Origin of the sequence: Shinella sp. S4-D37 (assembly GCF_040812195.1) — a bacterium.
Lineage (GTDB): Bacteria > Pseudomonadota > Alphaproteobacteria > Rhizobiales > Rhizobiaceae > Shinella.
This window is the reverse complement of the sequence record NZ_JBFNXL010000005.1, coordinates 2,997,501-3,225,152: the sequence shown is the minus strand read 5'-3', so window position 1 is coordinate 3,225,152 and position 227,652 is coordinate 2,997,501. Positions and strand designations below refer to the sequence as shown.

The window sequence follows — 227,652 nt, the reverse complement described above, 5'->3', positions numbered from 1 at the left end:
CGGCGGCTCGTGCTGCTCGGTCTTTCGGTCCTTCTGATCTTCTCGAACCTCCTGGTGGCGATGGCGTCGAACCTTGCCATGCTTCTGGCCGGGCGCGTGCTGCTCGGCATGGCGCTCGGCGGCTTCTGGACGCTCTCGGCGGCGACCATGATGCGGCTGGTGCCGGAGGCCTATGTGGCGAAGGCCCTGTCGGTCATGTTCCTTGGCGTGTCGGCGGCGACGGTCTTCGCCGCGCCGGTCGGCAGCTATGTCGGCGATATCGTCGGCTGGCGGAACGTCTTTTTGGGCGCTGCCGTGCTCGGCGCGCTGGCGCTCGTCGTGCAGCTTGCGACGCTGCCCTCGCTTCCGCCGCGCGGCCATTCGCGCTTCGGCACGCTCTTCGAGGTGCTGAGGCGGCCCGGTGTCGGTTTCGCGATGTTCGCGATCCTGCTCGTCTTCACCGGCCATTTCGCCTTCTTCACCTATATAAGGCCGTTCCTCGAAACGGTGACGGGTCTCGGCGTCGAGGGCTTCTCGGCCGTCTTGCTCGGCTTCGGCATCGCCACCTTCTTCGGCAATTATCTCGGCGCGGTGCTGCTGGAACGCTCCATGCGCTTCACGTTGACGATCATGCCCGTCGTGATGGGCGTGCTCGCCCTCTCGCTCTCCGCCTTCGGGGGAAACCTTGCCGGAGACGCGGCCATGGTTGCGCTCTGGGGCCTTGCCTTCGGCGCGGTGCCGGTCGCCTGGTCGACCTGGATCACTCGCGCCGTGCCTGACGAGGCCGAAAGCGCCGGCGGCCTCTTCGTCGCCGCCATCAACTTCGCCATCGCCACGGGTGCCGCCGCGGGCGGGGCCCTGTTCGATACAACCGGCGTGACGAGCGTCTTCGTCGCCAGCGGCGCCGTGCTGCTGCTGGCCGCACTCACCATCGTCTCGGCGGTGCGCACCCGGCCGGCCTGATCGCATGGGGTGGCGGCGCTCCCGTCGCCATCTCCTTATTTTCGTTTGCGCGCGGCAGTCCCTGTTCCCCTTCATGCTTTTCGGTCTAGAACTCCAGTCGAGGATTGTTGGAGGAGCGGCGCGTGACGATGACGGCAGGCGATTTTTCGCGGGGAACTTTTGTCGGGCGCGTCTGGCGGCCGGATGTGCAGGGGCCGGCGGTGGTGATGCTGCGCGAGGGCAAGCTGTGTGACATCACGTCCCGGGCCATCCCGACGATGCGCGACCTCCTGGAGGCGGACGATCCGGCGGCTGTCGCCCGCGCGGCGCCCTGCGATCCGTTCGGCACGCTCGATGCCGTGCTGGAGGCCTCCGTCGAGGGCGCCGGCAATTTCTCCCGGCTGCACCTGCTCGCGCCCTGCGACCTCCAGGCCGTCAAGGCCTGCGGCGTCACCTTCGCCCGTTCGATGATCGAGCGCGTGATCGAGGAGAAGGCGGCGGGCGATCCGGCGCTGGCGGAAAAGGTGCGCGGCCGCGTCACGGCCATCATCGGCGACAGCCTGCGCGCCCTGAAGGCGGGCTCTGAAGCCGCGGCCAAGGTCAAGGCGGCGCTGATCGAGGAGGGCGTCTGGTCGCAATATCTGGAGGTCGGCATCGGGCCGGATGCCGAGGTCTTTACCAAGGCTCCGGTGCTGGCCGCCGTCGGCTGGGGCGCCTCGGTGGGGCTGCACCCGATCTCCAAATGGAACAATCCGGAGCCGGAAATCGTGCTCGCCGTCGACAGCCGGGGCCGCGTCAAGGGCGCGACGCTCGGCAACGATGTGAACCTACGCGACGTCGAGGGCCGCTCGGCGCTGCTGCTCGGCAAGGCGAAGGACAACAATGCCTCCGCCGCCGTCGGCCCCTTCATCCGCCTCTTCGACGAGACCTATGCGATCGACGACGTGCGCACGGCCGATCTCGATCTCCTGATCGAGGGCGAGGACGGCTTCGTGCTGAAGGGGCGCAGCACGATGCGCGAGATCAGCCGCGATCCGCTCGACCTCGTCGCCCAGACGATCGGCAAGCATCACCAATATCCTGACGGCTTCCTGCTGTTCATGGGCACGCTCTTCGCGCCCGTCGAGGACCGCGATACCCCCGGCCAGGGTTTTACCCACAAGACCGGCGACCGGGTGACGATCTCCAATGCCGAACTCGGCGCGCTTGCCAACACCGTTCGCCTTTCCACCGAATGCCCGCCCTGGACCTTCGGCATCGCCGCGCTGATGCGCAACCTCTCCTCCCGCGGGCTCCTTTGATATGGGCGAAGGCGGCCTGGACGAGACGAGCCGCAAGATCCTGCGGCTGCTGCAGAGCAAGCCGGACCTGACGGTCGCCGAGATCGGCGAGCGCGTCGGCCTCAGCCATACGCCCTGCTGGCGACGCATCAAGGAGATGGAGCGGCTGGGCATCATCCGCGGCCGCATCGTCGCCGTCGATCCGAAGCGCGTTGGCTTCGAGGTGTCGGTCTTCTGCTTCGTGCGGCTGAAGCAGCACGACGAGGCGACGCTGCTGGAATTCGAGAAGGCGGTGCGGCACATGCCCGAGGTCGTGCAGTGCTATTCCATGACCGGCGACCACGACTATGTGCTGCGCGTCTTGACGAGCAGCGTGCGCCAGTACGAGGAGATCCTGAAGAAGGCGCTGCTGCGCCTGCCGGGCGTCGGCTTCGTCAATTCCAGCTTCGCGCTCGACGAGCTGAAGAACACGCATCGCGTTCCGATCTGACGCGAAATGAGGATGGCTTTGCGTCCGGTGGCCGCTTTTGCGGATGCCGTCCGCAAGCCGTGATTCTCCGCCGCGAAAATAAGGACCCGCTCCTCCCAATCCATGGCTAGGCTCCTACATATGGAGGATGGCTTTCATGGAGGAGGGCCATCGAGGAGGAAGTCATGCTCAAGCAGAGCTTTTCTCTCGAGGACAAGTATATGGCGGAGGAGGGGAGGATCTTCCTTTCCGGCACCCAGGCCCTCGTGCGCCTGCCCATCGTCCAGATGCGGCGCGACCGTGCCGCGGGGCTGAACACCGCCGCATTCATCTCGGGGTATCGCGGCTCGCCGCTCGGCGGCTACGACCAGCAGCTTGCAAAGGCGAAGAAGCATCTGGCGGCGCATGACATCCTGTTCCGGCCGGGCGTCAACGAGGACCTGGCGGCGACCGCCGTCTGGGGCACGCAGCAGCTCCACCTCTCGCCGGGCGCGCGCCATGACGGGGTCGCCGGCTACTGGTACGGCAAGGGGCCGGGCGTCGATCGCTGCGGCGACGTGCTGAAGCACGCCAACGCCGCCGGCACCGCGAAACATGGCGGCGTGCTCTGTCTTGCCGGCGACGACCATTCGGCAAAGTCGTCCTCCATTCCCCACCAGTCCGACCATGCCTTCATGTCGGCGCTGATCCCGGTGCTCTATCCGTCGTCCATCCACGAATTCGTCGAATACGGCCTGCTCGGCACGGCGATGTCGCGCTATTCCGGCTGCTGGGTCGGCATGAAGTTCATCGCCGACACGGTCGAGACGACAGCCTCCGTCGACCTTGCCGGTGAGCGCCGGCAGTTCGTCATTCCCGACAATTTCGAGCTGCCGCGGGATGGCCTCAGCCTGCGCTGGCCCGACCCGCCGCTGCCGCAGGACGAGCGCCTCCAGACCTACAAGGGCTATGCCGCGATCGCCTTCGCCCGCGCCAACCGGGTGGACGAGGTGACGCACGACGTGCCGCGTGCCCGCTTCGGCATCATCGCCTCGGGAAAAGCCTATGAGGATGTGCTGCAGGCGCTGAAGGAGCTTTCGCTCGGCCCGGCGGAGATGGCCGAGATCGGCATGCGCATCTGCAAGGTCCGCATGCCGTGGCCGCTGGAGCCGGAAGGCGTTCGCGACTTCTCGCAGGGGCTGGAGGAGGTGCTGGTCGTCGAGGAACGCCGCGAGATCATCGAGAACCAGATCAAGCAGCAGCTCTTCAACTGGCATCACGGCGAGCGCCCGCGCATCCTCGGCAAGTTCGACCATCAGGACAAGCCGTTCCTGCCGCTGTCGGAGGCCTTGTCCGTCGGCATGGTGGCGCGGGCGATCGCCGCCCGTCTCCTGCAGTTCGATTTCGACGCCGGCCTGAAGACGGTCATTTCCGACGAACTCGCCTATCTCCTGGAACGCGAGAAGATCCGCAAGGCGCACATGGCGCCGGTCGAGCGCGTGCCCTATTTCTGCTCCGGCTGCCCGCACAACACCTCGACGAAGGTGCCGGAGGGAAGCCGCGCCACGGCGGGCATAGGCTGCCATTACATGGTGCAGTGGATGGATCGCGGCACCACGACCTTCACCCATATGGACGCCGAGGGCGTGCCGTGGTCGGGCATCGCGCCCTTCACCGACGAGAAGCACATCTTCGTCAATCTCGGCGACGGCACCTATTATCATTCCGGCATCCTGGCGATCCGCCAGTCCGTCGCCGCCGGCGTCAACATCACCTACAAGCTGCTCTACAACGACGCGGTCGCCATGACCGGCGGGCAGACCGTCGACGGCCCGCTCAGCCCCGAGGCGATGACGCGGCAGCTTTTGGCCGAGGGCGTGGCGCCGATCTACCTCGTTTCCGACCACCCGGAGGCCTATTCGCCGGCGATGCTCGCGCCCGGCGTCATCGTGCGCCACCGCGACGAAATGGACCGGGTGATGCGCGATATCCGCGAAGCGCCCGGCTGTTCGGCCATCGTCTATGTGCAGACCTGCGCGGCGGAAAAGCGCCGCCGCCGCGCGCGCGGCCTGATGGCGGACCCGCCGGTCCGCCTGGTGATCAACCCCTCCGTCTGCGAAGGCTGCGGCGACTGTTCCACCCAGTCGAACTGCGTCTCCGTCGAGCCGCTCGAAACGGAATTCGGCCGCAAGCGCAGGATCAACCAGTCGACCTGCAACAAGGATTATTCCTGCCTCAAGGGCTTCTGCCCGTCCTTCGTGACGGTCGAGGGCGGCCGGTTGCGAAAGGCCGCGCGCTCCAACCCCGACCTGTCGGGCATTGCCGAACCCGAGGTCGTGACAATCGGCGAGCGCGCCTACAACATCGCCATTGCCGGCATCGGCGGCACCGGCATCCTGACGATCAGCGCCATCCTCGGCATGGCCGCCCATCTCGACGGCAAGTCGCCGATGATCCTCGACATGGCCGGCCTTGCCCAGAAGGGCGGCGCCGTCATGAGCCACCTGCGCATCGGCCTTGCCGACGAGGACGTCTCCTCGCCGCGCATCGTCACCGGCGGCGCGGACCTCCTCATCGCCGCCGACGACGTGGTGGCCGCCTCGAAGGATGCCGTGACGCTCTGCGACCACCATCGAACGACCGGCGTCGTCAACACGAAGCTGACGCCGGTCGCCGATTTCGTGCGCAAGCGCGACTTCGATTTCCGCCGCCGCGATGTCAAGGGCTCGGTGCGCGCTGCGCTGCGTGATCCCTCCCACCTGCTGGACTTCACGACGATCGCCGAGAAGGTCGCCGGCAATGCCATGGCGACGAACATCCTCATGACGGGCTTCGCCTGGCAGAAGGGGTTGATCCCGCTGACGCGCCAGTCGATCGAACAGGCGATCGTGCTGAACGGCGTCGCCGTCGACGCCACGCTCGCCGCCTTCGGCTGGGGTCGCCTGATCGCCGCCGACCCGGCCCGCGCAGAACGCCTGCTAACCCCCGGAAAGCCGGTCGCGACGCTGGAAACCATGGCGACGGAAGACCTGATCGCCCATCGCGTGAAGCACCTGACGGCCTACCAGAACGCCGCGCTTGCCGAACGCTACAAGGCGCTGGTCGAGCGGGTGCGCCAGGCGGAACGGGCGCTCGGGCCGGACGACCGATTGACCCGTGCCGTCGCGCATGTCCATGCCCGGCTCCTCGCCTACAAGGACGAATACGAGGTGGCGCGGCTCTTTGCCGACCCGGCCTTCAGGCAGGGGTTGGCCGAGCAGTTCGAGGGCAGCTACGCCATCGCCTTCAACCTCGCGCCGCCTTTCCTCAAGGGCGAGGATGCGACCGGCCGCCCGACAAAGCGCCGCTTCGGCCGCTGGATGCTGCCGGCCTTCGGCCTGCTCGCCCGCCTGAAAGGGCTGCGCGGCACCGCCTTCGATCCGTTCGGCCGCACGGCGGAGCGCCGCATGGAGCGCCAGCTCATCGCCGACTATGCGGCGCTCACCGAGCATGTGCTGGAAAGCCTCCGCCGCGAGAACCTCGACGCCGCCGTTGCGCTCATGTCGCTTTACGGCGACATTCGTGGCTATGGCCCGGTGAAGGCGGCGGCGGTGAAGCGGGTGCGGGCGCGCGAGGCGGAGATGCGCCTGGCCTTCGACACGGCAGGACAACACAGGGCGGCCGCCTGAGGCCGCGAGGAAGAAACAGGCGGATGCCGGGGCATCCGGCCGGGGAGGACGGACATGTACGACGCTGCGATGAGCTTCGGGCTTGGTGAGGAAATCGACGCGCTGAGGAAAAGCGTGCGGCGTTTCGCGAGCGACCGCATCGCCCCGCAAGCGGCGGAGATCGACCGCAGCAACACCTTCCCCATGCCGCTATGGCGGGAACTGGGCGATCTCGGCCTGCTCGGCATTACCGCGCCGGAAGGCCATGGCGGGTCCGGCATGGGCTACCTCGCCCATTGCGTGGCGATGGAGGAGATCAGCCGCGCCTCCGCCTCGGTGGGCCTCAGCTATGGCGCCCACTCCAACCTCTGCGTCAACCAGATCGTGCGCAATGCCAGCGCCGCGCAGCGGGAAAAATACCTGCCGAAGCTGATCTCCGGCGAGCATGTCGGCGCGCTCGCCATGTCGGAGCCGGGCGCGGGCTCCGATGTCGTCTCGATGAAGCTGCGCGCCGAAAAGCGCGGCGACCGCTACGTGCTGAACGGCAACAAAATGTGGATCACCAACGGGCCGGATGCGGACGTGCTGGTCGTCTATGCCAAGACGGACCCCGAAGCCGGTTCGCGCGGCATCACCGCCTTCCTCATCGAAAAGGGTTTTCCGGGTTTCTCGACGGCGCAGAAGCTCGACAAGCTCGGCATGCGCGGCTCCAACACCTGCGAACTCGTCTTTACCGATTGCGCGGTGCCGGAGGAGAACGTGATGGGTACGGTCGGGCGCGGCGTCAACGTGCTGATGTCCGGCCTCGACTACGAGCGCGTCGTGCTCTCGGGCGGCCCGCTCGGCATCATGGCCGCCTGCCTCGACGTGGTCATCCCCTACCTCCACGAGCGCAGGCAGTTCGGCCAGTCGATCGGCGAATTCCAGCTGATGCAGGGCAAGGTGGCCGACATGTATGTCGCCTTCAACGCCGCGCGCGCCTATGTCTATGCCGTGGCCGCCGCCTGCGACCGGGGCGAGACCACGCGCAAGGACGCCGCCGGCTGCATCCTGCTCTCCGCCGAAAGCGCCACGAAGCTCGCCCTCGAAGCCATCCAGGCGCTCGGCGGCAACGGTTATATCAACGACTATCCGACGGGCCGGCTGCTGCGCGATGCGAAACTCTACGAGATCGGCGCCGGCACCTCGGAGATTCGTCGCATGCTCATCGGCCGTGAAATCTTCCAGGAGACGCTGTGATGCCGGTCATCCCCTCGGCCGTGAACACCCGCAGCGAGACCTTTGCGGCAAACCGCAAGGCCATGCTCGAGGCATTCGCCCTGGTGGAAGAGGCGGCCGACCTTGCCATGGAGGGCGGCGGGGCGAAGGCGCGCGACCGCCACGTTTCCCGCGGCAAGCTCTTGCCGCGCGAGCGCGTCGCGCAATTGCTCGACCCGGGCTCCCCCTTCCTCGAAATCGGCCTCACCGCGGGCCACGGCCTCTATGACGGCGCCTCGCCCTGCGGCGGCATGATCGCCGGCATCGGCCGCGTCTCCGGCCGCGACTGCATGATCGTCTGCAACGATGCGACGGTGAAGGGCGGCACCTACTATCCCATCACCGTGAAGAAGCATCTTCGCGCGCAGGAGATCGCCGCGGAAAACCGGCTACCCTGCATCTATCTCGTCGATTCCGGCGGCGCCAATCTGCCCAACCAGGACGAGGTCTTCCCCGACCGCGATCATTTCGGCCGCATCTTCTACAACCAGGCTCAGATGTCCGCCGCCGGCATTCCGCAGGTCGCCGTCGTCATGGGAAGCTGCACGGCCGGCGGCGCCTATGTGCCGGCCATGAGCGACGAGACCGTCATCGTGGAGAACCAGGGCACGATCTTCCTCGCCGGCCCGCCTCTGGTGAAGGCCGCGACGGGCGAGATCGTGACCGCCGAGGATCTCGGCGGCGGCGACGTGCACACCCGCCTTTCCGGCGTTGCCGACCACCTCGCCCGCGACGACCGCCATGCGCTTGCCATTGCCCGCCGGATCGCCGCCAATCTCAACACGCACAAGCCGCCGCTCGCGAAATCCGGCGACGGCGACGCCCCGCTTTACGATCCCGAAGAGCTGCTCGGCATCGTGCCGGCCGACACCCGCACGCCCTACGACGTGCGCGAGGTGATCGCCCGCGTGGTGGATGGTTCCTGCTTCGACGAATTCAAGGCGCGTTTCGGCACCACGCTCGTCTGCGGCTTTGCCGCGCTGCACGGCCTTCCCGTCGGCATCATCGCCAACAATGGGGTTCTCTTCTCCGAAGCCGCCCTCAAGGGCGCGCATTTCATCGAACTCTGCGCCCAGCGCGGCATTCCGCTCCTCTTCCTGCAGAACATCACCGGCTTCATGGTCGGCCGCAAATACGAGGCGGAGGGCATCGCCAAGCATGGCGCCAAGCTCGTCACCGCCGTCGCGACGGCGAAGGTGCCGAAGATCACCGTCCTGATCGGCGGCTCCTACGGCGCCGGCAACTACGGCATGTGCGGCCGGGCCTATTCGCCGCGCTTCCTCTGGACCTGGCCGAACAGCCGCATTTCCGTCATGGGCGGCGAACAGGCGGCAGGGGTGCTGGCGACCGTCCGGCGCGAGGGCATCGAGCGCACGGGCGGCAGCTGGAGCGCGGAGGAGGAGGCCGCCTTCAAGCAGCCGACCATCGACATGTTCGCCCGGCAGAGCCATCCGCTCTATGCCTCGGCACGGCTCTGGGACGACGGCATCGTCGATCCGCGCAAGACGCGCGACGTCCTGGCGCTCTCGCTCTCGGCGGCGCTCAATGCGCCCGTCGAGCCCACCCGTTTCGGCGTCTTCAGGATGTAGAGGAGGGAATGCCATGAACCGCGAAACCATCAATGCCAGGAACGCACCCGCCCCGCGCGGCGGCTATTCGCAGGCCGTGAAGATCGAGGATTTCAAGAGGCTTCTGTTCATCAGCGGCCAGATCCCCGTCTCGGACGACGACAAGGTGCCGGAGGCGTTCGAAGAACAGGCGCGCCTCGTCTGGCGCAATATCGACGCGCAATTGAAGGCGGCCGGCATGGGCAAGGCCGATCTGGTCAAGGTGACGACCTACCTCTCCGACCGGCACCACGCCACCGCCAACCGCGAGATCCGCAGCGACTATCTCGGTGCGGTCACCCCGGCGATGAGCGTCGTCATCGCCTCGATCTTCGATGAAAAATGGCTGCTCGAAGTCGAAGCCATCGCCGCACAATGACCGGAGGCAGGATGTTCAGAAAGATCCTCATCGCCAACCGCGGCGAAATCGCCTGCCGCGTCATCCGCACTGCCCGCCGCATGGGCATCGCGACGGTCGCCGTCTATTCCGATGCCGACCGGGACGCCCTGCATGTCGCGATGGCCGACGAGGCGACCCGCGTCGGGCCGGCGGAAGCCGCCAAAAGCTATCTGAACATCCCGGCCATCATCGCGGCTGCGAAGGCGAGCGGCGCGGAGGCGGTGCATCCCGGCTACGGCTTCCTCTCGGAGAATCCCGATTTCGTCGAGGCGGTGGAGGCGGCCGGCCTCGTCTTCATCGGCCCCTCGGCGAGCGCCATCCGCGCCATGGGGCTGAAGGACGCCGCCAAGGCGCTGATGGAAAAGGCCGGCGTGCCGGTCGTGCCGGGCTATCACGGCGAGCGGCAGGAGGCAGGCTTCCTCGCCGGCGAGGCGGAGGATATCGGCTATCCGGTGCTGATCAAGGCCCGTGCCGGCGGCGGCGGCAAGGGCATGCGGCGGGTGGAGCGACCTGCCGATTTTGCCGCCGCGCTCGAAAGCGCCCGGCGCGAGGCGGAAAGCGCCTTCGGCGACGGCCGCGTGCTGGTCGAGAAATACATGGCCAAACCCCGCCATATCGAGGTGCAGGTGTTCGGCGACGGGCACGGCAATGTCTTACATCTCTTCGAGCGTGACTGCTCGCTCCAGCGCCGGCACCAGAAGGTCATCGAGGAGGCGCCGGCGCCCGGCATGACGGCGGAGATGCGGGCCGTGATGGGCACGGCCGCGGTGCGCGCGGCGGCGGCCATCGGCTATAGCGGCGCCGGCACGGTGGAGTTCATCGCCGACGTTTCCGAGGGCCTGCGGCAGGATCGTTTCTACTTCATGGAAATGAACACCCGCTTGCAGGTCGAGCATCCCGTGACGGAGGCGATCACCGGCCTCGATCTCGTGGAATGGCAGCTGCGCGTCGCCGCCGGCGAGCCGCTGCCGAAGCGGCAGGAGGACCTTGTCATCGACGGCTGGGCCTTCGAGGCGCGGCTTTACGCGGAAAACCCGGCCCGCGATTTCCTGCCGGCGACGGGCCGCCTCACCGTCTTCGCTGTGCCGGAGGGCGCCCGCGTCGATTCCGGCGTGCGCACCGGCGATGCCATCACCCCCTATTACGACCCGATGATCGCCAAGGTCATCACCCATGGCCGCGATCGCGAGGAGGCCTTGGTACGGCTGGAATCGGCGCTGGAGGCCTGCCGCATCGGCGGCCTGACGACCAATGCCGGCTTCCTCGCCCGTCTCTGCCGCCTGCCGGCCTTCGCCGCGGGCGATGTCGATACGGGCCTCATCGGCCGGGCCGGCGAGGGCCTGCTGGCCGATCCCGATGCCTCAGAAGAGGTTTTCGCGCTTGCCGCCCTCTCCGCGCTCGGCTTTCTCGACGCGCCGGCCGATCCGGATCCGTGGGGTCATGTCCGTGGCTTCCGCTTGTGGGGGAATGCGACCCAGACCGTCTTTCTCGACCATGGCGGCGCGGAACATGCCTTGCGTGTCACAGCGCTTGGCAAGGATCGCTTTCGCATCGACCATGACGGCATGGCAACGGATATCCGCGTGCAATCGGCGGATGGCAGGTCCGTCCGGGTCGATAGCGATGGCCGCATCCTGCCCGCGACGATCCATCGGGAGGGCGCCGATATCACCGTCTTCTTCGTCGGCCACGGCCATGCCTTCGCGATCACGCAGGAGGCCGGACACCAGGGCGAGGCGGCGGCGGGCGGCGACCGGCTCTCGGCCCCCATGCCAGGGCTGGTGCGCATCGTCTCCGTCGCGCCGGGCGCGCGCGTTACCCGCGGCGATGCGCTCGTCACCATGGAGGCGATGAAGATGGAACTGGTGCTGGCGGCCCCGCGCGACGGTGTGGTGGCCGCGGTGCCGGTCGCCGTCGGCGACCAGGTGGCCGAAGGGGCGCTGCTGCTCGCGCTGGAGCCGGAGGAGACCGCATGACCCGGCGCGTCGACATCGTCGAGATGGCCGCCCGTGACGGCTTGCAGAACGAGAAGGCGATCATCCCCGCCGCGGACAAGATCGCGCTGATCGATCGCCTGTCGGATTGCGGCTTCCGGCGCATCGAGGCGACGAGCTTCGTCAGCCCGAAATGGGTGCCGCAGCTTGCCGACGGAGCCGAGGTGATGGCCGGCATCACGCGTCGGCCCGGTGTTTCCTATGCGGCACTGGTGCCCAATATGAAGGGTTACGAGGCGGCGAAGGCCGCCGGTGTCGACGAGGTCGCCGTCTTCCTCTCTGCTTCCGAAGGCTTTTCGCGGGCCAACCTCAACTGCTCGATCGTCGAGAGCGTCGAGCGTGCCCGGCCGGTCGCCGAAGCGGCGAAGGCGGACGGCATTTTGCTGCGCGGCTATGTGAGCTGCGTCGTGCAGTGCCCCTATGACGGGCCGGTGGAGCCCTCCGCCGTGGCGCGGGTGAGCGGGCAACTGCTGGCGCTCGGCTGCCATGAGGTGAGCCTCGGCGACACGATCGGCCGCGCCCGGCCGGCGGAGGTCGCGGCCATGCTGGCCGTCGTGCTGGCCGTCGCCGCACCGGAAAGGCTCGCCGGCCATTTCCACGATACGGGCGGGATGGCGCTCGACAATATCCGCGTCGCGCTCGATCATGGGCTTGCCGTCTTCGATGCCTCGGTCGGCGGCCTGGGCGGCTGCCCCTATGCGCCGGGCGCGCGCGGCAATGTGGATACGCTGGCCGTCGTCGACATGCTGGCGGCGGAGGGGTACGAGACGGGGCTCGACCGGGAGAAGCTGGCATCGGCCGCCGCCTTCGCGCGCCGGATCGCCGGCAGGTCGCCTGACATTTTGCGCCCTTGAGGGGCGAGGAGGTGAAGCCATGAACTTCGAGACGATTTCCGTATCCGTCGACCGGCGCGGTGTGGCCGCGCTGACCCTGCGCCGCCATGCGCAGCACAATGCGCTGTCCGGCCTGATGATCCGCGAACTGGCGGCCGTCGCCGGCCTTCTCGGCGAGGATCGGGCGGTACGCCTCGTCGTGCTGACGGGAGAGGGGGAAAGCTTCTGCGCGGGCGGCGATCTCAACTGGATGAAGGAGCAGATCGCCGCCACGCGCGAGGAGCGCATCGTCGAGGCGCGCCGGCTCGCCTTGATGCTGAAGGCGTTGCGCGACCTGCCGAAACCGCTCGTCGGCCGAGTCAACGGCCAGGCCTATGGCGGCGGCGTCGGCCTCGTCAGCGTCTGCGACGCGGCGATCGCCGTGGAGGGCGCGCGCTTCGGCCTGACGGAAACCCGCCTCGGCCTCATCCCGGCGACGATCAGCCCCTATGTCGCTGCCCGCATCGGTCCCGCTGCCTTCCTGCGCCTCGCCACCTCCGCCCGCCTGTTCGACGCACCGGCAGCGCGCGCGATCGGCTTCCTCAGCGCCGTCGTCCCGGCGGAGACGCTGGATGAGGGGGTCGAGGCCGAGATCGCCCCCTATTTCGCGGCCTCGCCGGAAGCGGTCGCGGCGGCGAAGGCGCTCGCCCATGCGCTCGCCCCGCCGATCGACGACAAGGTTATCGAGATGACGTTGACGCGGCTTGCCGACACGTGGGAGACGCCGGAAGCGGCGGAAGGGATCGCGGCGTTTCTGGAGAAGCGAAAGGCGGAGTGGGTGCTGGTGGATTCCGGCAAGTGATCGCGGCCGAGCGGGCATGAGCTGAACTCCGGCGCTTCTATGATCCTGCTCCTTGAAGACGGCTGCATATGAAACGACCGGATGCCGAAAGTCCCCTTCTCCCCTGCGGGGAGAAGGTCGCGGCAGCGGGATGAGGGGGATGCCGCAGGCACAAAGCTACGAGCACCGTGGCGCCACCCCCTCATCCGATCCTTCGGGCCACCTTCTCCCCGCGGGGGAGAAGGGGAGCGCGGCAATGTCGTCATCCTGTGCCAGGAGTTGGCGGGCAGGCTTTGCTACTCGATGAACACTCGCACGCTGGCCGCCCGCCCGGCCGCGTCGATCACCGTCAGCGTCGAGAAGCCCGCGCCTTCCGGCATCCATTGCGTCGTGCGCCGGCGCGAGGCGTCCGGCAGGACCTTGCCGTTGGCCAGCCAGCGGAAGGGCGCGCGCCCGCCCTGGAGCTTCAGCACGAGGGGTGAGACGACCGCGCCTGTCGTCGCGCCGAGTTCCACATGGGCGCCTTCCGGCGGATAGACGATCTCCGGCGCCGGCTCGCGCGCCCTCGTGGCGACGAGGCCGCTCGCGGTGGTCGAGAAGCGGCGCAGGCTCGCCGGAAGCTCGGATTGCGCGATGCGCACCGCACCGGCCGGTGCCCGCGGCAGCGCGGTGATGGCGAGGCCGGACCGGGCGAAGGCTTCGAACAGGATGGGCGCGGCGGCGCCGTATCCGGTCAGGCCCGGCACCGCGCCGTTGTCGGCCCGGCCGACCCAGACGCCCAGCACATGGCGGCCGTCATAGCCGACGGACCAGGCATCGCGATAGCCGTAGCTCGTGCCGGTCTTGTAGGCGATGCCGAGGCGGCGGCTGCCGATGGGCGGCGTGACGCCGGACAGCGCATCGGAAACGTGCCAGGCGGCGACGGGATCGAGCAGCGGATCGCCCGTCATCACCGCCGCATCGCGCACGATGCCGCCGCCGAGGCGCACCGGCATGCCGCGATTGGCGAGCGCCGCATAGAGCTGGGTGAGATCGTGCAGCGTGATGCCGACGCCGCCGAGCCCGATGGCAAGGCCGGGCGTTTCGCCCGGCGGCAGTTCCGGATGCACCTCGGCGCGGCGGAAGCGCACCATCAGCCGTGTCGGGCCGACCGCCTCCAGCAGGCGCACCGCAGGCACGTTCAGCGAGAGCTGCAGCGCCTTGCGCACGCTGACGTCCCCCTGGTAGGTCATGTCGAAATTGCGCGGCCGGTAGCCGGAAAAATCGGCCGGCCGGTCCTCGACGATGGTTTCCTGCGCGACGAGGCCCTCCTCGAAGGCGAGGCCGTAGATGAAGGGTTTCAGTGCCGAGCCGGGCGAGCGGCGGATGCGCGTCATGTCGATCCAGCCGGCGCGGCTGCCGTCGAAATAGTCCGCAGAGCCGACCTCGCCGAGGATTTCGCCGGTGCGGGCATCGGCCATCACCATGGCGATCGACACCTTCGGGCCGAGCCGCTCGGCCGCCTCGCGCGCGACGGTTTCCAGCTCGTCCTGCACGGTGCGGTCGAGCGTCGTTTTGTGTTCGGTCGCCTTGGCGTCCTCGCGCAGCGCAAGCTCGGAAAGGTGCGCGGCATGGGCGGGAAGCTGGCGGCGGCGGCCGGGCACGGCCTCCATGCCGGCGCGCTCTGCCTCGCCCTCGCCGATGATCTCGGAAACGGCCATGCGGGCGAGCACGCGCTCGCGCGCCTTTTCCGCGGCGGCACGGTGGCGATCCGGCCGGCGCTTCTCGGGAAGCTGCGGCAGGGCGACGAGAAGGGCGGCCTCGGCGACGGAAAGGCGCTTCGGCTCCTTGCCGAACCAGGCGAGGCTTGCCGCGCGTACGCCCTCCAGGTTGCCGCCATAGGGCGCGAGCGTCAGGTAGAGGTCGAGGATCTCTGCCTTGGAGAGGCGCCGTTCGAGCTGGACGGCGCGGGCCATCTGGCGCAGCTTGGCCAGCATCGAGCGGTTCTCGCGCGGCTCGATCAGCCGGGCGACCTGCATGGAGAGCGTGGAGGCGCCGGAGACGATGCGGCCGTTCGTGACGAATTGCCCGGCGGCACGCAGCAGCGCCAGCGGGTCGACGCCCGCATGCTCGTGGAACCGCCGGTCCTCATAAGCGACGAGCATGCGCAGGAATTGCGGATCGACATCGGTGGCCGTGGTCTTCAGCCGCCAGAAGCCGTCCGCCGTCGCGAAGGCGCGCAGCAGGCGACCGTCCCGGTCGAGCACTTCCTTGGAGACGATGTCCGCCACCCCGATCGGCGGCGGATAGGCCCGGTCGGCGTGGTCGAGCCCCACGGCGAGGGCGGCGACAAACGCCGCCCCGCCGAGGGAACCGATCAGGAGCTTGCGCCAGAGCGCCATCCGCCGCTCTCCTATTCGGCCTTGCCGACCTGCATGCGGCCGGTCGCCGTGCGGGCGGAATATTGCGGACGGTACATGTCCTCCACCTGCGCGGCCGGGTGGTCGTAGGTGCCCGGCGTGACGGCGCGCACGACATAGGCGAGCGCCACCTCGCGGTTGTCGCCCGCGCTGCGGTTGAAGGCCGCGACGAAGCGGTCGTAGCGGAACTCCGTATGGGCCGGCTCGATCTCGCCGATCCAGTCGAAATTCGCCAGCTTCGCGCTATCGACGAGGCTCGGATTGTCGATCTCGAAACCGGCGGGCAGGAGATCGGTGATGATGATGCGCGACGGCCAGCTGTTGTGCTCCGTCACCTTCAGCACCACGACGTAGCGCTCGTTCTGCCTCGCCTCGGAGACGTTCGCCTCCTCGCCGTCGAGCGTGTAGTAGCTGCGCTCGATGGTAAAGCCGTCGCCGCCGGCCGGCAGCGGATCGGCCGGGGCGGCGACCGTCGTCAGCATGGCCGAGACCGGCTCGCCTGAACGGTTGGCAACGGTCAGCGGGTTCTCCATCAGCGCCTTGCCCGTCATCTGCGCGGCATAGCCGCCCGAATGCGCGGCACCGTTGATCTCCAGCGCCAGGCCCTTGTCGGCATCCTTCACGGACCGGGCGGCGAGCAGCATCCAGGTCTGTTCCTGCGTGCTGGTCCAGCGCTTGTCCTCCCATTGCTTCGCGACGAGCTTGGTCAGGTCCGGAATGATGGTCGGAACCGGCCGGGCCTCGGCGGCCAACGCCAGGATGGCGGCCCCGTCGCGCAGCGAGGAACCGTAGTCGGTGCGCGAGAGGCTGGCGTTCAGCACGCTGTCGCGCGACAGGCCGAGCGCATTGGAGAAGATCGTCATCGAGCGCTGGGCATCGCCGTAGAGCCCGAGTGCGGCGGCAAGATGCGCGCGGGAGAGCGGCGAGGAGAACTCCGCGAGCTTCGTGTCGGCATAGTAGCGCAGGTCGCTGATCGCGGCCTTGCGGTTGCGGGCGAGCACATAGAGCGCATAGGCGATCTCGTTGCCCTGGTTGGTGACGTTGACGTCGTAGGACAGCGCGTTCTGCAGGTTGGAGAGCGCCTGCACCATGGCCTGTTCCGGCACGTCGAACTTCTGCTCGCGGGCCCGTGTGAGGAAGTCCGTGACGAAGGCGTCGAGCCACAGGTCGCCGTAGCCCGGCCCCCAGAGGCCGAAGCTGCCCGAGGAGGACTGGTTGGCGAGCACCCGGTAAATCGCATCCTGCACGCGCTTTTGCGTTTCCATGTCCTCGGCAAGGCCGGACTGTTTGGAAAGCTCGCTGAGATAGAGCAGCGGCAGCGCGCGGCTGGTCGTCTGCTCCGTGCAGCCATAGGGATAGCGGTCGAGCGCCATCAGGAGCGCCGGGATGTCGAAGGCCGCGGCGCGCGACACGCTGAGGCTGACGGAGGCGCCGGCAAGCTGGCTGTCGGCCAGAAGCTGGTCGTCGATCGTCAGGCTGCCATTGGCGGCGATCTCGATCGGCCGGCGCGTGGTGATCGGCATGGCGGCCGGGCGCACCGGCACGTTGAGCGCCTGCTCCAGCGACAGGCCGGCGCCGTTCGAAAGCTTGACCGTCACGACGCCGTCGCCGGCCTCGCCGCCGATCAGCGGCAGGGTGAGCGCCGTCTTGCCGCCCGGCTCCAGCCGCAGCGTTCGGCCGGCGCCGGTCTGCTCGACCATTACGGACGCGTTGTGGGTGACCTCGACCGTATAGTCGCCGGCCGGGGCATCGGTGTTGGCGATGTCGAGCCTCAGGTCGGCGCGGTCCCCGGGGGCGAGGAATTTCGGCAGGCTCGCCGTCACGACGACCGGGTCGCGGATGACGACGTCCTTCGACGCGCTGCCGACGCCGGTCTTCGTCCAGGCGACAGCCATGATGCGGGCGGTGCCGTTGAACTGCGGGATATCGAAGCTGACCTTCGCCTTGCCCTCGGCATCGAGTCTCACGGGACCGGCGAAGAAGGCGACGAGCTTCTCGGTCGGCGGGTTGCCGGAAAGCGCCCCTTCGCCGCCGTCGCCGCCGGTGCGCAGCCGCCCCGTGGCGCCGAGCGAGCCGTCGATCAGCCGGCCGTAGAGGTCGCGGATCTCCATACCGAGCCGGCGCTGGCCAAAATACCAGCCGGCCGGATCGGGCGCTTCGTAGCGGGTGAGGTTGAGGATGCCGACATCGACGGCGGCGACCGTGATATACGCCTCCTCATCGGCGCCCGCACCGGCGATGGCAAGCGATATATCGAGCGGCTGGCGCGGCAGCGTCTTTTCCGGCACGTCGAGCGCGACGCCCAGCTTGCGGTCGGCGGGGTCGACCTTCAGCCAGGTGATGCCGATGGCGCGCATCGGCATGCGGCTTTCCTGGTCCGTGCCGGGGCGGAAGAGCGTCGCGGTGACGTAGGAGCCGGGGCCCCATTCCCTGGTAACCGGGATTTCCACCTCGCCGCCCTCGGCGCCGATGGCGGCGGTCTGTGTTGCGATCAGGCTTTCCGCGCCGACGGTGATCAGCACCTGGCCGGCATGGCGCGGCGAGATCTTCAGCTTGGCCGTGTCGCCGACGGCGTAGTTCTCCTTGTCGAGCGAGATTTCCAGCGCGTCCGGCGTTTCCGTCGAGGTCGCGGCGACGTACCAGCCGGCGTCGAATTCGATGCTGGTCGCCGGGCCGTCCGGCTCGGCGCTTTCCACTTCGAGGCGATAGCGGCCCCAGGTGACGGGCACCGAGATGCGCCCGCCATCCGCGTCGGCATCGACCGTGCCGTCGGCGATCTGCCTGGTCGAGAGCACCGGCTCGTAGCGCCACGAGCTGCCGTCGCGATACCATTGGTAGTTCCGCTCGACGGCGAGCAGCTTCCACGGCATGCCCTGCATCGCCTGCCGGGAGCCATCCGGTGCCACGGTGACGACGTGGAAGTTGGCGACGCTGTTTTCCGAAAGCTCGCCGGCGAATTCCGGCTTCACGCCGATCATCGCGCCGGCGGCCTTGACCGGCAGGGTGAGGTTGCGTTCGACGGCGCGGCCGCCCTCTTCCATCATGCGCAGCGTCACCTTCGCCTCGAGGCGCTGGGTGGTCGAGGGAAGGTCGGTGACGTTCACCTCGAAGGTCGCCCTGCCGTCGTCGTCGAGCACGTCGAGGTCTTCCAGTGAGGTGGTGCTCTCCTCGAGCGCCTCCTCGTCGGCAAGGCCGAAGACATAGCCGGGGAAGGCGGCGTCCTGGCGGGTCGGTTTCAGCGCGACGTCGCCCTCGATCTCAAGGCCGGCGCCCGGCGCGCCGTAGAGATAGCGGCCCTCGACGGAGACTTCGGCGGGAACGCCGGCCTCGATGGCCTTCGCCTCGCTCGTCATGTCGAATTCGATGCGGTCGGGCACGAAATCGTCGACGAGGAACTGCTTCTCGCCGATCGCCGTGCCCTTGGGGTCGGTGAAGATCTGCATCGTCCAGGTGCCGCGCATGCTGTTTTCCTGCAGCGGCAGGTCGACGGCATGGCCGCCGAGCGCGGCGCCGTCGCTGACGATGCGCCGGTCCTCCACGCCGTCCGGGCGGTTAAAGACGAAGGTGAGCGGCAGTTTCTCCACGGCATTGGCTTCGATGTCGCGGGCGAGCGCCGTCGCGTGCACCGTCTCGCCGGCGCGGTAGATGCCGCGCTCGGTCCAGGCGAGCACGTCGATGGCGCCCGGCGCCGGACGGCCGGTGACGCCGCGGTCGGACAGGTCGAAGCCGGCGCGCGTCATGTCGAGGAACACGAAGTCGGACGCGCCCTTCTTCGCGAGGATCACGGCGGGCGTGTTGGCGGCGGTGCCGCGCATCAGGCCGGCGGTGAAGGTGGCGCGGCCGTCCGCATCCGTCGTCGCGGTGCCCAGCACCTCGTTGTTCTTGGCGATCAGCTGGAGCTCGACGCCGTCGAGCGGGCCGGCGCTGTCGAGCGAGCGGGCGAAGACGTTGAGGCCGTCCGTGCCGGCATAGGTGGTAAGGCCGAGATCAGAGACGACGAACCATTGCGTCGCCTTGGCGTCCCATTCGTTGGTGCGGCCGTTCGAGGCGGCGGCGGTCAGGACGTAGACGCCGGGCTTGCGCTCCGGCAGCGCCTCGTCGACCGGGAAGCTGGTGACGACGTCCTTGTTGAGGTCGCGGGCGATCTCGATCTGGCCCTGCCAGACCATTTCACCGTTGTCGTTCTCGATGCGGCTGGCGGAATAGCCGTCGAGCTGGGTGAGGAAACGGCTTTCGGACAGCAGTCCGGCAATGGCGCGGTCGCCGACGCGGTAGAGCTTCAGGTCGGCGCTGTCGGTGTTGACGGAAACGATCGGGATGCCGCGCCGCACGCTTCCCGGCAGCACGAAGCCGTCGCCGGTGAAGCGCACCATCGAGGCGCGGTCCTGCACGTAGATATCGAGGTCGACGGCCGTTTCCAGCGGCTCGTCGACGGCCGACGGCAGGCCGGGGCGGAAGGCGATCTTGTAGCGCTGGCCGTGGGTAAGGCCCTCGACGCAGATCTGCCGGTCCTTGGCCTCAACGGCCTTCGGCGCGGCGCCGTCGAGCGTGACGAAGGAGGCATAGTCCGCGCCGGACTTGACGAGCGGTTCGGAGAACTCGACGCAGGCGCGCGGGCTCGCACTGTCGGAATCGATCGTGTGGTTGACGACGCGGAAGCCCTGGCGGGCGCGAAGGCCGAGATAGGCCGAGCGCACCGCGACGTCCTCCTTCAGCGCGAGGCTTGCCTTGTAGGCGTTGATGCCGGCGCGGTAGTTGCCGGACTTGTCGAGCGTCTCGGCGAGCACGGCAAGCGCCCGGGCGCGGGTCTCCGTCGTGCGCGAAAGCTGGTAGGCGTTGATCGCCGCAAGGGCGCCCTGGCCGGCGAGATAGCTGTTGTTGAAGGCGCGAGACATGGATTCGGCCGTCTCGATCCAGAGATAGTAGTCGTCGGGCGCAAGCGAAAGCGCGCCCCTGAAGGCGATCAGCGCCTGGTCGAAGCGGCTGGACGCCGTCTCGATGCGGCCGAGCGAGGCGAGGCTTTCGGCGCCCTGGCCGACGTGCTCGGTGGCGAGCGTCACGTTGCCGCGGAAGGAGCGGGCGTCGCTCGCCATGTATTCGCTGATGAAGGCCATGGCGGGCGGCGCGCCGATATCGGCCGCGCTGTCGGCGCGCACGATCTTGCCGGCAACGGCGCCCTGGAAATGGTTGAGCTGGTTGAAGTCGCTCTTCAGGAAGCACCATTTCACCTTGGGATTATAGGTGAAGGCGCGGCAGGACAGGTCGTCGATGCAATCGGACTTGCACTGGTCGAGCGTCACGTCCTGCACGGTGCGCAGGTCGAAGCCGAAATAGTCGCTGTTTTCGGAGGTGACCACGGTGCGCGTTTCCTGGGCGCCTGCGGGAAGGGGAGGGGAGGCGACGGCCGCCAGAAGAAGTGCCGAGAAACCGAAGAATGCGCGCATAGACATGAAGTCCTCCTACCGCTGCCCGTCTCGTTGCCCCGCCACTCTTCCGGCCCGGATGCGGCTTGTCAATCGAAGACGGAGCGCGTGGGGAGGGTCGGAATGAGGGTGGCGCATGGAACCAGGGGGAAGACGTTTCAGGTTCGCCGTTCAATCGCCGGGAATGCGAAAATTTTCGGTGCGGCGCCACGTTAACCTTTTGTTAACCATATCGGCGCAGACTTCAAATCACGGACGGGCGTTCTCTGTCATACCGCTGTTACAGCGGACCGGTAGAACCCTCGTCAGATACGAAAGTCGTGTTTCGCAAGCGCGGTGACCACGGATGTACTGGCACCCGCGCGAAGCACTTCCCCGGCCAGGCCGGGATGAGGAAGCGGGGGGATAACCCTCGCTTTTTTCATTTCTGCGCGGGCCTTTCGCGCTGGACCCTCCTTCCGCTTTGCCCTACCCATGAAGCCCGCGCAGGACGGCCGCCCTGCCGCCTTTCTTCCCGCTTTCCGGACGGTTGCATGTCTGACGTCGCCCTCAATGTCCTGCCCATCTTCGCCCTTATCTTCATCGGCTGGCTGCTCGTGCGCACCGGCTACCTGCGCGAGGCGCTGGGCGAGGGGCTGGGGGAGTTCGTCTTCCGGGTGGCCGTTCCCGTCCTGCTCTTCCGCACCATCGCGGAGGCCGATTTCGCGGGGGAATCGCCGCTGCGCATCTGGATCGGCTATTTCGCCGGCGTCGCCCTCACCTGGACGGCGGGGCATCTCGTCGCCACGCTCGGCTTTCGGCGCGACCGGCGGATCGGCGTGCTCGCCGGCGTCTCCTCCGCCTTCGCCAATACCGTCTTCATCGGCCTGCCGCTGGTCTCGCGCATTGTCGGCGAGGAGGGGCTGGTGGCGATCTCGGTGCTGCTCTCCGTGCACCTTCCCGTCATGATGATCGCCGGCACGATCCTGATGGAACGGGCGGAGCGCAAGGACGGCACGCGCGCCCCGCAGGGCTTCGGCACGCTCCTCCTCGGCATCGGCAAGAGCCTGGTGCGCAACCCGCTGGTGATCGGCCTTGTGGCGGGGGCCTTGTTCCATACGGGCGGCGTGCCGCTGGCGGGGCCTGTGAAGGTGGTGATCGACCAGATCGCCGGGGCGGCCGCGCCGGCGGCGCTGATCTCGATCGGCATGGCGCTCAACAAGTACAAGGTCGGCGGCAATGCCGGCATCGCGCTGGCGATGACCAGCCTCAAGCTCGTGCTGCTGCCCGGCGCGGTCTATGTCGCCTGCCGGCTGCTCGGCCTCAGCCCGGAATGGACGGCTGCGATGGTTCTGTGCTCCTCGGTGCCGACGGGCATCAATGCCTGGCTTCTCGCCAACCATTTCGGCGTCGGCCACGCGCTCGCCTCCTCCACGATCACCATGACGACGGCGCTCGGCGTCTTCACCGTCTCCTTCTGGGCCTGGCTCCTGGGGTGAGGCCGCCGCATCGCGGCGGCAATAAAAAACCCGGCGCGATGGCCGGGTCTTTCGTCTTCATTGCGCTGGCGTTTTTACTGAGCCGGCTGTTCCGTCGTGGTGTCCTCGGTGGCGGTGCCGCCTTCGGCCGGGGCGGCGCCCTCGGTCGTCGTCGCTGCGCCGCCTTCCGTCGTGGCGGCAGCGCCGTCGGCGGGAGCCGCGCCCTCGGTGGAGGTCGCGCCGTCAGCCGGAGCGGCCGCGCCTGCATCAGCGCCTTCGCTGGAGGCGGTCGGCAGCGGCGCCGGGTTGTCGGAAAGCGTGCGCAGATAGGCGATCAGGTTGGCGCGCTCGTCGTCCTTCTTCAGGCCGGCAAAGCCCATGGCGGTGCCGGGAACGTGCTTCTTCGGCGCCTCCAGGAAGAAGCTGAGGTGATCATAGTCCCAGACGACCTTGTGACCTTCGGAGAAGGTGGTCATGCCGGCAGAGTAGCTGAAGCCCTCATGCGAGGCGACCGGGCGGTTGACGATATCCCAGAGACCGGGTCCGACCTTGTTCGGTCCGCCCTTCTCCGGGGTGTGACAGCTCGCACATTTCTTGAAGACCGTTTCGCCGGCCGCCGCATCGGCGCTGGCGAGCAGCGTGGCGATCGGAACGGCTGCCGCGGCTTCGCCGCCGCCGGCTGCCTCGCCGCCGGCTTCCTCGGCCACGATCGTGAAGCCTTCCTTCTCGGGGGCGCCCGAATGGAAAATGCCTTCAGAAGCGATCGACACGGACATCAGCACGAAGACGGTGCCCAAGAGGGCACCCACGCCCATGTTCACATAAGAGTTCATCCAAACGCTCCCCTAGGAACCGGCGGACGTGGCGCCGGCCAGTCTTGAAATCGCGCGGAACCTATGTCTTTTGCTGCTTCGTTGCAACAGTGATTGTAGCCCCCGCACTGAGACTTTTTGACACTTTTCCCGGGGGTTTTGAAGGGCCGCAGATGAATTCCGCCAATTTTGACAAGACCCTCGTCCTCATTCCTGCGCGCATGGCCTCGACCCGGCTTCCGGGCAAGCCGCTCGCCGACATTGCGGGCCTGCCGATGATCGTGCAGGTTGCGCGCCGCGCGGCCGAGGCCCATGTCGGGCGGATCGTCGTCGCCGTCGATCACCGCGATATCTTCGATGCGGTCGTGGCCGCCGGCTTCGAGGCCGTGATGACCCGCGTCGACCACCAGTCCGGCTCCGACCGCATCCACGAGGCGCTGACCACGAGCGATCCCGAGGGCCGGGCCGAGATCATCATCAACGTGCAGGGCGACCTGCCGACGATCGATCCGGAGACGATCCGCGCCGCCCTTCGCCCGCTGGAGAACGCCGCGACCGATATCGCCACGCTGACCACCGAGATCCGCGACGAGGAAGAGAAGAGCAATCCGAACGTCGTGAAGGTCGTCGGCTCGCCGATCGGCGAGAGCCGCCTGCGCGCGCTTTATTTCACGCGCGCGACGGCGCCACACGGCAACGGGCCGCTCTATCACCATATCGGCCTCTACGCCTACCGCCGCAAGGCGCTGGAAGCCTTCGTCGCGCTGAAGCCGTCGACGCTGGAAAAGCGGGAATCGCTGGAGCAGTTGCGGGCGCTCGAAGCCGGCATGCGCATCGATGCCGAGATCGTTGACACCGTTCCGCTGGGTGTCGATACTCCGGCCGACCTCGAAAAGGCCCGCGCGATGCTCGCGGCCAACCCCATCTGATCGGATCCCGCCATGATCATGAAGACCAACAGGATCGCCTTCCAGGGCGAGTTCGGCGCCAATTCCGACATGGCCAGCCGCGACATGTTCCCGAGCATGGAGCCGCTGCCCTGCCAGACCTTCGAGGATGCGTTCCTGGCCGTCGACAACGGCGATGCCGACCTCGGCATGATCCCGATCGAGAACACGATCGCCGGCCGCGTCGCCGACATCCATCATCTGCTGCCGGAATCGCGGCTCCATATCGTCGGCGAGTATTTCATGCCGATCCGCTTCCAGCTCATGGTGCTGCCGGGCGTGGCGAAGGACGAGATCCGCACCGTGCACAGCCATATCCATGCGCTCGGCCAGTGCCGCAAGATCGTCCGCCTCAACGGCTGGAAGCCGGTGATCGCGGGCGACACGGCGGGCGCGGCCAAGCTCGTCTCGGAAGCCGGCGACCGCACCATGGCCGCGCTCGCCCCGCGCCTTGCGGCCGATCTCTACGGCCTTTCCATCGTCGCGGAGAATGTCGAGGACACCGAAAGCAACGTCACCCGCTTCGTCGTGCTGTCGCGTGATGCGGCGGCGGCGGAGCGGGACGGAGACGAGATCATCGTCACCACCTTCGTCTTCAACGTGCGCAACATTCCGGCCGCGCTCTACAAGGCGCTCGGCGGTTTTGCGACGAACGGCATCAACATGACGAAGCTGGAAAGCTACCAGATCGGCGGCAAGTTCACCGCAACGCAATTCTACGCTGATATCGAAGGCCATCCGGACGAGCCGCATGTCCGCCAGGCACTCGAGGAGCTTCGCTTCTTCTCCGAGAAGGTCCGCATCCTCGGCACCTATCGCGCCCATCCCATGCGCAGCGCCTTCTGAAACCTGCCGGCCGGCGGCCGGCTCAGACCTTCCAGTCCAGCCAGTCGCGCATCAGGCGGTGCGCGATGGCGCCCTTCGGCGGCGGGGTCGTGGTGCCGGGGGCAAGGCCGGTCGCCGCGCTGCGGGCGATCATCGCCGCCGTCTCCTCGCGGGTGAACCAGCGGCAATCCTCCAGCTCCTGCTCGTCGCGGCGGATGTCGAAGGAGATCGCCTCGCCGTAGCAGCCGATCATCAGCGAATGCGGCATCGGCCAGGGCTGCGAGGCATGGTAGCGCACGCGCCCGACCCTGATGCCGGATTCCTCCAGCGTCTCGCGGCGCACCGTATGCTCGATCGTCTCGCCCGGCTCCAGGAAGCCGGCGAGGCAAGAATACATGCCCTCGGGGAAATGCGGCGAGCGGCCGAGCAGGCAGAGGTCCCGCTCGATATCGATGACCAGCATGATGGCGACCGGGTCGGTGCGCGGGAAGATCGTGTGGCTGCACGCCTCGCAGACGCGGCGATAGCCGCCGATCTCCGAACGGGTCGGCGCGCCGCACTTGCCGCAGAAGCGGTTGTTGCCGTTCCAGGTCATCAGGCTGGAAGCCTGGGCGAACTGGCCGAGCAGGTCGTCGTCGAGCATCTGCTGGCGGTAGAGCGTGCGCCCGTCGGTTGCCTTGAGCGGGTCCTGCAGCGTCTCTGGATCGGCCCTGACGGGGATCGCCAGCCGCGGCTCGCCGTTCTTCAGGTAGCCGAGCAGGATGGATTCCTCCGGCACCGGATCGAGTTCGGCCAGCTCATAGGGCGCAAATAGGGGGTCGATGATCTTCTCGTCATGCTTGACGACGAGCTTTCCCCCGGCGATCGCGAAGGCATGCACGGTCTCGGCCTTGAAGGCCTGCTCCAGGCAGTCCGGCGCGCGGTGCTCCGACTGGCGGTCGAGGCTGTTCTCCGCGAAAGCCACCATGGTGCTGGGCTCGGGATGCGGGCGATAGAGATCGAAGAGCGATGGCTTCATGGCGTGAGCGCGCCCAGGATCTTGGCCGAAAGGGCCTTGGTTTCCTCGGCCGAGCGCGGCTCGGCGGTGCCGAAACCCCAGACGGGGCCGGGCCAGTTCGCATCGCCCTCGCTGCGTGCGATGACGTGGACATGCAGCTGGCGCACGATGTTGCCGATCGCCGCGACGTTGATCTTCTCCGCCCCGGTCACCTTCTTCAGCGCTTCGGCGACCAGCGTCGTCTCGAAGGTCAGCATGGTCTGGTCGAGCGGCGTCAGGTCGAAGACCTCGCTGACATCCGCCCGCTGCGGCACCAGCATCAGCCACGGCCAGCGGCCGTCCTTCATCAGGCGCAGTTCGCAAAGGCCGATCTTCGTCAGAAGGTCGCTGTCGCGCACGATCCGTTCGTCAAGGTGAAAGTCGCTCAAGGGTTTCTCCCGGCATGCCTGCTTTCTAGAGTCATGCCACGGCATCCAAATTCGCTCCAACAGTTTTTTATCCGCCGTGCTTGCATTCGGATGGAATATTGCCGATATGGGGGACGGGAGGTTGGTGGTGGACGAGCCACTCGCCAACCGGGTCAGGTCCGGAAGGAAGCAGCCCTAACGAGCCCGGCACGGGTCATCGTGCCAGCCTCCCACCTTACCGTCCTGATCCTGGCCGTCCTGTCGGGACCGAAAGTTCGATTAGCGGCAGGGTCTATGAGCGACGTAACCCCCAATCCGTCCAGCGAAAAACCCGCCGCCTACCGGGTTCTCGCGCGAAAATACCGCCCCAAGGATTTCTCCGACCTGATGGTCGGCCAGGAACCCATGGTCCGCACGCTGACCAATGCGTTCGAGACTGGGCGCATCGCGCAAGCCTACATGCTGACCGGCGTTCGCGGCGTCGGCAAGACGACGACCGCCCGCATCCTCGCCCGCGCGCTGAACTACAAGACGCCCGAGATCGACCGCCCGACGATCGACCTTCGCGTGCCCGGCGAGCATTGCCAGGCCATCATGGAAGGCCGGCATGTCGACGTCATCGAGATGGACGCCGCCTCCCATACCGGCATCGACGATATCCGCGAGATCATCGAGCAGGTGCGCTACCGCCCGGTCTCGGCGCGCTACAAGGTCTATATCATCGACGAAGTGCACATGCTCTCGACGCAGGCCTTCAACGGCCTGTTGAAGACGCTCGAGGAGCCGCCGGAGCACGTCAAGTTCATCTTCGCGACGACCGAGATCCGCAAGGTCCCGATCACCGTCCTGTCGCGCTGCCAGCGCTTCGACCTGCGCCGCATCGGCGCCTCGGACCTCGTCGGTCTCTTCACCACCATTCTCGGCAAGGAAGGCGTGGCGTTCGAGGCGGATGCGCTCGCCATGATCGCCCGCGCTGCCGAGGGCTCGGCCCGTGACGGCCTGTCGCTGCTCGACCAGGCGATTGCGCATGGCGGCGGTAGCGTCGAGGTTGATGCCGTGCGCTCCATGCTCGGCCTTGCCGACCGCGCGCGCATCGTCGATCTCTTCGAGCATATCGTGAAGGGCGATGCGCCCGCCGCGCTCGCCGAGTTCGCCGCGCAATACGAGGCCGGCGCGAGCCCCCCCGTCGTGCTGACGGACCTTGCCGACTTCACCCATCTCGTCACCCGCATGAAATATGTGCCCGATGCCACCGGCGACCAGTCGCTGAGCGAGATCGAGCGCGTGCGCGGCGTCGAGTTCGCCAATTCCATCGCCGTCACCGCGCTGTCGCGCATGTGGCAGATGCTCTTGAAGGGCATTCCCGAGACGGAGGCCTCCAGCCGTCCGGCGGGCGCTGCCGAAATGGTCATCATCCGCCTTGCGCACGCCGCCAACCTGCCGTCGCCGGAAGAGGCGGCCCGCCGCCTTGCCGAACTTTCCGGCGGCGAGGGCATGCGCGCGCCGCAATCCGGCGGCCATGGCGGCAATGGCGGCCAGCCGGCGGCCCAGGCCGCGCTCTCCGCCGTCGCCCGCCCGCCGGAGGCCCCGGTCCAGCGCGCCCAGTCGGGTGGCGGGGCCGTCACCATGCTGCGGCCCGTGCCGCAGGCCGAGCCCGCACCCCAGCCGGTCGGCCGCATCGAGAGCGCGCCGGCCGTGCAGCCGGCCGCCGAGCCGAACGTGCCGGTGAACTCGCTCTCCGACATTGCCGACCTTTGCACGAAGAACCGCGACATCCGCCTTCGCGCGCTCGTGCGCGCCTTCGTGCGGCCGGTCGGCGTCGAGGCCGGGCGTCTGGAGATCGGCCTTGCCAACGACGCGCCGAAATCGCTCGTCAACGACCTGTCGAGCAAGCTGCAGGAATGGACCGGCATCCGCTGGATGGTGATCCTGTCGCGCGAGCCGGGCGGACCGACGCTTGCCGAGGCCGAGACGATGGCGCAGGAAGCGCGCGTCGCCGATGCGCGCCAGGACCCCGACGTGGCCGCCATCCTGCAGCGCTTCCCGGGCGCCAAGATCATGGACGTGCGCATCAAGGTCCAGGAAAGCGAAGACGAGTCGGAGACCGTCGAGGTCGCGGCCGTCGCGGAATCCGCCGAGGGCGACATCCTGCCCGGCGACGATATCGAACACTAGCGATCCCGGCCGAAATGCGTGGCGGGATTGCGCGAAACAGACGCTCTAACATCCATTTGAGAAAGAGGAGAGGCCGATGCGCGACATCATGGGCATGATGGGCAAGGTCAAGGAAATGCAGGCCAAGATGGAGAAGATGCAGGAGGAGATCGCCGCTCTCCAGGTGAGCGGCACCTCCGGCGGCGGCCTCGTCTCGGTCACGCTCGACGGCAAGGGCAATCTCAAGGGCCTGAAGATCGACCCCTCGCTCTTCAAGGAGGACGACGTGGAGATCCTCGAAGATCTGATCGTCGCGGCCCACAAGGACGCCAAGGACAAGGCCGAGGCCGAGGCCGCGGAAAAGACCAAGGCGCTGACCGCCGGCCTGCCGATCCCGCCCGGCTTCAAGCTGCCGTTCTGATCCTGTAGGGTCTGGCTTTCCGAGGAGGATTTTCGATGAGCCTGATGACCCTCATCGTCTTCGCCGGTGCGCTGATGATGGCGGCCGGCTCGCCCGGCCCGAGCATCGCGGCGCTGGTCGCCCGCGTGCTGTCGCGCGGGGCACGGGACGTGCTGCCCTTCCTCGCCGCCATGTGGATCGGCGAGGGCATCTGGCTCACCTGCGCCGTACTCGGCCTTGCCGCCATCGCCGAGACCTTCCATGCCGCCTTCGTCGCCATCAAGTGGCTGGGCGTCGCCTACCTGCTCTATCTCGCCTGGAAGATGTGGTTCGCGCCGGTGGAGACGGGCGAGGAGGCGCTTCCCGAGGCGCGCTCCGGCGTAAAACTGTTCTTTGCCGGGTTGACGGTGACCCTCGGCAATCCGAAGATCATGATGTTCTACGTCGCGCTCCTGCCGGCGATCATCGATCTCGGCGCCGTCACCCTCGTCGGCTGGGCCGAGCTGGTCGTGACCATGTTCGTCGTGCTCGTCGCGATCGACCTCGCCTGGGTCTTCCTCGCCTCGCGCGCCCGGCTGTTGCTGAAGAGCCCGCGCGCCGTGCGCATCGCCAACCGCCTCAGCGCCGGCACGATGGCCGGTGCCGCGGCCGCCATCGCGACCCGCTGATCAGCCGGTGAGGGCCGCGCGCAGCTTGTCGTTGATGGGGGCGGCGAGATAGCGCAGCCGGTCTTCCTCCGAAACGTTCCTGCCATAGGTGCGCAGCAGCTCCGGCATGGTCACCGGCGCGCCGTCGAAGGGCGTGTAGGTCGCGGCATCGCCGGCCTGGATCACCCCGTCCCGCCGCACGCGGCAGTAAAAGCCCGGCCGGCCCGCCTGCATGAAGCGTTTCGAAAAGGCCGGGTCGCCCATGCGGGCCGTCAGCGTGTTGCAGGGAATGCGCGTCGAGGTCACTTCGAGGAGCACGCTCTCCGTCTCGATCCGGTCGCCGACGGAGACGCTGCGGCTGTCGAGGCCGTCGATGACGAGGTTCTCGCCGAAGGTTCCCGGCTCCAGGGTGCGGCCGAGCTCCTTCGACCACCAGTCGAGATCGATGGAGCCCAGACCGTAGACCGCCTGTTCCGGGCCGCCATGGTGTTTCCGGTTGCAGATCGCGTCGCCCAGCAGCCCCTCGCGATCAACCATGATAGCCGCATCGGTCGGCGTCTTGAAAATGCCGGTCTTGTAGCTTTTGCCGGGGACCGGACGGGCAAGGCCCGTGCACACGGCGAGAATTCTGATCAAGCGCTGCCTCCAGCAAGGTGGATTCCGTTTCCACCGGATATGGGCTAGATACCGGCAATGGCAAAACGAGTCACCGGCCCCGAAATCGAAAAACTCATCCAGCTCCTGGCGAAGGTGCCGGGCCTCGGGCCGCGCTCGGCGCGCCGCGCCGCGCTGCATCTCGTCAAGAAGAAGGACCAGCTGCTCGGCCCGCTCGCCGATGCGATGGGCGAGGCGCATCGCAAGGTGCGCATCTGCTCGTGCTGCGGCAATGTCGATACGAGCGACCCCTGCACCGTCTGCACGGACGTGCGGCGCGATCATACGGTCATCATCGTCGTCGAGGACGTCTCGGACCTCTGGGCGCTGGAGCGCGCCGGCGCGATGAACGCGGCCTACCATGTGCTCGGCGGCACGCTCTCGCCGCTCGACGGCGTCGGGCCCGACGATCTCAACATCCGCGGCCTCGTCGACCGCGTGGCGAAGGGCGGCGTGCGCGAACTGATCATCGCGGTCAACGCCACCGTCGAGGGGCAGACGACGGCGCACTACATCACCGACCAGCTCTCCGGCCTTGAGGTGAAGATCACCCGGCTCGCCCATGGCGTGCCGGTCGGTGGCGAGCTGGATTATCTCGACGAGGGAACGTTGACGGCCGCGCTGCGGGCGCGCACGGCGATTTGAGGGGAATGATGATGCTAAGCTGGCTTTCGCGGCTCACCCCCCTCGCATCGCTCCTCGCGCTCGCCCTCGTCACGATGGCCTTTCCCGCCCAGGCCGCCTCCAAGGCCGAGGTCGAAAAAAAGTTCCGCGCCTGGATCGACAACGATCTCTGGCCCGCGGCGCAGAAGACCGGCGTCAGCGAGAAGACCTTTCGCGCGGCGATGCAGGGCGTGACGCTCAACTGGGACCTGCCCGATCTCGTGCCGCCCGGCTCGAAGCCAAAGAAGGAGCAGTCGCAGAGCCAGGCGGAATTCTCCTCCCCCGGCGCCTATTTCTCCGAAAAGCGCCTGCAAGGCTTGGCGGGACGGGGAAGCAGCCTTGCGAAAACCCATGCGGCGACGCTCCGCAGGGTCGAGCAGCGCTTCGGCGTGCCGGGCGAGATCGTCGTCGCGATCTGGGGCCGGGAATCCGGCTTCGGCAGCGCGAAGATCCCTTATTCGGCGGTGGACGTGCTCGCCACCAAGGCCTTCATGTCGACGCGCAAGGACATGTTCCGCAAGGAGCTGGTCGCGGCGCTGCATATCGTCGACGGCGGCGACAGGACGGTGGCTGAGTTGAAGGGCTCCTGGGCCGGCGCGCTCGGCCAGCCGCAGTTCATGCCGACCAGCTTCCTGCAATATGCCGTCGATTTCGACGGCGACGGCGTGCGCGACATCTGGGGTTCGGTGCCCGACAGCCTCGCCTCGATCGCCAATTATCTTGCGAAAAAGGGCTGGCAGGCGGGTCGCGGCTGGGGCTACGAGGTCTTAATCCCGGCGGCGGTCTCCTGCGCGCAGGAGGGGCCGGATCTGGCAAAGCCCATCTCCGCCTGGGCGTCGAGCGGCATCACCCGTATTTCCGGCAAGGGCTTTCCCTCCGGCGAGGCGAAGGCGTCCGGCATGATGCTGGTTCCGGCCGGTACGCACGGGCCGGAATTCATCGTCACGCCGAATTTCTACGTGCTGAAGGAATACAACAATTCCGACCTCTACGCCCTCTTCATCGGCAACCTTGCCGATCGCATCGCCTATGGCAGCGGGTCGTTCAAGGGGAAATGGGGCGACGTCGGCAAGATGCTGCGCTCGGATGTGCTCGCCATGCAGAAGGCGCTCGTCGCCAAGGGCTACGACGTCGGCAAGGTCGACGGCCTGCCGGGCTACAAGACCCGCCGCTCGCTCGGCGACTGGCAGGCCAAGAGCGGCCTGACGCCGACCTGCTATCCGGATGCCTCGCTCAAGGCGAAGCTGCGGTAGGGTTTTTCGCCGTCAGTGGATCTCCACCTGCCGCTTGAAGCGCTCGTATTCGTGCGGCACGATCGTCTGGCGCTCGATCATGCGGTGGACGCGGGGGGGCTCGGCGCCGCTGTGCAGGAGGCGCAGCTTCTCGCCGTTGGCGGCATCGGCATGGGTGCGGCGCTGGTTGTGGCGCACATATTCCACCCAGGTCGGCACATGGTAGGTCTCGGTCCAGACCGTCGGGTTCTCCAGGTCGCGCATCAGCCCCCACTGGCCGGCGCCGTCGCGAATGCGGATGCGCCGCCGCTCGGTCATCGCCTCCAGGAATTCCGGTATGTCGTCTTCGGCGATCTCGTAGTCGATCAGGACGACGATCGGGCCGCTGCGCGGCTTCAGGTCGAGCGGCAGGTCCGGCTCGCTGAAGCGGTTGAGCGGGTCGACATTGAGGCTCTGCAGTTCGGGCAGCTTGAAGCACAGGCCGAGCGCCGCGCCGCCGATCATCACCACCGCCGAGGCGAGCAGCGCCGCCTCGGCGCCGTGCGTGTCGGCCGTGGTGCCCCAGATCCAGCTTCCCGCGGCAATGCCGCCGAAGGTGGTCGTCTGGTAGAGCGAGAGCGCCCGGGCGACGACCCAGCGCGGCGTCGAAAGCTGCACCGTCGTGTTGAACAGCGAGAGCGCCATGACCCAGGACGCGCCGGCGATCAGCAGCACGGCCCCCGTCAGCGCCGCCGAGGAACTGATCGCCGAAACGCCGGCGCTGACGGCAAAGCCGGTAAAGGCGAGACGGGCGATGGTCTCCGTCGTGAGGCTCTCGCGCACCCGTGCATTCATCAGCGCGCCGCCGATCGCCCCGAGCCCGAAACAGCCGAGCAGGATGCCGTAGGTCAAAGGCCCGCCCGAAACGAGGTCGCGGGCGATCAGCGGCAGGAGCGAGAGGATGGAGCTCGTCGCAAGGCCGAAGGCGAAGCCGCGTAACAGCACCTTGCCGAGGTTTGGCGACATGGAGACGTAGCGCAGGCCCGCCGAGATGGCGCGTACGAAATCCTCGCGCGGCAGGCCGCTCGGCGAGACGTTCGGCTTCCAGCGGAAGAGCGCATAGAGAAGGGCGAAATAGCTGAGCGCATTGGCCGCGAAGGCCGCCGCCGCCCCTGCCGCGGCGACGATCGCCCCGCCGATGGCCGGGCCGACGCTGCGGGTGAGGTTGAAGCCCATACTGTTGAGCGAGACGGCGGCGGGAAGGTCCTCGCGCGGCACCATGTCGCCGACGGAGGCCTGCCAGGCGGGGTTGTTGAGCGCCGTGCCGCAGCCGAGCAGGAAGGTGAAGGTCAGGAGCAGCCAGGGCGTGATGACGCCGTACCACGCACAGAGCGTCAGGCCGATCGCGACGGCCAGCATGAAACACTGGGCCGTCAGCATCAGCTTGCGCCGGTCGAAATTGTCGGCGAGCGCGCCGGCTGCGACGGAGAACAGCATGATCGGCAGCGAGGTGGAGGCCTGGACCAGCGCCACCATATTGGCCGAGGAGGTGATCGAGGCCATCATCCAGGCCGCGCCGACGGACTGGATGAGCCCGCCGAAATTGGAGATCAGGCTGGCTGCCCAGATCACCCGGAAGGTTTCGTTCCTGAAAGGGGCGAGGGGGGATGTCCGGTCTGGCAAGGGCAGGCACTCATTCTCGACGCAGCGTTGGGTGCAATCTAGTCCATAGCGCGCAAGGGGCAAGCCGCCGGCGGCAAAAGGTGGAGGATCGGGCCACCCACAGGCGGCAGCGAGCGCCGACCTTGCAATTATGACAAACACGGTCTATATCAGCCACAAATTCTTGATCGTCAGATGAAGAGTGGGCCCGCGAGGACCCGCTCTTTTTTATTGGCCCGATCGAGTGCATGATAACGACAATCCCGGGAGGGCATGTCATGTCCGACACGAGTGAAACAGGAAATGCGGCCGTCGAGCCGCGGCTGATCGTCGAGACCGGTCTCGACCGGCGCGTTGCCGACATCATCGAGCCGACCATCGAGCAGATCGGCTATCAGCTGGTGCGCGTGCGCCTCTCGGCGCAGAACGGCGCGACGCTGCAGATCATGTGCGAGCGGCCGGACGGGACGATGACGGTCGAGGACTGCGAAAAGGTCTCGATGGCCGTCTCGCCGGTGCTCGACGTTGAGGATCCGATCGACAAGGCGTATCATCTCGAGGTCTCGTCGCCCGGCATCGACCGGCCGATGGTCCGCAAGTCGGATTTCTCGCGTTGGCTCGGCCACCTCTTGAAATGCGAGACGTCGATCCTCGTCGACAGCCGCAAGCGCTTCCGCGGCAAGATCGTCGCGGCCGACGAGAACGGCTTCACCCTGGAGCGGGACCAGCCCGCCGCCGGCGACGAGCCGACGGTCGTCATCCCCTTCACGGCGCTTGCCGAGGGCCGGCTGATCCTGACCGACGACCTGATCCGCGACGCGCTGGCCGCCGACAAGAAGGCCAAGGCCGCTCAGGCCGCGAACCAGAACGACGAAGACGGCGACGAATGAATTTGTGAGTGCGTTCCGTCCCGGGGGCGTTGCCCTCTTTGCGGGCGGGACGGAGAGGACGGAACCGGAGCGGCACGCCGCTCCAGACGCCGGCGGCCGAGGCCCCGGCCTGACCATGGAGACCTGAGACAATGGCAGTCAGTGCGAACCGGCTTGAGCTTCTGCAGATCGCGGATGCCGTGGCCCGTGAAAAGGTCATCGACCGCGAGATCGTGCTTGCCGCGATGGCCGACGCCATCCAGAAGGCGGCCCGCTCGCGTTACGGCACGGAATCGAACATCCGCGCCGACATCAATTCCAAGACCGGCGAGATCCGCCTCCAGCGCCTGCTGGAAGTCGTCGAGCACGCCGAGGACTATTCGACCCAGATCCCGCTGGAACTGGCGCGCGACCGCAACCCGGACGCCAAGCTCGGCGATTTCATCGCCGATCCGCTGCCGCCGATGGATTTCGGCCGCATCGCCGCCCAGTCGGCCAAGCAGGTCATCGTGCAGAAGGTGCGGGAAGCCGAGCGTGACCGCCAGTTCGACGAATACAAGGATCGCATCGGCGAGATCGTCAACGGCACGGTCAAGCGCGTCGAATACGGCAACGTCATCGTCGACCTCGGCCGCGGCGAAGGCATCATCCGCCGCGACGAGATGATCCCGCGCGAGAACATGCGCTACGGCGACCGCGTCCGCGCCTTCGTCTACGACGTGCGCCGCGAGCAGCGTGGGCCGCAGATCTTCCTGTCGCGCACCCATCCGCAGTTCATGGTGAAGCTCTTCACCATGGAAGTGCCGGAAATCTACGACGGCGTCATCCAGATCAAGTCCGTCGCCCGCGATCCGGGCTCGCGCGCCAAGATCGCCGTCATCTCGAACGACAGTTCGATCGATCCGGTCGGCGCCTGCGTCGGTATGCGCGGCTCGCGCGTCCAGGCCGTCGTCGGCGAATTGCAGGGCGAGAAGATCGACATCATTCCGTGGTCGCAGGACCCGGCCTCCTTCATCGTCAACGCCCTGCAGCCGGCGGAAGTCGCCAAGGTGGTTCTCGACGAGGATGCCGAGCGCATCGAAGTGGTCGTTCCGGATGAGCAGCTCTCGCTCGCCATCGGCCGCCGCGGCCAGAACGTGCGCCTCGCCTCGCAGCTGACCGGCTGGGACATCGACATCCTGACGGAAGCCGAGGAATCCGAGCGCCGCCAGAAGGAATTCAACGAGCGCACCAACCTGTTCATGGATTCGCTCGACGTCGACGAGATGGTCGGCCAGGTGCTTGCCTCCGAAGGCTTTGCCGCCGTCGAGGAACTGGCCTATGTCGATCTCGACGAAATCGCCTCGATCGACGGCTTCGACGAGGACACGGCCCAGGAAATCCAGACCCGCGCCCGCGAATATCTCGACCGCATCGAGGCCGAGATGGATGCCAAGCGCAAGGAGCTCGGCGTTTCCGACGACCTGCGCCAGATCGACGGCATGACGGGCCAGATGCTCGTCGCGCTCGGCGAGGACGGCATCAAGACGATGGAAGACTTCGCCGGCTGCGCCGCCGACGACCTCGTCGGCTGGTCGGAGCGCAAGGACGGCGAGACGAAGAAGTTCGAGGGCCTGTTCTCGAAGTTCGAGGTCTCCCGCGCCGAAGCCGAGGCCATGATCGTCCAGGCGCGCCTTGCGGCCGGCTGGATCACGGAAGAGGACATCGCGGCTGAAGAGCCGGCTGTCGACGGGGCCGAGCAGGACGCCTGACGGCGTCCGGCGGGCTGGAGACGCCGTGGCATGGGTAAGAAGGACGAAGGCGTGAACGACCGCATGTGCATCGTGACGCGCGAAAGGGGCGAGGCGGACGACCTGATCCGCTTCGTCGCCGGTCCGGACGGCAGCGTCGTGCCGGACCTGAAGCGTCAGCTTCCCGGACGTGGATGCTGGGTGAAGGCCGAACGGGCGATCCTCGACAAGGCGATCGCCAGGAAGCTTTTTGCCCGGGCGCTGAAGGCGGAGGCGAAGGCGGGCCTGGAGCTCGGCGCCGAGGTGGACCGGCTTCTGGCGGCCCAGCTCGGCGGCATGATGAACATGGCGCGCAAGGCCGGCCAGTTCATCACCGGTTCCACCAAGGTGGACCAGGCGGTCCGCTCCCTGGCTGCGCTTGCCGTCTTCCATGCGACGGATGCGGCCGAGGACGGCGTGAGGAAAATCGATCAGGCGAGGAAGGCTGCAAGCTTCCTCACCGAGGACGAAACGGAAATACCCTCCTTCAAGCTCTTCCGCGAGAGCGAATTGGAGGGCCTTTTGGGCCAGAATGCTTTTATCCATGCCGCGGCGCTTGCAGGGCAGGCGGGTGAGGGTGTAGTGAAGCGCGCAATCATGCTCGAAAAATACCGGGACGGCGACCGGTCGAGGGCAAGTGGCGGCGCTGGCCAGCCAAACCAATGACGCGGTCACCGGCTTGTCGCCGGCCGAAATCGCATTGGATGAACACAATTGAACGACGGGGTCTGGTGATACGCATCCGGCCCTGATCTTAGGAACGGAACGGAATGACCGACAACAAAGACGACAAGACGATCAGCGTGGCTGGCAAGAAGACCCTGAGCCTGAAGCCCTCGGGGGTTCAGCAGGGAACCGTGCGCCAGGACATGGGTCGTGGCCGGACGAAGGCCGTCGTGGTCGAGACCCGCAAGCGCCGCATCAACCGCCCGGAAGACGAGCGGCCGGTGACGCCCGTCACGCCCGTGCAGCAGCGCCAGCCCGAGCCGCAGCAGACGCGCCCCGTGCAGCAGCAGACGCGTTCCGCGCCGCAGCAGCACGTCGAGCAGAGCCGCCCGCGCGTCGGCGTGGTGCTGAACCAGCTTTCCCCCGATGAGGTCGAGGCCCGTCGCCGCGCGCTCGCCGAAGCGCAGATCCGCGACGCCGCCGAGGCCCGCCAGCGCGCCGAGGACGAGGCCCGCCGCAAGGTGGAAGAGGAAGCCCGCCGCAAGGCCGAGGACGAGGCCCGCATCGTCCGCGAGAAGGAAGAGGCCGAGCGCCGCGCCGCCGAGGCCGCCGCTCCCGCTCCGGTCGCGGAGGAAGCCGCCGTCGCGCAGCCGGTAGCAAGGCCGGCCGCCGCCGAAGCCCGCCCGCAGCCCGTCCGCACGCCGACCCCGGCCCCGGCGCCGATCGCCGGCCGCGGCCGCAACGAACCCGAAGAGACGGGCGACAAGCGTCCGCGCGGCGGCGCACCGGTCAACCGCGGCGCCGTCAAGCGCCCGGAACCGGCCAAGGCTCCCGCCCGCCCGAAGGCCGATGACGGCCGCCGCCAGGGCAAGCTGACGCTGACGACGGCGTCGAGCGACGAGGACGGCGCACAGCGCGGCCGCTCGCTCTCGGCCATGCGTCGCCGCCAGGAGAAGTTCAAGCGCTCGATGATGCAGGAGACGCGCGAAAAGGTCGTGCGCGAAGTCATCCTGCCGGAAACCATCACCATTCAGGAACTGTCGCAGCGCATGTCCGAACGCGCCGTAGACGTCATCAAGTACCTGATGAAGGAAGGGCAGATGATGAAGCCTGGCGATCTGATCGACGCCGACCTGGCTGAACTTATCGCCGGCGAATTCGGCCACACCGTCAAGCGCGTGTCGGAATCCGACGTCGAAGAAGGCATCTTCAACGTTGCCGACGATGCCGGCGACCTGGAATCGCGTCCGCCGATCGTGACCATCATGGGCCATGTCGACCACGGCAAGACCTCGCTGCTCGACGCCATCCGGCATGCAAACGTGGTCGCTGGCGAAGCCGGCGGCATCACGCAGCATATCGGCGCCTACCAGGTGGAGCAGAACGGCAACAAGATCACCTTCATCGACACCCCCGGCCACGCGGCGTTCACCGCCATGCGTGCCCGCGGTGCGCAGGCGACGGACATCGCGATCCTCGTCGTCGCGGCCGACGACAGCGTGATGCCGCAGACGATCGAGTCCATCAATCACGCCAAGGCGGCAGGTGTTCCGATCATCGTGGCGATCAACAAGATCGACAAGCACGAAGCCGATCCGCAGAAGGTACGCAACCAGCTCCTCCAGCACGAGGTGTTCGTCGAATCCATGGGCGGTGAAACGCTCGACGTGGAAGTGTCGGCCAAGAACCGCGTGAACCTGGACAAGCTGCTCGAGGCCGTTCTGCTGCAGGCTGAAATCCTTGACCTCAAGGCGAACCCGAACCGCACCGCGGAAGGTGTCGTCGTGGAAGCGCAGCTCGACCGCGGTCGCGGCGCCGTCGCCACCGTTCTCGTCCAGACGGGCACGCTGCGCCCTGGCCAGATCGTCGTTGCCGGCGATCAGTGGGGTCGTGTGCGCGCGCTCGTCAACGACAAGGGCGAACACGTCAAGGAAGCCGGCCCTGCCACGCCGGTCGAGGTGCTCGGCCTCTCCGGCACGCCGGCCGCCGGCGACAAGTTCGCCGTGGTCGAGAACGAAAGCCGCGCCCGCGAGATCTCGGAATACCGCCAGCGCCTCGCCCGCGAAAAGCAGGTGGCACGCCAGGCCGGTTCGCGCGGTTCGCTCGAGCAGATGATGAGCCAGCTGCAGAACACCGGCCTCAAGGAGTTCCCGCTGCTCATCAAGGGCGACGTGCAGGGTTCGATCGAAGCCATTGCCGGCGCGCTGGAAAAGCTCGGCACGGACGAAGTCCGCGCCCGTATCGTCCATTCCGGTGCCGGTGGCATCACGGAATCCGATATCTCGCTTGCCGAAGCCTCCAACGCCGCCATCATCGGCTTCAACGTCCGTGCCAATGCGCAGGCTCGCACGGCCGCCGAACGGGCCGGCCTCGAAATCCGCTACTACAACATCATCTACGATCTGGTGGATGACGTGAAGGCGGCCATGTCGGGCCTGCTCTCGCCGGAGCGTCGCGAGACCTTCCTCGGCAATGCCGAGATCCTCGAGGTGTTCAACATCACGAAGGTCGGCAAGGTCGCGGGTTGCCGCGTCATCGAAGGCAAGGTCGAGCGTGGTGCGGGCGTGCGCCTCGTGCGCGACAACGTCGTCATCCACGAAGGCAAGCTCAAGACGCTCAAGCGCTTCAAGGACGAAGTCGCCGAAGTGCCGATGGGCCAGGAATGCGGCATGGCCTTCGAGAACTACGAGGACATCCGCGCGGGCGACACGATCGAGTGCTTCCGCGTGGAGCACATCACCCGCACGCTGTAAGCGTCCGGCGGACAGACCCATCGTGCGAGCGCCGGACCGTTTCGGCGCTCGCATTTTTTTGAAGGTGACGACCATGACCAGAGCAACATCCTCGGCGCCGTCGCAACGCATGCTGCGCGTGGGCGAGCAGGTGCGCGCGGCGATCACCCAGGTCCTCCAGCGCGGCGAAGTGCGCGATCCTCTTCTCGAGAAGACCGTGATTTCCATTTCGGAAGTGCGCATGTCGCCGGACTTGAAGCACGCGACGGCCTATGTCACGCCGCTCGGCGTCAAGGACCACGAGGCGGTGATCGAGGCGCTCAACCGCAATTCGAAGTTCATCCGCGGCCGCCTCGGCCCGCAGCTTCGCCAGATGAAGTACATGCCGGACGTTCGCTTCCGCGACGATACGAGCTTCGACAACTACAAGAAGATCGACGAACTCCTGCGCTCGCCGGAAGTCGCCCGCGATCTTTCGCCCGAAGACGGCGACGACACGTAATCCAGGAAGATCATGTCCAGACCCCGCAAACCCAAGGGCCGGCCGGTTTCCGGCTGGCTTATCCTCGACAAGCCGTTCGATTTCGGCTCCACCGAGGCCGTCGCCAAGATCAAGTGGCTGTTCAAGGCGCAGAAGGCCGGCCATGCCGGCACGCTCGACCCGCTCGCCTCGGGCATGCTGCCGATCGCACTCGGCGATGCGACCAAGACCGTGCCCTACGTGATGGACGGCCGCAAGATCTACGAATTCACGGTGACCTGGGGCGAGGAACGCACGACGGACGACCTCGAGGGCGAGGTGACGCAGAGTTCCGAAAATCGCCCGGCCGTCGATGCGATCCAGGCGATCCTCGGCGACTATACCGGCGTCATCCAGCAGATCCCGCCGCAATTCTCCGCCATCAAGATCGCGGGGGAGCGCGCCTATGACCTCGCCCGCGAAGGCGAAACGGTGGAGATCCCCTCGCGCGAGGTGGAGATCCACCGCCTGACGCTGACCGGTTGCCCGGACGAGAACACGGCTCAGTTCGAGGTCGAATGCGGCAAGGGCACCTATGTGCGTGCGCTCGCCCGCGATTTCGGCCGCCAGCTCGGCTGTTTCGGTCATATCTCGGGGCTGCGGCGCACCTTCGTTGCGCCCTTCGGCGAGGACGACATGGTCCCGCTGGCGGACCTGACGGCGCTCGAGGCGATCGAGGACGAGGCCGAACGGCTTGCCGCGCTCGATGCCTTCCTGATCGATACGGGCGAAGCGCTCTCCAGCCTGCCGCAGATCGTCATCAACGACGACCAGGCGCACCGCCTGCGCATGGGCAATCCGATCATCCTGCGCGGCCGCGATGCACCGGTCTCCGCCGACGAGGCCTATGCCACGGCGCGCGGCAAGCTGGTGGCGATCGGCGAGGTCGGCGGCGGCGAGTTCCGGCCGAAGCGCGTCTTCGGCGGCTGAGGGAAGGTGGGGAACCCATCTCCGCCGACTTGATTTCACCACAAGCTATGGGCTTTATGGGCCGGCGAGGTTCGTTCGAGGGCGGGCCGGGCGGCGCTTTGCCGTCGCGGCCGCCGGCGGGCGAAGGTGAAAGGGCTGGCCGTTGACGATTGCGCCGACTGACCGAACGGTATCCGACGAGGATATGCACGGGGAAGCAGGACCTGCCGAAAGCCGCCGGCGCATGCATCACCCCGTCGTTTTCTATCTCGTCTGCCTCATCCTCGTTGTCGTCATTCCCGCCTTCCTGTTTTCCATCGTCGTGCTGAAGCGCACCACCGAGGCGCAGGACCGTATCTTCGAATCGCTGCTGCGGACCTCGACAAGCGCCGTGAACCGTGCCGTCGAGCGCGAGATCACGGCGATGTTCTCGACGCTCAACTTCCTGTCCACCTCGGAAAGCCTGCCGAAGGGCGACTATGCGACCCTTCACGCCCAGGCGACCAAGACGCTCGAGGGCACGGACATCTATTTCATCGTCATCGATCAGGCGATGAAGCAGCGCCTCAACACGCGCCTTCCCCTCGGCGCGCCGCTGAATCTGGCCTCCGAGCCCCTTTCGGCGCGCCTGGCGCTGTCGCGCGGCGAACGCATGGTTTCCGACCTCTTCTTCGGCCGCACGGCGCAGCAATGGGTGTTCAACGTCTACATGCCCGTGCGGCTCGCCAACGGCCAGCCCGTCCTGCTGACCTTGACGAAGAACGCCGAGGCGCTGCGGCGCGCGGTCAATCCGGACGTGCTCTCGCCGGGTTGGAACGCGGCCGTGCTCGATTCCAGCGGCACGGTCATCGCCTCGACCGACGAGAAGCAGAAGACCGGGCGGCCGTTCTTCCTGCGCGTCGTGCCTTCGCTGCGCCTCGGCGTCAGCAGCATGAAGCGCGACGGTGTCGACTACCAGGTCGTCACGGAATTCTCCTCGCTTGCCGGCTGGCGCATGATCGCCTGGGCAAAATCGTCGGATGTGCAGGCGCCGGCCGTCTCCTCCTTCCTCTGGCTGACCATCGGCGGCGCGGTCTTCGCCGCGCTCGCCGCCATCAGCGCCGTCGGCATCGCCCGCGTGCTGTCACGCGACGTCCGGCTCCTGGCGCATGACGCGCGCCGGCTTGGCGAGGGCGAACGGGTCGCCCCGCGCCCCTATGCCATTTCCGAGCTGGAGACGGTCTCCCGGGCCCTTGCCGAAGCGGCGGACGCGCGGGTGAAATCGGAAAACGAGGTGCGCTTCCTGATGCGCGAGGTGGCGCACCGCTCCAAGAACCAGCTCACGGTCATCCAGGCCATGCTCAACCAGTCGGCGGCGAGCGCGGAAAACGCCACCGATTTCGCCGAGACCTTCCGCCGGCGCGTGGCCGGCCTTGCCCGCTCGACGGACCTGATGATCGCCAATGCCACGCAGGGCGTGAACCTGATGGAGCTGGCCAAGAACCAGTTGAAGCCCTTCACGCCCGCCGATACGGAGCGCGTGCGCATAACCGGTCCCGCCGTGCTCCTCGATCCGCAGGCCTCGCAGACGCTGGGCATGGCGCTGCACGAACTGTCGACCAATGCCACGAAATACGGCGCGCTCGCCAACGAGACGGGGATCGTGTCGCTGAGCTGGGCGACGGCCGGCGAGGACCTGAACCTCGTCTGGCGCGAAAGCCGGGCGGTGATCGACAAGGAGGCGATCGCCGCAAGCCACAAGGGTTTCGGCAGCGTCGTCCTGGAGCGCATGCTCGGCATGGCGCTCGACGCGAAGCTGGATTTCGTCGTGCATGACGACGGTATCGAGTGGCGGGTGACGATCCCGCTCGCACGGCTGCGCGATGACGATGCCCATCATCACGGCGCAGCGCAATGAGGGCGCCGGTCCTTTCCCGATGCATCGACAACAGGTGTGCTTCATGACGTCATTGCTGCATGGGGCCGCTGTCTCCGCCTGCGTTGTCCTCTCGGCTTCCACCGCCTTCGCCGCCTATGGCCGGTGCTCGGTCGACGACCCGACCGGCACGCCGCTCAACGTGCGCTCGGCCCCGAACGGCGCGATCCTGACGACGCTTGCGAACGGGACTGAGGTCGAGATCGTCGACGAGATGCGGATCGGCGCGAAACACTGGCTTTTCGTCGCCCGGCAGGGCGAACGGCTCGGCTGGGTGTTCGGGGCTTATGTCGTGTGCGGGCAGCCGGGCGAAGCGCGTAAGGCCGCCCCCGGCCAGCCGGCCGAGCAGCGCTGAAGGGGCGTGACGACGGCTCTTTCCTTTCATCAGGGAATGGTTTATAGGCACCGCCAGCAATGCAGGGGCTTCCCTGCTTGCCTTCACGGCCATTGCTGGACGACATCCCGGCTTTTGGCGACCTTTGTTCCCGTTCATGAAAGGACATACGATGTCGATCACTGCTGAGCGCAAGGCTGCGCTGATCAAGGAATACGCAACCGTCGAAGGCGACACCGGTTCCCCGGAAGTCCAGGTCGCGATCCTGACCGAGCGTATCAACAACCTGACCGGTCACTTCAAGGACCACAAGAAGGACAACCACTCGCGTCGTGGTCTCCTGACGATGGTTTCCAGCCGCCGCTCGCTTCTTGACTACCTCAAGAAGAAGGACGAAACCCGTTACAGCAAGCTGATTGCTGCCCTGGGTATTCGCCGCTAAGCAATTCCGGCGGGCGCTCTTCGTGAGCGCCCGCCGCTTTCTTTTGCGGAAGCTGTTTCCGCCGTACCGTTCCGCCTGTGCCGGTCGAGACCGCCTCGCGAAACGGGATTTCTCCAGCAGGCCGGATGGGCCGGTCCTGCGGAACCAACCGATGACCTGTCATGGGGCAGGATTGCAGGATGCTTCAGGCGCGCGCCCGTCGTCGGCCGGGCTCACGGAGCCCTCGCCCGCAGGGCGCGAGCCGTCACCTGGAAGCCTCCCGTTGTCTTGCCCATGATGCGTCATGAAAGCGGATAGACCACCTGCGCCTTTCGGCGGCGGTGCGCGTATCTGCCAAGAAGGACAAGACATGTTCGATACCCATACGGTTGAAATCGAATGGGCGGGCCGTCCGCTCAAGCTGGAAACCGGCAAGATCGCCCGTCAGGCTGACGGCGCGGTTCTGGCGACCTACGGCGAAACCGTCGTTCTCGCCACCGTCGTTTCCGCCAAGGCGCCCAAGCCCGGCCAGGATTTCTTCCCGCTGACCGTCAACTACCAGGAAAAGACCTATGCCGCCGGCAAGATCCCGGGCGGCTACTTCAAGCGCGAAGGCCGTCCGTCGGAAAAGGAAACGCTGGTTTCCCGCCTGATCGACCGCCCGATCCGCCCGCTCTTCCCGGAAGGCTACAAGAACGACACGCAGGTCGTCGTCACGGTCGTCCAGCATGACCTCGAAAACGATCCCGACGTCCTGTCGATGGTTGCCGCTTCTGCAGCGCTCACGATCTCCGGCGTTCCCTTCATGGGCCCGGTCGGTGCGGCGCGCGTCGGCTACATCAACGGTGAATACGTCCTCAACCCGCATCTCGACGAGATGGACGAGTCCGTTCTCGACCTCGTCGTCGCCGGCACGCAGGACGCCGTCCTGATGGTCGAATCCGAAGCCAAGGAACTTGCCGAAGACGTCATGCTCGGCGCCGTCATGTTCGGCCACAAGGGCTTCCAGCCGGTCATCGACGCGATCATCAAGCTCGCTGAAGTGGCTGCCAAGGAACCCCGCGACTTCAACCCGGAAGATCATTCCGCGCTCGAAGCCGAAATGCTGGGCCTTGCCGAAACGGAACTGCGCGCCGCCTACAAGATCACCCAGAAGGCCGATCGCTACGCCGCCGTCGACGCCGCCAAGGCCAAGGTGAAGGCACACTTCTTCCCGGAAGGCGTCGAGCCGAAGTACACTGCCGAAGTCATCGGCGCCGTCTTCAAGCACCTCCAGGCCAAGATCGTCCGCTGGAACATCCTCGACACCAAGAGCCGCATCGACGGCCGCGATCTCGATACCGTTCGCGCCATCGTCTCGGAAGTCGGCATCCTGCCGCGCACCCACGGCTCGGCGCTCTTCACCCGCGGTGAGACCCAGGCCGTCGTCGTTGCGACGCTCGGCACCGGCGAAGACGAGCAGTATGTCGACAGCCTGACCGGCATGTACAAGGAACGTTTCCTGCTGCACTACAACTTCCCGCCCTACTCGGTCGGTGAAACGGGCCGCATGGGCTCCCCGGGCCGCCGCGAAATCGGCCACGGCAAGCTCGCCTGGCGCGCCATCCGCCCGATGCTGCCGACGGCGGAACAGTTCCCCTACACGCTGCGCGTCGTTTCCGAGATCACCGAATCGAACGGCTCGTCCTCGATGGCAACGGTTTGCGGCACCTCGCTCGCACTGATGGACGCCGGCGTTCCGCTGGCAAAGCCGGTTGCCGGCATCGCCATGGGCCTGATCCTGGAAGGCGACCGTTTCGCCGTTCTCTCCGACATCCTCGGTGACGAAGACCACCTCGGCGACATGGACTTCAAGGTCGCCGGCACCGCCGACGGCATCACCTCCCTGCAGATGGACATCAAGATCGCCGGTATCACCGAAGAGATCATGAAGGTCGCGCTCAGCCAGGCGCAGGGCGGCCGCAAGCACATCCTCGGCGAAATGGCCAATGCCATCTCCGAAGGCCGCTCGCAGCTCGGCGAATTCGCACCGCGCATCGAAGTCATGAACATCCCGGTCGACAAGATCCGTGAAGTCATCGGCACGGGCGGCAAGGTCATCCGCGAAATCGTCGAGAAGACCGGCGCCAAGATCAACATCGAGGACGACGGCACGATCAAGATCGCCTCGTCCTCCGGCAAGGAGATCGAAGCGGCCCGCAAGTGGATCCACTCGATCGTCGCGGAGCCGGAAGTCGGCCAGATCTACGAAGGCACGGTCGTCAAGACTGCCGACTTCGGCGCTTTCGTCAACTTCTTCGGCCCGCGCGACGGCCTCGTGCACATCTCGCAGCTCGCCCAGGAGCGCGTTGCCAAGACCTCGGACGTCGTCAAGGAAGGCGACAAGGTCTGGGTCAAGCTGATGGGCTTCGACGAGCGCGGCAAGGTGCGCCTGTCCATGAAGGTCGTCGACCAGGCGACCGGCAAGGAAGTCGCTGCCGACAAGAAGGGCGACGGCGAAGCCGCCGAGTAATCGGACCCTCCATGTTCAGAAGGGGCGCGGAGCGGCACGTTCCGCGCCCCTTTCCTTTGATCGACCCCTTTGTCTCGCGGTTCCCGCCGGAACCGCTCGTCCGCCGAAAGCCCGCCATGACCCGCGAAGCCCTCAAGACCCTGTTCCATCCCTTTGCCGCCGGCACGCTCGCCATGCCGCAGGAGGGCGAACGCTACCTCTTCCTCGGCGCCGAGGCCGGCCAGCGCCCGCCGGAGGGCTTTGCCGCGACGCTGGAGGCCGTGCAGCCGCAGCGCGCGCTCCATCGCGGGCTGGAGGCCGTGCGCGTGCCGGTCAAGCCGGTGATCGAGGGCGAGGATTTCGACGGCGCGCTCATCCTGATCAACAAGCACAAGGGCGAGAACGAGAACCGCATTGCCGAGGCGCTGCGCCGGGTGCGCACGGGCGGCCTGATCGTCGTTGCCGGCAGCAAGGAAGACGGCGTGCAGTCGATGCGCAAGCGCCTCGACCAGCTTGGCCTTTCCGGCGACTACATGCCGAAATACCACGGCCTCGCCATCTGGTTCGCCCGGCCGGAAGACCCGGCCGACGCCATCGCCAGGCTGGCGGCAAAGCCGGTGCGCGTCGTCGGCCGCTTCACCGCCGCGCCGGGTATGTTCTCGCACGACCGGATCGATGAAGGCTCCGAACTGCTTGCAACGCGCATTCCCGAGGATTTCCACGGCCACGCCGCCGATTTCGGCGCGGGCTGGGGCTATCTCTCCGTCATGCTCGGCGGCCGCGCACCGCAGGTCAAGGGCATCGACCTCTTCGAGGCGCATTACGAGGCGCTGGAGGCCGCCAGGGAGAACATGGCGGAGAACTGCCCGAACATTCCGGCCCGCTATTTCTGGTTCGACCTGACGGCCGAGATGCCGCGCGACCACTATGACCTCATCGTCATGAACCCGCCCTTCCACGAAGGTCATGCCGCCGACCATTCGCTCGGCGCCGGCATGATCCGCATGGCGGCAAAATCGCTGAAGGCCGGCGGGCGCCTGCTGATGGTCGCCAATCGCGGCCTGCCCTACGAGCCGGTGCTGAAGGAAGCCTTCAAGGAGAGCGGCGAAGTCTGCCGCAATGCCCGCTTCAAGGTTCTGTGGGGGCGCCGCTGAGCCCGGCGATTTGATGGGCGTCAGCGCGTGCTGACGCCGATTGCCGCAGCCGATTGCCATTTTCCTGAAACGGGTCCACCATCATCGGACCGTTCCCGTTCAGGAGACCCGTCATGGCTTTTGGACCTGCCAGACCGCCGATCACGGAAGATGTGGCGGAAGTCATCGCGAAGGATATGAAGGAAGGGGAGGGGCATACGCCGACCTCCGAGGTGCCGCTCGCCTTTCTGCGGCGCGGCCCAGACGGCAAGCCATTGGAAATGAACAGCCGCGTGAAAACGGTGTTCCTCGGCATCCTGGCGGTGCTGATCCTGCTTGTCGTCGTCCTGATGGTGCGTTCGTAAAGAAAAACGGCGCGAAGTCCTGGAACTCCGCGCCGTCTTTTTATTCGCTGTCGGCCTTGGCCAGCCGCTCCAGCGTCGGCATCGACGTGATGTTGTAGCCGGAATCCACGTAGTGGATCTCGCCGGTCACGCCGCTCGACAGGTCGGAGAGCAGATACAGCGCGGAATTGCCGACATCCTCGATGGTGACCGTGCGGCGCAGCGGCGCGTTCTTCTGCTGCCAGGACAGCATGGCGCGGGCATCCGAAATGCCGGCGCCGGCGAGCGTGCGGATCGGGCCGGCCGAGATGGCGTTGACGCGGATGCCGCGCGGGCCGTAATCGCCGGCAAGGTAGCGCACGGATGCTTCCAGCGCGGCCTTCGCGACGCCCATGACGTTGTAGTTCGGCATGATGCGCGTGGAGCCGCCATAGGTCAGCGTCAGCATCGCGCCGCCCTCGTTCATCAGGTCGGCGGCCCGCTTGGCGATTTCCGTGAAGGAGAAGCAGGAAATCACCATGGTGCGCGAGAAATTGTCGCGCGAGGTGTCCGCGTAGAGGCCCTTCAGCTCGTTCTTGTCGGAAAAACCGATGGCGTGCACGACGAAGTCGAGCCTGCCCCATTTCTCCTTGATCGCCGCGATCGTCGCATCCACCGACGCGATGTCCTCGACGTCGCAGGGAATGACGAAGTCCGAGCCGAGTTCGGCGGCGAGCGGCTTCACCCGCTTGCCGAGCGCCTCGCCCTGGTAGGTGAAGGCGAGTTCCGCGCCCTGGCCGGCCAGCTTCTGCGCGATCCCCCACGCGATGGAATGGTTATTCGCGACCCCCATGACGAGGCCGCGCTTGCCGTTCATGATCCCCGTCATGCCTGTCATCCGTTGTGGCGCTGGAAGACCAGCGTGGCGTTCGTGCCGCCGAAGCCGAACGAGTTGGAAAGAACCGTGTCGATCTTGGCATCGTCGATGCGCTTGCGCACGATCGGCACGCCGGCAAATTCCGGATCGAGCTCGGTGATGTGCGCGCTTTCGCCGATGAAGCCGGCCTGCATCATCAGGAGGCCGTAGATCGATTCCTGCACGCCGGCAGCGCCCAGCGAATGGCCGGTCAGCGACTTGGTCGACTGGATATGCGGGATCCTGTCGCCGAAGACTTCGCGGATCGCGCCGATCTCCTTGCTGTCGCCGACGGGCGTCGAGGTGCCGTGCGTGTTGATGTAGTCGACGTCGCCCTTCACGGTGGAAAGCGCCTGGCGCATGCAGCGGATTGCGCCTTCGCCCGAGGGGGCCACCATGTCGTAGCCGTCGGAGGTTGCGCCGTAGCCGACGATCTCGGCATAGATCTTCGCGCCGCGCGCCTTGGCGTGCTCCAGTTCTTCCAGGACGAGGACGCCGGCGCCGCCGGCGATGACGAAGCCGTCGCGGCTGACGTCATAGGCGCGCGAGGCCGTCGCGGGCGTGTCGTTGTACTTGGAGGACATGGCGCCCATGGCATCGAACAGGTTCGACATGGTCCAGTCGAGATCCTCGTGGCCGCCGGCGAACATGATGTCCTGCTTGCCCCACTGGATCATTTCCGCGGCATTGCCGATGCAGTGCGCCGAGGTCGAGCAGGCGGACGAGATCGAGTAGTTGACGCCGTGGATCTTGAACCAGGTGGCGAGCGTTGCCGATGCCGTCGAGGACATCGCCTTCGGCACGGCGAACGGGCCGATGCGCTTGGGCGAATTGTTCTTGAGCGTGATCTCGGCCGCCTCGATCAGCGTGCGGGTGGAGGGGCCGCCCGAGCCCATGATGATGCCGGTGCGCTCGTTGGCGGCGTAGTCGGCCTCTTCGAGACCCGAATCGGCGATCGCCTGCTTCATGGCGACGTGGTTCCACGAGCCGCCCTGCGAGAGGAAGCGGGCGGCGCGGCGATCGACGAGTTCGCTCGTGTCGATGTTAGGCGCGCCCCAGACCTGGCACTTGAAGCCGTGGTCGGCAAAATCCTGGGAGAAGCTGATGCCCGAGCGCGCATCGCGCAGCGACGCGGTCACTTCGTCCGCATTGTTCCCGATGGAGGATACGATCCCCAGACCCGTGACGACTACCCGTCTCATGATACTGACCTTTTCTAGAACGTCTCGTTGTGAAGGCGGCGCCGGGCCGTCTTCAAGCTTCCTTGTCCTTCGACAGGCCGACGCGCAGGTCGCTCGCCTGGTAGATGGTCTCGCCATCGGCCTTCAGCCAGCCGTCCGCCGTGCCGAGAACGAGGCGGCCGCGCATGACGCGCTTGAAGTCGATGCCGTATTCGAGGAGCTTGGTATGCGGGCGGACCATGCCCTTGAACTTCACCTCGCCGGTGGAAAGCGCCATGCCGCGGCCGGGCTCGCCCAGCCAGCCGAGGAAGAAGCCGGTCAGTTGCCACATGCCGTCGAGGCCGAGGCAACCCGGCATGATCGGGTTGCCCTGGAAGTGACAGGGGAAGTACCAGTCGTCCGGCTTCACGTCGTATTCGGCGCGGATATAGCCCTTGTCGAAGGCGCCGCCGGTCTCGGAAATGTCGGTGATGCGGTGGACCATCAGCATGGGCGGCAGGGGAAGCTGGGCATTGCCGGGGCCGAACAGCTCGCCGCGGCCGCAGGCCAGGATTTCCTCGTAGTTGTAGCTGGATTGCCTCGTCGTCATCGAATGTCTCATCCCCGGTCTGAACAACGCTTGATCTGCGTTAGATTTAGAGAAGGTGCGGCACGATTTGAAGCACCCGGGCCTTCTCCTTTTTATCGCCCCGCCGTCTTCGGGCGGGACGTTCATTCAGCTGTCCGCATACATGATGCCAGCGGTGACAGCCAGCGCAAATTGCCGTGACGATAGTAAAGGCCCCGGTTTTTCCGCATGTTGAGCGCCTTGAGGCCGCCGTAATCCTATTGAATCCCGGCGCTCGTAAAGTTATATCGAATGTTCAAGATTGTTGTTCAAGGCCAGACAAGCGGATCCGTCGCCCATGACGCATGCACACGAGATGCCCATCGAAGAGCGCCTGCGCCATTGCGGCCTGCGCCCGACGCGCCAGCGCGTGGCACTCGGCGACCTGCTCTTCGCCAAGGGTGACCGCCACCTGACGGTGGAGGAACTGCACGAGGAGGCCGTCACCGCCGGCGTCCCGGTGTCGCTCGCGACCGTCTACAATACGCTGCATCAGTTCACCGAGGCCGGCCTCATCCGGGTGCTCGCGGTCGAAAGCTCGAAGACCTATTTCGACACCAACGTGTCGGACCACCACCATTTCTTCGTCGAGGGCGAGAACCACGTCCTCGACATTCCCGTGAGCAACATCGCCATCGGCAACCTGCCGGAGCCGCCCGAGGGCATGGAGATCGCGCACGTCGACGTGATCATCCGCCTGCGCCCGAAGAAGGGCTGATCGCGGCCACTCGCCTCACATCACGTCATCGGGATGCCGGCCCGGCCGCGGCTTGTAGACCGGGAAGCGCCAGCCGAATCGCAGCGCCCCGCCGCGCACGACGAAGGCCGCGCCGATGCCGATGGCGGACGCCGCCCAGAGCGGCGCACCCGCAACGCTCGCCGCCGTGAAGCCGGCCGCGCCGATGAGCGCCGCGGTGATGTAGACTTCCGGCCGCAGCAGCACGGAGGGCTCGCCCGCCAGCACATCACGCAGGATGCCGCCGAAGCTCGCGGTCAGCACGCCCGTGGTGATCGCCACGGTCGGCGAGCCGGTGGCGGCAAGGCCCTTCGCCGCGCCCATCACGCAATAGGCCGAGACGCCCATCGCATCGAGCCAGAGCAGCAGGCGGTAGCGTGACTCGATGCGGTGCGCCAGCACGAAGACGACGAGCGCCACCGTGATGCAGACGATGAGATAGGTCGGATTGACCACCCAGAAGACCGGGGTCGCCCCGAGGATGACGTCGCGGAATGTGCCGCCGCCGATGCCGGTCGCCGCGGCGAGGAAGAGGAAGCCGATGATGTCGAGTTGCTTTCGCGAGGCCGAGAGCGCGCCGGTCGCGGCAAAGACCGCAACGCCCGTATAATCCAGCAGTTCCAGGATCGACACGCATTCCTCCTTCGCCGCCCAAGCCTCGCGACAGCTTCCCCGCGCTAGAGTGCGCGCCCGTATGCCCGGGCAGAATCAGGCGCGGCGACGGCCCGTGCGCATATTGACCGAATCGCCCGCCATGGAAAGGTTTGACAGATGACCATCCGCATCCGTTTCTTCGCGCTTCTCGCCGCCGCACTCGTTTCGACCGTCCTGCCGGTCCGCGCGGCCGAAATCGTGCCGGATGCGCGGGCGGTCGTCGAGGCCGAGGTCGCCACGCGCTGCAAGGCAGCGATCTTCGGCGAGGACTTTGCCGACAATGTCGATTTCAACAATGACGGCATCGTCGATGCGATCTTCAATCTCGGCGCCGTCAATTGCGACGGCACGCCGGGCGGCCTGTGCGGCAATGTCGGCTGCCCCCATGAATTCTACATCCAGGTCGCCGAAGGTGGCTATTTCCTCGCCGCCAATGCCGATCTCTACGGCTACGAGATGAAGAAGCGCTACGGCAACATGGTGCTGGAGCTGAAGGCCAATGCCGCAAGCTGCGGGCGCGACGATCCCGAATACTGCATCATGACCATTCGCGTGCGCGGCGCCCAGTTCGATACGATCTCGAAGAAGTAGCCCCTATTGCGGGAAGAGCGCGTGGGTGCGGCCCGCGAAATAGTAGACGAGCAGCCCGATCCATTCCCTGAGCGCCGTCGTCGTCAGCTGGCTGTTGGTGGAAGGCTGCGTGAAATCGAGCGCAAGGCCGGCCCGGCCCGTCGTGCGGAAATCCGTCGGCCAGGGCAGGACGTCGAGGCCGAGTTTACGGAACAGGCCGACCGAGCGCGGCATGTGGAAGGCCGAGGTCACCAGCAGGCAGCGGTCCAGCCCGCTTACGGCGAGCAGGTCCTTCGTGTTCGCGACGTTCTCGAAGGTCGTGCGTGATTCGGTCTCGCGGATGAGCCGGTCTGCGGGCACGCCGAAGGCTTCGAAGAAGCGTGTCGCGACCGCCGCGTCGCCCTCGTAGCTGCCGCTCAGTGAGCCGTCGCCACCGGAAATGAGGATGCGCGCCGCCGGAAATTCCCGCGCCAGCCGCAGCGTCTCGACGAAGCGGTCACCCGCCTGGTTCATCTCGAAACCGCCGCGTGCCGAGATCACCTCCGCCTCCACGCCGCCGCCGAGCATGATGATGCAGGAAGGCCCGCCGGCGGGCAGTTCCGCCCGCGGGATGCGCTCTTCCAGCACCTGCAGCAGGACGGAGCCCGTCGTGGTGAACAACGTCAGGAAAAGCACGAGGGCGGCAAGCCCGCTCGCCGTCGCCCGAAGACGGTTCCACTTCAAAAGCCCGGCCACAAGGCCGAGGACGAGCAGCAGGAGCGTGAGCGACAGGGGCTGGGCCGCCAGCCAGAAGATCTTCGAGGCGTAATAGGTCACGCGTTACCCGCTTGTCCGTTGTCATGTCCGCGCCGGCCTCAGGCCCGTCCGAGGGCCGGCGCCACAGCCTTGCCCCGCCGCAGATAGAGGATGCCCGCCGCCAGCGCAACGCCTGCGGCAAGAACCGCGATGGCGATCAGCGGGCGGTAGGCGATCCAGGCGACGGCGATGACGGCCGGCCCGATCAGCAAGGTGAGGATGAGGGCGATCGCCGACGTGCCGAAGCGCACGATGGAGCCGACGAAGGGCACGATGTCGGCGATCACGCCGAGGATCGACAGGATGAAGGCGAAGCCGACGAAGATACCGATGAGCCCGCCGGCCCGCACCAGCCAGGTGATGATCGTGTTCTCGCTCTGCGCCGCGTCGAACATGGCGGCGGCATCGACGAGGCCGGCATCGCTGAGGAAGAGGTCGCGCCCGTTCGTCGTCTTGTAGGGCGTCAGGCCGCTGCCGCGCTGCGCGCCGACGAAACTCGCCTCGGCGATGTCGGAGCGCTCGAAGCGGATGCGGATGTCGCCGACCTGCGGATCCTCAGGATTGAACGAGAAGACGGCCTGGCCGGCGATCGTCGAGACGGGCTTGCCGAGCGTCACGGCCTCGCCCATCCGGTTCGCGTCGAGCGCGCTGAGCGGCACGGGGCGTTTCTCGCCGAGGCGCGCAACCGCGCCGCCATCGACGCTGACGGCGCCGATGGTCGCGGACTTCACCGGGAAATTCGCATCGTCGATCGGCTTTTGCGGATTGTCGTGGCCCGACTGGCGGAAGCTGCCGGAGCTGACTTCGTTGCGTTTCCATTCCTTGTGGTAGGAATAGGCGGTGACCGTCTCCTCGCTGCCGCCGAGCTGCTTGCGCGTTTCCGACTTCGAGGTCTCGACCCACTGGTACATCTCGACGATGCGCTCGATCCCGGCCGCCCCTTCGGCGGAAATGCCGAGCATAGTGTCCTCCGGCACGCCGACCGGCTTCACCGGCCCGGAAACATGCACCAGCTTGCCGTCGTTGGCCGGGTCCACGCTGCCGTTGTCGACGGAGACGACGAGGCCGGCGCCCTCGACGAGCGCCCGGTAGGTCTTCACCGACCGGCCCTCGTTCCAGAAGAGAAGCCAGATGCAGGCGATGAGCAGGATGAAGCCGACCACGATCTTGATCAGCGCCCCCTTCAGCCTGGAGAACCAGGACGTGGTCGTCGTTTCCGTGAAGCTCATGATTGTCCCCCGACAAGGCGTGCGTCATGCCTGAGACGCGCGGCAGGACATGCTTATTCGCGCTTCCTGAACTGTGCAAGCGGGGACATAATGACTTCAAGGCGACGGCGGGATGCCGGAACATCTCCAGCCTTGCGCCATTATCGCAGAAACGGAAGGGAGCCTATCCATGACCGACGATCGCGAAGACAAGATACGCCAGCGCGCCCATGAACTCTGGCAGCAGGAAGGCCGGCCGGACGGCAAGCCGGACGACCACTGGTATCAGGCCGAACGGGAAATCGACCAGGGCGACGGCGAGATCGAGGGCGACGACGTGCCGAACCTCGCCGCCATGCGCGAGGCGGCCCGCGAACACACGGACGCCTTTCTGGTCAAGACGGACCTTGAGGATGCCGAGCAGCGCGAAGTGCCGGGCACGCGCGAGCAACCGTAGATCAGGGCATCTGTCTTGGAAAAAAGTTTGGTGGAGCTAAGCGGGATCGAACCGCTGACCTCTTGCATGCCATGCAAGCGCTCTCCCAGCTGAGCTATAGCCCCATAACGGGTCCGGCAAGGCCGGTTTCCGGGAACCGAAGCAGCGTTGCCGTTCGGTTGGCGGCTTATTACTTCCGGGCTTCGGAGATGGCAAGCCGAAAAATGAAATTCGGCCGATTTTTTTGAAACCGGCCGGAAAATCAAACTCTTATGCTTCGTCTTCGTCGCCGGTCACGCTGATGAGGCCGGTCATGTCGTCATCGTCGTCGTCTTCGTCCTGTTCGAGGAACGTGTCGTCCTCGTCGCCGTCGATCTCCACGTCGTCATCGCCGAGATCCGGCAGGTCGTCGCCGCCCGCTGCGTCCTCGTCGGCATCCTCCAGCGAGACGAGTTCGACTTCCGTGTTCTCGGTATCGACTTCGTTGACGTCCTCGTCCTCATCCTTCTCCAGAACTGCAGCCGCCGACGTCTCCTCGAAGAAGGACAGCGGATAGGACTTGCCCGTGTAGGGGGAGACGATCGGATCGCGGTTCAGGTCGTAGAATTTCCGGCCGGTTTCCGGATCGATGCGTTTGGTTCCGAGTTCCGCTTTTGCCACAATCAAAGCCTTCTTTGTGCCGTATGTTTCCGGCGGGGCCGGGGGTTCCGGCGCGTTGAACGGTAAAATGATTAGCGGGTCCCCTTAATCGTCTTGGGCAGGCCTGTCAAAGCCTAACTTTAGGCCCAACTTCGGCCCCTGCTTTGAACGGCCCGCAGGGAAATACCGCGACGAATGTTTTTCGACGGGATGATGACGCTTCAAATCGTTTGTGATAGCAAGCCCGCGTTCTTCCCGGGCGATCCTCTCCGGGGAGCCGTGGATGTATATAAGGAAGACGACCATGTCGCACGGCGCAAGCAGCCGGCCCGCAACCGCCCGTAAATCCTCCGGCCTGTCCGGGACCGTCCGCATCCCCGGCGACAAGTCGATTTCCCACCGCTCCTTCATGTTCGGCGGCCTTGCCAGCGGCGAGACGCGCATCACCGGCCTGCTGGAAGGCGAGGACGTGATCAACACGGGCAAGGCCATGCAGGCCATGGGCGCGAAGATCCGGAAAGAGGGCGACGCCTGGATCATCAACGGCGTCGGCAACGGCGCGCTGCTCGCGCCCGAGGCGCCGCTCGACTTCGGCAATGCCGGCACCGGCTGCCGCCTGACCATGGGCCTTGTCGGTGTGTATGATTTCGACTCGACCTTCATCGGCGACGCCTCGCTCACCAAGCGCCCGATGGGCCGCGTGCTGAACCCGCTGCGCGAAATGGGCGTGCAGGTGACCTCGGCCGAGGGCGACCGCCTGCCGGTGACGCTGCGCGGCCCGAAAACGCCGACGCCGATCACCTACCGCGTGCCGATGGCCTCCGCGCAGGTGAAGTCCGCCGTGCTGCTTGCCGGGCTCAACACGCCCGGCATCACCACCGTCATCGAGCCGATCATGACGCGCGACCATACGGAAAAGATGCTGCAGGGTTTCGGTGCCAACCTCACCGTCGAGACGGATGCGGACGGCGTGCGCACGATCCGCCTCGAGGGCCGCGGAAAACTCACCGGCCAGGTCATCGACGTGCCGGGCGATCCGTCCTCGACGGCCTTCCCGCTGGTCGCCGCGCTGCTCGTGCCGGGCTCCGACATCACCATCCTCAACGTGCTGATGAACCCGACCCGCACCGGCCTCATCCTGACGTTGCAGGAGATGGGCGCCGATATCGAGGTGCTGAACCCTCGCCTTGCCGGCGGCGAGGACGTGGCGGACCTGCGCGTCCGTTCCTCCACGCTCAAGGGCGTGACAGTGCCTGAAGACCGCGCGCCGTCGATGATCGACGAATATCCGGTTCTCGCCGTCGCGGCGGCCTTCGCGGACGGCACGACGGTCATGAACGGCCTGGAAGAACTGCGCGTCAAGGAAAGCGACCGCCTCTCGGCCGTCGCGGTCGGCCTCAAGCTTAACGGCGTCGATTGCGACGAGGGCGAAGCCTCGCTCGTCGTGCGCGGCCGTCCGGACGGCAAGGGCCTCGGCAATGCCGCGGGCGCCGCCGTCGCCACCCATCTCGACCACCGCATCGCCATGAGCTTCCTCGTCATGGGGCTTGTCTCGGAAAACCCGGTCACGGTGGACGACGCGACGATGATCGCCACGAGCTTCCCCGAGTTCATGGACCTGATGGCGGGGTTGGGCGCGAGGATCGACCTTAGCGCGTGAGGTTGGAAGACGCCTTGCCGCTTGGCATCGCGCCTTGTCTTCCGGTAACAGCTTTTGTGAAAAGTTGGTGACGCATGGGTGCGAAATGAAGACGATCGCCATCGACGGCCCGGCTGCCGCGGGCAAGGGTACGCTGTCGCGCCGCATCGCGCAGGAATATGGCTTTCATCATCTCGATACGGGCCTGACCTACCGCGCGACCGCCAAGGCGCTCCTCGATCGCGGCCTGCCGCTCGACGACGAGGCGGTGGCGGCCGATGTGGCGCGCACCCTCGACCTCGGCGGGCTCGACCGGGCGGTGCTCTCGGCCCATGCGATCGGCGAGGCTGCCTCGAAGATCGCGGTCATGCCGTCTGTGCGCCGGGCGCTGGTCGAGGCGCAGCGCGGCTTTGCAGCGCGCGAGCCGGGCACGGTGCTCGACGGGCGCGACATCGGCACGGTGGTCTGCCCGGATGCGGCGGTCAAGCTCTACGTCACGGCATCGCCGGAGGTGCGCGCCAGGCGCCGCTACGATGAAATCCTCGGCAGCGGGGGTGTGGCCGATTTCGAGACGATTCTCGACGACATCCGCCGCCGCGACGAACGCGACATGGGCCGGGCGGACAGCCCGCTGAAGCCCGCCGACGATGCGCACTTGCTAGATACCTCCGAAATGGGTATAGAGGCGGCGTTTTCCGCGGCACGGTCGATCATCGACGCCGCGCTTAAGCACTAGAACAAGGCCTGTCCCCGCGCCGGATTTGCTGCCTCATGGGCAGCGGAGAGCGCCTCGTTCCTCATCAACGCTAACCCCCGGCGCCCGTGCCCATCGGCACACCAGGAGTTTCAATGTCTCAAGCAAACCCCACGCGCGAAGATTTCGCTGCCCTTCTGCAGGAATCCTTTGCCACCAACGATCTCGCCGAAGGCTATGTTGCCAAGGGTATCGTTACGGCCATCGAGAAGGACGTCGCCATCGTCGACGTCGGCCTCAAGGTCGAGGGTCGCGTTCCGCTGAAGGAATTCGGCGCGAAGTCGAAGGACGGCACGCTGAAGGTCGGCGATGAAGTCGAAGTCTATGTCGAGCGCATCGAAAACGCGCTTGGCGAAGCTGTTCTTTCGCGCGAAAAGGCTCGCCGCGAAGAGAGTTGGGCCAAGCTCGAAGTCAAGTTCGAAGCCGGCGAGCGCGTCGAAGGCGTCATCTTCAACCAGGTCAAGGGTGGCTTCACCGTCGATCTCGACGGCGCCGTCGCCTTCCTGCCGCGTTCGCAGGTCGACATCCGTCCGATCCGCGACGTCACCCCGCTCATGCACAACCCGCAGCCCTTCGAAATCCTCAAGATGGACAAGCGCCGCGGCAACATCGTCGTTTCGCGCCGCACGGTTCTTGAAGAGTCGCGCGCCGAGCAGCGTTCTGAAATCGTCCAGAACCTCGAAGAAGGCCAGGTCGTCGACGGCGTCGTCAAGAACATCACCGATTACGGTGCGTTCGTCGACCTCGGCGGTATCGACGGCCTGCTGCACGTCACCGACATGGCCTGGCGCCGCGTCAACCATCCGTCGGAAATCCTGTCCATCGGCCAGCAGGTCAAGGTACAGATCATCCGCATCAACCAAGAAACCCACCGTATCTCGCTCGGCATGAAGCAGCTCGAGTCGGATCCGTGGGATGGCATCGGCACCAAGTACCCGACCGGCAAGAAGATCTCCGGTACGGTCACGAACATCACCGACTACGGTGCGTTCGTCGAGCTGGAGCCGGGCATCGAAGGCCTGATCCACATCTCGGAAATGTCCTGGACGAAGAAGAACGTTCACCCCGGCAAGATCCTGTCCACGAGCCAGGAAGTCGACGTGGTCGTTCTCGAAGTCGACCCGACGAAGCGCCGCATCTCGCTCGGTCTCAAGCAGACCCTCGAGAACCCGTGGCAGGCCTTCGCGCACAGCCACCCGGCCGGCACGGAAGTCGAAGGCGAAGTCAAGAACAAGACCGAATTCGGCCTGTTCATCGGCCTCGACGGCGACGTGGACGGCATGGTGCACCTGTCCGATCTCGACTGGAACCGTCCGGGCGAGCAGGTCATCGAGGAGTTCAACAAGGGCGACGTCGTCAAGGCTGTCGTTCTGGATGTGGACGTCGACAAGGAGCGCATCTCGCTCGGCATCAAGCAGCTCGGCCGTGATTCGGTCGGCGACGCTGCCGCGTCCGGCGACCTGCGCAAGAACGCCGTCGTTTCGGCCGAAGTCATCGCGATCAACGATGGCGGCATCGAAGTGAAGCTCGTCAACCACGAGGACATCACGGCGTTCATCCGCCGCGGCGACCTGTCGCGCGACCGTGACGAGCAGCGTCCGGAGCGTTTCCAGGTCGGCCAGACGGTCGATGCCCGCGTCCTGAACTTCTTGAAGAAGGATCGCAAGATCCAGCTTTCGATCAAGGCTCTGGAAATCGCCGAAGAGAAGGAAGCCGTCGCACAGTTCGGTTCGTCCGACTCGGGCGCTTCGCTCGGCGACATCCTCGGCGCGGCTCTGAAGAACCGCAACAACGCCGAATAAGCTTGTCGCTTATCTCGACATGAAAAACCCGCGGAGAGCGATCTCCGCGGGTTTTTCTTTGGGGTCGGTCAGGTCCAGTAGTCGCCGAGCTTCTGATAGAAGGCGAGGCCCGGTTCGATGACGCCGACCATCTCGGCGGTCTTTTCGCGGCGCCTTTCCATGTCGGCCGCTTCGGGCTCTTCGCCGGGCGCTTCGAGGGGCGCGTCCTCGCCCGCCTCGCCGCCGGAGTCTTCCCCCTCGCCGCCGTCCTCGTGCGCCGTCTCGTCCTCGTCCTCCCGTTCGCGGCCATCCGCCCAGTCGAGGTCCTCCTCGGCCGGCAGGTAGGGCACGAAGGCGAGCGGTATGCCCTCGCGCAGGAGGGGCGTCGAAAGCAGCCTTTCCGGCGTCGCGTCGGCCAGCGCCGCCTGGAGGGCCTGCAGCGCCTCGCGGGCCTGCGGCATCGGCAGGATATCGTCCGGCTCCGCGGCCTGTACCGGCAAGGCGGATGTCGTCGGCGTCGTCGCGGCGCGGGCCCTGCCGGCCTCCGGCGCGCCCTCTGCCGGTTCGCCGTCGCCCACCGCAAGGTGGGCGGGACCGGCTTCGCCCGCGGGGTCGAACGGGCGTTCCAGCAGGGAGCGGATGAAATTCGCCTCTTCGGGCGTCAGGTTCGCCAGGAGCTGTGCGACGGCCGGCATCAGGAGGGCCGGGGCGAGGTCGCGGGCGACGGCCTGCAGCACGCTGCGGGCGAGCGCCTGTCCCGCCATATTGGCGAGCTGCGCCCTTACCGGAACGTCTTCCCGCTTCACGCCCGGCGTTGCGCTCTCGTTTTCCACGCCGCCGTCCGTGCGACGGATCGCGAGTTCCCCGGCCTCGAGGGGCTGCGGGTTGCCGGTCGCGGCGGCGGGAGCAGATACGGGCCGGCCGCTGGGCTGCGTGGCGTTTTCTGCGGCGGGCAGCCGGTTGGGCACGGCAAGCTCCAGCCGGGCGGTGACCGTTTCAGGCGCCCGGGCGGTCGCCGGATGCGGTCTGCCGCCGTCGAAATCGAAGATGCGCTTCAGCATGGTTTGCAGGGTGCGGGCATCGCCGGCAAGCTGGAGCGGCTGGTCGGCCTGCTGCGGGCTGTGGCGGCCGACGGCGGCGAGCTGCCGGGCATCGAGGCCGAGCGGCTTCGACTGGCCTTCCGGGCGCAGGGCGGCGGGCGTATCGGCCTTGAGGCTCGCCGAAAGAAAGGTGGCGAGCTTCTGCGCCTGCGGCCCGTTCGGATCGCGCACCACGGCGACGAGGCTGCGCGTCGGCATGGAGGACAGCACCGTACCGATCAGCTTTTCGACGCGTGGACGAAGCTCCGGCGGCAACCTGGCGAGTAGGTCGGCGAGCTTGCGGCCGCCCTCGCCCTCGCGGCCGGGCAGGGTCTTCAGCACGGCCAGCACCGTTTCCAGGAGGTCACGGCCCGGGTTTGCTTCGCCGGTGCGCGGCATGTGCTTGAGAAGGGTCTCGATGAGGCGCAGCAGCACCTCGGCCCTGAGGTTGGCAAGGGCGGCGGCGGAAAGCTGCGGCCTGGCTGCGGCCTCGATCGATGCGCCCGCCGGAACGGCGAGGGAGGGCTGCGCGGTATCGGTCGTCGTTGCCAAACGCGGCAGCATGCCTGCCTCCTGCTCTTTCCGCCGATGCCGTCCGCATCGCAAGGCCTGCCAATGTTCCATCGTTCGTCTGATGGCGCATCATGCGCGACGCTGCGAGTGGTTGCGCTTTCGGCCCGGGCGAACCGGGCAGGTACGAGGGAGGCGACGGGCAGTCCGGCAGGCACGGAACCACGCGACTGTGCCGGATGGGCGAGCCCGAAACGCCGAACAACTTTCCACGGATTACAATTGGCATTTTATGGTTAACGAGTTGTTAATGCGTGCGGGCGCGGCTTCGCAGCTTGTCCCGAACGGCGGCCCTTGCCCCTTATGCTCAGCTCGCGTAAATCTTCGCGGCACCGTTGCGCCGCCCTCGCTCACCGGCCGCGGATGCGGCGGAGATCCCCGATGAACCTCGACAACCTCATCCTCAACACCGACAGCTACAAGTTCAGCCACTACCTGCAATATCCGCCGCAAACCCGTGCCATCTCCTCCTATGTCGAGGCGCGCGGCCATTCGGAACAGGCGGAAGTGCTGTTCTTCGGCCTCCAGATGTTCCTCAAGCAATATCTGTCGAAACCGGTGACGATGGCGGATGTGGACGAGGCCGAAGGCATCGTCACGGCGCACGGCCTGCCGTTCAACCGTGCGGGCTGGACGCATGTCGTCAGGAAGCACGGCGGTTTCCTGCCGCTGCTTATCGAGGCGCTGCCCGAGGGCACGCTGGTGCGCCGCGGCGTGCCGGTCGCGCAGGTGGTCAACACCGATCCCGAATGCCACTGGCTGACCTCCTATATCGAGACCGCGTTGCTGCGCGCCATCTGGTATCCGTCGACGGTCGCCTCCAATTCGCGCAAGGTGAGAGAGATCATCAGGCCGATCCTGGAGAAGACCTGCGAGGACCCGGCCGCCGTTCTCCCCTTCCGCCTGCACGATTTCGGCGCGCGGGGGACGACGAGTTTCGAGCAGGCGGGCATCGGCGGGGCGGCGCATCTCGTCAATTTCATGGGCACGGACACGGTGAGCGGCGTGCTGTTCGCGCGCCGCTACTACGGCGCCGAGATGGCCGGCTTCTCCATACCCGCCTCCGAGCACTCGACCATGACCGCCTGGGGCCAGGAGCACGAGGCCGAGGCCTACGGCAACATGATCGACCGGTTCGGCGACAAGGGCCTCTATGCGGTCGTCTCCGACAGCTACGACATCAACAACGCCGTCACGGAGATCTGGGGCAAGCAACTGAAGGACCGGGTGCAGGCTGCCGGCGGCACGCTCGTCGTCAGGCCGGACAGCGGCGATCCGGTGGAAACGCCCGTCCAGGTCGTGCGCCAGCTCGCCTATGCCTTCGGCACGCACCTCAACGCCAAGGGCTACAAGGTGTTGGACGACAGCGTGCGCGTCATCCAGGGCGACGGCATCTCGCCCGCCGATATCGGGCTCATCCTCGGCCGACTGGAGGCCTTCGGCTTTTCCGCGGAGAACATCGCCTTCGGCATGGGGGCGGGGCTCCTGCAGAAGGTCAACCGCGACACCTATTCCTTCGCCATGAAGGCGAATGCCCGGCAGGATGCCGACGGCGCCTGGCACGACGTCTACAAGCGCCCGGCGACGATGAACCTCAAGGCCTCGAAGGCCGGACGCCAGGCCGTGGTGGCGGGCGCAGGCGGCCTAGAAGCCGCGCGCATCGACCAGCTCGCCGGCCGCGAAAACCTCATGCGGCCCGTCTGGCGCGATGGAAACCTCCTCGTCGACTGGACCTTCGACGCCGTGCGCGCCCGCGCCGCCTGAGGTCTTGCCGCAAGGCCCGCGCCGCGCCATCTTGTGTCCATGACTGGAGACGAAAGATGACGGTTCGCCCGCCGCAGGCGCTCGCCCCCTCCTTCAGCAGGGACACGGGGCTGAACATTCTCGAATACGAGCTGATGGCCGAGCGGGCGGATGCGCTCGGCCGGCACGGGCTGAAGGTGGAAAAGGCGCTGGCGCTTTTGGCCGGGCGCCTTGCCGCCGGTTGCGGCGAGGCGGAGCGCGAAGACCTTCTCAACGAGGCGGCCGACAAGGTCTGGGCCTTCTTCATCCAGCGGGAAATGTGCGGCCTGCGCAGCCAGAAGGACGCCATCCGCCGCTACGGCATTCCGCCGGAAGTCATCGCCCGGCTCGGCATCGTGCGGCGCAAGGCCTGAAACTAAAGGGCGACGAGCTGGCGCGTGATGAGATCGTAGATGCCGTTGTCGTCGACGCGCAGCGCGAAGACCTCCTTGCGCGCCGCTTCGCGCTCCTCCTGTTCTCGCACGCCGGCCGCATCGAGGTTGCGGACGGCTTCGCTCGTGGTTTCCGCCGGGATTTCGCCGGTGTCGCCCGCCCCGTCCGCCTTGGCCGGGTCCTTGTCGGCAAGCTCGGTCGTCTCGACGCCGGCGGCGAGCAACTGGATCGTGTCGAGCGCGGCGGCGGCCGGCTCGTCCTCCCGCCTGCCCTTGGCCGCCTCGGCATGGGCGTGGCCGACGGCCTCCTGGAGGTCCTGCACGTCCTCCAGCTTCTCGCCGGCTTCCAGCGAGCGGATCGTCTCCTCGCGCTCCTGGCGCGTTTCCGCATCCTCGATGCGGGTCGGGTCGCGCCGGGTCCGGTCGAGCTTCAGTTCCTCGATGGTCTTCGGATCCGCCGCGTCCTCCAGACGGGCGAGCACCTTGCGCATCTCGGGTGTCAGTGCCTTCTCGTCCGCGGCCTTTTCGGCAAGCGCGTCCTTCACCCGCGCGGCTTCCGTGCCGTAGGGATTGCGGATCGCCGCGACGAGGTCGGTCGCCTTGAGGCCGAGATCGGCAAGGCCGGACTTCTTCTCCAGCGTCGCCACGTCTTCCGGCAGTTCGCCGCGAAGGCGCGTCAGCATGCCGGAAAGGCGCTGCTCGAAGTCGCCATCCGCTTCGGCTTCGCCCTGCGTCACGCCGGCGGCAAGCGCAAGGCGGGCGACAAGGTTGGCCGTCGCATCGTCCGACGGACCGGCCATCGCCTGCCTGACGGCGGTGAGCGTGGTGCCGAGGCCCTCAAGAGTGACGCCGAGCGCGCTGCCCTTTGTGGGAAGGGTGGCCTGGCCGATGAGGGTCAGCCGGTCGGAAAGGCGCTGCGCGAAGGCGCGGGCGCCCTCGCCGTCCTGCTGCACGATGCCGAGCATGTCGCTGACGCGGGAGATCAGCTTGGCGAGCGTTTCCCCGCCGCGGGCATTGCTGCCGAAGAAATGCTCGTTGATACGCGCATTGGCCTGTCGCGCCGTGTCGTCCGAGCGCAGGGGCGCCTGTTTCCGGGCGTCGTCCTTCGGTCGTCCGCTGGCCTTCTCGGCCTCCTCGCGGCGGCGCTCCTCCAGCGTTTCGACGATCGACTGCATCGCCGAGACGGCGGCGGTGGACTGCGCGCTCTGCAGGGGTGTCAACATGGCAACCTCCGGTCTCGCCGGAGAGAATAGGCCGCAGGGGATTAACCGCGCGTTAAGCCTGCGCCTGCCGGATTTCGGGGGTATCGGGCGGCTGCGGCCGGCCTATGGAGCAGGTCCGGGCTGGATGAATGCCGCAAGGGACGGCTCAGCTGTGGGCGAAGATGTCGGTTTCCTCCCAGCCGAGAAGGTCGAGCTTGGCGCGCGTCGGCAGGAAGGTGAAGCAGGCTTCCGCATGCGCCAGCCGGCCGTCGCGCGTAAGGCGCGCCATCAGCTTGTCGCGCAGGGCATGGAGATGGAGCACGTCCGAGGCGGCATATTCGAGTTGCGCGGGCGAGAGCTTCTCGGCCGCCCAGTCGGAGGATTGCTGCTGCTTGGAAATGTCGACTTCCAGCATTTCCTTCAGGTTGTCCTTCAGGCCGTGCCGGTCGGTATAGGTCCGCGTCAGGCGCGAGGCGATCTTGGTGCAGAAGACGGGTTGCGTGGTGACGCCGAAGGTGTGGAACAGCACGGCGATGTCGAAGCGGCCGTAGTGGAAGATCTTCTGGCGGGCGGGATCTTCCAGCATGGCGACAAGGTTCGGCGCCTGCTTCTGCCCGGCGGCGATGCGGATGACGTCGGCGGTGCCGTCGCCCGGCGAAAGCTGCACGACGCAGAGCCGGTCGCGGCGCGGGATGAGGCCGAGCGTTTCGGTGTCGATGGCGATCGCGCCGGTGTAGCGGGCCGCATCTGGCGCCGGAATGTCACCTTCGTGATACCGGATTGCACTTGCCATGAAAAACCCCATCTAAGCTATCTCTGTCTCCGCTGGCCTATAGCGCATGTTTCCCGGCTGCGGTACTTCTTTATGGATTGCGAAGGACCGGCCCGGGGGCCGGGAGATAAAATGACGAAGCGATTGATCCTTGCCGCGCTTGCCGGCCTGCTGTTCGCGCCCGCCGCCGGCGCGCAGGTTTTTCACGACCTGCCGGGCGTCGTGACGACGCAGGAGCACGAAGCCGAAGACCCGGTGACGTGCGAGTCGCGCTATATCCCGCCACCGGAAAACAGCACGAAGCGGCAGTGGGGCCACACGGTCTACAGTTGCAGGCAGGGCGGGGTGACGTCGAGCGGCAGCTACCTGCCGCTGTCGCGCGAACGCAGCCTGCGCGGCTACGACTGGTAGCGCGCCGTTTCCTTCCCGGCCGTTCCGGCCGGGCCCTGCATCCGGAGGAGCCATGACCGACGAAAGCCTGCCGCTGGTGATCAGCGCGCCCGAACCGCGCACGCTGGACCTCATCTTCACCCCCGCGGCGGAGGCCGAACTGCGCCGGACCTATCGCCTCGTCGAGGCCGATCCGGAAAACATAGCGGGGCTCAGCGACGCGGTGCTCGGCGAGGCGCGCTACATCATCGGCCAGCCGCCGCTCTCCGCCGGGACGCTGGCGCGCATGGCGAACCTGCGGGCGATCCTCAATGTCGAGAGCAATCTCCTCGACAACATGCCCTACGAGGTGCTGTTCGAACGCGGCGTCCATGTCGTGACGACCGGCCAGGTCTTCGCCGAGCCGGTGGCCGAACTCGGCCTCGCCATGGCGCTGAACCTTGCCCGCGGCGTAATCGACGCCGACGTCGCCTTTCGCGAGGGGACGGAACTGTGGGGCGGGGAGGGCAACCGCTCCGCGCGCCTCCTCTCCGGCTCCGAGGTCGGCATCGTCGGTTTCGGCGATCTCGGGCGGGCGCTGAACCGCGTGCTCTCGGGTTTCCGCGCGAAAATCCGCGTCTTCGATCCCTGGCTGCCGCCCTCGATGCTGCGGGAGGCGGGCGTCGAGCCGGCCGCGCTGTCCGAAGTGCTGGGGATGAGCGACTTCGTCTTCGTCGTCGCCTCGGTGACGAGCGAGAACAGGGGCTTCCTCGGGGCCGAAGCTTTCGCCGCAATGCGCAAAGGCGCGGCTTTCATCCTGCTCAGCCGGGCGGATGTCGTCGATTTCCCCGCGCTGATGGCGGCGGTCGAGGCCGGCCACATCGTTGCGGCAAGCGATGTCTATCCTGAGGAGCCGTTGTCGGCGGACCATCCGGTGCGCCGGCTGAAAGGTTTCATCCGCTCGGCCCATCGCGCGGGCGCGCTCGACAGCGCCTTCAAGAAGATGGGCGATATGGTGCTGGAGGACATGGCGCTGATGGACCGCGGCCTGCCGCCGATGCGCTGCAAGCGGGCCGAGCGCGAGACGGTCTCGCGCATGCGCTCCAGGCCGGTCAGCGTCAACTGAAATGAAAAGGCCGTGGCGGGGAACCGCCACGGCCTTCAAGTTTCCAGGCGTGCGGTCAGGCGCGCTTGATGACCTTGATGAGCACGAGCAGGATCACCGCGCCGATCGTGGAATGGATGATCGCGGCGATGATGCCGCTGCCGAGGCTGATGCCGATGGCCGGAAAGAGGTAGCCGGCGATGAAGGCGCCGACGATGCCGACGACGATGTTGCCGATCAGGCCGAAGCCGAAGCCTGAAACGATCAGCCCGGCAAGCCAGCCCGCAACGGCGCCGACGATGAGGAAAACGAGAATGCTTTCAATGCCCATACGATGCTCCCTTCGACAGTCTCATTCTGTCATCGTCCAATCTGGCAGCCGTTTTCCGGAAAGCAAGAGGATTTGAAGAGTTCTCTTGTCCCGCGTCAGACGATGCCTCCGCCGCCGCTCGCCACCGCCGGGCGTTCCGCCGCCACCTTCGCCCGGTAGCCCGCCGTGCGGTAGGTCGCGACCGGATCGATCGCCCCGCCCGTCTCCAGCCGCGCCATGGCGAGGATCGGCTCGACATCGGTGCGGAAGCCGGCCTTCAAAGCCTCGGAAGCCATCAGCGCGTCGTTCGTCTCCTGATAGCCGGCAAGCGCCGTGCGATCGACGATCAGCCCCTGCGCATAGGCGCGGCAGACTTCCGTTGCGCTGCGCATCAGGCTCTCGATCGGGTCGGTGACGTTATGGCTCTGGTCGAGCATGTGCGCAGGGGCAAAACCCTCGGCCTTGCGCGTCTCGGCGTCCACCAGTTCGTTGAAGACGAGGAAGAGCCGGTAGGGGTCGATCGAGCCGGTGTCGAGGTCGTCGTCGCCATATTTCGAATCGTTGAAATGGAAGCCGCCGAGCTTCTTGAACTGGATGAGCCGGGCGACGATCATCTCGATATTGACGTTCGGCGCATGGTGGCCGAGATCGACGAGGCAATAGGCCTTTGGGCCGAGTTCCTGGGCGATCAGGTAATTGCTGCCCCAGTCCTGCACGACCGTCGAATAGAAGGCCGGCTCGTACATCTTGTGCTCGGTGAAGAGCCGCCAGTCCTCGGGCAATTCCTTGTAGATGGCCTTCATCGCGTCGAGGTAGCGCTCGAAGCTTTTCGTGAAGTTCGCCTGCCCCGGAAAGTTCGTGCCGTCGCCGATCCACACCGTCAGCGCCTTGGAGCCGAGCGCATCGCCGATGGCGATGCATTCCAGATTGTGCTCCACCGCCTGCTGGCGCGTCGCGGCATTCGCATGGGAGAGCGAGCCGTACCGGTAGGAATGCTCCTGCTGCGGCGCGTCGGAAAAGGTGTTGGAATTGATCGCGTCGAAGCCGAGGCCGAGGGCGGCGCCCCGTTCCTTCAGCTCTTTCAGGTCGGAGACCTTGTCCCAAGGGATATGCAGGGAGACGGTCGGCGTGGCGCGGGTCAGCTCCTGGATGACCGCGCAGTCCTCCAGCTTGTCGAAGATGTTGCGCGGCTCGCCCTCGCCGGGAAAGCGGGCGAAGCGCGTGCCGCCGGTGCCGACGCCCCAGGAGGGCACGGCCACCGCATAGGCGGCGACCTTCTTCTTCACCGCATCGATATCGACGCCGCGGCGGGCAAGCTGCGCGCCGAGATGGTTGTAGTCGCCTCTGAGGTCGGCGAGGCGCCTGTCGTTCTCGCGCGCGATCACATCCGTGGAAATCATCGTCATCGAACCCTCCTCAGCGCGTGAAGGACTGGGCGTTGCCCGCGTCGACATTGATGATGTTGCCGGTCGATTTCGCCGACATGTCGGAGGCGAGGAAGTAGATCGCCTCGGCGATGTCTTCCGGGAAGACGGAGAGCTTCAGCATGGAGCGCTCGCGGTAGAGCGCCTCCAGCCCTTTCGTGTCGGTCTTGTAGATGGCCGCGCGCTGTTCTTTCCACTCTCCGGTCCAGATCTTCGAGCCGCGCAGCACGGCGTCCGGGTTGACCACGTTGACGCGGATCTGTTCCGAGGCGCCCTCCAGCGCCAGGCATCGCGCGAGGTGGATTTCAGCGGCCTTCGCCGTGCAATAGGCCGAGGCGCCGGGGGAGGCGGCAAGGCCGTTCTTGGAGGCGACGAAGACGACGTTGCCGCCGGCCTTCTGCCGGCGGAAGAGGCGAAAGGCCTCGCGCGAGACGAGGAAATAGCCGGTCGCCAGGATGCCGATATTCTTGTTCCACAGTTCCAGCGACGTGTCCTCGATCACAGCCGAGGACGCAAGGCCCGCATTGGAGACGAGAATGTCGAGACCGCCGAATTCTACCAGCGTATCGGCAAAGCTTCTGGCCACCAGCGCCTCGTCGGTGACGTTCATGGCGACCGAGCGCACGACGTCCTTGCCGTGGCGGCCGGCAAGCTCGCTCTCGGCTTCGGCGAGCGCGGCCTCGTCGATATCGGCGAGCACGACGCAGGCGCCCTCCGCCATCAGCCGATCCGCCGTCGCCTTGCCGATGCCGCCGGCCCCGCCCGTGACGAGCGCGATGCGGCCGGCAAGGCTCTTGGGTTTCGGCATGCGCTGAAGCTTCGCCTCCTCCAGCAGCCAGTATTCGATGTCGAAGGCTTCCTGCTCCGGCAGGCCGACATAGTCGGAGACGCCCGAAGCGCCGCGCATCACATTGATGGCGTTGACATAGAACTCGCCGGAAATACGCGCCGTCGCCTTGTCCTTGGCGAAGGTGATCATGCCGACGCCGGGCACGAGATAGACGACCGCGTTCGGGTCGCGCATGGCCGGGCTGTTGTCCCGCTTGCAGCGCTCGTAATAGCCCGCATAGTCGGCTCGGTAGGCGGCCACGGCGTCTTCGAGGCCGGCAAGCGTCTTGTCGACGTCCGGATTGGCCGGATCGAAATCGACGACGAGCGGGCGGATCTTCGTGCGCAGGAAATGGTCGGGGCAACTGGTGCCGAGCGCCGCCAGCGGCGCGAGGTTCTTCGACGTCACGAAATCGAGCACGGCGCTGCCGTCGTCGAAATGGCCGACCTTCTTCTCATCCTTGCTGATCATGCCGCGGATGACCGGCATCAGTTTCTCGGCGACCGCGCGGCGCTCGGCAGCAGGCAGCACGGGCTTCACCGCGCCGCCGAAGGCGGGCGCCGTGTTGTTCTCCTCGAACCAGGCGATCGCCTTGTTGATGATCTCGATCGTCGTCTCGTAGCATTCCCGGGCGGTGTCCCCCCAGGTGAAGAGGCCGTGGCTTTCCAGAATGAGGCCGCGGGCGTTCGGGTTCTCCAGGCAGAACTTTTCCAGCCACAGGCCCAGTTCGTAGCCCGGCCGCTTCCAGGGCAGCCAGCCGATGTCGTCGCCGAAGATCTTCTGCGTCAGTTCGCGGGAGTTCTTCGCGGCGGCGATGGCGATGATCGCGTCGGGATGCATGTGGTCGACATGCTTCTTCGGGACATAGGCGTGCAGCGGCGTGTCGATGGAGGCCGCGCGCGGGTTGAGGTTGAAGGTGCAGTGAGGCAGGTAGCCCACCATCTCGTCCTCATGATCGAGGCCGCGATAGAGACCCTTCAGCGCGTTGAGCTTGTCCATGTAGAGCGTCGCGAAGCCGTCCATCCTGATGGTGCCGACATCGCCGCCCGAGCCCTTCACCCAGAGCACCTCCACCTCGCCCGCGCCGAGCGGGTCCGTCTCCATCACCTTTGCCGACGTGTTGCCGCCGCCGTAATTGGTGATGCGCTTGTCGGAGCCGAGCAGGTTGGAGCGATAAAGCAGCCGCTCCGCCTCGTTCATTGCCGACGCCCTGGCGTCATCCCAAAGGTTTGTCAGGCGCGCGCCCTGGTTCGTCTCCAGCATCGGCATTTCCTCCCGGTGTTTCTCATGCGCAAGGCTGTCGCCGCGCTTGAATGGCATGCTTCCAGATCACATGAGAGCGGCGAGCATGTCAATCATAAACGATCAAAAACGATCATATTGCGCTGCACAATGAAAAAATATGATTGATCATGATTGACATTGCGCGTTCCGGATGGAAGCATTGCACGCACTGGAGGAGCCATGCACGAGAAGGAAAGACATCGGATCATTCTGTCCGCCGTTCAGGAGAAGCCGGTCGTCACCGTGCCCGAGCTGGTGGACCTGACCGACAGTTCCGAGGCGACGATCCGGCGCGATATCGCCGCGTTGCATGTGCAGAAGAAGCTGCGCCGGGTGCGCGGCGGGGCGGAGGCGCTGCATCCGCCGCAATTCGTCGGCCTCGCAGGCCGGCCCTTCACGGTCAACGAGACGCTGAACACCCGCCAGAAGCAGGCGATCGCGAAGGAGGCGGTGGCGCTCTGCGAGGACGGCGACCCGATCATCATCAACGGCGGCACCACCACGTTCCAGATGGTGCATTTCCTGACCAACCGCCGCATGCAGGTCTTCACCAATTCGTTCAACATCGCCGAACACCTGCTGAAGCATTCGAAGAACACGATCATGCTGTCCGGCGGCACGATCTACCGCGAGCAGAACATCGTGCTCAGCCCCTTCGACAACGACGTGACGCGCAATTTCTATGCGCGCCGCATGTTCATCGGCGCGCAGGGCCTCGGGCCGCTCGGCCTGATGGAGGCCGATCCGCTGCTCATCCAGGCGGAGCAGAAGCTGATCGACCAGGCGGACGAACTCGTCGTGCTCGTCGATTCCACCAAATTCAGGAAGCGCTCCAGCCTCATCCTGTGCGGGCTGAAGCGCATCGCAACCGTCATCACGGATTCGGGCATCGGCGACAGGGATGCCGCGATGCTGGAGGAGGCCGGCGTCAACCTGATCGTCGCAAACGTTCAGATGGACGCCAAAACGCAGAACGCATCTTCGCCGGCATGAGGCCGGCGGGTTGATTTTCACTGGGAGGAAACAGTCGTGAAAATTCTGAAGACATTGCTTGTGACCGCGGCCGTCTCGGTCGCGATGATGGCCACCGCGCAGGCGGAAACCAAGAAGATCGCCCTCGTCGTCAAGGCGCTCGGCATCGGCTTCTTCGAGGCGGCCAACAAGGGCGCGCAGGAAGCCGCCAAGGAGCTGGGCGACGTCGAGGTCATCTATACCGGCCCGACGACGACCACCGCGGAAGGCCAGATCGAGGTGATCAACTCGCTGATCGCCCAGAAGGTCGACGCCATCGCCGTCTCCGCCAATGACACCAACGCCCTGGTGCCGGCCCTCAAGAAGGCCATGGACCGCGGCATCAAGGTCATCTCCTGGGATTCGGGCGTCGCGCCGGAAGGCCGCTCGATGCACCTCAACCCGTCGTCGAACCCGCTGATCGGCAACATGATCATCAAGCTCGCCGCCGACAACCTGCCGGACGGCGGCGACGTCGCCGTGCTGTCGGCAACCGCCACCTCGACCAACCAGAACGTCTGGATCGAGGAGATGAACAAGGTGCTCGGCAACTACAAGGGCATCAACGTGGTCGCCACCGTCTATGGCGACGACCTTGCCGACAAGTCCTACCGCGAGACGCAGGGCCTCATCCAGTCGCATCCGAACCTGAAGGCGATCATCGCGCCGACCTCCGTCGGCATCGTCGCCGCCGCGCAGGCCGTCACGGATGCCGGCAAGGTCGGCCAGATCAACGTCACCGGCCTCGGCCTGCCGTCCGAAATGGCCGGCCATGTGAAGTCGGGCGCCTCCAAGTCCTTCGCGATCTGGAACCCGATCGACCTCGGCTACTCCGCCACCATGATCGCCTACGACCTGATCGGCGGCGCGGAAGCCAAGCCCGGCGCGGAACTGAAGATGGGCCGCATGGGCACCGTCAAGCTCGACGACAACAACGAAGGTGCGATGGCCGACCCGTTCGTCTACGATGCCTCGAATGTCGAGGAATTCGCCAAGATCTTCTGATCCGGCGTTTGAACGGAATGTGCCCCTCATCCGGCCTGCCGGCCACCTTCTCCCCGTGAACGGGGAGAAGGGAATTTGCCGCAACGCCTCTGTTCCCTCTCCCCGCTTGCGGGGAGAGGGCCAAGGAGAGGGGCCCTTCCGCCCGCTTCGCTCGTAAGCGAGCACGACAAACCCAACCGGTGGACCGAGACTTGCTGCAGGACACGACCACATCGCGGATGAAGCCCGCCGTCGCACTTGAGGGGATCTCGAAATCCTTTCCCGGCGTGTGCGCGCTCGCCGAGGTCTCGCTCGCGCTCTATCCGGGCTCGGTGACGGCGCTCGTCGGCGAGAACGGGGCCGGCAAGTCGACGCTGGTGAAGATCCTCACCGGCATCTACCAGCCGGACGAGGGCACCATCCGCGTCGACGGCGTGGAGACCCATTTCCCGACCGCCAACGCGGCGGCGAAGGCCGGCGTCACCGCCATCCACCAGGAAACCGTGCTCTTCGATGAACTGTCGGTCGCCGAGAACATCTTCCTCGGCCATGCCCCGCGCACCGGCCTCGGCCTCATCGACTGGCGGGGGATGAACGCGGATGCCCGCGCGCTGCTCGCCCGCGTCGGGGCCGACCTCGATCCGTCGATCCGCCTGCGCGACCTCGGCATCGCCAGCAAGCACCTCGTCGCCATCGCCCGCGCGCTGTCCATCGACGCCCGCGTCGTCATCATGGACGAGCCGACGGCGGCGCTGTCGCACAAGGAAATCCACGAGCTCTACGACCTGGTCGACCGGCTGAAGGCGGACGGCAAGGCGATCCTCTTCATCTCGCACAAGTTCGACGAGATCTTCCGCATCGCCGACCGCTACACCGTCTTCCGCGACGGGCGCATGGTGGGCGAGGGGCTGATCGCCGAGACGACGCAGGACGATCTCGTGCGCCAGATGGTCGGCCGCGATGTCGGCCAGGTCTTCCCGAAGCAGGAGGCCGCGATCGGCGAGCCGGTGCTTACCGTCTCCGGCTATCGCCATCCGACGGAATTCGAGGATATCAATTTCGAGCTGCGCCGCGGCGAAATCCTCGGTTTCTACGGCCTCGTCGGCGCGGGCCGCTCGGAATTCATGCAGGCGCTGATCGGCGTCACGAAGCCGTCGGCCGGTGCCGTCAAGCTGCACGGCGCGGTCAAGGTCATCCGCTCGCCCGCCGAGGCGATCGCCGCCGGCATCGTCTATGTGCCGGAGGAGCGCGGCCGGCAGGGCGCGATCATCGGCCTTCCGATCTTCCAGAACGTCACGCTGCCCTCGCTCTCGCGCACTTCGCGCTCGGGCTTCCTGCGCATGGCCGAGGAATTCGCCCTGGCGCGCGAATACACCGCGCGCCTCGATCTGCGCGCCGCCTCGCTCGACCAGGACGTCGGCACGCTCTCGGGCGGCAACCAGCAGAAGGTCGTCATCGCCAAGTGGCTGGCCACAAGGCCCCAGGTCATCATCCTGGACGAGCCGACCAAGGGTATCGATATCGGCTCCAAGGCGGCCGTGCACGCCTTCATGAGCGAGCTTGCCGCCTCCGGCCTCAGCGTCATCATGGTCTCCTCGGAGATCCCCGAGATCATGGGCATGGCCGACCGGGTCATCGTCATGCGCGAGGGCCGCATCGCCGGCCGCTTCGAGCGAGCGGAGCTGACGGCCGAGAAACTGGTGCGCGCCGCCGCCGGCATCGAGGAGGCCGCCTGATGAAACGCCTGCTCAAGAACCGCGAAATGCTGCTGGTCGTGGCGATCATCGCGCTCGTGGCGCTGATCGCCCTGCGCTTCCCGCCCTTCGTGGCGCCCGGCAATCTTGCCAATGTCTACAACGACACGTCGATCCTGATCATCCTGGCGCTCGGCCAGATGGCCGTCATCCTGACGCGCTGCATCGACCTGTCGATGGCCGCCAACCTCGCGCTGTCGGGCATGGTCGCGGCCATGCTCAACGCGGCGATGCCCGACCTGCCCGTTCCGCTCCTCCTCCTCACGGTCATGGCGCTCGGTGCCGTTCTCGGCTCGATCAACGGCCTTCTCGTGTGGAAGCTGGATATCCCGCCGATCGTCGTCACGCTCGGCACGCTCACCATCTATCGCGGCCTGATCTTCCTGCTCTCCGGCGGCGCGTGGATCAACGCGCATCAGATGAGCGACGCCTTCAAGGCGCTGCCGCGCACCGTGTTCCTTGGTTTCCCGCTGCTCTCCTGGCTGTCGCTCGTCATCATCGCGCTGATGGTCGTGGTCATGCGCCGCACGCCGCTCGGCCGCGCCTTCTTCGCCGTCGGCGGCAATCCGCACGCGGCGGTCTATACCGGCATCGACGTCGGCCGCACGCGGTTCCTGGCCTATTGCCTGTCGGGCACGCTCGCCGGCCTTTCCGGCTATCTCTGGGTCTCGCGCTATGCGGTCGCCTATGTCGACATCGCGGCCGGCTTCGAGCTCGACATCATCGCGGCCTGCGTCATCGGCGGCATCTCGATCGCCGGCGGCATCGGCTCGGTCGGCGGCGCGGTGCTCGGCGCGCTCTTCCTCGGCGTCATCAAGAATGCGCTGCCCGTCATCAACATCTCGCCCTTCGCCCAGATGGCGATCTCGGGCACGGTGATCATCATCGCCGTCGCCGTGAACGCCAGAGCCGAAAAGCGCAAGGGCCGGGTGATCCTCAGGAAAGCGGAGGCGGCCCATGGCTGAGACCCAGACGCTCGCGCGCCACATCCCCGACAGGCTGGAAAGCCGCGGCACCCGGCTGGTGAAAAGCTGGGAGACGCTGCTCGTCGCCGTGGCGCTGGCGATCTTCCTCGTCAATTCCTTCGCCTCGCCCTATTTCCTCGATCCGTGGAACCTGTCGGACGCGACGTTCAACTTCACCGAGAAGGCGATGATCGCCTTTGCCATGGCGCTGGTCATCATCTCGGGCGAGATCGACCTCTCCGTCGCCTCGATCATCGCGCTGACGTCGACGGTGATGGGCTTTGCCGTGCAGCTCGGCTTCGATACGCCGGCGCTGGTCCTGATCGGGCTTTCCACCGGCCTTGCCTGCGGCGCGTTCAACGGCCTGCTCGTCACCGGCCTCGGCCTGCCGTCCATCGTCGTCACCATCGGTACGATGAGCCTCTTCCGCGGCCTCTCCTTCGTCATCCTCGGCGACCAGGCTTTTACGGGCTATCCCGCGAGTTTTTCGTGGTTCGGGCAGGGCTATGTCTGGTGGGTGTTCTCCTTCGAATTCTGCCTCTTCGCGGGCCTGGCGGTCGTCTACGGCGTCGTGCTGCACAAGACGAATTTCGGCCGCGCCGTCTACGCCATCGGCAACAACCAGACGGCCGCGCTCTTTTCCGGCGTCCGCGTCGGCCGGGTGAAATTCGTGCTGTTCCTGCTGACCGGCCTGATGGCTGCGATCGCCTCGATCTGCCTCACCGCCCGCCTCGGCTCGACACGCCCCTCCATTGCGCTCGGCTGGGAACTGGAAGTGGTGACGATGGTCGTGCTCGGCGGCGTCAACATTCTCGGCGGATCGGGCACCATCCCCGGCGTGGTGCTGGCCGCGCTCATCATGGGCATGGTCACCTTCGGCTTTGGCCTCCTGAACGTGCCCGGCATCGTCATGTCGATCTTCATCGGCCTGCTCCTGATTTCCGTCATCGCGCTGCCGATCCTCTACCGGCGTTTGCGCGGGAGCCGTTGAGCCATGGAGAAATACGCCTTCCGCATGCGGCTCAATCCCGGCATGGCAGCCGAATACACGGCGCGGCACGACGCGATCTGGCCGGAGCTTGCCGCGCTTTTGAAGGAGGCCGGCGTCTCCGACTATTCCATCCATCTCGACGAGGAGACGAACCTGCTCTTCGGCGTGCTCTGGCGGCGCGACGATCATACGATGGCGGACCTGCCGAACCATCCGGTCATGCAGCGCTGGTGGGCGCATATGGCCGATATCATGGAGACGAAGCCGGACAACGAGCCCGTCGCCGTGCCGCTCGTCACCGTCTTCCATATGGACTGAACCGATGAAGACCATCGCCGTCATCGATATCGGCAAGACGAATGCCAAGGTGGTGCTCGTCGACAGCGAGGATTTCCGCGAGGTCGCCGCCCGCACCATGCCGAACGGCGTGGTGAATGCCGCGCCCTATCCGCATTTCCATACGGAAAAGCTCTGGGCCTTCATCCTGGAAAGCCTTGCGGCGCTGAACCACGAGCGCACGATAGATGCCATCTCGATCACCACCCATGGCGCAACCGCCGCTCTGGTCGGCGAAGGCGGCGATCTCGTGCTGCCGGTGCTGGACTACGAGCATGACGGGCCGCAGGCGCTTGCGGAGGACTATCGCGCCCTCCGCCCGCGCTTCGAGGACAGCGGCACGCCCGTCCTGCCGGTGGGGCTCAATGCGGGGCTGCAGGTCTACTGGCAGTCGAAGCGCTTTCCGGATGCGTTCGGCAAGGCGCGCTTTCTGCTGATGTATGCGCAATACTGGTCCTTCCGCCTCACCGGCATCGCCGCCAGCGAGGTGACGTCGCTCGGCTGCCATGCCGACCTGTGGGAGCCGCGCGGCGGCCACTTCTCCAGCCTCGTCGAAAGCCAGGGCTGGACGCGCCTGATGCCGCCGGTGCGCAAGGCCGGCGATGTGCTCGGCCCTATCCTCCCGCAGGTCGCGGCTGCGACCGGGCTGCGGCCGGACGTGCCCGTCCACTGCGGCATCCACGATTCCAATGCCTCGCTGCTGCCCTATGTGCTGACGCGCTCTGCGCCCTATGCCGTCGTCTCCACCGGCACATGGGTCGTCGTCATGGCGATGGGCGGGCGACCGGTCCTGCTGGACGAGGCGCGCGACACGCTGGTCAACGTCAATGCGCTCGGCGATCCGGTACCGTCCGCCCGCTTCATGGGCGGGCGGGCCTTTTCCGTGCTCGGCGGCCGGTCCGGCGACCTGCCGGCCTCCGCTATTCCCGAGGTGTTTTCGCGCGGCGCCATGCTGCTGCCCTCGCTGCCGGAAGAATCGGGGCCGTTCCCGGGCCGCAAGGCGGCCTGGACCGTGCCGCGGGAGGATCTGGGCGAGGACGCGGCCCAGGCCGTCATCGCCTTCCACCTCGCCTTGATGACGGCGACCTGCCTCGATCTCATCGGCGCGGACGGACCCGTGATCGTCGAGGGACCGTTTGCCGCCAACCGGGCCTTCCTGGCGATGCTGCGGGTTGCGACAGGGCGGCCGGTGCTGGCCGGCGGCAGTGCCACGGGCACGAGCGTCGGCGCGGCGTGCCTTGCCGCCGGGCGCGCGCCGGAGCCGGCCCTGGTCTGGGTGGAAGAGGTCTTGCCCGAAGGTGCGGCGGACTATGCCGCACGCTGGCGAAAGCTGGTCGCGGCGGGTTAGAACACCCGGGCCTTGGCCGGAGTACGCCCCGCGTCGATGTCGAGAAGCAGATAGATGGCGGCCAGCGTCGCTGCCGCGATCACCGTTGCGCCCAGTGCAAGAACAATCATTGCCCGTTCCTCCTGGCATCATTGCCAGTCAATAGCCTTACCTTGCGCGCGCGAGCTTGCGCGAGGCTGACGCAACGTCGGGCTGTTTTAATTTTAGCAAAGGCATAAGCAGGCCATGAACCATTAACCTTCAGGCAAGGAATTAACCATAAACATTGGGACTACACGTCGGAATGGGAAATTCGCCGTTTCTCACCCAGGCATGATGCCGAACCGCCGTACCGGAGTTGAGCCGGTATTCGAGTTTCACCGAATTTGATCATGGATCGACGGCTGGCCGCGGCTTGCGCCACACCCTCCATGCGAGAATTCCGCGGCCAGCCCTTCCGGGCGGCCGGCATCATGGCTTTGGGAGCATGCGGGTGCAGGATATGCCGGCAGAACAGGCACGAACGGGACAGGCGACCAGCCTGCGCGACCGTTTGCGCTTTGCCGGCGTCGAAAGCGCCCAGGGCGACACGCTCCGCCGCCACCGCCAGACGCTCGAACGGCATGTCGAAACGGCGCTGCGCGACCTCTTCCAGCGTTTCCAGACCTTTCCCGACGCCGCGCGCCACTTCCAGAGCGAGCGCCAGATCGACCGCCTGCACGACCTCCAGAGCTCCCACTGGGGCGTGCTTACCGACGCGCGGTTCGACGGCCTCTATGCCGAGCGCGTCAAGGTCCTCGCCGACAGCGAAAGCCAGATGGGCCTCGATCCGCGCTGGCGCATCGCGGGCCATTCGGTCGTCCTGGAGACGGTCGTCACCGGCCTCATCGAGGAATACTGGCCGAAATCCATCCTGCCCGGCGCGGGAAAAGCCCGCCGCCAGGAGCTGACCGACCTCGTCTCCGCCTTCCTGCGCACGGCGATGGTCGACGCCGAGATCGGCGTCTCGCTGCGCTTCAACGAACTGCGCCATGCCCATGCCCGCGCGCTCGGCGAGCAGCGCCGCGAGGACCGCGCCGAACTCGACCGTGTCTTCGGCGAGACGATCCGCAGCCTGTCGCAGCTCGATTTCTCCACCCGCGTTTCCGGCGAGATGCCCGAGGCCTGGCGCGACATGGCCGAGACGCTGAACGGCGCGCTCGACGAGATCCAGTCCCGCCTCGCTTCCGCCGCCGACCGGGCGAGCGAGAGCGACCGCCTCGTCGGCACGCTCGCTTCCGGCGCCGGCGCGCTCTCGGCCCGCTCGGCCGAGCAGTCCGCCAACCTGATCGAGACGGCCAACGCGCTCGGCTCCATCGTCGAGCGTGTGCGCCAGACGCTCGGCGAGACGCGCAAGACGCAGTCCGCTGCCGCCGCCACGCAGGCCTCGGTCGCGCTTTCCGGCAACATCGTCGGCGAAGCGATGTCGGCCATGGCGGATATCGAGGCCTCGGCAGAGAAGATCGGCCAGATCATCGGCGTGATCGACGAGATCGCCTTCCAGACGAACCTTCTGGCGCTCAATGCCGGCATCGAGGCCGCCCGCGCCGGCGACAGCGGCCGTGGTTTTGCCGTCGTCGCGCAGGAAGTGCGCGCGCTCGCCCAGCGTTCGGCGGATGCGGCGCGCGAGATCAAGCAGCTCGTGACGGGCACCAAGGCGCAGGTCGAGGCCGGTGTCGAGCACGTCCACCGCACCCAGGACGCGATCGGCAATATCGTGCGCCAGGTCGAGGGCATCAACGATGCCATCACCGGCATCGTGCGCGAGAGTGCGGTCGATGCCGAAGGGCTCGACGGCGTGAGCGCCGACATAGGCCGCGCCGGCCGCGCGCTGGAAGCGGATGCCACGGATGCCGGCCGCATCGGCGAAGCCGGCGGCGACCTGCACACGGTCATTCTCGAACTCGGCCGCACGATCCGAGAGTTCCACGTTGCCGCGCAGCGTGATCTCCGCCGCCCGGCACGGACTGCTTCCGCGCAACCGCTCGCGGCGCCGGCGGGCAGCGGGGCCGAAGCCTTCCCCCTCGAACTCCTGACGGCCCGCGCCGTCGGTTTTGGGGGCTGAGATGGCGGCGAGACGGCCACGGCACTGGTTTTCGACGGCGCGCAGCCGGATTTCGGAAGGAAGTCATCCGCCCTCCACTCCCGGCGGCGGAGCGGCGATTTCGATGAGACGCAGAGACTGTTTCAAACAAGGAAAACGATAATGGCGAGCAAGAAAGCCGCTCAGAAAAGTTTAAGCCTTGCCCCCGTTCTCGACCTCAACGAGGCGACGGCGCTGCACCAGCAGCTCATGGGCCTCAAGGGCAATCCGCTCGTCATCGACGCTTCGGCGGTCGAGCGGGTGGGGGCGCTCTGTGCCCAGGTCCTGATGGCCGGCGCCAAGAGCTGGGAAGAGGAGAGGCAGCCCTTCACCTTCGGCAAGGTGTCCGACCCTTTCATGAAGACAATGCAGCTTATCGGCGTGAACATTGATCACTTGCTGGCACAGGAGGCTAGGCAATGAAGAAAAAAGTCCTGACCGTGGATGATTCCCGGACGATCCGGAACATGCTTCTGGTGACGCTCAACAATGCGGGCTTCGAGACCATCCAGGCCGAAGACGGCGTCGAGGGCCTGGAGGTTCTGGAGAACGCCAATCCCGACGTCATCGTCACGGACATCAACATGCCGCGCCTCGACGGCTTCGGCTTCATCGAGGGCGTGCGCCGCAACGAGAAGTACCGGGCGATCCCGATCCTCGTTCTGACGACCGAGAGCGATGCGGAAAAGAAGAACCGTGCCCGCCAGGCCGGTGCGACGGGCTGGATCGTCAAGCCCTTCGATCCGACCAAGCTGATCGATGCGATCGAGCGCGTAACCGCCTGAAATCACTAGTCCAGGATTACTCCCGATGGATATGAACGAAATCAAAGAGATCTTCTTCCAGGAGTGCGAGGAGCAGCTCGCGGAACTGGAATCCGGTCTCTTGAAGCTGAACGACGGGGATCGCGACCCGGAAACGGTCAATGCCGTGTTCCGCGCCGTGCATTCGATCAAGGGCGGTGCCGGTGCCTTCGGTCTCGACGATCTCGTCTCCTTCGCCCATGTGTTCGAGACGACACTGGATTGCGTTCGATCCAACAAGCTGGAGCCCACCCAGGACGTCCTGAAGGTCATGCTGAAGTCCGCCGACGTCCTGGCGGACCTGACCAACGCGGCGCGCGACGGCGGCAGCGTCGACGAGGCCCGCAGTCGCACCCTCATCCGCGAACTGGAAGCGCTCGCCCATGGCGAGGCCCCGGCCGCCGCCGAAGCGCCCGCGCCGAAACCGACCGCCGCCGCGCCCAAGCCGGCAGTGCCGGCTCCGGTCGTCGAGAAGCCGGCGGTCAACGACGAAGGCTTCCAGCCGATCCCCTTCTCCTTCGGCGATTTCGACGACGAGCCGGCCGATCGCTACGTGCCGATCTGCCAGGTCGTCTTCAAGCCGAAGAAGGACCTCTATGCCAAGGGCAACGAGGCTGTCCTTCTCCTGCGCGACGTCTCCCGCCTCGGCGAGATGAGCGTCTACTGCGACATGGACAGCCTGCCGCCGCTCGACAAGATGAACCCGGAAGAAGCCTATTTCTCCTGGAAGATCTCGGTGACGACCGACAAGGGCGAGGATGGCGTGCGCTCCGTCTTCGAATTCGCCGAGTGGGATTGCGACCTCGACATCCGCACCATCGAGGACGAGATCGTCGGCGAGGCTTCCGGCGACGAGGAACTGCCGATGCAGCCGGTGCCGTTCGACCTGTCGATCCTCGACGAGGGCGGCTCGGCCGCCGCGGAGGAAGAACCCGCCGCCATTGAAAGCGACGCGGCCGCAGCCGTCGCCGCCGCCGAAACCGCCACCAAGGTCTCCCAGGCTGCCAGCCGCGCCGCCGAGAACGCCAAGGCCGCCGCCTCGGCCGCCAGCGCCGCGCAGGCGAACCAGGCCGCCGGCCAGACGATCCGCGTCGATCTCGACCGCGTCGACCGCCTGATCAACCTCGTCGGCGAGCTCGTCATCAACCAGGCGATGCTCTCGCAGAGCGTCGTGGAGAACGACACCAACGGCACGTCCTCCATCAATATGGGCCTCGAGGAGCTGCAGCAGCTCACCCGCGAGATCCAGGATTCGGTGATGGCGATCCGCGCGCAGCCGGTCAAGCCCGTCTTCCAGCGCATGGCCCGCACCGTCCGCGAAATCGCCGACATCACCGGCAAGTCGGTTCGCCTCATCACGGAAGGCGAGAACACCGAAGTCGACAAGACCGTCATCGACAAGCTCGCCGAGCCGCTGACGCACATGATCCGCAACGCGGTCGACCACGGCCTCGAAATGCCGGAAAAGCGCGAAGCGCTCGGCAAGAACCCGGAAGGCACGGTCCGCCTCACGGCAAAGCACCGCTCGGGCCGCATCGTCATCGAGCTTGCCGACGACGGCGCCGGCATCAACCGCGAGAGGGTGCGCCAGAAGGCCATCGACAACGACCTGATCGCGGCCGACGCGAACCTGTCGGACGAGGAAATCGACAATCTGATCTTCCACGCCGGCTTCTCGACCGCCGAGAAGGTGTCGGACCTGTCCGGCCGCGGCGTCGGCATGGACGTCGTCAAGCGCTCCATCCAGGCGCTCGGCGGCCGCATCTCGATCTCCTCGAAGCCCGGCCAGGGCTCCGTCTTCACCATGAGCCTGCCGCTGACGCTCGCCGTCCTCGACGGCATGGTGGTCACGGTCGCCGGCCAGACGCTCGTCGTGCCGCTGACGGCCATCGTCGAGACGCTGCAGCCGGAAGCTGCGGCCATTCATTCCTTCGGCGCCTCGCAGCGGCTCATCTCGATCCGCAATTCGTTCTGCCCGCTGGTGGATGTCGGCCGGATCCTCAACTTCCGCTCCACCCAGGCCAATCCGATCGAGGGCGTCGCGCTGCTCGTCGAATCGGAAGGCGGCGGCCAGCGCGCCCTGATGGTCGATGCCATCCAGGGCCAGCGCCAGGTCGTCATCAAGAGCCTGGAGGCGAACTACACCCATGTTCCCGGCATCGCCGCCGCGACCATCCTCGGCGACGGCCGCGTCGCCCTCATCCTGGACGTCGATGCGGTGGTCGCCGCCTCGCGCGGCCAGTCCCTCAGACAAGACATCTCGCTTGCTGCCACCGGTTAAGACGCCATGACGACGACGTATGCGGTAAAGAATCTCACGCACGGCCGAGAGCTGATCGCCTTCAGGATCGGCGAGCAGGAGTTCTGTGTGAACATCATGTCGGTCCGGGAGATCCGTGGATGGACCCCGGCGACATCGATGCCGCACGCGCCCTCCTACGTGCTGGGCGTCATCAACCTGCGCGGTGCCGTGCTACCGATCGTCGACCTGTCGCTGCGCCTCGGCATGAAGCCGGCCGAACCGACCGTGCGCCATGTCATCATCGTCGCCCAGGTCGGGCCGAAGGTGGTGGGCCTCCTGGTGGATGCGGTCTCCGACATCCTGACCGTGACGGACGAGAACATCCAGCCGACGCCGGACATCGCCAACGAGGTGGAGAAGGCCTATGCCCGCGGTATCCTCGCCATCGAGGGCCGCATGATCTGCCTCATCGAACTCGACTCCCTGTTCCCGCATACCGAAAGCGAAGCCGCATGACCTATTCCTCGGCCATCGATACGCGGCAGTCTCCCGACGAGTGCCTGGCGAGCGGCGAATATCCGCTGACGCGCAAGGACCTGTCCGAGATTGCGGCGATGATCTATGCGGATGCCGGCATCTATCTCAACGAGACCAAGGCCTCGCTCGTCTATTCGCGCCTGTCGAAGCATATCCGCCAGCTCGGCCTGAAGGGGTTTCGCGAATATTGCGCGCTCGTTTCCTCCCCGGCCGGCGCGTCGGCGCGCAAGGAGATGCTGTCGCACCTGACGACGAACTTCACCCGCTTCTTCCGCGAGAACCACCATTTCGACCACCTGAAGGGCGAGGTCCTGCCGGAACTGCTTGCACGCGCCCGCAACGGCGGCCGCGTGCGCATCTGGTCGGCCGCCTGCTCGGACGGGCAGGAGCCCTATTCGATCGCGCTCACCGTGCTGTCGCTGATGCCGAACGCCGCGGACTACGACTTCCGCATCCTTGCGACGGACATCGACCCGAAGATTCTCGCCATCGCCCGCGCCGGCGCCTACGACGCCAATGCGCTCGAAACGGTCAACCCGGCCATGCGCAAGCAGTTCTTCCGCGAGGTGGATGCGGGCGGGCGGCAGAAGTGGCAGATCGACGACCGCGTCAAGCGGCTCATCACCTTCAACGAACTGAACCTGATGGCGCAATGGCCGTTCAGGGGGCCGTTCGACGTCATCTTCTGCCGCAACGTCGTCATCTATTTCGACGAGCCGACGCAGATGAAGATCTGGTCGCGCTTCGCCGGCATGCTGGGCGACAACGGTCACCTCTATATCGGCCATTCCGAGCGTGTCTCGGGCGAGGCCAAGAACCAGTTCGACAATATCGGCATCACAACCTACCGCTACACCGGCAAGCACAGGAGGAGCGCATGATGGCACCCGCCCGCGTACTCGTCGTCGATGATTCGCCGACCATGCGCGGCCTGATCACGGCCGTGCTGAATGCCGACCCGGAGGTCAACGTCATCGGCCAGGCCGGCGACGCCATGGAGGCCCGCAACGCGATCAAGCAGCTCAATCCGGACGTCGTGACGCTGGATATCGAGATGCCGAACATGAACGGGCTCGAATTCCTCGACAAGATCATGAAGCTGAGGCCCATGCCGGTCATCATGGTCTCGACGCTCACCCATCGCGGCGCCGAGGCCTCGCTGATGGCGCTGGAGATCGGCGCCTTCGATTGCGTCGGCAAGCCGCAGCCGGGCGACGCCCGCCCGTTCGGCGACCTTGCCGAAAAGGTCAAGGCCGCCGCCCGCGCGCAGCGCCGCCAGGTCCGCACGGACGCGCCGCCGCTGGCGCCGACCGCCGCCAACGTCAATTTGGCCGCCGCCTACAAGCCCGGCCGCCGGGTGATCGCCATCGGCGCCTCGACGGGCGGCGTGGAGGCGCTGATCGCGGTCCTGCAGAAATTCCCGGTCAACTGCCCGCCGACGGTGATCACGCAGCACATGCCGCCGACCTTCACCAAGAGCTTCGCGGACCGACTGAACCGGCTCTGTGCGCCCGTGGTGCAGGAGGCGACGGACGGCGCGCGGCTCGAGATCGGCAAGATCTACCTGGCGCCCGGCGGCGAGCGTCACCTTCAGATCGCCAACCCGCACGCGCCCTGCTGCCGGCTGGTGGAACGGGATCCGGTCAACGGCCATCGCCCCTCGGTGGATGTGCTGTTCGATTCGGTGGCCGAGCTTGCCGGCCGGAACGCCGTCGGCGTCATCCTCACCGGCATGGGCCGGGACGGGGCAAGCGGCCTGTTGAAAATGCGCCATGCAGGGGCGCGGACCATCGGCCAGAACGAAAAAACCTGCGTCGTATATGGAATGCCGAGAGTGGCTTTCGAGCTTGGCGCCGTAGAACACCAGTTTCCGCTCTCCTCCATCGGGGAGGAAATCTTGAAAATCACTGCGGCCCGTAGAGAAGGGAGCGAATAATGTCTATCGCTGAAAAAATCAAAGTCCTTATCGTTGACGACCAGGTGACGAGCCGCCTGCTTCTGGGCGATGCCCTGCAGCAGCTTGGCTTCAAGCAGATCACGGCGGCCGGCGACGGCGCGCAGGGCATGGCCATCATGTCCCAGCAGCCGCACCACCTCGTCATCTCCGACTTCAACATGCCCAAGATGGACGGGATCGAGTTCCTCCAGGCGGTGCGCTCGAACCCGAACACCAAGAAGGCGGCCTTCATCATCCTGACCGCGCAGGGCGACCGCGCCCTGGTGCAGAAGGCGGCGGCGCTGGGCGCGAACAACGTTCTGGCCAAGCCGTTCACCATCGAAAAGATGAAGGCGGCCATCGAAGCCGTATTCGGGGCATTGAAATGATGCCAGACGCCGGGACGCGCCGCGTCCATGTCATTCAGGGGGAATACAAGGTCCTCAACGACCCGAATGTGGTGCTCACCACCATTCTCGGGTCTTGCGTGGCCGCCTGCATGCGCGACCCGGTCGTTGGCGTCGGCGGCATGAATCACTTCCTGCTGCCGGGCTCCGCCGAGGCCATGGCCTCGGGCGGGGACGCCACGCGCTACGGCGTGCATCTGATGGAACTGCTTATCAACGGCCTCCTGAAGCAGGGCGCGCGGCGCGACCGGCTGGAGGCGAAGATCTTCGGCGGCGCCAGGACGATCGCGCGCTTCTCCAATGTCGGCGAGCAGAATGCACGCTTCGCCCGGCAGTTCCTGATGGACGAAGGCATCAAGGTCGTCGGCGAGAGCACCGGCGGCGAGCACGGCCGCAAGCTGGAATACTGGCCATCGAGCGGCCGGGCCCGGCAATATGCCCTGACGGGCGTCGAGACGCAGAAGACGGTGGCACTGGAGCAGCGGCCCGCACCCGTTGCCAAGCCCGTCGAAAGCTCGATCGAATTCTTCTGAACGGGCGTCTCGCCCCTAAGGAAGCTGAAGTAAAGGCGTATGTACGCTGCCGGTCGCGACCTGAGGTCCGCCGGCCCGTACGGGTAAAGAGGGTAACCCATGCAAGCCGAGTATCTGAGTGCAGCCACTGCCATGGAGGAAGCCCTTCCGGATGTCCTGATGCGGATCGTGTCGGAACTGCACGATGTCGCCTACCTGATCGAGCGCATCGAGCCGCAGCTCGCCGGCCTTCACGGCGATGCCGTGCTGGACGCGGCCGAGCGCATGATGGTGCTCCAGGGCATCGACCTCGCCGTGCAGAAGACGCGGGGGATCGCCGAGTTCATCGACACCATTACCGCAAGCATTCCCGACAGCTGGATCGTCGATGTCACGACGGCGCTCAATCTGGTGAAGCTTGCCGACATGCAGAAGGCGCTGAGCAACGGGATGCGCCACGGCCACTCCCAGCCGCTGGGCAAGGCGGCGGGCGATTTCGAGGCCTTCTAGCCGTTTCTTCAATATGATCAGTCTGTTGGGCGGCGCCTTCGGGGCGCCGTCTTGCGTTTTGCCGCATTTGCCGCGCGCGCGGCAACGAAATGCTCGCGCAAGTTTCACGGTCTAGTCTCCAGCCCGGATCAGTTAGGTCCGCGTATTCCATGGGGCAGGCCGGCGCGTGCGGAAATGTGCCGGGTCCGTCCCACGAGATTGAAAATGCGTCTGATCGCGCCGGCATGTTGGCCGGGGCTTGAGGCGACTAGTCCGTGCGGGAACAGAATGAATCTGTTGGAACAGTTGACGAAAGTCTACAAGAACCTGGCTTTGCTGGGGCAGGCTAAACTCGCGATGCTGGCGGGAGCCGCCGTCGTCTCGATCGGCCTCGTGCTTGCCGCGGGGATCATGGTCAACAAGCCCGCTTACGAGACGCTCTATGTCGGCCTGGAAAAGACCGATGTGAACCAGATCAGCCTGGCGCTCGCCGAAGCCAATATCGATTTCAACACAGGCACGGACGGATCGAGCATCGAGGTGCCGGTCGGGCAGACCGGCAAGGCGCGGCTCTATCTCGCCGAGCGCGGCCTGCCGAGCAGCGCCAATTCCGGCTACGAACTCTTCGACAAGGTCGGCTCCCTCGGCCTCACCTCCTTCATGCAGGAGGTGACGCGCGTTCGCGCCCTCGAAGGCGAGATCGCCCGCACCATCCAGCAGATCCGCGGCATTGCCGCCGCCCGCGTGCACATCGTCATGCCGGAGCGCGGCAATTTCCGCAAAGCCGAGCAGATGCCGACCGCTTCCGTCATGATCCGCGCGAGCGCGCAGGCCGGCCGCGAATCGGCCGCCGCGATCCGCCACCTCGTTGCCGCCTCCGTTCCGGGCCTTGAAGTCGACGGCGTCACCATCCTCGATTCCGCCGGCCAGTTGCTCGCCTCCGGCGACGATGCCGAGAACGGCGCGATCAACCGCTCGCTGACCGCCGTGCAGACCGTGCAGGGCGAGGTCGAGCACAATATCGAGAAGGCGCTCGCGCCGTTCCTCGGCATGGAAAATTTCCGCGCCAGCGTCACCGCGGCGCTCAACATGGATACCCAGCAGATCCAGGAGACGGTCTACGATCCGGAATCGCGCGTCGAGCGCTCCGTCCGCGTGACGCGCGAAAGCCAGAAGTCGCAGCAGCAGGCCGACAACAAGGCCGCCACCGTCGAGCAGAACATCCCGCAGGGCGGCCCCCAGGGCGACGCCGGCGGCGCGCAGTCGAGCGACGAGGCCGACAAGAAGGAAGAGCAGACCAACTACGAGATCAACAGCAGGACCGTTGCCACCATGCGCAACAGCTACACGTTGGAGAAGCTGTCGGTCGCCGTCGTGGTCAACCGCGCCCGGGTCGCGGCCATGGTGGGTGAGCCGGCCGACCAGGCGAAGCTCGACGCCTATATCGCGAAGGTGCAGCAGATCGTCGCCTCGGCGGCCGGCCTCAACACCGAGCGCGGCGACGTCGTCACCATCACCGCCATGGAGTTCCTCGATCACCAGCTTCTCGACGAGGCTGTGGCGGGACCGAGCGTGATGGAAGTCTTGACGCGCAACCTCGGCGGCATCATCAACGCACTCGCCTTCCTCGGCGTCGCCTTCGTGGTGGTCTGGTTCGGCCTTCGTCCGGCGGTTCGCTCGGTCACCGGCGGCGGCGCCTCCGCCAATGCGCTGGACAGCGACGTGGGCGGCCTCGAACTGCCCGACTTCTCGCCCGCTGCCGGCGTCGGCGGCCCCGGCGCCACCCTCATGGACGGCTTCGGCGCGGACTTCGGCTTCGACAGCACGGACGACCTGCTCAATGCCGGCGACGACGGCGACGGCGCCTTCAACCGCCGCGTCAAGGAAGGCCCGGAGCGTCGCCTCGGCCGCATGGTCGAGATCAGCGAGGAGCGCGCGGCGAAGATCCTGCGCAAGTGGTCCGCCGAACAGGAAGCTGCCTGATCCTGGCACACCGAGACGAACAGCGACGCGGCCGGAAACGGCCGCGTTTTCGTTGGGGCAGAAATATGGCGCTGTCCGTTTTTGACCCCCGCCTGTCGCTTTTCGGCAACGCTCGTTCCGCTCGGTTGCAGCAAATCTGTCGTATTCGCGCGCCCTCTTGCCTGCACACGCGTTCACGGGACCGTGATCGGTGAAAAAAATTTATCGCCGTTGCGGTCGAATGAGGATATCGCGAGCCGCACTCTCCCGCCCGATTGGCCGCGCCTTTTGCGGACGCGTCGATGGCGGTGCGCCAATACTTCATGGTTAACAATGGCTTAAGCTTCTGTCTCCGGCGGGTGGCCGACAAGCAAATCACCCTGCGCATGGCGACTCACAGAAGCCGGCAAAAGTAAATCCCGAGAAGATGACGATGGTTTTTAGCGAAGGTCGATGTACACTTTAGTCACTGATTCGCTTGGTGATTCTTGCCGATGCGGCCTGACCGGGAAGAGTTCGGACGGTTCCGGACTTTTGGCGGGAAGGAGGCATGGATCTCCGCTCGAAATCGGAACAGGGGGCTATCATGGAAACGATCCGGTCGGATGTCGCGGCCTGGGAATCCTATGGATTCTCTGCCGAGACGGGTGAGCGTAAGAGTGCGCGTGAACTTTTGGTTCAACACCTGGGACGCTGTGCGGATCGCGCAGGCCTGTCCTGCGGTCTGAGGGCGCTGACCGATTATGTCAGCGCGTCCCATTACCTTCTCGTCCGTCACGACATTTCACCCGAAGCGGGCATGGAGACGGTCGTCGCCTCGGACTGGCCTTTCGACATGGTGCGCACCATCGCCGGTGCCGTCGTCGCCAGCCAGTCCCGCATGAGCGAACTCGACAAGTGCCTCGGCCTCCTGAAGCCCTGCTTCCACCACATGGCCGACGATATCGCCATGCCGAAGGGCGTCAGCCGCGAATATTGCGTCATCGCCTTCCATGTCGGCCGGGCCCGCATGTCGCTGCTGCTGCTGTTTCCGGAGCATTTCATCCTCTCCCAGAGCAAGCTGCGCGACGTCGGCGTCATGACCGGCTATTTCGCCAGCGTCTGCTGCCAGAGCGTGATCCTGAGGCAGGACCGCGAGCTGGACCTGACCGAACGCGAGATCGAGTGCCTCTACTGGATCGCCGAAGGCAAGACGAGCGACGAGATCGCGGTCATCCTCGGTATCTCGCGCAACACGATCAACAACTATATCACCAGCGTGATGCGCAAGACCGCGACCAAGACGCGGTCGGAGGCGATCGCCTGGGCCGTTCGAAACAGCCTCGTCTAGAGCAATTGCAGCAAGGGGGCGCAGCGGTTCTGCGTCCCGAATGGCGCAGGATAAACAGACAGGATCACTGCCATGGACATCCAGCTTTCCTCCCCCGCTGCCCTGGAGACGGAAATCCGCCTGGCGCGTCCGCCCAAGGCGGCGCGGGCATCCGATTTCGTCTCCCGCCTGCAGGTGATGCAGACGATCCTCGGCGCCGAGCATTTCGCGGTGCTCCGCCTCAGCGGCCACGGCCTGCCGGCGGCGCGCAAGCTCACCCTGTCGCTGCACAACTGGGCGCAGGATGTCGGTAGCAATGCGCGCGCGCTCCTTGAAGCCCATGGCGCTGCCATGCTGGCCCATCTGGAAGCGTCCATGCTACCGCTGCTCTGGGAAGGGGCCGGCGACAACCAGTTCGCCGAATCGGGTGCCGAGCCCTTCACGACGCGCCTTCCCGCGCGGCTCCTGCCCTGGTCGGGCATCGCGTTTCCCGTTCGCCTCGGCGCGCACGGCAACGGCTACGTCCTCTTCATGGGCACCTTCATCGCCCCGTCCAGCGATCTCATCGTCGACATGCACATGAAGAGCTGCCAGGTGCTCATCGACATGCTGGCCGGCGAGGAGCGCAAGCTGGCGCCGTCCGAAGCGCTCAGCGAACGCGAGATCGCCTGCCTCCAGATGGCCGGCGACGGCTGCATCTCCGAGGCGATCGCCGAGAAGATGGGCCTTTCCGTGCACACGGTGAACGCCTATCTCGGCACGGCGACGACCAAGCTGGATGCGGTCAACCGCATCCAGGCGATCGCCAAGGCCATCCGGCTCGGATACATCACCTGACACGAGAATGGGGTCGCGAGCGCCACTGCGCTGCCGTCATCCTTGGGCCCGCCGTCGTCATGCCCGGGCTTGAACCCGAGCATGACGAAAGAGAGGTTTTCGCGGGTTTTTGGCGCCCTCAATGGGCGTGCTGCGACCCCGAATCGGACTTCACGTATTTCGCTTCCGCCAGGCTCCTGCGCAGGAAATCCGTATTGTCGTCGGGGTCGGCGGACGGGTCGTTGAAGGCCACATGGGTGACCTCCACGCCGGCCACGTCCTTCTGGAGCATCAGCTTGGCATAGACCGTCACGCCCTGCGGGCGCAGTTCCATGTCGAGCGTCACCTCCGGTTCGCTATCCCAGTCGAGACGGTAGTCGCCGCCGGCGCCGAAATTGACCGTGCCGGGCAGGAAATAGAGCTCCGCCGCCGAGGAGACCAGGTCGGCGAGGTTGCCGTAGCACTCGAAACGCAACAGCGAGACGAGATCGGCGGCATCGAGCAGGCGCAGCTCAGTGGCGACCGGGCAGATTGCTTCGGCAACAATCTTCTCGCGCTCGGCGGAGTAGGTGCATTTTCTCATCGGATCTAGTTTACCCGTTTGGTCTGGGGCGAAGCTGCATAAACCCGGTGAATCAGCTCCGCCACGGCTTTGTAGAACACCGGCGGAATGACACTATCCACCGAGACTTGCGCAAACATTGAGCGTGCGAGCGGCGGGTCTTCGAAAACCGGTATTCCGTTCTCCTCGGCGATCTCGCGGATCTTCAGCGCGACGAGGTCCTGGCCCTTGGCGACGACCACCGGCGCATCGCCCTCCTCGCGCACATAGCGCAGCGCGACGGCGAAGTGGGTCGGGTTGGCGATGACAAGCGTGGCGCGCGGCACGGCCGTGATCATGCGGCGGCGGGCGCGGTCGCGCTGGATCGAGCGCATGCGGGCCTTCACGATCGGGTCGCCCTGCGACTGCTTCATTTCCTCCTTCACTTCCTGCTTCGTCATCATCAGCTCGGAGAACCAGTGATGGCGCGTCCAGGCGAAGTCGATGCCGGCGATCAGCGCGGTCGCGAAGAGGATGATCAGCAGCACCTTGTTGATGTCCGCCGTCATCATGTGGACGAGCGTCGCCGGCTCGGAGAACATCGTGTCGAGCGAGGCGAAATAGTTGCCGCGCATGGCGAGGGCCACGACCAGCGAGACGATGAGGATCTTGATCAGCGACTTGCCGAACTCGACGAGGCCCTGCTTGCCGAAAAGGCGGCCGAGGCCCTTCATCGGGCTGAGGCGGGAAATCTGCGGGCGCACCCGCTCCATCACCGGGCTCGGCAGGTTCTGCAGGACCGAGGAGGCGATGCCGAACAGCATCATCATGGCGAGGATGGGTAGGAGCAGCGTGCCGGCCTCCCAGCCGAGATGGCGGAAGATGGCGATGACGTCGGTACCGGTCTTGAGGTTCCAGGCCTCCGGCTGCTCGAAGAAGTCGCGCAGCGTCTCGTTCATGCGCGCAATTCCCCCCGGCAGGAAGAAGACGAGGAAGAGATAGATCGCCAGCGTCGAGGCGAAGATGGTGGTTTCGCGCGAGAAGGGGGTGTTGCCCTTCTCCATCGCGTCGCGAATCTTCTTCTCGGTTGGAAGTTCTGTTTTGCTGTCCTTGTCGTCGTCCGACACGTCGCGCTCCCGGGCCGCGCAGGACGGCCAAAAACAAACGGCCCGAATCCCCTTTCCTGGAGATTCGGGCCGCAGATACGCTCCGCCTGTGGCGTTACCGTGTCAAGGAGGATCAGGCCGCCTGACGCTCCTCGTCCTTTTCCTTCAACTGGATTTGTCCGGCCGCGGCGAGGCGGATGGCTTCCTGCGTGATCGAGCGGCGGGCGATCGCCACCTCGCGCGGGTTGACGCCCTGGTCGCCGGCCGCAAGGTCGGATTCGATCATGCGGCGCTGGCGTGCGCCGATGGAGGAAAGGACCGATTCGCGCAGTTCGACCGAGGCGCCGCGCAGCGCCGCCGTGATGATGTCGCCGGACACGTCGTTGAACAGCGACACGCGGCTTCTCTGCGGCATGTAGAGCACGTCCTCGAAGAGGAAGATCTTCGGGCGGACCTTCTTGACCGCTTCGGTCGAGACCGTTTCGAGCGAGGCGAGCATCTCGTCGACCTGCGACTTCTCCAGCTCGTTCATGAGGTCGGCGACCTTGTTCGAACCGATCGAGTTGCGCTCGGCGTCCAGCGCGTTGATCATCTCGATGACGCGTGCCTCGACGATCGCGGTCGCCTTCGGGCTCGCGTCCTTGAGGTTGACGGTACGGTTGATGATGTCCGCGCGGTGATCGTCGGGGATCTCCAGCAGCACCTTGGCGCCGAAGGCCGAGGGCATCATGGACAGGATGTAGGCGATGGTCTGCGGGTGCTCGTTGAGAAGGAACTTCGCCACGAAGACCGGGTCGGCGTCCTGCAGGCGGTCCCAGATGGTCGTCTCGTAGGCCTGGAAGGCGGCGCGGCGGCCGAGCAGCCCGTCCACCTCGTCCGGCGTCAGGCCCTCTTCGAGAATGCCTTCCATCATCTTGGCGTTGTCCATCAGGCCCGCGCCTTCGGTGAAGAGGTCCTCGAATTCGTTGACGAGGTCGATCAGTTCATGCGGCGGGATGGCGCGGAGGTTCTGCGCGGCGGCGATGATCGCCTGGAGTTCGCTCTGGGTGAAATATTTTAGCAGCTTGCCGGCGACGCCCTTGCCCATGGCGAGAAGCACGGCTGCCGCCTTCTCGACCTGCGTCAGCGGTGCGCCGACCGCCGTGGAGGTGCCGAAATTTTCGAAATCCATCATGGATCCATCCCCCTGAGACCTCAACCGGTATCAGATCTTGCGTGTACTCTTCACTTCGATGAGCTTGACCCCGAAGCGGGTGTCGTCGTTCTCAAGAACCGTGATCTCGCCGCGGCCGATGACGCGGCCGTTGACCATGACCTCGACGGGCTCGCCGATGCGGCGGTCGAGCGCGATCGTGGCACCTTCGGAAAGGTTCATGAGGCTGGAGACCTGCATCTGCGAAGAGCCGAGCACGATCTGCAGATCGATCGGGATGTCCATGATGAGGTCGAGATTGGAGTGCAGCGCGCTGCCCGGCCGTGCGGCTTCGCCCGGCTCGGCGCCGAAGTCGCTGCCGCCGAAGTCCGTGCCGCCACCGAAATCCGATCCGCCGAAGCCGGTGTCGGCGCCAGCGCCGGCGCCGAAATCCGGCGCGGCCGCGGCGCCGCCGAAGTCGGACGTGCCGAAATCGCCGCCGAAGGCAGCGAGCGGGTCGTCATCGACGGTCGCCGGCAGGTCGGCGGCAAAGCCGCCGGTGGAATCCTTCTGAAGAACGCCGCGCAGGTCGTCGATGGCCTGCTCCAGTTCCTGGTCGCCCGCATTGAGGGAAGACGTCATGTCGTCAGCGATGGGTGTTTTCTTCGGTGCCATAAGACCACTATTCCATTCGAAACTTGCCCGAGGCGTGCCTGCGGGCCGGCATCATGCCCAAACTATCCGATGATATGCTGGAGGATGTCTTCCTCCGAACCGTATGTGTCCTTGACGCGAACCGTGTAGCGGGCGCCGGAGCGGCCGAATTCGCAGACATAGAGGTTGCGGCCGTTCGCATTGACCTCGACGCGCACGTCGCCGGCTTCGTTGAACGGAATGATGTCGCCCGCCTGCAGGCGGCTGATCGTGTCGAGCGTCTGGGCTTCCAGGCGGATGCGCGCCTCGAGCGAGACTTTCGATCGGCGGACCTGCTCGCCGAGCTGCTCGCTCCACTCGACGCGGGTCTTCGGCGCATTGGCGGGCTTCGGCGCGGCGATGGTCGATTTCAGAAGAACCGCCTGCGGCACGATGACATGGAAGGTCGAGAGCACCGGGCCGATGCCGACGGCCATGTTGACCATGGCGACGAAGGCCTCGTCCGAGCCGTCCTCGGCGGCCTTGCGGGTTTCCACATTGTGCGCCGGGCCGAGCACAGGCTCGAAGCCGTTGGCGCCCATGACGGCGGTCTTCAGCACGCCGGAAATCCGGTCGAACATCATGGCGGCAAGGTCGAGCTCGATCTTGGAGAGCGGGCGCGGCTCCGGATCGTCGATCGCGTCGCTGACGGCGCCGAGCATGTTCTCGACGAGCGTTATGATCATCGGGCTGTCGCAGATCAGCGTGAAGCGCTCGCACCAGTCGCGCAGCGACGCGTCGCAGCCCGCCATGGCGCCGCCGAGGCCTTCGACCAGCGAGCCGTACTTGCCCGTCGCGAACCCGGCATAGGAGACGGCGACCTCGAAGCCGAGTTCGCTTTCCAGCATGTCCGGCAGGAATTCGGCGAAGACCTCGCCGAGGCTGGCGCAGAGCCTGGAGATCGTCGCCTGGTCGCCGAGCCGGCCGGTGAGGCGGGCCAGCACGATCGGGTCCATGTCAAGGGCGGAAGGGGCTTCGGTCACGCGTGCTTCCTTCATCTCTTAGGCCGCCTTCGAACCGCCGCCGGGATTCATCATTTCCTGCTCGACCGCGTCGATCGACGGGCGCTCGTAGGAAGAGATGGTCTTGCGGCCGTATTCCAGCGCCACCTGCGGCACGGAGCCGTTCATATAGGCGAGCAGTGTCTGCTTGACGATGATGTAGAGGCGGTTCTGCTTCTCGCGCACGACCTTGATGTTGGTGGTGATCGGGGTCACGACCGAGTAGGACAGGAACACGCCGAGCAGCGTGCCGACGAGGGCGGCGGCGATCTTGCCGCCGAGGATCTCCGGGCTCTCGTTGATGGCGCCCATGGCCTTGATGACGCCGAGAACGGCCGCGACGATGCCGATGGCCGGGAAGGCGTCGCCCATCGTGTTGAGCGCGTTGTAGGGCTTCATCTTGTCGCGGGTGATCGTCTGGATCTCCTCGTCCATCAGCGCCTCGATCTCGTGGCTGCGGGCATTGCCGATGATGATGAGGCGGACGTAGTCGCAGATGAAGGCGGTCAGTTCCTTGTTGGCGAGCACCGTCGGGGCGGACTGGAAGATCGGCGATTCGGCCGGGTTGTCGATATGCGCCTCGATCTCGTTGCGCGACTTGGTGCGCAGGTCCCGCATCAGGCTGTAGAGCACGCCGAGCGTGTCGAGATAGTGACGCTCCTTGGGAACCTTGTGCTTGAAGGCTTCGCCGAGCGCCTTTCCGGTCTCCTTGATCACCTTCATCGTGTTGGCCACGATGAAGCCGCCGATGCCGGCGCCGCCGATGATCAGGAGCTCGAAGGGCTGGTTCAGCACTTCCAGATGACCACCCATGGCCATGTAGCCGCCAAGGACGCAGCCGAAGGTAACGATTAGACCGATAACGATGTTCATGAGCGCAGGTGTCCCGACACAATTCTGACCGTTCCGGAAATACGGCTCCAGCCTTGCGTGAAGCTGTACCTAACGGCAGGTTTACGGATCAGGTTCGCGCAAGCAAAAGCCGCGAGGATCATGGTTCAAAACGGGCAATCATGCCCTCGCGAACCTTGATCGGCGGCCCATCGTGACGACCACCTATACGAGCTACAAGCTGATTACCGCGGACCTCCAGACGTCGCTGAAGCGCGTTTCGGAGCAGCCGGACGTCAAGCGCGAGACGGAATACTATCTCGCCAGGATCGGCAGCGTGAAATCGGTCGACGACTTCTTCGCCGATGCCCGGCTCTACAACTACGCGATGAAGGCGCACGGGCTGGAGGACATGGCCTATGCCAAGGCCTTCATGCGCAAGGTGCTGACGGAGGGCGTCGACGACAAGGAGGCCTTCGCCAACCAGCTCTCCGACACGCGCTACAAGGAACTGGCACAGTCGCTGAACTTCGCCAGGGACGGCGAGCTTGCCACCACCTTCGAGCGCGCCCAGAAGGGCGTCGTCGAAAAATACACCCGCCAGACGCTGGAAGTCAGCGCCGGCGAGGACAATACCGGCGTGCGCCTGGCACTCTATTTCGAGCGCATGGCCTCCTCCATCACTTCGGGCTATTCGATCATCGCCGACGACGCGCTGGCGCAGGTCGTGCGAACGGCGCTGCAGCTTCCCGCGGAATTCGCCGCCACCGACATCGATCGCCAGGCGGAGTTCTACGAGCAGACGTTCGATCTCGCGGACTTCAAGGATACCGCGAAGGTCGGCAAGCTCCTCGAGCGCTTCACCTCGATGTGGGAGCTGGAGAACCCGTCCGGCAGCTACGATCCGCTGACCGCCTTCCAGCCGTCGAGCCTCACCGGCATTTCGACGGATCTGCTCATTTCCATCAACAACCTGAAACTCGGAGGTCGCTGACGTGCAGACCGGACTCTACGTATCGCTTTCGTCCCAGCTTGCGCTCGACCGCCGCCTGACGACGCTGGCCGACAACGTCGCGAACTCGACGACGGTCGGCTTCCGTGCCACGGAAGTGAAGTTCAACCAGGTCATCAGCGACCAGAAGACCGCCGACGTCGCCTTCGTGTCGCAGGGCAACGAGTTCCTGTCCATGCGCAGCGGCGGCATGACGGAGACCGGCGGCACGCTCGACTTCGCCATCAAGGGCGACGCCTGGTTCCAGGTGCAGACGCCGTCCGGCCCGACGCTGACGCGCGACGGGCGCTTCACGGTGACCGATGCCGGCGAACTCGTCACGCTCAACGGCTACGCCGTGCTCGACGCCGGCGGCGGTCCGATCCAGCTCGACCTCGCCAACGGGCCGATCCTGCTCAGCGCCGACGGCCAGCTCAACCAGAACGGCCAGCCCGTCGCCGCGCTCGGCCTGTTCCAGGCGGACCTTTCCGGCGGCTTCGTGCGCGCCGGCAACAGCGGCATCATCACCAGCATCGCGCCGGAACCGGTCGTCGACCGTCTCGATGCCGGCGTGGTGCAGGGTTACGTGGAGGAATCCAACGTCAACGCCATCGGCGAGATGACCCAGCTGATCCAGGTCACCCGCGCCTTCGAGAGCGTCGCCTCGCTGATGCGCGACACAGAGGAATCGCTGAAGGAAGCCATCCGCACCTTCGGCGGAAGCCGGTAAGCGCCCATGAGTTCGGCACAGGGCGGCACGAGCAGCGAAACGGGCAGGGCCGGCGGCAGGCTGAATGCGCTGGCGGGCCTCGTCAAACGATATTCCTCCCCGGAATTCTCCGTGGCGCACGGCGGCCACGTCCAGACCATCGCGGCCGGGAACTACACGGTCAGCGGCCTGTCGCGCCATGTGCGGCTCGGCGAATTCGTCGCCCATCGCAGCCCGACCGGCATCCATCTCGGCGAGGTCGTCCGCGTCGAGCCGGACACGGTCGTCGTCTGCCCGATCGAGCCGGGCGAGCCGATCGGCATCCACGACGTGGTCATCCGCAAGGGGGCCTTCCGCGTCGCGCCGACATCGGCCTGGTGCGGCCGCACGATCAACGCGCTCGGCGAGCCGATCGACGGGCTCGGCCCGCTCGTGCAGGGCGGCGTGCGGCGCTCGATCTCCAATTCCGCCCCGCCCTCGATGACGCGCAAGCGCGTCGAAACCGGTTTCGGCACCGGCGTGCGGGCGATCGATATCTTCGCCCCGCTCTGCCTCGGCCAGCGCCTCGGCATCTTCGCCGGCTCGGGCGTCGGCAAGTCGACCCTGCTCTCGATGCTCGCCCGCGCGGACGCCTTCGACAAGGTGGTCATCGCGCTGGTCGGCGAGCGCGGCCGCGAGGTGCGCGAATTCATCGAGGATACGCTCGGCGACAACCTCGCCAAGTCGGTCGCCGTCGTGGCGACCAGCGACGAGAGCCCGATGCTGCGCAAGATGGCGCCGCTGACCGCCGTGACGATCGCCGAGCACTACCGAGACCAGGGCGACAACGTGCTCCTGATCATCGACAGCGTGACGCGTTTCGCCCATGCGATCCGCGAGGTGGCGACGGCCTCCGGCGAGCCGCCGATCGCGCGCGGCTATCCCGCCTCCGTCTTCACCGAGCTGCCGCGCCTCCTGGAGCGCGCGGGGCCGGGCGCGGAAGGGGCGGGCACGATCACCGCCATCATCTCGATCCTCGTCGACGGCGACAACCACAACGACCCGATCGCCGATTCGACGCGCGGCATCCTCGACGGCCATATCGTGCTGGAACGCAGCCTTGCCGAAGAGGGGCGCTATCCGCCGATCAATCCGCTCGCCTCGATCTCGCGCCTTGCCCGCAAGGCGTGGACGCCGGACCAGGAGCGGCTGGTGGCGCGGCTGAAGGCGCTGATCCATCGCTTCGAGGAAACGCGGGACCTGCGCCTCATCGGCGGCTATCGCCCCGGCGCCGATCCCGATCTCGACATGGCGATCAAGCAGGTGCCGGTCATCTATGAGGTTCTGAAACAGACGCCGGGCGAACGGCCCGCGGGCGACGCGTTCTCCGATCTTGCCACGGCGCTGAAGAATGCGGCCGGGCAGGGCGGCGCGCCGGCAACGAGAAGGGGATGACAGTGACGGATTTCGATGCGGACCAGGCTATCCAGCCGGTGAAGCGTGCGGTCCAGGGGCGCTATTCGACGAGCGACAAGGTGCTGGTGGGGGCGGGTGTGCTGCTCGCCGCCATGGCCGCCTTCTTTCCTTGGTATGTCTTCCTGAACCCGGAGAAGTTCTCCGTGCCGGCGCTCTGGGAGGGCAAGACCCGAGACCTGCCGGAGACGGCGGCGAAGGAGGTGATGAGCGTTTCGCCCGCCGCCATGGTGGACAACGACAACGATCCGGGGCTGGAAAGCCTCGACCCCGTCTCGACCGCCACCGCGCCCAGCGTCGGCGAGAAGGACAAGAGCCTCGGCGCACCGGTCGAGACCGGCCTCGACCAGCCCCTGCCGGCCTCGTCCGGCTTCCGGCTGATGCATGTGGCGAACGGCCGGGCGCTGATCGAGGATGCCAGCGGCATGTATATCGTGCGCGTCGGCTCGATCCTGCCCGACAACAGCCGTCTTGCGACCCTCGAACAGCGCGACGGCGCCTGGGTCATCGTCACCTCGAACGGCGACATCATCAAGCGCAATTGACGCGCGAAAGTCCCCTCCCCACAGGGAGGGGGGAGGGGCTCAACGCGTCGCCCCCTTGGCGCGAGAATCACGGCAAGGAGCAAGCCTTTATCTTTCTCCCCTTGTGGAGGAGATGCCGGCAGGCAGAGGGATCTTTGCTGCCCAACACTTATTCCCCCGCAAATTCAGGCGGTTGCAAACAAACCGCCGTGCAGCAAGTCTGACGCAAGATTGGCTCCGTAGGTTCGCCGTGAACAAGGATGGAGCTTGTCATGCAACCGATACAACTGTTTGAACTGGCCTCGAAACAAGCCGAATGGCTATCCGTCCGCCAGAGTGTGGTTGCAGGCAACATCGCCAATGCCAACACACCAGGGTTCAGGGCGAAGGACGTCACGCCCTTTCAGGCGGTGCTCGAAACCACGGGCATCCGCATGGCGGCGACGCAGCCCGGCCATTTCACCGATGCGAACGAAATGGTCAGCCGCGTCGTGGAGACCAAGCCCAGTGACGAGATCGGTGTACAGGAATCCGGCAACACGGTCGGCCTTGCCGAGGAACTCATGAAAGAGGGCCAGGTCAAGCGCGAGTTCGATCTGAATGCCGGCCTCGTCAAGGCCTTTCATCGCATGATGCTGATGACAGTGAGAAGGTAAGAAATGGATCCGCTCGTAGCTTCAATGAAAGTCGCGGCCTCGGGACTTGAGGCGCAATCCACCCGTATCCGCATCGTCTCGGAGAACCTGGCGAACGCCCGTTCGACCGGCGACGTCCCCGGCGCGGATCCCTTCCGCCGCAAGACGGTGACCTTCGCGGCCGAGCTCGATCGGGCCTCCGGCGCCTCGCTCGTCGAGGTCGAACGCCTCGGCTTCGACGAAGGCGAGTTCTCGACGGAATACGATCCCGGCAACCCGGCGGCCAATGCCGAGGGCGTCGTCAAGATGCCGAACGTCAACATGCTGGTCGAAATGGCCGACATGCGGGAAGCCAACCGCTCCTATGAAGCCAACCTGCAGAGCATCAAGCAGTCGCGTGACCTGATCTCCGCGACCATCGACCTCCTGAGGGCCTCGCAATGATCGAAAGCGTAAAGGGCGTCGGTTCGCTCTTCTCCACCAACGTCCTGTCGGGCGTCACCACCGAGACGTCCAATCCGGTTTCCGCCTCCGCTGCCGCCGTGCAGGGGACCGGCACCCAGATGAGCTTCGCCCAGGTGATGGGCGATATGGCGACGGACATGGTCGACCGGCTGAAGCTCAGCGAGACCAAGTCCTTCGAAGCCATCCAGGGCAAGGCCTCGACCCGCGAAGTGGTCGACGCCGTCATGAACGCCGAGCAGACGCTGCAGACCGCCATCGCCATCCGCGACAAGGTCGTCACCGCCTATCTCGAAATCGCAAGAATGCAGATCTGAGGACCGGACATGAAAGCCCTTGCCATCGCCGCTACCGGCATGAACGCGCAGCAGACCAACCTTGAAGTCATCGCGAACAACATCGCGAACATCAACACCACCGGCTTCAAGCGCGCCCGCGCCGAATTCTCCGACCTTCTCTATCAGACCGAGCGCGCCGCCGGCGTGCCGAACCGCGCCAACCAGTCGGTCGTGCCGGAAGGCGCCATCGTCGGCCTCGGCGTCAAGACCGCCGCCGTGCGCAACCTGCATCTCCAGGGCGGCCTGACCAGCACGGGCAACTCCTTCGACCTCGCCCTGGTCGGCCGCGGCTGGTTCCAGATCGAGGCGGCCGACGGCTCGACCCTCTATACCCGCGCCGGCGCCTTCAACACCAATGCCGAAGGCCAGCTCGTGACGCTCGACGGCTATACGGTCGTACCCGGCATCAACGTTCCGGCTGACGCGACGGAAGTGACCGTCAGCAAGTCCGGCCAGGTCTATGCGACCGTCGCCGGCGAGCAGCAGGAACTCGGCCAGATCACGCTGGCGAACTTCGTCAACGAAGCCGGCCTCGAGCCGCTCGGCGAAAACCTCTTCCGCGAGACCGCGGCGTCGGGCCCGGCCAATGTCGGCGCGCCGGACGAAGCGGGTTTCGCCTATATCCAGCAGAACTACCTCGAAGCCTCCAACGTCGATCCCGTCAAGGAAATCACCGACCTGATCTCCGCCCAGCGCGCTTATGAGATGAACTCGAAGATCATCCAGGCCGCGGACGAAATGGCGGCCGTGGTCAGCAAGAACCTGAGATAACACCCAACACGCGGGGAACATGATGTTTCGCCTGAAAGCAGCTCTTCGGAGTGAAAAGACCCTGTCGGCCCGGTGGCGCGCGGCCCTCGTCGCGCCCGCCGCGCTCGTCGGTCTTCTCGTGGCCGACGCGGCTCTCGCCGATATGCGCACCGCCGTCGTGCCCAAGCGCGTCATCTATCCGGGCGAGGAGATCCAGGCGGGCCAGCTCGAAGTGGTGGAGGTGACCAACCCGAACATCGTCAAGGGGTTTGCCGAAAGCATTTCCGACGTCAACGGGCTCGTCACCAAGCGCACCCTGCTGCCCGGCCGCGTCATCCTCGTCTCGGCCCTGCGTGAACCCTTCCTCGTCAACCGCGGCTCGACCGTGCAGATGGTCTTCGACGACGGTTCGCTCGTCATCCGCGCCAACGGCACGCCCCTGCAGGATGCCGCCGTCGGCGAACTCATCCGGATCCGCAACAAGGATTCGGGCGTGATCGTCTCCGGCACGGTCATGGCCGACGGAACCGTGCATGTGGTGGCGAAATGAGGGGTCGCTTCTTCTCCCGCGTCCTTGCCGTCCTCGCCTGCCTCCTGCTGGCGGCCGGTCCGGCCCTGCCGGCAGCCCGCATCAAGGACGTCGCCTCGCTGCAGGCCGGCCGCGACAACCAGCTCATCGGCTACGGCCTCGTCGTCGGCCTTCAGGGCACGGGCGACAGCATGCGCTCCTCGCCCTTCACCGAGCAGTCCATGCGGGCGATGCTGCAGAATCTCGGCATCTCCATGGTGGGCACCCAGACGCGCGCCAAGAACATCGCGGCGGTGCTCGTCACCGCCAACCTGCCGCCCTTCGCCAGCCCCGGCAGCCGCATCGACGTGACCGTCGGTTCGCTCGGCGATGCCTCGTCGCTGCGCGGCGGAACGCTCGTCATGACGTCGCTCTCCGGCGCAGACGGCCAGATCTACGCGGTCGCGCAGGGCTCGATCGTCGTCACCGGCATCAGCGCGGGCGGCGAGGCGGCGAGCGTGCAGCAGGGCGTCACCACGGCCGGCCGCGTGCCGAACGGTGCGATCATCGAGCGCGAACTGCCCTCGCGCTTCAAGGACAGCTCCGACCTCGTGCTGCAATTGCGCAACCCCGATTTCTCCACCTCGGTCGGCATGGCCGATGCGATCAACCGCTATGCGGCCGCGCAATACGGCGCGCCGATCGCCGAATCGCGCGATTCCCAGTCGGTCTACATATCCAAGCCGAAGATGGCGGATCTTTCCCGCCTGATGGCCGATATCGAGAACCTCGTCATCGAGACCGATGCGCCCGCGCGCGTCGTCGTCAACGAACGCACGGGAACGATCGTCATCGGCCAGGACGTGCGCATCTCGCCCGTCGCCGTCAGCTACGGCACGCTCACCGTGCAGATCAACGAGATGCCGAAGGTCGTGCAGCCGGAGCCCTTCTCCCGGGGCGAGACGGCGGTGGAACCCAACACGGATATCCTCGTCCAGCAGGATGGCGGCACGGTCGCCCTGCTCGACGGTTCGAGCCTGCGCTCGCTGGTCACCGGTCTCAACAGCATCGGCGTCAAGCCGGATGGCATCATCTCCATCCTGCAGAGCATCAAGACCGCGGGCGCCCTCCAGGCAGAACTGGTGCTGCAATGACCACAGTCTCGACCCTCACCGCCGTGAAGACGCTGGCGCGCAAGCTCGCGCTGCCGATGGCCGGCTTCGTGCTCATGGCCATTCCCGGCGCCTTTGCCGAGGAGCGCCCGGTCATCATGACGACCAAGGCGACCGCCGACGAGATCCGTGAATTCTGCACCAACATCGCGGACGCGGCGCGCGACCAGCGCTACCTGCTGCAGAAGCAGGAGCTCGAAGGCCTGCAGAAGGACATCGACGCGCGCATCAAGACGCTGGAAACCCGCCGCGCCGAATATGAGGACTGGCTGAACCGCCGCAACGCTTTCCTCAAGACGGCCGAGGCGGGGCTGGTGGAGATCTACCGCAAGATGAAGCCCGACGCGGCGGCCGCGCAGCTCGCCGCGATCACGCCCGAGATCGCCTCGGCGATCGTGATGAAGCTGCCGCCGCGCCAGTCGAGCACCATCCTTGCGGAAATGCCGGCCGACAAGGCCGCGCTGCTCACCCGCCTCATCGCCATCGCGGGCGATCCGAATACGTCAAAGAAGGCAAAGGACCCGTCATGAAGAAGACCGCCTCCGCGCTCGCCGTGGCGCTCACGCTGTCGAGCTGCACGAGCCAGGCCATCGACGAGATCGGTCGGGCGCCCTCGATGAGCCCGATCGGCAGCGGCCTCAACTATGCCCAGACCCCGCAGATGGCGCTGTATCCCAAGCAGCCGCGCACGGCGGTTGCCGGCTATTCGATCTGGAGCGACCAGCAGTCGGCGCTCTTCAAGGATTCGCGCGCCTTCAAGGTGGGCGACATCCTGACCGTCAAGATCCGCGTCAACGACCGCGCCACCTTCGACAACAAAACCGATCGGTCGCGCACCAACAAGAGCGGCATGAATCTCGGCTTCGGCGGTTCGGGCAACAATTTCAAGGTCGATACGGAAGCCGACCTCACCTACGGCTCCTCGACCAGCAGCAAGGGCGACGGCTCGACGGAGCGTTCCGAGCGGTTGAACCTGCTCGTCGCTGCCGTGGTGACGGGCGTCATCGAGAACGGCAATCTCCTGATCAGCGGCTCGCAGGAAGTGCGCGTCAATCACGAGCTTCGCATCCTCAACGTCGCCGGCATCGTGCGCCCACAGGATGTCGATGCCGACAACCAGATAGCCTACGAGCGTATCGCGGAAGCCCGCATCTCCTATGGCGGCCGCGGCCGCCTGACCGAAGTGCAGCAGCCGCCGTGGGGCCAGCAGGCCGTCGACCTGCTTTCGCCGATCTGACCCAAGTCCTGACAATACGGGAAGACGAACATGGCGGACGAAGAAGAGGGCGTCGCGGAAACGAAGAAGCCGGCGCTGGTCATCACCCTCGCGGCTATCGCCGTGCTGACGCTGCTGGCGGCCGGCGGCGGCTGGCTGGTGGGCAACATGCTTGCCCCGCCGCCCGCCGAAACGCCGGCGGAAGAGCTGGCGGCGGCGGAAGCCGGCGGTGCGGAAGGCGAGGCGGCGCAGGAAGTGCCGCCTATCTCCACCGAGGCGAACGGCGTCGTGCTGCTCGACCCGATCACCAGCAACCTCGCCTATCCCTCCGACAACCGCATCCGGCTCGAAGTCGCGCTGATGTTCAAGGGCGTGCCGGACGTCAAGCTCGCCGAGGAAATCCACCAGGACATCCTCGCCTACATGCGCACGGTCTCGCTCCAGCAGGTGCAGGGCCCGCGCGGGTTCCAATATCTCCGGGACGACCTGCAGGAGCGGGTTGACCTCAGGTCCGAAGGACGCGTAACCAACGTCATGTTCCGGACCTTTGTGATCGAATGATTCGAGCCTTTCTGACCTTCGTCGCCATGATGGCGATGACCGGCGTTGCCTACGCCCAGCAGCAGTTGCAGCTGCCGGGCGATCTGCTCAATGCGCAGGTCGACGGGTCGGTCGCCTCCTGGATCATCCGCACCTTCGGGCTGCTCACCGTGCTGTCGGTGGCGCCCGGCATCCTCATCATGGTGACGAGCTTTCCGCGCTTCGTCATCGCCTTCTCGATCCTTCGCTCGGGCATGGGCCTCGCCACGACGCCCTCGAACATGATCCTCGTCTCGCTCGCGCTGTTCATGACTTTCTATGTCATGGCGCCGACCTTCGACCGGGCCTGGCAGAACGGCGTGGAGCCGCTCGTCGCCAACCAGATCGACGAGACCGAGGCCGCCAGGCGCATCGCCGAGCCCTTCCGCGAGTTCATGGTCGCCAATACCCGCGACAAGGACCTCGAACTCTTCATCTCGCTTGCGGAAGAGCGTGGACAGACGGTCGTGGAGAACAATATCGCGGACCTGCGCGTCGTCATCCCGGCCTTCATGATCTCGGAAATCCGCCGCGGCTTCGAGATCGGTTTCCTCGTCGTGCTGCCCTTCCTCGTCATCGACCTGATCGTCGCCACCATCACCATGGCCATGGGCATGATGATGCTGCCGCCGACCTCGATCTCGCTGCCCTTCAAGATCCTGTTCTTCGTGCTCATCGACGGCTGGAATCTCCTCGTCGGCAGCCTGGTCCGCTCCTTCAGCTGACGCGATTAACCATCCCGGTTTAGGTCCCGTTCACCATGCTCGTGCATGATCCGGACGTGTGGGTGCCGATTAAGGTGTTGGCAAGAAATGGCTGCGAGTTTTGCATCACACGACGGGTTTGGTATCCCTTCAGAACGCTGGAGGAGCCGAGTTGGCATGAGGCCGAACCGCCGTGACCGGTAGGTGATCCGACCCGGTATGTCCCCAATCAGTATTTCGTTCAAAGGGACAGGCAATGACCAGCATCCTCACCAACACCAACGCCATGGCGGCCCTCTCCACGCTGCGCTCCATTTCCAGCAGCATGGAAGACACCCAGAACCGGATTTCCTCGGGCCTGCGCGTCGGCTCGGCTTCCGACAATGCGGCCTACTGGTCGATCGCAACGACGATGCGTTCGGACAACGCGGCTCTGTCTTCCGTCCAGGACGCACTCGGCCTCGGCGCCGCAAAGGTCGACACGGCCTATGCCGGTATGGAATCGGCCATCGAAGTCGTCAAGGAAATCAAGAACAAGCTCGTTGCCGCCACAGAAGACGGTGTCGACAAGGGCAAGATCCAGGAAGAAATCACCCAGCTTCAGGACCAGCTCAAGAGCATTTCCGAAGCCGCATCCTTCTCCGGCGAGAACTGGCTGCAGACGGACCTTTCCAGCGGCACCGTGACGAAGAGCGTCGTCGGTTCCTTCGTCCGCGACGATGCCGGCAATGTCTCGGTCAAGAAGGTCGACTACGACCTCAGCACCTCCACGGTTCTGTTCGACACGGTCGGGAATACCGGTATCCTCGACAACCAGACCTCGATCGAGGACGACAGCATCACGCTGAACATCAACACCGACGGCGTCGTGACGGCCGTCACCGTGCAGGCCTACACGATCGACGACATCATCGCCGACACGGGCTCCGTCTTCACGGGCGACTCGGCAACGGGCGGCGGGAAGAGCTACGTCAAGGTTGCGGATAACGTCTGGGTCGAAGCTGTCGACCAGAGCACGGTGCCCACGCAGGAAGTCGCCTTCAACGACACCGTCAACAACATAATGTGGGCGGTCGACACGACTGCCGGGCCCGGCACCGCGCTCACCGCTTCGGTCTCCGACCTGACGATCACGTCGGCCACCACCTCGGGTCAGCTCGACCAGCTCATCACGCTGGTTGACGACGCCCTGACCTCGATGACCAGCGCGGCTGCATCGCTCGGCTCGATCTCCTCGCGCATCGACCTGCAGTCCGAGTTCGTCTCCAACCTGACCGACTCGATCGACAAGGGCATCGGCCGTCTCGTCGACGCCGACATGAACGAGGAATCGACCCGCCTGAAGGCCCTGCAGACGCAGCAGCAGCTCGCCATCCAGGCGCTCTCGATTGCCAACTCCGACTCGCAGAGCGTCCTGTCGCTCTTCCGCTAATCGGTACGAGTGGAGGTTGGCTGAGCCTCCGTTCTCTATCGGATGCCGCGCCCGGAAACGGGCGCGGCATTTTTTTGTCGGGCGAGGCGTTAATCTATCGTCAGGATTTAGGATTCGTTAACCATGCGGCGCTTACATGAGCGCATCGAAACGGCGAGTTAACCTTCTCTAAGAGTTCGTTAGCAGGCATGACGCTCCCCCGCTGTTCCCGGTGCTGCCCGGAATGTCCCTTTTCAAATAAGCCAATCAAGGGGCGCTTGTTATGACCAGCATTCTGACAAATATCGCAGCGATGGCTGCCCTCCAGACCCTCCGCTCGATCGACGGCAGCCTCGAAGAGACGCAGGCTCGTGTATCCTCCGGCCTGCGCGTCGGCGGTGCGGCCGACAACGCAGCCTACTGGTCGATCGCAACCACGATGCGTTCGGACAACATGGCACTTTCGGCCGTCCAGGACGCACTCGGCCTCGGCGCCGCCAAGGTCGACACGGCCTATGCCGGTATGGAATCGGCCATCGAGGTCGTCAAGGAAATCAAGGCCAAGCTCGTTGCCGCCACGGAAGACGGCGTCGACAAGTCGAAGATCCAGGAAGAAATCGCCCAGCTGCAGGACCAGCTCGCCAGCATTTCCGAGGCTGCGTCCTTCTCCGGCGAGAACTGGCTGCAGACGGACCTTTCGGGCGGCACCGTGACGAAGAGCGTCGTCGGCTCCTTCGTCCGTGACGAGGCCGGCAACGTCTCGGTCAAGAAGGTCGACTACGACCTCAGCACCTCCACGGTTCTGTTCGACACGGTGGGTGACGACGGCATCCTCGACTACCAGACCTCGATCGAGGACGACAGCATCACGCTGAACATCAACACCGGCGGCATCATTACGCCCGTCACCGTCGAGGCCTATACGATCGAAGACGTCATCGCCGACACCGGCTCGGTCTTCACGGGCAACTCCGCCACGGGCGGCTCGCTGAGCTATGTCAAGGTTTCGGACGACGTCTGGGTGGCTGCGGTCGACCAGTCCGGCGTTGCCACGCAGGAAGTCGCCTTCGACGACGGCACCACGATGTGGGCGGTCGACACCTCGGCCACGCCCGGCACCGTCACCACCGCTTCGGTCTCCGACCTGACGATCACGTCGGCCACCACGGCCGGCCAGCTCGACCAGCTCATCCAGATGGTCGACGACGCCCTCTCCGCGATGACCAGCGCGGCTGCCGACCTCGGCTCGATCGGTATGCGCATCGATCTGCAGGAAGAGTTCGTGAACGCTCTGACCGACTCGATCGACTCGGGCATCGGTCGACTCGTCGATGCCGACATGAACGAGGAATCGACCCGCCTGAAGGCCCTGCAGACGCAGCAGCAGCTCGCCGTCCAGTCGCTGTCGATCGCCAATTCCGCGTCGGAAAGCATCCTCACGCTGTTCCGTTAATAGATCGAGGAGCCGATCGGCGGCCTCGGCCGCCGGCAAGGTCTGTCCGACAAGAGAACCGCGCCGATACCGGCGCGGTTCTTTTTTTGTCTTCCTCGTTTTTTCTGTGCCCCGCCTTTGGCTTTCATTAACCATCTTGCGGTTAGATGTATCCATAGAAACGGCGGGTTAACCTTAATAATTATAAGGTTAGCAGGCATGAGGCTGCCCGTCGTTCCCGGTGCTTCCCGGAATGTCCCTTCCCTAATCAGCCAATCAAGGGGCACTTAGTAATGACGAGTATTCTGACCAACGTCGCAGCCATGGCTGCGCTCTCCACCCTGCGTTCGATCGGTAGCGGTCTCGAAGAGACGCAGGCGCGCGTATCCTCGGGCCAGCGCGTTGGCGAAGCCGCCGACAATGCGGCCTACTGGTCGATCGCAACCACGATGCGTTCGGACAACATGGCGCTTTCGGCCGTCCAGGACGCGCTCGGCCTCGGCGCCGCAAAGGTCGACACGGCCTATGCCGGTATGGAATCGGCCATCGAGGTCGTCAAGGAAATCAAGGCCAAGCTCGTTGCCGCCACGGAAGACGGTGTCGACAAGAACAAGGTCCAGGAGGAAATCACCCAGCTTCAGGATCAGCTCAAGAGCATTTCCGAAGCCGCGTCCTTCTCCGGCGAGAACTGGCTGCAGACGGACCTTTCCAGCGGCACCGTGACGAAGACCGTCGTCGGCTCCTTCGTTCGTGACGAGAACGGCAACGTTTCGGTCAAGAAAGTCGACTACGACCTCAGCACTTCGTCGGTTCTGTTCGATACCAGCGGTGACACCGGTATCCTCGACAACCAGACGGCGATCGAGGTGGACAGCATCACGCTGAACATCAACACGGACGGCGTCATTACGGCGCAAACCGTCGAGGCCTATACGATCGAAGACGTCATCGCCGACACCGGCTCCGTATTCACGGGCGACTCGGCAACGGGCGGCACGAGAAGCTACGTCAAGGTTGCGGACAACGTCTGGGTCGAAGCTGTCGACCAGAGCACGGTGCCCACGCAGGAAGTCGCCTTCAACGACACCACCAACGGCATAATGTGGGCGGTCGACACGACAGCTGTACCCGGCACCGTCACCAACGCTTCGGTCTCCAACCTGACGATCACGCCGACCACCACGGCCGGCCAGCTCGACCAGCTCATCCAGATGGTTGACGACGCCCTGACGCTGATGACCAGCGCGGCTGCCGACCTCGGCTCGATCGGCATGCGCATCGATCTGCAGTCCGAATTCGTCTCGGCCCTGACCGACTCGATCGACTCGGGCGTCGGCCGCCTGGTCGATGCCGACATGAACGAGGAATCGACCCGCCTGAAGGCCCTGCAGACGCAGCAGCAGCTCGCCGTCCAGGCCCTGTCGATCGCCAACTCCGCGTCGGAAAGCATCCTCACGCTCTTCCGTTAACAAGAAGATCGCCGAGCCTCACGAGGTTCATGGAAGGTCCCGGTTCGTCCGGGGCCTTTCTTTCGTCCGGGGTGCCTCAGAGCGGCGCGCGCAGGAAGGCCGTCATCGCGGCGTTCTCGGCCCGGCGGGAAAGATAGAGCCGCGCGGTGTCGAGCGCTTCGCGGATCGTCACGTCCATGTCGAGGTAACGGTAGGTGCCGAGGCGGCCGACGAAGGTGACGCTGGCCTCCTGCGCTGCGCGCGCGACATAGTCGGCGAGCTGCGCTTTCTCTTCCACGAGGCGGATCGGGTAGTAGGGGATGTCGTCCGGCTCGCAGGCGCGCGAGAATTCGCGGTAGCAGACCGAGCCCACCGGCTCCTCCCAGGGCGAAAAATGCTTGTGCTCGGTGATGCGGGTATAGGGGACGCAGACGTCGCCGTAGTTCATCACCGCGCAGCCCTGGTAGTCGCCCTCATAGGTGAAGCGTTCGAAATCGAGCGTGCGATAGCCCAGCCTACCGAGTTCGTAGTCGAAATAGCCGTCGAGCGGACCGGAATAGAAGAGATGGCTGTAGCCGGCCTTCGCGCCGCGCCGGAAGGCGGTATCGAGCGCCACCTCGATATTCGGATGGTCGAGGATGCGTTCGATCATCTCGGTATAGCCGGTCTCCGGCATGCCTTGGTACTTGTGGAAGAAGTAGTTGTCCTCGTAGTTGAAGCGCACTGGCAGGCGCTTCAGGATCGAGGCCGGCAGCTCGGTCGGCGAGCAGCCCCACTGCTTCTGCGTATAGCCCTTGAAGAAGGCCTCGTAGAGGTCGCGCCCGACGAAGCGCAGCGCCTGTTCCTCGAAGGTCTGCGGATCGGTGATCGTCTTGTCGGCCTGCTCTTCCAGGAAGGCGCGCGCCTCGTCCGGGCGAAAGCTCTTGCCGAAGAACTGGTTGATCGTGTGCAGGTTGATCGGCAGCGAATAGACCTGCCCGCCGCTCGTCGCCTTCACGCGGTTCTTGTAGGGCATGAAGGTCATGAAGCCGTTCACATAATCCCACACTTCCGTGTCGTCGGTGTGGAAGATGTGCGGGCCGTAGACATGCACCATCACGCCGGTCGCAGGATCGCGCTCGGTATGGCAGTTGCCCCCGATATGGCTGCGCGCGTCGACGATCTCGACCCGGTAGCCGGCCTCTGCGAGTTCGCGGCCGATGACGGCACCGGAAAGCCCCGCACCGACGATGAGAATGCGTTCGTCCTTCATGGCCTTCCTCCTGGCGGTCGTGGAGATGCTGCGGCAAGGGGTCTTCGGCCTTGCTAGTGGAGTTGCCTTGCGTCGGGCTTGCCGGGAAAGCGCGCACCGCCACCGAAAATCTCGGGTTTTCAAACATATAGGTGCGGCTTTCCGGCCGCGTTAACAAAAAATTAACACTCGCCGATTAATCCTTGACTTACTGGGGGTAGCTTGCCGAAAATCGGCTCGCCGAAGAGTAGCCGGCACGTTCAGTATCCATGGGGGCTTGTGGTCCCCTGCGCGGGAGTTCGAGGCCGCCGCCTGGCTTCGAAAACATGATGTCCTTCCGGCGCAAGGCTTGTCAGAGCCATGTTTTCTCAATTTTTTCCGACGTGTGTTCGTAGCATTGCCTGTCGAGGCGGCACACGGGAGGGAGCGAGCCGTCCCGGACCGGCGCATCCTCGGTTCTGGAAATGACGTCAAGATTTGGAAGGTAGTTCATGTCATCGACCATCCCCTCGCTTTCCATCAGCCAGATCCGAACTCTCTCGACGGCCGCGATCCAGGCATGGACGGCGGAGGATGTGGCTGCGCTCAGCAGCGAGCAGATCGGCGTCTTGAACGCGCGCCAGGTCGCTAGCATCGATGCAGGCTATGTCGGCTCGCTCACCACGCAGCAGATCAGCGCCGTGTCGTCGCGCGCCATCGGCGGGCTGACGATCGATCAGCTGGCTTACCTCTCCTCGCAGCATATCCAGGCGCTCACCACCGGACAGGCCAGCGCGCTCTATTCACAGCAGATCGACGCTCTCGATGCCGGCCAGATCGAAGCCTTCTCCAGCGCGCAGATCGGCGCCCTTTCCGCGCGGGGAATCCATGCGCTGTCGGCGGACGACATCGCGACCTTCACGACCGACGAGATCGCGGCGATCAGTGCCAAGGCGGTGCCGGCCCTCACTACGGACGCCATCGCCGGCCTTTCGGCCGGACAGGTCGCCGCGCTGACGTCGGCGCAGATCGCCGCGCTTTCGGTCGCCCAGTTCTCCGCCTTCACCCCCGATCAGGTGGAAGCGCTGAGCACCGCCCAGATGGCTGCTCTGACCGTGCGCCAGGCCTCGGGCTTCGACGTGACGGCACTTTCGACCGCCCAGACCGCAGCCCTGTCGACGGCCTTCATCGCGGGGCTGAAGACGCAACAGATCACGGCTCTCTCGTCCGAGCAGGCAGAGGCCCTGACGAGCGCCCAGATCGCGGCGCTCTCGGCCACTGCCGTTGCCGGCCTCGAAGCCGAGGATATCGAGACGTTTTCGACCGATGAGATCGCGAGCATCAAGACGCAAGTGCTCGCGCGCCTTTCCACCGATGTCATCGCCGCCCTTTCCGGCGCGCAGGTCGGCGCGCTGACGACGGTTCAGATCGCCGCGCTCAAGCCCGCCCAGTTGGCCGTTCTGACGTCCGATCAGGTCGGCGCGCTGACGTCGACACAGATCGGCGCGTTGAGCGCCCGCCAGGCCTCGGGTCTCGACGTGGCGACGCTTTCGACCCCTCAGGCCGCGGCGCTGTCGACGGGCTTCATCTCGGGGTTGAAGGGCGACCAGGTCGCCGCCCTGTCGTCCGAACAGGTGCAGGCCCTGACGAGCGGCCAGATCGCAGCGCTCTCGGCCGTCGCCGTTGCGGGCCTGGAAGCCGAGGATATCGAGACGTTCACGACCGGCGAGATCGCAAGCATCGGGACGCGGGTCCTTGCACGCCTTTCCACCGATGCCGTCGCCGCTCTTTCCACCGCGCAGGTCGCCGCGCTGACGACGGGGCAGGTCTCCGTGCTTTCGATCGCCCAGCTCGCCGCGCTTTCCTCCGAGCAGATGGGGGCGCTCTCCACGGCGCAGATCGGCGCGCTTGCCATACGCCAGGCGGCAGGCCTCGACGTGGCGGCCCTGTCGACCACCCAGACCACGGCCCTGTCGACCGCCTTCGTCGCCGCATTGAAGGGCAATCAGGTCGCCGCCCTTTCGAGCGGCCAGGTGTCCGCCCTCGGAACCGGGCAGGTCGCGGCGCTCTCGGCCGCCGGCATCACGGGCCTCGAAGCCGAGGATATCGAAACGTTCACGACCGATGAAGTCGCGCAGATCGCCACGCGGGTGCTGGGGTGGCTCTCCACCGATGCTGTCGCTGCGCTTTCCCCCGCGCAGGTCGCCGCCTTGACGACAGGGCAGGTCGCAGCGCTCAAGTCCACCCAGCTGGCTGTGCTCGGTTCCGACCAGCTCGGTGCACTGAGCGCGACGCAGATCGGCGCGCTGACCGCGCGTCAGTCCGCCAGCCTCGATGTGACGGCGCTTTCGACCGCCCAGACCGCGGCTCTGTCGACGGCCTTCATCGCCGCGTTGAAGGGCGACCAGGTCGCTGCCCTTTCGAGCGAGCAGACGGCGGCTTTCACGAGCAGCCAGGTCGCGGCGCTTTCCGCCGCCGCCGTTGCCGGCCTGGCATCGGAGGATATCCAGGCCTTCACGACGGATGAAATTGCGCAGATCGGTTCGCGGACGATTGCCAGCCTGTCCACCAGCGTCATCGCCGCACTGGGGAACGACCAGATCGCGGCCCTGACGACCGGCCAGGTGGCGTCGTTGTCGACGGACCAGATCGCTGCCCTGTCGTCGGACCAGATCGATCTCCTGAACTCTACTCAGATCGGCGCGCTGAGCAGCCGGCAGATCGCGGCGATGTTGCTGGAGGATATCCAGACTTTCACGACGGACGAGATCGCGGCCATCGGCACCCGGGCCATCAGGGGCTTGAGCACGCAGCATGTCTCGGGCCTCAGCGAGGAACAGCTCGACAGCCTCACGGCGGCACAGGCGCGGGCGATGAGCGTCGCGCAGGTGAACGCGGTGGTGGCGGCCTACGCCGAATACGAGGGTCTTTGACAAGACCGGGCAGGGCGCATAGCCCGGCCGAAAACCGCATCGGAACCCTTTCACGGGCGTCCGCCATTTCCGGCGGGCGCCCGTTAATCATTAATACTGGTTGCGTCGGGTCTATCTTCCGGCTGTGCTTGCGCTTTTCTGCCTATGCTGGCGCCGGGGCCGGAATGCGGCCAGTTCGGGACAGGGAATCGATGCGGCGTTAACCCAAAATTAAAGGCTGAAGGATAATCTCCGGTTGAACGCGAAAATCCCTCGCGAGCCCTGGGCCTGAAGATGCATTCAGGCCCCCGCCGGTAAGGCGGCTTCCGGGTGGGGGACGATTGCTTTCGAAGGCGTGGGGATCAGAGACATTCGTTGCTCTGGGTGCATGATGCCATTCCGCTGTGCTGGCTCGCGCGAGCCATGTTCCACCTAGCACCAACGCCGACCAAGGGCGGTGCCGGGCCTGCCAATGCCGATAACGGCATGCGCAGCGCCGATGGCCCCGCATCATGCGCAAGGATCTCGACATCCTCGCCGTGAAACCTCCTGGATGACCGGACGTGCGCAGGTGATTGCGTCTGCCAACTTCAATCTTGGGGTATATCCATGTCTCTCACTTCGTTTGTTTCCGGCCTGTCTGCAACGCAGGTCAAGGGCCTCACCAACGCGAACGTCGCGGCACTCGACACCGCTGCCGTAGGTGCGCTGAAGTCCGAAGCCGTCGCCGCACTTTCCTCCGGCCAGCTTGCGCAAATCGCCAACGATGAAATCGAAGCGCTGAAGCTGAGCAGCCTTTCCACCGGCGCCCTTGCCGGCCTGACCCTCGGCCAGTTCCAGCAGATCAACACGTCTGCGACCGCCTCCCTCACCGACGCCCAGGTTTCGGGCCTGTCGACCGGCCTGGTCAGCCAGCTCGTGACCGCCGACCTCGACGCGCTCGATGCAACTCAGATGAAGGCCCTGACGTCCAAGCAGCTCGCCGCACTGAACGCAACGCAGCTCAGCGCAACCTCCATCGTCAACCTTGACGCCGCGCAGGTCGGCAAGCTGAGCGGCGCTCAGGTCACGGCCCTCGATGCCGCCGCCGCTGCCGCCCTCACCGCCACCCAGCTCGAAGGCATGACCGCCGAGGGCGTGGCCGGCCTCGAAGCCGCTGACATCACCGCGCTCTTTACCGGTACGGGCTCGAAGATCGGCTCTCTTTCCACCAAGGCCATCTCGGGCCTGGATGTCAGCGATATCGCAGCACTTGACGCCGATGGCGGCAAAGCGCTGACGACGGACCAGATCAAGGCGCTCAGCGCAACGCAGATTGGTGCCCTGACCACCGACGAAGTCGGTGGCTGGACCGACGTTCAGGTTGCCGCGCTGGCCTCCAAGCAGATCCAGGCGCTGAACATGGCCGCGCTCGACGCAACGCAGCAGGGTTACCTGACCTCGTCGCAGATCGCCGCCCTGGACGCGACCCAGATCGGCGCTATCGATGATGCCACCCTCGATGCCTGGACGACCGCACAGCTCGGCGCCATCAGCTCCACCGGCGTTGCCGGCCTGTCCACCGACAACGTGGCCGGCCTCGACGCAACCCAGGTGAACGCCCTCAGTTCGAAGGCCTTCGCCGCGCTGGACGCCACCCAGATGGCCAAGCTCGACCCGACGGTCTTCAGCGGCCTGAGCTCCGACCTCGTCAAGGTTCTGACAGCCGACAAGATCGCCGCTCTGACGAATGATCAGGTCACCGCCCTGGGCGTGACCCAGATCGGCGCCATGTCGTCGGCCCAGATCGCCGCTCTCGATGACGGCGACCTGGCCCTCTTCTCCGCGACCGAGTTTGCCGCCATCTCCGACACGGCCCTCAAGGGCCTGCAGGAAGACGACCTGATGAACATGACCGATGCCCAGCTCGACGAACTGACGTCGGCCCGTGAATCGCTGTTCTCGCAGGACCAGACCAACTGGATCATCGCTGCCTATACGGAAACCACTCTCGCACAGTGATAGCCAAGGTGGTGGGCGCGGTGTCGACCGCGCTGCATCCTCTACCTCAACGCGAAACGGGCGGCGCTCTTGCGCCGCCCGTTTTCGTTTCCGGTCCTCCGCCAGCCAGCCACGCACAAGCCAGACGGGCAATAAGCGCAGGGTGTTTTACTGTGCCTGCAATCGCGCTTGCCTGGCCGCTCGCCGGAGGATGTCATGAACGTAAAGACCTCGTTGGTTCCCGATCCTGCCTCGCCCCTGGTCGCCGCATTCCAGCGGGCACGCAGCCAGAATATGTCGCTGCCCGACCTCATGCAGTCGGCCGAGACGCTGACCGGAGCGGGCCTGCTTGCCCAGGCGATCGATCTCTACAAGACCTGGATCGCCTTCAACGAGGACAATCCCTTCCGGCACATGGCCTGCTTCAACTATGCCGTCGCGCTGCGCCAGGCCGGTGATGTCGTCGGGGCGATCCATGCGTTGCAGGCCTGCCTGAAGCTGGAGCCGGCCTTCGGCCCCGCCTATATCAATCTCGGCCGTGCCTTCGAGGATAGCGGCCAGATCGACCAGGCCGTGCGGCAATGGCTGGCCTTTGCGGAGACGACAAAGGAAATCACACCCGAAAAGCTCGGGCACCGCCTGATGAGCCTCCAGCATACCGGGCGCGTGCTGGAAAATGCCGGCCGGCTGGAAGAGGCGGAAGCCGTCCTGTGGCAGGCGATCGAGCTGCAACCCATGAAGCCCGAGGCGGCCCAGCACTGGCTGTCGATCCGCCAGCACCAGTGCAAGTGGCCGATCATGACGCCGTCCACCCATGTCACCGCCCGCCAGTTGGTCGACGCGCAGTCGCCGCTGACACTCGGCTGCTATGCCGACGATCCGGTCTTCCAGCTTGCCAGGGCCTATCGCTACAACAACACGCTGGTCGGCCGGCCGGATACATCGGGCGTTCCGCGCAAGCCCGCCCGCAGCAAGTCGGGCAGCGGGAAGCGCCTGCGCATCGGCTATGTCTCGTCGGACCTTCGCCAGCACGCCGTGGGCTTCGCCCTCAGCGAGGTCCTCGAACTGCACGACAAGAAGAGCGTCGAGGTCTTCGCCTATTATTGCGGCGATCCCGCCCCCAACGACGCGACGCAGGCGCGCATCAAGGCCGCCGTGGATTGCTGGCGCGATATCGCGGCAATCAGCGACGTCGACGCGGCCACGTTGATCTCCAGCGACGAGATCGACATCCTTGTCGACGTCAACGGATATACCAAGCATGCGCGCACGGCGATCTTCGCCTATCGCCCGGCCCCGGTCATCGTCAATTTCTGCGGCTATCCGGGTTCCATGGCGAGCCCCTACCATCAATACCTGATCACCGACGACTACATCATCCCGCCCGAAAACGAGATCTACTACACGGAAAAGGTCCTGCGCATCGCCTGCGGCCAGCCTGTCGACCGCAAGCGCGAGATCGCTCCGCGGCCGACCCGGGCGGAGGCCGGCCTGCCGGAGGACGCTTTCGTCTATGCCTGCTTCAACGGCATGCAGAAGATCACCGAGGCATGCTTTGCGCGCTGGCTCGCCATCCTCGCGGCCACGCCCGGCAGCGTCCTCTGGCTGCTCGGCGAAAACGACATCGCCAGCCGGAACCTGCGCCAGAAGGCGCAGCAGGCGGGCGTCGCGCCCGAGCGCATCATCTTCGCGCCGAAAATCCCCAATCCACGGCATCTCGCCCGCATCGCGCTTGCCGACCTGTTCCTCGACACGTTCCCCTATGGCGCGCATTCGACGGGCGCCGATGCGATCACCATGGGCCTGCCGGTGCTGACGGTTCCCGGCAAGAGTTTCCCGGCCCGCTTCTGCGCCAGCATCGTCTCGGCCGCGGGCATCGGCGAACTGATCTGCGCCACGCCCGAGGAATATGTGCAGCGCGCGATCATGCTGGCCGGCGACCGCAAGGCACTTGCGGCGTTGCGCGAGAGGCTCGCACAGAGCCGCGAGACCTGCGCGCTGCGCGACATGCCCGGCCTTGCCCGCCGGCTCGAGGAATTGTTCTGGCACATGCAGGGCGAGGCCGAGCGCGGCGAAACGCCGGTGCCCGACCTTGTCAATCTCGACGTCTATTACGAGATCGGCGCCGAGCTCGTTCAGGAAATCCCTGAATTCGAAAGCGAGGATGCCTACCGCCGGCGCTACGCCGAAAGGCTCGCGCGATGGAACGACTTCTCGCCGCTCCCAGCCGATACGCGCCTGTGGCCGGCCTGAGGGCCGGTCGAGGGCCAGATCTGGCCATGAAGAATTTACGCTTTCTTCATTTCGGTTTATGAGGCGTCGGTGATGTTAACCATTTGTTAACCATTCGCCGTTAACCCTTTATTAAGAACGACGGACTGGCGCCCAGGGCAAACGAGCGGCGCCGGATGCATGAAGCCCCTTCGTCGTTACCGGTCCCCGCCTCACTCCGGCATGTCCCCGACAATTCCTTTCCAGGGCAAGTGCCAATGACCAGCATATTGACCAACTCCGCCGCCATGGCGGCGCTGCAGACCCTCCGTTCCATCGACAACGGCCTTGAAACCACCCAGGGCCGCGTCTCGTCCGGCATGCGCGTCGAGACCGCCGCCGACAACGCCGCCTACTGGTCGATCGCGACCACCATGCGTTCGGACAACCGCGCTCTCGCCACCGTCCAGGACGCGCTCGGCCTCGGCGCCGCCAAGGTCGACACGGCCTATGCCGGTCTGGAATCGGCCATCGAGGTCGTGACGGAGATCCGCGCGAAGCTCGTCGCCGCGACCGAAGAGGGCGTCGACAAGACGAAGATCCAGGAAGAGATCGCCCAGCTCCAGGAGCAACTCGTCAGCATCGCGGAAGGCGCCTCCTTCTCAGGCGAGAACTGGCTGCAGACCGACCTGACGGCCGCCGGCGGCTCGGTGAAGAAGAGCGTCGTCGCCTCGTTCGTCCGCAACGCCTCCGGCACCGTATCCGTCAAGACGGTCGACTACATGCTCGACGACACGACCGTTCTCTTCGACGAGGGCGGCAATCTCGGCATTCTCGACAAGACGGCGGTGATCGAAGGGGCGGCCGTCGCGCTCAATATCAATGACGGCGGCGTCATCAGCGAGTATACCGTCGCGGCCTTCACGACAGATGAGGTCATTGCGGCGGGTGCCGGCGCCTCCACTTTCGACGGCAGCCATGCCACCGATGGCGCGAACCACTATGTGAAGGTCGCCACGGACACCTGGGTCATCGCGGTGGACCAGACGACCGTTCCCAGCCAGGAGGTTGCCTTCGAAGACGCGCTCGGCGGCCTTTGGGCCGTCGATACGACCAATCTCGCCGTGGCGACGACATCGACCGTCGATACCCTCGTCATCGGCAATTCGACCACGACCGCCCAGCTCGACGGCCTGCTGAAGATGGTGGACGCGGCCCTGGAGGCGATGACCAGCGCGGCGGCCGACCTCGGCGCAATCTCCACCCGCATCGAGATGCAGGAGAGCTTCGTCGCCAGCCTCAACGACGTGATCGACAAGGGCATCGGCCGTCTTGTCGATGCGGACATGAACGAGGAATCGACCCGCCTGAAGGCGCTGCAGACCCAGCAGCAGCTCGGCATCCAGTCCCTGTCGATCGCCAATTCGAGCGCCGAGAACATCCTCCAGCTCTTCCGCCAGTAAGAGCGGACAGGTCCTCTTCCGCCCGGCCGTGGTCATCGGCCGAGGCGGGCGGTTGGGCCGCGCTATTTGCCCTGGCGTGGCCCAACACCCTTCATCTTCATCCTCGCACAAGTTTGAACCCCTAGGTTCGTCGGCACGATCAGGAAGATTGTGTGCCTTTCGCCTGGCGGAAGGTGCGGTGTCCGAGGAGACAGGTCAGCGGTGGTGTCAGGTTCCAGTGTTTTCGAGAGCGAGCGTTGCAGCGGTCCACGGGGTTCCCGCCGGGCCGTCGTGGCGTTCGTCCGACACGCGGCAGGTGGGGAGGATGCGCGATGAGCGTGCAGCTTGCCCGTTACCTCAAGGATTTCGGTGCCCCCCCGCGTCCCAAGGCGCCCGCCTTCCAGCCGCCGTCCTTCGGCGCCGGCGCCGGTGAGGTCGCGGCCCAGACCTTTGCCATGCCGCTGGCCGAGCCGCCGGTGGACCTTGCCGCCGAGCGCGCCGAGGCCTTTGCCGAGGGCAGGGCGGAGGCCGAGACGGAGCTTCGCGCAAGGCACGAAGCCGAGATCGCGGCCCTGAAGGAGGCGCACCAGGCCGAACTCGACAGCGTGAAGGCGCGCTACGAGAGGGATTATGCCAGCGCCCTTGCCGAACGGTTCTCGACGCTGACCGGCGAGGTGGCCGAGCGCGTCGCCGCCGACACGGCCGAGGTCCTGGCGCCGGTGATGAACGACGTGCTGACGCAAGGCGCGGTTGCCGATCTCGCCCGCATGATCAGCGAGGGCCTGCAGGCCGACGAAGGCATGACGATTACCGTGAAGGGGCCGGCAAACCTCTTCCAGCAACTGGAAACGCATTTCGACGAACCCGCGCCGGTTTTCCGGCATGTCGAGATGCAGGATGTCGATTTGACGGTGGAGTTCGGCGAAACCGTCCTGGTAACGCGGATGGCGGCCTGGGCTGACACCGTGCGCAAGGTGCTTGGATGAGCGAAGGCGAAAATCACCACCACGGCAAGAACGAGATCATCATCGTCAAGCGCCATAGCGATCACGAGGGCGACCACCATTCGGCCGCCTGGAAGATCGCCTATGCCGACTTCATGACCGCCATGATGGCCTTCTTCCTCGTGATGTGGCTCGTCAATGCCGCCAACGAGAAGACCCAGGCCTCGGTCGCCTCCTATTTCAACCCGATCAAGCTGACCGACGACAAGCCGGCCGACAAGTCGGTGAAGAAGCCGGCCAACAGCGCCGAAGGCGAGGCGACGCAGGACAAGTCCAAGGAGCAGGGCCAGCAGCAGGCGAGCGGCAACGGCGCGGAAAGCGGCAAGGACGAGAAGACGACGGCCGGCGAGGAAGCGAAATATTCCGAGGCCAACTTCTTCGAGAACCCCTATTCCGTGCTGTCGGAGATCGCGCAGGAAGTCGGCCAGCAGGCGAATGTCAGCGCCAAGGGCGAGGGCGGCGCGGCGACCTCGGGCCCTGCGACCGGCGCCAATGGGGGCGAAGCCTATCGCGATCCGTTCGATCCCGATTTCTGGACGCAGCAGGTGGAGATCTCGCAGGCGACGGACGCCGGCCGCGAGGGCAAGGCCGGCCAGCAGATGGCGGCCGCCAGCGACGACACCGTGAAAGAGGCCCTCGCCAAGGAAGAGGCCGAGAAGGCCGCGGCCGCGAAGGCCGAAGCGGAAAAGGCCGTCGCCAATGCCACCAGGGCCAAGGAAGACGCGAAGAAATCCGCCGTGGAGAAGAAGGCGGACGAGTTGAAGAAGCAGCTGACCGAACAGCTCGGCTCGCTCGGCAAGCTGGCCGAGGGGCTCAGCGTGACGCCGGCCGAGGGCGGCCTGCTCGTCAGCCTCACCGACCAGCTCGACACGCCGATGTTCAATGTCGGCTCGGCCGTGCCCAAGCGCGAGATGGTGCTGGCCATGGAGAAGATCGGCAAGGTGCTGGAAGGCCGGCCGGGGGCTATCGCCATCCGCGGCCATACCGACGCCCGGCCCTTCGCCGGCGGCAGGAACGACAACTGGAAGCTTTCCACCGACCGTGCGCAGAGCGCCTACTACATGCTGGTGCGCGGCGGGCTGGAGGAGAAGCGCGTGAGCCAGGTAAGCGGCTTTGCCGATCGTCGCCTGAAGGTTCCGGCCGACCCGATGGCCGACGCCAACCGCCGTATCGAAATCCTCATCCAGGCCGAGGGTGGCTGACGCCATGGGCTTCTTGCGGCGCTTCCTCCTGACGGGAACGGTCTTGTACACGGCGCTTTGCGCCGTGGCGCCGGCGCAGGCCGAGGACCTCGACGACCTTGCGCCCTACAAGATGATCCGTTCGCTGCAATATGTGCAGGACACGGTGGCGCTCGGCGACCACTCGGCGATGGAGATGCAGCGCTTCCTCTTGAGCACCATCGACGAGCGGCTGCGCACGGGCGGTTCCTCGCTCTTCGACGATCCGCGCAACGTGGACGCCGCGCTCGTCTATGCGATGAGCGGCGGCAATCCCGAGACGCTGGAAGTGCTGATCAAGAAGGACGTCGACGGGCATTTCGATTCCCGCCTGACCGATGCCCTGCGCAGCTATCTCAGCGGCCGCGGCACGCAGAGCGTCCGCTCGCTCGCGGAAATCTTCCCGGAATACAAGCGTTCGCGCGTCGGTCCCTATCTGGCGCTCGTGGCGGCCAATTCGGTCATGCGCAAGGACCCGGCGCTGGCGCTCAACTATTTCGACTGGGCGCGCCTCGTCGCCCCCGGCACGATCGTCGAGGAGGCGGCGCTGCGCCGCTCGATCTATGTCGCCAGCGAAGCGGGCTGGATCGACAAGAGCATGACCTATGCCAACCGCTATGCGCGGCGCTACCTGCGCTCGCCCTATGCCAGCCAGTTCGCCGATCTCTTCGTCAAGCTTACGGTCGATCATTTCGAGGCGATCAAGGAAGACGACATTCTCGAACTCCTGTCCTTCATGGACGTGCCGCGCCAGCGCGAGGTCTATCTGCGCATGGCGCGCCTTGCGGCGATCTCGGGCAAGAACAAGCTCGCCTCGCTTGCCGCCGAGCGCGCCCAGGCGCTGTCCGGCGACGGGGAGAGCGTGCCGAAGGTGCTGGCGGACCTCTATTCGGGGCTGGCCTCGGTTCCCTCCGGCGACGTGGCGGCGGCGATGGAATCGATCATCGCCATCCCCGACGAGAAGCTCTCGGCCAAGGACCGCGCCCTGAAGGCGGCCGCCCGGGCGGTCGCCGAGGAGGTGCTGCGCGAGCCGTCGGCGGCCGTGGCAACGGCGGAGGCGGAGACGGGGGCGGTCCTCGCCGAGCCCGTGCCGCAGGCCGAGGACGCGTCCTATGAAGGATTGAGCGCGGCCGAACTGGCGGACCGGGCGATGGATCCGCGGGCAGGCGGCGAAGAAACGCAGGCCGCCGCCGTCGAACCTGAAGAAGAAAAGAAAGAGCGGCCGGAAAGGGCGGGCATCGACCCGGCCTTCGATACATTCGTTTCGGGCGGGCGGTCCAAGCTCGACGAAATCGACGCGCTCTTGAAAGGAGAAGGCAGTTGAGCACCATCGGTAGCGGGGTTTTGGGCGTCGCGCAGGGGCAGGCGCCGGGGAAGGGCAAGGTCGGCCACGGCCAGGCCGCCGGCACGTCGGAGGAGGGCGGCTTCGCCAGTGCCGTCGCCAGCCTTTCGGGACGCGAGAGCGATGGCGGGCGCAAGGGCGCGCGACTGTCGATTTCCACGGAGGTCGGTGACGGCCCGCAGGAGGGCGCGCATGGCGACGAGGCGCGCGTGAAGGTCGCGCGCCGCGACGTTGCGGCGCTGGCCCAGGCCGCCGGCAAGGCCGGCGCGGATGCCGCCGAAGAGGACAGCCGGCCCTTTGACGAGAAGGCGGCCGCCTTGCTGGAGGTGGCAAGCCGGCCGGGACGCAAGGTGCAGGGCGGCGGCAAGGCCGGCGCGCAGGACGCCGACGAGACGGCGGCAGGCGACGAGGCCGCCGCGGCGGACGGCGCGCAGGACGCCGGGTCGGATGTCGGCAATCTGCTTGAAATGCTGGCGGCGCCGAATGCCATGCCGATCGACGCCGCGGTGAAGGCCGCCGCGCAGGGCGTCGTGGCGGACGGCAAGGCGCAGGCCGGCGGCAAGGCATCCGCCAAGGTGGATGCGCGCGGCGAGGCCGCGGCCAAGGCTGACGGCACCCCTGTGGCCGACGCCGCGGATGCCGGCGACATGCCCCGGTCGGATACCGACCGGCTCTTCCGGCTAATCCGCGCCGACGGCAAGGGACGGGACCTCGACATGAGCCTTTCGGACAGGGGCAAGCGTGCTAGTTTCCGCGATGCCAGCCCGACCGGCCCGAAGGGCGAGACGGTCACCGTGGTCGACGCGCGTCGCTATATCGGCCTTGCGCAGACCGGCAATGCGGCGGCCGTGACGACGGCGATCTCGCAGGATCGGCAATGGGCGGCCTCGCTGAGCGCCACCGGCGGGCTCAACCATGCTGAGGCCGCGGCCACCGGCAAGGTCGTCAACACGCTGAAGATCCAGATGCACCCGGTCGAGCTTGGCCTCGTGACGGCAACGCTGCGCCTGCATGGCGACGATCTCGTCGTCTCGCTGCAGGTGGAGACGGGCGAGGCCTATCGCCAGCTCACCGACAGTCAGGACACGATCGTTCGCGCGCTGCGCGGGCAGGGCTTTGCCGTCGACCAGGTCACCGTCCAGCTCGCGCCTGTCGACAGGAGCGCGAACGCGCAGCAGCAGGGCGACAGCCAGAGCCAGCAGCAACAGCAGTTCTCCAACCAGCCGCAGGCCCGCGAAGGCGGCAACGGCCGTCAGGGCGGCAATGGAGAGGGCACAGGCCATTTCGCACGCGAGGGAGCATCCCATGAAGGCAGCACGTCGGACAACGCTCCTGGCCTTGCTGGCGGCCAGTCTCAGCGCTCTGGCGGCGTCTACCTCTGACGCGCAGGCAGCCGTCGGGGCCTGCGAGCGGGAAATCCTCGCTGCCGCCGCGAAATACGACATCCCCGCCGGCATCCTCTATTCCGTCGGTCTTACCGAGACCGGCCGGAAGGGATCGCTGCAGCCCTATGCCATGAACATCGAGGGCAAGGCCTTCTTCGGCCGCGACCGGCGGGATGCCCTCAAGGCATTCGAGGCGGCGCGGGCGCGCGGCGCCAAGCTGATCGACCTCGGCTGCATGCAGATCAACCATTACTTCCACGGCGACCAGTTCTCCTCGCCGGCGGAAATGTTCGACCCACGCAGGAATGTCGAATATGCGGCGTCGTTCCTGGCGCGGCTGCATGCCCGGCACGAGACCTGGACGATGGCCGTCGCCCGCTATCACGCTGGCCCGAACAACGACCCCGCCCAGAAGCGCTATGTCTGCCGGGTGATCGCGAACCTGGTCGCGACGGGCTATGGAAGCTGGACGGCAAACGCGAAACAGTTCTGTCGATAATTCTATTAAAAGTTGATATTTGGCCTTGCGGCGAACTGTGCCGCAATGTGGCAGGAATGCGCCCCGTTTTGGGATGGCAAGGCAGAGCGTTAACCTTTGTTAACTTTTCCACCGTAAAATTGTGGCTCAATCCGATTAAGCATACTATATATAGACCAAATCGGCACGCAAATCTTAATCAACTGTTAATTCGACCCAGTCAATTCCTCTAGTTGCCGGTGATTCGCCCGATTCGTACCACTGCCTGAACGAAACACCACACTGATTCGGAGGCGGACGAATGATCGTAGTGGTTGATGAGCGCGAGCTCGTTAAGGACGGCTATACTTCTCTTTTTGGTCGCGAGGGCGTGCCCTCGACGGGGTTCGATCCCCGTGAATTCGGCGAGTGGGTGAACACCGCCGCCGATTCCGACATCGACGCGGTCGAGGCATTCCTGATCGGCCAGGGCCAGCTCTCCATGGACCTGCCGCGCGCGATCCGTGATCGCTCGCAGGCGCCGGTGATCGCGGTCAGCGACACGCCCTCTCTCGAAACTACCCTCGCGCTCTTCGACAGCGGCGTCGATGACGTCGTGCGCAAGCCGGTGCATCCCCGTGAGATCCTGGCCCGTGCGGCGGCCATCCGGCGGCGCCTGAAGGCACTGTCCAACTACACCGATATCGGCCAGATCCGGGTCTTCTCCGACGGCCGCGATCTCGAGATCGCCGGCGACGTCTTCCCCCTGCCGCGCCGCGAGCGCCGCATCCTGGAATATTTGGTCGCCAACCGCGGCCGCCGGCTCTCCAAGAGCCAGATCTTCAACGCGATCTACGGCATCTTCGACGAGGACGTCGAGGAGAACGTGGTCGAAAGCCACATCAGCAAGCTGCGCAAGAAACTGCGCAAGAAGCTCGGTTTCGACCCGATCGATTCCAAGCGCTTCCTCGGCTACTGCATCGACTGGCAGAGCTGAGATGACATTGCCGGCTGGCGGGGAAGGCGGACCCCGGCAGCCAGCTTCACGCAAGGCCCGTCCCATAGGGTCCAGGTGACGAGACGAACGGGGAAATGACATGAGCCTCTACGGTACGATGAGAACGGGTGTTTCCGGCATGAATGCGCAGGCGAACCGCCTGAGCACGGTTGCCGACAACATCGCCAACGCGAACACGACGGGCTACAAGAAGGCCTCGACCCAGTTCTCCTCCCTTATCCTGCCTTCCACCGGCGGCGCCTACAATTCCGGCGGCGTCAACACGGACGTGCGCTATTCCATCTCCGCGCAGGGCACCTTCACCTACACGACCTCGGCGACCGACCTTGCCATCAACGGCAAGGGCTTCTTCATCGTCCAGGGTTCCGACGGCGTCGAATACATGACGCGTGCCGGCGCCTTCACACCGATGAGCGACGGCACGCTGCGGAACTCCTCCGGCTTCACGCTGATGGGCTATCCCTATTCCTCGACCGAAGACCCGACGATCGTCATCAACGGCTTTGCCGGCCTGGAACAGATCAACCTCGCATCTGGCGAACTGAACGTGAAGGCGTCCGAAACCGGCTACCTGCACACCAACCTGCCGTCGAACGAGGACATTGGCTTTACGAAGTCGACCTCCCTTGTGGCCTATGACAGCCTCGGCAACACCCGCAAGCTCGATTTCACCTATACGAAGGTGGACACGGCGACCAACGAGTGGACCGTCGCCGTGACGTATACGGATCCGGATACCGGCGACATCTACGACATGTCGGCTGCTCCTCCGGCAACCGTCGCTTCCGCTGCGGCTGCGTTGCAGACGACGCTAAACTTCGATTCTGACGGCAAGCTCGATCCCTCGAGCCCGACCGAGCTGATCATCAACGAACTGGCCATCAGCGGTGGGGTCCTGAAGGATATGAAGATCTCCATCGGCGGCGAGGGCGGCGGCAGCACGCAGCTTGCCGCGGACTTCGCGGCCAAGGGCGATATCGACGGCATCGGCCCGAGCGGCGTTGCCGGCTACGAGATCAGCGACGCCGGCATCGTCTATCTCAAATACGAGAACGGCGACCTTGCGCCGAAGTACCGTATCGCCATGGCGAACGTGCAGAGCCCCGACAATCTCAAGCCGCTGCCGGGCAATGTCTACGCGCAGAGCAGCGATTCGGGCGTCGTCGTCATGGGTTACGCCGGCAACGGCGGCTACGGCACGATCATCTCCGGCGCGCTGGAAGACTCCAACGTCGACATCGCCGAGGAGCTGACGAGCATGATCGAATCGCAGCGCAACTATACGGCCAACTCGAAGGTCTTCCAGACCGGTTCCGAGCTGATGGAAGTCCTCGTCAATCTGAAGAGATAAGCCGGCATGACGCCGCGCGAGCATTCGAGAGTTAGGTAGATCCGATGTCGCTTTCAGCAGCAATGAAGACTGCTCAGTCCAGCTTCTCCAACGTGGGCCTGCAATCGGCCGTCGCGTCGAAGAACATTGCCAATGCAAGCAACCCGAACTACGCGCGCCGTGCGGCGATCCTCGCCACGGCGTCCTCCGGTGCCACCGTGGTGGATACCCAGCGCGCCCAGAACGAGGCGCTGCTGAAGCAGAACCTGCTCTCGATCTCCAAGTCGAGCGGCCAGGACATACTGCTGTCGGGCCTCACGCAGATGAAGATGATGCTGGGCGGCGAGGACTACGAACTCGCCCCCTCCACCTACCTGGCGAAGCTGCGCGACGATCTCCAGACCTTCGCCGACAAGCCGAGCGAAGTCTCGCTCGCCGAGACGGTTGTCGCGGATGCCATCGACGTCGCCAATTCGCTGAACAACACGTCGAACGCCTTGCAGAAGCTCCGGGCCGAGGCGGATGCGGACATCAATACGGCGGTGGTGGAACTCAACCGCCTGCTCAAGGAGTTCACGACCTATAACGACAGGGTCCGCCAGGGCACGGCCGCCGGCACCGACGTCAACGACGCGCTCGACCAGCGTGACAAGCTGCTGACGGAGATTTCGGCCATCGTCGGCGTCACCGCCGTCAACCGCACGAACAACGACCTCGCGCTCTATACCAGCGACGGTACGGTGTTGTTCGAGACGGTGCCGCGCACCGTGAGCTTCCAGTCGACGACTACCTTCACCGCGGCCGTCGACGGCAACCAGGTTCTCATCGACGGCGTCCCGGTCCAGGCGGGCGACGGCGGCAATACCAGCGCGCAAGGGTCGATCGCGGCCCTCCTGCAGGTCCGCGACTATGTCGCGCCGACTTTCCAGAAGCAGCTCGACGAGATCGCGCGCGGCGTGATCGAGGTGTTTTCCGAAGGGGCGGGTATCGAGGGGCTCTTCAGCAGCAACGGCCTGCCCGCCGTGACGGATCCCGGCCTCGCCGCCGTCATCAAGGTCGATTCGCGGGTCATCTCCAGCGCGGGCGGCGACCCGTCGCTGCTGCGCGACGGCATCAATTCCATCGTCAATCCCGGCTCGCCTCCGCTCGCGAGTTTTTCAGAGCTGCTGAACGGCTACGCGACCAAGCTGGAAGAGCCGATGGCCTTCGATGCGGCTGCGGCGATCGAAACCGACGCGACGCTGCTGTCCTTCTCGACCAGTTCGGTCGGCTGGCTGGAACAGATCCGCAGCGCCGCGACGACGGCGGGGGACGACAAGTCCGCGCTGCTCGGGCGCACCCAGGAAGCCCTTCTCAATGTGACGGCCGTCAGCCTCGACGAGGAGCTGGCGCTGCTTCTCGACCTCGAGCAGTCCTACAAGGCGTCGGCCAAACTCGTGGCAGCGGTGGATGAGATGATCACCGCCCTCCTTCAGGCGGCGGGGTAAGTTATGAAGGCTTCTTTCGTTTCCAACATGTCCCTGCAAAATGCGATGCGGCTCACCGTGGCCAGCGCGCAGAAGGAAATGTTGCAGCTCCAGGAAGAGACGGTCACCGGCCGTTATGCCGATGTCGGCGCCGAGCTCGGTGCCAAGACCGCACGCACGCTGAACCTGCACCGCGATCTCCAGCGCATGGAATCGCTGAAGAGCACCAACGCGCTGACGACGCAGCGCCTGGCCGCCTCGCAGGAAGCGCTCGGCCAGATGTCGACGGCGGCGAACAATGCGATGGGCGTGCTGATCGCGCTGTCCGGTATCACCTCGCAGGACCAGCTCGACCTTGCCAAGGAAAACCTCGGCAACGCGCTTTCCACCTTTACCGCGGCCGCCAACACCTCGTTCAGCGGCGAATATCTCTTCGCGGGCATCAACACCGATGTAACGCCGCTGAAGGATTATCTGGAAACGCCGGCCTCGGATGCGAAGACCGCCTTCGACACCCTCTACGCAGTCCATTTCAGCGCGACCGCCGAAGAGGACATCACGCCGGCGCAGATGCAGGCGTTCATAGACGACCTCGAAACCAGTTTCATGGGGGTCGACTGGAATACGGATTGGTCGGAGGCCTCCGACGAGAACATGCAGAGCCGCATCAGCGCCGCAGAAACCGTCCAGAGCTCGACCAACACCAATGTCGACGGCATGCGCTACATGGCGCTCGGCCTGGTGATCGGACAGGAACTGCTGGCGCGCGGCATCAGCGAGGATGCCCGCAAGACCGTCAGCGACGCGGCGATCGACTATATGGGCCGGGCGATTTCCGGCATCGACGGCGAACGCTCGAAACTCGGCATCTCCGAATCGCGCGTCAGCCAGGCCAATACGTCGCTCGATGCGCAGATCACCATCCTGACCACAAGCATCAACGACATGGAAGGCATCGATACCTACGAGGCGGCGACCCGCGTCACCACGCTCGAATCGCAGCTTTCGCTCGCCTACACGCTCACGTCGAGGATCCAGAACCTGAGCCTATTGAACTACCTCTGATGAACCAGAGGGTACGGACACACATGAAGGATGTCTGAATGTACCAGTTTTCATACGCCGAGATCATGGAGGAAGGCGTCGCCGTCTCGAAAGATCGGGAACGGCAGGTCCTCGAACGGTCGATTGCGCTCCTGAAAGCGGCAATGACCAGCAATGGCGGCAACCAGAGCCGGCAGGCCATCGAGGCGATCTACTTCACCCGCCGGGTGTGGCTCCGCTTCATCGAAGATCTTGGAGACCCCGAAAACCAACTCGAAGCCGAGCTGCGGGCCAACCTCATCTCCATCGCCATCTGGATACTCAAGGAGGTCGAGAAGATCCGCAAACGCGAATCCTCGAACTTCCAGGGCATCATCGACATCACCACCATCATCAAGGATGGCATCAAATGAAAAGTACACTGCGTATATCGCTGAAATCCGGTGAGCGCATCTTCGTCAACGGCGCAGTCCTGAGGGTCGACCGCAAGGTGGCGATCGAGTTCCTCAACGATGTCACGTTCCTCCTGGAAAACCACGTCCTGCAGCCCGAACAGGCGACCACGCCGCTTCGCCAGCTCTATTTCATCGCGCAGATGTCGCTGATCAACCCGGAAGGCGCAGAGCAGTCGATCGCCATGTTCCGCAAGTCGGTCATCATGCTGCTGTCCTGCTTCAAGAACGAGGAAGTGCTCGCCGAACTCAAGCGCGTCGACGCGCTGGTCACGCAGGGCCGCGCCTTCGAAGCGCTGAAGGCGATCCGCGCGCTCTACCCGATCGAGGACCGCATCCTCAACAACCAGGAAATGGCACCGGCCACGATCGAACAGATCCGCAGGGAGATTGCACCATGGTAACGCCCGTCGCCGCCGCATCGACGACCTCCACGTCCTACACGCCGACCGTCACCGGCGCCGAATCCGGCACGGACGAGAAGTCGGCGACCATCAACTACGAGAGCTTCCTGAAGCTGCTCGTGGCGCAGATGAAGAACCAGGACCCGACCGAACCGATGGACGCGACCCAGCAGATGGCGCAGCTTGCGACCTTCTCCCAGGTCGAGCAGACCATCAAGACCAACAAGAACCTGGAAAGCCTGCTCCAGCGCACGTCGCTGCAGGAAGCCAACTCCGTCATCGGCCGCACCGTCACCAGCGAGGACGGCACGATTTCTGGTGTGGTCACGGAAGTCACTCTGTATAATGACGGCATCGTCGCGACACTTGATTCGGGCAAGACGCTCATCATCGGTCCCGGCGTGAAGGTCAGCGAAACCGTGGCGAATACGCCTGAAACGAGTGATCCCGAAACGTGAATGAGGCAGACGCCCTCGACATAGCGCAAGCCGCCATCTGGACGGTGATCGTGGCCTCCGGCCCGGCCGTGCTTGCCGCCATGATCGTGGGCGTCACCATCGCCTTCGTGCAGGCGCTGACCCAGGTGCAGGAAATGACCCTCACCTTCGTGCCGAAAATCCTGGCGATCTTCGTGACGATCGCCATCTCCGCCCCCTTCATCGGCGCGCAGATCTCCATCTTCACGAACATCGTATTCTCCCGAATAGAAAGCGGCTTCTAGGTCGCCGGAAGGCGCCTGTGCCACCCTCGCGCAAGCTTCGCCCTGTAGGTCATGGGGTGAAATGGGCGACGCGTGTGACGCGCCGCTGCCTCTCATGACGAGACGGGACTCATCCAGATGGCGCAAGTACCGGCAATAAACCTTCCGAAGGTCAGCCCCAGCGGGCGCGATATCGCGTTCGCCATCGGCATCCTGACGATCCTGTCGATCCTCTTCCTCCCGATCCCGGTCTTCATGATCGACATCGGCCTGGCGTTTTCCATCGCCTTCTCGGTGCTGATCCTGATGGTGGCGCTGTGGATCCAGCGCCCGCTCGACTTCTCGTCCTTCCCGACGGTCCTCCTCATCGCGACCATGGTGCGCCTCGCGCTCAACATCGCCACGACCCGCGTCATCCTCTCGCACGGCAACGAGGGGCACGACGCGGCGGGCGGGGTGATCGCAGGCTTTGCCAGCCTCGTCATGTCCGGCGACTTCGTCATCGGTATCATCGTCTTCATGATTCTCATCGTGGTGAACTTCATCGTCATCACAAAGGGCGCGACGCGTATCGCCGAAGTCGGCGCGCGCTTCACCCTCGACGCCATCCCCGGCAAGCAGATGTCGATCGACGCGGACCTTTCCGCCGGCCTGATCGACGAGAAGCAGGCGCAGCTGCGCCGCCGCGAGCTGGAGGAGGAAAGCTCCTTCTTCGGCTCGATGGACGGTGCCTCGAAATTCGTGCGCGGCGATGCCATCGCGGGCCTGCTCATCACCGCCATCAACGTCTTCGGCGGCATCATCATCGGCTATTTCCGCCACGGCATGGAACTGGGGGAAGCCGCCGACGTCTTCGTCAAGCTGTCGGTCGGCGACGGCCTTGTCTCGCAGATCCCGGCCCTCATCGTCTCGCTCGCCGCCGGCCTTATCGTCTCGCGCGGCGGCACGGCGGGCTCCACCGACCAGGCCGTCATCAACCAGCTCTCCGGCTATCCACGTGCGCTCTTCGTCGCCTCCGGCCTGATGATCCTGCTTGCGCTCATACCGGGCCTGCCCTTCCTTCCCTTCATGGCGCTGGGCGGGCTGATGGCCTTCGGCGCCTGGATGATCCCGCGCCGCATCGCCGAGGAGAACCGCGTCAAGCGCGAGCAGGAGGCCCAGCAGGTCCAGCAGAGCCGCGACCAGGAGAAGGATTCGGTCAAGTCGGTGCTGAAGACCGCCGAAATCGAGCTCCTGCTCGGCAAGCAGGTCTCCACGCGCCTTCTCGGCGCCCATCAGGAGCTTGCCTTCCGCGTCGGCAAGATGCGCAAGAAATTCGCCGGGCAATACGGTTTCGTCGTGCCGGAGATCAAGGTGTCGGACGACATCTCTATTCCCGACAAGTCCTATCAGATCCGCATCCACGGCACGACGATCGCGTCCAACATCGTGCGCGTCGGCGAAGTGCTCGTCGTCACCGGCGGGGGGCGCAAGCCGAGCGTTCCGGGCGACGATATCCGCGAGCCCGCCTTCGGCATGCCGGCCGTCTCGATCCTCGAGACCTTCGCCGACGACCTGCGCCGCGAAGGCTTCCATCCGATCGACAACGTCTCGGTGGTGCTGACGCACCTGTCCGAAGTCATCCGCAACAACCTTCCGCAGCTTCTGTCCTACAAGGACGTCAAGGTGCTCATCGAGCGCCTCGATCCGGAATACCGCAAGCTGGCCGACGAGATCTGCTCGTCGCACATGTCCTATTCCGGCCTCCAGGCCGTGTTGAAGCTGCTGCTCGCCGAGCGCGTCTCGATCCGCAACCTGCACCTCATCCTCGAAGCGGTCGCCGAGCTTGCCCCGCATGTGCGCAAGACCGAGCAGATCGTCGAGCATGTGCGCATCCGCATGTCGCAGCAGATCTGCGGCGACCTTGCGGAGAACGGCGTGCTGCCGGTGCTGCGCCTCGGCAACAAGTGGGACATGGTGTTCCATCAGGCGCTCAAGCGCGATACCAAGGGCGAGATCGTCGAATTCGACATCGATCCGCGCCAGCTCGAGGAGTTCTCCGAGCAGGCGACCCGGGTTATCCGCGAGTTTCTCGATCGCGGCACGCCCTTTGTGCTGGTCACGTCGCCCGAATCGCGCACTTATGTGCGCATGATCATCGAGCGCCTCTTCGCCACATTGCCGGTTCTCTCGCATGTCGAGCTCGCCAAGGGCATCGAGATCAAGATCCTCGGCTCCATCTCATGATCACGGACCCGCAGGGCACGGTGCTGGCGCTCTTCGCCGCCTTCTGCCGTGTCGGCGGGTGCTTCATGCTGCTGCCCGGCTTTTCCTCCGCGCGTCTTACCGTGCAGGTCCGCCTGTTCCTGGCGGTGGCGGTGTCCATGGCGGTGCTGCCGATCCTGTGGGACACGATCTATCCGCGCACCTCGGGTTCGCTCGACAGCTATTTCACATTGATCGTCTTCGAGACCCTGACCGGCGCCGTCATCGGCCTCATCGCCCGTTACTACGTGCTCGGCCTGCAATTCGCCGGTACGGCGTTGACGATGATGATGGGCTTCAACGCGCCGCCGACGCCCGACGTGCTGGAGGACACGGCGGAGAACCAGCTGACGAACCTCGTCTCCTTCGCCGGCCTGATGGTGCTCTTCATGCTGGATTTCCACCATGTCGTCATGCGGGCGCTGGTGGAATCCTACAATGTCATGCCGATCGGCGCGGGCTTCAATCCGCAGGGCGCGCTGATCACGCTCACCGACACGCTGAGCCAGACCTTCATGATCATGCTGCGGCTCGCCAGCCCCTTCATCCTCTACGGCCTGGTCTTCAACGTCGCCGTCGGCCTCATCAACAAGCTGGCGCCGCAGATCCCGATCTATTTCGTCTCGCTGCCGTTCATCATCATGGGCGGGCTGCTGCTCATGTATTTCGGCATTTCCTCGCTGCTCGAGATTTTCGCGGCCGGTTTCACTCCGGTCTTCCGGGGAGAATAGCGATGGCGCAGAGCCGTTCGGATAAATTGAAGCGTCTCGTCGGCGTGCAGCGCCATCTGGAGAAGATGGCGGAGATCGACCTGGCCAACACCACGCGCCAGCGCGAGGAGGTCGCCGAGACGATGGAGGTGGTCGCCGACGCGATCAACTCGCTCGATCCGGTCCACCGCAACTTCTCGCGGCATTATTCCGGCCGGTACGGCAAACTGCAGCAGCAGGACCAGATGCTGGCCAACGTGCAGCAGATGCACGAGATGCGCGTGGTGCGCGAGCGCACCAAGGGCGATCGCATGGAAGAGCACCGGAAGGAAGCCCGCAACGCCGAGGATCGCGAGGCGGACGACAATTCGATCTACGACCTGATCGACCAGCATATCGCCTACAAGACCGGCGACGAATAGGTGCCGGCGGAATAAGTCGCTGTAACGAAAGGCGATTTGCCGCGGCCTTGTCAAACTTGCGTCAAAATGGATTTGCCGCGCCTTCCCGTCACGACTTCATCATCCGCCACCAGCCTCCCGTAAGGTTGAGCAGCGATAGTCGCCCCAGGACGATGACGAGGTTTGTCGAAGCGGCCGCTAGTGCGGCGCGGATGGATCCGAAGTCCTGAACGGTCAGAGGCCGGCGAACCGCCATGAGGACGGGTTCGGCTTACGAGGATCACCTGAAAGGCTCAAGGACGTGGCAATTTCTCCCCCCAGCGACCTGGTGCTCGATGTCGTGCGCGCCGCCGACCCGACCCAGGTTCAGGAAGCGCAGGCCAGGCTGAAATCGAACAAGGCCGCCTTCGAGGCGACGAGCCTTGCCGAGGCCGGCGCCGGCTTCCAGGCCACCGTCGGCAGCATTCTCAACCGCGATTCCGTCAGCGCCCAGTCGGCGCAGGGCGTTTCCGCCGTCGGCGGCAGGGCCGTGCCGGAACATCTGCGCAAGTTCGAATCGATGGTGTTGCAGAATTTCGTCAAATCCATGCTGCCGACCGACAGCGAGGAAATGTACGGCAAGGGCACGGCCGGCGAGATGTGGCGCGGCATGATGGCCGACCAGCTCGGTGAGGCGCTCGCCAAGGGCGGCGGCATCGGCATTGCCGAAAGCCTTGCCAAGAGCAGCGGCATCGGCGCGGCCTCGCCCGAGAAGGACAAGAACACCGACCGTGTCGCAGCCGGCATGGTACAGGCCCTGCAGCGGCAAGCCTTTGCCGACCTGACGCCGGGCATCAAGGAACACGAGACGAAGATCTAGGCGGAGAACAACAAAATGGAACAGGCAACCAACGAATTGCGCATCCGCACCGTCCTCGGCCGGCTCGAGACGATCATCGACAACGAGAACGACAATATCGGTCGAGATCCCGATTTCGACCTGCCGACCTCGAACGCCCACAAGAGCCGTTGCCTCTACGAACTGGCGATGCTGTCGCGCGACGTGCGGCCGGACGAGATGCCGCAGACGTTCTCCGGCCAGCTCGGCCGCGTGCGCGACAAGCTCGCCGTCAACGCCCAGCGCGTCTCCGCCCATCTGGAGGCCGTGCGGGAGGTCGTCACCATCCTGAAGAATGCCGTGCAGGACCTTGAGGCCGACGGCACCTATTCGCAGGAACAGTTCCGGCTGGGTTACGGCACATGATCAAGCTCATCGGCACGGGCGTCTGGATTCTCCTCATCACGCTCGGCTCGGTCTATTTCTCGCTGAAGATGGCATCGGCCCCCAAGGTCGACACGGAAGCGGCCGAGCGCGAGGCGGCGCTGGAATTCGTCAGCGGATACACGACGACGGTGCCCGTGATCGGGGAGGGCGGCGTCAACGGCTACCTGCTCACCAAGCTCGCCTACAAGGCGAACAAGGAACTGGCGGCCAAGCAGACCGTTCCCCTGCCGCAGATGATCACCGACGAACTCTATACGCTGCTCGTCGGCAAGAAGATGATCGACGTTGCGACGGTCGGCAGCTTCGACGTGGAAGCCTTCCGCGGCATCGTCAAGGAAGGCCTGAACCGCCGCTTCGGGGCAGAGGTCATCGCCGAGGTCTATGTCGAGCAGATCGACTACATCACCACCGCATCGGTACAGGATCCCGCGCCCAAGCGCGGCCAGACGCTCGTCAAGGGCGAGGTCCCGGCCGTCAAGCCGGCGGAGGCGAGCGGCGGGCACTAACGTATGTCGCGCAAAAGTGTGTAGCGGTTTTGCGACAACGACATGCGAAAGCCAAAGAGCTGACGCGCTTTAGCGGAACCGCTCGGCGCGCTCCGGGTGAAGCAGCTTCTTCGTGTGAGGTCGGCCGGCCGCGTCAGAGCGAGCCGGCTTTTGCCGCATGGCCGTCGCCACGCGCCGTCATGGATCCGGACAGCCTGTAGCGCAGCCGATGGTATGCAAGGGCGATGCGGGCCTTGTGCCGGTGCATCCGCGACGGGTCCCGCATCAGCCGGTAGATCCCGTCGAGCCGGAGCCGGCGGACGGCCTGCGGCACCGGCGGCGTGTCGCCGGCGAGCGTCTCGAACAGCGGGCCGAGGCTGAGCACCAGCCGGGCATGGCCGGGGCCGACATGCCGGTCGATCCATTTCTCCTGCGCCGGGCTGCCCGTGGAAACGAGCAGGATATCGACATTCGCCGCACGCACCCGTTCCATGATTGCGTCCGACTGGTCCCGGTCGAAATGGCCGTCGGCGATGGGCAGGAATGCGTGCCAGGGCGTATGCCGGCGAAGATTGTCGACGGCGCGCGCCAGCGTTTCGGGCTCTGCGCCGATCAGTGCGACGCGCATCGGCCGCGCGATATAGGTGAGAAGGGCAGGAACGAAGGCGGCGCCGGTGAGGGTCGCCATTCCGGAGGCGATGGCGACGCCGTCGCCGTCCGGCAGCACGACCTGCCGCTCCAGGACGGCGCGGTATTCGGGATCGCGCGTCATCAGGACGGCATTGCCGGCATCGATGAAGGCGATGACGCTCTGGCCGAACGGCATGGTCGCCACCTCCTCGGCGAAGGCGAAGGCGTCCGCCCAGCCGAGATCGCAGACCGGCAGGCCGAGGATATCGCGCTGCGAGGCGGCGATGGTGCCGGACACGAGGTTCATGGCAGGGATCCTTTTTGAAACGGTCGCAGGCGGACGAGGACCGTCCCGAAGGGTCGTCATGACCTCCCGGACGGCATGTTCGGCACGACCCGTGGGAAAAGGCGTCATGCTGCTCCCGCAAGGCTGCTGGTGGTGCCTGCCGATTTAGCAAGTTCCCCTCAAGGGCCGTTTAAGGATTTCCGGAAAAGGCGGCGGACCGTGTTCATCCCTTGCCAACCATGATGATTTCCCTGATAATAATCTTTGAAAAACAATGGATTGATGGTTGTCATCTCAACCTTCCCGCTTCGGTTCTGCGTCAAAAAAGGACTTTCCGCCCGGTAATGCGCGGTTCCGGCATGCCGTCGCCCGCTCTTTCAACGCTGACAGGAAACGGCACGGATGGACGCTTTCCTGCAGGAGACGCTTGAAATTATGCGTTTTGGACAGCATAGGGCGTTACGAGGCCATCCCGCCGCGCGGGCGTCCCGCTAGACTGGGCGCACTTCATTCAGGGAGAGAAATGTGACCACCATTATCGATGGGAAGCAGGTTGCCGCTTCCGTGATTGACGCCGTGAAGTCCGCTGCCGCCGCCCTGGAGAAGGATGCCGGCGTGCGGCCCGGCCTTGCCGTCATCATCGTCGGCGACGATCCGGCAAGCCACGCCTATGTCTCCTCCAAGAGCCGCATGGCCAAGGAATGCGGCTTCACCTCCATCCAGCACACGCTGCCGGAGGAGACGACGCAGGACGAGCTTGCCCGCCTCGTCGAGACGCTGAACGGCGACGAGACCATCCACGGCATCCTCGTCCAGCTGCCGCTGCCGAAGCATCTCAACTCCGAGCGGATCATCCAGTCGATCAGGCCGGATAAGGATGTCGACGGCCTGCATGTCGTCAATGCCGGCAAGGTAGCGACGGGCGATCTCGACGGCGGCCTCGTGTCCTGCACACCGGCCGGCGCCATGGTCTTCGTGCGCCGCACCCATGGCGAGGACCTGTCCGGCCTCAACGCCGTGGTGATCGGCCGCTCCAACCTCTTCGGCAAGCCGATGTCGGCCCTGCTGCTCGCCGCCAACGCGACGGTGACGACCGCCCATTCGCGCACCAAGGACCTCGCCGGCGTCTGCCGCAACGCCGATATCCTCGTCGCCGCCGTCGGCCGCCCGGAAATGGTCAAGGCCGACTGGGTGAAGCCCGGCGCGACCGTCATCGACGTCGGCATCAACCGCATCGCCGCGCCGGAAAAGGGCGAGGGCAAGTCCCGCCTCGTCGGGGACGTCGCCTTCGAGGACTGCGCCAAGGTCGCCGGTGTCATCACCCCGGTTCCCGGCGGCGTCGGGCCGATGACCATCGCCATGCTGATGGCCAATACCGTCATCGCCGCCTATCGCAAGGCCGGGCGTGTGCCGCCGAAGTTCTGAGCGGAAACGCCGTCAGTTTAGGGGCAGCCCCTCATCCGCCTGCCGGACACCTTCCCCCGCAGGCGGGGAGAGGGTGAGGGGCAACCCCCGGCCCGGCTTCCTGAGCCAGCCTATTTCCCCGCCGGCGCCGGTCCCGTCGAGGCGCGCACGATGAGGTCCGCCTTCCAGAGTTCCTGCTGCGGCAGGGTCTCGAGCCCCAGGATGTCGGAGATGAGGCGGCGGGCGATGCGCTGGCCGGCGGCGCGCAGCGACGAGCGCGTCGTCGTCAGCGGAACCATGAAATTCTCCGGCTTCAGCATCGGCAGCACGTCGTCATGGGCGATGAGGGAGATGTCCGCGCCGAGCTTCAGCCCCGCCTGGTTGATCGCCCGCACGGCCCCGAGCGCCATCACCGTGCTGGAACACAGCACCGCCGTCGGCGGCGTTTCGAGCCGGAGGAAGCGCTCCATGGCGCGGAAGCCATGTTCGTCCGTCATCTGTGAATGCTGCACGCAATCTTCGCGCAGCGTGAGGCCGTGTTCGGCAAGCGCCCGTACGGTGCCCTTCTTACGGCGGATCGAGTAGGCAAGGTGGGCCGGCCCGTTGATCAGCGCGAAATGCCGGTGGCCGAGCTGCGCGAGCAGGCGCGCGGCCTCGTAGAAGGCGCCGGTATTGTCGATGTCGAGATAGGGATAGTCCGTCGGCACGCCGATCGACCGGCCGTGCACGACGAAGGGTGTCTTCAGCGTCTTCATCATGGCGATGCGCGGGTCCTTCTCGCGCATATAGGCAAGGAACAGCGCGTCCACATTGCCGCTCGCCACCAGCCGCCGGCAGGTCGCGACCTCTTCCTCCGGATGGCTCGGATTGATGACGAAGTGGAAATCGTGCTTGACTGCCTCGTCGCCGAGGCCGGCGAGGAACTCGCCGAAATGCACGTCGGATTCGATGCCGTCGGCCGTCGGCATGACGAGGCCGATCGAGCCGGCCCGGCCCGTCGCCAGCCGCTGCGCCGCCCGGTTCGGCCGGTATCCGGTCTCCCGGACAGCATCGAGCACGCGCTGGCGGGTCTCGGCATTGACCTCCGGATAGCCGTTCAGCGCTCTGCTCACGGTTGTCTGGGAAAGCCCCAGCAACTGCGATAATTGCTTGAGATTCACATGCTTAGCTTTCTTGAAGCGCCCGAAGCGCTTTGGATGTCGTCTCTCATCTTTCCCTGATCCCTTGCCAAAGCGTCCCGGCATCTAACATCAGCAAATCATTTAGGAAAAGCGGATTTGACCTTTTTGCGCCGCAAAACTACGCTGCACTGCGTTCATTCCGGCGTTTTTGTCCGCAAATCCTTGAGGGGTACTTGACGAGGCTCAGGGGGAAATGGGATGAAAGGAAATCCAAAGCGCTTTGAATTTTGGGGTATTTTAGAGAATGCCTGCCCCGGGAGAGGGCGGGTTTGCTATGGGAGGCAAATCTCGTGAAAAAGACATTGCTGATGACGGCCGCGCTCGCTCTTTTGATGGCGGGCGGCGCTGCCGCGGCCGACTTGAAATTCCAGCCGGGTGAGGATTCCAAGTTCAACTGGCAGAGTTTCGAGGATTTCAAGAAGGCCAACGACCTCAAGGGCCAGACGCTGACCATCTTCGGTCCCTGGCGCGGGGAGGACGAGGCGCTGTTCAAGGTCGTCTACGCCTATTTCACCGAGGCGACTGGCGTCGAGATCAAATATTCCTCTTCCGAGAACTATGAGCAGCAGATCGTCATCGATACCCAGGCCGGCAGCCCGCCGGACGTCGCCATCCTGCCGCAGCCGGGCCTGATCGCCGACCTCGCCTCCAAGGGCTACCTCACCCCGCTCGGCGACGAGACGAAGCAATGGCTGCTCGACAATTATGCCGCAGGCCAGTCCTGGGTCGACCTTTCGACCTACAAGGGCAAGGACGGCAATGCCGCGCTCTTCGCCTTCCCCTACAAGATCGATGTGAAGTCGCTCGTCTGGTACGTGCCGGAGAACTTCGAGGACGCCGGCTACGAAGTGCCGAAGACCATGGAGGACCTGAAGGCGCTGACCGAGCAGATCGTCGCCGACGGCGGCACGCCCTGGTGCATCGGTCTCGGCTCGGGCGGCGCCACCGGCTGGCCGGCGACCGACTGGGTCGAGGACCTGATGCTGCGCACGGCTTCGCCCGAGACCTACGACAAGTGGGTGACGAACGAGATCCCCTTCACCGACGCCTCGGTGGTCGGCGCGCTCGATGAGTTCGGCTGGTTCGCCAAGAACGACAAGTTCGTCGATGGCGGCGCGGCGGCGGTCGCCTCCACCGACTTCCGCGACAGCCCGAAGGGCCTCTTCGCCTCGCCGCCGAAGTGCTACCTGCATCACCAGGCGTCGTTCATCCCGTCCTTCTTCCCGGAAGGCACGGTCGTCGGCGAGGATGCGGACTTCTTCTACATGCCGCCCTATGCCAGCAAGCCGGAACTCGGCAATCCCGTCCTCGGCGCCGGCACGCTCGCCATGATCACCCGGGACACCCCGGCCGCGCGCGCCTTCATCGAGTTCTTGAAGACGCCGATCGCCCATGAGGTCTGGATGGCGCAGACCAGCTTCCTGACGCCCTACAAGAGCGCCAACAAGGAAGCCTATGCCAATGCGCCGATGAAGAAGCAGGGCGAGATCCTGCTCAACTCGACCACCTTCCGCTTCGACGGTTCGGACCTGATGCCGGGCAAGATCGGCGCGGGGGCGTTCTGGACCGGCATGGTCGATTTCGTCGGCGGCAAGTCCGCGGCTGACGTCGCCGGCGGCGTCCAGAAGGCGTGGGACGCCATCAAGTAACATCCCGGCAAACCGGCCGGCAGCCGCCGGCCGGTTTTCCTGAAGCATGCCGAAGTGCAGCCGGACCATGCGGGCGCTCCGCGTGAGCGCTCGATGTGACCGTTTCAAGGGGGAGGGGTCGCCATGCAGCAATTGTTATTTGCCGTCTTCACGATGGTGGGGGGCGTTCTCGCCTGCGCCGCCTATTTCTTCGGAACGAACTTCCTGCTCGACCGGCTGTTCCCGTCGAAGGGGCTGACGGGCGCGCAGGCCTCGAAGAACCTGCGCATCACCAATGCGGTCCGGCCCTGGCTGTTCATGGCGCCCGCGCTCTTCGCGCTCGCCGTCTATCTTGTCTATCCCGTCTTCGAATCCGTGCGGCTCGCCTTCCATGACCGCACCGGCCAGCAGTTCATCGGCTTCAGCAACTTTGCCTGGATGATCAATGACGGCGAATTCCGCCAGTCGATCTTCAACAATTTCCTCTGGCTCCTGGTGGTGCCGGCGCTCTCCACCTTCTTCGGCCTCATCGTCGCCGCGCTGACCGACCGCATCTGGTGGGGCAATATCGCCAAGACGCTGATCTTCATGCCGATGGCGATCTCCTTCGTCGGCGCCGCCGTTATCTGGAAGTTCGTCTACGACTATCGCGCGGAAGGCTCCGAGCAGATCGGCATCCTGAACGCCATCGTCGTGGCCATGGGCGGTTCGCCCGAGGCCTGGATGACCATTCCCTTCTGGAACAATTTCTTCCTGATGGTCATCCTGATCTGGATCCAGACGGGGTTCGCCATGGTCATCCTCTCGGCGGCGCTGCGCGGCATTCCGGAAGAGACGATCGAGGCGGCGGTCATCGACGGGGCCAACGGCTTCCAGATCTTCTTCAAGATCATGGTGCCGCAGATCTGGGGCACGATCGCCGTGGTCTGGACGACGATTACCATCCTCGTCCTGAAGGTCTTCGACATCGTGCTGGCCATGACCAATGGGCAGTGGCAGACGCAGGTCCTGGCGAACCTGATGTTCGACTGGATGTTCCGCGGCGGCGGCGATTTCGGGCGCGGCGCGTCCATCGCGGTCGTCATCATGATCCTCGTCATCCCGATCATGATCTGGAACATCCGCAACGCCACCAGGGAAATGGAGGGCCACTGAGATGATCGCCTCGTCCCGTTCGCCGCTCGTCTTCGCCGTCCACCTCGCCGTCCTGCTGCTCGTCGCGCTCTGGACCCTGCCGACCGCCGGCCTCTTGATCTCCTCGCTGCGCGACAAGGACCAGCTCGCCGTCTCCGGCTGGTGGACCGCGCTTTCCACCTCTTCGCAGAACCTCACCGGCCGCGCCGCCGCGCCGGAAACGCAGGTTGAGCGCGACGGCAAATTCGTCATAGCGGGCAAGCTGATTGAGGAGGGCGAGGCGAAGGTCTCCGCCTTCGGCTTCCGCCCCATGCAGCCGACCGTCTTCGAGGCCGGCGCGACCGCCGCTATCGGCGACGGACAGTCGCTGACCGTCAAGGAGGACGGCAGCTACGAGATCGTCTCGCCGACGAGGATGGAAGGCACGCGCGGCCAGCGCATCTTCTACACCGCCTCCGTGCCGCCGCGCTTCACGCTCGACAACTACCGCGAGGTACTGAATGCCGAGGGCATCGGCGCCTCCTTCATCAATTCGCTGACGGTGGCGATCCCCGCTACAATCATTCCCATCCTCGTCGCCGCCTTCTGCGCCTATGCGCTGGCCTGGATGCCGTTCCCCGGCCGGGCGATCCTGATCGCCGTCATCGTCGGCCTGCTCGTGGTGCCGCTGCAGATGTCGCTGATCCCGCTGCTCCGGCTCTATAACGGCGTCGGCGCCTTCTTGGGCGTGCCGGCGAAGACCTATGTCGGCATCTGGCTCGCCCATATGGGCTTCGGCCTGCCGCTTGCGGTCTATCTCCTGCGCAACTACATGGCCGGCCTGCCGCGCGAGATCATGGAATCGGCCCGCGTCGACGGCGCGTCGGATTTCGATATCTTCGTGAAGATCATCCTGCCGCTGTCCTTCCCCGCGCTCGCCTCCTTCGCCATCTTCCAGTTCCTGTGGACCTGGAACGACCTGCTCGTCGCCATGGTCTTCCTCGGCGCGGGCAATGACGAACTGGTGCTGACCGGCCGCCTCGTGAACCTGCTCGGCTCGCGCGGCGGCAACTGGGAAATCCTCACGGCCTCCGCCTTCATCACCATCATCGTTCCCCTGATCGTCTTCTTCAGCCTGCAGCGCTATCTCGTGCGCGGCCTGCTGGCAGGCTCGGTCAAGGGCGGCTGACGAAGGCGATCGAAGCGGTGTTGCATAGAACACGACGCACAGGACAAGCAGCATGACGATGTCGGATTCCACCCTCCTCGTGCCCGACAAGGACTGGTGGCGCGGGGCGGTGATCTACCAGATCTATCCGCGCTCCTACCAGGACACCAACGGCGACGGGATCGGCGATTTGCGCGGCATCACCGAGCGCCTTGCCCATGTCGCCTCCCTCGGTGTGGATGCGATCTGGATCTCGCCCTTCTTCACCTCGCCGATGAAGGATTTCGGCTACGACGTCTCGGACTACCAGGACGTCGACCCGATCTTCGGCGTGCTCGCCGATTTCGACGCGCTGATCGCCGAGGCGCACCGCCTCAACATCCGCGTGATGATCGACCTCGTCCTGTCGCATACGTCCGACAAGCACCCGTGGTTCATCGAAAGCCGTTCCCGGCGCACCAATCCGCGGGCGGACTGGTATGTCTGGGCCGATTCCAAGCCGGACGGCACGCCGCCCAACAACTGGCTGTCCATCTTCGGCGGTTCGGCCTGGCAGTGGGACCCGACGCGCCTGCAATATTACATGCACAATTTCCTGACCTCGCAGCCGGACCTCAACCTGCACAATCCCGACGTGCAGGACGCGCTGCTCTCGGTCGCCCGCTTCTGGCTGGAGCGCGGCGTCGACGGTTTTCGCCTCGACACGATCAATTTCTACTTCCACGACAAGGAGCTGCGCGACAATCCGTCGCTCGCCCCCGAGCGCCGCAACGCCCAGACCGCGCCGGCCGTGAACCCCTACAACTACCAGGAGCATCTCTACGACAAGAACCAGCCGGAGAACCTGGAATTCCTGAAGCGCTTCCGCGCGCTGATGGAGGAGTTCCCGGCGATTGCCGCCGTCGGTGAGGTGGGCGACAGCCAGCGCGGCCTTGAAATTGCAGGCGAATATACGTCCGGTGGCGACAAGATGCACATGTGCTACGCCTTCGAGTTCCTGGCGCCCGATCCGCTGACGCCGGCCTTCGTCGCCGAGACGCAGCATGCGCTGGAGAAGGCCGCGCCCGAAGGCTGGGTCTGCTGGGCCTTCTCCAACCACGACGTCATGCGCCATATCAGCCGCTGGGGCGGCGCCGTCACCGATCACGAGGCCCATGCCAAGCTGCTGGCGAGCCTCCTGATGTCGCTGCGCGGGTCGGTCTGCATCTATCAGGGCGAGGAACTGGCGCTGCCGGAGGCGGAGCTTGCCTATGAGGACCTGCAGGATCCCTACGGCATCCAGTTCTGGCCGGATTTCAAGGGTCGCGACGGCTGCCGCACGCCGATGGTCTGGGACAGCGGCCAGCCGTCCGGCGGCTTCAGCGACGGAAAGCCCTGGCTGCCGGTCTCGCCCGCCCATCTGGAGCGCGCCGTCGACGTGCAGGAGGACGACGTGGCCTCGGTGCTTGCGCACTACCGGCGCTTCCTTGCCTTCCGCAAGCAGCACACGGCCTTGGTGAAGGGCGAGATCGCGTTCCAGTCGGCCGAGGGCGCGATCCTTTCCTTCGTGCGCACGAACGGCAACGAGAAGGTCTTCTGCGCCTTCAACATGAGCCCGATCGCGCGTCTGGCGGATTTGCCGGACGGCACGCTGGAGGTGCTGGAAGGCCACGGGTTCGACAGCATGATGCACGCGCAAAACATCGAACTTCCGGCATGGAGCGGGTTCTTCGCCCGTTTCGTCTGAAGAACTAGAGGGGAGAGAGACATGACAGGGCTGGTACTCAAGGATATCCGCAAGTCCTACGGCGCGGTGGACGTGATCCACGGCATCGATCTCGATATCAAGCAGGGCGAGTTCATCGTCTTCGTCGGCCCGTCCGGCTGCGGCAAGTCGACTCTGCTGCGCATGATCGCTGGCCTGGAGGAGATCACCGGCGGCGAGATGACGATCGACGGCGAGCGCGTCAACGACGTGCCGCCTTCCAAGCGCGGCATCGCCATGGTGTTCCAGTCCTACGCGCTCTACCCCCACATGACCGTCTACGACAACATGGCCTTCGGCATGCGCATCGCCGGCGAGAGCAAGGACGAGATCGACCGGCGCGTGCGGTCGGCTGCCGATATCCTGCAGCTCACCACCTATCTCGACCGTCTGCCCAAGGCGCTTTCCGGCGGCCAGCGCCAGCGCGTCGCCATCGGCCGCGCCATCTGCCGCGACCCGAAGGTCTTCCTGTTCGACGAGCCGCTGTCCAACCTCGACGCGGCGCTGCGTGTCGCCACCCGCATCGAGATCGCCAAGCTCAACGAGCAGATGGCCGACACGACGATGATCTACGTGACGCACGACCAGGTGGAGGCGATGACGCTCGCCGACCGCATCGTCGTGCTCTCGGCCGGCCATATCGAGCAGGTCGGCGCGCCGCTGGAGCTCTATGAGCGCCCGGCCAACCTCTTCGTCGCCCGCTTCATCGGCTCGCCCGCCATGAACGTCATCCCCGCGAAGATCACGTCGGCGGGCGCTTCGACCGGTCTGGAGCTGACGGGCGGGCGCCATTCCAGCGTCGATATCCCGACGGCGGCCGGCGAGCTCGGCAAGACGGCGAGCTTCGGCGTGCGGCCGGAAGACCTCCAGATCACCACGGGCGAGGATTTCCTCTTCGAGGGCACGGTATCGATCGTCGAGGCGCTCGGCGAGGTGACGCTGCTCTATATCGACGGCCTCGTCGAGGGCGAGCCGATCATCGCGAAGATCCCGGGCATCCTCGGCGTCAAGCGCGGCGACCGGGTGCGCCTCACCGCGGACAGGGCGAAGCTGCACCTCTTCGACGCCGCCGGAAAGAGCTATCGCGCGTCCTGAAAGCGGGAAGCGGCAGGATTTAGCCCTGCCGCTCAACCCGATGTTAAGCGTTGTTCCCTTAGGCTTTTTCGGAAAGCAGACAGTGCCGGGGGGCAACAGGCCGATGGGTATTCAGGGATCCGTACCGCGTAACAATTATCTGAGCAAGGAAGAGTCCTTCATGTACGATCGGGAGAAGAGTTTCCCGATGGAGGATACGTGCAACGAGGCGCGCATCGAGTTCACGGAGAATGGCGGCCTCGTCAATCTCGTCTCCCGCCGCTGCCTGATCACCAAATTGTCGCGCAGCGGCGCCGTCATCACCATGACGACGAAGTTCCAGTTGCCGCGCAACTTCTACCTCGACATCGTCAGCGCCCGCCTGCCGATGATTGGCTGCCTGACGCAGCGCGTCTATACCAACGACGTCGTCGAGGCCCGCTTCCTTCGCCTGCTCTCCGACAAGGACCTCCAGCGCATCTTCGTCTATTCGACGCACCGCAACCACCAGGGCCGGACGCTGGATATCTATAGCTGAGACAAGCAGAAGAAGGCCGGCCCGCCCGGCCTCTCGACAATTGCCAGCGCCTACTTTCGTCATCCTCGGGCTCGACCCGAGGATCCACGCGGCACCTGCGGCTGTGGATGGTCGGGTCAAGCCCGACCATGACGGAGGAGAGGTTTGCGGGCTTCAGGAACCGAAAGGCGCCGGTCTCCCCACCTCAGGCGAACAGCACGCTCGCCCCATGATCGGCCGGTCCCGCGATGGCGCGGAAGGGGGCGAAAAGCTCGCGGCCCATGCCGAATTCGTTGCCCGAGAGATCGGCCGCCGCCTGCGGGCGGGCGGAGAATTCCGCGGCGTTCACCAGGACCTCGATCGTGCCGTGCGCGGCGTCGAGGCGGATCATGTCGCCATTGCGGATGCGGCCGATCGGGCCGTTGTCGACCGCCTCGGGCGTGATATGGATGGCGGCGGGCACCTTGCCCGACGCGCCGGACATGCGCCCGTCGGTGAGAAGGGCGACGCGCTGGCCGCGGTCCTGCAAAATGCCGAGCACGGTGGTCAGCTTGTGCAGTTCCGGCATGCCGTTCGCCTTCGGGCCCTGGAAGCGCACGACGGCGATGAAATCGCCCGTCAGTTCGCCGGCCTTGAAGGCGGCGTTGAGCTCGAGCTGGTCGTGGAACACTTTTGCCGGCGCCTCGATGAGGTGGCGCTCGGGCTTGACCGCCGAGATCTTGATGACGGCGCTGCCGATATTGCCGGTCAGCATCTTCAGGCCGCCGGTCGGCTGGAAGGGGGTCTCGATGCTGGCGAGCACCTTCGGGTCGTGGCTGACCTTCGGCGCGGGCTCGCGCACGACCGTGCCGTCCGCGCCGAGCTTCGGATCGATCGTATAGGCTTTGAGGCCCTGGCCGTAGACGGTGCGCACGTCGTCATGCAGCATGCCGGTCTTCAGGAGTTCCTGGATGAGGAAGCCCATGCCGCCTGCGGCGTGGAAATGGTTCACGTCGGCAAGGCCGTTCGGATAGACGCGGGCAAGCAGCGGCACGACGTCGGAGAGTTCCGAAATATCCTGCCAGGTCAGCACGATGCCGGCGGCGCGCGCCATGGCGAGAAGGTGCAGCGTGTGGTTGGTCGAGCCGCCCGTGGCGTGCAGGCCGACGACGCCGTTGACGATCGAGCGTTCGTCGATCATCTCGCCGGCCGGGGTGAATTCGTTGCCCTGCGCGGTGATGGCGAGCGCGCGCTTCGCCGCCTCCTTGGTCAACGCGTCGCGCAGCGGCGTGCCGGGATTGATGAAGGAGGCGCCGGGCATGTGGAAGCCCATGATCTCCATCAGCATCTGGTTGGAATTGGCGGTGCCGTAGAAGGTGCAGGTGCCCGGGCCGTGATAGGACTTGGATTCGGCCTCCAGAAGTTCGGCCCTACCGGCCTTGCCTTCCGCAAAGAGCTGGCGCACGCGGGCCTTCTCGTCGTTCGGCAGGCCCGAGGTCATGGGGCCTGCGGGAATGAAGATAGCGGGCAGGTGCCCGAAGGTGAGGGCCGCGATGGTGAGGCCCGGTACGATCTTGTCGCAGACGCCGAGATAGACGACCGAATCGAACATGTTGTGCGACAGGCCGATGCCCGCCGCCATGGCGATGAGGTCGCGCGAGAAGAGCGACAGTTCCATGCCCGGCTGGCCCTGCGTGACGCCGTCGCACATGGCCGGAACGCCGCCGGCCACCTGCGCCACGCCGCCCGCCTCCCGCGCGGCCTCGCGGATCAGCGCCGGATAGGTCTCGAAGGGCTGGTGGGCCGAGAGCATGTCGTTGTAGGAGGTGATGATGCCGAGGTTCGGGATACGGTCGCCGGCGAGCGCGTCCTTCTCGGCGGGGGAACAGACGGCGAAGCCGTGCGCGAGGTTGCCGCAGGAGAGTACCGAGCGATGCACGCCCTTGGAGATGGCGGCGCGCACGCGCTCGAGATAGGGCAGGCGATGCGGCTTGGAGCGCTCGACGATGCGGGCGGTAATGGCTTCGATGCGTTTGTCGGCGGACATGGGAGCTATCCTTACCTTTCTCGATGGCATTTTCGCATGGAACGGCGCGCGGGAAAGCTGCGCTGTCCGCTTCGATCATCGGCGTTACGCGCCGGGTGGAACCGGTGTTACCCGGCAGGGTGCTTCAGGGCGCCCAATAGATATCGACCGGCGTCGCCGCGCGGCGCAGGACGGCGCGGATCGGCATGTCGGTTTCCGGTCCGTCCGCCTCCGCCGCGGCCAGCACGTCCTTCTTGCCCTGGCCTTCGATATGCAGCACCAGGAGGCGGGCATCCTGGAGGCTGGCGAAGGTGAAGGTGAGACGGGTCTCGCCGGCGCCTTCCGCCTCCATGGTGATCACGCCGCGCGGCGTGCCGGGCGAGATCGCCTCGGCAAGCCGGCTGCCGCCGGGGAAGAACGAGGCCGTATGGCCATCCGTTCCCATGCCGAGGATGACGACGTCGAAGGGATGGCCGAGTGCGCCGGCATCCGCCGAGACGATCTTCGCGGCCTCTTCCGCGCTGCCGGCGTCGCGATAGAGCGGCAGGAAACCCGCGGCCTTCGCCTTGTCCTGCAGCAGGTTGTCCGCGACGAGCAGGTGGTTCGAGCGCGGATTGTCGGCCGGCACGAAACGCTCGTCGACGAGGGTGATCGTCACCTTGTCCCAGTCGATGTCGCGGCGCGACAAGGCCTTGAAGAAGGCTTTCGGCGTCGAGCCGCCGGAGACCGCGATGCTGGCACGGCCGCGCGTGGCGAGGGCGTCGGCCAACGCGCCGGAAACCCGCTCCGCCAGCCCTTCGGCAAGCGCCGCGCCATCCTTGAATTCATGCAGTCTCGCGCTCATCGGGCTTCCTTACGATTCGTGCCAGGTGCGACCGTCGCGCTCGATGAGGGCGATGGCCTGGCTCGGGCCCCAGGTGCCGGCGGTGTAGCCCTGCGCCTGCTGGCCGGTCGCTTCCCAGGCTTTCAGGATCGGGTCGATCCAGCGCCATGCGGCTTCCACTTCGTCGCGGCGCATGAACAGCGTCTGGTTGTTCCGGATGACGTCGAGCAGCAGCCGCTCGTAGGCGTCGGCATTGCGGGCGTCGAAGGCCTCGGCGAAGCTCATGTCGAGCGAGACGTTGCGAAGGCGCATGCCGCCCGGGCCGGGGTCCTTGATCATCAGCGACTGCTTGACACCTTCATCCGGCTGCAGGCGGATGATCAGCTGGTTGGCCTCGATGCGGCCGGCCGTGGGGTCGAAGATCGAATGGGGGATCGGCTTGAAGGTGATGACGATTTCCGACATGCGCGCGGCAAGCCGCTTGCCCGTGCGGATGTAGAAGGGCACGCCCGCCCAGCGCCAGTTGCCGATCTCCGCCTTGATGCCGACGAAGGTCTCGGTGTTGGAGACGCCGCCTTCGAGTTCTTCGAGATAGCCCTTGACCGGGCCGCCGGCCGAGGCGCCCGCGCGGTACTGGCCGCGCACCGTCAGGCGCTCGACATTGTACTGGTCGATCGGCTTCAGGGCGCGCAGAACTTTAAGCTTCTCGTCGCGCACGGCTTCCGCGTCCATGGAGGAGGGCACTTCCATGGCGACGAGGCAGAGAAGCTGGAGGATGTGATTCTGCACCATGTCGCGCAGCGCGCCGGCCTTGTCGTAGTAGCCCGCGCGGCTTTCGAGGCCGACGGCTTCGGCGACGGTGATCTGCACATGGTCGATATGGGCGGAGTTCCACAGCGGCTCGTAGAGCGCGTTGGCGAAACGCAGCGCCATCAGGTTCTGCACCGTCTCCTTGCCGAGATAGTGGTCGATGCGGAAGATCTGCTCTTCGCGGAACACCTTGCCGATCGTGTTGTTGAGCTCGTTGGCCGAGGCAAGGTCCCGGCCGATCGGCTTTTCGACGACGATGCGGGTCTGCTTTGTGATGAGCTTGTGGTCGCGGATCTTCTCCGAGATGTCGCCGAAGATGGCAGGCGCGACGGCGAGGTAGAAGGCGCGCACGCGCTCCTTGCCTTCGTCGAGAAGCTCCTTCAGCTTGTCCCAGCCCTGGTCGGACTTGGCGTCGACGGCGACGTAGAACAGCCGGTCGCAGAAGGTCTTGACCTCGGTCTCGTCGAATTCCGCGGGCTTCAGGTGCTCCTTCAGCGCATCGACGGCGAACTTGCGGTATTCCGCATCCGTATAGGCGGTGCGCGACGCGCCGATGATGCGCGTCGGGTCGGAAAGCTGGCCGGCGAGCTGCCGGTGGTAGAGGGCCGGAAGGAGCTTGCGTTCCGCAAGATCGCCGGTTCCGCCGAAGACGACATAGTCGAAGGGTTCAACGGGAATGATCTGGCTGCTCATCGGATGTCTCGATCTCGTTCTGTTGCCGGGTGTTATAATCTAATCGATTTAAAAACACCAGCGTGCAACGCAACAAAATCGGTGCTTTCGACTCGATCAGAGCTTGTCGCGTAGCGCGTACCACGTCATGGCGAGGAACAGAAGCGGCGAGCGGAACCGGGCGCCGCCGGGAAAGGCCGGGATTTTCAGGGCTTTCAACTGGTCCAGTTCCCTGGCTCCGCCGGTTACCCCCTCGGCGTAGAGCTTGCCGCAATAGTTCGACAGCATCACGCCGTGGCCGGAATAGCCGCCGATCGTGGTGATGCCGGGCATGACTTCGCGCACATAGGGCTTGCGCGGCATGGTGATGCCGACCGAGCCGCCCCAGGCATGGGTGAGTTCGATGCCCTTCAGTTCCGGATAGACCTCCTCGATCTGCCGGCGGATGGGCGGCGCCATGTCGTCGAGGTTTTCCGAATAGGCCTCGCGCCCGCCGAAAAGCAGGCGGCCATCGCGCGTCTTGCGGAAATAGCGCACGACGAAGCGCGTGTCGGCGATCGCCTCGCCGCCGGGAATGATCGACGGGAACCTGTCGAGCGGCACGGTCGCACCGATGAAGGAGCGAATGGGCATGACATGCGCGGCCGTCTTCGGTTCCAGATCGCCGATATAGGCGTTGCAGCAGATCAGCGCCTTGTCGGCGCGGATCGTGCCCCGCGCGGTGGTGATGACGGCCTTGCCGCCCGCCCGTTCGATCTTCAGGGCAGGGGTCTTCTCGTGCAGGCCGGCGCCGGCGGTCCTGGCCGCCCGGGCGATGCCGACGAGGAGTTTCATCGGGTGGATATGGCCGGTGCCGGTGTCGCGCAGGCCGAAGAAGAAGCGCTTCGAACCGACGCGCTCCTCGGTCTCCGCCCGGTCCATGTAGCTCATGTGCGTGTAGCCGAAGCGCGTCGCCGCGATCTCGACATGGTCGCGGAATTCCTTCTCGTAGCTCGCCTTGTGGCTGACATTGAGCTGGCCCGGCACATAGTCGATATCGAGGTTCTGGCTTGCGGCGAAATCGTGGATATGGCGCTTGGCGTTCTCCGCAAGGTCGAACAGCGCCTTGGCGCGCTCGAAGCCGAGTTCGGCCTCCAGCGTTTCCGCCTCGGCGCGCTGGCCGGTGCCGAGCTGGCCGCCGTTGCGGCCCGACGCGCCGTCGCCGAAGCGGTGCGCCTCGATCAGGACGACATTGACGCCCTTCTTCGCGAGGTTGTAGGCGGCCTGCAGGCCGGTGAAGCCGCCCCCGACAATGGCGACGTCGGTGTCGAGGGAACCGTCGAGGGGGGCATATTCAGGGCGTTCGCCGACGCTGGCCTCATACCAGGAGATGCCGGGGGAAATCGGGCTTTGCCAGGGCATTGGACACACTCATGTTCAGGAGGGTGCGGCGGCGCACCGGGCGCCGGCCGCTCTCGGGCTCTGATCGTTTCGGGCGGTCCGGGCCGCCGAGGCCGCTCAGACGTTGAGCAGCAGGAACTCGCGCTCCCAGGGACTGATCACCTGCATGAAGGTCTCGAACTCGCCGCGCTTGACGCCGGCATAAAGGCCGATGAACTCCGCGCTCAGGACGTCGGCCAGCGCCGGGTCGGATTCGAGCAGCGACACGGCTTCGAGAAGCCCGCGCGGCAGGTCGATCGACCCCTCGTTGGCGGTGTCCTCGGTCGGTGCCGTCGGCTCCAGCTCGTTCATGATGCCGAGCAGGCCGCAGCCGAGCGAGGCCGCCAGCGCCAGATACGGATTGGCGTCCGATCCCGGCAGACGGTTCTCGATGCGCCGCGCGGCCGCGTCCGACACCGGCACGCGGAAGGCCGTCGTGCGGTTGTCGTAGCCCCAGGCATTGTTGACCGGCGCCGACATGTCCGGCGTCAGGCGCCGGTAGGAGTTCACATAGGGCGCCATCATGACGAGCGTCTTCGGCACATAGGCCTGCATGCCGCCGATGAAGTGGAAGAACTCCTTCGAGGCCGAGCCGTCCGGGTTGGAGAAGACGTTCTTGCCTGTCTCGATCTCCACCACCGACTGGTGGATGTGCATGGCGGACCCTGCCTGGCCCTGCATGGGCTTGGCCATGAAGGTGGCGTAGATGCCGTGCTTCAGCGCCGCCTCGCGGATCGTGCGCTTGAACAGGAACACCTGGTCGGCAAGCTCGATCGGATCGCCGTGGCGCAGGTTGATCTCGAGCTGCGCCGGCCCCTCCTCGTGGATCAGGGTGTCGATCTCGAGCCCCTGTTTCTCGGAGAAGTGGTAGATGTCGTCGATCAACTCGTCGAACTCGTTGATGCCGGCGATGGAATAGCCCTGGCCGCCCTGTATGGCGCGGCCGGACCGGCCCTTCGGCGGATGCAGCGGATAGTCCGGGTCGTCGTTGACGGCGACGAGATAGAACTCGATCTCGGGCGCAACGACGGGCTTCCAGCCGCGGTCGCGATACATCTGCACGACGTTCTTCAGGACGTTGCGCGGCGTATAGGGCACGTTCTCGCCGGTCGAGCCGACGATGTCGCAGATGACCTGCGCGGTCGGATCGGTCTCCCACGGCACGACGGACAGCGTCGAAAGGTCGGGCAGCAGCTTCAGGTCGCTGTCGCGCGGCTCATAGCGGAAATTGCCCGTTTCCTCGGGATAGTCGCCGGAAATCGTGTGGCGATAGAGGGCGGAGGGCAGTGCGAGCGACGTGTTGGAGGTGAACTTCGACGACGGCATCATTTTTCCGCGCGGCACCCCTGCAAGGTCCGGCGTGATGCATTCGATGTCTTCGATGCCGCGGGCGCGAAGCCAGTCTGCGGCGTCCTTCCAGGTCTTTACCCCGCGCGGCACGCTGATGGCGGGAGGGATTTTGGCAGAGCGTGCGGCTTTCTCGATGGTAGGGATAACGACTTTCTTTTTGGACGGCATGAGACACCGGGTTTGATTGATGATGACGCCATCATAGACGGAGTTTATGCCTTGGCTAGCTCCCCCCGGGGGGTAGAAACCGCGAATTCTTCAAGAATATCCGTTTTGCCGCCCCGATTGACTTTCGGCCGCGATGGCGGAAAGGAGGGGCAAACAAGGATATCAGACGTGGCAGAGCGGCGGGACGTCGTCATCATCGGGGCAGGCGCGGCGGGCATGATGTGCGCCATCGAGGCGGGCCGGCGCGGTCGCCGCGTGCTCGTCCTCGACCATGCCCGCGCGCCGGGCGAGAAGATCCGCATTTCCGGCGGCGGGCGCTGCAACTTCACCAATATCCATGCCGGGCCGAAGAATTTCCTCTCGGCCAATCCGCATTTCTGCAAGTCGGCGCTTGCCCGCTACACGCCGCGCGATTTCCTCGATCTCGTCGAGCGCCACCGCATCCCCTGGCACGAGAAGACGCTGGGCCAGCTCTTCTGCGACAATTCGGCGAAGGACATCATCGCCATGCTGCTTGCCGAGATGAAGGCGGCGGGCGCGGAACTGCGGCTCTCCACGCCGGTCGGCGCCGTCGAGCACGACGGCCAGTCTTTCCGCGTGGCGACAGAGCATGGAACGATCGAAGCGGACTCGCTGGTCATCGCCACGGGCGGCAAGTCGATCCCCAAGATGGGGGCGACCGGTTTCGCCTATCGCATCGCTGAACAATTCGGCCTTCCCGTCACCGAAACCCGGGCCGGCCTCGTGCCGCTGACGCTCGATCCCGCGACGCTCGCCGCCCATGAGGGGCTGCCGGGCGTCGCGGTCGATGTCGTCGCCCGCCATGGCAGGACGGAGTTCCGCGAGGCGGCGCTCTTCACCCATCGCGGCCTCAGCGGCCCGGCCATCCTGCAGATCTCGTCCTACTGGCGGGAAGGGGAGGAGATCGCGCTCACCCTCTGCCCCGACGTCGATTTCGCCGCGGCCATCGCGGCGGCGCGGCGGGAGAACGGCCGGCAGGCGGTGCAGACCGTGCTTGCCGAGCACATGCCGAAGAAGCTCGCCCAGCTTCTCGTCACCGAGCTTGGCATCGACGGGCCGCTCGCCGAGCAGCCGGGCCGCCGCGTCGAGGCGCTTGTCCAGCGCCTCAGGGTCTGGCGCCTGCGCCCGCCGGGCTCCGAAGGCTACCGGACCGCGGAGGTCACGCTCGGCGGCGTCGATACGGCCGCGCTCGATTCCCGCAGCATGGCGGCCAAGGCGGTGCCGGGGCTTTATTTCATCGGCGAGGCGGTGGACGTGACGGGCTGGCTCGGCGGCTACAATTTCCAATGGGCCTGGGCGTCGGGCCATGCCGCGGGCGGCCACGCCTGACTTGGCGAGGTGCTCTTTACCGTCTTTTAAGACCTCGGGGCGGATGCTTCCGTAATGTCGGCGTTTCCGGCCTCCCCGCAGGGAGGCGGAGGCAACATGATGTGGGCCGGCTGGCCGGATCATCCGGGTGTCTGTATCCGCGTAACGGAGTATCGCCGCATGCCTGCAAGACGCCGCCCCGCCCGTGCCATCGCGATTGCCGCCACCGCCGAGGAGGGCCGCCGCCGCCTCGTGGCGATCGGCATCCACTGCGCGCTCGCCGCAAGCCTTGTCCTCGCCCTTGCTCTTGCCGCGTTCTGACAGGCGACTGTCATAAATCGGTTTAGATGGTGATGGAATTTTAAAGATTGCCCCCGATCATCCGCCCCATAGGGTTCCGGATGCCGCGTCCCCATGATGGATGTCGACACGGCTGGCAATGATTGCTCCCCCGGATGCGCGGCATTGCGGCCGCATGAAGTCGGCAATCCGGCGTCCGAATCCTGGGGAGGCCCGAAAAGGGCAGGGGTGGCGTACGCCGACAACGGATATTCCGCCATGTTCATTGACAAGGTTCTCGCGCGCTTCAAGATCCAGACAAAGGTCCTGGTCTTCATCCTGCCCTTCGTGCTCAGCATCTGCGCCGTGGGCTTCACCGGGCTCTATGCCTCCGGCCTGTTGCAGGGCCGCATGGAGATTTCCAACAGCGTCCTCCAGTCGCTGAGCGGCTTCAAGGACGTCTATGCCGGCATGAACCGGTTCCTGCAGAACACCAGCGAGGAGAACCGTGACGCGGTGGACCAGCGCCTGACCGCGCAGGATGCGGTTCTCCAGGCGACGATCGATGGCCTTGCGCCCGATGCCGACAAGTCCAAGCTGGTGGATGCGCAGGCCCAGACCAAGGATATCGAGGCCCGCATGGACGGTCTCTGGTCGCTCTATGTCAGCGAGAACGGCCTGCACGATGCGATGACCAAGAACCTCAACTATCTCTCCAGCGAGCAGGTGAAGATCCTCGACGAGGCGACGAAGCTCCAGCGCACCGTCCGCCAGAACGAGAATGCCGCAAAGAGCATGCTGCGCGAGGCCGAACGCCTGACCAGCGCCAGCAAGTTCTTCGGCGATTTACTGTCCCAGTTCAGCCGCGGTGCGACGCCCGACGAGCAGTTGAAGCTCGCCAAGGAGCGCTACCCGCTCATCTCGAAGACCGAGCGGTCGATCGCGACGATCCTGCCGAAGAACCAGAAGGTCGTCTCCGTCACCATCCGCAACACGATCGACGAATTGAGCGGTCTCCTTTCCTCGTCGGATCCGGCGAGCGTCACGGTGCCGGAAATCGCCCGCCGGGTGAACCGCTTCCGCCAGGTCACCATCCAGCTCCAGGGCGCCGCATCGGAAAAGATGCGCGAGGCGACCCGCATCTTCAGCGAACTCGACGAGCCGATCATCCGGTCCGAGGCGGTGCTGTCGGCCACGCGCAAGCTGGTGGCCTCGATCGACGACATCGAAGTCGCCGCCGCCCGTTTCCTCGGCCAGACGTCGGAGCAGAACCGCGTCAAGCTGCTCGGCAACCTGTCCATCCTGCGCATCGACATGAAGGCGCTGGTCGGCAGCGCGAGCGGCCTTTCCTTCTTCGACACGGTCGACGGCGCGCTCCAGCCGGTGCTCGAGCGGATCGATGCGGACAGCGCCGCGCTGGTGAAGATCAGCACGGAGCGGTCCGCCGATTTCGAGGCCGCGGGCCAGTCCATCGATACGATCTGGAACCTTCTCAGCCAGTTCGCCGAGGAGCAGAAGACCAGCGCCGGCACCGAGCGTGAAAAGGCCAACCAGGTCTCGATCCTCGCGACCGTCGCGGGCGCGGCCATCGCCGTCCTCGCCGGCATCGCGCTCGTGTTGACGCTGAAGGGGCCGATCGGCCAGATCACCGGCGCCATGCGTCGCCTCGCGGACGGCTTCCTCGACACCGGCATTTCCGGCGAGGGCCGCGCCGACGAGATCGGCGACATGGCCCGCGCCCTCGGCGTCTTCAAGGAGAACGCCCTGTCGAAGATCCGCGTGGAGGCCGAAAGCGAAGAGCAGCGCAATGCCGCGGAAGCCGAGCGCGCCCGCAACGATGCCGAAAAGCAGGCCTTCGACCGCGAGATCGACTTCGCCGTCAATGCGCTGGCCGCCGGCCTCGGGCGCCTGGCGCAGGGCGACCTGTCGCGCCAGATCGACACGCCCTTCTCCGGCCGCCTGGAACAGCTTCGCCAGGACTTCAACGTCTCGCTGACGCGCCTGCAGGACACGCTCGGCCAGATCCGCAACAACGCGCTGTCGATCCAGCGCAGCGGCGCGGACATGCTGCAATCGGGCGATGCGCTGGCCAAGCGCACCGAATCGCAGGCCTCCTCGCTGGAGGAGACGGCTGCCGCCGTGGAAGAGATCACCGCCACGGTGCGCTCCTCCGCCGAGCGGGCGCACGAGGCCAACCTCGTCGTCGGCACGACCAAGCGCAGCGCCGACGATTCCGCCGCGGTCGTCAGCAATGCGATCGCCGCCATGGGCCGCATCGAGGGCGCCTCGCGCCAGATCGAGCAGATCATCGAGGTGATCGACGACATCGCCTTCCAGACCAACCTGCTCGCCCTCAATGCCGGCATTGAGGCCGCCCGCGCGGGCGAGGCCGGCAAGGGTTTCGCGGTCGTCGCCCAGGAGGTGCGCGAGCTTGCCCAGCGTTCGGCGAGCGCCGCCCGCGAGATCAAGGGTCTCATCGAGAAGTCGACGAGCGAGGTCAGCGCCGGCTCGCATCTGGTGCAGGAGACGGGCGCCGTGCTCGCTTCGATCAGCCAGCAGATCGTCACCGTCAGCCAGCATGTGGACATGATGGCGACGGCGAGCCGCGACCAGGCGGCAGCGCTTCAGGAGGTCAACGGCTCCGTCAACCAGATGGACCAGATGACCCAGCAGAACGCCTCCATGGTGGATCTCACCACCGCCGCCAGCCGCAAGCTCGCCGGCGATGCCGACACGCTGATGATGCTGGTCGAGCAGTTCCGCCTGGAACCGGAGGAGACGGCGGTTTATCGCGCGGCGTGAGGCTGCAAACCAGCGAAGGCAAGACAAAGGCCCGGCTTGCCCCCGGGCCTTTGTCTTGTCAGGCCCCCTCATCCGGCCTGCCGGCCACCTTCTCCCTGTAAACGGGGCGAAGGGGATATGCCGCGACGGCTTCCCCAAACAACCCCGGTTCGTGGGGCACGTCCCCTCTCCCCGCAGGCGGGGAGAGCGTTAGGGTGAGGGGCAAATCCCACCCGCCCAAACGCGAAACCCCCGGCGCAGGGACCGCCGGGGGTTTTGCTTCGACCGGATTGCTTTGCCGTGTCAGCCGCGGCCCTGGGTTACGATCACGGGGATCAGCAGGTCGCCCCAGTTGCCCTCTCCGCCGTGGTGGCGGGCGGAGCGGACGAGCTCCACCGAGACCCCGGCCTCGACCGCCTTCATGACGGACTGGTTGAGGCGGTGCAGGTCGTTGGCGACCATGCGGATCATGGCCTGCTGGTCGGGGCTCATGGCGGAGGACTGCTCTTCCGCGCGTTCCTTGACCCGGGTCTGGACTGTCATGGCATTTCTCCTCTTTTGAGCATTTGCAGGCAGGCGGTAAGCCTGCCGTCGCAGGAATGCGGCTCTGTTGGGGTTCTTGAAGGGTGACGGTGGGCTTTACTCTGCGGCCGGGCGGAACTGCTCGTGCTCGGTCGATTCATGCATGGCGGTCGTGGAGGACTGGCCGCCTGTGATGGCCATCGAGACGGCGTCGAAGTAGCCGGTGCCGACTTCGCGCTGGTGCTTGGTGGCGGTGTAGCCGTTGATCTCGGCGGCGAATTCGGCTTCCTGCAACTCGGAATAGGCGGCCATCTGGCGGTCCTTGTAGCCGCGGGCAAGCTCGAACATGCCGTAGTTCAACTGGTGGAAGCCGGCGAGCGTGATGAACTGGAACTTGTAGCCCATCGCACCCAGTTCGCGCTGGAACCTGGCGATCGTCGCGTCGTCCAGGTTCTTCTTCCAGTTGAACGAGGGCGAGCAATTGTAGGCGAGCAGCTTGCCGGGATGCGCCTTGTGCACGGCCTCGGCGAATTTTCTCGCCTGTTCGAGGTCCGGCTTGCCGGTCTCCATCCAGATCAGGTCGCAATGGGGCGCATAGGCGATGGCGCGGGCGATGCACGGCTCGATGCCGTTCCTGACCTGGTAGAAGCCCTCGACCGTGCGGCCCTTGTCCCGATCGACGAAGGGCTGGTCGCGCTCGTCGATATCGGAGGTGAGCAGCTTGGCGGCCTCGGCGTCGGTGCGGGCGACGACCAGCGTCGACGTGCCCATGACGTCGGCGGCAAGGCGCGCGGCGTCAAGGTTGCGGATATGGGCCGCGGTCGGGATCAGGACCTTGCCGCCGAGATGGCCGCACTTCTTCTCGGACGCGAGCTGGTCCTCGAAGTGAACGCCGGCGACACCCGCCTCGATGAAGGCCTTCATGATCTCGAAGGCATTGAGCGGGCCGCCGAAGCCGGCTTCCGCGTCGGCGACGATCGGCGCGAACCAGGTGTCGACCGAAAGGCCGTTGCCTTCCGCCGTCTCGATCTGGTCGGCGCGCTGCAGCGTGCGGTTGATGCGTTTCGCCAGTTCCGGCGCGGCGTTGGCCGGATAGAGCGACTGGTCGGGATACATGGCGGATGCCGTGTTGGCGTCGGCGGCGACCTGCCAGCCCGAGAGATAGATCGCCTTCAGGCCGGCGCGGACCATCTGCATGGCCTGGTTGCCCGAGAGCGCGCCGAGCGCGTTGACGAAGTCCTCCTCGTGGATGAGCTTCCACAGGCGGTTTGCGCCGTTCTCGGCCAGCGTGTGGCGGATCTGGACCGAACCGCGCAGTTTCTCGACCGTCTCGGCCGTATAGGGACGCTCGATGCCGTCGAACCGGCCCTTCGGCGCGCTCGGAACGAGATTGTAAAAATCAGTCATAGTATCCTCCGGTACGGTCTTTCGCGATCGGGCTTGATATCGTTTGTTGCCCGATTTCGTGTGACAGTATTTACATCGCAGCGCACAATCGGGCGAGAGAAAACCGTAAAATCAGCGAGGCAATCGGGTAATGATGTCTTGCCTTTGACAGATCGGGTCTGTAAAAAAGTAAATATTGTAAAACTCCTGATCGCGGCGGCGATGTAAAGGATTTGACACGATGGCGGAGAACAAGATCTTTGCCGGCCCGAAGGTCCGGCGCATCCGCAATGCGCTCGGCCTCACCCAGACCGCGATGGCCGAGGGCCTGTCGATCTCGCCGTCCTATCTCAACCTCATCGAGCGCAACCAGCGGCCACTGACGGTGCAGCTCCTCCTGCGCCTCGCCTCCGTCTACAAGGTGGACCTCGACGAGCTGCAGGGCGAAAGCGCCGGCAATGCCCGGCAGCTGCGCGAGGTCTTCGCCGATCCGCTGCTTTCGGGCGAGCTCCCGGGCGAGCACGAGCTGATGGAACTCGCCGACGCCGCGCCGAACGTGGCGAGCGGCATCGTCAAGCTCTACCGCGCCTATCGCGAGCAGGCCGCGCGGCTCACCGACCTTGCCGACCTGCTCGCCCGCGAGGGGCATGCGACGACGCTGTCGGGCACGCTGCTGCCGATGGACGAGGTGCGCGACAGGCTGGAGGGCCGTCCCAACTATTTCGGCGCCATAGACGAGGCGGCGGAGCGGTTTCATGCGGCGCTGGCGCCGGGCGACGATCTGGCGAGCGCGCTGAAGGGCTGGCTGCGCAAGGAGCACGGCGTCGTCGTGCGCCTGCTGCCCGTCCACACCATGCCGAACCTGCGCCGCCGCTTCGACCGTCATTCCATGCGGCTCTTCCTGTCGGAGCGCCTGTCGCCCTTCGATCAGCTGCGCGAGATCGCCATGGAGACGGTGCAGCTCGCCCTGCAGGAGGAGATCTTCGCCGAGCTCGACGCGCTCGCCTTCTCGACGGCGGAGGCGAAGCGCATCGCCCGCTTCGAGCTGGCGCGCTACGCCGCCCATGCGCTGATGATGCCCTACGAGGCCTTCCAGTCGACGGCCCAGCGCGTGCGCTACGACATCGATGTGCTGCGCTCGCGCTTCGGCGTCTCCTACGAGCAGGCGGCGAACCGGCTGACCATGCTGCAGCGGCCGGGAAGGGCTGGCGTGCCCTTCTTCATGCTGGAGATCGACAATGCCGGCAACCGTTTTCGACGGGCGGGGGCGCAAGGCTTTCCGCAGGCGCGCTTCGGCGGCGGCTGTCCCAAGCTCGGCGTGCACTCCGCCTTCTCGCAGCCGGGGCAGATCCTCGTCGACCGCGTGGAAATGCCGGACGGCGCCGCGTTCCTGGCGGTCTCGCGCACGCTGGAGGGGCCGCAGGGCGTCTTTGCCGAGCGGGTGCGCCGCACCGCGCTGCTCATCGGCTGTGACGCGGCCCATGCGCAGGAGACGGTCTACGGCGAGGCGGTACGCCGGGACGGGGCGGTGGCGGTGGGAACAGCCTGCCGGCTCTGCGAGCGGCAGGGCTGTCTTGCCCGCGCCGAACCGCCCGTCACGCGGCCCCTCGGGCTCGACGAAATGGTTGCGGGCCTCAGCCTTTTCGACTTCCAGTGACTTTTCGCTTGATTTCCAGCCCCGTTAAGGCTTCAAATCTGATAGGAATGGGAGCAATGTGATATCAAAATTCACCCTCTGTTTGCGTAGAATGCCGCTTGTCGCCTCTTGAAAAACATCCATAATCGGTGACTGTCTTCATACGAACGCATAGGTCCGAAAGAAAAACTGGGAGAAAAATCAATGGTAAAACGTAGTCTTTTGGCGACAGCCGCCACGCTTGCGCTGTTCGGCGCCGGCGGCGCGCTCGCGCAGGAAAAGGTCGTTAACGTCTACAACTGGTCGGACTATATCGACAGTTCGATCATCGACGATTTCACCAAGGAAACCGGCATCAAGGTCGTCTACGACGTCTATGACTCCAACGAGATCCTGGAAACCAAGCTGCTTGCCGGCGGCACGGGCTACGATGTCGTCGTTCCCACCAACACCTTCCTCCAGCGCCAGATCACGGCGGGCGTCTACCAGAAGCTCGACAAGTCCAAACTGCCGAACCTGAAGAACATGTGGGACATGGTCGCCAGCCGCATGGAGCCGTTCGATCCCGGCAACGAATATTCGATCAACTACATGTGGGGCACGATCGGCATCGGCTACAACAAGGCCAAGATCAAGGAAGCCCTCGGCACGGACGCGATCGATAGCTGGAGCGCCATCCTCGATCCGGCCAACGCCGAGAAGCTGAAGGATTGCGGCATCAACATGCTGGATTCGCCGACGGATATCATTCCGGTCGTGCTTGCCTATCTCGGCCTCAATCCCGACAGCCATGAGCCGGCCGACATCGCCAAGGCCGAAGAAGCCCTCATGAAGGTGCGCCCCTTCGTGCGCAAGTTCCACTCCTCCGAGTTCATCAACGGCCTTGCCAACGGCGACATCTGCATCGCCATCGGCTGGTCGGGCGATATCTTCCAGGGCCGCGACCGCGCGGAAGAGGCCGGCAACGGCGTCGAGGTCGGCTACGTGATCCCGAAGGAAGGCACGCAGATGTGGTTCGACCAAATGGCGATCCCCAATGACGCGCCGCATGTCGAAGAGGCGCACGCCTTCCTCGACTACATCATGCGTCCGGAGGTGATCGCGAAAGCCTCGACCTATATCCACTATGCCAACGGCAACAAGGCGGCGCAGGCCGTCATGCCGAAGGAGATCCTGGAAGACACCACGATCTATCCGGACGAGGCGACGCTGGCCAAGCTCTTCACCAACACGACGCTGGACGCCAAGACGCAGCGCCTGTTCACACGGACCTGGACCAAGATCGTGACCGGTCAGTAACCGGTCCGGAACGAATTGCCCGGAAGCCTCTTCCGGGCAATTTCATTTATGCCGTCAGAAAATAAGAGATGGGGACAGGCAATGAAATCTCTCGGCAATATCCGTCGTTCCTTCGCGCCGTGGACGGATCCGGACGCAAAGCCATTCATCACGTTCCGCAATGTCACGAAGAGGTTCGGCGATTTCACTGCCGTCGACGATCTCACCCTCAACATCTATCACCGCGAATTCTTCGCCCTGCTCGGCGCGTCCGGCTGCGGCAAGTCCACGCTCCTGCGCATGCTCGCCGGCTTCGAGCGGCCGACCTCGGGCGAGATCATCCTCGACGGCCAGGACATTGCCGGCATCCCGCCCTACAAGCGGCCGGTCAACATGATGTTCCAGTCCTACGCGCTCTTCCCGCACATGACGGTGGAGAGCAATATCGGCTTCGGCCTCAGGCAGGACGGCATGCCGAAGAACGAGATCGCCGAGCGCGTCACCCAGATGCTGAAGCTGGTGAAGCTCGAGAAATTCGCCAAGCGCAAGCCGCACCAGCTTTCCGGCGGTCAGCGCCAGCGCGTGGCGCTGGCCCGTTCGCTCGCCAAGCGCCCGAAGGTGCTTTTGCTCGACGAGCCGCTCGGCGCGCTCGACAAGAAGCTGCGCGAGGAAACCCAGTTCGAATTGATGGACCTCCAGCAGGAACTCGGCCTCACCTTCGTCGTCGTCACGCACGACCAGGAAGAGGCGATGACCATGGCGGACCGCATCGCCGTCATGAGCCACGGCAAGGTCATCCAGGTGGCGACGCCCGCGGAGATCTACGAGGCGCCGAATTCCCGCTTCGTGGCGGATTTCATCGGCGACGTGAACATCCTCGACGGCAAGGTCTCGGCCAATGGCAGCGGCAAGATCGAGCTTGCCGTCAACGAGGGCTTCACCATCCGCACCGTGACCGGAAACGGCCCGGCGCCGGGCGCTGCCGCGGGCTTCGCCATCCGGCCGGAAAAGATGAAGGTGACGCGGGCCGCCCCCGCCGACGCCTCGGTCAATGCCGCGCCGGGCGAGATCTGGGATATCGGCTATCTCGGCGACATGACCGTCTTCTACGTCAAGCTCGACGGCGGCAAGGTCGTGAAGGCCTCCATGCTGAACGCCCAGCGCGAGGTGGAGGATCCGATCTCCTACGACGAGAAGGTCTGGGTCTCCTTCGGAGAAACGGCCGGCGTCGTGTTGAAGGATTGACCCGATGACCAAGCTCGGCTCCGCCATCTTCAGCCGCCTTGTCATCCTCATCCCCTATGCCTGGCTGCTGTTCTTCTTCCTCATCCCCTTCTTCATCGTCTTCCGCATCTCGCTGTCCACCACCGCGATCGCCCAGCCGCCCTACGAGCCCGCCTTCGCGCTGGCGGACGGGCTTTCCGGCATCGTCGCGAAGATCGGCCAGTTCAGCTTTGACAACTATCTCTGGCTCACCGAGGATGCGCTCTATCTCAACGCCTATCTGTCGAGCCTCTGGATCGCCGGCGTCTCCACCTTCATCACGCTCCTGATCGGCTATCCGATCGCCTACGGCATGGCGCAGGCGCCGCGCACGCTGCGCCCCACCTTGCTGATGCTCGTCATCCTGCCGTTCTGGACGAGCTTCCTGATCCGCGTCTATGCCTGGATCGCCATCCTGAAGCCGGAGGGCCTGCTCAACCAGTTCCTGATCGGCATCGGCATCATCGACGAGCCGCTGATCATCATCGGCACCAACTGGGCGATCTATATCGGCATCGTCTATTCCTACCTGCCCTTCATGGTGCTGCCGCTCTATTCGGCGCTGGAGAAGATGGACAACACGCTGATCGAGGCGGCGCAGGATCTCGGCTGCCCGCAGATATCGGCCTTCTGGAAGATCACCTTCCCGCTCTCCATTCCGGGCGTGGTGGCGGGCTGCATGCTCGTCTTCATCCCGGCGGTCGGCGAGTTCGTCATTCCGGACCTGCTCGGCGGGTCGCAGACGCTGATGATCGGCAAGACGCTGTGGAACGAGTTCAACGCGAACCGCGACTGGCCCGTCTCGGCCGCCGTCGCCACCATCCTGCTCCTCATCCTGGTCGTGCCCATCGTGTTCTTCCAGAATGCGCAGGCCAAGGCCGAAGAGCAGGAGAAGTAAGCCCATGAACACCTGGTCCCGTTTCAACATCGCCTCGGTCGTTCTCGGCTTCTCCTTCCTCTACCTGCCGATCGTGCTGCTGGTGATCTTCTCGTTCAACGAATCGAAGCTGGTCACCGTCTGGGCCGGTTTTTCGACCAAGTGGTACGTCTCGCTCTTCAACAACCAGGGCCTGATGGACGCCGCCTGGGTGACGATCCGCGTGGCGCTGCTGTCGGCGACCGTCGCGACGGTCCTCGGCACCATGGCGGCGCTGGCGCTGACGCGCTACACGCGCTTCCGCGGTCGGCTGCTCTTTTCCGGCATGGTCTATGCGCCGCTCGTCATGCCCGAGGTCATCACGGGCCTGTCGCTGCTCCTGCTCTTCGTCGCCATCGGCTTCGACCGTGGCTTCGTCACGGTGACGCTGGCGCACATCACCTTCTCGATGTGCTTCGTCACCGTCGTGGTGCAGTCGCGCCTGCTCTCCTTCGACCGTTCCGTCGAGGAGGCGGCGATGGACCTCGGCGCGACGCCGGTGAAGACCTTCTTCGAGGTGACGCTGCCGATCATCGCGCCGGCCGTGCTCTCCGGCTGGATGCTGGCGCTGACGCTCTCGCTCGACGACCTCGTCATCGCGAGCTTCACCTCCGGCCCGGGCGCCACGACCTTGCCGATGAAGATCTACAGCCAGGTGCGCCTCGGCGTGACGCCGGAGATCAACGCGGCCTGCACGCTGCTCATCGGCCTCGTCGCCGTCGGCGTCGTCATCGCCTCGATCATGACGAAGCGCCGCGAGGTGCAGCGCCTGCGCGACGAGCAGGCGGCCTTCGCCGGCCGTTGAGGCTGGGCAAGGACCCTACTGGCGGGGCTGCTGCCCCGTCAGGATGGAGATCGGCGAGATCACCGGTTCCGGCCACGAGCCGCCGACGAAGAAGCTGATCGCCGGCCTGACGACGGCGCCGGCATCGGCCTGCGGCCGGTCAGCGAGCGTGCCGGCCAGCGCCACGCTGCCGCTGCGATAGGGGATCATGCCGGACAGCGTCAGCAGCTTCTCGTTGCCCTCGATCTCTGCCTTGGTCAGTTCGGCAAGGCCCCGGTCGAGCTTGGCCTGCACATCGGCGCGCACGAAATCGAACGATCCGTCCGAGGCTTCGGAGAAGTTGAAGAAGGCGTTCTTCGCCGCCCGCTCCTCGAAGGCCCGCCGGTCGAAATGGGTGAGCGTGCCCGGCCCCATGGCCAGCCGGAACTGGCCGGACATGTCGGAGGCCGTCGTCGCCCAGAGCGGCCGGTCGGTCGACAGTTCGAAATCCGCCGAGCCGCGGCCCGCCGGCAGCGGCCCGGGCAGGGCGAGCGTGTTGACGATCGCGCCGATATCCACGTTGTTCAGCGACATCTGCAGGCGCCCGCCGCCGCTAAAACCCTGCTCGGTGAGCGCGATCCGCCCCGTCATGCGGCCGTCCAAAAACTGGCTGTCGCCGATATCGAAGGAGGCGCGGCCGTTTTCGATGCGTATGCCGGCGGCAAGGTCTTGCAGGGAGAAGGGGGAGAAATCCGCGCTCTTGGCGGAAAGCCTCAGGTCCATGCCGAACTGATGGATGAAGGCGGTGTCGATGCCGGTCGTCGCCTGGTCGTCGCCGGGAAGCGGCGAGAAGGCGGTGAGGAAGGCGCGAAGATCGATCCGGTCGAAGGCCAGCGTGCCGCCGACCTGCGGCAGGCCGTCCGGCGGCATGGTGAGGTCGAGCACGCCGGTCGCCTGCGCATCGTCGAGGGTCAGCTTGAGGTTTTCAAGCTTCGCCGTGTAGCCCGCCGTCGTCACCTTCGCCTCGGCATTGATATGGCCGAGATTGCCGACGGAGGGGATCTCCTTGCCCTGCCAGGCGAGGAGATGGCCGAGCGAGGGCGTCGACAGCGTCATGTTGCCGGCGATGAAGGCGTTCGTCGAAAGGTTGGCGATCCCCTCGAAGTTCATCGTCGTCGGATCGGCGGAAAGGTTGGTGCGCACGGTGGCATTGTGCCCGGCGAGCAGGGCGAGCGGCTGGTCGCAGTCGAGGGTCCAGCGGCTCATCTCGCCGTTGAGGATGCCCGAAAGCGTGAGGTCGAGCGGCCGCCTGAGGGCGGGCCAGTCGATGCTGCCGTTGATGTCCGAGATGCGGAAGGGCGCGCTGCCGTCGTCCTGCGCGACCTCGATGACCCCGTCGAACACGTTGATCGTGCCGATGCGCTCTTCCGGCAGTTCCGGTATCGCCTGGCCTTCCGGCACCGATTTGGCCGCGTCGATCGCCTGCATCAGCCAGCCGCTGTGGCGCCAGTTGAAGACGCCCTCGGCATCCCAGCCCACTCGGATCGTCGGCCGCATCAGGTCGAAATCGCCGAAGACGGGCTTGCCGCGCACCGCGCCGAACAGGTCGAAGCTGGCCGAGATGGTTTCGATATGGGCAAGCTCGCTCCTGTCGGCCGAAGCGACGATCCGCACATTGCCGAGCGTCACCCGCGGATAGGGCCAGAAGGCGAATTCCGCCGCATGGCCGATCTCGACATCGGCGCCCGTCCAGGCTTCGAGTGTGCGTTCGATCTCCTGGCCCACCGTGTCTGTCTGGACGAGGAAGGGAAAGCCGATACGCACGGCGGCAAACAGCAGCAGAACGACGAGAATTCCCCGCACGAGATGCCGTGACCGGATGAAAGGGGGAAGGGTCATTCGGGTGCGCGTCCTCTACCGGCGGCGTTCACATCGTTTCACGCGAACGGGGATAGGCGCTTGGGGCGAAGAAATCAAATGGCGCCACGGCGGAATTGCGCCCGGCAACGGCGCGAACCGGCGTTCGCCACTTTATACTGCGGCGCAACATGCTATACGAAAGCCATGGAGTGGAGGAAAGCATGACGTCAGAAATGCCCTTGTGGAAACCTTCGGCGGACATCCTGGCAACGAGCCCGATGGCCCTGTTCATGAAGGTCGGCAGCCGCATCGCCGGACGCGACCTGAAATCCTACGACGATCTGCACGCCTGGTCGGTGGAGGACCGAGCGGCGTTCTGGACCGCGATCTGGGAAGACGGCACGGTGATCGGCGAAAAGGGCGGCGTGGCGCTGGAGAACGGCGAGCGCATGCTGGAGGCCCGCTTCTTCCCCAAGGGCCGGCTGAATTTCGCGGAGAACCTCCTGAAGAAGACCGGCGAGGGCGATGCCATCGTCTTCCGCGGCGAGGACAAGGTCTCCTATCGCTGGTCGTGGGACGATCTTCGCGGCCGGGTCTCGAAGCTCCAGCAGGCCTTTGCGGCACTGGGCATACGCGAGGGCGACCGCGTCGCCGCCATGATGCCGAACATGCCGGAGACCATCGCCCTGATGCTCGCCGCCGCCTCGCTCGGCGCCATCTGGTCCTCCTGTTCGCCCGATTTCGGCGAGCAGGGCGTGCTCGACCGTTTCGGCCAGATCGAGCCGAAACTGTTCATCGCCTGCGACGCCTACTGGTATGCCGGCAAGCTGCAGGACGTTTCCGCCAAGGTGAAGGCCGTGGCCGAAAAGCTGGGTGCCCCCGTCGTGGTGGTGCATTATGCCGGCGAAGCCGAGGCGCTTGCGAGCGCCCTGCCGGACGGCCGCACGCTCGATGCGCTGATGGCGCCCTATGAGGCAAAGCCGCTCGCCTTCGCGCAACTGCCGTTCCGCCATCCGCTCTACATCCTGTTCTCGTCGGGCACGACGGGCGTGCCGAAATGCATCGTGCATTCGGCCGGCGGCACGCTGCTGCAGCACATCAAGGAACACCGCCTGCATTGCGGCCTCGTCGAAGGCGAGCGGCTGTTCTACTTCACCACCTGCGGCTGGATGATGTGGAACTGGCTGGTCTCCGGCCTTGCGGTCGGCGCCACGCTCTGCCTCTTCGACGGCTCGCCCTTCCATCCGGACGGCAACGTGCTGTTCGACTATGCCCGGGACGAGAAGTTCGCCGTCTTCGGCACTTCCGCCAAATATATCGACGCGGTGCGCAAGGGCGGCTTCACGCCGCGCACGACGCACGACCTTTCCAGCCTGCGGCTCCTCACCTCCACCGGTTCGCCGCTCTCGCCGGAAGGCTTCTCCTTCGTCTACGAGGGCATCAAGCCCGACGTGCAGCTTGCCTCCATTTCCGGCGGCACGGATATCGTCTCCTGCTTCGTGCTCGGCGTTCCGCTGCGGCCCGTCTGGCGCGGCGAGATCCAGGGGGCGGGCCTCGGCCTTGCCATGGATGTCTGGGACGAGGACGGCCGTCCGGTGCGCGGGGAAAAGGGCGAGCTGGTCTGCACCAGGGCCTTCCCCTCCATGCCGGTCATGTTCTGGAATGATCCGGACGGCGCGAAATATCGCGCCGCCTATTTCGAGCGCTTCGACAATGTCTGGTGCCATGGCGATTTCGCCGAATGGACCAGCCATGACGGCATCGTCATCCACGGCCGATCGGACGCGACGCTGAACCCCGGCGGCGTGCGCATCGGCACGGCGGAGATCTACAACCAGGTCGAACAGCTCGAAGAGGTCGCCGAAGCGCTGTGCATCGGCCAGGACTGGGACGACGACGTGCGCGTCGTGCTCTTCGTGCGTCTCGCCCCCGGCAAGGTGCTGGACGAGGCGCTGGAAAAGACGATCCGCACGAAGATCCGCACCGGCGCCTCGCCGCGCCATGTGCCGGCGAAGATCATCGCGGTCACGGACATCCCCCGCACCAAGTCGGGCAAGATCGTCGAGCTTGCCGTGCGCGAGGTGGTGCACGGCCGGCCGGTCAAGAACAAGGAGGCGCTCGCCAATCCGGAAGCGCTGGAGCTCTTCGCCGACCTTGCGGCGCTGAAATCGTGAGCGCCGCCAGCGTTAACGATTTCCGGCCTCGGCATTAACCAAGTTTTCGAAGTTGTGAACGAAAGGTTTGTGCCGGAACCGGCCAGGTAAGGATTTGTTAAGCCGGAATGGCGCAAGGTCGTGTCAACTTGAGCGCGCCCGATGACGGGCGTTCCGGTCGCACCCGACCCCGATGGCATGAAGCCGTTCACCACGCTTTTGTTGGACAGCATTCAACTATCGGGGCGGCATATGCCGCCCTCTTTTTTATCCGCCCTTCCGGTCGAGCGATCGCGAGACGAGGAAGACGGGAATGAGCCCGACCGCGACGATTATGACGGCCGGCACGCCGGCATCCTCCACCTTCGCCCGCGAGGCATCCTCGTAGACCAGCGTAGCCAGCGTGTTGAAGTTGAACGGGCGCAGCATGATCGTCGCCGACAGTTCCTTCATGGTCTCGATGAAGACGAGCAGCGCCGCCGTCAGCGTCGCCGGCCGCATCATCGGCAACAGCACGCTCCACAGCGTCTGGCTGCTGGTGCGCCCCAGCGTGCGTGCCGCCATGTCGAGGTGGGGCGAGAGCTTGTGGAAGCCCGCGTCGATCGTGCCTTCCGCCATGGTGAGGAAACGCACCGTGCAGGCATAGATGATGGCAAAGCCGGTGCCGGAGAGTAGGAGGCCGGTCGATATGCCGAACTGTGCGCGCAGGAACGCGTCGACCGCATTGTCGAAATTGGCGAGCGGGATGAGTACGCCCATGGCCAGCACCGTACCCGGCACGCCGTAGCCGAAGGAGGCGAAGCGCCCGGCGGCGGCATTCAGCCGCGAGCGCGTGGTGCGCGCGGCATAGGCCAGCAGGAAGGCGAGCAGCACGGCGACGAGCGCCGTCGAGCCCGAGACGAGGACGCTGTGCCAGAGCGCGGAGAGAAGGCGCGTGGAGGCGAACTGCTCCAGCCGGCGCGCCGCATAGCCGCCGAGCACGAAGACCGGAATGGCAAAGCCGATGACCGGCGGCAGGAGGCAGGCAAGGCTGGCCGCCCATTTCTTCCAGCCGGCAAGCTTCAGCCGCACGGAATCATGCACGGCCGCCGTCGTCTTCTGGCTGGAAAAGCGCTGCCGGCGGCGCGCAGCGCGCTCCACCATCATCAGGCAGATGACGAAGACCAGCATGACGCAGGCGATCTGCGCTGCCCCGGCAAGGCTGCCGCGGTTGAGCCAGGTATCGAAGATCGAGAAGGTGAGCGTCTGCACACCGAGATATTCCACCGCGCCGATATCGTTCAGCGTCTCCATGGCGACGAGCGTCAGCCCCACCATGATCGCCGGCCGCGCCATGGGGATCTGGATCCTCGCGAAGACTTTCAGCGGGCTCGCGCCGAGCGTGCGTGCGACGTCGGCCGCCGCCCGGCCCTGCATCAGGAACATCGAGCGGGCGGAGAGGTAGATATAGGGATAGAGCACGCTGGACAGGACCAGCATCGCCCCGCCCGTGGTGCGGACCTCGGGAAACCAGTAGTCGCGGCTCGACTGGAAGCCGAAGAGCGCGCGATAGGCCGTCTGCACCGGGCCGGTGAAGGAGAAGAACTCCGCGAACGCATAGGCGCCGAGATAGGCGGGAATGGCGAGCGGCAGCACCAGAAGGCCGGAGAACACGCGCCGCCCCGGAAACTCGCAGCTCGCCACCAGCCAGGCCGTGACGACGCCGACGATCGCCGTGATCGTGCTGACGCCGGCAAGCAGGATCAGCGTGCGCAGCGTGGCGCGCGGGATCACGTTGTTGAGGAGGTGCGGCCAGTTGTCGGTGCCGCCGGTCGCGGCGATGACGACGATGGCGATTGCCGGCATCAGAACGATGGCGGCTGCCAGTACGGCCGAGGCCGACAGGATCGGATGACGCCAGACGCCCGTCCTGCGGCCGAGGGGTTGTCCTGCCATGGTTTCGGAAGATGCCTGCAAGGCGTTCACCTCGGGATGACGGGTCTTCGGCGGGCAGCCTTCCGGCGCGCCTGCGTTCCCCCGCTCTAATCCAATCGGCTCAATCTGCCAACACGCGCGGCGAGGGAAAGATCACTTCGACCAACGTGCCCTCGTTCGGCGTGGAACTGATGGTGAAGTTCGCCCGGTTGGCATCGACCATCGCCTTGGTCAGCGGCAGGCCGAGGCCGGTGCCGTCGCCGCGTTTGCGCGCGCCCGTCGTCACCTGCCGGAAGGGCTTCATCGCCTGCTCCAGTTCGCTGCGCGTCATGCCGACGCCGGTGTCGCGGATGCGCAGCACGACGCTGCCGTTCGCCTCATAGGCCGTCGACACGACGATCTGCCCGCCCGAGGGGGTGAAGCGGATGGCGTTCGACAGGATGTTGAGCGCGATCTGCTTGATCGAGCGCAGGTCGGCGACGATCTGCGGCACGGTGGCCGAAAGCGAGGTGCGGATGATGACGCGCTGGGCGTTCGCCTGCGGCTGCACCAGCGAGACCGCCTCGGCGATCGTCTCGTTGAGGCCGACGGCGGTGAAGTCCAGCTCCATCTCGCCCGCCTCGATCTTGGAAATGTCGAGCAGGTCGTTGACGATATCGAGCACATGGCGGCCGGAGCGGCCGATGTCGTTGGCATATTCGATATAGCGCGGATGGCCGATCGGCCCGAAGCGCTCCGTCGCCATCATGTCGGAAAAGCCGATGATGGCATTGAGCGGGGTGCGGATCTCGTGGCTGACGCGGGCGAGGAAATCGCTCTTGTGGGCATTCGCCGTCTCGGCGGCGCGCTTGGCGTTGCGCAGTTCCTCTTCCGTGCGCTTCCACTGGGTGATGTCGCGGATGACGGCGCAATAGCCGGCCGAGGAGGAGAGGCGGCCCATGGTCATGAAGAGCGGGATGAAGCCGCCGGCCGCCTCGCGGCCGATGACCTCGCGCCCATCGTTGAGCACGCTCGCCACCCCGTGGCCGGCAAGCCCGGCGAGATAATCGAGCACCGCCTTCTGGCTTTCATGGGCGAAGAGCATGGCGAAGGGCCGCCCGCGCGTCTCGTCCTCGTCATAGTTGAAGAGGGCGCTGGCCGAGCGGTTCATCGAGCGGATGTCGCCCTCCTGCCCGACGACCACGACGCCGTCGGTCGCCGTTTCGAGGATGGAGCGCAATTCGCTGACCTCGACGCGCAGCGCCGCTGTCGCCTGGTCGGCATTGCGCTCCTCGGCTTCCGCCGTCGGTGCAGGTCCGGTCTCGACGAGCGAAAGGGCGGGCCGGGCGTGCAGCGGCGTCAGCGCCAGCATCAGCGCCGTGCCGTCTTCCCAGCGGATGGACTGGAGGCGGGCGTGCACCGGGCTGGTGCTTTCGCCGTCGGCATGGCGCAGCAGCATCGTGCCGTCGCCGTCCACCGCGGCCTCGTCGGGGCCGGCCAGGAGGATATCGAGCCCGCCCGAGGCTTCGAGGTCCTCAAGGCCCGCATAGCCGGTCAGGCGGAAGAATTCCGGATTGGCATGGATGAGCCGGTCGCCGACATGCACCAGCAGAGCGACGGGCAGCACGTCGACGACGGTGGCGGTGAGGCCGTAGTCCATCTGCCGGCGGGGCGGGGCGATGGCCGTGCGCGCCTCGGCCTGCGTCTCGCTGAGGAGATCGTCGGCATGCGGGCCGACTTCGAGGCCGGGCACTTCCGCATCGGCTTCGCCGGCTGTGGGCAGGACGGCGGCCGTTTCGTCCGCCGGGCTTTCCGGCCGGGCGTCGGGGATTGTCTCGTCCGGGCGGTCCTCCGGCTTGCGCTTGCCGAAGGTCTCGCCGAGCTGGCGGGCGATCTCGCGGAAAGCGGCCTGCTCGCCGGTGGAAAGGCCGTCGAAGAGGCCGCTGCGATTGCGCCGGGTCTCAAGCTGCACGATCTTGTCGGACTGGCGGCGGGCCGGGGTCTCGACAAGGCGCAGCGCCGGGCGTTCGCCGCGGAAGGCATCCTGTTCGTCCTCGACGGGTGTCGCTTGCGTATCCTCACGATCAGCAGAGGCTGCTTCCGCCGCATCTTCCGTTTCGGCGGTTTCCTGCGTTGCGCGGACTTCCTCGTCTACCGCGTCCGCGACCGGCTCCGCCGTCACGTCCAGCGCCTCCGCCGCGCTCTCCAGCAGCGTGCCGGTTTCTTCGGCGAAGACCTCCTCCACCTCGGCGTCCTGATCGTCCGCGCTCATGCCGAGCGCCAGGCCGCGGGCGTGCGGATCCTGGGCCGCATCGGCGATGCGCACGATGCCGAAGCCGCGGAAACCGTCGAATTCCCGGTTGCGCGAATAGGTCGGCAGGGCGGCAAGGTCGACCGGCACGACAAGGGCGGTGCCCTCGGCCGGCCACAGGATCGTCTTGCCGGACCAGGTGTCGCGGCGGCGCAGCAGGTCGCCGATCTTGCCCTCGGGGTCGAGGTCGAACCGCGCGGCGACGTCGGCAAAGCGCTCGCCGGCGATCGCGGCGGCGCGCGGGCCGAGGGCGGCGGCGAACTCGTCCGAAATCTCGCTGAACCGGCCCTCTGCGTCGATCTTCCAGACGAACCGGATCGGCCGGCCCTGCGGGTTGAAGCTGAAGCCGGTTATTGCCCTGTCCGCCTCGCCATGATTCACGGCCGACCCGTCCGCCTGCGCCTCCTGCCCGGCGTCGTCGTCCGGCGCGCTTTCGGCTGGCGTCTCGGCCTGCGCCAGACCGTCATCGGAGGCCTGTGCGTCGCCGGCGTCCTCGATGAGGATGGCTTCGGGTTCGCAGGCCGGCTCCACCGCCTCGACGACCTGCTCTTCCTCCACCGGCGCCTCCAGGGCGGGCGGCGGGAGCTCGGTGTCCACGGCCGCTTCGGCCGGCGTCCCGGCGACGGGCTCCGCGCTGTCCTCGTCCGGATCGAGATGGCCGAGGATCGTTTCGACGGCGAAGAGCAGGTGGAGCGGCGGATCGGCGGCGATGCGTCCGATGGCGGCGGGAAGGTGGCCGCGGCCGGTGGCGATCGGCCGCTTGACGAGGCGCTCGGTGCTGCGTCCGGCGGCCTCGACGAGGGCGCGGCGCGTCTCCGGGCTGATGGAGAGGCCGTCGAACCCGCCCGACGCGGCGACGATTGCGCCGGTGCCGTCGAGCACGGCCATGTGCGTGTCCGGGTCGTCGAAGCCGGTCAGCATCGCGGCGGCCGCCTCTTGCGGGCTCTGCCGGCCGTCGCCGACGGGCGCGCTGAACAGGATCGCGTCGTCGCCGGGGCGGATCGTCACGCCCTCGACGGCGGCCGTCACCGGCACGCTGCGAAAGCCGCTGCCGATGCGCATGAGAAAGGTGCGGCGATCGCCCGGCGCCTGCACCTGGCGGGCGGTCGAAGCCAGCTGGCGAAAGGCGACGTCGGCGCGGTCCGCCCCGGCATCGAGGAAATCGTAGATATTGTCATGGCCGAAGAGGGCGGCGCCCCGGCCGTTCGACCAGAGCACGCGGGCCATGTCCCTGGAAAACAGCACGACCGCCTCGCCTCTTGCGAAAGGCAGGCGCACCCGTTCATGGACGGCGACGTCGATAAAGGGATACTGCTTTGCGGACATGTTCGGGCCTGTGTCTCAATCCGGCGTCCCGGCTTTCGATTAACGCTTTATTAATAGCGGCGCACAGGCGGAGGGTCCAGCGCCCGGCCCGCAAAGGCCCGGGCTTTCGGGCGGAAGGGTTAACGGCCTCATGATTTATTGTGCACCGCACAATTTTGTTGCAATGCGAAATAGGATCGACTATATAGAGGCCATCCAAGAACACGGCGCCTCTGGAGAGGGCCAAACCAAGGAGCGCAGACATGGCTACCAAGAAGATCGACGACGTATTCTCCATCGCATCCATCGACCCGAGCAAGTTTTCCGAGAGCTTCCGCGAATTCGCCGAAAAGGGCGCCGCGCAGACCAAGGAAGCCTATGCCAAGATGAAGGAAGCGGCCGAGGACGCCAGCAAGACCGTCGAGGCGACATTCGAAAGCGCCCAGGCCGGCTCCGTAGAACTCGGCCTCAAGGCCATCGAGGCGCTGCGCACCAATGCCGAGAACTCGCTTTCGCACATGGAAGCCCTGCTCGGCGTGAAGTCCGTTTCCGAACTCTTCGAACTGCAGACTGCCTTCCTGCGCAAGCAGGCCGAAGTCGCCGTCGAGCAGGCCAAGACCCTGCAGGAAACCTCCAAGAAGGTTGCCGAGAAGGTTTCGGCCCCCGGCAAGTCTGCCGCCGAGAAGGCCATGAAGTCCTTCAAGGCCGTCTGATCCGGGCGATGGCGCGGTTTTCCGCGATGTGATAGAATGGCCGGGCGATCGTCCGGCCGTTTTCGTTTGTGCAAAGCCTTTAAAAAAAGGCTTGAAAAATGGTGCGGCTGCCCGTATGTGACGCACCAAGCGCGGTCGACGCGCCCTTGTGCGGTTGTAGCTCAGTTGGTTAGAGCGCAGGTTTGTGGCACCTGAGGTCGTAGGTTCGATTCCCACCAACCGTACCATTCCCCTCTCCCAGAAAGTCCAATAGTCACGAGGACTTACCGGGAGAGGGGAAGTTCCTCTCGGCAAACGATGCCACTCCGCTGCAAATCGATAGCGCTTGTGGAACACATCTGGAACATCTTCCTTGTTTCGCCGATCAGTCTGCCGGTGATTTCGTGGTGCCCGTGGGCTAGTCTAAAATCTTGCAAATGCCCTTTAGAACGAAACGCAATAACCGTTCTAGGCTCACGACGTGAGGCGTTTGGTCGTCATGCAAGCAAATTCCACCACGAGCGTGAGAGTAGGAAGGATTTGCGTGACATCAGGCCGGGGCCATGCAGCCTAGCTTGGCCAAATGGTCATTGAGTGCGGCATTGAACTCGCGCGGTACGTCCACAGATTTTTCAGCCGCCAAGCCCGGACGAATCCTTCAATTTCTGTCAAAGTGCCCAAGTATCGAGGATTCTGAATACGGACACCCCAATGAAGCAACGCGCCAAGCTCACAAGGTTCGCCGAGAAGCGGAGCGATGACCTGAACAAATTCTACACGCGGTCAGCAGTAGGGCAATTGTTGTGCGATCATCTTGATATAACGCAGCCCCGATCAGTGATTGATTTAGGTGCTGGCGAAGGCTCGCTCTCCGTCGCGGTGGCGGAGCGGTGGCCTGACGCATCTTTTGTGGCGGTCGATATCGACCCGTCGTCCGCTCCTAGCCTGAAGGAAAGACTGAACGCGCTGGGCGTAGAGCGTCATGAGCATTTCCTTAGCGACGTGTTATCGACGAAACTGGAATCGGTGGGGGGGCACGGTGAATTTGATCTGGCGGTTTGTAATCCTCCTTTTTTCCGTCCTGGCTGGAGGCGTGAGTTTACTGATTTTTTGGATGCTGCCAATCTTGGACAAGCGGTTCCGAACCAAGAGGTTAATGCTGAGGAAGTTTTCCTCGCGCAAAACATACTCGCGCTGCGAGATGGTGGCACATTGGCGGTCATTGTCCCTGATGGTATGATGACCGCTAGGCGCAGCCAGCGTCTGCGTCGCGCTCTGCTACTACAGCATTCCGTAGAGACAGTTATTCAACTACCGAACAACGCCTTTCAAGATACCGACGCTTATTGCTTCATCATGATCCTGAAAAAGGGTGCCGGACCATCAAAGGAAGTGAAGCTTCTCCAATACCATAAGAAGACAGGTCTTTCGGAGGCAATTATTGTCTCTGCCGCCGCGGCTGAATCCAGAATGGATTTTGACTATCACGTCACCCATCGGTCCTCCCCCAACGATGCTCTCACGCTGAGGATGCTGGGAGCCGACATTCGAAGGGGATCGCTGAATTCGGTCGAGCTAAGAGCTGCTGACTATTCAACCTTTCACACCAATGGATATGACAGGCCCATCCTAAACCTTGAGGGAGAAATCCCTGAGGAAATTGCGAAAAAGGTCGTTGTCGCGGAGCCGGGGGACATACTTGTCGCGCGGATCGACCGAAACTTTCACAAAAAGGTTGCGATTGTCGAAGCTGGGCGGGCTGCCATTACCGACTGCGTATATCGCGTTCGTATTCCAGAGGCATTTCAACAGGCAGTCTTTACGGCCTTGCGTTCTCCTGAGGGGGAAGCAGTGCTAAAGGCATCCTCGAAGGGTGTCAGCGCAAGACTTCTGGGCAAAAGCGACTTTCTTGACCTTCCGTTGCCTGTCGAGGGCAATGAGTTAAGGCTTCTTGCCAAAGAACTGGGTGAGAAACGAGAAAGCTTCCCGCTTTTGCTCTAATCCGGCGGCCTGAAGGATGGCGATCACATTGACCTTTCCTGTCGCTCCATCCCAGAAATTCTTCTTCATCACCTGATGACGTCCGCATAGAGCCTGCCATTGCTCAGGATTATTGGGATCGGAATTCGGATCGACTGAATGTGGGGTGACGTGATCGGGGGTGAGCTTAACGGTTCCGCCGCCGATCGGATCGATCGCGCCTTCTTCACGTTTGCACGGGAGTCCGTCTTCCTTCCATTCACAGGCGTGGCCGGCTCGCTCAAGGACGGTATTCCATGTCGCCTTGCTTGGCCTCACGCGTTTGGCCGCGGTTGCCCTTTGCTCGATGCTTGCAAGGCAGTATTCTTGCGGTGTCAGAGCGCTCCAGTCTCGATTGGACAGAATGGTGTATCCAGCGTCGGTACGAAGTTCGGACAGACGCTGATGCCAATTCTCAGGTTCTTTGCCAGTCACGGGATCACGAGCAACCCGAATGATTTGCTCCCGCGTGACGACGAGACCAACATTCGCGACGAAGAAGGCCTCAAGTCGCTTCCGAACAGAGCTTTGCGTGTATACCGTTTCGTCCGAACTGTAGATTTTCTCTAATGGAATCACGATGCGCTCCCCGACATAGCCGCGGAGTGTCGAATGGTATGGTTAACCGACAGTTAATTGTGTGGTTCGAATTGAGCGCAGAAATTGTCTTACGGAGCGCGGCCCCGCCAGACCCTCGGAGAGCCGACACTATGACCGAAGGGAATAGTGGTAGTCGGTCACTACAGTCATTTTTTCCCTTTTAGCCGGCAGGTTTTGGGGGCACGCTTGGGTCATTCCTTCGAGTGCCTGCCATGGCTTATCAGTTCGTTCATCTCGAATCCTGGAGCCGCAAAGCCGACGACAAGGGCCGCTCCACGGATTTCATTTTCGATGAGGCCTCCCGAAAGCCTATCGCGTCTGTCCACGTCGCCGAGCCGAGACCGCCGACCGTAATTTACGGCGTCGGCGTGGATGAAGTCCGTCAGATGCACGACACGGCGGCCGCTGCGGCGATGACACCTGGCGCGCGCGGCAAATTGCGAAAGATCGCCTCCACGCAAAAAACGCTGCACACGGTCGTAGCCTCGCATCCATACACCGTTGAAGAGGTCTGCGCCGATCCGAGGAAGGCGGCGGAAGTCCGGGACTGGGAGCGGCGCACGGTTGCCTGGCTCAAGCGGCAGTACGGCCCTGCGCTCAAATCCGTCATTCGCCACACTGACGAACAGCAATGGCATATCCATGCTTATGTGCTGCCGACCCATGATCCCGAAATGCGTGCGGGGGCATATCATCCCGGCGCTGTTGCGAAGCGGGCGATAAAGGCGGCCGGTGCCCGTCCCGACGAAGACGGCAAGGCGCTCAATAAAAGAGCCGATGCCGCATACAAAGCCGCTATGAGGGACTGGCAAGACTCGTATCACGAGGCGGTTGCCATGCCCTGTGGCCTCACACGGCTCGGCCCTGCCCGCCGTCGGCTCACACGCGAGGAATGGAAGGCCGAGCAAGCCCAGGCGAAGGCGCTCAGGGTCGCCGTTGACCGGGCGGAAGCGGTGAAGCGGCAAGGGCAAGCGTACATCGACCGTACGAGGGCGGAGGCTCAGGCGATCAAGGTGGATGCCGCGCAGGTCAAAGCCTCTGCTGACCGCCTTACAGGTTTCGGCGGGGCCGTGCGCGCTGTCGTAGACGGTATTCAAGAGTCTCGCATCCGTGCCGAAATCCGCCGTGACTTCGCCCACGATCTCGCCACCGCGAGAGCCGCGGCGGCGAAGGCGAAGTCCGAAGTGGAGAGGGAACGAGCTTCACGTCGCGAGGTCGAGAAAACAGCCGCCAATGCCCGCTACACAGCACGCCAGTCCGCCGCGCGCCTCGCCGCGGCCCAGCAAGAAATTCGGCGCCTTTCTTCGGCACTGGCGGCCGCTTTGAACGAACCCACACCAACACCAGGAGGGATGACGCTATGACAACGGGACAAAGAATTTTCCGGAAGAACGCATTCGCTACTCTCCGCGACATGGGAATGCCTCACCTCGATCCAGCGCACGGCGCCGCGGTTGAGGCCGTTCGTTGGTGTCTCACTGTGCGCGGGCGGCCGACGCATCATCGGCAGACGTTTCTTGAGCGCGAATCTCCTGCGTTGCTCGCTTACTTAGAAAGGCTCGCCACGTCGGCAGACTCTGCGACCTGGCGGACGCTAGAGGAACGCATTCGCCTGCATGCGGAAGTGCTCGCGAAGATGGATATGCCGCCGTGTCGGCGGCCTTGGCTCGCGGCGATCTGGCACACTCTCCCCGAGTTGGCGGCCCTCGGACAGTACCTACTCGATCGACAAGCCGAAAAGGACGCGCCCGCTCCAGACGCCTCGCCGGTCCCCGCCGACAATCCGGGAGGGGACGACGGCAAGGGAAGCGGTGACAAGACGGGCTCGGCGGGGACGAAGGCAAAGCCCCAGCCATCGTCGCGGCTGGCTCTTCCCGCCGTGCCGGTCACGTTGACGGTGGCCGAAAAGAAGGCCCTCGACCTTGCTGAGGATACCGAGCCCGCCGACACGAAGGAAGAAACGCCCGATGGTCCTAGCGGCGCTGATGGCGACGGCGGTCCCGGAGGCATGGGTGGCCCAGGTGGCAAGGGAGGCAAGAAATGATCGACATTCTTGCTGAACCGTCCTCGACAAATCTGGCGTGGCAATGGGTTTCGGCCGTCCTGCCCGGGGACGGGGCATCGCCGTGGGGTCGCACGTTTCAGGTCGGCACATCGGTCCTGTTCTTTTTAGGCGGGCTGGGCCTTGCGTATAGCGTCGTAGCCGGAATTGTTTCGAGTGCATACACGGGCAAAGTGCTGGGCGACAGATGGCATCAGATATGGTCGCCGTTGCGTATCGTCCTCGGCCTCGGTCTGTTGTGTCCGATGCCCTCGACGGGTTTTTCCCCAGTGCATTATCTCTTGCGAGATGTCGTGGCGCGGGGTGGCATTAACGTCGCAGATGCGACGTGGAATACTTTCGTCGGTGTCGTTGCCAAGGATGCCGTTCCGATCGTTCCGGTTTCGGCGAACGGTTCGATGGTCGCCATGGCGATATTGCGGCATGAGGTTTGTGCTGCCGTGTACAATCAGGCGGGATCGTCGTGGGGGTGGACGGCCTCGGTTCCTGCCACCCCGGGTCTCGACGTGGCAGGTGTAACGGTCTGGAACTATGGCGCGACCTGCGGCCGCTTTTCTTACTCGATTCCTGAAGGGCGGGCCGATTTCGTGAACGCTCGACGGGCGGCGGTGGCGGAAATTATTTCCGCTGTCCGATCGGAAGCCGAGCGGTATGCAAAGCTTGCCGCTGAAACGTCTGGGCTCTCTTCCGCTGACGGTGCCAAGAATGCGGTTTCGTCGGGCATCCTATCGCCGAGGCTGGTGCAGGACATTCGCGCCGCTGGCGCTAGGTTCGATGCCGCGATTGTCGCCGCGGCGAAAGCCGAAGTCACAGCGATGGACACTTCTTCGCGGTCGAAACTTGTTGAAGCGGCAAAACAGGACGGATTCCTCACCGCGGGCATGTATTGGCGAGGTCTGGCGCAAATATCCGAACTCACGACGAGCCTCACGAACGAGCGTCTAGACGACACGCTGCCGCGAATCGATGGGGATTTCGGGGGAGCCTTGGATAGGGCGTTTTCCGCGCTCGCGCTCCAGGTGTCGGGCGAGGCAGAGCGCGAGAATCTGACAGCAAATGACTTCGCAGCCGCGGGCGATGAAACTGCGGACTTTCTGACTAAGTTGCTCGGCGGTGTTGCTCGTGACATGGCCGAGTGGTCGGGCTCATCGGGCTCCGAGGGGAGCGCTATGGCGGGATTGATATCTTCGGGTCACGCCATGATTGCCGCGGGTTGGGGTGTCATTGCGGCAGGAGCGGGCGCGGCGGCGCTTGCGGGCAACGCTATCACGCGATTCTTCGGGGCGGCCGGTGTGGATTGGCTCTTGGATTGGTCAAAATACGTTGTGGGTGCGCTGATGGTCATTGGCAGCCTTCGCGCTTATGTGATTCCGCTGATGCCGTTCATTTTCATGTTCATGGCGGGCATGGCGGTTCTTTCAGCTCTCATAGAAGCCATGATCGCGCTGCCGTTGTGGGCGCTGAAGTGGCTAAGGATGGACAACGGCGGCGACTTCGCGGGCGAAAGCGTCCGCATGGGCCTGCTCTTGATCGTCAACATCGCGCTCCGCCCAGCGTTGGCGGTGTTCGCACTTTGCGCGGCGTATCCGGTTTTTGACGCAACTTTGGGAACGCTCGATCAACTCTTCGCGACCGCGTTTTTGGGGCAGACGGGCGGGCACGTCGTCGGCCTCGTCGGCATTCTCGTTATGACGGGCATGCACATGTACCTCGTCTGGTTCGCCTGCATGAAAGGGTTCGGGCAAATCTGGAGCCTTCCGGATCGCGTGCTTGCATGGACAGGGCAACCAGGATCGGGCGGCGAGGCTAGCCTGACCTCAGGCGCTTTCGGCGGAATGCTTGCGCTTGCCGGACGCGGAGGATTGCCGAAGACTGGTCTAAGGGCGCTGTCCGCCGCGGGAGGAAAAACGAAATGAAGAAACTGGCACTCTGGACGGCTGGCGGGCTCGGGCTAGCGACGGTTTGCGGCATCGCGGGGCTGGCGCATCTCTCTGCCACGGTCGTCACGTTGACCGTGTTTTGCACGTTGCCCGGGCTCCTTAGCATTGCACTCGACGCGTTGCCGAACATCTGGAAAGCGCGCGAATGAGAAGCCTTTTAGCAATGGCCGCGTTGGCACTGGCGGCATCGATCGTGGGGGGCGGTTACGCGCTGGCCGATCCCGTCTATGTCTGGCGGCCGTCTGAGGGCCAGAAAGCTGGCCAAATCCTTCCGGCTACTGCCTTCGCTCCGCCGCCAGAGACGGGCGACGGCGTGGACTTCCGAAGTGCGGATTACGGGTCGATCCCGAGCTACGAAACGCGCTCGGTCGCTCTAGCGATAGGTGATTTTCTGTCCGTACCGGTTCCCGCCGCCTTCGGCTTCAATGGGTGTCGGGTATTGAACGACACCGCGAACCGCGCCCCCAGCAATTGGGTTTCTGTGTCGATTGCGGGCGTGGCCGGAAAATACAATGTCGCCATCCAGGCGGTCGCTTCGGGCCGTCTGCAATTGACGGTCATGTGCGCCACAAAAACAGGCGCCGACGTGGAAACCTTGCTCCACGAATACTTAGATTTGACCATTTCATGAGGCTAAAAATGAAATTTCTTCTGACCGCTCTTTTCTTCTCCACGGCGACAGTGCCGGCATTCGCCGGCACTGAGACGATCCCGTCCACAGGCACGCCGCGGGTGAAATTCGCATACAATAAGGAAATTATTTCCGCTGACGACGACGTGCCCTTGCGTATCGCGGGCGGGTTATTCCTGGTCGATGTCGAAGTGTCGGAGGGCTCCGGAGACTATTACGTCATCGCCAAAGGCAAGCCTGACTGGCTGACCTTTGATCCAGTGCGCCGCCAATTTTGGGGCCGGATGGCACCTGGTGGTGAGCTCTCGGAAATCTCCGTGACGGTCTATGACCGCCAGACGCGGAAGCTCGTGCGCGGCATTCTCGATCTCATGAACAGAGGGGAACAATGAGAGACCGCCTTGTAGGAGGAGAGAGGGCGGCAGAAATGCCGCCCTTCCCGTTTCCATCGCCTGTCGCCGAAACGTCATGCCTGCTCCCTCACATTTTCAACGATCTCGCGAATCTTATTATGCAACTCGCCGAGAGTGACACGCGCGACCGAAGCCTTTTCAAGTGCAACTCTAAAGAGCTGATCCATCTCGTCGCCATCGTCGATTTTGTCGAGATAAAAACTGTCAAGCTCTTCACGTAGGTCGCCCGCGATCAGAAAAGTGTGCCGCGCCCGCATCGCGAATTCGATTAGCTTATCTTTAGCCTCGTGCTTCATGCCAACACCTCGTCAAAAGCAATCATCGCCCGCGCCATCGACGAGGCAGCGTTTTCTAGCGCGTCTACTAGCCGCTCCAGCGATTCAAACTCGTCATCAGATAGCGCGGCGCCATCTTTGATCACATCGGCAATTTCATCCCGGATTTCCTCAATCTGGCCTTCCGAAGGCAGCTTATAGAGCAAATCCTGGAGGGTGTTTTTTGTCGATTCATTCATGCCTGTTCTCCTTCGCATTTCAGGTGATTTCCAACCGCTTCAATCACGATTTCACGCACGGTTGTTTGTCGTCTTGCGGCATAGACTTTGAGCGCCGTAAGCGTTTCTGCTGGCATCTCGACCGTCATTTTTCGGGCAAAGCTTCTCCCTCCGCGCCCCTGCGCGGTATTCTCTGTTTTTACTTTCATGTGTTTGATTTTCCTCTGGCTACAGCAACTCGTATTTCCGTGTTGCTGTATTAATGGTCAGGTCAATTCTTGGCGACGTCAAGTATAAATTTGGTCGATATTGAATATTCCTACGTCGCGATCTTCGGGCCTGTCGCCAGCCGCCGAATTGCTTGCTCCGCCGCTCTTTTTGCTTTCGTCCGCGTATTGGTAAGGCCGTTCGCTACGGAACGGGCACCACCACCACCACCGCCGGACGGAACGTCTATAGAATAAAGCCAGCGCGGGCCCTCTGGATCGTCTACGCGTGAGATGAACGGGCAATAGAACCTCCGTTCCGCGCCGACAAGAATTTCAATCTCCGCCGCCTCCCATTCATCGGTTGCCGCTGCCGACCACTTATCTATCCATCGTATCCGCGTTGTCATTTGCACTCTCCTTTTGGTTGATGTTGTCGCCGCTTTCGAGCAACAGAAGAGTGTCACATATCGACCGATCCGTCAAAAAGTTTAAGTCTTAAATTACTGAAAAATATAAAGAATTTAATGAAAGACTTCGAGTCTTCAATTGCTGGCCAGATGCCCAAAAATAAAAGACCCCGATCTGCATCGGAGTCTTCAAATACAACTTAAAAGAGAAACTGAAGGTTTCGAGTCTTTATCTACAGACGGCCTTCCGGATGCCTTCGCCGATGAGCAGAAGCGCGAGGGTCGGCCAGATTAGAAGGCTGCCGACTTCCACCGCGGTAGGGGCCTTGATGGCGACGACGTAGAGCGTTGCAAAGGCTGCCATGGCAATCGGCAAAGTCATGATGCGGAGGAAGAGCATGTGCGTAGTCCTTTCGTTCCGGATTTTAGGCGGCAAGGCGGCGGAGAGCTTGAAGCCCGTCACGCTCGTATTGGCGGCGCATCTCGTCGGCGGCTCCAGGAAGCCGAGAACGGCGGATCAATTGCTTTGCACCAGTCCCTTTTTCGACTCGGTAAACCGATGCCATGTAGCAAATCAGCCCGCCCGCCGAGGTGCGCTCGTTAACCTCCTCAATGAGAAGATCGAAGGCCAAACCCTTGATGGTTGTTCTCTTGATGACCATTGGAAGCCCTTGATTTCTCGTTGTTTTCTATGGTTCCTTTATAGCATGCTGGTCGACCGGTTACTAGAAGTATACGCGTTCCGGTTGAATCATTACGCGGGTAGGTTTAATTGGGTGTCGTCAATTTTAATGATTGCTATGTTCCCTGTTCGATCCTGCCGGAGGCGAGGGCGAACCCGCGCGTAGCGCGGCCTTGATGTTCCCCGTCCCGATGCCTTCACGACGGCCGACACGCGCAACGGCAGTCACCCGGAGGGCCGAAGCAACGCGGCGGATGTCCGCAGGACATTGACAGAGCGAGCATGTTGGCAGGCTTAACGGTGAGGATGGGGAATGGATTTCCCTGGGTATCAAACCCTAGCCGAGGTATATATTAGCGTCCTACGAGGCTCCTAGCCCCTCGTTTTTGAGCGGATGCCGTCGAAAATCGTGGAATCCCGCGTTCCGGCGCGAAAAGCCGGGACCTGAGAGAAATGAGCGTATCGGAGCGGCGAGCATAGCGGCCCGAAGGGGCGGCGCGGGAATTCGCGCACACCGAGAGCGGATATAGGGTTGCCGCAGGAGCGTCAGCATAGCGCCGCCGGCGCGGCGGGACGCGGGACCGACCACCCCCGCGAAGGGGTTCCGTTTGTCAATGTGCCGCGATCACACCAGACAGAAGCCCGCCCGTATCATGGCGTAAGCTCTTACCTCTGCATCACTCGCGATATGATCCGTCTTCCGCTTCCAATCCCTTGCAATGTCCTGCTTCATAATGGCAAGGGCGCGCTCGGCGCGAAGCCGTTGATATTCGGCTTCCAGCGGTTCGACCTCTCGGTCAGTGTCGAGAACAGCAGCGGCAAAGCCCTCTTCGCCGCCGAACTCAATGCGAGATAGGAACGTGGCAGCCAGACCATGCCGCATCCACTTGCGCCAAGTTTGCGCCTCGACGCGGCCCACGACCTCGTCGGCATCATGCAAGACCTGCTCGCCTGCTTCCTCGGCATCGCCGCCTGCGGTGATACCGAGCTTCTTCGCGAGCGATGCGCTGACAATACAAGAGCGTGTTCCGGGCATCGTCTCCATGTATTCCCGCCAGCGAGCATACATTGCCTTGTCGCCGTCTGCGGCGGCGCTGGCGATGTCCCAGGGGGACAGCGATGTGGCCGCTTTCGTCTGGTCCTTGTGTCCGCCGGAGATTTCCCACGCCATGGAGCCCTTGGCCGTGTAATCGCTAGCATCCGCCGCATCGCGGGCAACGCGAACGTGCCAGCCGTACCTGTCAGAGATGGTCCCGCCTCTAGCGCGGACCTGCGCCGCATAGGCGGCGGCAATCCAAGCTCCCGCCGCTTCGGCGCGGTCGTAGGCATCATCATTTGGGCCGTCTACCATCACTGATAAGTGCTGGTGATAGTGCCACCCGTTGACCGTGCTGAACGTGACTTCCTGACCGACGACAACCCCAAGGATGCCATATTCTTCGACGGCATTCATCCATGCGCGGCCCTTCCTGGCGGCGCTGGAAGAGGTGGCGACGAGGCTTTTGATCTCGGCGAGCGACATGTCGCGCGAGTGAGAAGCTGTCAGTACGACGAGCGCGGCGCGCCCGCCACGCTGGAACGTTGCGTTTGCCGCGGACTGGACGCGCTCGGCGCGGTCGTGGGCCTTGGCGACAGCGCAGGTTGGGCAAAGCCATGGTGAGCCGCATCGGTAGATGCCACTCACCCCCGCGCGTATCTCGCCCGTCGTCTCTGACGTGCGGAGATGGATGTTGACTGCGGTTGCGTCGTGGCCGGGCATGCCGCAACCGCAGACGGCGGGGCCGCGAGCGTCTGGATCGGCGGGGCGACTGATCTTCTGAATCTTATGCAATAGAGCCCAGCGACTGACGGAGGATGAGCCTGTGAGTGCGTTAGAGTTTTCAGCTTGACGGGGGAGTGGAGGAACTCCGATCCCACTGCGTGGAACCGTAGCTCCTCCACTCCCGAGACGGCCCTTTCTGGGCCTTATCTGCGCGCCTTCGGCTTGCTCATCGCCTTCGGCGATACGGGCGCGGGCCCGCGCCACCGAGGCCGCGATCATGTCCTGAACAAGCTGGGAGGGTTGCGGGACGGCAGCGCGCACGCGCGCCTCCGCCTCGCCGTACGGATCGATGGAAATACCCTTCTTAGCGAAGAGCTTGTCAACAAATTTGAATCTGAGGGTTGGAGGTGACGTCGGCTTGGCTGGGGTATGTCCCAGCCCGGCGCTCACTCAGCCGTCAACGGCTGCTTTACAATGTCAAAAATGTCGTTCATCATTATTGAACATTCCGTGATAAAACCGCCGGAGGGGGCCAACCCGTTGATGGCGGTTTTTTTCATGGTCGGGCGGGATTACGCGTGCGTCAACTCGCCGATGAACTATTCCGCATCCGAAACGATTCTTTGTTGTCATCATGTACAAGTACATGATGGTCCCCCACCCCGCCCTTCGGTCGGCTGCACCCCTCCCCCGGGGGAGGGGTTCACGCCCCTTCGCAGGGGCGACCTGGTTTCATCGCCGTCGCGCAAGCGCTCGGGCGATGCCGATTATTTTTCCACGGGCTGCCATGCTGATTTCAGCGTGGCGTACTCGTCCAATACGGCATCCGTCCAGATCGCCATAGCCTTGCGTTTCAGATGGAGGTGCTGCGCGCCGCCGTAGGCGAGACGAGTGATCCGGGCGATCCGTTGTTCTCGCGAGTCATCGTTCTCGGCATCCAGTTTGTCGGTGCGCCTCACCTCGTGCGCGAGGACCACGGATGCGCCGCCCGGAATTCCGGCATCGTCAAGAACTTTGGTTATGGTTCGGCGAAGGTCATGTGGAGTCCACCACTTGATACCGTTGACGGCCAAGAGATTGACCGCCGTCGCGCGCTTCTTCGTGAGGGTGTCGCGCGCGCCGAGGCGCTGGACAACGGCGAGTGTGGACGATCGATGAACATGAATGTCGTCCTGCCCTCGTTCCGAGGGTAGTAGCCACTGGCTTTCCGTCCTGTTCACCAGTTCGAGCTTCTCGGCCATATGCTGGACCAGTCGGGGCGGGATCGGGAGGACGTGGGCGATACCTGCTTTCATAATGCCTTCGCCCCACGCGGCCAGATACCAGCCTTCGTTTTCGGGGTCGGGAATATAGTCGGTTTTTTGGATGGCGAGCGCCGCGCCCTGTCTTTGCGCCGTGAGGCATACCCAGTGAAAGGCGGCCGCCACGCCGTCTCGGATGCCGTACTTGTGGTCATGCTTTGCTTCCATACGTCCCGGCAGGCGCTTGGCGGTGTAGATGTCCGCAAGAATGAGGGTCTTCGCGAGGCCTTCCAATCCAGGGCTTCTGGTGCGCGGCTTTACCGTTCGCCCGACTGTCAGAAGCCGCCACCAAGGTTCCACGCGGTCCAAACCAGACTGGCCGCCATGAACGGATTGGCAATGGGTAAGAATGGTGCTGACGTTCGACACGGCTTTCCCAGCAGGGGAGGGCGACGCATGTTTCTTCAGCATGACGTCGCGAATGCTCTCGATGTCTGCGCGCTTGATGTTTGCGGCCGGCATGTCGAGTAGATCGGCGAATTCTGGTTTGGCGAATGTCGATTTCAAAGTGGAGACAGTTGTGTCTCTCCACGGCTTCGTTGCCGTCTCCGCTGTCTTGTCCTCGATCGCTTTGTCGATGCACTGCTGTAAGGTCCATGTCCCGATCTTGGGCCGCATTTCCCGCACGATATCGTCGTGCGAGAGGTCAAGGTTGTTTTCGGCCGCATGATGGTGCTGCCGTAAAAACTCCTCGGCGTACGGTTCGCCGCCGAAGTCGATTTGACGCTTGACCTTCTCGGCGAGCTCGCGCGCGGCCTTGATCGAAGGGATAAACCAGCCCTCTCCCTCGTGCGCCCAGCCGAGGGTTTTGCTGATGCCCTTGTACCGAAGGAAGAAGGCGACCTTCTCGCCTTTAAGGCGGAGGGATAGGCCAGTGCATTTCAGATCGGTGAGGTAGTGGCTGCCTCTATGCCCGGGACGCGCTGCCTTCAGGAAGTCGGCGAGGTGCGAAGGTCGAAGGTCCGCCTTCTCGGATATTGTGGTCATTGGAGTCTTCAATTCGTTTTCTGGAACACGTCTGGAACATTTGCCGTCAACATTTGGAGTCTTTTATTAGGTGTGACGGGTTGGTGCTGGCGTCTTGAATTAAGGCTACTTGTCAGGAAAAACATCGATATGTCAACGATTTATCAGAAAAATAAAAGACCCCGATTTTCATCGGAGTCTTGCATTAACGTCAGGCTTTAGGTTTGTGGCACCTGAGGTCGGTGGTTCGACCCCACTCAACCGTACCATTCCCCTCTCCTGATAAGTTGTCTCCGATAGGACTTATCGGGAGAGGGGAAGTCGTCTTTCCCTTCGATCGTCCGGCCACCTGTCCCCTTCCGCAAGCCCGGCGCGCTCACAGAAAGATGTGGTGCTCCTGCTGCACGAGTTCCTGCACGAACTCGGCGACGGTGCGCACGCGCGTGAGATCCCGGGCGCTCTCGTGCCAGGTCGTCCAGTAGGCGCGGCGGATGGCGGTGGCGGGCAGCAGGCGGACGAGCTCGTCATATTGCCGGGCGATGTAGTCGTGCAGGATGCCGATGCCGGCGCCCGAGCGCACGGCCTCCGTCTGGCCGGTGGCGCTGGAAATCTCGAAGCCGGCGTCCCAGCTTCGCATGATCTCGCCGGTGAAATTGAGCGAGGCGGTGAAGATCAGGTCTTCCACATAGCCGACCCGCCGGTGGGCCTTCAGGTCCTCGACGCCTTGCGGCGTGCCGTTCTCCGCAAGGTAGCTGCGCGAAGCATAGAGGCCGAGCGTATAATCCGTCAGCTTGGAGGAGACGAGGCGCCCCTGTTCGGGCCGCTCCAGCGTGATGGCGATGTCGGCCTCGCGCTGGGAGAGCGAGAAGGAGCGCGGCACCGGCACGAGCTGGATCTTCAATTCGGGATGGCGCGCGGTCAGCCGGCCGAGGCGGGGTGCGAGGAACGAGACGCCGAAGCCGTCGGGCGCCCCGACGCGCACCGTTCCGGCGACGGCCGTGTCGATGCGGCCGATGCTCGCCTGCACCGCCAGCATCTCCGTCTCCATCCGCTCGGCCGCCCGCAGGAAGGCCTCACCCTCGGCGGTGAGCTCGCAGCCATTGGTGCGGCGGATGAGGAGCCGCGTCTTCAAGGCCTCCTCCAGCGCGCTGACCCGGCGGCTGAGCGTGGCATGGTTCACCCCGAGGCGGCGGGAGGCGGCAAGGATCTGACCCGTGCGGGCCACCGCCAGGAACATGCGGGCATCGTCCCAGTTCATTTCCGCCTCCGACTTTAATTTCTGCACAACGGTTCCTTATCCAAGGTGATTGAGTTGTGCAAATTGAAGTGCGATGATCCCTTCACACCAACGGAGGACTCCCCATGTACGAGATCGGACATTTCATCAACGGCGAGAAGGTCGCCGGCACGAGCGGCCGCACGGCCAATGTCTACAACCCGGCGACCGGCGAGGTCCAGGCGACGGTCGCGCTCGCCAGCGACGCGGATCTGCAGGCCGCCGTCGACAGCGCCAAGGCCGCGCAGCCGAAGTGGGCCGCCACCAACCCGCAGCGCCGCGCCCGCGTTTTCATGCGGTTCGTCGAGCTTTTGAACCGGAACATGGATGAACTGGCCCTGCTGATCTCGCGCGAGCACGGCAAGACCCTCGATGATTCGAAGGGCGACGTCGTGCGCGGCCTCGAAGTCTGCGAATTCGTCATCGGCATTCCGCACCTGTCCAAGAGCGAGTTCACCGAAGGCGCCGGCCCGAACATCGACATGTACTCGATCCGCCAGCCGGTCGGCATCGGCGCGGGCATCACGCCGTTCAACTTCCCGGGCATGATCCCGATGTGGATGTTCGCCCCGGCCATCGCCTGCGGCAACGCCTTCATCCTGAAGCCGTCCGAGCGCGATCCGTCGCTGCCGATCCGCCTTGCCGAACTGATGATCGAGGCCGGCCTGCCGGCGGGCATCCTCAACGTCGTCAACGGCGACAAGGGTGCGGTCGACGGCATCCTGGCCCATCCCGACATCGCCGCCGTCTCCTTCGTCGGCTCCACGCCGATCGCCCGCTACGTCTACGGCACGGCCGCCGCCAACGGCAAGCGCGCCCAGTGCTTCGGCGGCGCGAAGAACCACATGATCATCATGCCCGACGCCGACCTCGACCAGGCCGCCAACGCCCTGATGGGCGCCGGCTACGGCTCGGCCGGCGAGCGCTGCATGGCGATCTCCGTCGCCGTGCCGGTCGGCGAGGAAACCGCCAACCGCCTCATCGAGAAGCTGACGCCGATGATCGAGAGCCTGCGCATCGGCCCCTATACCGACGAGAAGGCCGACATGGGCCCGGTCGTCACCAAGGAAGCCCAGGCGCGCGTCCTCGGACTCATCGACAAGGGTGTCGAGGAAGGCGCCAAGCTCGTCGTCGACGGCCGCGGCTTCAAGCTGCAGGGTTACGAGGACGGCTATTTCGTCGGCGGCTGCCTGTTCGACAACGTCACGCCCGATATGGAGATCTACAAGACCGAGATCTTCGGCCCCGTCCTCTCCGTCGTTCGCGCCAAGAACTACGAGGAAGCCCTCGACCTGCCGATGAAGCACGAATACGGCAACGGCGTCGCGATCTACACCCGCGACGGCGACGCGGCCCGCGACTTCGCCAGCCGCATCAACATCGGCATGGTCGGCGTCAACGTTCCGATCCCGGTTCCGCTCGCCTACCACTCCTTCGGCGGCTGGAAGTCCTCGTCCTTCGGCGACCTCAACCAGCACGGCACCGATTCGATCAAGTTCTGGACCCGCACCAAGACGGTCACCAGCCGCTGGCCGTCGGGCATCAAGGACGGTGCCGAATTCGTCATGCCGACGATGAAGTGATCCGCCCCGTCGGACAGGATCGAAAGGGCTCCCGCACGGGGGCCCTTTTGCGTTGCGGGTTTTTTGTGCCCTGCGAAGAATAGCCGTCGAGCCCGGCCCGTTAAGCCCTCGTGTTCTATTCATCGGGAAGGGGCGAACGATATGGCATTTGCAGCATCTGCTGCGCCCGCGGGACAGGCGGGTGGCTTCCACCGCATCACGTTTACCGGCAAGGCGTCGGAATATTTCGGCATCTGGATCGTCAATGTGCTGCTGACCATCCTGACGCTCGGCATCTATTCGGCCTGGGCCAAGGTCCGGCGCAACCGTTACTTCTACGGCAATACCGTGCTGCTCGGCCGGTCCTTCGAATATCATGCCAGGGGCCTGCAGATCCTCATCGGCCGCCTCATCGTGCTTGGCGCCTTCATCGCGCTCAACGTCATCGCGACGCTGATGCCGATCCTCGTCCTGCTGCCGACGCTGGTCGTGCTGATCGCGCTGCCCTGGCTCGTCGCCAAGGGCCTGCGCTTTTCCGCGCGCGTCACGAGCTATCGCAATGTCCGCTTCGATTTCGTCGGTGGCGCGGGCGGGGCGTTCAAGGCCTTCATCCTCGGCAGCCTGCTCGCCGTCATCACCGTCGGCATCCTGACGCCGCTCGCCAGCCGCTGGGTCTCGCGCTATGTCGGCTCGAACCTGCGCTACGGCGGCAAGGCCTTCGACACGGACCCCGGGCTCGGCCCGCTCTACAAGTCCTGGCTCCTGTCGTTCCTCATCGCGCTGGTCGGCCTCGGCATCATCGCGCTCATCGTCTTCATGAACCTGTCGCTGATCCTGCCGATGATCGAGACGCCCGGTGCGCTGACGCCGGAACAGCAGATCCCGCTCGTGATCAGCGCGGTGATCGGCTATATCGTGCTTTTCGCCACTTTCGGCATTGCGGGCCTCTTCTATCGCGCGGGCGTGCGCAACATCGCGTGGTCGGCCACCACTTTCGACGGCCAGCACCGCATGCTGAGCGACATCTCGCGCACCCGCTACACCTGGATCGCCATTTCCAACGTCATCGTCACGCTGCTGACCTTCGGCCTGATGCGCCCCTGGGCGGCGGTGCGGATGGCGCGCTATACCTGGGAGCATACCGGCATCCATTTTGCGGGCGACGTCGGCGAGCTGTTCAGCCGCATCGAGGCGCAGGGCTCGGCCGTCGGCTCGGAGTTCATGGACTTTGAAGGTTTCGATTTTGGCTTCTGACAATGCCACCATCGCCGGTGGGGATTGGCACCCCGCCGGCTCCAGCCGCTCGGTCGAGGCCCGCCTCGTCGAGCGGGCCGGGGAGATTACGGCCATGCCGGTCGGCGGCGAGAAGCCGCTCGCCGGCGCGGGCCTCTCCTGGGTCGAGATCTCCGGCCGTGTCGGGGCCATCCCCCGCCGGGTGACCTTTCCGGACGGCTCGGTCTTCGAGACCTGGGACAATGACGGGATCGACCGCTACCTCGCCGCGCGCGGCAAGGGCGGTGCAGGCCTCGTGCACTGGCTGGAACAGTTCCGGCTCCGCCTCGTCGTCATCGTGCTCGCCGCCTTCGTGCTGGGCGGCGCGGTCTATCGCTGGGGCGTGCCGGCGCTGGTCGAGGTCGCCATCCTCACCACGCCGCCGATCGTGCCGCAGCTGATGGCGCGGGGCACGCTGGAGGCGCTCGACCGGACGACCTTCTCGCAGACGACGCTGCCGGACGGCCGTCGCAAGGAGATCGCCGACGGCTTTGCCCGCATATCTGCCCAGTCGCCGCGCGGGGCCGGGGCCTATACCCTCAATTTCCGCGATGGCGGCCTGATCGGGCCGAATGCCTTCGCGCTGCCGGACGGCACGCTCGTCCTCACCGACCAGCTCGTCGAACTGGCGGGCGGCGATACGGAGATGATCGTCGGTGTGCTCGCGCACGAGATCGGCCATGTCGAGCTGGAGCACAGCCTGCGCCAGTTCTACCGCGCCGCCGGCATGACCGGCCTGATCATGCTGATCGCCGGCGATGTCGGCTCGGCAGTGGAGGACGTGCTGGTGCAGGGCGGCGGCTTGCTGGCGCTGTCCTATTCGCGCAGCGCGGAGGCCGAGGCCGACCGGCGCTCGGTGGAGCTGATGGCGAAGGCCGGCTACGACCCCACCGCGATCGCCCGCTTTTTCGGACTGCTGGAGGAAAAGCTCGGCGACAGGGGGGACACGAACATCCTCTCCACCCATCCGGGCACGCCGCAGCGCAAGAAGGATATCCTCGACTACAGCCGGAGCATCACCGGCCAGTCGGATCCGGACCTGCAATGAACGAAAACGGCGGCCCGAGAGCCGCCGTTTCCTGGTTTGGCCTTGATAGGCGTCCTGTTACTGCGACGGGCCGTCGTTGTAGCCGACCTTGTCCACCAGTTCCGAAGCCGTCTTGCGGTTCGCCGCGATATCGGCGAGCGGCAGGGCATCCGGGTTCAGCGGTCCGAAGGACTTGACGACGTCGGAGGGCTCGGCGCCCGGCAGCACGGGGTATTCGTAGACCTGCTCGGCATAGATCTGCTGCGCGGTGCCGGCCGACAGGAATTCCATCAGCTTCAGCGCATTGTCCTTGTTCGGGGCGTTCTTGGCGAGCGCCATGCCGGAGACGTTGACATGCGAGCCGCGATCGCCGGCATTGGGGAACAGCACCTTGATGGCGGCTGCCCAGTCCTTCTGCTCCGGCTCCTTCTCGTTGGTCATCATCAGACCGACATAGTAGGAGTTGCCGAGCGCGATGTCGCACTCGCCGGCGAGGATCGCCTTGGCCTGGTCGCGGTCGCCGCCGTCGGGCTTGCGGGCGAGGTTGTCCTTCAGGCCCGTCAGCCACTTTTCGGCTTCGGCCTCGCCATGATGGGCGATCATCGAGGCGATGAGGCCGATATTGTAGGAGTGCTGGCCGTCACGGGTGCAGATCTTGCCCTTCCACTTCGGGTCGGCGAGCTCCTCGTAGGTGATCTCGTTCTGCGCGACGCGGTCCTTGGAGGCGTAGACGACGCGCGAACGCGTGGTCAGGCCGAACCAGTCGCCGTCCGGATCGCGATACTGCGCGGGAATGTCCTTGTTGATGACGTCGTTCTGGACCGGCTGCGTGACGCCGCCTTCCTTGGCTTCCGTCAGGCGGGCGATATCGACCGTCAGGATGACGTCGGCTGGCGAGTTTGCGCCTTCCGCCTGGATGCGCTCCACCAGGCCCTTGTCGAGGAAGAGCACGTTGGTGGTGATGCCGGTTTCCTTGGTGAACTCGTCGAGCAGCGGCTTGATCAGGTCCGGCTGACGGTAGGAGTAGATGTTGACTTCGCCTTCTGCAAGAGCGGGTGCGGCAAGGGCCAGACCGGCTGTCGAGAGGGCAAGGGCGGCGAGCGACGTCTTAAGCAGTTGCATCGGATCCTCCTGGTGCATTTATTCTTAACTGCTAAAGTCGTGTTTAACGGCTTGCCCCTCGCAGTCAACCGTGCGATCCCTGCCATAACATGAATGTGATTTTCCGCTTTTTGGAATTGTTCTAAACAGCGAAGTGCCCTATATGTGTTCGGACTGAAAACCGGATTCGGAGTTCCCGATGCGTCTGACGAAACAAACCAACTATGCGGTGCGCATGTTGATGTACTGCGCGGCGAATGGTGACAAACTCAGCCGCATCCCGGAGATCGCCAGGGCCTACGGCGTGTCCGAGCTGTTCCTGTTCAAGATCCTCCAGCCGCTGACGCGCGCCGGGATCATCGAGACCGTGCGTGGCCGCAACGGCGGCGTGCGCCTGCCGAGGTCGGCGACGGAGATCACCCTGTTCGACGTCGTGCGCGTGACGGAGGATTCCTTCGCCATGGCCGAATGTTTCGAGGCGGGCGAGATCGAGTGCCCGCTGGTCGACAGCTGCGGCCTCAACTCGGCGCTGCGCAAGGCGCTGAACGCCTTCTTCGAAGTGCTCCAGCAATATACGATCGACGATCTGGTCAAGGCCCGCCCGCAGATCGGCATGCTGCTCGGCCTGGAAAACGCCGCCGTGCGTCAGCCCGCCGCCTGAGGCGCCGCAAGACCGAACGCGCGCCGGCGCTCACGCGTCGGCGTCGCGCTTTACATATTCCTGCAGGATGAATTCGATGGCCGTCGGGTCGAGTTCGGCCTTGTCGATGCGGAAGTCGACGCCGTAGTCGTCGATCTTCTGGAAATAGGCATCGCTGATCGACGAGGAAATGACGCCGATCGGCCCGATATAGCCGTTGCGCCGGAGTTCCGGCACGGTCTCGCGGAAATCCGCCTGAGGCTGCAGCCGGTTGTCCATCAGGATCATGTCGAGCTGCACGCCGGACGCGCGGATGAAATCCAGCGCCGCCTCCACCGTCTCCGCATAGTCGAGTTTGATCTCATAGGTCGTGACCCTGCGCATCAACGCGCGAAGGATGACGTCTTCCGCAGGGTCGTCATCGACAAGCAGGATATGCACGGTTGCGGTCATGGCGGTGGGTGAACCTGATTGCATCGAATGGTTGGCCGACGGTCGCGGCTACTCTCATCCAGGCCGCGGTCATTAACAAGTCCCTAACTTTGTTATCGATCATGCCGCGGACCTGTTTTGCGACATTATTGGATGATCTGCTCGCGGATCGCCTTCGCCACCATCTGCGTGCGGTTGACGACGTCGAGTTTCTTGAGGATCGTTGCCGTGTGCGAGTTCACCGTATGCTCGGAGACCGAGACGATGAGGGCGATCTCGCTCGCCGTCTTGCCGTAGGAGATCCAGCGCAGGATTTCCGTCTCGCGCGGCGTCAGGCCCATGCCGGCCTTGTTGGAGAGCACCTTGCGATAGAAATAGTCGAAGGCGCAGTTGGCCTCGTAGCAGATCTCGTAATGGGCGTTGCGGCCGATATCCTCGCCATCGCCGAGGAAGAGCACCACGTAGCGCGCGCCGGCGATGGAGTGGACCGGCAGGGCGAGCGCCATGTCGAAGCCGATCTGCTCCAGGAAATCGCTGCTGCCGGCCGTGCCGTTCTCGGCCGGGTCGTCGCTCAGCCACACGGTCGGGATCGTCGACTTGTAGAAGCTCTTGAAGATGGCGGATTCGTTGAGGCGATGGCGCTTGTCGTAGGCCTCGGCAAGGCCGGCCGGCAGGTCGTGCAGCACGAGGCGGCCCGCAAGGTGGCTGGACTCGTGCTCGTTGGCCAGTTGCAGGATGCCGAAATGCTCGAAACCGTAGCGCAGCGCCAGGGTATGGAAGATGCGAAAGAAATCGACGCGATTGAGAGCCTTCTCAAGATCGCTTTCGAAATCATAGCACCGGTAGTGTTTGTTCAAGACGGGCACGTGGTCTCTATCCCCAGGATTCCACGCGTTCAAATCTAGCGCCACAATTTCTGGCGGCAAAGGGTTTTGCGGGACAATTTTACGAGGATGGGCCACTTTTTTCGTGGGCCACCAGGCAAGTATCTGAAATGAATGGAAAAATATAAGCGGGACTGCCCTTCGTCCTTTTGCTCCGCCCTGCCGCCACAGGGCGGGAGCGCGAAGGGCAGTCCCTCTTGCCTCGATGTCCCCTTATGGCACGCCGGCCGTGCCGCCGCTATCCATTCAGGTCGGGATTGACACGGTGGGGGGAGGGTGATTCGCGCACTTTTGAAGCCGTTTCTAATGCTGTGGAGAATAATGTTCTGCAGGTTTTTCCGTTTGGACAAATTTGTTCGCGGACTTATTGCAATCCTGCGGCAAATGTCGTTCCATCCCCGGCAAGGTCCGGGCCGGAAGCGCACCCGAGCCTGACAAGAGAACAAAAAACCAAACCTGGGAAGCTCACTATGAAAAAGCTGACTACTCTCCTCGCGGCGACGGCGCTTGCCTCGCTGATGGGTACGGCCGCCTGGTCGAAGACCTTCGTCTACTGCTCGGAAGCGTCGCCGGAAGGCTTCGACCCCGGTCTCTACACCGGCGGCCAGACCTTCGACGCAGCGGCGCACACGGTCTACAACCGGCTGGTGGAGTTCAAGCGCGGCACGACCGAGATCGAGCCTGCGCTGGCCGAGAGCTGGGAAATCTCCGCCGACGGCAAGGAGTATACCTTCAAGCTCCGCAAGGGCGTGAAGTTCCAGACGACCGAGTATTTCACCCCGTCGCGTGAGCTGAACGCAGACGACGTGATCTTCTCCTTCGAGCGCCAGTACAAGGAAGACAACGCCTGGAACAAGTACGTGCCGGGCGCGTCCTGGGAATACTTCTCCGGCATGGGCCTGCCCGATGTGCTCGACAAGATCGAGAAGGTCGACGACCTGACGGTCAAGATCACGCTGAAGCGCCCGGAAGCGCCGCTGCTCGCCAACCTCGGCATGCCCTTCATCTCCATCGTCTCCAAGGAATATGCCGACAAGCTGCAGGCTGACGGCAAGATGGAGCTGATGAACCAGCAGCCGCTCGGCACCGGTCCGTTCACCTTCGTCGCCTACCAGCCGGATGCCGCGATCCGCTACAAGGCCAACCCGGACTACTGGGGCGGCAAGCAGAAGATCGACGATCTCGTCTTCGCGATCACCACGGACGCCGCCGTTCGCGCCCAGAAGCTGAAGGCCGGCGAATGCCACCTGATGTCCTATCCGAACGCGGCCGACGTCGCCGAGCTGAAGGCCGATCCGAACCTGCACGTCTCCGAGCAGGCCGGCCTCAACGTCGCTTACCTCGCCTACAACACGCTGGTGGCGCCGTTCGACAAGGTCGAGGTCCGCAAGGCCCTCAACATGGCGATCAACCGCCAGGCCATCGTCGATGCCGTCTTCCAGGGCGCGGCAACCGTCGCCAAGAACCCGATTCCGCCGACCATGTGGTCGTATAACGACGCCGTCGTCGACGATGCGTTCGATCCGGAAGCCGCCAAGAAGATGCTTGAAGAAGCAGGCGTCAAGGATCTCAAGATGAAGATCTGGGCGATGCCGGTTGCCCGTCCGTACATGCTGAACGCCCGCCGTGCGGCGGAACTGATGCAGGCCGACCTTGCCAAGATCGGCGTCACGGCCGAGATCGTCTCCTACGAATGGGCCGAATACCTGAAGCTCTCCTCCGCCAAGGACCGCGACGGCGCGGCCATCCTCGGCTGGACGGGCGACAACGGCGACCCGGACAACTTCCTCGACACTCTGCTCGGCTGCGACGCCGTCGGCGGCAACAACCGTGCGCAGTGGTGCAACAAGGAATTCGACGACCTGATGACGAAGGCGAAGGAAACCGCCGACGTTGCAGAGCGCACGAAGCTCTACGAAGAGGCCCAGGTCGTCTTCAAGCGCGAAGCCCCCTGGAACACGCTCGACCACTCGCTCGCCGTCGTTCCGATGAGCAAGAAGGTCTCCGGCTTCATCCAGTCGCCGCTCGGTGACTTCATCTTCGACGGCGTGGACATCGCCGAGTAAGATCGCTACGAGAAAGGCACGCCGCAAAGAGCGTGCATTGGCCGGCGGCTCGAAGACATTCGGGCCGCCGGTTTTTCACAAAAAGAAGGGATTGGCTCCCATGTTTCGTTTTATCTTCGGGCGGCTCGCCGTCCTGATACCCACGTTCCTCGGGGTATCGCTCATCGCGTTCTCCTTCATTCGACTTCTGCCGGGCGATCCGGTCATGCTGATGTCGGGCGAGCGCGTCATGTCGCCGGAACGGCACGCCGAGCTCATGCACCAGCTCGGGCTCGACCGGCCGATGTACATCCAGTATTTCGACTACCTCGCCGGCCTGCTCACGGGCGACTTCGGCTCGTCCATCGTGACCAAGCGGCCGGTGCTCGATGATTTCATGCTGCTCTTCCCGGCAACGCTGGAGCTTTCGCTCTGCGCCATCATCGTCGCCGTCGTGCTCGGCATTCCGGCCGGCATGCTCGCCGCGGTGAAGCGGGGGACCTGGCTCGACCAGTCGCTGATGGGCGTCGCGCTCATCGGCTATTCGATGCCGATCTTCTGGTGGGGCCTGCTGCTCATCATCTTCTTCTCCGGCTATCTCGGCTGGACGCCGGTCTCGGGACGCATCTCGCTGATGTACTTCTTCCCGCAGGTCACCGGCTTCATGCTGATCGACAGCCTGATCTCGGGCCAGGCGGGGGCGTTCAAATCGGCGCTGACCTACCTGATCCTGCCGACGATCGTGCTTGCGACGATCCCGCTCGCCGTCATCGCGCGCCAGACGCGCTCGGCCATGCTCGAAGTGCTCGGCGAGGACTATGTCCGCACCGCCCGCGCCAAGGGCCTCTCGCCGTTCCGCGTCATCGGCATCCATGCCCTGCGCAATGCGATGATCCCCGTCATCACCACGATCGGCCTGCAGGTCGGCGTGCTGCTGGCGGGCGCCATCCTCACAGAGACGATCTTCTCCTGGCCGGGCATCGGCAAGTGGATGGTCGACAGCGTCTTCAAGCGCGACTATGCCGTGGTGCAGGGTGGCCTGATGCTGATCGCCGCCGTCATCATGATCGTCAACCTCGTGGTCGACCTGCTTTACGGCTGGGTCAACCCGCGTATCCGGCACTAGGAGACGATCCATGAGCACGGTTCAAAACACGGCCGACACCAAGACGGGTGGCACGCCGCCCTCGGGCCTTTCCGAATTCTGGTTCTATTTCTCGCGCAACAAGGGCGCCGTCATCGGCCTCGCGTTCTTCCTGGTCATCCTGTTCGTGGCGGTCTTCGCGCCGATCGTTTCGCCGCACAGCCCGAGCAGCCAGAACCGCGAGCTGCTTCTCCTGCCGCCGGTCTTCCAGGACGGCGGCATGTGGGGGCATGTTCTCGGCACCGACGCCGTCGGCCGCGACATCCTCTCGCGCCTCATCTACGGCGCACGCTTCTCGCTCTTCATCGGTCTCGTCGTCGTGACGCTGTCGGTGGTCTCGGGCGTCCTGATCGGTCTTGTCGCGGGCTATTTCCGCGGCAAGGTCGATACGTTCATCATGCGCATCATGGACATCATCCTGGCGTTTCCCTCGCTGCTGCTCGCCCTCGTGCTGGTCGCGGTCCTGGGCCCGGGCCTCTTGAACGCCATGATCGCCATCTCGCTCGTCAACCAGCCGCATTTCGTGCGCCTGACGCGCGCGGCGGTGATGACCGAGAAGTCCAAGGACTATGTCGTCGGCTCGAAGGTCGCGGGCGCCGGCACGCTGCGCCTGATGTTCCTGACGATCCTGCCGAACTGCCTCGCCCCGCTCATCGTCCAGGCGACGCTCGCCTTCTCGGCGGCGATCCTCGATGCGGCGGCCCTCGGCTTCCTCGGCATGGGCGCCCAGCCGCCGACGCCGGAATGGGGCACGATGCTCGCCGAAGCGCGCGAATTCATCCAGCGCGCCTGGTGGGTCGTCACCTTCCCCGGCCTTGCCATCCTCATCACCGTGCTTGCCATCAACCTCATGGGTGACGGCCTGCGCGACGCCCTCGATCCCAAGCTGAAGAGGTCGTGATGTCGCTTCTCGAAGTCAAAAACCTCACCGTCGAATTCCAGACGGCCTCCGGTCCCTTCCGCGCCGTGGACGGCGTCTCGCTCAAGGTCGACGAGGGCGAAGTGCTCGCCATCGTCGGCGAATCCGGCTCGGGCAAGTCGGTCTCCATGCTCGCGGCCATGGGTCTTCTCCCGTGGACGGCGAAGGTGACGGCGGACGTCCTCACTTTCAACGGCCGCAACATGCAGGCCATGTCCGACGGCGACCGGCGCAGGATCATCGGCAAGGATATCGCCATGATCTTCCAGGAGCCGATCGCCAGCCTCAATCCGTGCTTCACGGTCGGCTACCAGATCGAGGAAGTGCTGCGCATCCACACGGATCTTTCCCGCAAGGCGCGGCGCGACCGGGCGATCGAACTGTTCCAGTCGGTCGGCATTCCGAACCCGGAAGAGCGCCTCGGCCACTTCCCGCACCAGATGTCGGGCGGCCAGTGCCAGCGCGTGATGATCGCGACCGCCCTTGCCTGCAATCCGAAGCTCCTGATCGCCGACGAGCCGACCACCGCGCTCGACGTGACGATCCAGAAGCAGATCCTCGACCTCCTGATGAAGCTCCAGGCCGAACACGGCATGGGCCTCATCATCATCACCCATGACATGGGCGTCGTCGCCGAAACCGCCGATCGCGTCATCGTGCAGTACAAGGGCCGCCAGATCGAGGAGGCCGACGTCCTGTCGCTCTTCTCGGCCCCGAAGAGCGTCTATACCAGGGCGCTGCTTTCGGCCCTGCCGGAAAACGCCACCGGCGGCCGCCTGCCGACGATCACGGAGAAGCTGACCGACGCCGAGATTTTTGCAGGAGCAGCCCGATGACCCCTGTTCTCGAAGCAAAGAACCTGAAGCGCGACTACCACATCCCCGGCGGCCTGTTCAAACCGGCCAAGACCGTCCACGCCGTCAAGGGCGTGAGCTTTACGGTCGAGCAGGGCAAGACGCTCGCCATCGTCGGCGAAAGCGGCTGCGGCAAGTCCACCCTTGCCCGCATGGTCACGATGATCGACCCGGTCACCGAGGGCGACATGCTGATCGACGGCCGCAAGGTCGATATCGCGCACGAGCCGCTGACCGCGGAAATGCGCAGCAAGGTGCAGATCGTCTTCCAGAATCCCTACGGTTCGCTCAACCCGCGCAAGAAGATCGGCGACATCCTGACGGAGCCGCTGGTCATCAACACGAGGGTGCCGGCGGGCGAGCGGCGCGACCGCGCCATGGCCATGCTGAAGAAGGTGGGCCTGGAGGAGAAGCACTACGGGCGCTACCCGCACATGTTCTCCGGCGGCCAGCGCCAGCGCGTGGCGATCGCCCGCGCGCTGATGCTCAATCCGCGCCTTCTGGTGCTCGACGAGCCCGTCTCGGCGCTCGACCTCTCGGTGCAGGCCCAGGTCTTGAACCTGCTCGCCGACCTGCAGGACGAGTTCAAGCTGACCTATGTCTTCATCAGCCACGACCTGTCGGTCGTGCGCCACATCGCGGACGATGTGATGGTGATGTATTTCGGCGAGGCCGTCGAATACGGCAGCCGCGACCAGGTGTTCGAGAACCCGCAGCACAGCTACACCAAGACCCTCTTCGCCGCGACGCCGCGGGTCGACGTGGACGCCATCCGCGCCCGCATCGAGCGCCGCAAGCGCGTGGCGTAAGGACGACCGGCCCGCGGCGGGCCAGCGATTTTCGCGCCCCGCCACTGGCGCCCGTGCGCCGGGCCTCGTATAGACGGCCCGCCGCCGGGCTTTGTCGGCCTGCGGTCTTTGCCGCGAATTCTCAAGACCTGACAGGAACGAGACATGGATATCAAACGCTTTGAAACCGGCCCGCGCATGAGCCAGGCCGTCGTGCACAACGGCACCGTCTATCTGGCCGGGCAGGTCGGCGAGGCCGGCTCCGACGTCACCGAACAGACGAAGCAGGCGCTTGCCGAGGTCGATCGCCTGCTGGCGCTTGCCGGCACGGACAAGACCCGCATCCTCTCCACCCAGATCTGGCTTGCCGATATGGCCGATTTCTCCAAGATGAACGCCGTGTGGGACGGCTGGGCGCCGCAGGGCCACACCCCGGCCCGCGCCACCGGCGAATCCAAGCTGGCGACGCCCGACTATCTCGTCGAGGTCATCGTCGTCGCTGCGCTCTGAGCCGGCTTCGGACAAGACGCAAAAAGGCCGCGGTTTTTCCGCGGCCTTTTTGCGAGAACCGGTGAGGTTCAGGCGACGTTTCTCAGCCTCTCCGCCGCGGTCGGGCGCAGCGCGGCGGGAATCTGCTGGAGCACTTCGAGCGCCAGTGCCCGGGCGTTCTCCTGCGCCTTGTCGAGATTGCTGACACGTCGCGCATCCATCGAATAGAGCGTGCCGCCGCAGCCGAAGATGTCGCGGAAGGCCGCGCGCTCGATGATCGGCGTCTGCAGAAGATGGACGCGGCGGGCGGCCAGCAGGTCCTTGACCGCATGCATCGCGCGCGTCGTCACCATGGAATTGACGCGGGTGAGCACGACGGAATGGCGGATACGGATATCGGCCTTGTCTTCCAGATATTGCAGGAGCTCGATGACATTGGCGCCACCCTGTGCGTCCATGGCGGAGCCCTGCACGGGGATGAGGACATAGTCGGAATAGCCCACGGCCTTGGCGAGCAGGGAACTGCGTGAGCCCGGCAGGTCGATCAGCACGAAATCGGCGCGCGCCTTCTCCTCGGCGAGCTGCCGGTCGATCGTTCCCATCGTGACATAGGGCACAACGCAGAGGCGGTTGCCGAGCAGGCCTTCGGAATTCTCATGCCAGCGGGTGATCCAGTGCTGCGGGTCGGCGTCGAGCACCGAGACGCGGAAGCCGAGGCGGGCAAGCTCGGTCGCAAGCAGCAGGACCGCGGTGGTCTTGCCGGCGCCACCCTTGGTGTTGGCGAAGGTGATGACGGGCATGAGGCTCCCCGGAACGGTTCTTGAGCCTGTCATCGCTCGCAAAGCACCCTCGCATGGTGCTTCGCCATCCTCGCCAATCATGGTTAACAGCCGGTGAAAACGCGCCGGGGCGCGATGCTTTATCGCCGGCGGTCGGCGGCGAGGATCTCGCGGGCGATCTGGTCGAGCGGCAGGATCCTGTCGACGCCGCCATGGGCGATCGCCTCCTTCGGCATGCCGAAGACGATGGAACTCGCCTCGTCCTGCGCCACCGTATAGGCGCCGGCCTGGTGCATCTCGTTCATGCCGCGCGCGCCGTCGTCGCCCATCCCGGTGAGGATGACGCCCATGGCGTTCGCCCCGGCCGCGCGCGCGGCGGAGCGGAAGAGCACGTCGACGGACGGCCGGTGGCGCGAGACGAGGGGTCCCTCGCGCACGGCGACATGGTAGCGCGCGCCCTGCCGCTCCAGCATCATGTGCCGGTCGCCGGGGGCGATCAGCACATGGCCGCGCAGGACCGGATCGCCATGCACGGCTTCCTTCACCGCCACCTCGCACAGGCTGTCGAGGCGCCTGGCGAAGGCGGCCGTGAATTTCTCCGGCATGTGCTGCACGATGACGATGCCGGGGGAATTGGCCGGCAACTGTTCCAGGAGCACGCGTAGCGCTTCCGTCCCGCCCGTCGAGGCGCCGACGCAGGCGACCATCTCGGTCGTCTTCGCCATGGCGCGGCCGGAGGGCGGGGGCAGCACCGCATCGGCGGTGAGTTTTGCGGTCGGCCCGCTCGCCGCGGCCGCGCGCCGGTTCTGGCCGAGGCGGGCGACGGCGGCACCCTTGACGGCTTCGCGGATGCGAGTGCCGGATTCGGCGAGATGGTCGGCCGCCCCGATCTTCGGCTTCAGGATGATGTCGACGGCGCCGGCCTCCAGCGCCTGCATCAGCGTCTCCGAGCCCTCCTCGGTGAGCGAGGAGCACATGACGACGGGGATCGGCTTCTGCGACATGATCTTGCGCAGGAAGGTGATGCCGTCCATGCGCGGCATCTCCACGTCGAGCGTGATGACGTCGGGGACCTGCTCCTGGATCTTCCTTGCCGCCATGAAGGGATCGGAGGCCGCGCCCATCACCTCGATCTCCGGATCCTGCTCGAGGACGTGGGTCAGCGCCTGGCGCACGCTCGCCGAGTCGTCGATGATGAGGACGCGGATCTTCTTGCCGGGAGGGGTCATCAGATCTTCTTGAAAACCGTGTTGGCGACCTGGCGCATCGGCAGGGAAATGCCGGTAACCGTCTCTGAATGGCCCACATAGAGGAAGCCGCCGGGCACCAGGCAGTCGCAGAGCCGCGACAGGACCTTGGCCTGCGTCGGCTTGTCGAAATAGATCAGCACGTTGCGGCAGAAGATCATGTGCATCGGCTCGCCCACCCTGTAGGTGCTGTCCATGAGGTTCATGCGGGCAAAGCCGATCGTCGAGCGCAGACGCGGATGGATGCGCACCTCGCCGCGCCTGGCATCGCGCGAGACCATCACATAGCGGCGCTGCGTCTCGGCGGGCACGGGCTGGATCATGTCGCGCGGATAGACGGCGCGGCGGGCGGCTGCGAGCACGTCGGTGGAAAGGTCGGTGGCGAGGATGCGATAGTCGAGGCCGGAATTCGCGTCGACGAAATCCTGCATCACCATCGCCATCGTATAGGGCTCGGCGCCGATGGAGCAGGCGGCGCTCCACAGCCGCAGCCGCTTGTGGCCGGCCGCCGCCAGTTCCGGCAGGCCGGTCGCGGCCATGTAGTCGAAGTGCTTCGGCTCGCGGAAGAAATCGGTCTTGTTCGTCGTCACGGCGTCGATCAGGAAGATAGCCTCCTTCTCGATGCCGCCGCGCTTGAAGAGATAGTCGCAATAGTCGTTGAAGCTGGCGATGCCGGTGGCCCGAAGGCGCCGGCGCAGGCGGCCCTCCAGCATGGTCATCTTCGTGATCGGCATCTTGATGCCGCTGTAGTCGTAGATATAGCGCGCCAGGGCTTCGAAGTTCCGGCTGCTCAGCCCCTCTTCGGCCCCTTGTATCCGCAATGCTGCTCCCACGCCCGTCCTCCCGAAACTATGCCGTTGCGGCGAGGCGGCCCGCCGAGCCCATCATCGCCATCTCGGCGCCGGAGAACAGGCGCGCCAGATCGACGATGACGACGAAACCGCCATTGCGGCGCACGACGCCGGCAATGTAGTCGGACGGCCAGCGCACGCCGATGTCCGGCGCGCCCTCGATTTCGTCGCTGCGGAAGGGAATGACCTCGAAGACCCGGTCGGCGACGAGGCCGAGGGTGAGGATCTTCTCGCCGATCGGCACGTCAAGCACCAGGGCGCGCGTGTGTGGCGTCTTCTCGGTCCTCGTCATGCCGAGACGAAGACGCAGGTCGATGACCGGCACACCCTGGCCTCGCACGTCCCTGAGACCGAGCAGGTATTCCGGCCCGTGCGGGATCTTGAAGGCATCCTCGTGGTCGAGGATCTCCCGGACGACCGAGACCGGCACCGCGAAGACCTCGTTGTCGAGACTGAAGGTGACGAATTGCGATTCGGAGGATGTGCCGGCCATGATCAGGCGCTTTCCTTGAAGTCGGCGTCGTCGGCATCCGGGCCGCCCATCGACATGTCGAGGGCAAAGCCGCGGGCGCGGGCCTGCTGGGCGTTGACGCTGTTGTCGGACTTGCGGGCCGGGGCGGCGACAGGCTTGGCGGCCGGGCGCGAGGCTGCGGGAGCCGAGCGGCGCTGCTGGGTGACCTGGACGCCGGAGGCACGGTCGACGCGGAAGAAGGCGATCGAGGTCTGCAGCTCCTCGGCCTGGGCGGCAAGCTCTTCCGAGGTGCCGGACATTTCCTCCGAGGCGCCGGCATTCTGCTGGGTCACCTTGTCGAGCTGCTGGATCGCCTCGTTGATCTGCGAGGCACCGATATCCTGCTCGCGGCAGGCTGCCGAGATTTCCGAGACGAGTTCGGCGGTCTTGCGGATATCGGGCACCAGCCGGTTCAGCATCTCGCCGGCTTCCGTGGCGACGGACACCGTCTGGCCGGACAGCGTGCTGATCTCGGCGGCGGCCGCCTGGCTGCGCTCGGCGAGCTTGCGCACCTCCGAGGCGACGACGGCAAAGCCCTTGCCGTGCTCGCCGGCGCGTGCCGCCTCGACGGCCGCGTTGAGGGCAAGCAGGTCGGTCTGGCGGGCGATCTCCTGGACGATGGAGATCTTCTCCGCGATGGTGCGCATGGCGCCGACGGCGCGGCCGACGGCCTCGCCGGAGGCTTCTGCATCCTTGGCGGACTGGCGGGCGATCTTTTCCGTCTGGGCGGCGTTGTCGGCGTTCTGCTTGATGTTGGACGCCATCTCCTCCATCGAGGCGGAGGCCTCTTCGGCCGACGATGCCTGTTCCGTCGCGCCCTGCGAAAGCTGCTCGGAGCTGGCCGACAGTTCCTGGCTGCCGGACGAGACGTTGTTGGCGGCCGACAGCGCGTCGGCGACGACGCCGCGCAGGCGCTCGACCATGCTTTCCAGCGCAAGGCCGAGCGTGTCCTTGTCGGACAGCGGCTTCGGTGTCACCGTGAGGTCGCCGTTGGCGATCTGGTCGGCGATGTTGGCGGTATTGCGCAGGTTGCCGGTCATCGTGTTGAGGGAGTCTATGAGGTCCTTGATCTCGTCATTGGAATTGACGGAGGCCGTCGCCGCCACATCGCCCTGTGCGACCGCGTCTGCCAGACCCGTCGCGGTGGAGAGATTGCGCTTGATGGTGTTGGTTACCACCACGACGACGCCGATTGCCGCCGCCGTGATCAGAAGGCTCATGATCGACATGAGCTGGATCAGGGAGCGGAACAGTTCTATGCCCTGTTCGCGCAATTCCCTGGCGGCTTCAAGCTGATATTCGGTGAGTTTGCCGATGCCTTCGGTTATGGGATCGATGGCCGGGTAGAGGTCGTTCTTGGCGAATGTGTCGAGTTTGGTGAAGTCGCGCAGCCGAAGGATGCCCCTCAGCTCTTCCACTTTCGTGTTGGACTTCGCCATGTCGGTCTTCGCCGTCTCGACGATAACGCTTTCGTCGGGCGTAAGGTCGGTCGACAGATAGGTTGACCATTGATCGGCAATGGTTTGCGTGGCGCTGTCGAGGTTGGTTGCCGCCTGTTGCCAGTCGATGCTGCCGGCGTGCAGCTTATGCGTGGTGTCAACGATGTTGACCGCATAGGCGTCCGAAACCAGTTTAAGCTGCTGAAGGGGCACGACGCGATCGTCGTAAATCGACTTCATCGAGTCCGTCATGGTGCTGATGCCGTAATAGGCACCGCCACCGATGACGCCGGCAATCGCCAGGCTGGAGCCGATCTGGATCGCCAGAATCTTGGCGCCGATTGAACGAAAAATTCCCATGCGACGACGGTTGATGGTCATTTGCTAGACCCTTTCGTGAGTGCGGTTTGTCGATGCAGCGGCAGTTGCTTCCCAATTGTCTGTAAATTTCCGGTCGTCGCTGAAGCGTGTCAGCGACGACTGCCATCCGGTTCAATCGATGTCAGACGCTTTCGCGGAAGTCGGCGTCGTCGGCGTCAGGACCGCCCATCGACATGTCGAGGGCAAAGCCGTTGTTGTGTGCCGCCTTGCCGGTCGCCGGGCGGTGGGCCGGGGAGGCGGCCGGGCGCCTGGTGGTGATGGGGGCGGCCATCTTCGCCGCGGTCGCCCGCAGCTTGTCGGCGTGGTTCGGCTCCTTGCGGGCCGCGCTCTCGACGCGGAAGAAGGCGATGGAGGCCTGCAACTCCTCGGCCTGGGCGGCAAGCTCTTCCGAGGTGCCGGACATTTCCTCCGAGGCGCCGGCATTCTGCTGGGTCACCTTGTCGAGCTGCTGGATCGCCTCGTTGATCTGCGAGGCGCCGATATCCTGCTCGCGGCAGGCTGCCGAAATTTCCGAGACGAGTTCGGCGGTCTTGCGGATATCGGGCACCAGCCGGTTCAGCATCTCGCCGGCTTCCGTGGCGACGGACACCGTCTGGCCGGACAGCGTGCTGATCTCGGCGGCGGCCGCCTGACTGCGTTCGGCAAGCTTGCGCACCTCCGAGGCGACGACCGCAAAACCCTTGCCGTGCTCGCCGGCGCGTGCCGCCTCGACGGCCGCGTTGAGGGCGAGCAGGTCGGTCTGGCGGGCGATCTCCTGGACGATGGAAATCTTCTCCGCGATGGTGCGCATGGCGCCGACCGCACGGCCGACGGCCTCGCCGGAGGCTTCTGCATCCTTGGCGGACTGGCGGGCGATCTTTTCCGTCTGGGCGGCGTTGTCGGCGTTCTGCTTGATGTTGGACGCCATCTCCTCCATCGAGGCGGAGGCCTCTTCGGCCGACGACGCCTGTTCCGTCGCGCCCTGCGAGAGGGTTTCGGAGCTGGCCGACAGCTCCTGGCTGCCCGAGGACACGTTGTCGGAGGCTGAAAGGGCGTCCGCCACCACGCCGCGCAGGCGCTCGATCATCGTGTTGACGTGGCCGAGCAGCTCGCCGATCTCGTCCTTGGTGGAAATTTCGGCAAAGCGGGTGAGATCGCCGTCCGCCACGTTCTGTACCACGCCGACGGCGCGGGAGATGCCGCGATTGATCGACAGGACGATCCAGACGGCGGCAAGGCCGGCAATCAGGAAGGCGGCGGTGGCGGCGGCGATCATGATCGTGCGCGTGCCGGCATATTGCGCTTCGGCATTGTCGTCCGCTTCCTGAAGGCGGGCCTGTTCGAGCGTGACCACCTCGTCGAGCAGGACGTCGATCTCGTTCGTCACCGTGCGGGCATCCGCCGTGGAGACGCGAAGCGCGCCTGCGCTGTCGCCGGCGAGCATCAGGCTGCGCACCCGGTCGTCCTCGCGGCGGAACTCGGTGGAAAGGCCCTGGAGCTTGGACCACAGCACCTTGCCCTGTTCCGTGGCTTTCGCCAGCACCTGCTCGAAGGCCGCGTCGAAATCCGTGCGGGCCTTGTCGCTGAGGGCGATATACTTGTTCGTCTCGGCGCTGCTGGTCGCCGAAAGCATGTTCTTCTGCTGGCGGATCTGCTGGAGCTGCAGGACATTGAGTTCCTGGGCGAGGCGCAGGCGCGTCGCCGGCCCGGTGAGCACGTCGCCGAGCGTCGCGTTGAGGCCGCCGAGGCTGACGATGCCGTAGCCGGCAGTGCCGGCCAGCATGAGCATGATGAAACCGAAGGCCAGGAACAACTTGAGTTTGATGGTGAAGCGCATGGGTCTCTCCTGGTGTTCCTAGTTCGGCGCCTGGGCCGTGCTGGCGCGATCACGCTTTGCGGAAAAGATCGCGCGCAGGTTCGGGACGATGATGAATTCGCCGCCCCGCTTGACGACGCAGTTGATGTAGTCCGCCCGCCAGCGCATGCCGACGCTCGGCGGCGGCTCGCTGGCGACCTTGGGAAGGGTTGTGACTTCGTTGACCTTGTCGGTACGGATGCCGATCAGCGTCGCCTCGTTGTCGAGGTCGAGCTCGATCACGACGATGCGGCTGTCGATGGTGGTTTCCGTCGCGTCCATGCCGAAGGCAAGGCGGATATCGGCAAGCGGGATCACCTTGCCGCGGAAGTTGATGACGCTGGAAACGAAGGGCTTGCTGCCGGGAACATGGGTCTCCGGCAGGAGATCGAGGATCTCCTGCACGACGATCGCCTCGATCGCGAAGGTCTCGCCGTTCAGGTTGAAGGTGAGCACGGAGAGATCCTCCTCCACGCCCCAGATTGCGCCGTAGTCGAGTTTTCGTGCCGCTTCGTTCATCCTGCCGCCCGCAATTGCGCCTCCTGCTGCTGTCCGGCCGCGACAAGGTGGGTGACGTCGAGGATCAGCGCCACGCTGCCATCGCCGAGGATGGTCGCGCCGGAGAACGTGTCGACGTCATGGTGCAGCTTGGACATGGATTTGATGACCGTCTGGTGGTCGCCGATGATCTGGTCGACGACGAGGCCGACGCGTTCCGACCCGGTCGAGATGACGACGACCTTCTGGTGCGGATCGGGCTCGGTGCGCGTCTGGAAGAGTTCGCGCAGGCGCAGGAACGGCACGAGGCTGTCGCGCAGCGAGATGAAGCTGCGTCCGCGCGAGCGCAGGTCGTCCTCGAGCGACAGCTCCAGGCACTCCTCCACCGCCGAGAGCGGGATGACGTAGCAACCCTGGCCGACGCGTACCAGCAGGCCCTCGATGATGGCGAGCGTCAGCGGAATGCGCAGCGACACCTCCGAGCCTTCGCCCGGCTTGCTGGTGATGTCGATCGTGCCGCGCAGCGCCTCCACCGTCTTCTTGACCACGTCCATGCCGACGCCGCGGCCGGAAAGGTTCGTCACGGCCTGTGCGGTCGAGAAGCCCGGCTGGAAGATGAGCTGCAGCAGGTCCTGGTCGGTCAGCGTCGCGCCCGGCTGGACGATGCCCGAGGCTTCAGCCTTGGCGCGCACCCGCTCGCGGTTGATGCCACGCCCGTCGTCCTTGATGGTGATGATGACCTCGCCGCCCGTCTGGTGTGCGGAGAGGATGACCCGGCCCTTCGCCTCCTTGCCGGCGGCGACGCGCTCGTCGGGCTTTTCGAGGCCGTGGTCGATGGAATTGCGCACGAGATGGACGAGCGGATCGGCGAGCCGGTCGATGACCGTCTTGTCGACCTCCGTGCTTTCGCCTTCGGTGATGAGCTCGATCTCCTTGCCCGTCTCGCGCGACAGATCGTGCACGAGGCGGCGGAAGCGGCTGAAGAGGCTGGCGACCGGCATCATGCGCAGCACCATCATCGTGTCGCGCAGTTCGCCGGAAAGGCGTTCGATTTCTTCCGAGACCGAGCGCAGCCCGAGATCCGCCGCCGTGCCGGCAAGCTGGGTGAGGCGCGACTGGGCGATGACGAGCTCGCCGACGCGGTCCATCATTTCGTCCAGCCGTTCGGCCGGCACGCGGACGTTCTCGGCGGATTTCGCCTGCTTGGGATCGTTGGCCGCCTGGATGGCCGTGGCCTCCCGCTCGGTGACGACGACAGCCCTGGCGATCGGTGCCTGCGCCGGGCTCGCCGTCGCGGCAGGCCGCTCGGCGGCGACCTCGGCGATCTCGAGCTCCATGTCGTCCATGACGAAGATGAAGACGTCCTCGATATCGGCGCGCGGCCGCTCGGTCTTCAGCGTGACGTCCCAGCTTATATGGATATCGCGCGGTTCCAGCGCGGAAAGCTCCGGCACCTTCGACGTGTCGGCGACGATCCGGCAATCGCCGAGGTCGCGCATCTCGTCGAGCAGGCCGAGCGGATTGGTGCCGTTCGCCATGGCATTGGCTGGCAGGCTGAAGCGGATGCGCCATTCGCGCAGGCCGCCGGCCTCTTCGGCGACCGGCGCGGCCGAGGCGACCGCCGGGGCGGGGTAGCCTCCGCCGTTGACCGCCCGGTGCAGATTGTCGAGCAGCGCGGCGCTCATTCCCTCATGGTCGCCGTTCGGCGTTTCGAGCAGCGCGCGCATGTGGTCCTGCGCCGACAGCACCGCCGAGACCAGCTCGTGCGTGGCGGGCACGTCGCCCTTGCGCACCCGGTCGAAGGCGGTCTCGCAATGGTGGGTGAAGGCGGCTAGCGCGTCGAAGCCGAACATCGCGCCCGAGCCCTTCAGCGTGTGCAGACCCCGGAAGACCGCGTCGATCTGGTCGCGGTCGTCGAGGCTGCGGGTGAGGTCGAGGAGGCCGGACTCGATCTGTTCCAGCAGTTCGGCCGCTTCTGTCCGGAAGACTGAGATCGGGTCCGGGTTCGTCATCTTCCGAGGACCTTCTTGGTGATCTTGACGAGGCTTTCGGGATCGAAGGGCTTGGTGAGCCAGCCGGTGGCACCGGCCGCTTTCGCCTGCGCCTTCAGCTCGCCGTCGGATTCGGTGGTGAGGAAGATGACCGGCACGCCGGTATGCGCGGGCAGCTTGCGCAGCTCGCGGATCATGGTGAGGCCATCCATGTTGGGCATGTTCAGGTCGGTCACGACGAGGTCGTATTCGCCGGCCTTCAGCTTGTTGAGGCCGTCGAGGCCGTCGACGGCCTCCGTCACGGCATAGCCGGCATTGCTGAGGGTGACGCGCGTCGTCAGCCGGATGCTGGCGGAATCGTCAACGGTCAAGATCTTCGCGGTCATCAATTCTTCTCCTGATGCAGCCAGAAATGCGCGGCGTCGGGCGTCATCCCGTCGAGAAAGCCGCCGCGTTTCAGCACGTCGTAAAGGTCGCCGGAGGCGGGCCGGGCAAGTAGAACGCGCCCCGCCTTGGCCTCGGCCTGCTTGCGGGCCGCCGTGACGAGCTGGACAAAGCTGAGATCGACCTGCGCCGCCTCGTCTATATCAAGTACGGTGGTGGAATTATTGTTCAGGAAATCCAAGATCAGCTCTTGAACGGACAACATAGTCTTTATGGTGAGTGTCGTCGGTAAGGTTAACGACGCGTCACCCGGCAGGGTCGATGACATGCAGGCCTCGATAATCGTTTCGAGAGAGAGTATTTCCCGCGCCAGAATCCCAAGTCAGGCTTAATGAACGGTAAAGCGCGGTTGATAATTTCATCCACTGGTGGTCCGGCCATCGCCGATACACCGCTTCACCTTACGGTAGGAAAATTGACTAAATAATTGAATATATGGAATAATATACACAATTAGATGTAAGTGATATTATTTCTAAATCCCTAATTCTAGGGATGCATGCATCCACGGGTGGTGTTGGCGGAACGCCCCGGCGAAGCGGGATTCCATTACATGAGGAAAGGCGAATTTACTGTGCGTTACATTGTTGCTCCTAGGGTTCGCCCACGGGTTCTTGCAAATGGGGTATGGCGTGTCAGGAATAGCGAGCGCAATGCGTGTGGAGCGGCAGACGGACGAGGTGGAACTCGTCTCCCGCCTCGAAGGGGCGCGTTCCCGCATCGAACAGCGGTTCCTCGATGGCGGTGTCGTGCTGCTCTCGGTGCTGGACGTGCTCAACCGGCTGGTCGCCTCTCTGGAGAACCTGTCGGGTTCGCTCGGCGACGAGGCGGCGGAGGCGACCATCGGCCGGCTCGTCGCCACCGTCGACCAGTTGACCGCGCTGCCCGGCATCGAGGAGCAGCGCCAGCAGCGCCTCGCCAATATCGCCGTCACGGAAAAATCGCTCGGCACCCATATCGCCGACATGCAGGAGACGCTGCGCTACCTGCGCACCTTCGCCACGACCGCCAAGATCACCGGCGCCGCCATTCCCGATTTTGCCGGCTTCGCGGAGGAGATCCTCGAGCGCATCCAGTTCGGCGCGGGCGAGGTCAACGCGCTCGGCGCCAGGATCGGCACGCTCGGCGCGGTCATCGACACCGCCGCGGCCGGGGGCGGGCAGGCGCTGGAGCGGTTTCGCCGCTCCGTGCCGGACATTGCCGGCAACCTCTCGCGCAATGCCGCGGACCTGACCGCCCAGCGGCGCCATCTCTCCCAGCTTGCCGCCAAGGTGGGCGCGGCGGCGCGCGGCGTGCAGGGCAAGGTCGCAACCACGCTGTCGGCCATGCAGATCGGCGACATAACCCGCCAGCGTATCGAACATTGCCAGGCCGCCTTCACGTTCCTCGATGAATATCTTGCGGCGGGGACGCTGGATGCGGAGGCTGGCGGCCGCCTGGCGGCGCTGATCCACCATCTCGTGCACGACCAGCTTGTCGAGATCGCCAGCGATTTCGCGCGCGAATGCAAGACGGTGGTCGGCACGATCCGCAGCTTCGGCACCGATATCGACGGCCTGATGGCGCTCTACGGCGACATGGATGCGGCCGATGGCCACTCCGCCGACCGGGCCATGCGCATCCTGGAGGCCGATATCGCCGCCGCCCGCGCCGTGGTGCGCGATATCGGGCAGGCGGCCGGCAAGGCCAATGAGCTGGGCGCGAGCACGGTCGAGACCGTGCAGGGCCTCCTGAAAGGGGTGAAGACGATCCAGCTCGTGCGCACGGATATCCACTACATGGCGCTCAACACCAACCTGCGCTGCGGCAAGCTCGGCGAAGAGGGGCGGGCGATCAATGTGGTGACGGCGGAACTGCGGCTCTTCTCCAGTCAGCTCGACGAGACGGCCGAGCGCATCCTCGTCGCCCTGCAGTCGCTCGAAGGCGACGCCGGCAAGCTGCGCGAGGCCGGCACGGCCACCGGCGGCTCGCTCGACGCCCATCTCGACGAGGCGCTGGAGCATATCCGCCAGGCGGGCGACCGGATGGAGGAGGACATGACGGCCCTGCGCGCCTGCGGCGCGGACGTCTCCGCCAAGGCGGGCCGCACGATCGCCGACCTCGATTTCAATGCCGAACTCGGCGACGTGCTGGCCGATTGCTCCGCCCGCGCCGGCGAACTCCTCGGCGACGGCCTGCCGGACAGGTCGGGCCTCGAAGAGGCGATGGCCGATCTCGGCGGCCGGATCGCGCGCACCTATACGATGGTCTCCGAGCGCGAGGTGCATGCCCGCGTGTTCGGCACCGTCCTCGAAGCGACCGCAGCCCCCGCCGCCGCCCAAAGCGACGAGGATCTCTTCGACGACGCGCTGTTCTAGATTCTTGTTTTTGCCGCATTATCCGACGTCGAAGCGATTTCGCTTCGGCTGGAAATGCTCCAGGACGATCCCGACCGTCCGGTCTCCTCCAGGTCAGGTCTTCGTCCGTTTCCCTGTATTTTTGAGAATATAGCGCTGGCAAAGCTGCGCGCAGCGATATATTCAAAGAGATATCACGCTGCCTTCAGGCAGGAAAAGGGAGAACAGGAATGAACCGTCGTCTGCTTCTGAAACTCGTCGTCGCCGCTTTCGCGTCGCTGCCGCTCGCCCTGCCGGCAGCCGCCGCGGAAAAGGTCACCGTCTTTGCGGCCGCCAGTCTCAAGAACGCGCTGGATGCGGCCAATGCCGCCTGGTCCAAGGAGACCGGCAACGAGACGACGGTCTCCTATGCGGCAAGCTCGGCGCTCGCCAAGCAGATCGAGGCGGCGGCGCCTGCCGACCTCTTCATCTCGGCCGACCTTGCCTGGATGGACTATGTTGCCGAAAAGAAGCTGATCAAGGACGACACCCGCGTGAACCTTCTCGGCAACCGCATCGTGCTTGTCGCGCCGAAGGACAAGGCCGCGACCGTCGAGATCGGGCAGGGTTTCGACCTCGCCGGTCTTCTCGGCGACGGCAGGCTCGCCATGGGCGCGGTCGACAGCGTGCCGGCCGGCAAATACGGCAAGGCGGCGCTTGAAAAGCTCGGCATCTGGTCGTCGGTGGAAGGTAAGGTCGCCGGCGCCGAAAGCGTGCGCGCCGCGCTCGCCCTCGTCTCGCGCGGCGAGGCGCCCTACGGCATCGTCTACCAGACGGATGCCGCGGCCGATCCGGGCGTCGCCGTCGTCGGCACCTTCCCGGAGGACAGTCACCCGCCGATCATCTATCCGGTGGCCATCCTCGCGGAATCTGAGAGCGCCGCGGCGGCCGCCTATCTCGACTTCCTGAAGTCCGACAAGGCCGCGCCCTTCTTTACCGAGCAGGGTTTCTCGATCCTGAAGTAAGACGAGCTTCTCCCCACTCTCCACGTTATCCTCGGGCTTGACCCGAGGATCCACCGCGGCGCATGTGGCATGGATGGTCGGGTCAAGCCCGGCCATGACGGAGGAGAAGCGGGTGGGCTTGTCGGCCCCGGCCTCGATGCCGGGGTTTTTACCTTTCGAAGGAACATGCGTGGACTGGCTTGCCCTGAGCGACGAGGAATGGACGGCGATCCGGCTCAGCCTTCGGGTTTCGGCGGTGGCGGTCCTCGTCAGCCTGCCGCTCGGCATCCTCGCCGCCCTGGCGCTGGCGCGCGGCCGCTTCTGGGGCAAGTCGCTGCTGAACGGGCTGGTGCACCTGCCATTGATCTTGCCGCCCGTCGTCACCGGCTTCCTGCTGCTCATCCTGTTCGGCCGGCGCGGGCCTGTCGGCTCCGTGCTGGACGAATGGTTCGGCATCGTGCTCTCCTTCCGCTGGACCGGCGCGGCGCTCGCCTGCGGCGTCATGGGCTTTCCGCTGATGGTGCGCTCGATCCGCCTTTCCATCGAGGCCGTCGACCGCAAGCTGGAGGAGGCGGCCGGCACGCTGGGCGCAAGCCCCCTCTGGGTCTTCCTCACCGTCACCCTGCCGCTCATCCTGCCCGGGGTCATCGCCGGCATGATCCTCGCCTTTGCGAAAGCGATGGGCGAGTTCGGCGCCACCATCACCTTCGTCTCCAATATTCCCGGCGAGACGCAGACGCTGTCGGCCGCCATCTATACCTTCACCCAGGTGCCTGGCGGCGATGCCGGCGCCATGCGCCTCACCCTCGTCGCCATCGCCATCTCCATGGTCGCGCTCGTCGCCTCCGAGGTGCTTGCCCAGCGCATCGGCCGCAAGGTGAACCTCGAATGAGCCTCGTCGTGGATGTCCGCCACCGGCTCGGCGATTTTTCGCTGGGGGCCGCCTTCACCTCCGACGGGGGCGTCACCGCCCTGTTCGGCCGGTCCGGCTCGGGAAAGACATCGCTGGTCCGCATCATCGCCGGCCTCACGCGCCCGGCGGAAGGCCGGGTCCTGCTCGGCGACGAGGTGCTGGTCGATACCGCCCGCCGCGTCTTCGTGCCGGCCCATCGCCGGCGCTTCGGCTATGTCTTCCAGGAGGCGCGGCTCTTCCCGCATCTCACCGTGCGGCAGAACCTCAACTATGGCCGCTGGTTCTCGCCGAAGGGCGCGCGCACGGAGAATCCGGACCGTGTGGTCGACCTGCTCGGCATTGCCGGCCTGCTCGACCGCCAGCCGGCCAACCTTTCCGGCGGTGAGAAGCAGCGTGTCGCCATCGGCCGCGCGCTGCTGGCCTCGCCGCGCCTGCTCTTGATGGACGAGCCGCTCGCCGCACTCGACGAGGAGCGAAAGGCGGAAATCCTGCCCTATCTGGAGCGCCTGCGCGACGGGGTCGGCATTCCCATCGTCTATGTCAGTCATTCGGTGGCCGAAGTGGCGCGCCTTGCCGACCGGGTGGTGCTGATGGCGGACGGGCGCATCACCGCGATCGGCGCGGCATCGGACGTGCTGGGCGGCCCGCGCCTTTCCTCCGCCGCCGAGCGCCGCGAGGCGGGCAGCATCCTTGCCGGCCGCGTCGAGGCGCGCGATGCCGCGCACGGCCTCGCCACCATCCGCCTCGACGGCGGGGCGACGATCCTCGTGCCGGGCGCCGCGGTCTCGCCGGGCGACACGGTGCGGCTGCGCATCCCCGCCCGCGACGTCATGATCGCGACGGTGCGTCCGGAAGGCCTCAGCGCCCTCAATATCCTGGACGGTGCCGTCGAGGCGATCGAGCCGGACGGCGAGGGCATGGCGAGCCTGCGCATAACCTGCGGCGGCGATGTCGTGCGCGCCCGCATCACCGCGCTTTCCGTCGAGCGCCTGGGCCTCGCCCCCGGCCTGCCGGTACATGCGGTCGTCAAGACGGTGGCGCTGGAATAGGCGTCAGTCCGCAAGGTTCCCGACGATCCAGCCGATATCCTCGGCCAGCGCTGCGCGCGCCTTGTCCTCCATGGCGTGGTAACGGGCGATCAGCGCTTCGCCGAAAGGGGTCACGACGGCGCCGCCGCCCTGTTTGCCGCCGCGCTGCGATTCCACCACCGGCGTGCGGAACAGCCGGTTCATCTCGTCGACCAGCAGCCAGGCCCGGCGATAGGACATGTCCATCGCCCGCCCGCCGGCCGAGATCGAGCCGGTCTCCCTTATGTGCGCGAGAAGCTGGATCTTGCCGCGCCCGATCCGCCCTTCTGGCTCGAACTGCAGGCGGAAGATGAGTTTCGGTTCGGTCTTGGCGGATGCTGACATGAAACTGGGCCCGTATGGATACGGGCCCAGATATAACAGCGTTTCCCGCCGAAGAAAGCTTATGCTGCCCGCTTCAGGGCATCGCCGAGGATCGAGACGATATCCTCGAAATGCGCCTTCTCGGCGATCAGCGGCGGCGAGAAGGCGATGATGTCGCCGGTGACGCGGATCAGGAGGCCCTTCTCGAAGCAGTCGACAAAGACGTCATAGGCCCGGGCGCCCGGTGCGCCGTCGCGCGAGGCAAGCTCGATGCCGGCGATGAGGCCGATCGTGCGGATGTCGATGATGTGCGGCAGGCCCTTCAGCGAATGCATCGCCGCATGCCAGTCGTCCTGCATCGCCGCGCCGCGCGTGAACAGGCCCTCGTCGCGATAGATGTCGAGCGTCGCGATGCCGGCGGCGCAGGCCACCGGATGGCCGGAATAGGTGTAGCCGTGGAAGAGCTCGATGGCGTTTTCCGGCCCGTGCATCAGCGCGTCGTGCACCTTGCGGCTGGCGAAGACCGCACCCATCGGGATGGCGCCGTTGGTGAGGCCCTTGGCGGTCGTCACGATGTCGGGCGTCACGCCGAAATAGTCGGTGGCGAAGGCGGCGCCGAGGCGGCCGAAGCCGGTGATCACCTCGTCGAAGATCAGCAGGATGCCGTGCTTGTCGCAGGTCGCGCGCAGCTTTTCCAGATAGCCCTTCGGCGGGATCAGCACGCCGGTGGAGCCGGCGACCGGCTCGACGATGCAGGCGGCGATGGTTTCCGCGCCATGCAGCGCCACCAGCCGTTCGAGGTCATCGGCAAGCTCGGCGCCGTGCTCCGGCTGGCCCTTCACATAGGCGTTCCTCGCAAGGTCATGGGTGTGGCGCAGGTGGTCGGAGCCGGGAAGCTGCGGGAAGACGCGGCGGTTGTTGAGAATGCCGCCAACCGAAATGCCGCCGAAGCCGACGCCGTGATAGCCGCGCTCGCGGCCGATGAGGCGGGTGCGCGTGCCCTGGCCGATGGCGCGCTGGTAGGCGATGGCGATCTTCAGCGCGGTATCGACCGATTCCGAGCCGGAGCCGGTATAGAAGATGCGGTCGAGCTTGGCGCCGTCAGGGCCGGGGGCGATCTCGGCCAGCCGCTCGGCGAAATCGAAGGCGACCGCATGGCCCATCTGGAAGGAGGGCGCGAAATCCATTTCGGTGAGCTGGCGCTCGACCGCGGCGGCGATCTGCCGGCGGCCATGGCCGGCATTGACGCACCACAGGCCCGCAGTGCCGTCGAGCACCCGGCGGCCGTCGGCGCTAGTGTAATACATGCCTTCGGCGGCGGCGAGCAGGCGCGGCGCGGCCTTGAACTGGCGATTGGCGGTAAACGGCATCCAGTAGCTGTCGAGCACCGGTGCATTGGGCTTGTTGTGAACGTTCATGGCAGATCTCCTCTGGCTGACGGGATTGACGCCATGATTTGCGATGCCGAACAAGTCCTTTTCTTCTTGACGTCAACCGATTGAAAATAAAGGATATGGGTTAATCGATTTTCGATATTCCGAACATCTAGAACAGGTAGTGGCCATGTCGGTCGATATCGGGCGCAGGCTGCGCCATCTGCGCATGGCCCACAATCTCTCCCAGCGCGAGCTCGCCAAGCGCGCCGGCGTCACCAATTCGACGATTTCGCTGATCGAATCGAACGCCTCCAACCCGTCCGTCGGTGCGCTGAAGCGCATCCTCGACGGCATCCCGATCGGGCTGGCGGAATTCTTCGCCTTCGAGCCTGACCGTCCGAAGAAGGCCTTCTACCGGGCGGACGAACTGACGGAGATCGGCAAGGGCGGGATTTCCTACCGGCAGGTCGGCGACAATCTTTTCGGCCGCAGCCTGCAGATCCTGAAGGAGTGCTACCAGCCCGGCGCGGACACGGGGAAGGTGCCGCTGGTGCACGAAGGCGAGGAGGGCGGCATCGTGCTGTCGGGCCGGCTGGAAGTGACCGTCGACGACGAGCGTCGCATCCTCGGCCCGGGGGATGCCTATTATTTCGAGAGCCGCCGTCCGCATCGCTTCCGCTGCGTCGGCCCGGTGCCCTGCGAGGTCATCAGCGCCTGCACCCCGCCGACCTTCTAAGCGAAGGGGACGACGGCGCCCGATCGTTCACGCCATCGCCTTTTTTCGTTCCCGCTCAGGCCGATTTCGCCAGCCGCGCCTGCTCGTCGAAGAACAGCGCCTGGCTGATCAGCGCCTTCACCATGTCCGGGTTGAACGGCTTGGTGACGAGGAAGGCGGGTTCCGGCTTCTCGCCGGTCAGGAGCCGCTCCGGGAAGGCGGTGATGAAGATGACGGGGATCGTGCTGTTCTTCAGGATGTCGTTGACGGCATCGATGCCCGAGCTGCCGTCTGCGAGCTGGATATCGGCGAGCACCATGCGCGGTGAGGTGCGGTGATAGAGCTCGACCGCCTCCGAATGGGTGCGCGCGATGCCCGTCACATTGTGGCCGAGGCCCTTCACCATGTCCTCGATGTCCATGGCGATCAGCGGCTCGTCCTCGATGATCATGATATCGGTCGCGACCTGCCGCGAGATGTCGCGCGAGGCTTCGTCGAGCAGGGCGCCGAAGCGTTCTTCCGACACGTCGAGAATGTCCGCGCCCTCGGCAAGGTCGAAGCCTTCGACGGCGACCAGCAGGAAGGCCTTGCGTTCCGCCGGCGGCAGGTTGGCAAGGTTGGCGGCCGCCTGGCGCTCCCAGCCGAAGGGGGAGGTGTTGTCCGGCAGCGTCACGTCGAGGTTCTCGAAGAGCGTGCAATAGAGTCGGTAAAGTGCGATCCGGTCGCTCCGGCCCTCCGGATAGAGCGAGATATCGGCGACCAGCGCTTCAAGCATGGCCGCGACATAGGCGTCGCCCGAGGTCTGGGAGCCCGTCACTGCACGGGAAAACCGCCTCAGATAGGCGAGATGCGGTGCGATACGGGTGGAAAGTGACATTTAGTTCTCCCTGAATATGTTCCGCATCGGAACCGTTTCCGCTAGAGTTCATCATACGGAAACCTATTGGTAGCATTCTAAGTCTGACTTGCTATTGGGAATCTTGGGCAAAAGGAAGATAGCGAGTGGCATCGGATGGAAACAAGACCATGATCGAGCCCGGTAAAGAAAAGAAGCGCGCGGGACGGGGTTCGCCCGCCAAGGCGGCGTTCGACCCGAACGGTCCGGTCGGCCGCAAGCTCAAATCCTTCTATGAGGTCATCGAGACGGAGCCCGTGCCCGACCGCCTTCTCGATCTTCTGGAAAAGCTCGACGAAGCCGAGGCCAGGGGCAAGAGCGGTTCCTGAAAACATTCCGTCCTTCCAGTTTCTGACCAGGTTCCAGACATCAAGAAACGGGCCCGAGGGCCCGTTTCCCGTTTGAGATCGTCGTCGTGTCAGCGGCAGCGCGCTTCGTAGCGGCGGCCGTAGCGGTCGCGATAGATGCAGTAGCCGCTGCGGTCGGAGCGGGCGATGAGATAGCCCGCCGCGCCGCCGATGGCGGCCCCCGCGAGCGCGCCGCCAGCGCGGCCCGTGACGACGCCGCCGATGACGGCGCCCGTACCCGCGCCGATCGCGGTGCCGCGTTCGGTCTGGGTGCAGGCGGTGAGCGTCACCGTGGAGGCGACGAGGGCAAGCGCGATGATGATGTTCTTCATGGTTCCGGCTCCTGGCTCGGTTCGGGGATCAGATACGTCCCATGAGGACGAGGATGAGAAGGATGAGCACGATCAGGCCAAGGCCGCCGGACGGACCGTAGCCCCAACTCCGGCTATATCCCCAGTTCGGCAGGGCGCCGATCAGAAGCAGGATGAGAATGACGAGGAGAATGGTGCTGAGCATCGGCGCTTCCTTTCACGTCCGGTTCGCTTTCGAGCGATGGGCCGACAACGAGCCGCAACGGCTTTTGTTCCCATAAATGTGACGGGGCCGTCATCGCTCCGGGCCGGAACTTTCGCGACCCCCTTCCGTTTCCTGCCCGATCCGAATGGCCCTCACGGGTGCACGATGGGTGATGGAGAGTGAAATGGAACACATAGCCGCAATCATGCTTCTGGTCGGCTGCAGCCATGGCGGCCTCACCTGCGAAGAACTGCCGGTGCCCCAGGTGGCGTTCGAGACCATGGAGGAATGCGTCGGGGCGCTACCCGCCGCACTCGGCGGGGCAGGGACCGGCAAGCGCATCGTGCACGGGCGCTGCGCGGTCGTCGATCCGGCCTGGGTCGAGGAGGACGTCGAGATCGACTGGCGCCTCACCCGGCAGAACGGCCTTGAGGTCCACGTCCGGCAGGTCCAGCCGCCGGCAGGCGACGTCATCGTCGCCGACAACGCCTATCCGGTCGAAACGGCGGCGCGGATGCACTGACAGATGCGGGAACCTTTCCGGCGCCTGCCGGTTTCCCTCTCATCAACATCATGCGTTCAACGCAATAGAAAGGACAGCGTCATGAACTGGGACATCATCGAAGGCAAGTGGAACGAGTACAAGGGCAAGGCCCAGACCCAGTGGGGCAAGCTTACCGACGACGACCTCGATGTCATCAACGGCCGCCGGGTCGAACTCTCGGGCAAGATCCAGCAGCGTTACGGCCTCGCCAAGGAAGAGGCCGAGCGGCAGATCGACGACTGGGCGCGCCGTGACTAGACGGTCGCCGGCCGCATCGCTCACCACTCCTGCCGCCGCAGCCGGAAGGCCGCGGCGGTATTGCGTTTGAAGCGAAGGCATCGTCCCAAAAGCGTTCTCTCCGGCCTTGTTTCGCGGAACCTTTTTCAACCCCCCTCGTTTCTCCAGCGATACAAAGAAGGAGTTCGAAAATGCTCTATTATGCTGTGGTCTTTCTCGTGATCGCCCTTGTTGCCGGCCTGCTCGGCTTCGGCGGTATCGCCGGCGCATCGGCCGGCATCGCGCAGGTCCTGTTCTTCGTCTTCCTGGCCCTCCTGGTCCTCTCGCTGATCGCGGGCCTGTTCCGAAGGGCATGAGGACGAAGCATGCCGGAAAAGGGCGGCGTTCGCGGACGCCGCCCTTTTTGCGTCCGCGAACGACCCTTGCGGGGCTTCGCCTCCTTGGTTAACAACGGGTGAATTTGCCGAATCCCGCTGGAGCCTGCCCGATGAAATCCCTCGAACTCCTGGTCGAACGCATCATCCTGTCGAGCCGGTGGATCCTGGTGGTCTTTTATCTCGGCCTCGTCGCGGCGCTCGCCGTCTATGCCGTCTCCTTCCTCTATAAATTCGCCAAGGTGGCGATGAACGTCTTCGTCTTCGACGATGCGGAGATGATCCTCGCCATGCTCGGCCTGATCGACGCGGCGCTGGTCGCCAGCCTCATCCTCATGGTCATGATCGCCGGCTACGAGAATTTCGTCAGCCGCTTCGACGAGGCGGAGACCGACGTTTCCTTCCTCGGAAAGCTCGATTCCGGCAGCCTGAAGATCAAGGTCGCCTCCTCGATCGTCGCGATCTCCTCGATCCACCTGCTGCAGGTCTTCCTCAACGTGCAGCAATATACCGATGCCAAGCTGATGTGGCTGACCCTCATGCACCTCGCCTTCGTCGTCTCCGCCGTGCTGCTCGGTTTCCTCGAGCAGATCATGGGCAAGCTGAAGGGCTGACGCCTTGCCGGAACCGACAGGGGAGGGGCGCCGCGGGTATCCGCCGGCGCCTTTTTCTTTTGTGGCAAGTCAAGCGAAAGCTCCACCTTTTCCCCGACATTCCACCTATGCACCGGGCGATTTGGTCTGCCGCCGGTCCGATGGGGGCGGGAATTCCCGGTTTTGATCGTTTGGACAAGATTTTGGCGGCTGCTGTGTGTCTGTGGAGGGTTGTTTTGTGTCTTTCGGGGTGTCGTTTGCGGATAAAGTTGAGCACTACCAATGGCTTGTCGATTTCTGGCATTTTCTTGAAATTGGTTGTTGACGCGGGGGCAGGGGTAGGCCTATAACCCGGCCATCGAACGAGAGCGGCGGCGCTT

The 227,652-nt window shown here is 65.1% G+C and carries 209 protein-coding genes, 2 tRNA genes, 1 other RNA gene and 3 pseudogenes (1 of these 215 cut by a window edge); 146 read left to right on the top strand and 69 right to left on the bottom strand.

The features are described 5' to 3' along the window. From AB3G45_RS23265 to AB3G45_RS23220, 10 genes are all read left to right on the top strand, one after another. Window positions 1–942: the 3' portion of an MFS transporter gene (locus AB3G45_RS23265; protein WP_367832796.1), read on the top strand. Its footprint begins 249 nt before the window's first position; the window shows 942 of its 1,191 coding nt (coding positions 250–1,191); its start codon lies off the left edge, out of view; it ends in the stop codon at window positions 940–942. 128 nt (window positions 943–1,070) lie between these two features. Beyond that, entirely contained in the window at window positions 1,071–2,222 is a 1,152-nt protein-coding gene (locus tag AB3G45_RS23260; RefSeq protein ID WP_367833658.1) for a fumarylacetoacetate hydrolase family protein, read from the top strand. Between the two features lies 1 nt (window position 2,223). After that, complete coding sequence (locus AB3G45_RS23255; protein WP_367832795.1) at window positions 2,224–2,691, top strand: Lrp/AsnC family transcriptional regulator; 468 nt, start codon at window positions 2,224–2,226, stop codon at window positions 2,689–2,691. Between the two features lie 164 nt (window positions 2,692–2,855). After that, window positions 2,856–6,317, top strand: coding sequence for an indolepyruvate ferredoxin oxidoreductase family protein (locus tag AB3G45_RS23250; protein WP_367832794.1), 3,462 nt, complete (start codon window positions 2,856–2,858; stop codon window positions 6,315–6,317). Between the two features lie 69 nt (window positions 6,318–6,386). Next, the gene (locus tag AB3G45_RS23245) at window positions 6,387–7,535 is read left to right on the top strand and encodes an isovaleryl-CoA dehydrogenase (RefSeq protein WP_367833657.1); all 1,149 of its coding nucleotides are present in this window, start codon (window positions 6,387–6,389) and stop codon (window positions 7,533–7,535) included. Continuing rightward, window positions 7,535–9,142 carry a carboxyl transferase domain-containing protein gene (locus AB3G45_RS23240; protein WP_367832793.1) on the top strand — a complete coding sequence of 536 codons (1,608 nt, stop codon included), beginning with the start codon at window positions 7,535–7,537 and terminating at the stop codon, window positions 9,140–9,142. Before AB3G45_RS23245 ends, AB3G45_RS23240 begins: the two co-directional genes overlap by 1 nt. A 13-nt stretch (window positions 9,143–9,155) precedes the next feature. Further along, window positions 9,156–9,539 carry a RidA family protein gene (locus AB3G45_RS23235; RefSeq protein WP_367832792.1) on the top strand — a complete coding sequence of 128 codons (384 nt, stop codon included), beginning with the start codon at window positions 9,156–9,158 and terminating at the stop codon, window positions 9,537–9,539. 11 nt (window positions 9,540–9,550) lie between these two features. Beyond that, a complete protein-coding gene (locus AB3G45_RS23230; RefSeq protein ID WP_367832791.1) occupies window positions 9,551–11,536 on the top strand; it encodes an acetyl-CoA carboxylase biotin carboxylase subunit in 1,986 nt (661 codons plus the stop codon). Beyond that, entirely contained in the window at window positions 11,533–12,408 is an 876-nt protein-coding gene (locus AB3G45_RS23225) for a hydroxymethylglutaryl-CoA lyase (protein WP_367832790.1), read from the top strand. Before AB3G45_RS23230 ends, AB3G45_RS23225 begins: the two co-directional genes overlap by 4 nt. 19 nt (window positions 12,409–12,427) lie before the next feature. Further along, window positions 12,428–13,228 (top strand): crotonase/enoyl-CoA hydratase family protein, encoded by an 801-nt coding sequence (locus AB3G45_RS23220; RefSeq protein WP_367832789.1) that lies wholly within the window; start codon window positions 12,428–12,430, stop codon window positions 13,226–13,228. A 275-nt stretch (window positions 13,229–13,503) separates the two neighbouring features. Here the strand turns inward: AB3G45_RS23220 and pbpC are convergent, their stop codons facing one another. Beyond that, window positions 13,504–15,588 (bottom strand): penicillin-binding protein 1C, encoded by a 2,085-nt coding sequence (gene pbpC, locus AB3G45_RS23215; protein WP_367832788.1) that lies wholly within the window; start codon window positions 15,586–15,588, stop codon window positions 13,504–13,506. An 11-nt stretch (window positions 15,589–15,599) separates the two neighbouring features. After that, the gene (locus tag AB3G45_RS23210) at window positions 15,600–21,050 is read right to left on the bottom strand and encodes an MG2 domain-containing protein (RefSeq protein ID WP_367833656.1); all 5,451 of its coding nucleotides are present in this window, start codon (window positions 21,048–21,050) and stop codon (window positions 15,600–15,602) included. Window positions 21,051–21,562: 512 nt separating this feature from the next. Here AB3G45_RS23210 and AB3G45_RS23205 point away from each other — a divergent pair. Then, window positions 21,563–22,507, top strand: coding sequence for an AEC family transporter (locus tag AB3G45_RS23205; protein ID WP_367832787.1), 945 nt, complete (start codon window positions 21,563–21,565; stop codon window positions 22,505–22,507). Window positions 22,508–22,581: 74 nt separating this feature from the next. Here the strand turns inward: AB3G45_RS23205 and AB3G45_RS23200 are convergent, their stop codons facing one another. Beyond that, window positions 22,582–23,319 (bottom strand): cytochrome c family protein, encoded by a 738-nt coding sequence (locus tag AB3G45_RS23200; protein WP_367832786.1) that lies wholly within the window; start codon window positions 23,317–23,319, stop codon window positions 22,582–22,584. Window positions 23,320–23,471: 152 nt separating this feature from the next. On the opposite strand from AB3G45_RS23200, the gene AB3G45_RS23195 reads away from it, so the two are divergent. Further along, complete coding sequence (locus tag AB3G45_RS23195) at window positions 23,472–24,227, top strand: 3-deoxy-manno-octulosonate cytidylyltransferase (RefSeq protein WP_367832785.1); 756 nt, start codon at window positions 23,472–23,474, stop codon at window positions 24,225–24,227. Window positions 24,228–24,239: 12 nt separating this feature from the next. After that, window positions 24,240–25,091, top strand: a complete 852-nt coding sequence (locus AB3G45_RS23190; RefSeq protein ID WP_367832784.1) for a prephenate dehydratase — start codon at window positions 24,240–24,242, stop codon at window positions 25,089–25,091. A gap of 22 nt (window positions 25,092–25,113) precedes the next feature. Here AB3G45_RS23190 and nudC read toward each other — a convergent pair whose 3' ends face one another. Further along, a complete protein-coding gene (gene nudC, locus AB3G45_RS23185; RefSeq protein ID WP_367832783.1) occupies window positions 25,114–26,088 on the bottom strand; it encodes an NAD(+) diphosphatase in 975 nt (324 codons plus the stop codon). Then, window positions 26,085–26,495, bottom strand: a complete 411-nt coding sequence (locus AB3G45_RS23180) for an HIT domain-containing protein (protein WP_367832782.1) — start codon at window positions 26,493–26,495, stop codon at window positions 26,085–26,087. The genes nudC and AB3G45_RS23180 overlap by 4 nt, the downstream gene beginning before the upstream one ends. Before the next feature lie 116 nt (window positions 26,496–26,611). Here AB3G45_RS23180 and ffs point away from each other — a divergent pair. The 4 genes from ffs to AB3G45_RS23160 all read left to right on the top strand — a co-directional run bounded on the left by ffs (window position 26,612) and on the right by AB3G45_RS23160 (window position 29,696). Beyond that, window positions 26,612–26,708, top strand: an RNA gene (gene ffs / locus AB3G45_RS23175) — signal recognition particle sRNA small type. Window positions 26,709–26,768: 60 nt separating this feature from the next. Continuing rightward, complete coding sequence (locus AB3G45_RS23170; protein ID WP_367832781.1) at window positions 26,769–28,649, top strand: DNA polymerase III subunit gamma/tau; 1,881 nt, start codon at window positions 26,769–26,771, stop codon at window positions 28,647–28,649. 76 nt (window positions 28,650–28,725) lie between these two features. Continuing rightward, window positions 28,726–29,049 (top strand): YbaB/EbfC family nucleoid-associated protein, encoded by a 324-nt coding sequence (locus AB3G45_RS23165; RefSeq protein ID WP_133035935.1) that lies wholly within the window; start codon window positions 28,726–28,728, stop codon window positions 29,047–29,049. A gap of 35 nt (window positions 29,050–29,084) precedes the next feature. Further along, on the top strand, window positions 29,085–29,696 hold the full coding sequence (locus tag AB3G45_RS23160) for a LysE family translocator (protein ID WP_367832780.1): 612 nt from the start codon (window positions 29,085–29,087) through the stop codon (window positions 29,694–29,696). Here the strand turns inward: AB3G45_RS23160 and AB3G45_RS23155 are convergent, their stop codons facing one another. Then, window positions 29,697–30,308 carry an MOSC domain-containing protein gene (locus tag AB3G45_RS23155; protein ID WP_367833655.1) on the bottom strand — a complete coding sequence of 204 codons (612 nt, stop codon included), beginning with the start codon at window positions 30,306–30,308 and terminating at the stop codon, window positions 29,697–29,699. It lies immediately after the preceding gene. 60 nt (window positions 30,309–30,368) lie between these two features. Between AB3G45_RS23155 and recR the strand changes: the two genes are divergently transcribed. Together recR and AB3G45_RS23145 are read left to right on the top strand one after the other, a co-directional pair. After that, complete coding sequence (gene recR, locus AB3G45_RS23150; RefSeq protein WP_367832779.1) at window positions 30,369–30,974, top strand: recombination mediator RecR; 606 nt, start codon at window positions 30,369–30,371, stop codon at window positions 30,972–30,974. Between the two features lie 11 nt (window positions 30,975–30,985). Next, on the top strand, window positions 30,986–32,245 hold the full coding sequence (locus AB3G45_RS23145) for a lytic murein transglycosylase (protein WP_367833654.1): 1,260 nt from the start codon (window positions 30,986–30,988) through the stop codon (window positions 32,243–32,245). Between the two features lie 12 nt (window positions 32,246–32,257). Here AB3G45_RS23145 and AB3G45_RS23140 read toward each other — a convergent pair whose 3' ends face one another. Then, window positions 32,258–33,886: an MFS transporter gene (locus AB3G45_RS23140; protein WP_367832778.1), complete on the bottom strand. Its 1,629-nt coding sequence runs from the start codon at window positions 33,884–33,886 to the stop codon at window positions 32,258–32,260. 257 nt (window positions 33,887–34,143) lie between these two features. Between AB3G45_RS23140 and rimP the strand changes: the two genes are divergently transcribed. From rimP to AB3G45_RS23080, 12 genes are all read left to right on the top strand, one after another. Further along, window positions 34,144–34,755, top strand: a complete 612-nt coding sequence (gene rimP / locus AB3G45_RS23135) for a ribosome maturation factor RimP (protein WP_367832777.1) — start codon at window positions 34,144–34,146, stop codon at window positions 34,753–34,755. 131 nt (window positions 34,756–34,886) lie between these two features. Continuing rightward, window positions 34,887–36,485, top strand: a complete 1,599-nt coding sequence (nusA, locus tag AB3G45_RS23130; protein ID WP_367832776.1) for a transcription termination factor NusA — start codon at window positions 34,887–34,889, stop codon at window positions 36,483–36,485. 30 nt (window positions 36,486–36,515) lie between these two features. Continuing rightward, a complete protein-coding gene (locus AB3G45_RS23125) occupies window positions 36,516–37,169 on the top strand; it encodes an RNA-binding protein (protein ID WP_367832775.1) in 654 nt (217 codons plus the stop codon). Between the two features lie 104 nt (window positions 37,170–37,273). Then, window positions 37,274–39,922, top strand: coding sequence for a translation initiation factor IF-2 (gene infB, locus AB3G45_RS23120; RefSeq protein ID WP_367832774.1), 2,649 nt, complete (start codon window positions 37,274–37,276; stop codon window positions 39,920–39,922). 73 nt (window positions 39,923–39,995) lie between these two features. After that, window positions 39,996–40,403, top strand: coding sequence for a 30S ribosome-binding factor RbfA (rbfA, locus tag AB3G45_RS23115; RefSeq protein ID WP_367832773.1), 408 nt, complete (start codon window positions 39,996–39,998; stop codon window positions 40,401–40,403). A gap of 12 nt (window positions 40,404–40,415) precedes the next feature. After that, window positions 40,416–41,351, top strand: a complete 936-nt coding sequence (gene truB, locus AB3G45_RS23110) for a tRNA pseudouridine(55) synthase TruB (RefSeq protein WP_367832772.1) — start codon at window positions 40,416–40,418, stop codon at window positions 41,349–41,351. Between the two features lie 223 nt (window positions 41,352–41,574). Further along, window positions 41,575–43,227, top strand: coding sequence for a sensor histidine kinase (locus AB3G45_RS23105; RefSeq protein ID WP_367832771.1), 1,653 nt, complete (start codon window positions 41,575–41,577; stop codon window positions 43,225–43,227). Between the two features lie 43 nt (window positions 43,228–43,270). Then, window positions 43,271–43,600 (top strand): SH3 domain-containing protein, encoded by a 330-nt coding sequence (locus tag AB3G45_RS23100; protein ID WP_367832770.1) that lies wholly within the window; start codon window positions 43,271–43,273, stop codon window positions 43,598–43,600. A 151-nt stretch (window positions 43,601–43,751) separates the two neighbouring features. Further along, complete coding sequence (gene rpsO, locus AB3G45_RS23095) at window positions 43,752–44,021, top strand: 30S ribosomal protein S15 (RefSeq protein WP_367832769.1); 270 nt, start codon at window positions 43,752–43,754, stop codon at window positions 44,019–44,021. Window positions 44,022–44,370: 349 nt separating this feature from the next. Further along, window positions 44,371–46,512: a polyribonucleotide nucleotidyltransferase gene (pnp, locus tag AB3G45_RS23090; RefSeq protein WP_367832768.1), complete on the top strand. Its 2,142-nt coding sequence runs from the start codon at window positions 44,371–44,373 to the stop codon at window positions 46,510–46,512. Window positions 46,513–46,628: 116 nt separating this feature from the next. After that, window positions 46,629–47,645: a class I SAM-dependent methyltransferase gene (locus AB3G45_RS23085; RefSeq protein WP_367832767.1), complete on the top strand. Its 1,017-nt coding sequence runs from the start codon at window positions 46,629–46,631 to the stop codon at window positions 47,643–47,645. A 113-nt stretch (window positions 47,646–47,758) separates the two neighbouring features. Continuing rightward, a complete protein-coding gene (locus tag AB3G45_RS23080) occupies window positions 47,759–47,989 on the top strand; it encodes a hypothetical protein (RefSeq protein ID WP_367832766.1) in 231 nt (76 codons plus the stop codon). Window positions 47,990–48,029: 40 nt separating this feature from the next. On the opposite strand, the gene fabI is transcribed toward AB3G45_RS23080, so the two are convergent. The 3 genes from fabI to fabA are packed head-to-tail and all read right to left on the bottom strand — an operon-like array spanning window position 48,030 to window position 50,633. Continuing rightward, window positions 48,030–48,836, bottom strand: a complete 807-nt coding sequence (fabI, locus tag AB3G45_RS23075; protein ID WP_367832765.1) for an enoyl-ACP reductase FabI — start codon at window positions 48,834–48,836, stop codon at window positions 48,030–48,032. Window positions 48,837–48,841: 5 nt separating this feature from the next. Beyond that, window positions 48,842–50,065, bottom strand: a complete 1,224-nt coding sequence (fabB, locus tag AB3G45_RS23070) for a beta-ketoacyl-ACP synthase I (RefSeq protein ID WP_367832764.1) — start codon at window positions 50,063–50,065, stop codon at window positions 48,842–48,844. A 52-nt stretch (window positions 50,066–50,117) separates the two neighbouring features. Then, a complete protein-coding gene (gene fabA, locus AB3G45_RS23065; protein WP_367832763.1) occupies window positions 50,118–50,633 on the bottom strand; it encodes a 3-hydroxyacyl-[acyl-carrier-protein] dehydratase FabA in 516 nt (171 codons plus the stop codon). A gap of 316 nt (window positions 50,634–50,949) precedes the next feature. Between fabA and irrA the strand changes: the two genes are divergently transcribed. Continuing rightward, the gene (irrA, locus tag AB3G45_RS23060; RefSeq protein ID WP_367832762.1) at window positions 50,950–51,369 is read left to right on the top strand and encodes an iron response transcriptional regulator IrrA; all 420 of its coding nucleotides are present in this window, start codon (window positions 50,950–50,952) and stop codon (window positions 51,367–51,369) included. Between the two features lie 15 nt (window positions 51,370–51,384). Here irrA and AB3G45_RS23055 read toward each other — a convergent pair whose 3' ends face one another. After that, entirely contained in the window at window positions 51,385–52,020 is a 636-nt protein-coding gene (locus AB3G45_RS23055; RefSeq protein WP_367832761.1) for a trimeric intracellular cation channel family protein, read from the bottom strand. A gap of 138 nt (window positions 52,021–52,158) precedes the next feature. On the opposite strand from AB3G45_RS23055, the gene AB3G45_RS23050 reads away from it, so the two are divergent. After that, window positions 52,159–52,632: a hypothetical protein gene (locus tag AB3G45_RS23050; RefSeq protein WP_367832760.1), complete on the top strand. Its 474-nt coding sequence runs from the start codon at window positions 52,159–52,161 to the stop codon at window positions 52,630–52,632. 3 nt (window positions 52,633–52,635) lie between these two features. On the opposite strand, the gene AB3G45_RS23045 is transcribed toward AB3G45_RS23050, so the two are convergent. Continuing rightward, a complete protein-coding gene (locus AB3G45_RS23045) occupies window positions 52,636–53,427 on the bottom strand; it encodes a YdcF family protein (RefSeq protein ID WP_367832759.1) in 792 nt (263 codons plus the stop codon). Between the two features lie 38 nt (window positions 53,428–53,465). Then, window positions 53,466–54,635 (bottom strand): TMEM43 family protein, encoded by a 1,170-nt coding sequence (locus AB3G45_RS23040; protein WP_367832758.1) that lies wholly within the window; start codon window positions 54,633–54,635, stop codon window positions 53,466–53,468. A gap of 181 nt (window positions 54,636–54,816) precedes the next feature. Between AB3G45_RS23040 and AB3G45_RS23035 the strand changes: the two are divergent. After that, a pseudogene (locus tag AB3G45_RS23035) lies at window positions 54,817–55,071 on the top strand (DUF2934 domain-containing protein); the annotation flags it as partial. A 28-nt stretch (window positions 55,072–55,099) separates the two neighbouring features. Here the strand turns inward: AB3G45_RS23035 and AB3G45_RS23030 are convergent. Together AB3G45_RS23030 and AB3G45_RS23025 are read right to left on the bottom strand one after the other, a co-directional pair. Then, a tRNA-Ala gene (locus AB3G45_RS23030) sits at window positions 55,100–55,175 on the bottom strand. 145 nt (window positions 55,176–55,320) lie between these two features. Next, complete coding sequence (locus AB3G45_RS23025; protein WP_367832757.1) at window positions 55,321–55,710, bottom strand: TIGR02300 family protein; 390 nt, start codon at window positions 55,708–55,710, stop codon at window positions 55,321–55,323. Between the two features lie 283 nt (window positions 55,711–55,993). Here AB3G45_RS23025 and aroA point away from each other — a divergent pair, with 283 nt between their 5' ends. The 3 genes from aroA (at window position 55,994) to rpsA (ending at window position 59,884) form a co-directional block, all read left to right on the top strand. Then, window positions 55,994–57,349 carry a 3-phosphoshikimate 1-carboxyvinyltransferase gene (gene aroA / locus AB3G45_RS23020; protein ID WP_367833653.1) on the top strand — a complete coding sequence of 452 codons (1,356 nt, stop codon included), beginning with the start codon at window positions 55,994–55,996 and terminating at the stop codon, window positions 57,347–57,349. 85 nt (window positions 57,350–57,434) lie between these two features. Further along, the gene (gene cmk / locus AB3G45_RS23015) at window positions 57,435–58,064 is read left to right on the top strand and encodes a (d)CMP kinase (protein ID WP_367832756.1); all 630 of its coding nucleotides are present in this window, start codon (window positions 57,435–57,437) and stop codon (window positions 58,062–58,064) included. 113 nt (window positions 58,065–58,177) lie between these two features. Next, window positions 58,178–59,884, top strand: a complete 1,707-nt coding sequence (rpsA, locus tag AB3G45_RS23010; protein WP_367832755.1) for a 30S ribosomal protein S1 — start codon at window positions 58,178–58,180, stop codon at window positions 59,882–59,884. Window positions 59,885–59,952: 68 nt separating this feature from the next. On the opposite strand, the gene AB3G45_RS23005 is transcribed toward rpsA, so the two are convergent. Beyond that, a complete protein-coding gene (locus AB3G45_RS23005; protein WP_367832754.1) occupies window positions 59,953–61,506 on the bottom strand; it encodes a hypothetical protein in 1,554 nt (517 codons plus the stop codon). 387 nt (window positions 61,507–61,893) lie between these two features. Between AB3G45_RS23005 and AB3G45_RS23000 the strand changes: the two genes are divergently transcribed. Beyond that, window positions 61,894–63,276, top strand: coding sequence for a nicotinate phosphoribosyltransferase (locus AB3G45_RS23000; RefSeq protein ID WP_367832753.1), 1,383 nt, complete (start codon window positions 61,894–61,896; stop codon window positions 63,274–63,276). A gap of 56 nt (window positions 63,277–63,332) precedes the next feature. Next, a complete protein-coding gene (locus tag AB3G45_RS22995; RefSeq protein WP_367832752.1) occupies window positions 63,333–63,668 on the top strand; it encodes a DUF6665 family protein in 336 nt (111 codons plus the stop codon). Between the two features lie 2 nt (window positions 63,669–63,670). Here AB3G45_RS22995 and AB3G45_RS22990 read toward each other — a convergent pair whose 3' ends face one another. Together AB3G45_RS22990 and AB3G45_RS22985 are read right to left on the bottom strand one after the other, a co-directional pair. Next, window positions 63,671–64,909, bottom strand: a complete 1,239-nt coding sequence (locus tag AB3G45_RS22990) for a hypothetical protein (protein WP_367832751.1) — start codon at window positions 64,907–64,909, stop codon at window positions 63,671–63,673. Between the two features lie 145 nt (window positions 64,910–65,054). Further along, on the bottom strand, window positions 65,055–65,681 hold the full coding sequence (locus AB3G45_RS22985; RefSeq protein ID WP_367832750.1) for a ribonuclease D: 627 nt from the start codon (window positions 65,679–65,681) through the stop codon (window positions 65,055–65,057). Between the two features lie 111 nt (window positions 65,682–65,792). Here AB3G45_RS22985 and AB3G45_RS22980 point away from each other — a divergent pair, with 111 nt between their 5' ends. Further along, complete coding sequence (locus AB3G45_RS22980) at window positions 65,793–66,071, top strand: hypothetical protein (RefSeq protein WP_367832749.1); 279 nt, start codon at window positions 65,793–65,795, stop codon at window positions 66,069–66,071. A gap of 52 nt (window positions 66,072–66,123) precedes the next feature. Continuing rightward, entirely contained in the window at window positions 66,124–67,155 is a 1,032-nt protein-coding gene (locus AB3G45_RS22975) for a hydroxyacid dehydrogenase (RefSeq protein ID WP_367832748.1), read from the top strand. A 55-nt stretch (window positions 67,156–67,210) separates the two neighbouring features. On the opposite strand, the gene AB3G45_RS22970 is transcribed toward AB3G45_RS22975, so the two are convergent. The 3 genes from AB3G45_RS22970 to AB3G45_RS22960 form a co-directional block, all read right to left on the bottom strand. Further along, the gene (locus tag AB3G45_RS22970) at window positions 67,211–67,465 is read right to left on the bottom strand and encodes a GlsB/YeaQ/YmgE family stress response membrane protein (protein ID WP_367832747.1); all 255 of its coding nucleotides are present in this window, start codon (window positions 67,463–67,465) and stop codon (window positions 67,211–67,213) included. Window positions 67,466–67,560: 95 nt separating this feature from the next. Further along, complete coding sequence (gene rhaI, locus AB3G45_RS22965) at window positions 67,561–68,850, bottom strand: L-rhamnose catabolism isomerase (RefSeq protein WP_367832746.1); 1,290 nt, start codon at window positions 68,848–68,850, stop codon at window positions 67,561–67,563. 10 nt (window positions 68,851–68,860) lie between these two features. After that, complete coding sequence (locus AB3G45_RS22960; RefSeq protein WP_367833652.1) at window positions 68,861–70,960, bottom strand: bifunctional rhamnulose-1-phosphate aldolase/short-chain dehydrogenase; 2,100 nt, start codon at window positions 70,958–70,960, stop codon at window positions 68,861–68,863. A 201-nt stretch (window positions 70,961–71,161) separates the two neighbouring features. On the opposite strand from AB3G45_RS22960, the gene AB3G45_RS22955 reads away from it, so the two are divergent. The 20 genes from AB3G45_RS22955 (at window position 71,162) to AB3G45_RS22860 (ending at window position 91,505) form a co-directional block, all read left to right on the top strand. Next, complete coding sequence (locus tag AB3G45_RS22955; protein ID WP_367832745.1) at window positions 71,162–71,974, top strand: DeoR/GlpR family DNA-binding transcription regulator; 813 nt, start codon at window positions 71,162–71,164, stop codon at window positions 71,972–71,974. A 36-nt stretch (window positions 71,975–72,010) separates the two neighbouring features. After that, the gene (gene rhaS / locus AB3G45_RS22950) at window positions 72,011–72,997 is read left to right on the top strand and encodes a rhamnose ABC transporter substrate-binding protein (protein WP_367832744.1); all 987 of its coding nucleotides are present in this window, start codon (window positions 72,011–72,013) and stop codon (window positions 72,995–72,997) included. A gap of 218 nt (window positions 72,998–73,215) precedes the next feature. Continuing rightward, window positions 73,216–74,712 (top strand): sugar ABC transporter ATP-binding protein, encoded by a 1,497-nt coding sequence (locus AB3G45_RS22945; protein ID WP_367833650.1) that lies wholly within the window; start codon window positions 73,216–73,218, stop codon window positions 74,710–74,712. Beyond that, on the top strand, window positions 74,709–75,695 hold the full coding sequence (locus tag AB3G45_RS22940) for an ABC transporter permease (protein WP_367833649.1): 987 nt from the start codon (window positions 74,709–74,711) through the stop codon (window positions 75,693–75,695). Before AB3G45_RS22945 ends, AB3G45_RS22940 begins: the two co-directional genes overlap by 4 nt. Next, window positions 75,688–76,686: an ABC transporter permease gene (locus tag AB3G45_RS22935; protein ID WP_367832743.1), complete on the top strand. Its 999-nt coding sequence runs from the start codon at window positions 75,688–75,690 to the stop codon at window positions 76,684–76,686. The genes AB3G45_RS22940 and AB3G45_RS22935 overlap by 8 nt, the downstream gene beginning before the upstream one ends. A gap of 3 nt (window positions 76,687–76,689) precedes the next feature. Then, window positions 76,690–77,004 (top strand): L-rhamnose mutarotase, encoded by a 315-nt coding sequence (gene rhaM / locus AB3G45_RS22930; protein ID WP_367832742.1) that lies wholly within the window; start codon window positions 76,690–76,692, stop codon window positions 77,002–77,004. A gap of 4 nt (window positions 77,005–77,008) precedes the next feature. Next, the gene (locus AB3G45_RS22925) at window positions 77,009–78,370 is read left to right on the top strand and encodes an FGGY-family carbohydrate kinase (protein WP_367832741.1); all 1,362 of its coding nucleotides are present in this window, start codon (window positions 77,009–77,011) and stop codon (window positions 78,368–78,370) included. 481 nt (window positions 78,371–78,851) lie between these two features. After that, entirely contained in the window at window positions 78,852–80,453 is a 1,602-nt protein-coding gene (locus AB3G45_RS22920; RefSeq protein WP_367832740.1) for a globin-coupled sensor protein, read from the top strand. Window positions 80,454–80,594: 141 nt separating this feature from the next. Further along, window positions 80,595–80,894: an STAS domain-containing protein gene (locus AB3G45_RS22915; RefSeq protein WP_367832739.1), complete on the top strand. Its 300-nt coding sequence runs from the start codon at window positions 80,595–80,597 to the stop codon at window positions 80,892–80,894. After that, window positions 80,891–81,256: a chemotaxis response regulator CheY1 gene (gene cheY1, locus AB3G45_RS22910; RefSeq protein ID WP_024270516.1), complete on the top strand. Its 366-nt coding sequence runs from the start codon at window positions 80,891–80,893 to the stop codon at window positions 81,254–81,256. Before AB3G45_RS22915 ends, cheY1 begins: the two co-directional genes overlap by 4 nt. Window positions 81,257–81,281: 25 nt before the next feature. After that, complete coding sequence (locus AB3G45_RS22905) at window positions 81,282–83,555, top strand: chemotaxis protein CheA (protein ID WP_367832738.1); 2,274 nt, start codon at window positions 81,282–81,284, stop codon at window positions 83,553–83,555. Window positions 83,556–83,561: 6 nt separating this feature from the next. Continuing rightward, window positions 83,562–84,032 (top strand): chemotaxis protein CheW, encoded by a 471-nt coding sequence (locus AB3G45_RS22900; protein ID WP_367832737.1) that lies wholly within the window; start codon window positions 83,562–83,564, stop codon window positions 84,030–84,032. Then, window positions 84,029–84,934 carry a protein-glutamate O-methyltransferase CheR gene (gene cheR, locus AB3G45_RS22895; protein WP_367832736.1) on the top strand — a complete coding sequence of 302 codons (906 nt, stop codon included), beginning with the start codon at window positions 84,029–84,031 and terminating at the stop codon, window positions 84,932–84,934. The genes AB3G45_RS22900 and cheR overlap by 4 nt, the downstream gene beginning before the upstream one ends. After that, window positions 84,931–85,989, top strand: a complete 1,059-nt coding sequence (gene cheB, locus AB3G45_RS22890) for a protein-glutamate O-methylesterase CheB (protein WP_367832735.1) — start codon at window positions 84,931–84,933, stop codon at window positions 85,987–85,989. Before cheR ends, cheB begins: the two co-directional genes overlap by 4 nt. Further along, window positions 85,989–86,378, top strand: coding sequence for a response regulator (locus tag AB3G45_RS22885; RefSeq protein ID WP_298099611.1), 390 nt, complete (start codon window positions 85,989–85,991; stop codon window positions 86,376–86,378). The genes cheB and AB3G45_RS22885 overlap by 1 nt, the downstream gene beginning before the upstream one ends. Next, complete coding sequence (gene cheD, locus AB3G45_RS22880; protein ID WP_367832734.1) at window positions 86,375–86,929, top strand: chemoreceptor glutamine deamidase CheD; 555 nt, start codon at window positions 86,375–86,377, stop codon at window positions 86,927–86,929. The genes AB3G45_RS22885 and cheD overlap by 4 nt, the downstream gene beginning before the upstream one ends. A 99-nt stretch (window positions 86,930–87,028) precedes the next feature. Beyond that, window positions 87,029–87,418: a hypothetical protein gene (locus tag AB3G45_RS22875; RefSeq protein WP_367832733.1), complete on the top strand. Its 390-nt coding sequence runs from the start codon at window positions 87,029–87,031 to the stop codon at window positions 87,416–87,418. A gap of 267 nt (window positions 87,419–87,685) precedes the next feature. Next, window positions 87,686–89,380 carry a flagellar basal-body MS-ring/collar protein FliF gene (fliF, locus tag AB3G45_RS22870; protein ID WP_367832732.1) on the top strand — a complete coding sequence of 565 codons (1,695 nt, stop codon included), beginning with the start codon at window positions 87,686–87,688 and terminating at the stop codon, window positions 89,378–89,380. 565 nt (window positions 89,381–89,945) lie between these two features. Next, window positions 89,946–90,689 (top strand): LuxR C-terminal-related transcriptional regulator, encoded by a 744-nt coding sequence (locus AB3G45_RS22865; RefSeq protein ID WP_367832731.1) that lies wholly within the window; start codon window positions 89,946–89,948, stop codon window positions 90,687–90,689. 72 nt (window positions 90,690–90,761) lie between these two features. Then, window positions 90,762–91,505 (top strand): LuxR C-terminal-related transcriptional regulator, encoded by a 744-nt coding sequence (locus AB3G45_RS22860; RefSeq protein ID WP_367832730.1) that lies wholly within the window; start codon window positions 90,762–90,764, stop codon window positions 91,503–91,505. A gap of 118 nt (window positions 91,506–91,623) precedes the next feature. Here AB3G45_RS22860 and AB3G45_RS22855 read toward each other — a convergent pair whose 3' ends face one another. From AB3G45_RS22855 to motA, 6 genes are all read right to left on the bottom strand, one after another. Beyond that, on the bottom strand, window positions 91,624–92,067 hold the full coding sequence (locus tag AB3G45_RS22855; protein ID WP_367832729.1) for a hypothetical protein: 444 nt from the start codon (window positions 92,065–92,067) through the stop codon (window positions 91,624–91,626). A 5-nt stretch (window positions 92,068–92,072) separates the two neighbouring features. After that, window positions 92,073–93,152, bottom strand: coding sequence for a flagellar biosynthesis protein FlhB (gene flhB, locus AB3G45_RS22850; RefSeq protein WP_367832728.1), 1,080 nt, complete (start codon window positions 93,150–93,152; stop codon window positions 92,073–92,075). Between the two features lie 112 nt (window positions 93,153–93,264). Then, the gene (fliG, locus tag AB3G45_RS22845; RefSeq protein ID WP_367832727.1) at window positions 93,265–94,305 is read right to left on the bottom strand and encodes a flagellar motor switch protein FliG; all 1,041 of its coding nucleotides are present in this window, start codon (window positions 94,303–94,305) and stop codon (window positions 93,265–93,267) included. Between the two features lie 30 nt (window positions 94,306–94,335). Then, a complete protein-coding gene (gene fliN / locus AB3G45_RS22840; RefSeq protein ID WP_367832726.1) occupies window positions 94,336–94,938 on the bottom strand; it encodes a flagellar motor switch protein FliN in 603 nt (200 codons plus the stop codon). A gap of 62 nt (window positions 94,939–95,000) precedes the next feature. Further along, a complete protein-coding gene (locus AB3G45_RS22835; RefSeq protein ID WP_367833648.1) occupies window positions 95,001–95,912 on the bottom strand; it encodes a FliM/FliN family flagellar motor switch protein in 912 nt (303 codons plus the stop codon). Between the two features lie 45 nt (window positions 95,913–95,957). Continuing rightward, entirely contained in the window at window positions 95,958–96,830 is an 873-nt protein-coding gene (gene motA / locus AB3G45_RS22830; protein WP_367832725.1) for a flagellar motor stator protein MotA, read from the bottom strand. Between the two features lie 172 nt (window positions 96,831–97,002). Here motA and AB3G45_RS22825 point away from each other — a divergent pair, with 172 nt between their 5' ends. From AB3G45_RS22825 to AB3G45_RS22745, 17 genes are all read left to right on the top strand, one after another. Further along, window positions 97,003–97,782, top strand: a complete 780-nt coding sequence (locus AB3G45_RS22825) for a DUF1217 domain-containing protein (RefSeq protein ID WP_367832724.1) — start codon at window positions 97,003–97,005, stop codon at window positions 97,780–97,782. Between the two features lies 1 nt (window position 97,783). After that, window positions 97,784–98,509 carry a flagellar basal-body rod protein FlgF gene (gene flgF / locus AB3G45_RS22820; RefSeq protein WP_367832723.1) on the top strand — a complete coding sequence of 242 codons (726 nt, stop codon included), beginning with the start codon at window positions 97,784–97,786 and terminating at the stop codon, window positions 98,507–98,509. 6 nt (window positions 98,510–98,515) lie between these two features. Next, window positions 98,516–99,922 (top strand): flagellar protein export ATPase FliI, encoded by a 1,407-nt coding sequence (gene fliI, locus AB3G45_RS22815; RefSeq protein WP_367832722.1) that lies wholly within the window; start codon window positions 98,516–98,518, stop codon window positions 99,920–99,922. Next, window positions 99,919–100,485, top strand: coding sequence for a flagellar protein (locus AB3G45_RS22810; protein ID WP_367832721.1), 567 nt, complete (start codon window positions 99,919–99,921; stop codon window positions 100,483–100,485). The genes fliI and AB3G45_RS22810 overlap by 4 nt, the downstream gene beginning before the upstream one ends. A 251-nt stretch (window positions 100,486–100,736) precedes the next feature. Beyond that, complete coding sequence (gene flgB, locus AB3G45_RS22805) at window positions 100,737–101,120, top strand: flagellar basal body rod protein FlgB (protein ID WP_367832720.1); 384 nt, start codon at window positions 100,737–100,739, stop codon at window positions 101,118–101,120. A 3-nt stretch (window positions 101,121–101,123) separates the two neighbouring features. Continuing rightward, the gene (gene flgC / locus AB3G45_RS22800; protein WP_367832719.1) at window positions 101,124–101,543 is read left to right on the top strand and encodes a flagellar basal body rod protein FlgC; all 420 of its coding nucleotides are present in this window, start codon (window positions 101,124–101,126) and stop codon (window positions 101,541–101,543) included. After that, window positions 101,540–101,878: a flagellar hook-basal body complex protein FliE gene (locus AB3G45_RS22795; protein ID WP_367832718.1), complete on the top strand. Its 339-nt coding sequence runs from the start codon at window positions 101,540–101,542 to the stop codon at window positions 101,876–101,878. Before flgC ends, AB3G45_RS22795 begins: the two co-directional genes overlap by 4 nt. A gap of 9 nt (window positions 101,879–101,887) precedes the next feature. After that, on the top strand, window positions 101,888–102,670 hold the full coding sequence (gene flgG, locus AB3G45_RS22790) for a flagellar basal-body rod protein FlgG (protein ID WP_367832717.1): 783 nt from the start codon (window positions 101,888–101,890) through the stop codon (window positions 102,668–102,670). A gap of 19 nt (window positions 102,671–102,689) precedes the next feature. After that, the gene (flgA, locus tag AB3G45_RS22785; RefSeq protein WP_367832716.1) at window positions 102,690–103,199 is read left to right on the top strand and encodes a flagellar basal body P-ring formation chaperone FlgA; all 510 of its coding nucleotides are present in this window, start codon (window positions 102,690–102,692) and stop codon (window positions 103,197–103,199) included. Next, entirely contained in the window at window positions 103,196–104,311 is a 1,116-nt protein-coding gene (locus AB3G45_RS22780; protein WP_367832715.1) for a flagellar basal body P-ring protein FlgI, read from the top strand. Before flgA ends, AB3G45_RS22780 begins: the two co-directional genes overlap by 4 nt. After that, a complete protein-coding gene (locus AB3G45_RS22775; protein WP_367832714.1) occupies window positions 104,308–104,859 on the top strand; it encodes a MotE family protein in 552 nt (183 codons plus the stop codon). The genes AB3G45_RS22780 and AB3G45_RS22775 overlap by 4 nt, the downstream gene beginning before the upstream one ends. Beyond that, window positions 104,856–105,566, top strand: a complete 711-nt coding sequence (gene flgH, locus AB3G45_RS22770; RefSeq protein ID WP_367832713.1) for a flagellar basal body L-ring protein FlgH — start codon at window positions 104,856–104,858, stop codon at window positions 105,564–105,566. Before AB3G45_RS22775 ends, flgH begins: the two co-directional genes overlap by 4 nt. A 30-nt stretch (window positions 105,567–105,596) precedes the next feature. After that, window positions 105,597–106,106 (top strand): flagellar basal body-associated protein FliL, encoded by a 510-nt coding sequence (gene fliL / locus AB3G45_RS22765; protein WP_367832712.1) that lies wholly within the window; start codon window positions 105,597–105,599, stop codon window positions 106,104–106,106. Then, window positions 106,103–106,849: a flagellar type III secretion system pore protein FliP gene (gene fliP / locus AB3G45_RS22760; protein ID WP_367832711.1), complete on the top strand. Its 747-nt coding sequence runs from the start codon at window positions 106,103–106,105 to the stop codon at window positions 106,847–106,849. The genes fliL and fliP overlap by 4 nt, the downstream gene beginning before the upstream one ends. A 235-nt stretch (window positions 106,850–107,084) precedes the next feature. After that, complete coding sequence (locus AB3G45_RS22755) at window positions 107,085–108,260, top strand: flagellin (RefSeq protein WP_367832710.1); 1,176 nt, start codon at window positions 107,085–107,087, stop codon at window positions 108,258–108,260. Between the two features lie 262 nt (window positions 108,261–108,522). After that, a complete protein-coding gene (locus AB3G45_RS22750) occupies window positions 108,523–109,692 on the top strand; it encodes a flagellin (protein WP_367832709.1) in 1,170 nt (389 codons plus the stop codon). Window positions 109,693–109,964: 272 nt separating this feature from the next. Beyond that, a complete protein-coding gene (locus AB3G45_RS22745; protein ID WP_367832708.1) occupies window positions 109,965–111,140 on the top strand; it encodes a flagellin in 1,176 nt (391 codons plus the stop codon). A 76-nt stretch (window positions 111,141–111,216) separates the two neighbouring features. Here the strand turns inward: AB3G45_RS22745 and glf are convergent, their stop codons facing one another. After that, on the bottom strand, window positions 111,217–112,371 hold the full coding sequence (gene glf, locus AB3G45_RS22740) for a UDP-galactopyranose mutase (protein ID WP_367832707.1): 1,155 nt from the start codon (window positions 112,369–112,371) through the stop codon (window positions 111,217–111,219). Between the two features lie 470 nt (window positions 112,372–112,841). Here glf and AB3G45_RS22735 point away from each other — a divergent pair, with 470 nt between their 5' ends. The 23 genes from AB3G45_RS22735 to AB3G45_RS22625 all read left to right on the top strand — a co-directional run bounded on the left by AB3G45_RS22735 (window position 112,842) and on the right by AB3G45_RS22625 (window position 137,821). After that, window positions 112,842–115,262: a hypothetical protein gene (locus AB3G45_RS22735; RefSeq protein ID WP_367832706.1), complete on the top strand. Its 2,421-nt coding sequence runs from the start codon at window positions 112,842–112,844 to the stop codon at window positions 115,260–115,262. A gap of 588 nt (window positions 115,263–115,850) precedes the next feature. Further along, window positions 115,851–117,242 carry a hypothetical protein gene (locus AB3G45_RS22730; protein ID WP_367832705.1) on the top strand — a complete coding sequence of 464 codons (1,392 nt, stop codon included), beginning with the start codon at window positions 115,851–115,853 and terminating at the stop codon, window positions 117,240–117,242. 195 nt (window positions 117,243–117,437) lie between these two features. Continuing rightward, window positions 117,438–119,474, top strand: a complete 2,037-nt coding sequence (locus AB3G45_RS22725; RefSeq protein ID WP_367832704.1) for a glycosyl transferase — start codon at window positions 117,438–117,440, stop codon at window positions 119,472–119,474. Between the two features lie 236 nt (window positions 119,475–119,710). Next, window positions 119,711–120,895, top strand: a complete 1,185-nt coding sequence (locus tag AB3G45_RS22720; RefSeq protein ID WP_367832703.1) for a flagellin — start codon at window positions 119,711–119,713, stop codon at window positions 120,893–120,895. 311 nt (window positions 120,896–121,206) lie between these two features. Beyond that, window positions 121,207–121,860 (top strand): hypothetical protein, encoded by a 654-nt coding sequence (locus AB3G45_RS22715; RefSeq protein ID WP_367832702.1) that lies wholly within the window; start codon window positions 121,207–121,209, stop codon window positions 121,858–121,860. Further along, window positions 121,857–123,080 (top strand): MotB family protein, encoded by a 1,224-nt coding sequence (locus AB3G45_RS22710; RefSeq protein ID WP_367832701.1) that lies wholly within the window; start codon window positions 121,857–121,859, stop codon window positions 123,078–123,080. Before AB3G45_RS22715 ends, AB3G45_RS22710 begins: the two co-directional genes overlap by 4 nt. Before the next feature lie 4 nt (window positions 123,081–123,084). Then, window positions 123,085–124,422 (top strand): chemotaxis protein MotC, encoded by a 1,338-nt coding sequence (gene motC / locus AB3G45_RS22705; protein WP_367832700.1) that lies wholly within the window; start codon window positions 123,085–123,087, stop codon window positions 124,420–124,422. Further along, complete coding sequence (locus AB3G45_RS22700; protein ID WP_367832699.1) at window positions 124,419–125,822, top strand: flagellar hook-length control protein FliK; 1,404 nt, start codon at window positions 124,419–124,421, stop codon at window positions 125,820–125,822. Before motC ends, AB3G45_RS22700 begins: the two co-directional genes overlap by 4 nt. After that, window positions 125,746–126,324: a transglycosylase SLT domain-containing protein gene (locus AB3G45_RS22695; RefSeq protein WP_367832698.1), complete on the top strand. Its 579-nt coding sequence runs from the start codon at window positions 125,746–125,748 to the stop codon at window positions 126,322–126,324. Before AB3G45_RS22700 ends, AB3G45_RS22695 begins: the two co-directional genes overlap by 77 nt. A 280-nt stretch (window positions 126,325–126,604) precedes the next feature. Next, window positions 126,605–127,279: a response regulator transcription factor gene (locus AB3G45_RS22690; RefSeq protein WP_367832697.1), complete on the top strand. Its 675-nt coding sequence runs from the start codon at window positions 126,605–126,607 to the stop codon at window positions 127,277–127,279. A 100-nt stretch (window positions 127,280–127,379) separates the two neighbouring features. After that, a complete protein-coding gene (locus tag AB3G45_RS22685; RefSeq protein ID WP_367832696.1) occupies window positions 127,380–128,651 on the top strand; it encodes a flagellar hook protein FlgE in 1,272 nt (423 codons plus the stop codon). Between the two features lie 44 nt (window positions 128,652–128,695). Further along, complete coding sequence (gene flgK, locus AB3G45_RS22680; protein WP_367832695.1) at window positions 128,696–130,117, top strand: flagellar hook-associated protein FlgK; 1,422 nt, start codon at window positions 128,696–128,698, stop codon at window positions 130,115–130,117. 3 nt (window positions 130,118–130,120) lie between these two features. Continuing rightward, window positions 130,121–131,161, top strand: a complete 1,041-nt coding sequence (locus tag AB3G45_RS22675; RefSeq protein ID WP_367832694.1) for a flagellar hook-associated family protein — start codon at window positions 130,121–130,123, stop codon at window positions 131,159–131,161. Between the two features lie 38 nt (window positions 131,162–131,199). After that, a complete protein-coding gene (flaF, locus tag AB3G45_RS22670) occupies window positions 131,200–131,553 on the top strand; it encodes a flagellar biosynthesis regulator FlaF (protein WP_367832693.1) in 354 nt (117 codons plus the stop codon). Next, window positions 131,550–131,996, top strand: coding sequence for a flagellar biosynthesis repressor FlbT (flbT, locus tag AB3G45_RS22665; RefSeq protein ID WP_024270944.1), 447 nt, complete (start codon window positions 131,550–131,552; stop codon window positions 131,994–131,996). The genes flaF and flbT overlap by 4 nt, the downstream gene beginning before the upstream one ends. Next, window positions 131,990–132,454, top strand: coding sequence for a flagellar hook assembly protein FlgD (flgD, locus tag AB3G45_RS22660; RefSeq protein ID WP_367832692.1), 465 nt, complete (start codon window positions 131,990–131,992; stop codon window positions 132,452–132,454). Before flbT ends, flgD begins: the two co-directional genes overlap by 7 nt. Then, entirely contained in the window at window positions 132,451–132,717 is a 267-nt protein-coding gene (fliQ, locus tag AB3G45_RS22655) for a flagellar biosynthesis protein FliQ (protein ID WP_367832691.1), read from the top strand. Before flgD ends, fliQ begins: the two co-directional genes overlap by 4 nt. Window positions 132,718–132,834: 117 nt before the next feature. Beyond that, window positions 132,835–134,922, top strand: a complete 2,088-nt coding sequence (gene flhA / locus AB3G45_RS22650) for a flagellar biosynthesis protein FlhA (protein WP_367832690.1) — start codon at window positions 132,835–132,837, stop codon at window positions 134,920–134,922. Beyond that, window positions 134,919–135,671, top strand: a complete 753-nt coding sequence (gene fliR, locus AB3G45_RS22645) for a flagellar biosynthetic protein FliR (protein WP_367832689.1) — start codon at window positions 134,919–134,921, stop codon at window positions 135,669–135,671. The genes flhA and fliR overlap by 4 nt, the downstream gene beginning before the upstream one ends. A gap of 2 nt (window positions 135,672–135,673) precedes the next feature. After that, window positions 135,674–136,072, top strand: a complete 399-nt coding sequence (locus AB3G45_RS22640; protein WP_367832688.1) for a hypothetical protein — start codon at window positions 135,674–135,676, stop codon at window positions 136,070–136,072. 280 nt (window positions 136,073–136,352) lie between these two features. After that, window positions 136,353–136,910: a rod-binding protein gene (locus AB3G45_RS22635; RefSeq protein WP_367832687.1), complete on the top strand. Its 558-nt coding sequence runs from the start codon at window positions 136,353–136,355 to the stop codon at window positions 136,908–136,910. Between the two features lie 15 nt (window positions 136,911–136,925). After that, complete coding sequence (locus AB3G45_RS22630) at window positions 136,926–137,294, top strand: hypothetical protein (RefSeq protein WP_367832686.1); 369 nt, start codon at window positions 136,926–136,928, stop codon at window positions 137,292–137,294. Further along, the gene (locus tag AB3G45_RS22625) at window positions 137,291–137,821 is read left to right on the top strand and encodes a hypothetical protein (RefSeq protein ID WP_367832685.1); all 531 of its coding nucleotides are present in this window, start codon (window positions 137,291–137,293) and stop codon (window positions 137,819–137,821) included. Before AB3G45_RS22630 ends, AB3G45_RS22625 begins: the two co-directional genes overlap by 4 nt. 133 nt (window positions 137,822–137,954) lie before the next feature. On the opposite strand, the gene AB3G45_RS22620 is transcribed toward AB3G45_RS22625, so the two are convergent. Then, a complete protein-coding gene (locus tag AB3G45_RS22620; RefSeq protein WP_367832684.1) occupies window positions 137,955–138,737 on the bottom strand; it encodes a WecB/TagA/CpsF family glycosyltransferase in 783 nt (260 codons plus the stop codon). 504 nt (window positions 138,738–139,241) lie between these two features. On the opposite strand from AB3G45_RS22620, the gene folD reads away from it, so the two are divergent. Then, window positions 139,242–140,141, top strand: a complete 900-nt coding sequence (gene folD, locus AB3G45_RS22615) for a bifunctional methylenetetrahydrofolate dehydrogenase/methenyltetrahydrofolate cyclohydrolase FolD (protein WP_367832683.1) — start codon at window positions 139,242–139,244, stop codon at window positions 140,139–140,141. 110 nt (window positions 140,142–140,251) lie between these two features. Here the strand turns inward: folD and AB3G45_RS22610 are convergent, their stop codons facing one another. Further along, window positions 140,252–141,280, bottom strand: a complete 1,029-nt coding sequence (locus AB3G45_RS22610; protein WP_367832682.1) for a substrate-binding domain-containing protein — start codon at window positions 141,278–141,280, stop codon at window positions 140,252–140,254. Window positions 141,281–141,591: 311 nt separating this feature from the next. Between AB3G45_RS22610 and AB3G45_RS22605 the strand changes: the two genes are divergently transcribed. The 6 genes from AB3G45_RS22605 to AB3G45_RS22580 all read left to right on the top strand — a co-directional run bounded on the left by AB3G45_RS22605 (window position 141,592) and on the right by AB3G45_RS22580 (window position 148,566). Next, window positions 141,592–142,950: an ABC transporter substrate-binding protein gene (locus AB3G45_RS22605; RefSeq protein ID WP_367832681.1), complete on the top strand. Its 1,359-nt coding sequence runs from the start codon at window positions 141,592–141,594 to the stop codon at window positions 142,948–142,950. A gap of 123 nt (window positions 142,951–143,073) precedes the next feature. Next, a complete protein-coding gene (locus tag AB3G45_RS22600; protein ID WP_367832680.1) occupies window positions 143,074–144,084 on the top strand; it encodes a carbohydrate ABC transporter permease in 1,011 nt (336 codons plus the stop codon). A 1-nt stretch (window position 144,085) separates the two neighbouring features. Beyond that, a complete protein-coding gene (locus AB3G45_RS22595; RefSeq protein ID WP_367832679.1) occupies window positions 144,086–145,231 on the top strand; it encodes a carbohydrate ABC transporter permease in 1,146 nt (381 codons plus the stop codon). 52 nt (window positions 145,232–145,283) lie between these two features. Continuing rightward, window positions 145,284–146,936, top strand: a complete 1,653-nt coding sequence (locus AB3G45_RS22590; protein WP_367832678.1) for an alpha-glucosidase — start codon at window positions 145,284–145,286, stop codon at window positions 146,934–146,936. A 21-nt stretch (window positions 146,937–146,957) separates the two neighbouring features. Further along, on the top strand, window positions 146,958–148,049 hold the full coding sequence (locus AB3G45_RS22585) for an ABC transporter ATP-binding protein (protein ID WP_367832677.1): 1,092 nt from the start codon (window positions 146,958–146,960) through the stop codon (window positions 148,047–148,049). Between the two features lie 103 nt (window positions 148,050–148,152). Next, the gene (locus tag AB3G45_RS22580) at window positions 148,153–148,566 is read left to right on the top strand and encodes a hypothetical protein (RefSeq protein WP_367832676.1); all 414 of its coding nucleotides are present in this window, start codon (window positions 148,153–148,155) and stop codon (window positions 148,564–148,566) included. Between the two features lie 184 nt (window positions 148,567–148,750). On the opposite strand, the gene edd is transcribed toward AB3G45_RS22580, so the two are convergent. The 5 genes from edd to AB3G45_RS22555 form a co-directional block, all read right to left on the bottom strand. Next, window positions 148,751–150,571, bottom strand: a complete 1,821-nt coding sequence (edd, locus tag AB3G45_RS22575; protein WP_367832675.1) for a phosphogluconate dehydratase — start codon at window positions 150,569–150,571, stop codon at window positions 148,751–148,753. Window positions 150,572–150,695: 124 nt separating this feature from the next. Beyond that, the gene (gene pgl, locus AB3G45_RS22570; protein ID WP_367832674.1) at window positions 150,696–151,394 is read right to left on the bottom strand and encodes a 6-phosphogluconolactonase; all 699 of its coding nucleotides are present in this window, start codon (window positions 151,392–151,394) and stop codon (window positions 150,696–150,698) included. Window positions 151,395–151,403: 9 nt separating this feature from the next. Then, complete coding sequence (gene zwf / locus AB3G45_RS22565) at window positions 151,404–152,876, bottom strand: glucose-6-phosphate dehydrogenase (RefSeq protein WP_367832673.1); 1,473 nt, start codon at window positions 152,874–152,876, stop codon at window positions 151,404–151,406. A gap of 96 nt (window positions 152,877–152,972) precedes the next feature. Beyond that, a complete protein-coding gene (locus tag AB3G45_RS22560) occupies window positions 152,973–154,256 on the bottom strand; it encodes an NAD(P)/FAD-dependent oxidoreductase (protein ID WP_367832672.1) in 1,284 nt (427 codons plus the stop codon). Between the two features lie 96 nt (window positions 154,257–154,352). After that, entirely contained in the window at window positions 154,353–155,792 is a 1,440-nt protein-coding gene (locus AB3G45_RS22555) for a glutamine synthetase family protein (protein ID WP_367832671.1), read from the bottom strand. 168 nt (window positions 155,793–155,960) lie between these two features. Here AB3G45_RS22555 and AB3G45_RS22550 point away from each other — a divergent pair, with 168 nt between their 5' ends. The 3 genes from AB3G45_RS22550 to AB3G45_RS22540 all read left to right on the top strand — a co-directional run bounded on the left by AB3G45_RS22550 (window position 155,961) and on the right by AB3G45_RS22540 (window position 160,202). Further along, a complete protein-coding gene (locus tag AB3G45_RS22550; protein WP_367832670.1) occupies window positions 155,961–157,142 on the top strand; it encodes an NAD(P)/FAD-dependent oxidoreductase in 1,182 nt (393 codons plus the stop codon). Between the two features lie 159 nt (window positions 157,143–157,301). Continuing rightward, a complete protein-coding gene (locus tag AB3G45_RS22545; RefSeq protein WP_367832669.1) occupies window positions 157,302–157,442 on the top strand; it encodes a hypothetical protein in 141 nt (46 codons plus the stop codon). Between the two features lie 237 nt (window positions 157,443–157,679). Continuing rightward, the gene (locus tag AB3G45_RS22540; RefSeq protein WP_367832668.1) at window positions 157,680–160,202 is read left to right on the top strand and encodes a methyl-accepting chemotaxis protein; all 2,523 of its coding nucleotides are present in this window, start codon (window positions 157,680–157,682) and stop codon (window positions 160,200–160,202) included. Between the two features lie 282 nt (window positions 160,203–160,484). Here the strand turns inward: AB3G45_RS22540 and AB3G45_RS22535 are convergent, their stop codons facing one another. Both AB3G45_RS22535 and aceA read right to left on the bottom strand, forming a co-directional pair. Then, the gene (locus AB3G45_RS22535) at window positions 160,485–160,724 is read right to left on the bottom strand and encodes a hypothetical protein (RefSeq protein ID WP_367832667.1); all 240 of its coding nucleotides are present in this window, start codon (window positions 160,722–160,724) and stop codon (window positions 160,485–160,487) included. A 96-nt stretch (window positions 160,725–160,820) separates the two neighbouring features. After that, window positions 160,821–162,110 (bottom strand): isocitrate lyase, encoded by a 1,290-nt coding sequence (gene aceA, locus AB3G45_RS22530; protein WP_367832666.1) that lies wholly within the window; start codon window positions 162,108–162,110, stop codon window positions 160,821–160,823. Window positions 162,111–162,330: 220 nt separating this feature from the next. Here aceA and AB3G45_RS22525 point away from each other — a divergent pair, with 220 nt between their 5' ends. From AB3G45_RS22525 to AB3G45_RS22505, 5 genes are all read left to right on the top strand, one after another. Then, the gene (locus tag AB3G45_RS22525) at window positions 162,331–163,746 is read left to right on the top strand and encodes a short-chain fatty acyl-CoA regulator family protein (protein ID WP_367832665.1); all 1,416 of its coding nucleotides are present in this window, start codon (window positions 162,331–162,333) and stop codon (window positions 163,744–163,746) included. A 183-nt stretch (window positions 163,747–163,929) separates the two neighbouring features. Then, on the top strand, window positions 163,930–165,024 hold the full coding sequence (locus AB3G45_RS22520; protein ID WP_367832664.1) for a polyamine ABC transporter substrate-binding protein: 1,095 nt from the start codon (window positions 163,930–163,932) through the stop codon (window positions 165,022–165,024). Window positions 165,025–165,105: 81 nt separating this feature from the next. Beyond that, window positions 165,106–166,248 (top strand): ABC transporter ATP-binding protein, encoded by a 1,143-nt coding sequence (locus tag AB3G45_RS22515; RefSeq protein WP_367832663.1) that lies wholly within the window; start codon window positions 165,106–165,108, stop codon window positions 166,246–166,248. Window positions 166,249–166,252: 4 nt separating this feature from the next. After that, window positions 166,253–167,164 (top strand): ABC transporter permease subunit, encoded by a 912-nt coding sequence (locus AB3G45_RS22510; RefSeq protein ID WP_367832662.1) that lies wholly within the window; start codon window positions 166,253–166,255, stop codon window positions 167,162–167,164. Between the two features lie 4 nt (window positions 167,165–167,168). Next, window positions 167,169–167,987 carry an ABC transporter permease subunit gene (locus tag AB3G45_RS22505; protein ID WP_367832661.1) on the top strand — a complete coding sequence of 273 codons (819 nt, stop codon included), beginning with the start codon at window positions 167,169–167,171 and terminating at the stop codon, window positions 167,985–167,987. 15 nt (window positions 167,988–168,002) lie between these two features. Here AB3G45_RS22505 and AB3G45_RS22500 read toward each other — a convergent pair whose 3' ends face one another. Next, window positions 168,003–169,844 (bottom strand): AsmA-like C-terminal region-containing protein, encoded by a 1,842-nt coding sequence (locus AB3G45_RS22500; protein ID WP_367832660.1) that lies wholly within the window; start codon window positions 169,842–169,844, stop codon window positions 168,003–168,005. 182 nt (window positions 169,845–170,026) lie between these two features. Here AB3G45_RS22500 and AB3G45_RS22495 point away from each other — a divergent pair, with 182 nt between their 5' ends. Continuing rightward, a complete protein-coding gene (locus tag AB3G45_RS22495; protein ID WP_367832659.1) occupies window positions 170,027–171,979 on the top strand; it encodes an acetoacetate--CoA ligase in 1,953 nt (650 codons plus the stop codon). Window positions 171,980–172,225: 246 nt separating this feature from the next. Here the strand turns inward: AB3G45_RS22495 and AB3G45_RS22490 are convergent, their stop codons facing one another. Then, window positions 172,226–173,893: an ABC transporter permease gene (locus tag AB3G45_RS22490; protein ID WP_367832658.1), complete on the bottom strand. Its 1,668-nt coding sequence runs from the start codon at window positions 173,891–173,893 to the stop codon at window positions 172,226–172,228. A 100-nt stretch (window positions 173,894–173,993) separates the two neighbouring features. Next, complete coding sequence (locus AB3G45_RS22485) at window positions 173,994–177,488, bottom strand: ATP-binding protein (RefSeq protein ID WP_367832657.1); 3,495 nt, start codon at window positions 177,486–177,488, stop codon at window positions 173,994–173,996. A gap of 242 nt (window positions 177,489–177,730) precedes the next feature. On the opposite strand from AB3G45_RS22485, the gene AB3G45_RS22480 reads away from it, so the two are divergent. The 3 genes from AB3G45_RS22480 (at window position 177,731) to AB3G45_RS22470 (ending at window position 180,160) form a co-directional block, all read left to right on the top strand. Continuing rightward, entirely contained in the window at window positions 177,731–178,180 is a 450-nt protein-coding gene (locus tag AB3G45_RS22480; RefSeq protein ID WP_367832656.1) for a phasin, read from the top strand. Window positions 178,181–178,330: 150 nt separating this feature from the next. Next, window positions 178,331–178,407 (top strand) — tRNA-His (locus AB3G45_RS22475). A 463-nt stretch (window positions 178,408–178,870) separates the two neighbouring features. Beyond that, entirely contained in the window at window positions 178,871–180,160 is a 1,290-nt protein-coding gene (locus AB3G45_RS22470) for a class I SAM-dependent DNA methyltransferase (RefSeq protein WP_367832655.1), read from the top strand. Here AB3G45_RS22470 and AB3G45_RS22465 read toward each other — a convergent pair. Then, window positions 180,101–180,757 (bottom strand): HNH endonuclease, encoded by a 657-nt coding sequence (locus tag AB3G45_RS22465; RefSeq protein WP_367832654.1) that lies wholly within the window; start codon window positions 180,755–180,757, stop codon window positions 180,101–180,103. The two genes, AB3G45_RS22470 and AB3G45_RS22465, sit on opposite strands and share 60 nt — an antisense overlap. Before the next feature lie 233 nt (window positions 180,758–180,990). Here AB3G45_RS22465 and AB3G45_RS22460 point away from each other — a divergent pair, with 233 nt between their 5' ends. The 6 genes from AB3G45_RS22460 to AB3G45_RS22435 are packed head-to-tail and all read left to right on the top strand — an operon-like array spanning window position 180,991 to window position 185,803. Beyond that, a complete protein-coding gene (locus tag AB3G45_RS22460) occupies window positions 180,991–182,142 on the top strand; it encodes a hypothetical protein (protein WP_367832653.1) in 1,152 nt (383 codons plus the stop codon). Next, window positions 182,139–182,822, top strand: a complete 684-nt coding sequence (locus tag AB3G45_RS22455) for a hypothetical protein (RefSeq protein ID WP_367832652.1) — start codon at window positions 182,139–182,141, stop codon at window positions 182,820–182,822. Before AB3G45_RS22460 ends, AB3G45_RS22455 begins: the two co-directional genes overlap by 4 nt. Further along, a complete protein-coding gene (locus tag AB3G45_RS22450) occupies window positions 182,819–184,756 on the top strand; it encodes a DotA/TraY family protein (RefSeq protein ID WP_367832651.1) in 1,938 nt (645 codons plus the stop codon). The genes AB3G45_RS22455 and AB3G45_RS22450 overlap by 4 nt, the downstream gene beginning before the upstream one ends. Beyond that, window positions 184,753–184,929 carry a hypothetical protein gene (locus AB3G45_RS22445; RefSeq protein ID WP_367832650.1) on the top strand — a complete coding sequence of 59 codons (177 nt, stop codon included), beginning with the start codon at window positions 184,753–184,755 and terminating at the stop codon, window positions 184,927–184,929. Before AB3G45_RS22450 ends, AB3G45_RS22445 begins: the two co-directional genes overlap by 4 nt. Continuing rightward, the gene (locus AB3G45_RS22440) at window positions 184,926–185,411 is read left to right on the top strand and encodes a hypothetical protein (protein WP_367832649.1); all 486 of its coding nucleotides are present in this window, start codon (window positions 184,926–184,928) and stop codon (window positions 185,409–185,411) included. Before AB3G45_RS22445 ends, AB3G45_RS22440 begins: the two co-directional genes overlap by 4 nt. Window positions 185,412–185,419: 8 nt before the next feature. Beyond that, on the top strand, window positions 185,420–185,803 hold the full coding sequence (locus tag AB3G45_RS22435) for a hypothetical protein (RefSeq protein ID WP_367832648.1): 384 nt from the start codon (window positions 185,420–185,422) through the stop codon (window positions 185,801–185,803). Between the two features lie 74 nt (window positions 185,804–185,877). Here the strand turns inward: AB3G45_RS22435 and AB3G45_RS22430 are convergent, their stop codons facing one another. From AB3G45_RS22430 to AB3G45_RS22390, 9 genes are all read right to left on the bottom strand, one after another. Next, window positions 185,878–186,120, bottom strand: a complete 243-nt coding sequence (locus tag AB3G45_RS22430) for a hypothetical protein (protein WP_367832647.1) — start codon at window positions 186,118–186,120, stop codon at window positions 185,878–185,880. After that, window positions 186,117–186,338: a hypothetical protein gene (locus AB3G45_RS22425; RefSeq protein ID WP_367832646.1), complete on the bottom strand. Its 222-nt coding sequence runs from the start codon at window positions 186,336–186,338 to the stop codon at window positions 186,117–186,119. The genes AB3G45_RS22430 and AB3G45_RS22425 overlap by 4 nt, the downstream gene beginning before the upstream one ends. Continuing rightward, on the bottom strand, window positions 186,335–186,526 hold the full coding sequence (locus AB3G45_RS22420) for a hypothetical protein (RefSeq protein ID WP_367832645.1): 192 nt from the start codon (window positions 186,524–186,526) through the stop codon (window positions 186,335–186,337). Before AB3G45_RS22420 ends, AB3G45_RS22425 begins: the two co-directional genes overlap by 4 nt. A 110-nt stretch (window positions 186,527–186,636) precedes the next feature. Next, window positions 186,637–186,933, bottom strand: coding sequence for a hypothetical protein (locus AB3G45_RS22415; RefSeq protein ID WP_367832644.1), 297 nt, complete (start codon window positions 186,931–186,933; stop codon window positions 186,637–186,639). A 229-nt stretch (window positions 186,934–187,162) separates the two neighbouring features. After that, on the bottom strand, window positions 187,163–187,333 hold the full coding sequence (locus AB3G45_RS22410; protein ID WP_367832643.1) for a hypothetical protein: 171 nt from the start codon (window positions 187,331–187,333) through the stop codon (window positions 187,163–187,165). A gap of 25 nt (window positions 187,334–187,358) precedes the next feature. Continuing rightward, window positions 187,359–187,595, bottom strand: a complete 237-nt coding sequence (locus tag AB3G45_RS22405) for a hypothetical protein (protein ID WP_367832642.1) — start codon at window positions 187,593–187,595, stop codon at window positions 187,359–187,361. Window positions 187,596–188,240: 645 nt separating this feature from the next. After that, window positions 188,241–189,374, bottom strand: a complete 1,134-nt coding sequence (locus AB3G45_RS22400; protein ID WP_367832641.1) for a hypothetical protein — start codon at window positions 189,372–189,374, stop codon at window positions 188,241–188,243. A 770-nt stretch (window positions 189,375–190,144) separates the two neighbouring features. Then, window positions 190,145–191,665 carry a hypothetical protein gene (locus AB3G45_RS22395; RefSeq protein WP_367832640.1) on the bottom strand — a complete coding sequence of 507 codons (1,521 nt, stop codon included), beginning with the start codon at window positions 191,663–191,665 and terminating at the stop codon, window positions 190,145–190,147. Window positions 191,666–192,020: 355 nt separating this feature from the next. After that, a complete protein-coding gene (locus tag AB3G45_RS22390) occupies window positions 192,021–192,902 on the bottom strand; it encodes a LysR family transcriptional regulator (protein ID WP_367832639.1) in 882 nt (293 codons plus the stop codon). A 104-nt stretch (window positions 192,903–193,006) separates the two neighbouring features. On the opposite strand from AB3G45_RS22390, the gene AB3G45_RS22385 reads away from it, so the two are divergent. The 3 genes from AB3G45_RS22385 to AB3G45_RS22375 all read left to right on the top strand — a co-directional run bounded on the left by AB3G45_RS22385 (window position 193,007) and on the right by AB3G45_RS22375 (window position 196,802). Beyond that, window positions 193,007–194,503, top strand: coding sequence for a CoA-acylating methylmalonate-semialdehyde dehydrogenase (locus AB3G45_RS22385; RefSeq protein ID WP_367832638.1), 1,497 nt, complete (start codon window positions 193,007–193,009; stop codon window positions 194,501–194,503). Between the two features lie 141 nt (window positions 194,504–194,644). Further along, the gene (locus AB3G45_RS22380) at window positions 194,645–195,736 is read left to right on the top strand and encodes a YjgN family protein (RefSeq protein ID WP_367832637.1); all 1,092 of its coding nucleotides are present in this window, start codon (window positions 194,645–194,647) and stop codon (window positions 195,734–195,736) included. Then, window positions 195,726–196,802 carry a M48 family metallopeptidase gene (locus AB3G45_RS22375; protein ID WP_367832636.1) on the top strand — a complete coding sequence of 359 codons (1,077 nt, stop codon included), beginning with the start codon at window positions 195,726–195,728 and terminating at the stop codon, window positions 196,800–196,802. Before AB3G45_RS22380 ends, AB3G45_RS22375 begins: the two co-directional genes overlap by 11 nt. A gap of 57 nt (window positions 196,803–196,859) precedes the next feature. Here AB3G45_RS22375 and AB3G45_RS22370 read toward each other — a convergent pair whose 3' ends face one another. Continuing rightward, window positions 196,860–197,903, bottom strand: coding sequence for a Fe(3+) ABC transporter substrate-binding protein (locus AB3G45_RS22370; protein ID WP_367832635.1), 1,044 nt, complete (start codon window positions 197,901–197,903; stop codon window positions 196,860–196,862). 178 nt (window positions 197,904–198,081) lie between these two features. Here AB3G45_RS22370 and rirA point away from each other — a divergent pair, with 178 nt between their 5' ends. After that, window positions 198,082–198,543: an iron-responsive transcriptional regulator RirA gene (gene rirA / locus AB3G45_RS22365; protein ID WP_367832634.1), complete on the top strand. Its 462-nt coding sequence runs from the start codon at window positions 198,082–198,084 to the stop codon at window positions 198,541–198,543. A 30-nt stretch (window positions 198,544–198,573) separates the two neighbouring features. Here the strand turns inward: rirA and AB3G45_RS22360 are convergent, their stop codons facing one another. Beyond that, a complete protein-coding gene (locus AB3G45_RS22360; RefSeq protein WP_367832633.1) occupies window positions 198,574–198,975 on the bottom strand; it encodes a hypothetical protein in 402 nt (133 codons plus the stop codon). 125 nt (window positions 198,976–199,100) lie between these two features. Further along, entirely contained in the window at window positions 199,101–199,820 is a 720-nt protein-coding gene (locus AB3G45_RS22355) for a LuxR C-terminal-related transcriptional regulator (protein WP_367832632.1), read from the bottom strand. 488 nt (window positions 199,821–200,308) lie between these two features. Between AB3G45_RS22355 and AB3G45_RS22350 the strand changes: the two genes are divergently transcribed. The 6 genes from AB3G45_RS22350 to AB3G45_RS22325 all read left to right on the top strand — a co-directional run bounded on the left by AB3G45_RS22350 (window position 200,309) and on the right by AB3G45_RS22325 (window position 206,098). Then, window positions 200,309–201,904 carry an ABC transporter substrate-binding protein gene (locus AB3G45_RS22350; protein ID WP_367832631.1) on the top strand — a complete coding sequence of 532 codons (1,596 nt, stop codon included), beginning with the start codon at window positions 200,309–200,311 and terminating at the stop codon, window positions 201,902–201,904. Window positions 201,905–202,004: 100 nt separating this feature from the next. Next, complete coding sequence (locus tag AB3G45_RS22345; RefSeq protein WP_367832630.1) at window positions 202,005–203,009, top strand: ABC transporter permease subunit; 1,005 nt, start codon at window positions 202,005–202,007, stop codon at window positions 203,007–203,009. Window positions 203,010–203,019: 10 nt separating this feature from the next. Then, window positions 203,020–203,928 (top strand): ABC transporter permease subunit, encoded by a 909-nt coding sequence (locus AB3G45_RS22340; protein ID WP_367832629.1) that lies wholly within the window; start codon window positions 203,020–203,022, stop codon window positions 203,926–203,928. Then, complete coding sequence (locus tag AB3G45_RS22335) at window positions 203,928–204,782, top strand: ABC transporter ATP-binding protein (RefSeq protein ID WP_367832628.1); 855 nt, start codon at window positions 203,928–203,930, stop codon at window positions 204,780–204,782. Before AB3G45_RS22340 ends, AB3G45_RS22335 begins: the two co-directional genes overlap by 1 nt. Beyond that, complete coding sequence (locus tag AB3G45_RS22330; RefSeq protein ID WP_367832627.1) at window positions 204,779–205,609, top strand: dipeptide ABC transporter ATP-binding protein; 831 nt, start codon at window positions 204,779–204,781, stop codon at window positions 205,607–205,609. Before AB3G45_RS22335 ends, AB3G45_RS22330 begins: the two co-directional genes overlap by 4 nt. A gap of 144 nt (window positions 205,610–205,753) precedes the next feature. After that, entirely contained in the window at window positions 205,754–206,098 is a 345-nt protein-coding gene (locus AB3G45_RS22325) for a RidA family protein (RefSeq protein WP_367832626.1), read from the top strand. Between the two features lie 68 nt (window positions 206,099–206,166). Here the strand turns inward: AB3G45_RS22325 and AB3G45_RS22320 are convergent, their stop codons facing one another. The 11 genes and pseudogenes from AB3G45_RS22320 to AB3G45_RS22270 form a co-directional block, all read right to left on the bottom strand. Next, window positions 206,167–206,877 carry an AAA family ATPase gene (locus AB3G45_RS22320; RefSeq protein ID WP_367832625.1) on the bottom strand — a complete coding sequence of 237 codons (711 nt, stop codon included), beginning with the start codon at window positions 206,875–206,877 and terminating at the stop codon, window positions 206,167–206,169. Window positions 206,878–206,996: 119 nt separating this feature from the next. Beyond that, window positions 206,997–208,085, bottom strand: a complete 1,089-nt coding sequence (locus AB3G45_RS22315) for a chemotaxis response regulator protein-glutamate methylesterase (protein WP_367832624.1) — start codon at window positions 208,083–208,085, stop codon at window positions 206,997–206,999. Continuing rightward, window positions 208,085–208,936 carry a protein-glutamate O-methyltransferase CheR gene (locus AB3G45_RS22310; protein WP_367832623.1) on the bottom strand — a complete coding sequence of 284 codons (852 nt, stop codon included), beginning with the start codon at window positions 208,934–208,936 and terminating at the stop codon, window positions 208,085–208,087. The genes AB3G45_RS22315 and AB3G45_RS22310 overlap by 1 nt, the downstream gene beginning before the upstream one ends. A gap of 16 nt (window positions 208,937–208,952) precedes the next feature. Then, entirely contained in the window at window positions 208,953–209,447 is a 495-nt protein-coding gene (locus tag AB3G45_RS22305) for a chemotaxis protein CheW (RefSeq protein ID WP_367832622.1), read from the bottom strand. A 2-nt stretch (window positions 209,448–209,449) separates the two neighbouring features. Beyond that, a pseudogene (locus AB3G45_RS22300) lies at window positions 209,450–210,682 on the bottom strand (methyl-accepting chemotaxis protein); the annotation flags it as partial. A 57-nt stretch (window positions 210,683–210,739) separates the two neighbouring features. Continuing rightward, window positions 210,740–211,264, bottom strand: a pseudogene (locus tag AB3G45_RS22295) (MCP four helix bundle domain-containing protein); the annotation flags it as partial. Window positions 211,265–211,406: 142 nt separating this feature from the next. Beyond that, the gene (locus AB3G45_RS22290) at window positions 211,407–213,101 is read right to left on the bottom strand and encodes a methyl-accepting chemotaxis protein (protein WP_367832621.1); all 1,695 of its coding nucleotides are present in this window, start codon (window positions 213,099–213,101) and stop codon (window positions 211,407–211,409) included. Window positions 213,102–213,119: 18 nt separating this feature from the next. After that, window positions 213,120–213,638 (bottom strand): chemotaxis protein CheW, encoded by a 519-nt coding sequence (locus tag AB3G45_RS22285; RefSeq protein WP_367832620.1) that lies wholly within the window; start codon window positions 213,636–213,638, stop codon window positions 213,120–213,122. After that, complete coding sequence (locus tag AB3G45_RS22280) at window positions 213,635–215,629, bottom strand: chemotaxis protein CheA (protein ID WP_367832619.1); 1,995 nt, start codon at window positions 215,627–215,629, stop codon at window positions 213,635–213,637. Before AB3G45_RS22280 ends, AB3G45_RS22285 begins: the two co-directional genes overlap by 4 nt. Further along, on the bottom strand, window positions 215,626–215,994 hold the full coding sequence (locus tag AB3G45_RS22275) for a response regulator (protein ID WP_367832618.1): 369 nt from the start codon (window positions 215,992–215,994) through the stop codon (window positions 215,626–215,628). The genes AB3G45_RS22280 and AB3G45_RS22275 overlap by 4 nt, the downstream gene beginning before the upstream one ends. Then, on the bottom strand, window positions 215,994–216,320 hold the full coding sequence (locus AB3G45_RS22270; protein ID WP_367832617.1) for an STAS domain-containing protein: 327 nt from the start codon (window positions 216,318–216,320) through the stop codon (window positions 215,994–215,996). Before AB3G45_RS22270 ends, AB3G45_RS22275 begins: the two co-directional genes overlap by 1 nt. Window positions 216,321–216,705: 385 nt before the next feature. On the opposite strand from AB3G45_RS22270, the gene AB3G45_RS22265 reads away from it, so the two are divergent. The 4 genes from AB3G45_RS22265 (at window position 216,706) to modC (ending at window position 221,333) form a co-directional block, all read left to right on the top strand. Next, window positions 216,706–218,409 (top strand): type VII secretion target, encoded by a 1,704-nt coding sequence (locus AB3G45_RS22265; protein WP_367832616.1) that lies wholly within the window; start codon window positions 216,706–216,708, stop codon window positions 218,407–218,409. A gap of 209 nt (window positions 218,410–218,618) precedes the next feature. Then, a complete protein-coding gene (gene modA, locus AB3G45_RS22260) occupies window positions 218,619–219,392 on the top strand; it encodes a molybdate ABC transporter substrate-binding protein (protein ID WP_367832615.1) in 774 nt (257 codons plus the stop codon). Between the two features lie 169 nt (window positions 219,393–219,561). Continuing rightward, window positions 219,562–220,263 (top strand): molybdate ABC transporter permease subunit, encoded by a 702-nt coding sequence (modB, locus tag AB3G45_RS22255; protein ID WP_367832614.1) that lies wholly within the window; start codon window positions 219,562–219,564, stop codon window positions 220,261–220,263. Next, complete coding sequence (gene modC / locus AB3G45_RS22250; protein WP_367832613.1) at window positions 220,260–221,333, top strand: molybdenum ABC transporter ATP-binding protein; 1,074 nt, start codon at window positions 220,260–220,262, stop codon at window positions 221,331–221,333. The genes modB and modC overlap by 4 nt, the downstream gene beginning before the upstream one ends. 3 nt (window positions 221,334–221,336) lie before the next feature. Here modC and AB3G45_RS22245 read toward each other — a convergent pair whose 3' ends face one another. Together AB3G45_RS22245 and AB3G45_RS22240 are read right to left on the bottom strand one after the other, a co-directional pair. Beyond that, window positions 221,337–221,696 carry a winged helix-turn-helix domain-containing protein gene (locus AB3G45_RS22245; protein WP_367832612.1) on the bottom strand — a complete coding sequence of 120 codons (360 nt, stop codon included), beginning with the start codon at window positions 221,694–221,696 and terminating at the stop codon, window positions 221,337–221,339. A 59-nt stretch (window positions 221,697–221,755) separates the two neighbouring features. Beyond that, window positions 221,756–223,093: an aspartate aminotransferase family protein gene (locus AB3G45_RS22240; protein WP_367832611.1), complete on the bottom strand. Its 1,338-nt coding sequence runs from the start codon at window positions 223,091–223,093 to the stop codon at window positions 221,756–221,758. A gap of 145 nt (window positions 223,094–223,238) precedes the next feature. On the opposite strand from AB3G45_RS22240, the gene AB3G45_RS22235 reads away from it, so the two are divergent. Beyond that, window positions 223,239–223,787 (top strand): cupin domain-containing protein, encoded by a 549-nt coding sequence (locus AB3G45_RS22235; RefSeq protein ID WP_367832610.1) that lies wholly within the window; start codon window positions 223,239–223,241, stop codon window positions 223,785–223,787. A gap of 55 nt (window positions 223,788–223,842) precedes the next feature. On the opposite strand, the gene AB3G45_RS22230 is transcribed toward AB3G45_RS22235, so the two are convergent. Further along, a complete protein-coding gene (locus AB3G45_RS22230) occupies window positions 223,843–224,643 on the bottom strand; it encodes a response regulator (protein ID WP_367832609.1) in 801 nt (266 codons plus the stop codon). Between the two features lie 149 nt (window positions 224,644–224,792). Between AB3G45_RS22230 and AB3G45_RS22225 the strand changes: the two genes are divergently transcribed. After that, window positions 224,793–224,990: a NepR family anti-sigma factor gene (locus AB3G45_RS22225; protein ID WP_367833647.1), complete on the top strand. Its 198-nt coding sequence runs from the start codon at window positions 224,793–224,795 to the stop codon at window positions 224,988–224,990. Between the two features lie 89 nt (window positions 224,991–225,079). On the opposite strand, the gene AB3G45_RS22220 is transcribed toward AB3G45_RS22225, so the two are convergent. Together AB3G45_RS22220 and AB3G45_RS22215 are read right to left on the bottom strand one after the other, a co-directional pair. Beyond that, window positions 225,080–225,340 carry a YMGG-like glycine zipper-containing protein gene (locus AB3G45_RS22220; protein ID WP_367832608.1) on the bottom strand — a complete coding sequence of 87 codons (261 nt, stop codon included), beginning with the start codon at window positions 225,338–225,340 and terminating at the stop codon, window positions 225,080–225,082. A gap of 28 nt (window positions 225,341–225,368) precedes the next feature. Beyond that, on the bottom strand, window positions 225,369–225,524 hold the full coding sequence (locus AB3G45_RS22215) for a DUF3309 family protein (RefSeq protein WP_023514830.1): 156 nt from the start codon (window positions 225,522–225,524) through the stop codon (window positions 225,369–225,371). Between the two features lie 184 nt (window positions 225,525–225,708). Between AB3G45_RS22215 and AB3G45_RS22210 the strand changes: the two genes are divergently transcribed. From AB3G45_RS22210 to AB3G45_RS22195, 4 genes are all read left to right on the top strand, one after another. Then, the gene (locus tag AB3G45_RS22210; RefSeq protein WP_367832607.1) at window positions 225,709–226,047 is read left to right on the top strand and encodes a hypothetical protein; all 339 of its coding nucleotides are present in this window, start codon (window positions 225,709–225,711) and stop codon (window positions 226,045–226,047) included. 81 nt (window positions 226,048–226,128) lie between these two features. Continuing rightward, complete coding sequence (locus AB3G45_RS22205; RefSeq protein ID WP_367832606.1) at window positions 226,129–226,326, top strand: CsbD family protein; 198 nt, start codon at window positions 226,129–226,131, stop codon at window positions 226,324–226,326. 170 nt (window positions 226,327–226,496) lie between these two features. Beyond that, window positions 226,497–226,661: a DUF1328 domain-containing protein gene (locus AB3G45_RS22200; RefSeq protein ID WP_367832605.1), complete on the top strand. Its 165-nt coding sequence runs from the start codon at window positions 226,497–226,499 to the stop codon at window positions 226,659–226,661. Window positions 226,662–226,792: 131 nt separating this feature from the next. Beyond that, entirely contained in the window at window positions 226,793–227,293 is a 501-nt protein-coding gene (locus AB3G45_RS22195; protein ID WP_367832604.1) for a TIGR00645 family protein, read from the top strand. Window positions 227,294–227,652 lie beyond the last annotated feature (359 nt).

Coding starts and splice junctions, on each gene's coding strand:
- AB3G45_RS23260 (WP_367833658.1), top strand. CDS start 1,071: ATGACGGCAGGCGATTTTTCGCGGGGAACTTTTGTCGGGCGCGTCTGG.
- AB3G45_RS23255 (WP_367832795.1), top strand. CDS start 2,224: ATGGGCGAAGGCGGCCTGGACGAGACGAGCCGCAAGATCCTGCGGCTG.
- AB3G45_RS23250 (WP_367832794.1), top strand. CDS start 2,856: ATGCTCAAGCAGAGCTTTTCTCTCGAGGACAAGTATATGGCGGAGGAG.
- AB3G45_RS23245 (WP_367833657.1), top strand. CDS start 6,387: ATGAGCTTCGGGCTTGGTGAGGAAATCGACGCGCTGAGGAAAAGCGTG.
- AB3G45_RS23240 (WP_367832793.1), top strand. CDS start 7,535: ATGCCGGTCATCCCCTCGGCCGTGAACACCCGCAGCGAGACCTTTGCG.
- AB3G45_RS23235 (WP_367832792.1), top strand. CDS start 9,156: ATGAACCGCGAAACCATCAATGCCAGGAACGCACCCGCCCCGCGCGGC.
- AB3G45_RS23230 (WP_367832791.1), top strand. CDS start 9,551: ATGTTCAGAAAGATCCTCATCGCCAACCGCGGCGAAATCGCCTGCCGC.
- AB3G45_RS23225 (WP_367832790.1), top strand. CDS start 11,533: ATGACCCGGCGCGTCGACATCGTCGAGATGGCCGCCCGTGACGGCTTG.
- AB3G45_RS23220 (WP_367832789.1), top strand. CDS start 12,428: ATGAACTTCGAGACGATTTCCGTATCCGTCGACCGGCGCGGTGTGGCC.
- pbpC (WP_367832788.1), bottom strand. CDS start 15,588: ATGGCGCTCTGGCGCAAGCTCCTGATCGGTTCCCTCGGCGGGGCGGCG.
- AB3G45_RS23210 (WP_367833656.1), bottom strand. CDS start 21,050: ATGCGCGCATTCTTCGGTTTCTCGGCACTTCTTCTGGCGGCCGTCGCC.
- AB3G45_RS23205 (WP_367832787.1), top strand. CDS start 21,563: ATGTCTGACGTCGCCCTCAATGTCCTGCCCATCTTCGCCCTTATCTTC.
- AB3G45_RS23200 (WP_367832786.1), bottom strand. CDS start 23,319: ATGAACTCTTATGTGAACATGGGCGTGGGTGCCCTCTTGGGCACCGTC.
- AB3G45_RS23195 (WP_367832785.1), top strand. CDS start 23,472: ATGAATTCCGCCAATTTTGACAAGACCCTCGTCCTCATTCCTGCGCGC.
- AB3G45_RS23190 (WP_367832784.1), top strand. CDS start 24,240: ATGATCATGAAGACCAACAGGATCGCCTTCCAGGGCGAGTTCGGCGCC.
- nudC (WP_367832783.1), bottom strand. CDS start 26,088: ATGAAGCCATCGCTCTTCGATCTCTATCGCCCGCATCCCGAGCCCAGC.
- AB3G45_RS23170 (WP_367832781.1), top strand. CDS start 26,769: ATGAGCGACGTAACCCCCAATCCGTCCAGCGAAAAACCCGCCGCCTAC.
- AB3G45_RS23165 (WP_133035935.1), top strand. CDS start 28,726: ATGCGCGACATCATGGGCATGATGGGCAAGGTCAAGGAAATGCAGGCC.
- AB3G45_RS23160 (WP_367832780.1), top strand. CDS start 29,085: ATGAGCCTGATGACCCTCATCGTCTTCGCCGGTGCGCTGATGATGGCG.
- recR (WP_367832779.1), top strand. CDS start 30,369: ATGGCAAAACGAGTCACCGGCCCCGAAATCGAAAAACTCATCCAGCTC.
- AB3G45_RS23145 (WP_367833654.1), top strand. CDS start 30,986: ATGCTAAGCTGGCTTTCGCGGCTCACCCCCCTCGCATCGCTCCTCGCG.
- rimP (WP_367832777.1), top strand. CDS start 34,144: ATGTCCGACACGAGTGAAACAGGAAATGCGGCCGTCGAGCCGCGGCTG.
- nusA (WP_367832776.1), top strand. CDS start 34,887: ATGGCAGTCAGTGCGAACCGGCTTGAGCTTCTGCAGATCGCGGATGCC.
- AB3G45_RS23125 (WP_367832775.1), top strand. CDS start 36,516: ATGGGTAAGAAGGACGAAGGCGTGAACGACCGCATGTGCATCGTGACG.
- infB (WP_367832774.1), top strand. CDS start 37,274: ATGACCGACAACAAAGACGACAAGACGATCAGCGTGGCTGGCAAGAAG.
- rbfA (WP_367832773.1), top strand. CDS start 39,996: ATGACCAGAGCAACATCCTCGGCGCCGTCGCAACGCATGCTGCGCGTG.
- truB (WP_367832772.1), top strand. CDS start 40,416: ATGTCCAGACCCCGCAAACCCAAGGGCCGGCCGGTTTCCGGCTGGCTT.
- AB3G45_RS23105 (WP_367832771.1), top strand. CDS start 41,575: ATGCATCACCCCGTCGTTTTCTATCTCGTCTGCCTCATCCTCGTTGTC.
- AB3G45_RS23100 (WP_367832770.1), top strand. CDS start 43,271: ATGACGTCATTGCTGCATGGGGCCGCTGTCTCCGCCTGCGTTGTCCTC.
- rpsO (WP_367832769.1), top strand. CDS start 43,752: ATGTCGATCACTGCTGAGCGCAAGGCTGCGCTGATCAAGGAATACGCA.
- pnp (WP_367832768.1), top strand. CDS start 44,371: ATGTTCGATACCCATACGGTTGAAATCGAATGGGCGGGCCGTCCGCTC.
- AB3G45_RS23085 (WP_367832767.1), top strand. CDS start 46,629: ATGACCCGCGAAGCCCTCAAGACCCTGTTCCATCCCTTTGCCGCCGGC.
- AB3G45_RS23080 (WP_367832766.1), top strand. CDS start 47,759: ATGGCTTTTGGACCTGCCAGACCGCCGATCACGGAAGATGTGGCGGAA.
- fabI (WP_367832765.1), bottom strand. CDS start 48,836: ATGACGGGGATCATGAACGGCAAGCGCGGCCTCGTCATGGGGGTCGCG.
- fabB (WP_367832764.1), bottom strand. CDS start 50,065: ATGAGACGGGTAGTCGTCACGGGTCTGGGGATCGTATCCTCCATCGGG.
- fabA (WP_367832763.1), bottom strand. CDS start 50,633: ATGACGACGAGGCAATCCAGCTACAACTACGAGGAAATCCTGGCCTGC.
- irrA (WP_367832762.1), top strand. CDS start 50,950: ATGACGCATGCACACGAGATGCCCATCGAAGAGCGCCTGCGCCATTGC.
- AB3G45_RS23050 (WP_367832760.1), top strand. CDS start 52,159: ATGACCATCCGCATCCGTTTCTTCGCGCTTCTCGCCGCCGCACTCGTT.
- AB3G45_RS23040 (WP_367832758.1), bottom strand. CDS start 54,635: ATGAGCTTCACGGAAACGACGACCACGTCCTGGTTCTCCAGGCTGAAG.
- aroA (WP_367833653.1), top strand. CDS start 55,994: ATGTCGCACGGCGCAAGCAGCCGGCCCGCAACCGCCCGTAAATCCTCC.
- cmk (WP_367832756.1), top strand. CDS start 57,435: ATGAAGACGATCGCCATCGACGGCCCGGCTGCCGCGGGCAAGGGTACG.
- rpsA (WP_367832755.1), top strand. CDS start 58,178: ATGTCTCAAGCAAACCCCACGCGCGAAGATTTCGCTGCCCTTCTGCAG.
- AB3G45_RS23005 (WP_367832754.1), bottom strand. CDS start 61,506: ATGCTGCCGCGTTTGGCAACGACGACCGATACCGCGCAGCCCTCCCTC.
- AB3G45_RS23000 (WP_367832753.1), top strand. CDS start 61,894: ATGAACCTCGACAACCTCATCCTCAACACCGACAGCTACAAGTTCAGC.
- AB3G45_RS22995 (WP_367832752.1), top strand. CDS start 63,333: ATGACGGTTCGCCCGCCGCAGGCGCTCGCCCCCTCCTTCAGCAGGGAC.
- AB3G45_RS22990 (WP_367832751.1), bottom strand. CDS start 64,909: ATGTTGACACCCCTGCAGAGCGCGCAGTCCACCGCCGCCGTCTCGGCG.
- AB3G45_RS22985 (WP_367832750.1), bottom strand. CDS start 65,681: ATGGCAAGTGCAATCCGGTATCACGAAGGTGACATTCCGGCGCCAGAT.
- AB3G45_RS22980 (WP_367832749.1), top strand. CDS start 65,793: ATGACGAAGCGATTGATCCTTGCCGCGCTTGCCGGCCTGCTGTTCGCG.
- AB3G45_RS22975 (WP_367832748.1), top strand. CDS start 66,124: ATGACCGACGAAAGCCTGCCGCTGGTGATCAGCGCGCCCGAACCGCGC.
- AB3G45_RS22970 (WP_367832747.1), bottom strand. CDS start 67,465: ATGGGCATTGAAAGCATTCTCGTTTTCCTCATCGTCGGCGCCGTTGCG.
- rhaI (WP_367832746.1), bottom strand. CDS start 68,850: ATGACGATGATTTCCACGGATGTGATCGCGCGCGAGAACGACAGGCGC.
- AB3G45_RS22960 (WP_367833652.1), bottom strand. CDS start 70,960: ATGCTGGAGACGAACCAGGGCGCGCGCCTGACAAACCTTTGGGATGAC.
- AB3G45_RS22955 (WP_367832745.1), top strand. CDS start 71,162: ATGCACGAGAAGGAAAGACATCGGATCATTCTGTCCGCCGTTCAGGAG.
- AB3G45_RS22945 (WP_367833650.1), top strand. CDS start 73,216: ATGAAGCCCGCCGTCGCACTTGAGGGGATCTCGAAATCCTTTCCCGGC.
- AB3G45_RS22935 (WP_367832743.1), top strand. CDS start 75,688: ATGGCTGAGACCCAGACGCTCGCGCGCCACATCCCCGACAGGCTGGAA.
- rhaM (WP_367832742.1), top strand. CDS start 76,690: ATGGAGAAATACGCCTTCCGCATGCGGCTCAATCCCGGCATGGCAGCC.
- AB3G45_RS22925 (WP_367832741.1), top strand. CDS start 77,009: ATGAAGACCATCGCCGTCATCGATATCGGCAAGACGAATGCCAAGGTG.
- AB3G45_RS22920 (WP_367832740.1), top strand. CDS start 78,852: ATGCCGGCAGAACAGGCACGAACGGGACAGGCGACCAGCCTGCGCGAC.
- AB3G45_RS22915 (WP_367832739.1), top strand. CDS start 80,595: ATGGCGAGCAAGAAAGCCGCTCAGAAAAGTTTAAGCCTTGCCCCCGTT.
- cheY1 (WP_024270516.1), top strand. CDS start 80,891: ATGAAGAAAAAAGTCCTGACCGTGGATGATTCCCGGACGATCCGGAAC.
- AB3G45_RS22905 (WP_367832738.1), top strand. CDS start 81,282: ATGGATATGAACGAAATCAAAGAGATCTTCTTCCAGGAGTGCGAGGAG.
- AB3G45_RS22900 (WP_367832737.1), top strand. CDS start 83,562: ATGACGACGACGTATGCGGTAAAGAATCTCACGCACGGCCGAGAGCTG.
- cheR (WP_367832736.1), top strand. CDS start 84,029: ATGACCTATTCCTCGGCCATCGATACGCGGCAGTCTCCCGACGAGTGC.
- cheB (WP_367832735.1), top strand. CDS start 84,931: ATGATGGCACCCGCCCGCGTACTCGTCGTCGATGATTCGCCGACCATG.
- AB3G45_RS22885 (WP_298099611.1), top strand. CDS start 85,989: ATGTCTATCGCTGAAAAAATCAAAGTCCTTATCGTTGACGACCAGGTG.
- cheD (WP_367832734.1), top strand. CDS start 86,375: ATGATGCCAGACGCCGGGACGCGCCGCGTCCATGTCATTCAGGGGGAA.
- AB3G45_RS22875 (WP_367832733.1), top strand. CDS start 87,029: ATGCAAGCCGAGTATCTGAGTGCAGCCACTGCCATGGAGGAAGCCCTT.
- fliF (WP_367832732.1), top strand. CDS start 87,686: ATGAATCTGTTGGAACAGTTGACGAAAGTCTACAAGAACCTGGCTTTG.
- AB3G45_RS22865 (WP_367832731.1), top strand. CDS start 89,946: ATGGAAACGATCCGGTCGGATGTCGCGGCCTGGGAATCCTATGGATTC.
- AB3G45_RS22860 (WP_367832730.1), top strand. CDS start 90,762: ATGGACATCCAGCTTTCCTCCCCCGCTGCCCTGGAGACGGAAATCCGC.
- AB3G45_RS22855 (WP_367832729.1), bottom strand. CDS start 92,067: ATGAGAAAATGCACCTACTCCGCCGAGCGCGAGAAGATTGTTGCCGAA.
- fliG (WP_367832727.1), bottom strand. CDS start 94,305: ATGATGGATTTCGAAAATTTCGGCACCTCCACGGCGGTCGGCGCACCG.
- fliN (WP_367832726.1), bottom strand. CDS start 94,938: ATGGCACCGAAGAAAACACCCATCGCTGACGACATGACGTCTTCCCTC.
- AB3G45_RS22835 (WP_367833648.1), bottom strand. CDS start 95,912: ATGGACCCGATCGTGCTGGCCCGCCTCACCGGCCGGCTCGGCGACCAG.
- motA (WP_367832725.1), bottom strand. CDS start 96,830: ATGAACATCGTTATCGGTCTAATCGTTACCTTCGGCTGCGTCCTTGGC.
- fliI (WP_367832722.1), top strand. CDS start 98,516: ATGAGTTCGGCACAGGGCGGCACGAGCAGCGAAACGGGCAGGGCCGGC.
- AB3G45_RS22810 (WP_367832721.1), top strand. CDS start 99,919: ATGACAGTGACGGATTTCGATGCGGACCAGGCTATCCAGCCGGTGAAG.
- flgB (WP_367832720.1), top strand. CDS start 100,737: ATGCAACCGATACAACTGTTTGAACTGGCCTCGAAACAAGCCGAATGG.
- flgC (WP_367832719.1), top strand. CDS start 101,124: ATGGATCCGCTCGTAGCTTCAATGAAAGTCGCGGCCTCGGGACTTGAG.
- AB3G45_RS22795 (WP_367832718.1), top strand. CDS start 101,540: ATGATCGAAAGCGTAAAGGGCGTCGGTTCGCTCTTCTCCACCAACGTC.
- flgG (WP_367832717.1), top strand. CDS start 101,888: ATGAAAGCCCTTGCCATCGCCGCTACCGGCATGAACGCGCAGCAGACC.
- flgA (WP_367832716.1), top strand. CDS start 102,690: ATGATGTTTCGCCTGAAAGCAGCTCTTCGGAGTGAAAAGACCCTGTCG.
- AB3G45_RS22780 (WP_367832715.1), top strand. CDS start 103,196: ATGAGGGGTCGCTTCTTCTCCCGCGTCCTTGCCGTCCTCGCCTGCCTC.
- AB3G45_RS22775 (WP_367832714.1), top strand. CDS start 104,308: ATGACCACAGTCTCGACCCTCACCGCCGTGAAGACGCTGGCGCGCAAG.
- flgH (WP_367832713.1), top strand. CDS start 104,856: ATGAAGAAGACCGCCTCCGCGCTCGCCGTGGCGCTCACGCTGTCGAGC.
- fliL (WP_367832712.1), top strand. CDS start 105,597: ATGGCGGACGAAGAAGAGGGCGTCGCGGAAACGAAGAAGCCGGCGCTG.
- fliP (WP_367832711.1), top strand. CDS start 106,103: ATGATTCGAGCCTTTCTGACCTTCGTCGCCATGATGGCGATGACCGGC.
- AB3G45_RS22755 (WP_367832710.1), top strand. CDS start 107,085: ATGACCAGCATCCTCACCAACACCAACGCCATGGCGGCCCTCTCCACG.
- AB3G45_RS22750 (WP_367832709.1), top strand. CDS start 108,523: ATGACCAGCATTCTGACAAATATCGCAGCGATGGCTGCCCTCCAGACC.
- AB3G45_RS22745 (WP_367832708.1), top strand. CDS start 109,965: ATGACGAGTATTCTGACCAACGTCGCAGCCATGGCTGCGCTCTCCACC.
- glf (WP_367832707.1), bottom strand. CDS start 112,371: ATGAAGGACGAACGCATTCTCATCGTCGGTGCGGGGCTTTCCGGTGCC.
- AB3G45_RS22735 (WP_367832706.1), top strand. CDS start 112,842: ATGTCATCGACCATCCCCTCGCTTTCCATCAGCCAGATCCGAACTCTC.
- AB3G45_RS22730 (WP_367832705.1), top strand. CDS start 115,851: ATGTCTCTCACTTCGTTTGTTTCCGGCCTGTCTGCAACGCAGGTCAAG.
- AB3G45_RS22725 (WP_367832704.1), top strand. CDS start 117,438: ATGAACGTAAAGACCTCGTTGGTTCCCGATCCTGCCTCGCCCCTGGTC.
- AB3G45_RS22720 (WP_367832703.1), top strand. CDS start 119,711: ATGACCAGCATATTGACCAACTCCGCCGCCATGGCGGCGCTGCAGACC.
- AB3G45_RS22715 (WP_367832702.1), top strand. CDS start 121,207: ATGAGCGTGCAGCTTGCCCGTTACCTCAAGGATTTCGGTGCCCCCCCG.
- AB3G45_RS22710 (WP_367832701.1), top strand. CDS start 121,857: ATGAGCGAAGGCGAAAATCACCACCACGGCAAGAACGAGATCATCATC.
- motC (WP_367832700.1), top strand. CDS start 123,085: ATGGGCTTCTTGCGGCGCTTCCTCCTGACGGGAACGGTCTTGTACACG.
- AB3G45_RS22695 (WP_367832698.1), top strand. CDS start 125,746: ATGAAGGCAGCACGTCGGACAACGCTCCTGGCCTTGCTGGCGGCCAGT.
- AB3G45_RS22690 (WP_367832697.1), top strand. CDS start 126,605: ATGATCGTAGTGGTTGATGAGCGCGAGCTCGTTAAGGACGGCTATACT.
- AB3G45_RS22685 (WP_367832696.1), top strand. CDS start 127,380: ATGAGCCTCTACGGTACGATGAGAACGGGTGTTTCCGGCATGAATGCG.
- flgK (WP_367832695.1), top strand. CDS start 128,696: ATGTCGCTTTCAGCAGCAATGAAGACTGCTCAGTCCAGCTTCTCCAAC.
- AB3G45_RS22675 (WP_367832694.1), top strand. CDS start 130,121: ATGAAGGCTTCTTTCGTTTCCAACATGTCCCTGCAAAATGCGATGCGG.
- flaF (WP_367832693.1), top strand. CDS start 131,200: ATGTACCAGTTTTCATACGCCGAGATCATGGAGGAAGGCGTCGCCGTC.
- flbT (WP_024270944.1), top strand. CDS start 131,550: ATGAAAAGTACACTGCGTATATCGCTGAAATCCGGTGAGCGCATCTTC.
- flgD (WP_367832692.1), top strand. CDS start 131,990: ATGGTAACGCCCGTCGCCGCCGCATCGACGACCTCCACGTCCTACACG.
- flhA (WP_367832690.1), top strand. CDS start 132,835: ATGGCGCAAGTACCGGCAATAAACCTTCCGAAGGTCAGCCCCAGCGGG.
- fliR (WP_367832689.1), top strand. CDS start 134,919: ATGATCACGGACCCGCAGGGCACGGTGCTGGCGCTCTTCGCCGCCTTC.
- AB3G45_RS22640 (WP_367832688.1), top strand. CDS start 135,674: ATGGCGCAGAGCCGTTCGGATAAATTGAAGCGTCTCGTCGGCGTGCAG.
- AB3G45_RS22630 (WP_367832686.1), top strand. CDS start 136,926: ATGGAACAGGCAACCAACGAATTGCGCATCCGCACCGTCCTCGGCCGG.
- AB3G45_RS22625 (WP_367832685.1), top strand. CDS start 137,291: ATGATCAAGCTCATCGGCACGGGCGTCTGGATTCTCCTCATCACGCTC.
- AB3G45_RS22620 (WP_367832684.1), bottom strand. CDS start 138,737: ATGAACCTCGTGTCCGGCACCATCGCCGCCTCGCAGCGCGATATCCTC.
- AB3G45_RS22600 (WP_367832680.1), top strand. CDS start 143,074: ATGCAGCAATTGTTATTTGCCGTCTTCACGATGGTGGGGGGCGTTCTC.
- AB3G45_RS22595 (WP_367832679.1), top strand. CDS start 144,086: ATGATCGCCTCGTCCCGTTCGCCGCTCGTCTTCGCCGTCCACCTCGCC.
- AB3G45_RS22590 (WP_367832678.1), top strand. CDS start 145,284: ATGACGATGTCGGATTCCACCCTCCTCGTGCCCGACAAGGACTGGTGG.
- AB3G45_RS22585 (WP_367832677.1), top strand. CDS start 146,958: ATGACAGGGCTGGTACTCAAGGATATCCGCAAGTCCTACGGCGCGGTG.
- AB3G45_RS22580 (WP_367832676.1), top strand. CDS start 148,153: ATGGGTATTCAGGGATCCGTACCGCGTAACAATTATCTGAGCAAGGAA.
- edd (WP_367832675.1), bottom strand. CDS start 150,571: ATGTCCGCCGACAAACGCATCGAAGCCATTACCGCCCGCATCGTCGAG.
- pgl (WP_367832674.1), bottom strand. CDS start 151,394: ATGAGCGCGAGACTGCATGAATTCAAGGATGGCGCGGCGCTTGCCGAA.
- zwf (WP_367832673.1), bottom strand. CDS start 152,876: ATGAGCAGCCAGATCATTCCCGTTGAACCCTTCGACTATGTCGTCTTC.
- AB3G45_RS22560 (WP_367832672.1), bottom strand. CDS start 154,256: ATGCCCTGGCAAAGCCCGATTTCCCCCGGCATCTCCTGGTATGAGGCC.
- AB3G45_RS22555 (WP_367832671.1), bottom strand. CDS start 155,792: ATGCCGTCCAAAAAGAAAGTCGTTATCCCTACCATCGAGAAAGCCGCA.
- AB3G45_RS22545 (WP_367832669.1), top strand. CDS start 157,302: ATGCCTGCAAGACGCCGCCCCGCCCGTGCCATCGCGATTGCCGCCACC.
- AB3G45_RS22540 (WP_367832668.1), top strand. CDS start 157,680: ATGTTCATTGACAAGGTTCTCGCGCGCTTCAAGATCCAGACAAAGGTC.
- AB3G45_RS22535 (WP_367832667.1), bottom strand. CDS start 160,724: ATGACAGTCCAGACCCGGGTCAAGGAACGCGCGGAAGAGCAGTCCTCC.
- aceA (WP_367832666.1), bottom strand. CDS start 162,110: ATGACTGATTTTTACAATCTCGTTCCGAGCGCGCCGAAGGGCCGGTTC.
- AB3G45_RS22525 (WP_367832665.1), top strand. CDS start 162,331: ATGGCGGAGAACAAGATCTTTGCCGGCCCGAAGGTCCGGCGCATCCGC.
- AB3G45_RS22520 (WP_367832664.1), top strand. CDS start 163,930: ATGGTAAAACGTAGTCTTTTGGCGACAGCCGCCACGCTTGCGCTGTTC.
- AB3G45_RS22515 (WP_367832663.1), top strand. CDS start 165,106: ATGAAATCTCTCGGCAATATCCGTCGTTCCTTCGCGCCGTGGACGGAT.
- AB3G45_RS22510 (WP_367832662.1), top strand. CDS start 166,253: ATGACCAAGCTCGGCTCCGCCATCTTCAGCCGCCTTGTCATCCTCATC.
- AB3G45_RS22505 (WP_367832661.1), top strand. CDS start 167,169: ATGAACACCTGGTCCCGTTTCAACATCGCCTCGGTCGTTCTCGGCTTC.
- AB3G45_RS22500 (WP_367832660.1), bottom strand. CDS start 169,844: ATGACCCTTCCCCCTTTCATCCGGTCACGGCATCTCGTGCGGGGAATT.
- AB3G45_RS22495 (WP_367832659.1), top strand. CDS start 170,027: ATGACGTCAGAAATGCCCTTGTGGAAACCTTCGGCGGACATCCTGGCA.
- AB3G45_RS22490 (WP_367832658.1), bottom strand. CDS start 173,893: ATGGCAGGACAACCCCTCGGCCGCAGGACGGGCGTCTGGCGTCATCCG.
- AB3G45_RS22485 (WP_367832657.1), bottom strand. CDS start 177,488: ATGTCCGCAAAGCAGTATCCCTTTATCGACGTCGCCGTCCATGAACGG.
- AB3G45_RS22480 (WP_367832656.1), top strand. CDS start 177,731: ATGGCTACCAAGAAGATCGACGACGTATTCTCCATCGCATCCATCGAC.
- AB3G45_RS22470 (WP_367832655.1), top strand. CDS start 178,871: ATGAAGCAACGCGCCAAGCTCACAAGGTTCGCCGAGAAGCGGAGCGAT.
- AB3G45_RS22460 (WP_367832653.1), top strand. CDS start 180,991: ATGGCTTATCAGTTCGTTCATCTCGAATCCTGGAGCCGCAAAGCCGAC.
- AB3G45_RS22455 (WP_367832652.1), top strand. CDS start 182,139: ATGACAACGGGACAAAGAATTTTCCGGAAGAACGCATTCGCTACTCTC.
- AB3G45_RS22450 (WP_367832651.1), top strand. CDS start 182,819: ATGATCGACATTCTTGCTGAACCGTCCTCGACAAATCTGGCGTGGCAA.
- AB3G45_RS22445 (WP_367832650.1), top strand. CDS start 184,753: ATGAAGAAACTGGCACTCTGGACGGCTGGCGGGCTCGGGCTAGCGACG.
- AB3G45_RS22440 (WP_367832649.1), top strand. CDS start 184,926: ATGAGAAGCCTTTTAGCAATGGCCGCGTTGGCACTGGCGGCATCGATC.
- AB3G45_RS22435 (WP_367832648.1), top strand. CDS start 185,420: ATGAAATTTCTTCTGACCGCTCTTTTCTTCTCCACGGCGACAGTGCCG.
- AB3G45_RS22430 (WP_367832647.1), bottom strand. CDS start 186,120: ATGAAGCACGAGGCTAAAGATAAGCTAATCGAATTCGCGATGCGGGCG.
- AB3G45_RS22425 (WP_367832646.1), bottom strand. CDS start 186,338: ATGAATGAATCGACAAAAAACACCCTCCAGGATTTGCTCTATAAGCTG.
- AB3G45_RS22420 (WP_367832645.1), bottom strand. CDS start 186,526: ATGAAAGTAAAAACAGAGAATACCGCGCAGGGGCGCGGAGGGAGAAGC.
- AB3G45_RS22415 (WP_367832644.1), bottom strand. CDS start 186,933: ATGACAACGCGGATACGATGGATAGATAAGTGGTCGGCAGCGGCAACC.
- AB3G45_RS22410 (WP_367832643.1), bottom strand. CDS start 187,333: ATGCTCTTCCTCCGCATCATGACTTTGCCGATTGCCATGGCAGCCTTT.
- AB3G45_RS22405 (WP_367832642.1), bottom strand. CDS start 187,595: ATGGTCATCAAGAGAACAACCATCAAGGGTTTGGCCTTCGATCTTCTC.
- AB3G45_RS22400 (WP_367832641.1), bottom strand. CDS start 189,374: ATGCCCGGCCACGACGCAACCGCAGTCAACATCCATCTCCGCACGTCA.
- AB3G45_RS22395 (WP_367832640.1), bottom strand. CDS start 191,665: ATGACCACAATATCCGAGAAGGCGGACCTTCGACCTTCGCACCTCGCC.
- AB3G45_RS22390 (WP_367832639.1), bottom strand. CDS start 192,902: ATGAACTGGGACGATGCCCGCATGTTCCTGGCGGTGGCCCGCACGGGT.
- AB3G45_RS22385 (WP_367832638.1), top strand. CDS start 193,007: ATGTACGAGATCGGACATTTCATCAACGGCGAGAAGGTCGCCGGCACG.
- AB3G45_RS22380 (WP_367832637.1), top strand. CDS start 194,645: ATGGCATTTGCAGCATCTGCTGCGCCCGCGGGACAGGCGGGTGGCTTC.
- AB3G45_RS22370 (WP_367832635.1), bottom strand. CDS start 197,903: ATGCAACTGCTTAAGACGTCGCTCGCCGCCCTTGCCCTCTCGACAGCC.
- rirA (WP_367832634.1), top strand. CDS start 198,082: ATGCGTCTGACGAAACAAACCAACTATGCGGTGCGCATGTTGATGTAC.
- AB3G45_RS22360 (WP_367832633.1), bottom strand. CDS start 198,975: ATGACCGCAACCGTGCATATCCTGCTTGTCGATGACGACCCTGCGGAA.
- AB3G45_RS22350 (WP_367832631.1), top strand. CDS start 200,309: ATGAAAAAGCTGACTACTCTCCTCGCGGCGACGGCGCTTGCCTCGCTG.
- AB3G45_RS22345 (WP_367832630.1), top strand. CDS start 202,005: ATGTTTCGTTTTATCTTCGGGCGGCTCGCCGTCCTGATACCCACGTTC.
- AB3G45_RS22340 (WP_367832629.1), top strand. CDS start 203,020: ATGAGCACGGTTCAAAACACGGCCGACACCAAGACGGGTGGCACGCCG.
- AB3G45_RS22335 (WP_367832628.1), top strand. CDS start 203,928: ATGTCGCTTCTCGAAGTCAAAAACCTCACCGTCGAATTCCAGACGGCC.
- AB3G45_RS22330 (WP_367832627.1), top strand. CDS start 204,779: ATGACCCCTGTTCTCGAAGCAAAGAACCTGAAGCGCGACTACCACATC.
- AB3G45_RS22325 (WP_367832626.1), top strand. CDS start 205,754: ATGGATATCAAACGCTTTGAAACCGGCCCGCGCATGAGCCAGGCCGTC.
- AB3G45_RS22320 (WP_367832625.1), bottom strand. CDS start 206,877: ATGCCCGTCATCACCTTCGCCAACACCAAGGGTGGCGCCGGCAAGACC.
- AB3G45_RS22315 (WP_367832624.1), bottom strand. CDS start 208,085: ATGACCCCTCCCGGCAAGAAGATCCGCGTCCTCATCATCGACGACTCG.
- AB3G45_RS22305 (WP_367832622.1), bottom strand. CDS start 209,447: ATGGCCGGCACATCCTCCGAATCGCAATTCGTCACCTTCAGTCTCGAC.
- AB3G45_RS22290 (WP_367832621.1), bottom strand. CDS start 213,101: ATGCGCTTCACCATCAAACTCAAGTTGTTCCTGGCCTTCGGTTTCATC.
- AB3G45_RS22285 (WP_367832620.1), bottom strand. CDS start 213,638: ATGAACGAAGCGGCACGAAAACTCGACTACGGCGCAATCTGGGGCGTG.
- AB3G45_RS22280 (WP_367832619.1), bottom strand. CDS start 215,629: ATGACGAACCCGGACCCGATCTCAGTCTTCCGGACAGAAGCGGCCGAA.
- AB3G45_RS22275 (WP_367832618.1), bottom strand. CDS start 215,994: ATGACCGCGAAGATCTTGACCGTTGACGATTCCGCCAGCATCCGGCTG.
- AB3G45_RS22270 (WP_367832617.1), bottom strand. CDS start 216,320: ATGTCATCGACCCTGCCGGGTGACGCGTCGTTAACCTTACCGACGACA.
- AB3G45_RS22265 (WP_367832616.1), top strand. CDS start 216,706: ATGCGTGTGGAGCGGCAGACGGACGAGGTGGAACTCGTCTCCCGCCTC.
- modA (WP_367832615.1), top strand. CDS start 218,619: ATGAACCGTCGTCTGCTTCTGAAACTCGTCGTCGCCGCTTTCGCGTCG.
- modC (WP_367832613.1), top strand. CDS start 220,260: ATGAGCCTCGTCGTGGATGTCCGCCACCGGCTCGGCGATTTTTCGCTG.
- AB3G45_RS22245 (WP_367832612.1), bottom strand. CDS start 221,696: ATGTCAGCATCCGCCAAGACCGAACCGAAACTCATCTTCCGCCTGCAG.
- AB3G45_RS22240 (WP_367832611.1), bottom strand. CDS start 223,093: ATGAACGTTCACAACAAGCCCAATGCACCGGTGCTCGACAGCTACTGG.
- AB3G45_RS22235 (WP_367832610.1), top strand. CDS start 223,239: ATGTCGGTCGATATCGGGCGCAGGCTGCGCCATCTGCGCATGGCCCAC.
- AB3G45_RS22230 (WP_367832609.1), bottom strand. CDS start 224,643: ATGTCACTTTCCACCCGTATCGCACCGCATCTCGCCTATCTGAGGCGG.
- AB3G45_RS22225 (WP_367833647.1), top strand. CDS start 224,793: ATGATCGAGCCCGGTAAAGAAAAGAAGCGCGCGGGACGGGGTTCGCCC.
- AB3G45_RS22220 (WP_367832608.1), bottom strand. CDS start 225,340: ATGAAGAACATCATCATCGCGCTTGCCCTCGTCGCCTCCACGGTGACG.
- AB3G45_RS22215 (WP_023514830.1), bottom strand. CDS start 225,524: ATGCTCAGCACCATTCTCCTCGTCATTCTCATCCTGCTTCTGATCGGC.
- AB3G45_RS22210 (WP_367832607.1), top strand. CDS start 225,709: ATGGAACACATAGCCGCAATCATGCTTCTGGTCGGCTGCAGCCATGGC.
- AB3G45_RS22205 (WP_367832606.1), top strand. CDS start 226,129: ATGAACTGGGACATCATCGAAGGCAAGTGGAACGAGTACAAGGGCAAG.
- AB3G45_RS22200 (WP_367832605.1), top strand. CDS start 226,497: ATGCTCTATTATGCTGTGGTCTTTCTCGTGATCGCCCTTGTTGCCGGC.
- AB3G45_RS22195 (WP_367832604.1), top strand. CDS start 226,793: ATGAAATCCCTCGAACTCCTGGTCGAACGCATCATCCTGTCGAGCCGG.